The organism is Streptomyces sp. NPDC001663 (assembly GCF_042893105.1).
Taxonomy (GTDB): domain Bacteria; phylum Actinomycetota; class Actinomycetes; order Streptomycetales; family Streptomycetaceae; genus Streptomyces.
Genome location: NZ_JBIAUR010000001.1, coordinates 70,556 through 300,100, shown reverse-complemented (window position 1 = coordinate 300,100; position 229,545 = coordinate 70,556). Strand labels below are relative to the sequence as shown.

Sequence of the window (229,545 nt, the reverse complement as noted above, 5' to 3'; positions counted from 1 at the left end):
CCCGGAGAAGGCGACCATGCCTCTCCCGCTCGGCGGCGCCAAGGGCTCTGGCATGTCCCTGGCCTTCGAGCTGCTGACCAGCGTGCTGGTCGGCGCACCGATCTTCGCGTCGTTCCACTCGGACGACCCGTCGGGCCGCAAACACCGCCAGAACGCCCTGCTCATCGCCGTTGACCCGACAGCCTTCGGCGGCACCGACGCCTTCACCACGAACGTCGACACCACACTGAGCACCCTCAAGGCCCTGCCGGTCGCGGACGGCGCCGACGGTGTGTACTACCCGGGCGAGCGCAGCGCGGAGGTGGCCGCGGAACGGGGCGAGAAGGGCATCCCGGTGTCACCGAAGGTCTGGCGAGACCTGACGGAGCAGGCCGAGAAGCTCGGCGTGACTCTGCCGCGGACCGCCGGCTAACCGGCCTCACACGACAGGCGGTCCCGGGCTCTCAGGCGCTCGGGACCGCCTGCTGCACCTGACGAGCAATCGCTTCAGTGCGTCGCCCGGACCCCGTCCAGCGCGATCGCCAGCACCCGGTCCCGCTGGGCGTCGTCGACGAAGACCGTGCCGGTGATGCCCGCGACCAGGCGCAGCAGATCACCGAAGTCCATGTCCTTGCGGGCGGCCCCGACTTTCTGTGCCCGCTCGAAGAGCGGACCGCCGGCGGCGTACATCGACTCGCGGCAGGCGTCGAAGATCTCGGACTCGTCGTCGAGCGCCTCGCGGACGGCCCGCTTGGTCACCATGTAGCCGGTGAAGCGGGTCAGCCAGGAGGTCAGTGCCTCCCACGGCTCCAGGCCGGCGACCTCCTCGGCGACCCGGACCAGCTCGTTGACCTCGTCCGCGTACACGGTCTCGAACAGCTCGCGGCGGGACGGGAAGTTCCGGTACAGGGTGCCGATGCCCACGCCCGCACGGCGCGCGATGTCCTCCAGGGACGCGTCGGCGCCGTGCTCGGCGAAGGCCTCGCGCGCCGCGCCCAGCAGGGCGTCGTAGTTGCGCGCCGCGTCCTTCCGGTGCGGTCGGCGGGACGCCACGATCTCGCGGACGGGGAACGGCTGAGCCGTCACTGCTGCCTCCCGGGGCGGTAAAAGTTGAACCGGAGGTTAGCCTCCGCTACAGTGGAGGTATGCCTCCACTTTAGCAGTGCGAGGCGCCCCGTACCTTTCCGCGACCGCTCACCGCGGCCGTCGGCGTGCCCGTGCCGCTCGAGCGGCGCACCGGGCCCGCACGACCGTGGCCCGAGAACCTCGGCCGCACCCCGTTCGTTCGGAGAGGCCTTTTCATGCCCCGCAAGTCCACCCGTCTCACCTTCGCGGTCCTCGCGACCGGTGCCGGTGTGTTCGCCATGCTGCAGTCGCTGATCGCGCCGGCCCTGCCGACGGTCCAGCACGCGCTGCACACCTCCCAGTCCACCGCGACCTGGGTGATGACGGCCTACCTGCTGTCCGCCTCCGTCTTCACCCCGATCCTCGGCCGCGTCGGCGACCTGATCGGCAAGAAGCGCACCCTCGTCGCCGTCCTGTTCGTCGTGCTGCTCGGCTGTCTGCTGGCCGCGCTCGCCCCGACCATCGGCGTACTGATCGTCGCCCGGGTGGTCCAGGGCGTCGGCGGCGCGCTCTTCCCGCTCTCCTTCGGCATCATCCGCGACGAGTTCGCCCCGTCCGAGGTCAGCGGCAGCATCAGCAACCTGTCCGCCGTGATCGCCGCGGGCGGCGGCGTCGGCATCGTCGCGGCCGGACCGATCGTGTCCGCGCTCGACTACCGCTGGCTGTTCTGGATCCCCGTCGGCGTCGTCGCGATCAATGTGCTGATCGCCCTGCGTTACGTTCCCGAGTCGCCCAACAGGGCCGAGGGCAAGGTCAGTTGGCTGGGCGCCGGCCTGCTATCGGCCTGGCTGGTGACCCTGCTGCTGCCGCTGAGTCAGGCGAGCGTGTGGGGCTGGGGCTCGGCCCGGACCGTAGGTCTGTTCGCCGCGGCCGCGCTACTGTTCACCGTCTGGCTGCTGGCCGAGGCCCGCTCCCGCACCCCGCTGATCGACCTGCACGTGATGCGGCTGCCCGCCGTGTGGACCACCAACACCGCCGCCCTGCTGTTCGGCGCGGGCATGTACTCGCTGTGGTCCTTCCTGCCGGCCTTCGTCCAGACACCCGCCTCCGCGGGGTACGGCTTCGGCGCGAGCGTCACGGCCTCCGGCCTGCTGATGCTGCCGATGCTGGTGGCGATGTTCTGCTCCGGCATCCTCAGCGGCCGCCTGGAACCGGTGGTCGGCGCGAAGGCACTGCTGACAGCGGGTGCCGCGCTGGGCGCCCTCGCCCTGGGCCTCCTCGCCCTCTGGCACTCCGCGCAGTGGCAAGTCGCCCTGGTCTCGGGCGTGTTCGGCCTCGGCATCGGACTGGCCTTCGCCTCGATGGCCAACCTGATCGTCGGCAGCGTCCCGGCCTCCCAGACCGGCGCGGCGACCGGCATGAACGCCAACATCCGCACCATCGGCGGCTCCATCGGCGCCGCCGTGACCAGCGTTCTGGTCACCGGCCACCTCCAGCCCTCCGGCCTGCCGTACGCCTCCGGCTACACCCACGGCTTCGCGCTGCTGGCGGTGCTGTGCCTGGCGGCGGCGCTGGCGGCGCTGCTGGTCCCGGTGACCCGGACACGCCTCACCGGCCCGGCCCGCGCCGCCGACGGCCCGGCGGTCACGGAGCCGGAGGCGATGGCGTCCGGCACTCGCGGCTGAGCCCGGCCGGAACACCGGTGCACGTAAGGTAAGGTTGACCTGCGTGATCCCGCGGTTCGCCGCGGGAAGTGCACCGGGACGTGGCGCAGCTTGGTAGCGCACTTGACTGGGGGTCAAGGGGTCGCAGGTTCAAATCCTGTCGTCCCGACGGTGCGAAGGGTCTTCGCGGGCGAGAGCCTGCGGGGGCCCTTCTTCGTGTGGGTGTTCCGGCGGTGGCCGCGGCTTCAGCCGCGCAGCAAGGTGAGCACGGCGAGGACCCGGCGGTTGACGTCCGGTGACGGTGCCAGACCCAGTTTGCGGAAGAGGTGGGCGCAGTTCGCCTCCACCGTGCGCTCGCTGATGCGCAGTTCGCCGGCGATCCGGGCGTTCGACATCCCCTCGGCCATCAACGCGAGGATGTCGTTCTCGCGGGAAGTCAGCCGGGACAGCGGTGAGTCCGGGCGGCGGCGCCGCATGAGGCGGGAGACGATGGCCGGGTCGATGACGCACTCGCCGTCCGTGACGCGCCGGAGCGCGTCGACGAGCACGGCGATGTCGGACACCCGCTCCTTGAGCAGGTATCCGACCGCTTCCGTCTGGTCGGTGAGCAGGCGCTGGGCGTACCGGACTTCGAGGTACTGGCTGAGCACCACGACGGCTGTGCCGGGGTGGCGTTCGCGGATGTGGCGGGCGGCGACCAGCCCTTCGTCGGTGTGTGTGGGCGGCATGCGGATGTCGACGATTGCCGCGTCGGGCCGTTCCAGCGCGACCAGGCGCAGGAGGTCGTCCGGCCCGGCGGCCTCGCCCACGACCTGCACGCCGGCGTCGGACAGAAGCCGAGCCAGGCCGGACCGGATCAGCATGACGTCGTCGGCCACTACGACCTGCATGGGATCACCGCCGTCAGTGTGGTCACCACGACGCCGTCCCGCGATGTGCCGGCCACGGTGAACTCTCCTCCCGTCGCCCCCACCCGGTCCGCGGCGTCGGTGAGCGCAAGGTCGTCCGCGCCGGGTCGGCGGGCTGTGCCGCTCGCGGTGATCGCGACCCGCACGGTGAGTGTGCCGTCGGCGCCCACTGCCGACACCGCGACATGGTCGGCCCGGGGGCGGCGGGCAGCGCTTTCGAGGGCGGCGGCGACGACGGCGTAGGCGGCCGGCGCAGCGTCCGTGTCGCCCTCGATACGGGTCCTGCTGTCGACCGTCACGGGGATCTCGCAGGCCGCAGCGAGGTCTTCGAGCCCGGCGTCGAGCCCCTCGTCGGCGAGGACACCGGGGAAGGAGCCATGGGCGACCCGGCGCAGTTGGGCGAGAGCGTCGCGCACGGCGACCTCCGCGTCCGCCAGGGCGAGCGCCTGCGCGGGCGCCATGGCGGACGCGGCGACCTTGAGGTGGAGCGCGGCGCTGACCAGCCGCTGCTGGACACCGTCGTGCAGATCGCGTTCCAGGCGCCGCCGCTCGGCGTCGCTCGCGGCCACCACGCGCCGCTGCGAGGCCCGGATCTCGGCCAGGCGTGCCCGCAGGACCGCGGACAGCCGGGCGTTGCCCAACGCCAGTCTGGTCGTGGGGGCGAGCCCGGCCAGCGCATCATCTGCGTCCGCGTGCCGGGCGAGCAGCAGCCGCAGGACCGGTCGTCCGGTGTCGTCGGCCAGGACGACGGGTCTGTCCGGCGCCTCGGCGGCCACCTCACGGCCCGAGACATCGATCCACCGCAGCTGGTCCTCCGGCGTGCCGGGCATGGCGAAGTGGACGCCGCGCACCCCGGCGCCCACCCCGGTCACGGCGGCTTCCGGGCCGGACAGGCGGTGTGCGAGGCGGCCGAGATCCACCCGCGCCGCCGTCGTCCGCACCGCCGCGGCGCACAGTACGGACGCGAGGAGCGCGACGGCCACCGGCTGCGCCAACTGCCGGGCCGGCGAGGCGGGTTCACCCCAGCGAGTCCCCTGCCACGCGGTGGCCGCGGACGTGCCGAGCGCCACGAGGCCCGCCGCCACCGCCGTGCGTGGCACCCCCGGCACACCGGATCCCGCGACCGTCGCGAGGGCGGCGACCGCCGCGCAACTGGTCAGCACACCGGTCAGGAGCACCGCCGTGCGCGGTGCCAACGTCCCGTCGAGAAAAGGCCGTACGTCCTGGCAGACGCGGGCGCACCCGGGATCGGCGAACGGGTTGTAGCCCAGCAGATGCACCAGCGCGGCAGCACCGGCGAACACGAACACCGCGCACAGGCCCCGGCGCACGGCCCTGGTCGCCGGACGCGGCGACAGCCGCACCACGGCCCGGGCCAGCCCGGCAACGACGAAGGGCGACGTGGCGAGCAAGGCGCTGCGGGCCGACGCCGGAAGCCAGTCCCAGCCCGCCCAGAACGGCAGGAGCGCGGCCGCGACGGCCAGCGCCAGACCGGACGACGCCGCGGGCTGCCGGCCGCGGGTCGCCCACACGCCGGTCACGGCCAGGGCTGCGGCCGCGAACAGGGTCGGCAGGGCCCACACCGGGGGCGCGTACACGCCGAAGGGCCCCAACTCGCCGCCGTTGCCGACGGCGTAGGAGGCTCCGGCGGTGACCACGGCGACGGCCGTCGCCACAAGAGCGGACACGGTCGCCCGCCTGGTCCCGCGCACGCCGTCCGCCGTATCGGCAAGGCCGAGCGGATACGGCACAGTGGCGCCCGGTGAGGTGGCCATGTCTCGCATTCCAGCACAACGGGGACACCTTGGGTGCAGTGTTACCCCCATCGATGCCACGAGGTGGCACGGTCGGCACACCCACGCGGCGTCCCTACGGTCGGAGCACTGGAACAGGAGGCTGCCATGGACGCACACAACAGGCGCTTCGCCGTCCCACCGCTGGCCCTGGCACTGGCCGTGTCGCTGCTCGCGGCCTGCCAGACGGCATCGGGCTCCGACAAGACCGGCGGCGACACCACGGTGCTGAAGCTCGCCACCATCGACGCAGAGATCAAGACCAGCCTTCACGGCTCCGGTCCGCAGACGTTCGTCGACGAACTGGCAAAGGTCTCCGGCGGACGGCTGAAAGCCGAGGTCACCACCGACTACGGTCAGCGGGCGGCACAGGCCGAGTCCCACCTCGTACAGGCGATCGCCGCGGGGAAAGTGGACGGCGGCTGGCCCGCGACCCGGGCCTTCGCGAAAGCCGGCGTCAAAGGCCTCGAAACCGTCGAGGCACCCATGACCATCACCAGTTACGCGGGCGAGAGGGCCCTCGTCTCCGGGCCTCTCGCCGGGAAATACCTTGCGCGGCTCAAGGGTTCGGGTGTGGTCGGGCTCGGTCTGGCGGCGGGACCGCTGCGCCGGCCGTTCGCCGCGAAGGCGCCCCTGCTGTCGCCGGCCGACTTCAACGGCATCCGGTTCCGCGTCTACAACTCGCCCGTGCAGGAGGAGGCGATGCGTGCCCTCGGCGCGACCCCGGTCGATCTCGGCTATGACTTCGGCGACCAGATCACGGCCGGGACCCTGCGGGGCTCGGAGTTCGACATCGTCCAGTACAGGAACAACGGCCTGACCACGGAGGCCGGCAACATCACCGAGAACGTCGTCCTGTGGCCGAAGGTCTTCGTCCTGTCCCTGAGCAAGAAGCGGTACGACAGCCTCAGCGGGCAGCAGCGCACCTGGGTGCGGCAGGCAGCCGCGGCCGCGGTCAAAGCCTCGACCGCGAGCTCGCACGACGAGACACCTGCGGCACAGTACCTGTGCCGAAAGGGTGCCCGGTTCGCCCGCGCCGACGGGCGGCAACTCGCCGCACTGCACACCGCGTTCCGTCCGGTACTGGACCGGCTCGCCACCGACCCCGCGGACGCGCGGCTGCTGCACGAACTCCAGACACTGGCCCAAAAGCATCCCGGTCCCGAACCGCTGGACCTGCCTGCCAAGTGCCGTGTGGGCGACGCCTCGGGCAAGACGGCCGACACGTCGCCGACCGCCGTTGCCTCGATTCCCGACGGCGTCTACCGCGCCGAGATCACCAAGGCCGACGTCGACGCCGCGGGCGGGGACGTCGCCGGCACGCATCCGGCGGGCATCTGGACCCTCACGGTCCGCTCCGGAACGTACGAGGTCAGGTGCCGCCCCGTGGCGGAGCCGGGCGACGACTGCGGAGCGGGCGACCCCAAGCAGCCCCTCGTCGAGGCCGGAGACCTGCGCGGGAGCGGCGACGTGGTGACCTTCGTGCCGAATGCCGAACGGCTGTCGAAGCTCACCGGATGCGAACTGCCCGTCTCCTTCCGCCCGGACCACTGCGGGCTCGACACCCCCTACCGGCTGAAGTGGTCGCTCGACGACGAGCAGCTCGTCTTCGACTTCATCGGTGACATCGGCACCACCCAGTCCTGGGTCATCAAGCCGTACCGGGAGATCGGCTGAGTTCCGGCACCGCGGCCGTCACCGTCGTACCGGCTCCGGGCGGACTGTCCACCCGGAGCCGGCCGCCGCAGGTCGCGACCCGGTCGCCGAGTCCCTGCAGCCCCGAACCCGCCGGGTCGGCGCCACCGCAGCCGTCGTCGCGGACCTCCGCCACGATCTCCGGTCCGCGACGCCGCACGCTGATGGCGATCCGCCCGGCGTCCGCGTGCTTCACGGCGTTGGCCAGCGCCTCCGAACACACGTAGAAAAGTGCCGCTTCGGCCTCCCGGTCGCCGACCGCGTCGGCCGTGGCATCCACGGTGACCGGCACCGGACTCGAGCGGGCGATGTCCTGCAGCGCCTGTCGCAGCCGCCCGCCGCCCAGGGCCAGCGGGGGGACACCGGCGACCAGGTCGGCGAGGTCGGAGGCGGCGGCGCGCAGTTCCCCGGCGGCGATGTCCCGGGCGGCCTGCACGTCCGGATCGTGCAACTGCGGGCGCAGCGCCTCGACCCGGGCCAGCGCGGTGCGCAGCGGGAGGCCGGCCGTCTCCCGCAACTCGGCGGCGATCCGCTCCCGTTGCCGGTCGGCGGCGGCCAGCAGCCGCACCCGCGCGGCGGTCAACTCCCGTAGCCGCTGCCGTTGTTCCTCCTGCAGCCCGATGTGCGTCACGGCCAGTCGTACGGCAGCGGTGAACGCGGCGGCGACGCGCGGCTCGTCGAGGGCCGCACTGCGGTGTACGACGAAGGCGACCGGGTGGTCCGCGTCGCCGCCGTCCGCGCCGGCCGGAACGGTCAGCACGCGGCGGCCGTCGGCCGGGAGCGGGTCCGGCGCGTCCTGACCGCGACCCACCAGCAGATCCGGGTCGCCGAGCACCTCACCGAGGGCGGCGGAGAGCCCTTCGACTCCCGACAGACGGACGTCGGCCAGCAGCCGGTCGGCCAGTCCCGCCCGCGCGCGGGCGGCGGACCGGGCAGCGAACGGGAAGGCGGTCGCCACCAGCAGCAGCACGAGTTCGTAGCCGAACAGGGCGGCCTCGGGATCGAACTGCGCGCTCCATTGCCGGGAGACGACGAATGCCGCGGCGAGCGACGCGGCCACGACGGCCGCCGCCGCCATCGGATACCCACGCGCCGTCCGGTCGGCGCGTCGGTCGGCCCAGGCGGTCAGCGCGACGGCCGTGAACAGGACGACGGCACCGGGCTGTCCGGCGAATCCGAGTGCGACCGGCACGGCCAGGACCACCGGCAGCACCTGGACCGCTCCCCGCACGCGGCCGGCCGGGAACGCGGTCAGCGCAAGGGCGAGTACGGCCTGGTGCCAGGTCCGCGCGGCCGGCAGGACCGAGCCCGCAAGCCAGGTCACGCCGACGGCCGAGAACAGGCCACGCTCGGTGCGCGGCCCACCGGCGACCGCCCCGGCCGCGACGAACGCCAGACCCACCGCCACATCCAGCGCGGTGAGCCACGCAGCAGCCCCCGGCGCCCCGCTGTCCGACCGCACGGCGAGCACCGCGAGGGCGGTCAGGCCCACAGCGGCGCCCGCCCCGGCTGCCGGCCTTGTCAGTCTCCCGGCCACCACCGGATCGTCTCACCGTCACCCGCCCACCGCACGGTCCGAGTCGACGACGGGCGACCTGCGACGGGCTGCCGTACCTGCCCGGCGGCCGGATCGGCACCGGCCGCCGGGTGGTGGGGACTACCGGGCCGCGGTCACCGGCCCGGCACGGTTCCGGCGGCGGTGCAGGGCGAGCGCCGTGCCGGTCGCGCCTGCCGTCAGTGCGGCGGCCGCGATGGCGATCGGTAGGGCCGGTGAGGTGGAACCGGCCGCGGCGACGTTCTGCGCCTTGAGGTCCTGGACATACGGCGGGTAGGCCTTCTCGGCGGAGGCGGTCGTGGCCGTCAGGGTGTAGTGCGGGATGCGCTTCACCGACTTGACCGAGCCGTCCGAGTTCAGCAGCACCTGCTTGTTGTTGGGGTGCGCGAAGTCGAACATGCCGGTCAGGCTGCCCGCCCGCTGGTCGAAGGAGGCGTCGCCGATGCGGCCGGTGTGCCAGTTGTTCTCGATGAACCGGGTGATCGACGCCTGCTCGGTGGCGGTGTGGTCGATCGAATTGACCTTGCTGTAGGGGGAGATGACCAGCAGCGGCTGACGGGTGCCGGGACCGCAGCGGTCCGCGTAGCCACCCGCGGCGGCCGGGCCGGCCTGACAGGCGGGGCTGTCGAGGGCCTTGCCGTTGGAGCCGACCGTGGAGTCCTTGGAGCCGTTGAGCACCTTCGAGGTGACGTGGTCGTACCAGCCGTCGGAGTCGTCGTAGGCGACCACGACCGCGGTGGACTTCCACTGCGGTGACTGCTGCAGCGCGTTGATCTCCTTGATCAGGAAGTGCTGCTCGTCGGTCGGGTCGGAGTAGCCGGCGTGGCCGTCCTGGTACTCGGCGGCCTTGAGGAAGCTCACGGCGGGCAGATTGCCGGCCTTGAGGGCGGCGTCGAAGTCGGTCAGGTCGTAGTTGTGGTTGGCCCGGCCGGCGTGCCCGATCTCGGCGACGTTCTTCGGGGCCAGGTGGTGCGGGTTCGACGTCGACTTGTAGTACTCGAACGGCGAGTGGTGCGGGCTGTAGTCGACGGCCGAGGCGCCGCCGACGTTCGTGTGCGCGGTGTCGCACTTCGCGTAGTCGCCCTGCTTGCCGTCCCACGCGGTGGACGGCCGGAAGCCGCCCTGGAACCAACCCCAGCTCACGCCCTTGGAGTTGAGCAGGTCACCGATGTTCCTGCCCTGCATCACCGCGAGCGCGTTGGTCGAGGTGTGGTCCTTGTCCGAGCAGTCGTCGAAGGCCGGGTCGGGGTCGTTGACGAGCGTGCCGACACCCTTCGCGTCCGGAGACAGGACGGTGTACGAGTCCGGAGTCGTCGTCTGCTTCGGGTTCTCGGTGCCGGAGGCCGGGTCGACGGAGATGACGCCGTGGGTCTGGCCGGAGATCAGGTTGAGGGCGCCGGGCGTGGAGGGGCCGTAGACCGAGCTGAACGAGCGGTCGCCCAGCGCGTAGTGCTGGGCGTAGTTCCACAGGCCGGTGACGGTGTTGCCGTCGTAGTAGTCCATCACCAGGCCGGGCTCACCGAAGAGCCCGGTGCACTTGCTGACTTCGGTGTTCTCGACGTACTTGTCGGCCTTGCCGCCGTCGGCCGCGTACTGCTCGGGGCCGTAGGAGTGGTTCTGGTCGCAGGTCATCGCCTGCGAACTCGCCAGCCGCTTGGGCAGGTAGAGGTTCGGGTTCTTCGTCAGCAGCCCGGCGTTGAGGAGGTTGTCGGCCTTCGGGGTGTGCGCCGCGGCCTTGAACTTGGTGCCGTCGGTGTTGGCGGCCTTCGGATAGGTGGCGAAGTAGTGGTCGAACGAGATGTTCTCGTCGTAGATCACCACCACGTGCTTGATCGGAGTCGCGGTGTGCGTGCCGTGGCCGCCGTGCCCGGCCGCCGCTGAGGCGGGGGCGGCGCCGCCCGCGGTCGCGAGGGCGGCGGCGCCGAGCAGGGCGCTCACACGGCTCAACCGGCGCCGCGCGCCTGGGGTTCTTCCTGTGCCGATCATGCTGTCTCGCCTTCCGGGAGCACTGAGTTCCACCTACGGCCGGATCCTGGGCAATGCTCGCGGCGGGGCGGGTGAGGGGCAATGACAGGCGAGCGAATGTTCGGTCAGGAAAGTCTCATGATCTTTTTGTGTGTTCTTGACCGGTATGGGCGAGGCGGGATCAGGCCAGCAGGGCGCGTCCCAGCCAGTCGGAGGTGTCCCGCACTCCGGGCAGGGCGAAGAAGTAGCCGCCGCCGAAGGGGCTGACGTAATCCACCAGCGGTTCGCCGGCCAGCCGCTTCTGCACGGCCTCGAACTGCCGGGCCAGGTCCTGCTGGTAGCAGCAGAACAGCAGGCCCATGTCGAGGTTGCCGTTGCCGTCCATGCCCCGGTCGTAGTTGTAGCCGCGGCGCAGGATGCGCTGGTCGTCGGTGGCGGTGGTGCGCGGGTTGGCCAGCCGGATGTGGCTGTCCAGCGGGATCACATCGCCCTTGGGGTCCTGGGCGTACTGCGGGGTGTCGGTCTCGTGCCGTCCGTCCAGCGGGGCGCCGGTGTCGCGGGCGCGGCCGAACATCCGCTCCTGCTCGGTGATGGACACCCGGTCCCAGAACTCCACCAGCATCCGGATGAGCCGGACGACCTGGTAGCTGCCGCCGGTCGTCCAGGCGGGCTCGACGCCGCCCGCGCCCACCCACACCAGGCGGTCCATCGAACGGGCGTCGCGCACTTCGGGGTTGGCGATGCCGTCCTTGAAGCCCATGTGGTTGCGCGGGGTGCCGGACGGGCGGGGCGGGCTGACGAAGCCGTCCATCCGCCAGCGCACCTGCATACCGCCGCGCGTGTGCCGGGCGATGTCCCGCAGGGCGTGCAGCACCGTGTCCTGGCTGCCGGCGCACAGTTGCACGCTCAGATCGCCGTGGCACCAGGCGGCGTCCAGGTCGTCGTCGGGGAACGTCGGCATGGCGGTCAGCCGACGGGGTCTGCGGCCGGCGAGGCCGTAGCGGTCGTCGAAGAGCGAGGCACCGACGGCGACCGTCACGGTCAGCGCGTCCGCCGGAAGGGTCGGGCCGAGGGTGCCGGAGTCGGCGGGCGGTGCGGTGATGCCCAACTCGTCCGGGCTGCCGCCGGCGGTGAGGAAACGTGCCCGATCGGTCAGCGTGCGCAGCAGCTCGGCGAGTTCGCCGCGGTTCTCGGCGGCGGCGTCGAAGGACACGAACACCGTGGCGCGCTGAGCCGGGGTCAGAATCCCGGCCTGGTGCCGCCCGTGAAAGGGCACACTCGCGCTCTCGCGGGACGTTGCGGCGGTGGCTGCGGCGTGGTCCGCGGCGACGAGCCCGGCACCGGTGAGGGCCGCGGCACTGGCGAGGAAGCCGCGGCGGTCGATGTTGTTCTCGGGGTTCACGTGGCGGTCCTTTGTGCGTGGGCGGATTCGCCGTGGGCGGCGGTCACCAGCCCGGTGCCGGTGAAGGCCGTGGCGCTGGCGACGGAGCCGCGGCGGCCGGTGTTGTCGGCGGGGTTCATGTGGCGGTCCTGGGTCGCGGCGGGCTCGCTGCGATCGGCGCCCACCAGGGCGGCAACTGACATCAGCCCGGAGTCTGCCCTCGGCGCGGCGCCCGCCATCAGCCCGGTGTCCGTCACCGGCACGGACCTCGTCACCATCCCAACGCCCGTCACCAGCCCGGTGCCTGCCGCCGGCTCGGCACCCGTCACGAGCCCGGCGCCCGCCACCGGCCCGGCGCCCGCCATCAGCTCAGCGCCGGCCATCGGCCTCGCACCGGCCGCCATCCCGGTGATGGCCCCGGACGCCGCGCCCGTCAGGAACCCTCCGCTCCCGACCCCGTCCTCCGTCTTCACGCAGTCCTCCGTACATCGGTGAGTGTCGCCACATCCGCGAGCCGCTCGACCAGTTCGCCCACGTCGGCGTCGACCTTCTCCCGTTGGGTGCGGGTCAGGCGGGCGAGCGCTGTCCAGTGGCCGTCGTGGCCGAAGTGGTCGAGGGTGTGCTGTGTGCGGTTCAGCCATGAGTCGAGGGCGGGCAGGCCCGTGTCGCGGGTCTTCAGCAAGGGGCGCAGGTAGCCGAGCAGTACGCGGGTGCCGTCGAGGTTGGCGCGGGCGGTGGCCAGGTTGGTGCCGCTGCCGTAGTCGGTGCGGCCGGTCAGCTCGAACTGCACGGTGTTCTCCAGGATCTCGTGCGCGCGCAGGCCGACGTCAGCCGGGTCCATCCGCTGGTCGGGCCAGCTGTTGCGCAGGGCGTGCACGGCCTTGGCGAGCTTGTCGGCCGGGCCGCGCAGGCTGTCCGCCGACTCGCCGTGCCACAGGCCGTACTCGATCCGGTGGAAGCCGGTGAACTCCGTGTCGCGCACGCCGCCGGACAGTCCGGCCGTCGTCCCGTTGATCTCCGCGTCGGCGTCGCCGAAGGTGCCGTACGCGGCGCCCATCCGCTCGTACACCAGGTGCGCCGGCAGCCACGCGGCGCGGGCGGCCGCGAGGTCGCCGCGGTCGACAGCGGCGCGCAACACGTCCGTCTTCTGGGCCAGTTCGACCGTGCGGGCCTGGATCCATTTCTGGTAGGCGAGCGTGGGCGGAATGAGGTCCTGCTGGGTCACCGGGACGGCGGCCGGACCGCTCTTCGCGCTGCCGCCCGTGATCCGGACGGTCGGCCCGGTGACGGCGTCCGCGTCGTTGGGCAGGCACTTGAAGGCGTACGTGCCGTTGCCGAGGGTCACCCGCAGCGGGCGGACGGTCCCCGGGGCGAGCCCCTCGACCTCGCCGTAGACCGCGCCCGTCTTCGGATCGGTCAGATACACCTCGGTCGCCGTGCTGGAGGTGTTGCGCAGGTCGAAAACCTGGCGGCCGGACGCGGGGTGACTCCAGCCGCGGCCGCAGCCGGCGGGGGTGACCTCGACGGTGGTGTGCCGCAGGCCGTCGGCCGTGCCCGCCCGATGGGTGTCTCCGCCGGAGTCGCCGGTGGCCAGTACGCCCGCCGTCACCGCGGCCGCCGCCACCAGGGCGCCTCCGGCGAGCAGCGCGGTGCGCCGCCGGCGGGAACCGGGCGGGGGCGGAGGCGGGATGCGACCGGATGCGGCTTCGGCGCCGACTGCTGTCTCCGGCACGCCGGGCCTCCTGGAAGTCGTACGAACGCGGCGGCGCAGTTGATCCTAAGCGGGCCGCCGGGCCGCAGACTCTCAAGAACGGACCAGGGGTTGGGCAACCGGCCGTCATGGGATGGCAAGAATTCGGCTCGTTCACCGATTCTTCGCCCAACAGTTCTACCCGCATAGAGCCGCGTGGTGCTGTCATGCACACGCCTGCCCGGATCCCCGGGCCAACCGCGGGAGTTCCCCCCATGCGTGCCACGCGCCGCCTCACCGCCACCACCACGTCCCTCACCCTGGCCGTCGCCGGTCTCATCATCGGCACCGGCTCGACCGCCCACGCTGCGAGCTGCTCCCAGGAGTACCTGCCGCTGCCGGACCCGAGCTGCACGCCCGGCGCCTACAACCCGGACGTCACACAGGACACGATCGACTCGACGATATGCGTGTCCGGCTGGACCGCCACCGTGCGTCCTCCCACGTCGTACACCAACGCCCTGAAGGTCAAGCAGATCGCCGAGTACGGCTACTCGGACACCAGCACGGCCGACTACGAGGAGGACCACCAGGTCCCGCTGGAACTCGGCGGCGCCCCCAGGGACGAGAAGAACCTGTGGCCCGAGCCGCGGTACGGCGACGAGACCGCCTCCAGCAAGGACTCCGTGGAGAACAAGCTCAAGAAGGCCGTCTGCAACGGCACGGTGACCCTCGACGACGCGCGCAGCGCCATCGCCACCGACTGGACCACGGCCCTGTCCGACCTCGGTCTCAGCTGACCCCTGGGCCGACAGCCTGCAGCGGGCTCTTGAACACTGGGCGCGCTGACTCGGCCCTCGGTGACCGTGCCTCTACGGGCGGCATGGTCACCGAGGACGAGTCAGCGCGCCCGCAGCACGTCCAACGCCGCCAGCGCCACGTGCAGTTCGGTGCGTTGTTCGCCCGACTCGAGGTCGCAGTCGAGGAGACGCTCGATGGTGCGCAGGCGTTGGTAGACGGTCTCGCGGGACAGGTTGCCGCGGCGGGCGGCGGTGGTCTTGTTGCCCGCCGCGTCGAGGTAGTGGCGCAGGGTCGTGAGCAGGTCCGTGCCGTGGCGGGCGTCGTGGTCGACGAGGCGGCCGAGTTGCCGTTCCGCGTAGTCCTGGACCCGGACGTCCTCGCGCAGCGCGTACAGCAGCCGGCGCAGGCCGATGTCGGACAGCTCGTGGTAGGAGCGGCCGTCGGGGAGGGGCGCGCCGGGCAGGGCCGACTCGGCGACGCGGCCGGCCTCGCGGAAGGACCGTGCGGCGTCGGAGAGTTCGGCGACCTCGGAGCCGACGCCGACGACCGCCCCGGGGTCCAGGCCGAGTGCGATGCGGGCGATCCGCTCGACCGTCGGCCGCCAGGGCTGGTAGTGGCGAAGTGCCAGGAGGACGCCGACCCGTCCGGAGGCAAGTGCACCGACCAGCGCCGGCATCCCGGAGGTCAGCAGCTCCTCGGACAGCACGGACTCCGGCTCGGCGGTGTTGTCCTGCGTCCGCAGATCCACCAGTACGGCGACGAATCCGCCCTCGGCCGGCAGGCCCAGCGCGGCGACGCGGGCGCGGGCGTCCTCGGGGGAGTGGTGGCGCTGTTCGGCGAGCTCGCGCAGGGCGTCGCGGTGGGCGGCGCGTTCCCAGGGCGTGGTGTGGATGAGGCGGGCGATGGTCAGGGCCATCGCCGTGCGCTCCAGCACGGTGACGTCCTCGGGCCCGAAGGCCGCCCGCGCGGGGGAGGGCGGCGGGAGCATGGTCGCGCGCCCCCAGCGTTCGCCCTGGTACTCCACGGGTGCGGTGAGCCAGCCCTCGGGGCCGCACACCTCCGTCCGGTCGCGGGACGGCACGGCCCGGGAACGCTGCTCCCAGCCGGTGAGGGCCTCTTCGACCGTGCTGCCGGACGGTTCGCAGATCAGCGCCTGGTGCACCAGGTTCTCCAGCACGACGGTACGGCCGCTCATCCCGGCCGCGGCACGCACCACCTCCTCGGGTCCCGCCCCGCGCAGCGTCAGCGCGGTGAACGCCTCGTGGATGCGCTGGGTGCGGCGCATCGCCTCCGCCTGGTTGCCGAGCAGCAGCGTGTGAACGACCTGGGTGACCTCGAGGAAGTTGACGTCCTCAGCGAGGGTGACGAGCGGCAGGTCGCGGGTGCGGCAGGCCTGGACGAGGGCGTCGGGCGGGCGGTGGTAGCGCCGTACGAGTTCGATGACCAGGGCCGCGGCGCCGACGTCGGCGAGCTCGTCCACGTACCTGCGCACGCCCGCGGGCTGGTCGGGCAGCGGCATGCCGGTGGTGAGGACGAGCTCGCCGCCCTTGAGGAAGGACGCGGGGTCCGTCAGCTCCGTGATGTGGACCCAGCGGACCGGCCGGTCGAGCCGGGTCACCCCGGCGACGACCTGCGGCTGCCCCGCGGCCAGGACGGGCAGCGCCAGGACGTCGGCGACGGTGAGCGGCCGGCTCGCCGTGTCGGCGTTCTCGCGCATGGGGCCTCCCTGGCTGCCCGGACACTGTGACAAGCGGTGCTGACCTGCGCAAGGGGCATCGGACACGCGTCCCGGCGCCCCGAATCGTCGTACTGCTGCCCGTCGTGGTTGACACAACGTCCGAACACCGTGCTCCGGCCGGACAGTTCAGGCGTTGTCGTCGCCCGCGGCGCTCGGGACGCTCGAAGGAACGGAGCAGTCGACACCGCACGGGTCAGGAGACCGACATGACCGCACTGTCGCCGCACCTTCGCCAGGCCACCCCCGTCGTGGCGGCCCGGGGCGAGGGCTACCACCTCTACGGCGAAGACGGCCGCCGCTACCTGGACTTCACCGCCGGGATCGGTGTCACCAGCACCGGACACTGTCACCCCACTGTCGTGGCGGCCGCCCAGGAGCAGGTGGGCACCCTCGTCCACGGCCAGTACACGACGGTGCTGCACGAGCCGCTGCGGCGGCTGGTCGACAAGCTCGGCGAGGTGCTGCCGGCCGGCCTGGACAGCCTGTTCTTCACCAACTCCGGCAGCGAGGCGGTAGAGGCCGCCCTGCGGCTGGCCCGCCAGGCCACCGGCCGCCCCAACGTCCTTGTCTGCCACGGCGGTTTCCACGGCCGCACGGTCGCCGCCGCCTCCATGACCACCTCCGGCATCCGCTTCCGCTCCGGCTTCTCCCCGCTGATGAGCGGAGTGGTCGTCACCCCGTTCCCGACGGCCTTCCGCTACGGCTGGGACGAGGAGACCGCTACCCGCTTCGCCCTCCAGGAGCTCGACTACACGCTCCAGACGATCTCGTCGCCCGCCGACACCGCCGCGGTCATCGTCGAGCCGGTGCTCGGCGAGGGCGGCTACGTGCCCGCGACCCGCGACTTCCTGGAGGGCCTGCGTGAGCGGGCCGACCGTCACGGTTTCCTGCTGATCCTCGACGAGGTGCAGACGGGCGTGGGCCGCACCGGCCGCTTCTGGGGCCACGACCACTTCGGCGTCACCCCCGACATCCTGATCACCGCCAAGGGCCTGGCCAGCGGCTTCCCGCTCTCCGGGATCGCCGCCTCCGAGGAGCTGATGAGCAAGGCGTGGCCGGGCTCGCAGGGCGGCACGTACGGCGCCAACGCCGTTGCCTGCGCGGCAGCTTGCGCCACGCTCGACGTCGTACGCGACGAGAAGCTGGTCGAGAACGCCGAGGCGATGGGCGCCCGGCTGCGCGCCGGCCTGGAGGCGGTGGCCGGACGCACACCGGCCATCGGGGACGTACGGGGCCTCGGGCTGATGCTCGCGAGCGAGTTCGTCACCGAGGACGGCAGCCCCGACCCCGAGACCGCCGCCCGCGTGCAGAAGGCCGCCGTCGACGAGGGCCTGCTCCTGCTGCTGTGCGGGGCCTGGAACCAGGTCGTGCGGATGATTCCGGCGCTGGTCATCGACGAGGCGGGGGTCGACGCGGGGCTCGAGGCGTGGGCGGCGGCGGTGGAGGCGGGCACCTCCGGGGCATCCGCCCGGTGACCGGCAGCCGCGCCGCCCACCTCACCGAACCCCTCGCCCCCGCCGCCGACCGACCAGGAGAGACCCCATGACCGACGTACCCAAGCAACTGTTCATCGGCGGCGCCTGGTTGGACGCCGCGGACGGCGCCACCATGCCCGTCGACGACCCGGCGACCGGCGAGATCCTCTGCCAGGTGGCCGATGCGGGCCCGAAGGACGCCCGGCTCGCGGAGGACGCTGCCGTACAGGCGCAAGAGGCATGGGCTCGTACGGCGCCCCGGGCGCGCAGCGAGATCCTGCGCCGTGCCCACGAGATCATCCTCTCCCGTGTCGACGAGCTCGCCCACCTCATGACCTCCGAGATGGGCAAGCCGGTGGCCGAGGCGCGCGGCGAAGTGGCGTACGCGGCCGAGTTCTTCCGCTGGTTCTCGGAGGAGGCGGTCCGTATCGAGGGCGGCTACGGCACCCTCCCCGACGGCCGCAACCGCATGCTGCTCACCCGCCGGCCGGTGGGCCCCTGCCTCCTGATCACCCCGTGGAACTTCCCCCTCGCCATGGGCACCCGCAAGATCGGCCCGGCGATCGCGGCGGGCTGCACGATGGTCCTGAAGCCGGCCCCGCAAACCCCCCTGTCCAGCCTGGCGTTGGCCGGCATCCTCAAGGAGGCGGGCCTGCCGGACGGCGTCCTGAACGTCATCACCACGTCCCGTGCGGGCGAGGTCTGCGAACCCCTGCTGCGCGGCGGCCGCATCCGCAAGCTGTCCTTCACGGGCTCCACCCAGGTCGGCCGGCTGCTGCTCGCCCAGTGCGCCGACACCGTCGTACGGACATCCATGGAGCTCGGTGGCAACGCACCCTTCGTCGTCTTCGAGGACGCCGACCTGGACGTGGCCGTGGACGGCGCGATGACCGCCAAGATGCGCAACATGGGGGAGGCCTGCACCGCCGCCAACCGCTTCTTCGTCCACCGGGAGGTGGCGGAGGAGTTCGCCCAGCGCCTCGCCCGACGCATGGGGGCGCTGGTCGTGGGCCCGGGTACGCGGGACGGCGTGGACGTGGGCCCGCTGATCGACGCGGCGGGCCGGGCCAAGGTCGAGGACCTGGTCGCCGACGCGGTGACCCGAGGTGCCCGCGTACTGGTGGGCGGCACCACTCCGGAAGGCCCGGGCTGCTTCTACCCCCCGACTGTCCTCACGGACGTGTCCCCCGACAGCCGCCTGATGGACACGGAGATCTTCGGTCCCGTGGCCGCGATCCTCACCTTCGACGACGAGGACGAGGTCCTGAGCCGGGCCAACGACACCCCCTGGGGGCTGGTCGGCTACATCTTCACGGAGGGTCTGGACCGGGCGCTGCGGGTGAGCGAGAGGTTGGAGGTGGGCATGGTCGGCCTGAACACCGGATTGGTGTCCAACCCGGCGGCGCCCTTCGGCGGCGTGAAGCAGTCGGGGCTCGGCCGGGAAGGCGGGCGGATCGGGATCGACGAATTCCTGGAGTACCAGTACCTGGCGATACCGGTGAGGTGACGCCCGGAAGATCACTACCCTGAACGGGTGCTCTCCTACGACGAGTTGACTCGACCGGAACGTGAGTTGTGGGACGCGTTCCCCGAAGGGCGCCGTGTGGACCTGCGCACGGGGTCACCCGAGGACGACCGCGTTGCCGACGGTGGGCGGTGGGGGCCCGAACGCACGGTTCGGGCCGCCGTGATCGCGGCGCTGCTGCTCGACGCCAACGCGGTGCAGCCCGGAGTGGTCGCGTCGCTGACGCTGGCCGGCGCCCGGATCTCCGGACCCCTCAACCTGGCCGGTGCGCAGATCAGTCACCCCCTCTGGCTCGAGGACTGCTGGTTCGAGGAGGGCGTGAACCTCTTCGGGGCCGAGACCCGCACGGTCGCGATCACGGGCAGCCATGTGCCCGGCCTCGAAGCGGGGTCGACCCGCATCGAGGGACGCCTCGACCTGCTCCGGTCGACCGTCGAGACCGGTACGGTCTCCGCCTTCCACCGGGAGATCAGCGCCCTGTCCCTCACGCACGCCCATGTGACCGGCGGCGTGATCCTCAACGGGGCCACGCTGAGTGCACCCGAGGGATGGGCTCTGTCGGCCGGTGGTCTGGTCACGGACGGCGGTGTCTTCTGCGGGGGCGGATTCGTCGCGCACGGTGAAGTCCGGCTGCTGGGTGCACAGTTGCTGGGCGGGCTGTTCATGCGGGGCGCGCAGCTGGAACGCCCCGGCCCGCGCGGCGTGGCCCTCGCCCTGGACAACGCCGTGACCTCCACACTCGAATTCTCAAGGGGATTCACCGCGAACGGCACCGTACGCCTGCGCGGTACCCGCGTCTCGGACCATCTGTCCTTCGAGGATGCCGTCCTGAACGGGCCGCCCGACGGTGACGGCCCGGCCCTGGTCTGCATGCTCATGCAGGCCGTCGACTTCGACCTCACCCTCGCCCGCCCGCCGTCCGGCACGGTGGATCTGCGGGGCGCGCAGGTGTCGTACCTGCATGACAACGAGCACAGTTGGCCGGACGTGGTGGAGCTGGACGGCTTCGTCTACGGGTCCATCAGGGTGGCGGTGGCGGGCGAGCGACGGGAGGCGGTGGGGCGGCCGGACTCAGTGGCCCACCGCATGCGGTGGATACGACGCAGCCCCGGCTACAGTCCCCAGCCCTATGAGCAGTTGGCCAGTTGGTACCGCACGGCCGGCCACGACGACGACGCCCGCCGGGTGCTGCTGGCCAAACAGCGTCACCGGCGGCGCACGCTGCAGCCGACCGCCCGCGTATGGGGGCGGTTGCTCGACGCGACCGTCGGCTACGGCTACCGGCCGTGGTTGGCCGGCGTGTGGCTTCTCCTGCTGACCCTGCTGGGCACCCTGGCGTTCGGCGCCGGCCGTCCCACAGCTGTGAAGGCGGGCGAAGGACCCCGGTTCCAGCCCCTCGTGTACACACTCGACCTGCTGATCCCGATCGGTGGTCTGGGCCAGCGCGCGGCCTGGTACTGGTCGCACGGCCCCCTCGAGTGGCTGTCCTACCTCCTGATCGCCTTCGGCTGGGTGCTGACGACGGCCGTCATCGCGGGCGTGTCCCGCACCCTGCAGAAGAGCTAGGACCTGTCCCTTCCGGGATACGGTCGAGCATGCGATCTCGAGCAAGTGGCATGTGGTGGGGGACTGCGGTCGAAGCGCCGGACCCGGGTGTCCTGGCCCGTTTCTACGCGGGACTGCTGGAGTGGCCGATCGTGCACGAGGAGCCCGGGACGGTCGTCGTCGCCCCGCCCGAGGGATCCGTCTACGTCGTCTTTCAGCAGGCGGACGGATACCGGCCGCCCACCTGGCCGCCGGCGGACGGTGAGCAGCGGACGATGATGCACTTCGACTTCCAGGTGGACGACCTGGACGAGGCGGTTGCGGAGGCCGTTGCCATGGGAGCGTCGCCGGCGCCGGATCAACCGCAGGAAAACGTGCGCGTGCTGTTCGACCCTGCCGGTCACCCCTTCTGCCTGTGCCGCGACGACGGATAGGGACGGTGGTCCAAGCTCACGCACCCGTCCGTCGTGCCGCTATCTCCGCCGCCGTGTCCACGACCAGGCGGCCCAACTCCGGCAGCCGCTCGGGCTCGTAGCGTGAATCCGGCATGGACACGGCCACCGCGGCCAGGGGCACGCCGTCCTCGTCCAGAATCGCCGCAGCCACTGCGCACACATCGGGCCGGTACTGATTGCGGTTGACGGCATAGCCATCAGCCCGCACCCGCTCCAACTCCGCCCGCAGGGCGCCCCCGTCGGCCGGCGTGGCCTCGCTGTACCTCTCCAGCCCGCGCGAGATGAGGTCGTCCACGTCCGCCGAAGGCAAGTGCGCCAGAATCGCCCGCCCGGTCGCCGTGGCATGCAACGGCGAGGTGTCCCCGATCGTGTGGAACGTCCGCACCGCGTGATCGGAGTCCACCCGGTCCACGACCACCATGCACTGCAAGGCATCCGGCACCGACAGGTGAATCGTCTCGTTCACGGCGTCCCGCAGCCGGATCATCGGCTCCCGTGCGGCCGCGAACAGGCTTGATCCCTGGAGCGCCGCCGGCCGTACGGCGAGCACCCGCGCCCCGATCTCCCAGCGCGTGGTGTCCTTGCGGTTCGCCCGCAGCCACCCCGCCTCGTTCAACGTGACCAACGTGCGCTGCACGGTCGACTTGGGCAGTCCGAAGAGCTTGGTCAGTTCGCCCACGGTCACGGGCTGGTGCTGTGCCACCGCCTCGAGGATGCGCAGTGACCTGGTGACGCTCTTCATTTCCATCTGATTTCCCCCGTTAACTCTGCGGGTCCCTCGCAGACGGCCCCTTGACGCCCTCCGAAGGCCGCTGCCAAGCTCGTGCCAGATTCTAGCACAGCGTTCCACAATGTGGCACGGTCCTCGCGAAGGGGCCGACACCCAGTGCTCCCTCCCGGCGTACGAAAGGAACCCCCGTGTCAGCCAGCAAGCGCGTTGCCGTCGTCGGCGTAGGAACGATGGGCAGTCAGGCCGCCTGGCGGCTGGCGGCCCGTGGTGCCGAGGTCGTCGGCTACGACCGGTTCGCCCCGGGCCACGACCGCAGCGCCGGCGGCGGTGAGACCCGGATCTTCCGCAGCGCGCACTTCGAGGACTCCCGCTACGTCCCGCTGCTCAAGCACGCCGACGCCCTGTGGCAGGAGCTCCAGCGGGAGACCGGACGCGAGCTGCGCCGCCTGACGGGGTGCATGCTGATGGGGCCCGCCGAGCACCAGCAGATGGCCACCGTCCTGCAGTCCGTCGCCGAGCACGGCCTCGACCACGAGGTCCTCGACGCCGAGGCGCTCGCCAAGCGCTTCCCGCAGTTCCGGATCGAGGACGGCGACGCGGCGATCCTCGACCGCCACGCGGGCTTCATCCGGCCCGAGTTGACGATCCACAGCGCCGCCCGCCGCGCCGAGCAGCTCGGTGCCCGCATCCACCGCTACACCCCGGTCCGCGAGGTCGTGCCCGTCGGCGACGGTGTGGAGGTCCGCACCGACACGGGCGGCGAGCGGTTCGACGCGGCCGTGGTCACCGTCGGCCCCTGGGTGAACGACCTGCTGCCGGACCTGCCGTGGGAGGTGGACATCCGGCGGCTCATCAACGCCTGGTACGTGCCCACCACCGACGCCTGGTCCGGCGAGGAGCGCCCGGCGTTCATCCGTACCGCGCCCACCCACTGCTACGGCCTGCCCTCCCCGGACGGCGTCTCCGTCAAGCTCGGCCTGTCCCGCGCCCTGCACCGCCCGGCCGGTGACCCGAACCGGCTCGAACGGACCGTGGAACCGGGGGAGTTGGACGTCTTCAGCGAACTGCTCGGCCGCTATCTGCCCGACCTGCACCCCGACCCGATCCGGCTCTCCGTCTACATGGAGGGCTACACCGAGAGCAGCCGCCCGCTCGTCGGCCCGCTGCCCGGTGCCGACAACGTGGTGCTGCTGGCCGGGTTCTCCGGGCACGGCTTCAAACTCTCGCCCGCCATGGGCGACATCGCGGCCGACCTGGCGCTGGAGGGGGCCTCGCCGCGGCCCGTCGACTTCATCTCCACCCTCGACCGGGCGGAGGCGTGACGGCGATGACCCACGGCCCGCTGTCCCTCGGCGCCCTGCACGCCGCGCCCGGCACCAAGACCCGCGGCACCGTCCCGGCCGACCTGGGCACCCTCACCGTCGACATCCCGCTGACCCTGGTCAACGGCGCCCACCCCGGCCCCCGCGTCCTGATCACGGCAGGCGTGCACGGCGGCGAGTTCACCGGCATCGACGCGGCCACCCGGCTCGCCGCGCTCCTCGAACCTGCCGAGCTGCACGGCCAGTTGATCGTCTGCCCTGTCGCCAACCCGCCGGCCGTCTACCAGGGACGCCTCGGTGTCTCCCCGCTCGACGGCGTGAACATCAACCGCGTCTTCCCGGGCGACCCCGACGGCGGCCCCACCGAACGGCTGGCCGCCTGGCTGTTCGCCCACCTCCTCGACGGCGCCGACGCCTTCGTCGACCTGCACGCCGGCGGCATCGACGAGGTCCTGCGGAACTTCGTCAGCTACCGCCTCACCGGTGACGCCCAACTCGACGCGAAGAGCGCGGAGTTGGCACTCTCGCTCGGCGTCGAGGACGTAATCGTCGGGCTGACCACCGACGGCGGCAACAGCCATGCGGCCGCCGCCCGTGCGGGTGTCCCCTCCGTCCTCGTGGAGACGGGACAGCTCGGCGAACGCGACGCCGACACCGCACGACACCTCGTCGACCGCCTGTACCGGCTGCTGCGCGGGCTCGGCATGCTGACCCCCGAAGGCGGGGCGAGCGCGCCCGTCCGTGAATGGGTCTGGGTCGCCGGCGTCACCTCCGAGGTCACCGGCCTGTGGTACCCGGAGTTCACCGCCGGGGACGACGTGACGCAGGGCCAGGTCATCGGCCGCGTCATCGACCCGGCGGACGGTGGCGAGCACAAGGTCCACGCCCCGGCAGGCGGACGCGTCTTCTACGGGATGCACGGACTCACGGTCGCTCCCGACACCGAACTGGCCGCCATCGCCGCAATCCGCTGACCCGGCCGGCCCTGTAGTCCACCCCCCCCCGCACGACTCACCCGCACGCATCCCCCACACCTCCCCATTCCAGGTTTCGCACCATCAGGAGGCCCCCGGTGACGAATCAATTTGCGGCTCCGCAGCGCGGTGTCCGGACAGACCGCAGAGTGTTCCTGCGCGGAGTCGGCGCCGTTGCCGCAGGTATCGCCGCCACCGCGCTCACGGGATGCGGCACCGGCACCAGCCGGTCCGTCGACGGCGGCAGCGGCAAGAGCTCCAAGACGCTCGTCGTCCGCAACAGCGGCGGCACCTACGGCGACGCCAACCAGAAGGCGGTCTACGAACCGTTCACCAAGGAGACCGGCATCAAGGTCGAGGTGGTGAACATCGAGTACGCGCAGATGCTCGCCCAGATCAAGCAGGGCCGCCCCCAGTTCGACGTCATCGACGACTCGATGGCCGACTTCGTGCTGTTCAAGAAGGAGGGCGCCACCGAGACGCTGGACTTCGACCGGCTGAAGAACTTCAAGACCGCGGGCATCGCCAAGTCCCTGGTCACCGGCAACGCGGTGGGCAAGAACTACTGGGCCAGCGTCATGGCGTACCGCACCGATGCCTTCGGCGGGAAGAAGCCCTCCTCCTGGGCCGACTTCTGGGACACCAAGGCCTTCCCCGGCAGCCGCGCCCTGCAGGCCGTCGACGCCGACCTGCCCGAGCTGGAGTTCGCGCTCCTCGCCGACGGCGTGGACCCGGACAAGCTGTACCCGCTGGACGTGGACCGGGCCTTCAGGTCCCTCGACGCGATCAAGGGCGACGTCAAGAAGTTCTGGGACACCGGCGCCCTGCCCGGCGTCCTGCTGGGCCGCAAGGAGGTCGTCGCCTCCAGCGTCTGGCACGGCCGCCTCGACGCCCTGATCAAGGGCGGTGCCCCGCTGGCCTACCAGTGGAACGGCGCTCGCCGGCAGAGCAACGGCCTCGGTATCCCCAAGGGCGCGGCGAACCTCGACGCCGCCTACCAGCTCATCGACTTCTCGCTGCGCCCCGAAGTCCAGGCGCACTACGCCGAGTTGTACCCGATGGCGCCGACCGTGCCCGCCGCCTACAAGAAGCTCTCCTCGAAGACGGCCGCCAACCTGGCCAGTTCGCCCGCGCATCTGGAGTCCGGCTTCGACCTGGACGTCGAGTGGTGGATCAAGAACCAGGACGCCGTCTCCAAGCGCTGGCAGGAGTGGACGCATGCCTGAACTCGACCTACGGCCAGAGCAGTTGGAGGCTGCACCACCCGGCACCGGAAAACCCGTCTCCGTCAAGGGACTTCGCAAGACCTACGGCGGCGTGACCGCCGTCGACGAGGTCTCCATGGAGATCGCGGCGGGCGAGTTCGTCACCTTCCTGGGGTCCTCCGGCTCCGGCAAGACCACCACCCTGATGATGATCGCCGGGTTCTGCGACCCCGACTCCGGCAGCATCGTCGTGGGCGGCCGTGACGTGACCCGCCTGGCCCCCCAGAAGCGCGGCCTCGGATTCGTCTTCCAGCAGTATCTGCTCTTCCCGCACATGTCGGTCTGGGAGAACGTCGCCTTCCCGCTGCAACTGCGCGGTGTGCCCAAGGCCGAGCTGCGCCGCCGGGTCGGCGACACCCTGGACATGGCAGGCCTCGCGGGCATGGCCCGCCGCCGCCCGCGCGAACTGTCCGGCGGCCAGCAGCAGCGCGTCGCGCTGTGCCGGGCGCTGGTCTACCGGCCACCGGTGATCCTCATGGACGAGCCGCTGGGCGCCCTCGACAAGAAACTGCGCGACCAGCTGCAGACCGAGATCAAGCGCCTGCAGCAGGAACTCGGGCTCACCGTCATCTATGTGACACACGATCAGGAAGAAGCCCTCGTCCTCTCCGACCGCATCGCCGTAATGCGGGACGGCCGGATCGACCAGTTCGACACCCCGCGGGAACTCTTCGAGCGCCCCCGCACCCCGTTCGTCGCCGACTTCCTCGGCGCCGCCAACTTCCTCGCGGGTCACGTGGCGGAGCGGACGGACGACCACACCCTCGTACGCCTGGACACGGGCGGCCTGCTCAAGGCCCGCCCGCAGGCGGACCTTGACGCCGGACGGGTACGGGCCGCCATCCAGCCCGGCCGGATCGGACTGTGTCCCGCCGACGACGGATTCTGTACGGCGACCGTGGAGACGGTCACCTACGTCGGCACCCTCGTCCGCGTCACCGTCCGCCCGGCCGGCGGCGGCGATCCCGTACGGCTCGAACTCCCCGCCGGACGCGCCCCGGCCCTCGGCGAGCACGTCGGCCTGGACGCCGAGCCCGCGGACGTCAGTGTCTTCGCCGACCCGGGACACGGGCGGTGAGCATGGCCGTTCTCACCACGAAACCGGCGCCCGCCGTCGCACCCCCACCGGTGAGCCGACTGCGCCGCGCCCTCTCCGAACGCCGCACCCGCTTCGGCCTGTTGAACGCCACCCCGGTCGTCCTCTATCTGCTGATCCTCTTCGTCTACCCGATCTTCAGCACCCTCCTGCTCAGCCTCAAGGGCGAGAAGGGCGGCTGGACACTGCACTGGTACGCCGACGCGTTCCAGGGCGCCAACTGGGAGATCCTGCTCACCACCCTGCGGATCTCCGCCGAGACCTCCCTGCTCAGCCTGGTCGTCGGCTTCGTACTGGCCTCCGCCGTGACCCGGCTGAAGCCCCTGTGGGCGGGGCTGGTGATGCTGGTCGTGATCGTCCCGCACTTCATCAGCGCGCTCGTGCGCACCTACGGCTGGATCATCCTGCTCGGTGAACACGGCGTCGTGAACAACGTCCTGACGGACCTTCACTTCCCGGGCGCACCCTTCCAGTTGCTCTACAACGAGGTCGGCGTCGTCATCGGCACCACCTCCGTGATGCTGCCGTACACCGTGCTGCTGCTCTACGCCGTCATGCGCGGAGTCGACCGGCGGCTGCTCGCCGCGGCGGCCGGCATGGGCGCGGGACGGGTGACCATCTTCCGCCGGGTCTATCTGCCGCTGGTGGCTCCCGGTCTGGTCAACGCCGGGGTGCTGTGCTTCATCCTCTGCCTCGGCTACTACCTCACCCCGGCCCTCATGGGCGGCCCGAAGCAGACCATGGTGGCCTCGCTCATCGACGAGCAGGTCATGAAGCAGAACCAGTGGAACGGCGCCTCCGCCCTCGGCATCATCCTGCTCCTGCTCACCTTCGCGGGCCTGATGCTCCTCAGGCTGCTGAAGACGGCGGGCGAGGCGTACCGGAAGCGGGGTGCCACCTCGTGATCGGTCTCCGCTCGACGCTCGCCGGACGCATCTCGCTGGCCGTCTTCTCCACGCTCGTCCTGCTGTTCCTGGCCCTGCCGATCGTCCTCATCGTCGTCACCTCCTTCGGCAACGACGCCTTCGGCTCGTTCCCGCCCGAGTCATGGACCCTCGGCTGGTACAAGCAGTTGTTCGCCGACGGAAGCAAATGGCCGGCCGCTCTGTCGCTGAGCGCCCTGGTCGCCGCCATGACGACCGTCTTCTCGCTCATCCTCGGCATGACCGCGGCCACGGCCCTGGTCCGCAGCGAACTCCCGTTGCGCTCGGCCGTCTACGGCCTGGTCCTCGCCCCGCTCGTCATCCCCCAAGTCGTCATCGCCCTCGGCCTGTTCCTCCTCTTCGAACCGGCCGCGATGCTGGGCAGCCCGATCGCCATCGCCCTCGGCCACACCGTGCTGGCCTCGCCCATCGCCGTGATGATCCTCATGGCCACCCTCAAGGGCATCGACGAACGCCTCGAGGACGCGGCCGCCAGCATGGGCGCGGGCAGGCTGACCGTCGCCCGGCGCATCACCTTCCCGCTGGCCATGCCCGGACTGGTCGCCGCCGCTGTCTTCTCGTTCATCACCAGCTTCGACGAGTTCTTCATCTCCCAGTTCCTGTCCTCCGTCGACACCGTGACCCTGCCGGTCCAGGTGTTCAACGTCCTTCAGTACGACGTCGATCCGTCCGTGACGGCCGTCAGCGCGCTGCTCATCGCGGTGGCCGTCGTGGCCCTCGCCCTGGTCGGCGTCGTGCGCCGGCTCGGCGGCGCCGGCCGGCAGGACGGCCTGCTGCCGACGGAGACCGCCGTGGGCCTGCCCGTCGGAAGCGAGACCCCATGACCACGAGCACCCGCACCCCGTCCGGCGAACTCTCCGCCTCCGCGGCCCGGCACCTGCTGCTGAACATGACCCCCAACGGCTCGCTCGGCGCCGAGGGCCAGAACCTCTTCGTCGTACGGCGCGGGGAGGGCCCGTACGTCGAGGACGCGGACGGCAGACGCCACATCGACGGCCTCTCCGGCCTGTACTGCTGCCAGCTCGGCTACTCCTACGCCGCCGAGTTCGCCGAGGCCGCCGACCGCCAGCTGCGCGAACTGTGCTTCAGCCCGCTGTGGTCCTCCTCCGCGCACCCGAGCGCCATCGAACTCGCCGAGCGGCTCTCCCGGATCGCGCCCGTCGACATCGAGCACACCTTCTTCTCCGGCGGCGGCGCCGAAGCCGTCGAGACCGCCTGGAAGATCGCCCGCCGCTACCACGCGCTGCGCGGCGAGCCGGGCCGCACCAAGGCGATCGCCCGACGCGGCGCCTACCACGGCCTCACGGTCGGCGCCCTCTCGCTCACCGACGACCCCGGCCTGAAGGAGCCGTACGGCCCGCCCGCGATCGAGACCCGATTCGTGTCGAACACCAACCGCTTCGGTCTGCCGGGCGAGTTGGCGGACGACACGGCCTTCACCGTCCATCTGCTGGGCGAGTTGGAGGCGGCGATCCTCGCCGAGGGCCCGGAGACGATCGCCATGCTGATCGCCGAGCCGGTGCAGAACCGCGGCGGCTGCATCACCCCGCCCGAGGGCTACTGGGAAGGGCTGCGGGCACTCGCCGACCGCCACGGCTTCCTGCTCGTCGCCGACGAGGTCATCACCGCCTTCGGCCGGCTGGGGGAGTGGTTCGGCGGCGACCGCTACGGCGCCCGCCCCGACATCGTCACCGTCGCCAAGGGCATCACCGCCGGCTACGCCCCCATGGGCGCCACGCTGGTCGGCAGCGCGGTCACCGAGGTCCTCAACCGGCCCGGCGCCGTCCTCAACCACGGCTACACCTTCGCCGGCCACCCGCTCAGCGCGGCCATCGCCCTGCGCAGCCTCGACATCATGGAACGCGACCGCATCCTCGACAACGTCCGCGCCCTCCAGGACCACCTCGCCACCCGCATGGCATCGCTGACGTCCCTTCCGATCGTCGGGGACGTCCGCGGCGCCGGCTTCTTCTACGCCTGCGAACTCGTCGGCGACCTCGACGGCGGCGCCTTCAGCGACACCGCCCGCGCCGCCCTCGTCGCGGACCTGATCCCGCGCCGCCTGCGCGAGGCCGGGCTGCTCGCCCGCGTCTACAACCGCGCCGCCCCGCTGGTCCAGATCGCGCCCCCGCTGATCAGCGACCGCGAACTCCTCGACCGTATCGCCGACATCATCGCGGACACCCTCGACGAGGCCTCCGCCCGCCTGTGACCCCCGCATCCGAAAGGCAGCAACTGATGTACTCCATCGGCCCGTTGACCGTCGCCCCCGGCGAGCGCGCCCAGGGCCTCATCCCCGTCGGCACCAGCACCTACGGCGTCCAGCTCGGCATACCGCTGATCGTCGTCAACGGCAGTCGGCCCGGCCCGGTGCTGTGCGTGGACGCGGGCGTGCACGGCGACGAGTACGACGGACAGGAGGCCGTCCGCCGCGTCCTCGCCGAGACCGACCCCACCACACTGCGCGGCACCCTCGTCGGCATCCCCTGCATGAACACCCCGGCCTTCGAGGCGGCCGCCCGCAGCAGCGGCCTCGACCATCTCAACCTCAACCGCATCTTCCCCGGCGACCCGGAGGGCTCCTACTCGCTGCGCCTGGCCGCCACCTTCGTCGAGCAGGTCGTCCCCGCCATCGACGTCCTCGTCGACCTGCACACCGGCGGCACCTTCGGCGAGATCGCCCCGCTGGTCATCGTCCAGGGCGGCTACGAGGACCTGGCCACGGACATCGGCCTGGCCGCCGGACACCAGCTGGTCTGGAAGGGCGGCAAGTGGGGAGGAACCGTCCGTCACCCCACGCTCGCCGCGGGCAAGCCCGCGATCACCATCGAAGCGGGCGGCGGCACCTACCGCGAGTCGACCGTCGAGCTGCACATCAACTCCGTCCGCAACATCATGCGGCAGCTCGGCATGACCGACGGCGCACCCGAACTGCGCGACTCCTACACGGCGGTCACCGGAACCTTCGCCCGCTCCACGGCCGGCGGCTTCTTCGTCGGGCACGCCGAGCCGGGGGAGAACTGCAAGCAGGGCGACCTGATCGGCCACGTCGTCGACCACTACGGCAACACCCTCGAGGAGGTCCGCGCCCCGCAGGACGGCATCGTGCTCTGGGTGCGCCGGATCCGCACCGTCCACCCCGGCGACGAGGTCGTCATCTTCGGCGCGGTGGAGGGGGAGATACGGCCGTGAGTGACGACACCCGGCTGCTGTTCATCGACGGCAAGCAGGTCCCCGCCGCCGACGGCCGCACCTTCACCGTCCTCGACCCGTCGAACGGAGCGGTGCTCACCCAGGTGGCCCTCGCCGGTGCGGCCGACGTGGACCAGGCGATCGCGGCCGCCCGATCGGCCTTCACCGCACCCGAGTGGGCCCGGATGCGCGCCGCCGACCGCGGTCGGCTGCTGAACCGCATCGCCCAGGCCATCCGCGCCGAGGGTGAGCACCTGGCCCATCTGGAGTGCCGCGACGTGGGCAAGCCGCTCAGCCAGGCGAGGGCGGACGTCGAAGCGGCAGCCCGCTACTACGAGTTCTACGCGGGCGTCGCCGACAAGCTCGGCGGCTCCACGATCCCCCTCGGCCCCAGCCTGATCGACTACACCGTCCGCGAGCCCATCGGCGTCTCCGGCCAGATCATCCCCTTCAACTACCCGCTCCAGAACACCGCGAGAGGCTCCGCGCCTGCGCTGGCCGCAGGCTGCACCGTCGTACTGAAGCCGTCTCCGGAAGCTCCCCTCACCCCGCTGGAGATCGGCCGTATCGCCCTCGAATGCGGTCTGCCGGCCGGGGTGTTGAACGTCCTGCCCGGCGACGGCGAGACGGGCGCCGCCCTCGCCGGGCACCCCGGCATCGACCAGGTCACCTTCACGGGCTCCGTGCCGACCGGCATCAAGGTCGCACAGGCCGCCGCGGCCAACGTGGTGCCCTCCGTCGTGGAGTTGGGCGGCAAGTCACCGGTCGTGGTCTTCGCCGACGCGGACTTCGACCTGGCCCTCGGCGCGGTCGCGGGCTCCGCCTTCGGCAACGCAGGACAGACCTGCTCGGCCGGCACCCGGATCCTGCTCCAGCGCGGCGCCGGGGAGTTCCTCGACAAGCTGGTCGCGCACGCCGCCTCGCTGCGGCTGGGCCCCGGCCCGGACGATCCGGACGTCGGCCCGCTGGTCGCCGCCCGCCAACGCGAGCGTGTACAGGGCTACTTGGACCTGGCCCGCGAGGAGGGCGCAGTCGTCCGCACCGGCGGCGGCGCCCCCGCCGACCCCGCACTCGCCGACGGCTACTACATCGAGCCGACCGTGCTGACCGGCCTGACGAACCAGGCCCGTTGCGCCCGCGAGGAGATCTTCGGCCCGGTCGTCACGGTCATCGACTTCGACGACGCGGAGGAAGCTCTGCGGATCGCCAACGACACCCCGTACGGCCTCGCTTCGTACGTCTGGACCCGGGACATCGACAAGGCGCTCCGCATGGCCGAGGGCATCCGCGCCGGCCAGGTCTACGTCAACGCCACCGGCGTCGGCACCGGCATCGAGCTCCCCTTCGGCGGCTACAAACACAGCGGCTGGGGCCGGGAGAAGGGCCTTGAGGCGCTGGCGAGTTACACGCAGACCAAGAACGTCTGCATCGGCTTCGGAAACGGTTCATGAGGTATCGCAGGCTGGGCGAACGCGGACCGACCGTCTCGGTGGTCGGCCTCGGCGGCAACAACTTCGGCTCCCGTCTCGACGAGAGGGTGACGAAGGCCGTTGTGCGCGCGGCTCTTGACGTCGGAATCACCTTGTACGACACGGCCGACATGTACGGAGGGTCCGGCGACCGGGGCGGCTCGCGCGGCGACGGCGAACGGTTGCTCGGTGCCGCCCTCAAGGGCCACCGGGACGATGTCGTCCTCGCGACCAAGTTCGGTATGGAGATGGGCGAGGAGAGATACGGCCCGCGCGGTTCCCGCCGTTACATCCGCTACGCCGTCGAGGCCTCCCTCCGCCGCCTCGGCACCGACCGGATCGACCTGTACCAGTACCACGAGCCGGACGGCGTCACCCCGCTCGACGAGACGGTCGCCGCTCTTCACGAACTCGTCGCCGAGGGCAAGATCCGCCACCTCGGCTGCTCCAACCTCCCCGCCGACCAAGTGACCGACGCCTTCGTCTCCACCCAGGCCCGCCACCACCTCCTCGACCGCAGCGCCGAGACCGACCTGATCCCCGCCTGTCTGCGCAACGGCGTCGGCCTCCTGCCGTACTACCCGCTGGCCAACGGCCTGCTCAGCGGCAAGTACCGGCGCGGCGAGCCACCTCCGCCGGGCAGCCGCCTCTCCTGGCGGCAGGGCTGGCTCACAGAGGCGGCCCTCGACCGAGTGGAGGCCCTCACCGCGTACGGCGCCGAACGTGAACTCACGCTCCTCCAGGTGGCCGTCGGTGCACTCGCCGCCCTCCCCGCCGTGGGCTCCGTCATCTGCGGCGCCATGACCCCCGAACAGGTCATCGCCAACGCGGCCGCGGTCGGCTGGATCCCCGACGCGACCGACCTTGCGGCACTCGACGCCGTTGTCGCCCCCGGCCAGAAAATCGTCTGAATCCCCCTGAATCGAGGCTGAACCTCATGCGAGAGATCGTCACCTTCGACGCCTACGGCACCCTCGTCGACTTCCAGCTCGGCCCGACCACCCTGAAGGTCCTCGCCGACCGGCTCGACCTGGACGGCCTGGACGTCGACGAGTTCCTCGACGACTTCCGCGTCATCCGCTTCCAGGCCGTGCTCGAGCCGTACCGGCCGTACCACGAAGTCCTGCACTCCAGCCTGAAGACGGCGATGCGCCTGCACGGCCTGGAGTACCGCGAGTCCGACGGCGACGCCCTCGTCGAGGCCGTCCCGACCTTCGGGCCCTTCCCCGAAGTCCCGGACGCCCTGCGGGCGTTGAAGTCCCGCTACGAGATCGCCATCATCTCCAACACCGACGACGAGCTCATCGCGCGGAACATCGCCAACATCGGCGTCGAGTTCGACCACGTCATCACGGCCCAGCAGGCGGGGGCGTACAAGCCGGACCGGCAGACCTTCGAGCACGCGTACAAGACCATCGGCGTCGACCCGTCCCAGGTGATCCACACCGCCCAGGGCTGGGAGTACGACATCATCCCCACCCGCGACCTCGGCCTCAGGCGTCGGGTGTGGATCAACCGCTACGGCCGCCGCGGCAGCACTGCGTACCAGCCCTACGACGAACTGCCCGACCTCTCCGGCCTGCCCGCCCTCCTCGGCTGCTGATCAGGAGCCCGCGCCATGAAGCAGATCCCCTACTGGCTGGACACCGCCCCGCCCCTGCCCGACCGTTCGGGCCGGGAACTGCCTGAGTCGGCCGACGTGGTCGTGATCGGCGGTGGGCTGACCGGCCTGTCCACCGCCTACCACGCCGCCCGCAAGGGCGCTCGCGTCGTCCTCGTCGAGAAGGACAAGGTCGGCTCCGGCGCCTCGGGCCGCAATGGCAGCATGTGCACCCAGGGCATCACCATCGGCGTCGGCGAGGCCCGCAGGCGCTACGGGCAGCAGCGCGCCCGGGAGTTGTACGGTGCCTTCCGCGAAGCGGTCGACGTCGTCGAGGAGTTGACGCAGAAGGAGCAGATCGACTGCGACTTCAACCGTGCCGGGCGCCTCGGAGTGGCGTACAAGCCACAGCACTTCGAGTCCATGCGGGCCACCCAGCGCGACCTGGCCGAGAACTTCGACCACGAGACCAAGCTCTTGAGCCGCAGCGAGCTGCGCGGCGAACTCGGCTCCGACTACTACCACGGCGCTCTGCTCGACCCGCTCAGCGCGAGCATCCATGTGGGCAAGTACGTCCACGGTCTCGCCGCGGCCGCCGAGCGCGCCGGCGCGGAGATTCACGAGCGCAATGCGGCCACCGGCCTCACCCGGCTGTCCGGCGGCGGCTTCCAGGTCGAGACCCTGCACGGCACCATCCGCGCGGCGCAGGTCATGGCCGCCACCGACGCCTACACCGACAAGGCGCTGCCCTGGTTCCGCAAGCGGCTGATCAACGTCGGCAGCTTCATCGTCGTCACCGAACCGCTGGGGGAGGAGCGGGCGCGGCAGCTGATTCCCAACGCCCGCCTGGTGGTGGACTCCAAGAACATCGGCCACTACATCCGCCTCACCCCCGACCACCGCCTCGCCTTCGGCGGCCGGGCCCGCTTCGCCCCCTCCACCCCGGCCTCCGACCTGAAGAGCGGAGCCGTACTGAAGGACGAAATGGCGGAGATCTTCCCGCAGTTGGCCGACGTACGGATCGACTACGTGTGGGGCGGCAGCGTGGGCTTCTCCTGGGACCGTATCCCGCACGCGGGCGAGGCGAACGGCCTGTACTACTCCATGGGTTACTGCGGACACGGCGTCCAGATGGCCACCTACATGGGCCGGGCGGTCGCCGAGATGATGGACGGCCACCCGGAGGCCAACCCCCTGCGCGGCCTCGGCTTCCCCAAGGTCCCGGTCCCCTTCTACAACGGCACCGCCTGGTTCCTGCCGTTCGGCGGCGCCTACTACAGGGCCAAGGACCGGCTGCGCTGAGGCATCCGGCACCGGCGGTCAGGGCAGGGCGATGCCGTCCAGCTTGCCGTTCTTGGCGTCGTCGACGAGTGAGGAGAACTGGTCGGCGCTCATCTGCACGCGCTGGCCGAAGTCGTCGGTCAGGACGATCCGGCGCTCGGCCGGGGCGCCCGGGTCGACGAACAGCTGAGGACAACCGCAGTCGCATTCTCCGCAGAACGTGGCCACCGGCTCCAGTCCGCTGATGTCGGTCATGACAATGCACCTCCGTGGGCGTGGGCTGCCGCATACCGGTGTCGGAAACCGGCGCGGTCGCGGGGGACTGTCAGAGAATTACCCGGCGTGTACGCGGTGGACGCGCGCCCTCGGGATGTGTGGGGGCGCGACCGGCGGGCGGTGCGCGCCCCTGCTCCCTCGGCCGCTTCCGTTGCTTCGATTGCACCGGCAGGGCCGGGAACCCAGCGGTGATCACCTCCGACGTATGAGGGGGAGACGCGCGTCCGACTCATAGGGCGGGGCGGCCTGCCTGGTATGTGACGCGCGCCACATACCCCCTCCGGAACTCGGCCCCCGCCCGGTCCGACTCCTGATGCGGTACGGCTCGATCCGACCGACGCCGTGCGACGCGATCTGGAGACCCGGTGATTGAGTCCCGACCTTCTTCCTCCGCCGCGGGCGCGGCCCTGCGGAAGCTGGTACCCCCGCCCGCGCTCTGCGGCTTCCTTCTGCTGCTGGCCCTGATGTTCGCGGTGTCGTACGCCGTCGGGGCGGTCGCAGGACCCGTCGCCCCCGGCATGCACGGCACCGGAACGGCCCCCGGCGATGGCGGCGGTGGAGGCATGAACGACATGGAGGACATGGGAGCCGGGCACGGGGGAGGCAACCGATGAGTACCGAGTCGGTGACCGCCCTGGTGACGACCGATCTCACCGTCGGCGGTATGACCTGCGCGGCCTGCGTGAAGCGCGTCGAGAAGAAGCTCGGCAAGCTGGAGGGGGTCACGGCGACCGTCAATCTGGCCACCGGACGGGCCCGCGTGAGCCATCCTCCGCACATCGGCGCCGACGAACTCGTAGCGACGGTGGAGAAGGCCGGTTACACGGCCGCCCTCCCCGAGCCGCCGAGGAAGGAGCGGCGCGAGGAGGCGGACGGCGACTGCGAGGACGCCCGGCAGGAGCGCGACCGGCTGCTGGGCACCGCGCTGCTCGCGGTGCCCGTCCTCGTCCTGTCGATGATCCCGGCCTGGCAGTTCCGCAACTGGCAGTGGCTGTGCTTCGTGCTGGCCGCGCCGGTCGCCGTGTGGGGCGCGTGGCCGTTCCATGTGCGGGCGCTGCGCGGGCTGCGGCATTCGGCGGCGACCATGGACACGCTGGTGTCGCTGGGCGTGGTGGCGTCCTTCTCCTGGTCGGCGTATGCGCTGTTCCTCGGGGGTGCCGGTGATCCGGGCATGCGGATGCCCTTCAGCCTTGTGCCCTCGGCCTCGGACGGCATCGCGCACATCTATCTCGAAGCGGCCGTCGGAGTCCCGCTGTTCGTGCTCGCGGGCCGGTTCCTGGAGGCGCGGGCCCGGCGCGGGACGGGAGCCGCGCTGCGGTCGCTCGCCCAACTCGCCGCCAAGGAGGTCGCGGTGCGCGAGGACGGCGGCGAACGGCTGCTTCCCATCGAGGAGTTGAAGGCCGGGCAGATCTTCGTCGTGCGTCCCGGGGAACGGGTCGCCACCGACGGGCAGGTGGTGGAGGGCAGTTCGGCCGTGGACCTTTCCCTGGTGACCGGGGAGAGCGAGCCGGTCGAGGTCGGGCCGGGATCCGCGGTGGTCGGTGGCGCCGTCAACGCCGGCGGGCTGCTGCTCGTACGGGCCACCGCGATCGGAGCGGACACCCAACTGGCCCGGATCACCAGGCTGGTGACCGAGGCACAGGCGGGGAAGGCGAAGGCACAGCGGCTGGCCGACTCGGTGGCGGGCGTCTTCGTGCCGTGCGTGCTGGCGCTGGCCGTCACGACCCTCGGCTTCTGGCTCGGCGCCGGGGCCGAGCCGCAGGCCGCGATCACCGCGTGCGTGGCCGTCCTGGTCGTGGCCTGCCCGTGCGCGCTGGGGCTGGCGACCCCGACCGCGCTGATGGCCGCGACCGGCCGCGGGGCCCAACTCGGCGTCCTCGTCAGCGGCCCGCAGGCCCTGGAGGGGCTGCAGCACCTGGACACCGTCGTACTCGACAAGACCGGCACGCTCACCTCCGGGCACATGAGCGTCGCCAGGGTCACGGCCGTGCCCGGCGGGCTCGGTCGCGACGCCGTATTGCGGCTCGCGGGAGCCGTCGAGCAGGGCTCGGAGCACCCGCTGGGCCGGGCGATCACCGCCCACGCGCGGCGGGTGGTCCCCGAGCGGCCGTTGCCGGAGGTCGCCGGGTTCACCGCGCTGCCCGGGCAGGGAGTGCGGGGCCGTGTCGAGGGGCGGCTGGTCGAAGTCCTCGCGCCGGACGGCGAGTTGCCGACCGGGCTGGCGGATGCGCTGCCGGTCGCGGAGGCCGCCGCGCACACCGCCGTGCTGGTGCGCGTCGACGGGGCGGCCGAGGCGCTGATCGAGGTGGGGGACGTCGTACGGTCCGGCAGTTACCGGGCGGTGGACCGGTTGCGGCGCCTCGGCGTGCGGCCCGTGCTCGCCACCGGGGACCGCGAGGCGCCCGCCCGGGCCGTCGCCCGGGACCTGGGCATCGACGAGGTGCACGCCCGCTGCACCCCCGAGGACAAGGCGACCCTCGTCAAGGAACTCCAGGAGCAGGGCTGCCGGGTCGCGGTCATCGGCGACGGCGTGAACGACGCCGCCGCGCTGGCCGGCGCCGACCTCGGCATCGCCATGGGCAGCGGCACCGACGTCGCCATCGGGGCCGCCGACGTGACCCTCGTACGCGGTGACATCGAAGCCTTGGCGGATGCCGTACGACTGGCCCGGCGCACGCTCGGCACGATCCGCACCAACCTCGTGTGGGCCTTCGGCTACAACGCCGTGACCCTGCCGCTCGCCATGGTCGGCCTGCTCAACCCGATGCTCGCCGCCGCGGCGATGTCGGTGAGCTCGCTCCTGGTGGTCGCCAACAGCCTGCGGCTGCGCGCCTGGCAGCACTCGCCCGCCGCCGCCCGGAGGGGTGCCCGATGACCCGGCAGTCCCTCTGGCGCCCGACCCGGCGCCGCCTCACCGACACCCTCCTCGCCGCCCTCGCGCCCGTGACCGTGTGCAGCATCGCCCTGGGCGGTCTGACGACCTGGACCGGCGCCGGGAAGGCGGGCAGCCCGGCCCGGATCGCCGTCTCCAACGGCCGGGTCCTCCTGCCGTACGGCAACAACACGGACACCGCCGCGTTCTTCGACCTCACCAATCTCGGCGGCTCGGACGACCGGCTGGTCAGGGTGACGTCCTCCGCCACGGGCGGGGAGATCGCCCTCAGCCGCCACCGCATGGCGGACGGCGGGACCGCCTACAAGGCCGAGGTGGCCTCCACCGCCCTCCCCGCGGGCCGCGAACTGGCCATGTCACCGAAGGGCCTGGACGTGACCCTGCGGGCCGAGTCGCGGTGGAGCGCGGGCGACCTCGTACCGTTCACGCTGCACTTCGAGCGCAGCGGTGCGGTCAAGACCATCGCGGTGGTGGTCCGCCCGAGCGACGGCCCCTCCTGATCCAGACGTCGGATCGGGTCGCCCACGAGTTCCGGCACATCGCCGTGGTCTGGATCACAACCTGTGAATTGAGTGCGGAGCGGGACCGATATCCGTACTCCTGCATGACGACCGGGTGCCGGATGCGAGGATGAGTCGCCATGACAGCAGGGTGGTGTTCTCGCACGATACGGGCCGCGGTGTTCGCGGCCGTCTGCGTGCTGCTCGCCGCCCTGGGCCACGTCATGATGTCCGGCAGCGACGTACCCGCATGGGCCCTGGCCGCGGGCGCGGCCGCGACGGGCATCGCGGGCTGGTGCCTCGCGGGCCGCGAACGCGGCCTCCCGCTGATCGTGACCGTCGTGGTCGCCGCTCAGACGGGCCTGCACTCGGCGTTCTCGCTCGCCCAGTCGTCGGCCAACGGCGCCGACGCCGTGGACATGGGCCCGATGAACATGGGCTCCGCGGACATGGACTCCATGAACTCAATGGGCTCGATGTCCATGGGGCACATGGACATGAGCCACATGGCTCACATGGGGGCCATGGAGGGTATGGGCCAGTCCGCCGGCGGCTCGTCGTTCGGCATGCTCGCCGCCCACCTGCTGGCCGCGCTGCTGTGCGGGCTGTGGCTGGCGTACGGCGAGCGGGCCGCGTTCCGCATCCTGCGGGCCGTGGCCGGGTGGCTGGCGGCGCCGCTGAGGCTGCTGCTCGCCCTGCCGGTCCCGCCGCACCGCCCGCGCCTGCACGTGCGCCGGCGCCGCTCGGAACGGGCGCCGCGCCTGCTCCTCCTCGTCCACGCGATCACCTCTCGGGGGCCACCTCTGGGGACGGCTGTCGTCTGAGACAGCTGGTTTCCCGAGGCTGCCCGTAGGCGCCTCGGGACTCGGCCGTACGCCCGCGCAAGCGCCGTAGGGCCGTCACCCCACTCACCGGACCTCCGCACGCCCGCGTGCCGCGGTCCGGATCACGGATGACCCGAGAAGGACACCAGGTGATCACCTCCGCCCTGCTTGAAAAATCAGACGCGTCGGCGGCGCTCGACGAGTCGATCACCGCTTGGGCGCTGGCCGCCCGCAGCGGTGACGCGGACGCCGTCGAGCACTTCGTGCGCGCTCTGCACCGCGACGTCCTGCGGTACGTCGCCCACCTCTGCGCCGACCCCCAGGCGGTCGACGACCTGGCGCAGGACACGTTCCTGCGCGCGCTCGGCAGCCTGCACCGGTTCGAGGGCCGCTCCTCGGCCCGCGCATGGCTGCTGTCCATCGCCCGCCGGGCGGTGATCGACAGCTATCGGTACGCCGCCGCCCGGCCCCGTCTGTGCGACGTGGCGGACTGGCAGCTGGCGATCGAACTGGCCCAGCCGCAGCACCTGCCCGGCTTCGACGACGGAGTCGCCCTGCTGGACCTGCTGGCCTCGCTGCCGGACGAGCGCCGGGAGGCGTTCATCCTCACGCAACTGGTCGGCCTGCCCTACGCGGAGGCGGCCGAGGTGAGCGACTGCCCGGTCGGCACGGTCCGTTCCCGGGTGGCCCGCGCCCGGGCGACCCTGATGGATCTCCTGGACGAGGACGGCACCTCCCCGGCAGTGCGGGACGACGCGCCGGCCGTACTGGTGGCCTGAGCGCGGCACGAGGGCGCCGGTGCCGGCCGCAACAAGCCGGCCCGGCGCCCTCGCCGTGCCCAGGGACCGCTGCACGCATCGCCAACTCGGTGGGAACTCGCCGGGTGTTCGCCCCGACTACTGGACCGGGCGACGGAGGTTCGCCCGCGTACCGAGTGGAACCTGGAGACTTGCGATGCGTTCTCGTGTGTGGGGCGGTACGGCGGCCGTCGTGCTCGCCGGCCTGCTGGCGGCGGGCTGCGGCGGCGGGGAGAAAAAGACGGCCGACGAGAGCGCGGGGAAGGCCGTCTCGGGGGACTTCCCACTCACGGTCACCGATTGCGCGGGAGTCAGGACCACCCTCTCCACCGCCCCCAGGAAGATCGTCACCAGTAACGCCTCCAGCCTGGAACTGTTGCTCCGCCTCGGCGCCGGCGACAAGGTGATCGGCACCGGCTTCCCGCCCGGCAAGGGCACACTGCCCGGCACGCTCGACGCGAAGGCGCAGAAGGTGAAGGTGCTCGGCCGGAGCGTGATCCCGAAGGAGAAGCTGCTCGGCTCCGGCGCCGACCTGTACATCGACACCTTTGCCTCGATGGGGAGTATGGGCGGCGGTGGCATGGGGGACGCGCCGACCGCGGAGGAGTTCAAGGCGGCCGGGATCGACCACATCTACCTGAAGTCCACCGCGTGCGCGGCGCAGAGCAAGAGCCCGGTCACCGACCTGTCCGCCGTGGAGGCCGACATCACCTCCCTCGGCGCGGTCACCGGCACGAGTGCGAAGGCCGGGCAACTCGTCGCCGCCATGAAGGAGAAGACGGACGCCGTGCAGAAGGCGGTCGGCGGCACCGCGGAGAGCTCGCGGCCGACGTACTTCTTCTTCGACTACGACGCCGGGACGAAGCAGCCCACCGTCGTCTGCAACCGCCAGGTCGCCAACGCCGTGATCACTCTGGCCGGCGCCCGCAACGCCTTCGCCGACTGCGACGGCGACTACAAGCAGGTCGGCTGGGAGGACGTCATCGCCAAGAACCCGGACTGGATCCAGCTCGGCGTCCGCAACCGCGGCAGCCGGGCGGCGAACCAGAAGGCCTTCGACGAGGCCGAGAGGTGGCTGAGGTCCAATGCGGCGACCAAGGGCCTGAAGGCGGTCGAGGCAGGCCACTTCCTGCGCATCGGTTCGGAGCGGACCACCATCGCCGGCGTCGAGAACGCCGACACCGTCGAGACGATCGCGAAGAACCTCTACCCGGGCAAGGTCGGCTGACCGTGCCCTCCACCCTGTCCGCGGCCCGCCGCAGAACGCCGGACACCGACGAAGACGCAGACGCAGCCGCGCACGCACGCGCCCTGCCCGCGGTGCCGCTGGCGGCGGCCCTGGCCGTGGCGCTGCTCGCGGCGCTGACGGCCGCCGTCTCCTGGGGCTCGACCTCCATCCCGCCCGGCGAGGTGTGGGCCGTGGTGGCACGCAGGCTCGCCGGCGAGGCACCGCGGCCGGGCACGGACGACCTCATCGTGTGGCAACTGCGCGTCCCCCGCGCCCTGTTGGCGGCACTCGTCGGTGCCGGACTCGGTCTCGTCGGTACGGCCGTGCAGGCGCTGGTGCGCAACCCGCTCGCCGACCCCTATCTGCTGGGCATCTCCAACGGCGCCTCGCTCGGCGCGGTCGCCGCGATCGTGCTCGGCCTCGGCGCGGGCGGGGCGCTGGGACTGGGACTGTCGGGGGCGGCCTTCGCCGGGGCGCTGGCCACCTTCGCACTGGTGTGGGCGGTGGCCCGGCGCGGCGGCGGATTCGCACCGCTGCGGCTGGTGCTGGCCGGGGTCGCCATCGGCCAGTTCCTGTCCGGGTTCACCAGCTACCTCGTGCTGCAGGCCGGCGACGAGCAGCAGACGCACAGCGTGCTGTTCTGGCTCATGGGCAGCCTGAGCGGGGCGAGTTGGCCGATGCTCGCGGTCCCCGCGGCGGCGGTCCCGCTCTCCCTGCTGTGGCTGCAGGCGCGCGCCCGCGGGCTCAACGCCCTGCTCATGGGCGACGAGACGGCCGCCGGACTCGGCATCGACGTCACCCGGCTGCGCCGCGAACTGTTCACGGTGACCAGCGTGCTGACCGGCGTCCTCGTCGCCGTCTCCGGTGCGATCGCCTTCGTCGCGCTGATGGTGCCGCACGTCTGCCGCCTGGTCGTCGGCGCTGACCACCGCCGACTGCTGCCCGTCTCGGCGCTCTTCGGCGCCGTACTGCTGGTGGTGGTCGACATCGTCTGCCGTACCGCGATGGACACGCAGGAGCTGCCGGTCGGCGTGGTCACCTCGCTCGTCGGCGCCCCGGCCCTGCTGTATCTGCTGGACCGGCGCCTGGGGAGCGGCAGTTGAGGATCGACATCGAGGACCTGCACGTCGCGTACGCCGGCCGTACGGTCGTGGCCGGCGCCCAACTGGTCGCGGCCGAGGGGGAGATCACCGGGCTGGTCGGGCCGAACGGCAGCGGCAAGTCCACGCTCCTGCGCACCGTCTACCGGCATCTCAGGCCCGTCGCGGGACGGGTGCTGCTCGCCGGCACCGACCTCCGGGAGATGGCGCCGGTCCGGTCGGCCAGGCACGTGGCGGCGCTGCCGCAGGAGCGGGGCGGCGACTTCGAGCTGACCGTGCGCGAGGTCGTCGCCATGGGCCGCACTCCGTACAAGCGGGCCTTCGCGGGGGAGGACGCCACCGACCGGGAGATCGTCGCCCGGGCCCTCGCCGACGTCGGCATGGACGGCCAGGCCGGGCGCCGGTTCACGGCCCTGTCCGGCGGCGAACGCCAACGCGTCCTGCTGGCGCGGGCGTTCGCCCAGAACCCGGACGTCCTGGTCCTGGACGAACCCACCAACCACCTCGACATCCGCCACCAGGTCGAACTCCTCGCCCTGCTGCGCACCCGCCGCCGTACGACCCTCGTGTCCCTGCACGACCTCAACGCGGCGGCCTCCGTCTGCGACCGGCTGCACGTGTTGCACGAGGGCGCCGTGGTCGCTTCGGGCCCACCGCGCGAAGTGCTCACGCCCGCCCTGATGGCCGAGGTGTTCGGCGTACGGGCGGCCGTGACCGACCACCCCCTCACCGGGGACCCTCTGATCGCCTTCGACCACCGGGCAACAGACCTTCACCGCCCACCACTGACCCAGGAGTCACCCGCATGTGCGGCATCACCGGCTGGGCGTCCTTCCACCACGACGCCCGCACCCGGGCCCCGGTCATCGAGGCGATGACCGCCACCCTCACGCCACGCGGCCCCGACGCCGGCGGCATCTGGCTCGGCGAGCGCGCCGCGATCGGCCATCGCCGGCTGGCCGTCCTCGACCTGGCCGGCGGCGTGCAGCCGATGACCGACCGGACCGACGAGCCCACCGTCGTGCTCAGTTACAGCGGCGAGGTCTACAACCACCACGAACTGCGCGCTCAACTGAGGCAGTTGGGGCACGAGTTCCGCACCCGCAGCGACACCGAGGTGCTCCTGTGCGCGTATGCCGAGTGGGACGACGACCTCGCCGACCACCTGGACGGCATGTTCGCCTTCGCCGTCTGGGACGAGCGCGCCCAGCGGCTGCTGCTCGTGCGCGACCGGCTCGGCGTCAAACCGCTGTTCTGGGCGGCCGTCGACGGCGGACTGGCCTTCGCCTCCGAGCCCAAGGCGCTGTTCGCCCACCCGGAGATACGGCCCCGCGTCGACGCGGACGGGCTGCGGGAGGCGTACAGCCTGCTGTTCAACACCGGGCCGACGGTGTGGTCCGGGGTGCGGGAGGTCGAGCCCGGCGGACTGCTCGTCCTGGACCGGGCCGGCCTCCACGAGCGCCGATACTGGCAGCTCGAAGCGCGACCTTTCGAGGACGACCGGGACACGACCGTCGAGCGCGTCCGCGATCTCGTCGGCACCGCCGCCCGCAGCCAGTTGGAGGCCGACGTCCCGCTGTGCAGCCTGCTGTCCGGCGGCATCGACTCCACCGTCCTGACCGCCCTGCTCGCCGACGAACTCCGGCTGCGCGAGGGCCCGGACGCCCGTATCCGCTCCTACGCCGTCGACTACAGCGACCAGGCGTCGCGCTTCAAGGGAGACGTCCTGCGTACGGGCCACGACACCCCGTACGCCATCGAGGCGGGTGCCTTCATCGGCACCGACCACAGCACCGTCGTCCTCGACCCGTGCGCCCTGCTCGACCCCGAGCACCGCAAGGCGGTCGTCGTCGCCCGGGACTCGCCGATCGGGGTCGGCGACATGGACACCTCGCTGTACCTGCTGTTCGGGGAGATACGACGGCACTCGACCGTCGCCCTGTCCGGGGAGGCGGCGGACGAGGTCTTCGGCGGCTACCCCTGGTTCCACAACCCGGGGGCGCTGGCCGCGGACACCTTCCCCTGGCTGCTGGTGACCGGAGACGAGGCCGCGATGCCCCTCAACCCCGAACTCGACCTGCGCATCGGCGAGTTCCGCGACGACACCTACGCAAGCGCCCTGGCCGCCGTACGGCACCTCGACGGCGAGACACCCGCCGAGCACCGCCGGCGCGAGATGCAGCACCTGTCCCTGACCCGCTGGCTGCGCCAACTCCTGCACCGCAAGGACCGGTTGAGCATGGCCCAGGGCCTGGAGGTGCGCGTCCCCTACTGCGACCACCGTCTCGTCGAGTACGCCTTCGCCGCGCCCTGGGCGCTGAAGAGCTTCGACGACCGCGAGAAGAGTCTGCTGCGCGCAGCAGGCAGGGGCCTGGCGCCGGAGTCGGTCCTGCACCGCCCCAAGAACCACTACCCGGTCACCCACCACCCCGACTACAACCGCGGCCTGCAGAACCTGGCCCGCGAAGCACTGGCCGCCGACCAGGTCCGCGCCCTCGCCGATGAGACCCGCATCAAGCCCTGCCTCGACACCCCGCCCGACCGGCTGCAGTGGGGCCACCGGCTGCGGCTGGAACGCGTCGTCGACCTCGCCCTGTGGCTCGACCACTACAAGCCCGAACTCGCCCTGTAAGGAGCCACCTTGACCATCCAGGAACCCCCGGTCGACGCCGTCCCGCTGATGGGCTGCCCCTACAAGGCCAACCCCTACCCCCTGTACGAGCAGTTGCGCGAGGCGGGCCCCGTCCATCGCGTCCTCTTCCCCAGCGGCGTCCGGGCCTGGGTCGTCACCGGCTACGACGCCGCGCACGCCGCCCTGAACGACGACCGCCTCGGCAAGAACCACGACCGCGGCAACGACCACTGGCGCGCCCGCGCCTCGATCATGCCCGAGCCCCAGCACTCCCAGCTGCAGGTCCACCTCCTCCACCAGGACCCGCCGAAACACACCCGCATGCGGCGCTTCGTCACCGATGCCTTCACCCCCCGCCGCATCGAGGAACTGCGGCCCCGCTTCCAGGAGTTGGCGGACTCGCTCGTCGACGCCCTGCCCGAGTCCGGCCCCACCGACCTCGTCAGCGGCTTCGCCGCCCCCTTCCCCTTCCAGGTCCTCGCCGAAGTCATCGGCCTCCCGCAGGAGTTGGCCGCCCGCTTCGACCGCGACTGGGGCAAGGTCGTCCAGCCGGTCGGCCCCACCGACCCGGGACGGCCGCGGTACGAGGCCCGGCTGCACGGCCTGCAGACCTACATAGCCGAGGTCGTCGCCCACAAGCGCGACCACTGGGACGACGACCTGCTCAGCCGCCTCGTCGTGGCCCGCGACCGCCGCGAACTCTCCCAGGAGGAGCTGGACTCGATGATCTTCCAGCTCCTGGTCGCGGGCCAGGAGCCGGTCACCAACCAGATCACCACTGCCCTGATCGCCCTCTTCCGCCACCCCGAGCAGCTCACCCGCCTGCGCGAGAACCCCGGCCTGCTGCCCCGCGCGGTCGAGGAACTCCTGCGCTACGACAGCGCCTTCGAGCTGACCACCTGGCGCTTCTTCGACCGGGACAGCGACCTGCACGGTACCGAGGTCCCGGCCGGCGACTCGGTGATCGTCTCCCTGTGCGCGGCCAACCGGGACCCGCGCCGCTTCCCCGAGCCCGACACCCTCGACCTCGACCGCAGCCCCAACCCGCACCTGGCCTTCGGCCACGGCATCCACTTCTGCCCCGGTGCCGCCCTGGCCCGCGCCGAACTCCAGATCGCCCTGGGCACCCTGCTCACCCGCCTGCCCGGCCTCCGCCTCGCCGTCGCGGACGGGGACATCGAGTGGATCCCGGCCGTCCTCGGCCGCGGCACCAACCACCTGCCGGTCGGCTACGTCCGACGCGACTGACACCGCCTCCCGCAGGCCGACTTCACGCAGCGGACGGCGCCCAGCCCCGCCGAGGCGCCATGCCCGCACGCCTCCCGGAGGAGCGACATGCCACCGACGAACACCCTGCCCATGCGCAGCACCACGACCACCGCCACCGCGATCCTGAACCTGCTTCTGCGGCACCACCGCACGACCGACCAGGCCCGGGCCTCCGCCGAGGCCTTCCCTCATCAGCTGCGCCGGATCACGAATTTCGTGCGCGGGGGCGCCCCCATCGTCTTCACCCTGCCCGGCTTCCCGTGCAAGTCCCCGAACCCCGCAAAGGTCCTGGGCCGCCTCCCCGACATGGGCGAACGCCTCTCCCTCACCTTCCTGGACGACCTCTGCACCGAGGTCGGGCGGATCCACCCGCCGGGCGCGCGCATGGTCATCTGCTCCGACGGCCACGTCTTCGGCGACCTCATCGGCGTCCCGGACCAGCACATAGACGCCTACGCCGACGAACTCCGCGTGCTGATACGTGAGTCGGGCCTGGACAGACTGTCCGTCTTCGACCTGCGCGACGTCCTCGGCGACCTCCCGCACGACACCAAGCGTGCCTACGTCCACGACCACCACGCCCCAGCTCCGGACACCCTGCGCGCCGAGATCCGCACCGACGAACACGCCCTCGCCCTCTACCGGGGGATCACCCGCTTCCTCTTCGAGGACAGCACCGACCGCACCGGCACCCGCTCCGCCCTCCAGCGCGCATGCCGGAAGCGTGCCTACGGCGTCATCCAGCGCAGCCGCGCCTGGGGCGACCTGATCGCCGAGCACCACCCCGACGCCGTACGCCTGTCCATTCACCCCCAGCCCGTCGGCGCCCCCAAGTTCGGCATCCGGCTCCTCGACGCACCCGACGCCTGGACCACGCCCTGGCACTCGGCGGCACTGCGCCGGCCCGACGGCACCTGGGCACTGATGCCCCGCTCCGGGGCCGAGCGGCTCGGCCGACTGATCCAACGGGACGGCAGACCGAGCCACTTCGAAGGAGAGTGACCGGAGATCCACGACGGGGAGCGACAGGGTCACCCGCCCGTCGACCGCAAGTACGCGCCGAGCCGCGCGATCGCGGACGGGTTGCGGGGGCTCTCGACCAGGTCGACGTAGTCCAGGACGAAGATCCGCCGGTGCTTGACCGCGGAGACGTTGCGCAGGGGAGCGTAGGAGAGGAGGAACTTCTTCTTCTGCTCGGCGCTGACGTCGCCGTAGTCGCAGATGACGATGGTGTCCGGGTTCCGCTCGACGACGCTCTCCCAGCCGACGGTGGTCCAGGAGTCGGCGACGTCGTGCATGACGTTGACCCCGCCGGCCGCGGAGATGATCTGGTCGGGGGCGGCGTAGCGGCCGGAGGTGAAGGGCTGGTCCTGCCCGCTGTCGTAGAGGAAGACCTTGGGACGCTGCTTCGGGGCCTTGGCGCGGACGGCGGCGATCTGCTTCTTGAAGCCGGCGATCAGTGTGGCCGCGCGCTGCTCGACGCCGAAGAGCTTTCCGAGGTTGGTGAGGTCGGCGTACAGGGCGTCCAGGGGCGGCATGATGCCGCGCGAGGTCTTCGTACGGCCGTTGTGGCAGGACTCGGTGAGGATGTACGTGGGGATGCCGAGCTTCTTCAGGGCATCGGGGGTGAAGCCGCTGTCCTCGCGGAAGCCGTAGTTCCAGCCTGCGAAGACGAGGTCGGCGCGGGCGTCGAGGACGTTCTCCTTGGTGAGCTGGTCCTTGGAGAGCCACTTGACCTTGTCGTAGCCGTCCTTCCAGGGCACGCGGCTGAGGTCGCCCTTGTCGTCGGGCATGGCGAACCCGGCCATGCGGTCCTCCAGACCGAGCGCGAACATCAGCTCGGTGATGCCGACGTCGTTGGTGACGACACGCTTGGGGATTTTGTCGTACGTCACCTTGCGGCCGCAGTTGGTGAGAGTGACGGCGGACGTCTTCGCCTCCGTCGGCGTCTCCACGGTGGCGCCGCAACCGGTGGCGGTCGCGGCCAGGCAGAGGGCGGCGGCGAGCAACTTGCGCATGGGGGGCGTTCCTTACGGTGCGGTGGTCGGAAGCAGGTCGAACAGGAGCTGGACGGCGCCGGTCTCCGGATGCCGTACGGGATGGGCGCGCACCCCGAACACCTCGGCGAGCAGGGCGGGTTGGAGAACGTCGAGCGGTGGGCCCGAGGCGACGATCCGGCCGGCCGCGATCACATACAGGACGTCGCAGTGCGCGGCGGCCAGGTTGAGGTCGTGCAGCGCGGCAAGGACGGTGAGGCCACTGCCGCGCACCAGGGCGAGCACGTCCAACTGGTGGGCGATGTCGAGGTGGTTGGTGGGTTCGTCGAGGACCAGCACCCGGGGCTGCTGGGCGAGCGCGCGGGCGATCAGGACGCGCTGCTTCTCGCCGCCGGACAGGGCGAGGAAGCCCCGGTCGGCGAGGTGGGCGACGCCGGTGCGGTCCATGGCCGCGGCGCAGATCTCCTTGTCCGACGCGGCCGTTCGGTCCCGGTGCGGCAGCCGCCCCATGGCGACCACCTCGGCGACGGTGAAGTCGAACTCGGCCGACGACTCCTGCGGCAGCGCGGCCAGCACTCGCGCGGCGGCCCGGGGCGGCATGGCGTGCACGTCGTCCCCGTCGAGCCGGACCGCGCCCGCGGCCGGACTCAGTGCCCGGTACACGCAGCGCAGCAGCGTCGACTTGCCGCTGCCGTTGGGGCCGACGAGGCCGACGAAGGCCCCGCTCTCAGCGGTGAGTGGATGTCGTCGACGATCCGGGCGCCCGCCGCCCCGATCGTCACTCCGTCGATGTCGAGCCTCATGTCAGCGGCCTCCGAACGCGTAGCCGCCGCGCCGCATCAGCAGCAGGAAGGCGGGCACCCCGACCACCGCGGTGATCACCCCGACCGGCAACTCGGCGGGCGCCAGCAGCAGCCGGGACAGCACGTCCGCCCACACGAGCAGCACGGCCCCGGCGAGCGGCGCCACGGCCAGCACCCGCCGGTGCTCGGCGCCGACCAGCATCCGCACGACGTGCGGCACCATCAGCCCGACGAACCCGATCGCCCCGCTGACCGCGACCACGGTCCCGGTCACGGCAGCGGTGACGAGGAACAACTCCCGCCGCAGCCGGGCGGGTCGGACACCGAGCGCGGCCGACGTCTCGTCGCCCATCGCGAGGGCGTTCAGCGCCTCGGCCCGCCACCGCAGCAGGCCCCATCCGGCCGCCACCGTCACCGCCGCGAGCGGCACCTGCGCCCAGGTCGCCCCGCCCAGACTCCCCAGCAGCCACATCATCGCCGAGCGGGCCGCCTCGCCCCGGGCCGCACCGAACACCATGACCGTGGTGACGGCCTCGAAGCCGTACGCCAGCGCCGTCCCCGTCAGGATCAGCCGCAGCGGAGTGAGGCCGTGCGGCGAGCGGGCCACGGCGTACACGAGCACCATCGCCGCGAGAGCCGACATGAACGCGGACACCGACAAGGCCCACACGCCCAGCCCCGCGAAAGCCCCGAGCAGGATCACGGCGTTGGCGCCGACCGCCGCACCCGAGGAGATGCCCAGCACGAACGGATCGGCGAGCGCGTTGCGGACCATCGCCTGCACCGCCACACCGACGGCCGCGAGCCCCGCACCCACGACGGCACCGAGCACCACCCTCGGCAGCCGGATCTCCCAGACGATGGTGTACGCGGCTGCGTCACCTGCGTGCACCGTCCCGCCGGTGAGCCCGGCCCACAGGAAACGGAACACCTGCGCCCAGCCGATCCCGGCGGCCCCGAGACCGACACCGCACACGAGGGACACGAGCAGGAGCAGCCCGAGCCCAAGTACCAAGGGTGGTAGGGGTATTCGGCCGGGGGAGGGGCTTCGGCGCACGGTCGGGGCGGTCCTTCGCGTGGGGCCGCCTGAGGAACCTCACGCAAGGAGACAGCCCGTACGACACGAGGGCCGCGCGGTCCCCTCTCGCAGTCCACGGCGAGCAGTCAACGGGTCGCACCACCCACGGGCGATCGGGCTCGCGCGACGGACCACGAGGTCGCCGCGCATACCGTTGCGGGTCAGCGCCGGACTCTCACCGGACTTCCCCCACGGGAGGCTCCCGGAGCGTAACAAACGCCGTGACCGCGACTTTCACCGCACCTCGTCGGCCGGCGCCGCCAGGTCCTCGTCCGTCAGCAGCCGACCGCCAAGGCAGCGACTACGCCCCGATCATGTTGAAACCCCCCTCGGCGTTGAGATAGACGCCGGTCATATGGGCCGCATCGTCAGTGGCGAGGAACAGCGCCGTCCCCGCAACCTCAGCCGGCCCCGGAATCCGCCCCATCGGCGTCTTCGCGATCATGTCCTCCCGCCGCCCCGACCTCCAGTCCGCCCGGTTCAGCAACGTCTCCGTCTCGATGAAGCCAGGCGCAAACGTGTTGACCCGCACGTGCGGCGCAAACGCCTGCGCATACGACTTGGTGATCCCGAGGATCCCGTACTTCGCCGCGGCGTACTGCGGAGCCCGCGCACTCCCGCGCACGATCACCGTGGAGCCGATGTTGACGATGGCCCCGTGCCCCTGGTCCAGCATCCGGGAGCCGAACTCGTGGACGCACAGCATGGTTCCCTTGACGTCCACGGCGAGCACGTGGTCGATGGACTCCTCGGTGAGGTCCCGCCAGGACATCTGGTCGCCCGCCACGTCGCCGACGTTGTTGACCAGCACGTCCAGAACACCGAACCGGCCGAACACCTCCTCGGCCATGCGGATCACATCGGCATGGACGGCGATGTCGCCCTGCACGGTGAACGCCTCGCCACCGACGTCCTTGATGCGCGCGACGGTCTTCTCGGCCCCGGCGGCGGAGCTGCGGTAGTGGACGGCGACCCGCGCACCCTCCTGCGCGGCCCGCACCGCGATCTCGGCGCCGAATCCGGTACCCGCCCCGGTGACGAGGACGGTCTTGCCGCTGAAGCGTTCGGGGACGGGGGTCATACGGGCTCCGTTCGTGAAGTCGCCGGATATACAGAGCAGTTCATACGAGGGTGCGCCCGCCGTCGACGTACAGCACCTGCCCGGTGACGAACCGGGACTCGGCGGAGGCGAGGAACAACAGCGGCCCGATCAGGTCCTCGGTCCGGCCGAGGCGCCCGGCGGGCACCAGCGCCTACTCCGGCGGCAACCGGCTGCCCGTACGGAGGTCGCCGCCCGCAAGGCCTTCGCCGAGGGGTGGATGCCCGGACCGCGTCTGAAGGCCGCCTCGAGTGGACGGCACACGAACCCGACGCACGCCGGGCCGGACTCACCGACGCCGAACTCGCCGAACTGCACCAGGAGAAACCCGACTTCGACGACCGCCGCCGCCGGGTCATCGCCTACACCGACGCGATGACCCGCGACATCGACGTCCCCGACGAACTCTTCGACGCCCTCCGCGTCGACTTCACCGAGACCGAACTCGTCGAACTGACGACGACCGTGGCGGTGTACAACATGGTGTCCCGTTTCCCGGTCGCCCTCGACGTCGGCGAGCACTCCGGGTTCGTCGGCGGCAACGGCCACCTCAACGGAAAGGCCGGCCGGGGGAGTTGGCGTCCCCGGCCGGCCTCTGCCGTCGTGCGAGTGGCGGGTTACCGGCGGGCCGCGCGGCGGCGCCGTGTCACCAGGACCGCGCCCGCGCCGATGCCCACGGCCGCGGTCGCCGCGCCCGCGATCGGCAGGACGGAGCCGGAGCCGGTGCTGGCGAGGTCGCCGCTGTCGGAGGCGGACTGGGCGGAGGTGCCGCCCGTCGACGAGTTGCCCCCGGTGGAGGTGCCGCCCGTGGAGCCCGAGCCGCCGGTGGAGGATGTCGAGCCGTCACCGCCCGAAGTGCCGGAACCGCCCGTCGAGCCGCCGCTGCCGGCGACGTCGAGCGTGATGGCGGCCGTGTCGTTGGCCTTGTCGGTGTCGAACGGCCGGGCGGCACCGGCGAGGCTCACCGAGCCCTTGGCGCCCGACACCGCCTTGTCGATCCTCAGCTTGAAGGTGTACGACTGCTCGTCGCCCTCGTCCGCCCAGGACTGGTAGGTGCCGCACTCATAGCTTCCGGTGGCGAGCTTGTGGCAGTAGTCGAGCCCCTTGGTCACCGTCGTACCGGCGGGGATCCCGATCCTTACCTTGGTCACCGGGATGTCCCCGTCCCGCAGTACCCAGGCCGGTCCGGCATTGGTGAACCTCACCGTCACGGGGACCGTGTCGCCGACCTTGCCCTTCAGGTCGGCTCCCGTCACCTGGAAGTCGGCCGTGTTCTTCGCGGTGACCTTGACGTCGACCGCGTCCCAGTCGGGGTGCTGGCTGTAGCCGGGGTCGGCCGGGGTGGCGTCGGGCTGCTTGACCAGTTTGACCACGGGGCCGGTTCCGCGGACGGGCTCGGAAGCGCCGTCCGTGGGGGCGGGGTCGGTGGTGTCGACCACCACCCGAAGCCTGTCGTACAGCGCGCGGTCGAGTGCCTTCAGCGTCAGGGCCTTCTCGGGTGCGTAGACGGCGCCGGGTTCGACGGTCTGGTCGAACTCGCAGACCGCGTACGACTTGCTGGGCGCCTCGTCGAAGGAACCGACCTCGTAGCGAAGGCAGTTGGAGGGCAGATCGGTGTGGCTCAGTCCGCGGGTGACGGAGTACGACAGGTAGACCTTGTCGACCGAGCCGTTGCCGCTGTTGGTGAAGGCGGCCGGCACGTCGAAGGTGCTGCCGGGCTTCACCCCGTCGATCGGCGCGATGTTGCTCAGAGTCAGCACGGCTCCGGTGTCGTCATCGGCGACGGCCGGCGCGGCGCCCAGCGCCAGCAAGGCGGCGGCACCGAGGGCGCCGGCGGTCTGTCGGAGCGGACGAAGGCCGGTAGAGCTCTGGGGCATGGGGGTCCTCTGAGGTGAAGCATCGGCGTCGGTCGGACGAACTGCGGGGGAACGCGAGTTCCTCAACAACAGACAGCCTCCGACCGCGAATGGTTGCACCGGGGAATCATGTGGCGGCTGGGGTCCGGGATGCCGGTGTCCGGACGGTTGGAGTGAGCCGGTGTCCGGCCCACTGTCCGCGATGCGGGACGGCCCTCTTGACGCCGCCTCCGCCTCGATCGACACTCCAGAGGGGAATCCTAGTGAATAGGTAGGGAAACATGAGGCGCCTGGAACCGGTCACCGTCCGAGTGAGCCGTTCGCCTCTCCTTCTCACCTCCCGCCGTCACATCGACCTGCAGCGCGTCTGCAGTGCGATCAGGCTCCAGGGCTGAGCCGCGCCCATCCCGCGCCGACGGCGTCCCCCTGGGGGAGTCGTCCCCACCTGCGCGCACAGGTGAGCCCTGCTCCCTCGCCCGACGTCGCTTCCGCCGCGCGTACGTCCGCGCCCGCTCCCGGGGAGAGTCATGACCGTCACACCGCTGGCCGCCCACGCGTCCGACCGGCCCGCGCCCGCCTTCCGCGGTCGCATCGGCAGGGACGCGCGCAGTGGCCACTACGCCGTACCCGGCCGCTACCGACTCCATCTGTCCACCGCGTGTCCCGACGGCCTGCGCATCGCCGTCACCCACAGCCTGCTGGGCCTGGACGCCGCCTGTCCGGCGACCTTCCTGCCCGCCGTCCCCGACTGTCCGGAGGGCGGCCACTCGGCCCTGCGGCCGCTGTACGAGGCGAGCGCCCACCGGTACTCCGGTCCGGCCGTCGCGCCGGTGCTCAGCGACGACTGGTCCGGACGCATCGTCAGCACGCACGCCCCGGACATCATGCGCGACCTCGCCCGCCGCTTCGGCGGCGACCGCCCCTCGCCGTACCCGTGCGGCGCGGAGTCGGAGATCGAGGCCGTGGAGCGGATGTGCGCGCAGGGCATCGAACAGGCCGCGCAGAGCGCCGGATCGGCCGGCGGCGAGCAGTCGGAGCGCGCGGCGGCGCTTGAGACACTGCTCGAGACGCTGGGCGCGCTGGAGCGGTGGCTGGTCGGCCGCACATACATGATCCGCGACGAAGTCACCGCCGCGGACGTTGAGTTGTGGGTCGCACTGGTCCAACTCGACACCGTCCACCGCAACCACCTGGACGCCGGCGCGGTGCAGCGCATCGCCGACCATCCGGTGCTGTGGGCCTACGCCCGCCGACTGGCCGCCCACCCGGCCTTCGGCAGGCATCTCGACCTGGACGGCATCGCCCGGCGCCACCACGACCGTTGTCAGGGCCTGGAGGCCGCCGGCGCCGCTGTCCAGATCCTGGACTGGGCGGCCCATGTCTCCGACGGAAACGGGACCGGACCGCAGGTCAACAGGCCCTGAGTCGTTCCACACAGTGGACCGGCGTTGACATCCGTTCGGCCAGTTGTCTTAATTACGGCTCAGAACGGTCATGAGCGTCAGCGACAAGCCCTGGCTAGCTGACCGGCAACCCTCGCTCCGCGGTGGGGTGCCCCAGGTGACGACCGGACCGGATGACGTTTCGGTAAGCGCGAGGCCCACGGGCCAGAACAGTGACGGTGACACCATGTACGCAGCTCCCAGGACGGCCGCACGCCGCCCTCAGGGCTGCGTACAGCCGTACGCGAACCTGCTGAACCTGTTCGCCGCCAACCGTGCCGTCGATCTGCTCCGCGTGAACAGCGCACTGTGTACCGCACCGGGCTGTGCCCGTTGCCGGGGCTGACACCTCTCCTCAGCCTCCGCACCCCGACGAACACCCGCCCGCACGGCGTGTCGTCGTCCGCCCAGCCCCCGGTCCCGTGCATTCCAGTGCGCTGCGTCCTGTCGTGGCGTGCGGTCTTCGCGGTCCGGGGTGACCGACTCAGCCGGAGCCCACCATGAGTGAACCCCCAGGCGTCACCGTCACCGCCCCCGAGGCGCCGCCCGCCGACGCCCCGTCAAAACCCCTCGCCGCACAGCGAGTTCTGCCGCTGCGCAGGCCGGGGCGCTGGATCGCCACCGCCGTCGTGCTGGTCCTCGTGGCCCAGTTCGTGCACGGCCTGACGACCAACCCCTTCTACCAGTGGGACCGCTTCGGGTACTGGTTCCTGCGGCCGAACATCGTCGACGGCCTGCTGATCACCCTCGAAGTGACGGCCTACAGCGCCGTGTTGGGCCTCCTCGGCGGCATCGTCCTCGCCCTGGCCCGGCTGTCGAAGAGCCCGGTGCTGCGTGCCGTCAGCTGGACGTACATCTGGGCGCTGCGCTCCATCCCGCTGATCGTGGTGCTGCTCTTCCTCTACAACTTCAGTGCCCTGTACAAGACGTTGAGCGTCGGCGTCCCCTTCGGGCCGGCCTTCTTCTCCTTCGACGAGTCGAAGCTCGCCACCGACATGGTCATCGCCGTCATCGGCCTCAGCCTCAACGAGGCTGCCTACGCCGCCGAAGTCGTCCGCGGCGGCATCCTCTCCGTCGACCAGGGGCAGCACGAGGCCGCATCGGCGCTCGGCCTGCCGAGGAGCTACCAGTTCACGAAGATCGTCTTCCCGCAGGCGCTGAGGTCGATCACCCCGAACTACGTCAACCAGCTGATCGGCCTGATCAAGAGCACCTCACTGGTGTTCTACGTCTCGCTGCTCGACCTCTTCGGCACCGCGCAGTCCATGGGCGCCACCTACCCCGGCGACATCGTGCCGCTGCTGCTGGTCGCCACCGTCTGGTACCTGATCCTGACGAGCGTCGTCTCCGTCATCCAGTTCTACGTCGAGCGGTACTTCGCCCGGGGCGCCACCCGCACCCTCCCGCCGACGCCGTTGCAGAAGCTCCGCACCGGTCTCACCGACCTGCGAGCCCGCATCCGCCGGGAGGCCGCCGTATGACCGCGAAGACCCTCGAGCCCCTGGCGGATGTCGAGGCGGCCACCGTCGAGGTGCACGACGTGCATAAGTGGTACGGCGCCCACCGGGTGCTGAACGGCGTCGACCTGACGGTGCGGCCGGGCGAGGTGACCGTGATCCTCGGCCCGTCCGGCTCCGGCAAGTCCACCCTGCTGCGGGTCATCAACCACCTGGAGAAGCCGGAGATCGGCCACGTCAGCATCAACGGCGAGCTGATCGGTGTGAAGCGGCACGGCGAGCGGCTGAAGGAGCTGAGCGAGCGGGCCATCCTGACCCAGCGCGGCCGGATCGGTTTCGTCTTCCAGAACTTCAACCTCTTCCCGCACCTGACGGTCCTGGACAACGTGGCCGCCGCCCCGGTCGCCACCGGGAGGCTCGGCAAGCCCGAAGCCCAGGAACTCGCCCGCGGGCTGCTCGGCCGGGTCGGGCTCGCCGACAAGACCGGCGCCTACCCGCGGCAGCTCTCCGGCGGCCAGCAGCAGCGCGTGGCCATCGCCCGCGCCCTCGCCCTGCGCCCCGGTGTCATCCTCTTCGACGAGCCGACCTCCGCCCTCGACCCCGAACTCGTCGGTGAAGTCCTCGCCGTCATCAAGGACTTGGCGACCAGCGGCACCACCCTCGTCATCGTCACCCACGAGATCGGCTTCGCCCGCGAGATCGCCGACCGGGTCGTCTTCATCGACGGCGGAAGGATTGTCGAGCAGGGCCCGCCCTCCGAGGTCCTCGACAAGCCACAGCACGAGCGGACCAGGGACTTCCTGAGCAAGGTCCTCTGACCCGCCGCACCCCCGTCGCGACCCCACGGCGCGCCCACGACCTCCCCCCACGCCACCGCCCGCATCACCCTCTCCCAGCGACAAGGAACGGCCATGTCTACCCACTTCACCCGACGCAGCCTGATACGCGGCATCACCGCGGCGACCGCCGTCGCCACCCTCGCCACCGGGCTCGCCGCCTGCGGTGGTGACAGCGACGCCGCCACCAGCACCGACGCCGCCGCCTCCGGGAGCGTGACCGTCGGACAGCTCTCGAACGGTGCCGCCAAGGAGACCACCCTCAAGGTCGCCGAAGTGAAGTCGATCAGTGCCGAACTGCCCAAGTCCGTGAAGAGCAGCGGCAAGCTGGTGATCGGCATCGGCGCCCTGCCCTCCGGTTTCGCACCGCTGGCCTACGTCGGCAGCGACCAGAAGTCCCTGACCGGCGCCGAGCCCGACTTCGGCCGCCTGGTCGCCGCCGTTCTCGGCCTGAAGCCCGAGCTGAAGAACTTCACCTGGGAGAACCTCTTCGTCGGCATCGACAGCGGCAAGGTGAACGTGGCCTTCTCGAACGTCACCGACACCGAGGAGCGCAAGAAGAAGTACGAGTTCGCCTCCTACCGCAAGGACAACCTCGGCTTCGAGGTGCTCAAGTCCAGCAAGTGGAACTTCGACGGCAATTACGAGAGCCTCGCCGGCAAGACCGTCTCCGTGGGCGCCGGCACCAACCAGGAGAAGATCCTCCTGGAGTGGAAGAAGAAGCTCGAGAGCGAGGGCAAGAAGCTCACCGTCAAGTACTACCCGGACCGCAACGGCACCTACCTGGCACTCAACAGCGGCAAGATCGACGCCTTCTTCGGCCCCAACCCCGGTATCGCGTACCACATCACCCAGTCCGCGAACACGCCCAACCCGACGCGCAACGCGGGCACTTACTCGGGCGCCGGCGCCTCGCTGCAGGGCCTTATCGCGGCCACCGCCAAGAAGGACAGCGGTCTGGCCAAGCCGGTCGCCGACGCGATCAACTACCTGATCAAGAACGGCCAGTACGCGAAGTGGCTGAAGGCCTGGAACCTCGCCAACGAGTCCGTGGCCAAGTCCGAGGTCAACCCGCCCGGGCTGCCGCTCGACAACTCCTGACAGCCCTCTGCCGGGGACCCCGCCGCCGCCTCACGGCGGGGTCCCCACCTCGTGCCACCAGCACCGGAGCCGCCTCCCGATGTCCACCGTCAGCATCGAAGCCACCTCCTCCCACATCCTGGACAACCCCGCCTGGGCCGCCCTCACCGGCCCGCACGCCCACTTCGCCGAACGTGTCGGCCGCGCCGTCCGTTACCCGGCCGACGTGGCGCCCTTCTACGCGGTCTCCGACCTCGACGACCCGCGCGCGTGGGACGACCTGGCCACCCTCGTCGGCCCCGGCGGCACCGCATCCGTGCGCGGCGTGACCCGGGCCCCGGCCGGCTGGGAGGTCCTCCGCACCGGCCAGGGCGTCCAGCTCGTCGACACCGGTCTGCACGCGGAGCCCGACCCCGAGGCCGTACGGCTCGGCCCCGACGACGTACCCGAGATCCTCGATCTCGTCGCCCGCACCGAACCGGGCCCCTACCTGCCCCGCACCGTCGAGATGGGCACCTACCTCGGCCTCCGCCACCACGGCCGCCTGATCGCCCTGGCCGGCGAACGCCTCCACCCGCCCGGCTGGACCGAGATCAGCGCGGTGTGCACCGACCCGGATCACCGGGGCCGGGGCCTGGCCACCCGGCTGGTCCGAGCGGTCGCGGCCGGCATCAAGGAGCGCGGCGAACGCCCTTTCCTGCACGCCAGGGCCACCAACGCGAACGCGATCCGGCTGTACGAGTCGATCGGCTTCACCCTGCGCCGCCGTACGGTCTTCTCGCTCGTACGGCCAACCGGAGCCGCCGTCCTGGAAGAAACGGCATAGCCGTGCCGTTGTCCTTGTCGAAGGCGATGTATCGAGCGGAGGTCGGACACATGACACGTGTACTCCGTGCCGTCCGCCTCCACACCCGGCCCCACATCGACCTCCAGCGCGTGGCCGGCGCCCTCTGTTGCTCCTGACCCCGTTTCCTCAGCCGCCGTCAGCCCCACTTCCGCGGGCCGGTGATCTCGTACGGACCTCCAGGAAGGCACCCACGTGTCCTCAACTCCCGCTTCCCATCTGCACCTTGCCGTCGCCCTCGACGGCACCGGCTGGCACCCCGCCTCCTGGCGCGAGCAGGTCGCCCGCCCCCGGGACCTGTTCACCGCCGGATACTGGGCCGACCAGGTCGCCGAGGCCGAGCGTGGGCTGCTCGACTTCGTCACTCTCGAGGACGGGCTCGGCCTGCAGTCCTCGCACTACGGCGAGTTGGACGGCCGTACCGACCAGGTCCGCGGCCGCCTGGACGCCGTACTGATCGCATCCCGCATCGCACCCCTGACCCGGCACATAGGTCTCGTGCCGACCGTGATCACCACCCACACGGAGCCGTTCCACATCTCCAAGGCGATCGCCACCCTCGACTACGTGAGCACCGGCCGCGCGGGCCTGCGGGTGCAGATCTCCGCCCGCCCGCACGAGGCAGACCACTTCGGCCGCCGCACCTTCCCGCCGATCAGCATCGAGGAACTCCAGAGCCCCGCCGGGCAGGAACGGCTCACCGAGCACTTCGACGAGGTCGCCGACTACGTCGAGGTCCTGCGTCGGCTCTGGGACAGCTGGGAGGACGACGCCGAGATCCGGGACGTCGCCACCGGCCGCTTCATCGACCGCGACAAGCTGCACTACATCGACTTCGAGGGCCGGCACTTCAGCGTCAAGGGCCCCTCCATCACCCCGCGCCCGCCGCAGGGCCAGCCCCTCGTCACCTCCCTCGCCCACCAGACCGTCCCGTACCGGCTGGTGGCCCGCCAGGCCGACGTCGGCTACGTCACCCCGCACGACACGGAGCAGGCGCGCGCGATCGTCACCGAGATCCGCGCCGAGCAGGAGACGGCCGGGCGAGCGGGTGAACTCCTGCACGTCTTCGGTGACCTGGTGGTCTTCCTGGACGACGAGCAGAGCGCCGCAGAGGACCGGCGTGCACGCCTCGACGCCCTCGCGGGAGAGCCGTACACCAGCGATGCACGCATCTTCGCCGGTACGCCCGCCCAACTCGCCGATCTGCTGCAGGAGTTCGGGGAGGCCGGACTGAGCGGCTTCCGGCTGCGGCCCGCCGTCGCCGGGCACGACCTGCCCGCCATCACCCAGGGCCTGGTCCCCGAACTCCAGCGCCGGGGCGCCTTCCGCACCGCCTACGAGGCCGACACCCTGCGCGGCCTGCTGGGCCTGACCCGCCCCGCCAACCGCTACGCCGCCGCCACCGCCTGAGCCGGAAGGACCGCACCGACATGAGCAAGCCACTGAAGCAGATCCATCTGGCCGCGCACTTCCCGGGCGTCAACAACACCACCGTGTGGAGCGACCCGAAGGCCGGCAGCCACATCGAGTTCAGCTCCTTCGTCCACTTCGCGCAGACCGCCGAACGCGCCAAGTTCGACTTCCTGTTCCTCGCCGAGGGCCTCAGGCTGCGCGAACAGGGCGGGAAGATCTACGACTTGGACGTCGTCGGGCGCCCCGACACCTTCACGATCCTCGCTGCGCTCGCCGCCGTGACCGAGCACCTCGGCCTGACCGGCACCATCAACTCCACCTTCAACGAGCCCTACGAGGTGGCCCGCCAGTTCGCCAGCCTCGACCACCTCTCCGGCGGCCGCTCCGCCTGGAACGTCGTCACCTCCTGGGACGCCTTCACCGGCGAGAACTTCCGCCGCGGCGGCTTCCTCCCGCAGGACGAGCGCTACTCCCGCGCCAAGGAGTTCCTGGCCACGACGAACGAGCTCTTCGACTCCTGGCACGGCGACGAGATCGTGGCCGACCAGGCGACCGGCACCTTCCTGCGGGACGCCAAGGCCGGCTCCTTCGTGCACACCGGCCAACACTTCGACATCCACGGCCAGTTCAACGTCCCGCGCTCCCCGCAGGGCCGCCCGGTCATCTTCCAGGCCGGCGACTCCGACGAGGGCCGCGAGTTCGCCGCATCGAGCGCCGACGCCATCTTCAGCCGGTACGCCACCCTGGACGGCGGCCGGGCCTTCTACACCGACGTCAAGAACCGCCTCGCCAAGTACGGCCGCCGGCACGACCAGTTGCTGATCCTGCCCGCCGCGAGCTTCATCCTGGGCGACACCGACGCGGAGGCCGAGGAACTGGCCAAGGAGGTGCGCCGCCAGCAGGTCAGCGGGGCCACCGCCATCAAGCACCTGGAGTTCGTCTGGAACCGGGACCTGTCCGGCTACGACCCCGAAGGTCCGCTGCCCGACGTCGACCCGGACGTCAGCGACAACCACATCGCCAAGGGCCGCGCCCAGGTGCGCATGTACCGCGACCCGCTGGCCACCGCCCGCGAGTGGCGCGAACTCGCCGCCGCCAACAACTGGTCCATCCGCGACCTGGTCATCGAGACCGGCAACCGCCAGAACTTCATCGGCTCCCCGGAGACGGTCGCCAGGACCATCAACGAGTACGTCCAGGCCGACGCCAGCGACGGCTTCATCCTCGTCCCGCACATCACCCCCAGCGGCCTCGACGTCTTCGCCGACAAGGTCGTCCCGCTGCTGCAGGAACAGGGCGTGTTCCGCACGGAGTACGAGGGCCCGACCCTCCGTGACCACCTGGGCCTCGCCCACCCGGACCACGTGGGCGACGACCAGCGGGCGGCGTCGTGAAGTTCCTCGCGATCACCCTGATCGTGCACCGCCCGGACCCGATCACCGGTGTCCAGAAGCCGACGCACGACCGGTTCCGCGAGGTCCTCGACAACGCCCTGCTCGCCGAGGAGTTGGGCTTCGACGGCTTCGGCGTGGGAGAGCGGCACGAGCGGCCGTTCATCTCCTCGTCCCCGACCGTCGTACTGAGCCACGTGGCCGCGCTGACCAAGCGGATCCGGCTGTTCACCGCCGTGACGACGCTCAGCCTCCTCGACCCGGTCCGGGCGTACGAGGACTACGCGACCCTCGACCATCTGTCCAACGGGCGCCTCGACCTGATCATCGGCAAGGGCAACGGCGCCGCCCAGCGGGACCTGTTCAACGTCACGCCCGAGGACCAGTGGGACCGCAACGCCGAGAGCTACGAGGTCTTCCGGCAGATCTGGCGCCAGGACAAGGTCACCGCGGCGACCCGCTTCCGTCCCGGGCTGACGGACGCGGAGGTGTGGCCGCGCCCGTACCAGCAGCCGATCCGGGTCTGGCACGGCAGCGCGACCAGCAAGGAGTCGGTCGACCTCGCCGCCCGCTACGGCGACCCGCTCTTCTCGGCGAACGTCACCAACCCCATTGAGCCGTATGCCGAGTTGATCCGCCACTACCGTGAGCGCTGGGAGTTCTACGGCCACGACTCGGCGGAGATCGCGGTCGGCGCGGGCACGGCAGGCATCCACGTCGCACCCACCTCACAGCAGGCGCTGGCCGCGTACCGGCCGATCTTCGAGTCCAATCTGGCGTTCTTCAAGAAAGCCGGTCTTCCGGTCGTCTTCGAAACGCTGGAGGACTTCGTCGAGCGCAGCTCGGCCCTGATCGGCAGCCCGCAGCAGGTCATCGACAAGGTGCACCGCTACCACGAGCAGTTCGGCCACACGGTGGTGCATCTGCACGCCGACGCGAGCGGCCTCACCGACACCCAGCACCGCGACTCGCTGGAGCTGTTCCAGGCGGCGGTGGCTCCGGAGCTGCGCAAGGCCATCCCCGACCCGCCCTTCGCCTGGGCCCCGGTGCTTCCGTCGGCCACAGAGGAGCCCGTCCATGTCTGACATCCCCCTCGGCGTCCTCGACCTGGTCCCGATCTCCTCCGGATCGACGGCCGCGGACGCCCTGCGCAACTCCATCGACCTGGCGCAGCAGACCGAACGCCTCGGATACGCCCGCTACTGGTTCGCCGAACACCACCTCAACCCGGGCGTCGCGGGCACCTCCCCGGCGGTCGTCCTGGCCCTGACGGCGTCCGCCACCTCCACCATCCGCCTCGGCTCGGGAGCCGTACAACTCGGCCACCGTACCGCCCTGTCCACGGTGGAGGAGTTCGGCCTGATCGACGCGCTGCACCCCGGCCGCTTCGACCTCGGCCTGGGCCGCTCGGGCGGCCGCCCGCCGGGGGAGAAGGCGACCGGGCCGACGACCACTCCGGTCGTCGACGGCCGCGCCCCGAACGGCCTCCTCATCCCGCCCCGTTTCCCCTTCGAACGCCTCCTGGGCTCACCCCGCATCGCACTGCAACGCAAGCTGCTCCTCCTCCCGAACGCCGAATCGCAGGACTACGCCGAGCAGATCGACGACATCCTCGCCCTGCTGGCCGGCACCTACCGCTCCCCGGAGGGCGCAGAAGCACACGTAGTCCCCGGCGAGGGGGCCGACGTCGAGGTGTGGATCCTCGGCAGCAGCGGCGGCCAGAGCGCCGAGGTCGCGGGTGCGCGGGGCCTGCGCTTCGCCGCCAACTACCACGTCAGCCCGGCGACCGTCCTGGAGGCGGTGGACGGCTACCGGTCCTTCTTCCAGCCGTCCGACGTCCTCGACAAGCCGTACGTCAGCGTGTCCGCGGACGTCGTCGTGGCCGAGGACGACGAGACGGCCCGCGAACTCGCCACCGGCTACGGCCCGTGGGTGCGCAGCATCCGCACGGCCGAGGGCGCGATCGAGTTCCCGACGCCGGCTCAGGCACGGGCCCACCCCTGGACCGACGAGGACCGGGCCCTCGTACAGGACCGCCTCGACACCCAGTTCGTCGGCTCCCCCGGCCGGGTCGCCGACCAGCTGGAACAGCTCCAAGAGGCAACCGGCGCCGACGAGTTGCTCATCACGACGATCACCCACGACCACGCGGACCGGGTGCGGTCGTACGAACTGCTGGCGGAGGAGTGGCGGCGGAGGTGACGTTCAGCAGCCGGTGCCGGCCGGGGTGAACTCCACGCGGGTGTGCTGGTCGGCCTGCAGGACCTGGTCGTAGGTCACGCGGTCGACCCGGTACCAGACGTCGTCCTGCGACTTGTGGCCGTTCACGTCGTCCAGGCTCACGCACCACCGCTCGCGCCGGACGACCCGCTTGTACCTCTCCGTGCCCTGACGGACCTTCTTGCAGGTCTCGTGGTGCTCGGTGGTGTACCAGACGCGGGTCGTCTTCCGGGTGCCCGAGCCCGAACGCGACGTGTGCCGGACCCGCTCAGTGGTGGACGTGCACTTCCTGACCAGGTGTGCCCGGGTGGCATCGGCGGTCTTCCGGGTCACGTGGCGGACGGTGTCCCGGAGACCGTGGACGACTTCCGGGCTCGGCTGGGCCTGCTGGGCCGGCTGAGATTGCTGGGCCACGCTCCCGTTCGCGGAGAGGTCGTCCCCTCCGTCACTGCACGCGCCGAGCGCGGCCACGAGCGCAGCCGTCATCCCGGCAACCAGCAGCCGCCGCGTCTTGATCATGTCTCCCCCTGGTCTGCCCGATGCGGCGGTCAGCGTAGCTGATCTCCGGCCGAAACCGGTCGGCCGGTCGGTCTCGGTAAGGGCTCCGTATGAGACCGGTATGACGACGACCCATCGCCGGGCGGACGGCCGTCCGGGCGGTGGTGTGCGGCGTAGAGTGCCTGGCCGGGTTCGGTCAGGTGTGCCCGGATGCCGTGGAGGGAGTGCGCGATGGCGAGTCCGCCGGAACTCACCGTGGGGCGGCTGCTGTCCTCATGGCAACCGGACGTGCCCGCGCTGCTGCTCGTCCTGCTGCTGGGTGCCCTGTACGGCTGGGGTGTGCTGCGGCTGGGGCGCCGGGGCGAACGCTGGCCCCTGGCCCGCGTTGCCGCCTTCGCGGTGCTCGGCCTCGGCACCCTCGTCGTGGCCACCATGTCGGCCCTCGCCGTGTATGACCACGTACTGTTCTGGCCGGCCGCGGTGCAGAACATCCTGCTCGATCTGGTCGCCCCGCTCGGCCTGGCGTTGGGCGACCCGCTGCGACTGGCCGTCCGTGCCCTTCCCGAAGGTGCCGCCGGGCGCGTGCAGCGGGCGATGACCGGGCGTGTGGTGCGGCTGCTCACCTTCCCGCTGGTCAGCACGGCCCTGGTGCTGGCGACCGAGCTGACGGTGTACTTCACCCCGTACTTCGCAACAGCCCTGCGCGACGGCTGGCTGCACCAGCTGATGTATCTCCATCTGCTGCTCGCCGGCTGCCTGTTCGTGGTGCCGGTGCTCACCCGCGAGGAGGCGCTGCCGGGCTGGTGCACCCATCCCGTCCGGGCGGCGCTGGTCTTCCTCGACGGGATCGTCGACGCCGTACCCGGCATCGTGGTCATGACCCATGGCACGCTGATCGCCGGCGCCTGGTATCTGCACCACGCCCCGGCCTGGTCGCCGGACGTGCAGCACGACCAGCAGCTCGGCGGCGGCGCGATGATCGGCATCGCCGAGCTGGTGGCCCTGCCCTTCCTGCTCGCGATCCTGTTCCAGTGGGCCCGCACCGAACGCGCCACGACCGCCGCGCTGGACCGCCGCCTGGCGACGGAACTGGTCCCGGCGACCCCGACTGAGGGCCAGGCGCAGTCGCCCGACCTCGTACGCCCGTGGTGGGAGACCGAGAACAGCGAGGTCGCCCAGCGCATCCGGCAGCAGCGGTAGCCGGTGCAGTGACCCGCGCCCGACCGGGCGGGCTCATTCCTTCCAGTCGAGCTGATGCTCGGGAGTCCCCACCGTCCGCCCGTACGCCACCGCCTCGGCCCGCCCCGCCTCGTCGCCGCGCCGATAGCGGAACACCTTCCCGGCGAAGACGACCACTCGCTCGTCCCCGGCGGTGAAATCGGCGTACCAGCCGTCGGCCGGCTCGAGTACATCGGCGAGCGCGTCCGCAAGCCCGGCGACGTCCGCGCCGTCGGCCTCCCACTCGACGAGCGTCCACAGCCGCGGCTGCGCGTCCGTCGCGCTCCCCGAGACGTCGATCCGGCCGACCTTGCGCAGACGCAGCCCCTGCGGCTGGAACACCGCGCCGGGCCGCAGGCTCTCACCGATGACGTATCCACTGATCACGTGCGGTCTCCCTGAGGTTGTTCGCCGTATGCGGGAGCGACCCTACGAACCCATGGCTGACATCCTGTGTCAGTCATACGGTGGGGAAGTGATCGCCCGATGAGAGCGGACCGTCTGCTGTCGCTGCTGCTGTGCCTGCAGTCCCGTGGACAGATGACGGCCCCGTCAACTCGCCGAAGAGCTGGAGGTGTCGGTCCGCACGGTGTACCGGGATCTGGAGGCACTGGGTGCGGCGGGGGTGCCGGTGGTGGCGAGCGGCGGGCCGGGTGGCGGTTGCCGGTTGATGGAAGGCTGGCGCAGTCCGCTGCTCGGCATCAGCGCGGAAGAGGCGACGGCGCTGCTGGCGGTCTCCGCGGGCGGCCCCCTGGAGCGGATCGCGCTGGGCGACGCGCTCGCTCAGGCCCGGCTCAAGGTGCTCGCGGCACTGCCGGCTTCCGGCCGGGACCGTACGCACGCCGCGGCGGCCCGCTTCCACATCGACACCCAGGCGTGGTTCAAGCCGCCCGAACTGGTCCCGCATCTGGCCGAGTTGGTCGACGCGGTGCGCCAGGACAGACGCCTGCGCATCACGCACCGGCGCCGGGACGGCCGTACGACCACGAAGACGGTGGACCCGCTGGGGCTCGTGGCGAAGGCGGGCGTGTGGTACCTGGTGGCACGGGCCGGCGGCGAAACCCGCGCGCACCGGGCCTCGCGCATCACGGAGGCGAAGCTCCTCGCCGCCGGATTCACCCGCCCCGCCGACTTCGACCTGGCGGCGTTCTGGGCCGAGTGGACAAGGGAGTTCGAGGCGAGCCTGGACCAACTCCCGGTCACCGTACGCCTCTCGGCGACCGGACTGGCCGCCCTCCCCGAGGTCCTCGACGACACGACATCGGCAGCCCACGCGACCCCGGACCCGGAGCCCGGCTGGCACCGCCTGACCCTCCACTTCGACTCCCCGCACGCGGCCTGCCGCCGTCTACTGGGCTTCGGCCCGGACGTCGAGGTGCTCGAACCTCCGGATGTACGGGCGGAGTTTGCGGAGACGGCCCGCCGTACGGCTGCTCGCTACTCGTGAACGGACATCACGGCCTCCAACAGCCCGCCCAGCGACTCCGCGGGGTCCGCTCCCGCCGTGTCGACGACGACGTGCTCCCGTTCCCACGGCTCGTACTCCCGCTCCACGATCTGCTGCCAGTCCGGCAACGGCAGGTCCGGGATGTCGACCGAGCGTGAGGTCACCCGGCGCCGGTGCTCGGCGGGGTCCGAACAGACCACCTCCACCTCGACGACCGGAGCGCCGGCCCGCAACGCCGCGTCACGCCAGGCGTCCCGCGTGACCGTCAGCGGATTCACCGACTCCGCGATCACGGTCAGGCCCTGCCGCAGATGCTCTTCGGCCAGCGCGTATCCGACGACGTAGCCCGCCGGCCCGACGGGATGGCGCGCCAGGCCGGAGCGGACGAGGGCCTGTTCGACGGTGTCCACGCGCAGGTGGACCGCGCCGATCCGCGCCGCGAGGAGGCGCGCGAGGGTGGTCTTTCCAGTGGCGGGCAGGCCGCCCATCACGACGAGCATGATCGCATCCTGCCCCGGCCGGACCGGAACACGGCCCTGGCACTCACTTTGCTCGGCCGCACGGATGTCTCGCTCTACGACGGTTCGCTGGAGGAATGGTCCAACGATCCGGCGCGATCTCTCGAGTTGGGCGGCTGAAGGCGCCGTACGCGGACAGTGGTCCGTGATCGCAGCAGACACAGCACCAGCGAGACCGCCAGGAGTCCCGCGCACACCAGTGCCGCCAGGGCGAAGGCGGTCCGGGAGGTGTCCAACCGGCCGGACGCGCCCCGCAGGTAGATGCCGGAGACGGCGCTCAGGCACACGGCCGCGGAGACACGCTGCGCCATCTGCAGGATGCCGCCGGCCACTCCGGCGGCCTCGGCGGGCGCGTTCTGGAGGACCAGGGCCTGGTTCGGGGAGACGGTCAGGCCGGACGCGGCGCCCGAGCACACTTGGAGTCCGGCGAGCACGAAGGGCAGCGCGGTCACCGGCACGGACACGGCGGCCAGCGCCTCCGCGAGCACCGCGACGATGCCGAGCGCCGCGCCCAGCGTGACCGTGTGGGCACCCAGCCGGCGCACCACACGCCAGGCCACGGCCGAGGACACGCCCATCGCGACCGCCCCCGGCAGGGTCACCGCCGCGGCGACAAGCCCCGGCAGACCCAGGCCGCCCTGCAGGAACAGCGCCAGCACCACGCCCGCGGCCAGCGAGGAACCGAACTGGCCCATCGCCACCGCCGTTCCCAGCGCGTACGACGGCGAGCGTGCCAGTGACGGATGCACCAGAGGCACCATGCCCGCCCTGGCCCGTCGCCGCTGCCCCGCCACCAGGGCACCGGCGGACCCGAGTACGGCGGCCACCCACAGCGCGGCCTCGACGCCGCTGCCCGGCGTGACGATGAACGGCAGCATGAGCGAGAGCGTCAGCGCGGCCACGCACAGCAGTCCGCCCAGATCGAGCCCGGTGTGCGCCGCGACGCGCCGGGCCGGCGGCAGCCAACGGGCCGCCAGGAAAAGGGTGATGACGCCGACGGGCACGCTCATCAGCAGACACCCGCGCCAGCCCAGCCCGGCGGGCAGCACCCCGAGCAGCGCCCCGCCGAGCCCCGGGCCCAGCGCCGACGCGACCCCGCCGGTGACCGCGTACAGACCGAGCGCACGGGCCCGGTCCAGCCCCCGGAAGACGTCCTGAAGGGTGCCGATCACCTGGGAGTTGACCAGCCCGGCGCCGGCGCCCTGCACCAGCCTGGCGGTGACGACGGTGCCCGCCCGACCGGCCGTGGCGGCGATCACCGAGCACAGCACGAACGCCGAGAGCCCCAGCAGGAACAGGCCTTTGCGGCCGCGTACGTCACCGAGGCTGCCGCCGGGCACCAACACCAGGCCGAAGGCCAGCGAGTAGCCCGCGACGATCCACTGCACCTGGACGGCACCCGCGTCCAGCGACTGCCGCAGCGCCGGTACGGCGATGTTGAGAACCGACTGGTCCAGCAGGGTGGTCACCCCGGCAGCGAGGCAGACCAACAGCACGCGCCGGGCCGCGCGATCCTCTCCGGGCAGCATGCCGTCATGCTCACACCGGCAGAAGGCTCATGTCCCGCTGCAGGTCAGCCTGTTCGCGAGACGGAAACACGCCGTTCGCAACCTGCCGGCCCCCGCACCGGTCGTCGGCAGCGTCATCCGCCCCCGGTGTACGGAGCCAGGGCCGCGAAACCCCCGGCGAGCAGAACGAGCACGATCAGCCGGGCCCGTACGCGTTTGACGTGCCTTCGCATCGACATCCCTCCAACCTGCCGTCGGACGACATGGGTTGGGGGACGGTTTCCCTCCCCCGAAGGTAACCGTCCCCCAACCGCTTCCCCCGGCGCCGGACTGTAGGTCCAGCCGACCGCGTGGACGGTCCGTGCTGTCACCAGCACATGACCGCTGTCTCCCCCGGACCCCACGCGGAGTACAGACGTACGCGGACGAAGTAGCGGCGGCCCTTGACGAGCCGGGCCTTGATGGCCGTGTTGTGCGGTGTTCCCCCGTCGTCGTGGCCGGCGAGGTAGCGGGCTTCCCCGTCCCGCTCCTCGAAGACCACGACGACGGTGTCGCTGTCGCCGAAGGTGCCCACGGTGTACTCGCGGGTCTCCGGCGGCTCGACGGTGAAGTCGGCCTGCTCGCCCGGGCCGAGCCCGAGCGGCGCGGACCGGAAGGGCACCAGGGCCGGCGGGCGCGGCGCGTCGGCCGGCGGGTACCAGCGCAGCACGTACTCCTTGTCGGCCGCCGAGAGCGTGCCCGGCGGGTTCAGGCCCGCGCGGAACCGCTCCGGCTCCAGGATCAGCCCGCCCGAGAACGGGTACTCCATGATCGACTGCGGGTCCCAGACGGAGCCGTTGACCTCGTCCGGGTCGAGCTTGCGCAGGATGTTGAAGAACGTCTTGTCGCGGCTCCAGAAGTTCGGGGCGCCCGCCAGGTCGGCGTACACGGCCTCGTCGTCCCAGTGGATGCCGGCGAACGGGCTCTGGTGCTCGTGCAGCATGCCGAGCGCGTGCCCGATCTCGTGCAGGGCCGTCCCGCGCTCCCCGGGCGCGGTCAGGTCCCAGCCGAAGTTCATGGTGCGTTCGTTCTGCCCGACCTGCAGGCAGTCCTTGCCCACGGTCGACCAGGAGCCGTCGCCGAGCTGGAACCCGATGCGCAGCTCGGCCTCCGAGCGGTCGCCGACCTCGACGAAGGTCACGCCGATGCCGAGGTCCTGCCACTCCCGGAAACTCTCGCGCACCACGTCCTGCTGCTCCTTGGCGCCGACCCACGACACCCGGCGGGACTGCCCCGTTCCCGGTACGGGGATGACCGACCCGTCGGAGTCGCCGTCGAAGAAGTAGTAGTGCAGGACCGTGCCGTTGACCCACATCGGCCGTCCGCCGACGAGCGCACTGAGCCGCTCGACGGCCAGCCCCGCCGGGAAAGCAGGGGCCGACTGCTGCGCGAGGGAGCAGTAGCGTCCGGTCATGCGCACAGACTGCCGTGAGCACGGTCACAGGCGCCTGAGTCGGGGTCTACTCAAGTCCCCCTGTATCAGGAATGAGTACTCGCACTCATACTCTCGTGACGACCTTCGAACGCGAAGCGAAGACCCTTGAACTGCCCTGGCAGTTCACGGGACGTGAGGACGAGCTCGAGCTGATCCGCCGCTCCCTCACCGCGGGCCACCACGGCATCGTCGTGACCGGCCCGGCGGGCTGCGGCAAGACCCGGCTGGTCACCGAGGCCATGCGGGGCGGCGACCGTATGCGGGTCGCCGGGACGCCCGAGACCCGGCACATCCCCTTCGCCGCGTTCGCCCATCTGCTGCCCGAGACGGTCTCCCTGCACCGGGCGGTCCAACTCCTTTCCGGCGTACGGCTGTTGCTGGTCGACGACGCGCATCTGCTGGACGACGCCTCGGCCGCCCTGGTGCACCAGCTCGCCGTGCACGGCCGGACCCGGCTGATCGTCGTCGCCGCGGACGGCGTGCCGTATCCGAGCGCGATCTCCCGGCTGTGGACCGGGGAGCTGCTGCCGCGCCTCGCCCTGGAGCCGCTGCCCCGCGAGGACACCGAGCAGCTGCTCGCGGCGGGCGTGGGCGTCGGCCTGGAGCCGCTCACCCTCAACCGCCTGCACCACCTGTCCCAGGGAGACCTGAGGCTGCTGCGCGACCTGGTGGACGCGGTGCGCGAGCACGGACTGCTCACCCGCCTCCGCCCGGACACGGACGAATGGGCCTGGCGTGGCCCGGTCCCGGTGACGACGACCGTCCGCGAACGCACGGTCCACGCCCTGGAACGCCCGCGCTCCGACGAGCGCAGGACCCTGGAACGCCTGGCCTTCGGCGAACCCCTGCCGCAGCACATGGACGACTTCGACCTGCGGATCCTCGAACACCTCGAGACCGACGGCCTGATCCGCATCGACGACCACGGCACCGTCCGCCTCGCCCACCCCGTGCACGGCCCGGTGCTGCGCGCCGCGGCCGGCCGGCTGCGGGCACGGCGGCTGGCCCGCACCCCGGCCCACTGCGCCACGGCCCTGGCCGCCGAGTCGGCAGCGCTGACCCGACGGATCGAACAGGCCGACGTACGGGCGCTGCCGACGCCCGTGGGGGAGTGGCTCGCGCACGAGGGCGCACCGGTACCCGCCGGGTACGCGGCCGTGCGTGCCCGGTTCTCGCGGCTTCGGGGGGAGCTGCGGGAGGCGGCGGCCTGGGCGAGGGAGGGGCTGCGGGACGCACCGGGGGACGCGTCCTGCCGCACCGAACTCGCCCTGGCCGCCGCGCAGTCGGGGGATGCGCAGACCGCTCTGGAGGCGGTGCAGGGGCGGCCGTGCCCCGGCGGGTCCGCCGCTTGGCTGGCCGTCTCCCGAGGGGACGTGGAGGGCGCGGCGCTCGAAGCATTCGCCGAGCAGGAGGCGTACGCCCGCTACGACGCCGTACGCCTGGGCGCTCCCGAGAAGATCGCCGGCCGGCTCCCCGCCGACGGCGTGTTCGCCCTGCACGCGGACGCGCTGGCCCGCGGGGACGGTCCGGCGCTGGACCGGGCGGCCGCGGCGCTGGAGGAGCGCGGTTTCCTGCTGTTCGCCGCCGAGGCGCACGCCCAGGCCGTACGGGCACATCGCGACCCGCGAGCCGCGCGCACATCACGCACGCGTGCCGTCGCACTGGCCCGCCGCTGCCAGGGCGCCCGCACCCCGGCCCTGTCCGGCCTGGTCCTGGGTGAACTCACCGCCCGCCAGCGGCAGATCGTCACCCTCGCGGCCGCGGGCCTGAGCAACCGCCAGATCGCGGAACAGCTCACCTTGTCGATCCGCACCGTCGGCAACCACCTCTACAGCGCCTACGCCCGCCTCGGCGCGAGCGACCGGGCGGCGCTGCCGTGGCTCGTGGAACTCCCGGCCGCCCAACCGGCCTGAGCCACACCCATGAACCGGCGGTCTGACCCCCAGTATTCGGGGGAGGGGTCAGGCCGCCGCCTCATGTCCTCCGGGCGACGGGCGCACTTGTGCCGGCCGGGCGCGGCGCGCATCGTGGCCTTGCCCCGTCGAACACAGGAGCGGCCGTATGGCACAGAACCCGGAGTTGCACATCTGGTTCCAGCCGGTCAACGGAGAGGCTTTGGCGGTCAGAAGCCGCGATTTCCAGACGCTGGAGTCGGCGGTCGGCGCCCTGAACGAAGCACTCGAACAGGGCCGTACGCTGCGCTTCGAGCTGACTGGCCCGGACGACGCCGAGAACGGCTTCGCGCTGATCGACTTCGCCAAGGTCGTGGCGGTCAAGGTGTGGCCGGGGCTGGTCAAAGGCGCCGACGACGGCCAGTACTTGTGACGATGCCGGCGCACCGCGGCGGGTGAGCCCGCGGTGATCCGACGGCGTTCACGCCGCCCCGAACGCCGTGAACGCCCACCCCGTCGCCTGGTGCATCGCATCGCCCGGCAGCGCGGCGCGGGCGTCGCGCAGCGCCTCCGCCAGGGACAGGCCGGCGCTGAGGCCCTTGTGCAGGGCGAGCATCAGGGGGACCACGGCGTGGTCGTTGACGGGCGCGCTGCTGGCCACCACGCCCGCCGTGCCGAGCGGGAGTAGCGCCGTGACCAGGCCGAGGAGCTCGTCCGCACCGACCGAGGCGAGGCGGGCGGTGTCGCAGCTGGAGAGGATGATCCGGTACGGGCTGCGGTCCAGGCGCTCGAAGTCGTGCACGATGAGCGGGCCGTCGGCCATCCGCAGCGAGGAGAACAGGGGGCTGTCCGCGCGGAAGGTGCCGTGTGCGGCGATGTGGGCCAGCGCGGCGCCGTCGAGTTCCTCCAGCACGCGCGGCACGTGCGCGTCGTCGTGCTCCAGCAGGGTCGGTCTGCCGTACCGGTCGGCGAGTTCGGGCACCTCCGCACCGCCGGTCGCAAGGCCCGGACCGCGCACCAGGACGTGCCGGCCGCCGGGCGGCGGCTCGGTCTCGCGGGCGCGCAGCCAGCTGCTCGCCGACGGCGACACGCTGAGCACCCGCTCCCGCAGCGAGGGCAGCAGCGCCCACGGCACGCGGTGCAGCCGCCCCGGGGGTACGACCACGACGGGCCCGGAGCCCAGGTGCGCGGCGGCCGGTCCGAGCAGCAGCTCCTCCAGGCGGCGGCCCATGGCCTCCACCACCGGAAGTCGTGCCTCCGCCCCGGGGTGGGCCAGCCGCCGCAGCCCGGCCTGCACATGCTCGGCCTCGGTCTCGGCGTCGGCGAGCAGCCCCGCCTCGAACCGCCGCACTCGCCCGTCCCCGCACAGCAGTACCTGCACCCGCCCGTCGAGCACGGCGAGCTCCACCAGCCGTACCCCGCCCAGCCGTTCGAGCAGCCGGCCGACGTCGAACCGGTCCCCGTCGCCGGGGGCGTCGCCGCGCATGTGCAGGGTCCTGGAGCGGATCTCCCGCTCCAGCCGCCGCTGTTCACGCTCCAGCGCCGGGATGGGGCGGAGTTCCATGCGGGCGGCCGCCGCGCGGGCCGCGATCTCCCGGAACGCGGTCAGGTTGCTGAGTAGCGCCGGATCTGCCGGCGGCCGGGTGGGCGGCGTGGACAGCACGGTGGCCCGCCAGCGCTCGCTCCACATCAACAGCCGCCGTGGGCCGCCCGATTCGGCGCTCGCCTGCTGGGCCAGCGCGGCCAGCTCGGCGCCCTGCTCGGTGGCGCGGGCGCGCAGCTCCGAGGCGCCGAGCGTCATGCGGTGGTCGTCGAGCACGTCGAGCCCGCGCCGGCAGGCCTCCAGCACGCCCCGGCTCGACCCGGCGGCCCGGGCCCGCAGCGCCTGCGCCGCCCAGCCCGTCATCCGCGCCAGCGGCGGCCCGCTGTGCCGGCTGCGGGCGGCCACGGCCAGATGCCGCTCGGCGTCCGCCGTCCAGCCCAGGCCCAGCGCGATCCGGCCGGCCAGCAGCGAAGCCGCAGGTGCGGCCGGCGCGCCGAAGGACGCCAGCCGTTCGGCCACCGCGGCCGCGTCGGCGACCAGCCGCCCCGAACCGCGCCCCGCCGCGAGCCGCGCCTCGATCAGCACCAGCCGGGCGTGCGTCTCCCACCAGGGGCGCCGCTGCCCGGCGAACAGCCGCACGGCCAGGGCGGCGCGCGCGATCGCCGTGTTGGGATCGCCCGCCACCCTGGCCGCGCGCGCCGCGGCCAGCAGCAGCTCCGCCTTGCGTGTGGACTGCCCGCCGATGCCGTCGAGCACCCCGATCGCGGTGTCCGCCTCGGCCAGCGCCTCCGGGGCGAGCCCGGCGGCCATCAGCACCTCGCAGCGCCGGATGTAGAGCATGAAGGACGGCGTGCCGAGCTTGGCGTAGCGCTCCTCGGCCTCGTCGAGGAGGCGCAGCGCGACCGGGACGTCGCCCATCCGGTAGGCGGCAAGCCCCCGGCTCTCCACGACGTCCGCCTTGTCGTGGTCCTGGCCGGTGGTGTCCCACAGCGCCTCGGCCGCGGCGAAGTCGGCGTCGGCCCGGTCCACCGCACCGAGCGCCAGATGCACCGTCGCCCGCAAGGTCAGCGCCCGCGCCGTCCAGATGACGTCGTCCGCCTGCCGCAGCACGGGAATCGCCTTGCGTACGTCGTCCAGCGCCTCCCGGTGCCGGCCCAGCACCCAGGAGGCGTAGGCCCGCCGGAACAGCACACGCGCGCGGGTGTGCCCGCTGCTCACCGCGACACCCCGCTCCAGCGCCTCCAGGCCCTGCCGGGTGCGCCCCGCGTGCACCAGCGCCACGCCGAGCGCGGCCAGCACGTCCGCCTCCCGGTCGGGTGCCTGGGCGCGCGCCGCCAGATCCCGGGCGCGGCGCAGATGGTGCAGCGCGATCCGCATGTCGCCCCAGTCCCGCTGCCAGATGCCGATCACCTGGTGCGCGACGGAGGCGCGCCACGGCGACGGACCGGATTCCAGCACGCCCTGAGCCCGCGCCCGGGCCTCGCCCGGGTCGGCGAACACCATCGGCAGCAGTTCGAGAACCGAGTCGCTTCCCGCTGTCACTCAAAGGATGGTAGTGGGCCTGGTTGCGCCCCACACCGGTTTGGCGCTGTATCAATCGACGGCTCCGCGACTCTGATTGACGACTGTCGCCTCAGTGGGAGGACACGCCATGGCACCTCAGCGATTCCACGAGCAGTTCGACCAGATCCAGCGTTCGATGCCCGGCGTCTCCCTCGCGATGGGACCCGACGACGCGGCGGAGTTCATCTACGAGAAGGGCGTGGTCCTCGCCCGGGACGGTGAGGAGGCGCGGCTCGTCGAGGACACCGTGCGCACCCACTTCACCGCGGCGACCGGACTGACCGCCGACCGGGTACAGCGGGTCAGCCCGGAGACCAACCGCTCGGGCATCACCCGCATCCAGGTCGGCGACCCCGGCCACGGCGACCGGCGCGGCGACCGGGCCGTGGCCCACGCCCTGCGCGCCATGCGCGAGCACGAGGGGCGCCAGGGCCGTCGGCTGGTCAGCCGCAACCACGTGGTGTCGATCGCCGTCAACTCCTGTCCCGGCGACGAGCCGGTGCCCGCGCCGCTGACCGGGGGCACCAACCCGGCACCGGCCGAGTCCGGCTACGTCGCCGACACCGCCGTCGGCGTCCTCGTCATCGACAACGGCCTCACGCACGACTACGGGATGGTCCCGCTGCTCGCCCATGTCCAGGGCGACCTCCACGGCACCGAGACCGACGGGGACGGCAAGCTCCTCCAGTACGTCGGCCACGGCACGTTCATCGCCGGCCTGCTCGCGGCCGTCGCACCCAACACGAAGGTCACGGTGCGCAACACCCTCAACGACGCCGGTGCCGTCCTGGAGTCCGAGTTCGGGCAGCGGCTCTTCGACGCCGTCGACGAGCACGGCTGGCCGGACGTCATCAGCCTGTCCGCCGGCACCTCCAACGGCCGCACCGACGGCCTCCTCGGCGTCGAGAGCTTCATGCAGGAGCTGCGCAACCAGCGCACCCTGCTGGTCGCGGCGGCCGGCAACAACTCCAGCGCCACCCCGTTCTGGCCCGCCGCCTACGCCTCCCTGCCCGACTACCAGGACGTCGTCCTGTCGGTCGGCGCGCTGCGCACCGACGGCCAGCACGGCGCCTGCTTCAGCAACCACGGCGCCTGGGTGAACGCGTACGCCCCCGGCGAGCGCCTCACCAGCGCCCTCACCGGCTTCGACGCCCCGGTGCCTTACGTCTACCAGCACTCGACGTACGACGCCTGCCGCTTCGGCTTCACCTACGTGTGCACCTGCCAGTACCCGCGCCACACCGGCGTGTTGAGCGAGGCCGGCACTCCCACCGCCACCAAGGCGGACCAGGTGATGTTCGAGGGGTACGCGCACTGGAGCGGCACCTCGTTCGCCACTCCGCTGGCCGCGGGCATGGTCGCCGCCTACATGACGGCCAACAAGGAGTCCGCCGCGCGTACGGCGCGCAAGCAGCTCCTCGCCGCAAACAACGAGTACGCGGAAGTGCGCGGGGCGCACGTGCCGGCGCTGCTCCCGCCGACTTGGCGCCCCGGCCCGGCGACTCCGGCATGAGGTCTGGAACGGCCCCCTCCACGGCGTACGATGACCTGTCGTACACGAGGGGTGGGGCCGTGGACCGAGCAGATGTCGGCGCGTTGGTCCAGTCCGCCGTCGACGGCGACGCGGCGGCCTGGAAGGCGCTCGTGGAGGGGCTGAGCCCACTGGTGTGGTCCGTCGTGCGCTCGCACCGGCTCTCCGACGCCGACGCGCACGAGGTGTACCAGACCGTGTGGTTCCGCTTCGCCCAGCACCTGGGGCGCATCCGCGAACCGGAGAAGGCCGGCGCCTGGCTGGCGAGCACCGCACGGCACGAGTGCCTGAAGGTGCTCAAGAGCTTAAGGCGGCTGACCCCGACGGACGATCCACAGGTGCTCGACCGGGTCAGCGACGACCGTACGCCCGAGCAGTCCTTCCTCGACCTGGAGGAGGCGGCCGCCGAGACCGAGCGGATCCGGCACCTGTGGCAGGAGTTCGAGGAACTCGGCGACCGGTGCAGGCAGTTGCTGCGGGTCCTGATGGCCTCGCCGCCGCCCAACTACCGGGAGGTGTCCGCGGCGCTGGGGATCGCCGTGGGCAGCATCGGACCGCTGCGCCAGCGCTGTCTGCGGCGTCTGCGGGCACGACTCGAAGCACGAGGGGCGGTGTGAGGGACATGGGGGACATGAGCAACGTGAATGGTGAAGAGCCCTTCGACGGCGACGAATTGGACCTCGACCTGCTGGAGGCGGAGCTCCGCCAGGCCGCCGCCATCCTCGATCCGGTGCCGGCCGAGTTGCGGCAGATCGCCGTCGAGGCCTTCGCGCTGCACGATCTCGACGCCCGTATCGCCGAGTTGACCTTCGACTCGGTGATCGACGCCATCCCGGTCCGGGGAGCGGTGGACGTGCCGCGCATGCTGACGTTCCACGCCGGCGAGGTGACCGTCGACGTGGAACTGACCGCACAGGGGCTGATGGGACAGGTGCTGCCGCCGCAGACGGCCCGCATCGAGGTGCTCAGAGGCCCGCAGGCGGGCTCGCCGCTGTCGACCGACGACATGGGGCGCTTCACCTCCGCCGAACCCCCCGTCGGCCCGTTCGCGCTGCGATTGCGGACCGGCGAGGGTGTGGTCGTCACGGACTGGCTGACGGCCTGACGCGGAACCGGAACCCTGCCCTCACCACGTGACGGGCAGGGTCTGCGGCCCTCGGATCATGGTCTTGCGGCGCCAGACGACCTGATCCGCGGGGACCGCGAGGCGCAGGTCCGGCAGCCGGTCCAGCAGTGTGTCGACGAGCAGTTCGGTCTGCATACGGGCGAGCAGGGCACCGGTGCAGTAGTGCGTGCCGTTGCCGAAGGCCAGGTGCGGCTTGGGGTCGCGGTCGGCGTCGATGCGGTCCGGGTCGGGGAAGACCTCCGGGTCGCGGTTGGCGGCGAGGTAGGAGACGTACACCGGGTCGCCCGCGCTGATGCGGTGGCCGTGCAGGTCGACGTCCTCCAGGGCGATGCGGGCCAGGCCCACCGAGGCGCGGTGCGGGATGTAGCGCAGCAGCTCGTCCAGGACGGGCCCGCGCGCTTCCGGCTCGAGCATCCGCGCCCTCAACTCCGGCCGCGTGAGCACCAGATACAGCATCTGGCCGCAGTTGTGGGTGACGGCCTCGCCGCCGATCTGCAGCGGCCCGGCGAGGCCCACGGCCTCTTCCTCGCTGATCTCGCCGCGGCGCACGGCGACGCCGAGCAGCGAGTACACGTCCTCCGTCGTGCTGTGCGCCCGCGCGCGGATGGTGTCGGTGATCCACCCGTACAGGCCCTTCTTGGCGCGGTCGGCGGCCTCGGAGCCGCCGGAGGTGGAGATGATCTGCCGCGTCCAGGCGTGCACCCGCTCCCGGTCCTCGGCCGGCACCCCCATCACCTCGCTGACCACGGTGATCGGGAAGGGCTCCAGCACCCGCTCGACCAGATCGGCGGGCGGCCCGTCCCGCAGGACGCCCTCCACCAGCTCGTCGAGGATCTCCTGCGCGCGGGGCCGCAGCCGCTTCATCGCGCTCACGGTGAAGGCACCGGCGACCGGCTTGCGCAGCCGGTTGTGGTCGGGCTGGTCGGCCCAGGCGAGCGAGCCCGGCCGGGGCGCGAAGTTGGGGGCGAGCCGGGTCACCTGACGGCGGGTGACCTCCGTACGGCTGAAGCGGGGATCGTTGGTGATCAGCTTCACGTCCTCGTACCGGGTCGCCAGCCACGCCCAGCCCTCGCCGTGCGGCAGGGAGATGCGGGTCAGCGGGCCCTCGCGCATGAACTCCGCGAGCACGGGGTCGAACTCGGTCCCGGCCAGGTCGAGCGCGGGCCAGTGCCGTACCGGAGGCGGGGCCTGCGAGGTCAGCGTGGTGATCTCCTCGGTCATGCCCCCACCCTCGCCCCCGCCCGGTCGCCTGTCGCGCGGGAGTGCTCCAGGCGGAGGTCAGCCCGGCACGGCGTCGACGAGGGCGGCGAGCGCCGAGGCCAGCCGGGTCAGTCCGGGTCCCGCGGGCCCGCCGGGTTCGGTCATGTACGTGTCCCGTCGGATCTCCACCATCAGGGCGCCGACCCGCGCGTCCTTCCCGTAGAACTCCAGCGGTACGTACGTCCCGCTGAACGGGCTGTCCAGCCCCGTTTCATCACCCGACGCGAACGCCCGCTCGGCCGCTGCCAGCAGCTCGGGTGGCGTGTGGAAGGGATCGGTGCCCAGGCAGATGGGCGGGCGCGGGCCCTCGCCGTGCAGCTCGTAGGGCAGCGCGGCGCTCGGGTAGGAGTGCACATCGATGACGACGGCCCGCCCGGTGGCCGCCAGACGGTCGGCCACCGCGTCCGCCATCGCCTGCGCGTACGGCCGGAAGTACCGGTCGATCAACGGCGCGGGGTCGGTGTCCGCCGGCCGCAGCAGCTCCCGGTGCGTGGTCCGCGTGTACACCGCCCCCATCCCGACGGACAGCATCTCCTCCCGCTCGTCCGGAAACCGCTCCGGATCGACCACCAGCCGCGACGCCCGGTTCACGAATCGCCAGGGAGCCACACGCGCCAGCCCGGCAGCAGCCTCGGCGAGCCGGTCCGTGTGCGCATCGGTGATGTGGTCCAACTCCCGCTCCAGAGTGGCGTCGTCCAGCACGATGCCCGAGCGCACCGCGGGCGGAATGTGCCGCGCGGAGTGCGGTACGTGCAGGATCACGGGGGAGCGGTCGGCGCCGGGGAGGAGCTCGAAGGACGGTGCGTCGGTGTGCGGCATGGCTGCTCCCGGGAGGTCGTCGGTGCCGTACCGAATGATCTCAATCTCCGTCCGGCGCGTCCTCGCCTCAGGACCGCCGCCCGCCGAACTCCCAGGCGTGGACCTCGATCTCGGCGTACCGGTCCGCGGTGAGGACGGCACGTGCGGTCTCCGGGTCCGGGGCGCGGAGCAGCACGGCCGTGCCCAGCCAGGTGTCACCGTCGTCGGACAGCAGCGGCCCGTACGCGATCAGCTCGTCCCGTTCGGACGGCAGGTCGAGGTCGGCGGCGGGCCCGGAGCCGAGACCGAGCACCAGGTACCGGTTGCCACCGGTGGCGCCCCCGCCGAACTCCCACATGGTGCGCTCCAGCAGATTGCGCCAGCGCCGCAGCAGCACGTCCCGGTACGCACCGGCCTGGTAGTTGGGCTCGTCGAAGGCGAACGCGCGGGCGGCAGCGGCATCCGGCAGGTCGACGATGTGCACACTGCCGGTGAGCGTCTCACCGTCGTCGGCGAAGGTCGGCCCGCGGGCGATCAGCTCCTTCGCGTACTGGTCCATGTACGACCAGTGCGCTTCGAGCAGTTCGTGGCGCAAGGGGAGGGAGCCGGTCCGGTCACGGTGATAACAGAGGAACTCCATGGGCACAGAGTCTGCCGGGTGCCCGCTACCGACCGCCCCTGGATATCCGGATCACCGCGCGCCCGCCATCCAGGTCCACCGTCGTACGGCTCGGCGGCGCCCCGTCCTCCTCGTCGTCCCGCATGACCAGCGCCGACTGCCGCTCCTTGCGGGCGGAGACCATGCGCAGGGCGTACGGTTTGGCATGCCCATCAGCAATCAGCGGATCACCGAGCACGCTTTTCTGGAAGTGCTCTACGAGGACGACTACTTCCCCGATCACGTGCTGGACCGCGGCAAGGCGATCCTCCTGGCGCTGTGCGAGCGCATCGAGGCCGAACGGCCCGCCGACCTTGCCGCACTGTACGTCCTGACACAGGCCGCCACGCTGATCGCCACCCGCGAGTGGTGAGCCTTCAGCCCAGCAACTCCCCGAGAAGACCGGCGACTTGTTCGGTCTCGATTGAAGGCCGGAGCGGAGCGTCAGCTCACGGCACGACAACCCGTCGTGGTGACACGCACGTAGTCGACGTGGCGTCGGGTCACAAGCACCGTCATGCGACGAGAGAACCACAGGGGATCAGGGCGGACCAGCGTCCCGTCCGGCCTGACATGCAGACTTCAGGAATGACATGGGGTGACATGGATGCGTTACGGCGGGTTACCGACGCGCCGTTGTCAGAGCCCTCGCCTAGTCTCGAGCCATGACCGTCCACGAGCTCTCGCGCACCGACGCCCGCCGCATCGCCGTGCGCGCCCAACTCCTGGATGCCGTACGGCCGGACGGGCTGCCGGCGGTGGTGCGCGGGCTGACCCTGCTGCAGATCGACCCGATCGCCGCCATCGCGCCGAATGCCGACCTCGTGGCGTGGAGTCGGCTCGGATCGCCGTATGCACCAGCGCAGTTGGGCGCCGCCCTGGAGAAGCGCTCGCTGCTGGAGCTGCAGGCGATGATCCGGCCCGCCGAGGATCTCGCGCTGTACCGCGCGGAGATGGCCGAGTGGCCGGAGCGGGGGACGCCGTCGTCGTGGCGGGAGTACCACCGGACGTGGGTGGCCGCCAACGACGCGTGCCGCCGGGACATCCTCGACCGGCTCGGCGCGGAGGGACCGCTGCCCTCCCGTGCCCTGCCGGACACCTGCGCCAAGCCGTGGAAGTCGAGCGGCTGGACCAACAACCGCAATGTCACCAAGCTTCTGGAGCTCATGGTGCAGCGCGGCGAGGTCGCCGTCGCGGGCCGCACCGGCGGCGACCGCCTGTGGGACCTGGCGGACCGCGTCTACCCCGACGCACCCGCGATCCCGGTCGAGGAAGCGCTGCGCATCCGCGACGAGCGCCGGCTGCGCGCCCTCGGTATCGCCCGCGCCCGCGGACCGGAGTGCCAGGTCGAGCCGGCGGACGTGGGCGAGGCGGGCGAGGAGGCCGTCGTGGCGGGCGTGCGGGGCAAGTGGCGCGTGGACCCTGCCCAGTTGGGGCTGCCCTTCGAGGGGCGGGCCGCCCTGCTGTCCCCGTTCGACCGCCTCGTGCACGACCGCAAGCGCACGGTCGAGCTGTTCGAGTACGAGTACCAGCTGGAGATGTACAAGCCGGCAGCAAAGCGCCGCTGGGGCTACTTCGCCCTGCCGATCCTGTACGGCGACCGGCTCGTCGGAAAGCTCGACGCCGCTGCCGACCGCAAGGCAGGCGCGCTGCGTGTGCACGCGCTCCACGAGGACGTGCCGTTCACCAAGGCCATGAGCGCGGAGATCGACCGGGAGATCGAGGACCTGGCCCGCTGGCTCGAGCTGGAGCTCGTCAGGCCGCGCCGCTGACGCCGGAGGCCACGAAACGCCGGTGCAGCGGCGAGAACCCGGCCTTGGGCTCCCCGGTGATGCCGGCTTCCTTGACGGCGGGCGTCAGCCGCTCCGCGAAGAACCGCTCGAAGTCCGCCTGGGCATTCCATACGTCGGTGACGTGCAGTGCGCCCCCTTCGAACCAGGCCACGTGCAGGACGGCGCCCGCCGGTTGCTGCTCCTCCCAACGCACCGTGTCCCGTACGGCGTCGTACTGCTCGGGCGTGACCCCACTCCAGCGCAGGGACAACACAACAGCCATGGCAGTGCTCCTTTGTTCGGTTTCCCCTGCTCAGTAGACCGACCCGGACCGTCGGCCACCTCCCGTGGTACGCCGTTCGTGACATGGCTCTGCCCCGGCCGGGCACGGTGCCGGCCGGGGCAGGAAACCGGGGAGAGCGGGGCTCGGGCCCCTCGCGTCAGCTGAGCGACGCCAGCGCCTCGTTCCAGGTGGCGGACGGGCGCATGACCGCGGCGGCCTTCGCCGGGTCCGGCTGGTAGTAGCCGCCGATGTCGGCCGGCTGGCCCTGGACGGCGATCAGCTCGTCGACGATCTTCTGCTCGTTGGCGGAGAGCGTCTCGGCGAGCGGGGCGAAGGCCTTGGCCAGGTCCGCGTCGTCGGTCTGCGCCGCCAGCTCCTGCGCCCAGTACAGGGACAGGAAGAAGTGGCTGCCGCGGTTGTCGATGCCACCGACGCGACGGGTCGGGGACTTGTCCTCGTTGAGGAAGGTCGCCGTGGCGCGGTCGAGGGTGTCGGCGAGGACCTTGGCGCGGGCGTTGCCGGTGGCCGTGGCGTACTGCTCGAAGGAGGGCACGAGCGCGAAGAACTCGCCGAGCGAGTCCCAGCGCAGGTAGTTCTCCTTGACCAGCTGCTGGACGTGCTTCGGCGCGGAGCCGCCGGCGCCCGTCTCGAACAGGCCGCCGCCCGCCATCAGCGGGACGACCGACAGCATCTTGGCGCTGGTGCCCAGCTCCAGGATCGGGAACAGGTCGGTGAGGTAGTCACGCAGGACGTTGCCCGTGACCGAGATCGTGTTCTCGCCGCGGCGGATGCGCTCCACCGACAGCTTGGTCGCGTCGACCGGGGCGAGGACGCGGATGTCCAGGCCCTCGGTGTCGTGCTCCGGCAGGTAGGCGTTGACCTTGGCGATCAGGTTGGCGTCGTGCGCGCGGGTCTCGTCCAGCCAGAACACGGCCGGGTCGCCGGTGGCGCGGGCGCGGGTGACGGCCAGCTTCACCCAGTCCTTGATCGGGGCGTCCTTGGTCTGGCAGGCGCGGAAGATGTCGCCGGCCGAGACGGACTGCTCGAGCACCACGTTGCCGGCCTGGTCGACGAGGCGGACCGTGCCGGTGGTGGCGATCTCGAAGGTCTTGTCGTGGGAGCCGTACTCCTCGGCCTTCTGCGCCATCAGGCCGACGTTCGGGACGGAGCCCATGGTCGACGGGTCGTAGGCGCCGTTGGCACGGCAGTCGTCGATCACGGCCTGGTAGACGCCGGAGTAGGAGGAGTCCGGCAGCACCGCGAGGGTGTCGGCCTCCTGGCCGTCCGGGCCCCACATGTGGCCGGAGGTGCGGATCATGGCCGGCATCGAGGCGTCGACGATGACGTCGGACGGGACGTGCAGGTTGGTGATGCCCTTGTCGGAGTCGACCATCGCCAGCGCCGGGCCCTCGGCGAGCTCGGCGTCGAAGGAGGCCTTGATCTCGGCGCCCTCGGGCAGGGCCTCCAGGCCCTTGTAGATGCCGCCCAGACCGTCGTTCGGGGTCAGACCGGCCGCGGCGAGCGTCTCGCCGTACTTCGCGAAGGTCTTCGGGAAGAAGGCGCGCACCACGTGGCCGAAGACGATCGGGTCGGAGACCTTCATCATCGTGGCCTTGAGGTGCACGGAGAACAGCACGCCCTCCGCCTTGGCCCTGGCGACCTGCGCGGTCAGGAACTCGCGCAGCGCGGCGACGCGCATCACGGAGGCGTCGACGACCTCGCCGGCGAGGACCGGTACGGACTCGCGCAGCACGGTGGTGGTGCCGTCGTCGCCGACCAGCTCGATCTTCAGCGAGCCCGCCTCGGAGATCACGGCGGACTTCTCGGTGGAGCGGAAGTCGTTCTCGCCCATGGTCGCGACGTTGGTCTTGGAGTCCGACGACCAGGCGCCCATGCGGTGCGGGTGGGTCTTGGCGTAGTTCTTCACCGAGGCGGGGGCACGGCGGTCGGAGTTGCCCTCACGCAGGACCGGGTTCACGGCGGAGCCCTTGACCTTGTCGTAGCGGGCCTGGATCTCCCGCTCCTCGTCGGTCTTGGGGTCGTCCGGGTAGTTCGGCAGCGCGTAGCCCTGGCCCTGCAGCTCGGCGACCGCGGCCTTCAGCTGCGGGATCGACGCCGAGACGTTCGGCAGCTTGACGATGTTGGCCTCGGGCGTCTTGGCCAGCTCGCCCAGCTCGTGGAGGGCGTCCGGGATCCGCTGGTCCTCGGAGAGGTACTCCGGGAACAGGGCGATGATGCGCCCGGCCAGCGAGATGTCACGGGTCTCCACGGAGACACCCGCCTGCGAGGCGTACGCCTGGACCACCGGCAGGAAGGAATACGTCGCCAGGGCCGGGGCCTCGTCAGTGTGCGTATAGAAGATGGTCGAGTCAGTCACCGGGTGCTCCGCTCCACGTCTGCAACATTGCTCGACATCAAGATATCTCGTGATCGAGGCGGGCTCGACAGGGGTCCGGCCACGCGTCCCACACTCCGGAACGCCAATCACCTCACTGGTGTGCAACCAAACGTCCGTTCCCATGGTCCTGGATGTAGATCGTGCATCTGATCGTCGACGGCCGGAGCTGACCACCCGGCCGCCCGAGCGAAAGCTGACCATGAGATATCGCACCAGAGTGACGGCCCCTGCGGCCGTCCTGTTCGGTACGGCCGCGGCACTGACCGTGGGGGGTACGGCCCAGGCAGCTCCGAAGGACACAGCCTCTCCGGGCGCCGAGACCCTCGGCGACCCCGTCTACCCGAGCCTCGGCAACGACGGCTACCGCGTCTCCGCCTACCACCTCGACCTCGCCTACGACGCCACGACCAAGCTCGTCGAGGCCACCGCGACCCTGCGGATCCGCACCACCCAGCCGCTCACCCGGCTGTCCCTGGACGCCCTCGGCCTGGACATACGCTCCGTTCGCGTCGGCGGCCGCGCCGCCACCTTCGAGCAGGCGGACGAGAAGCTTCGGATCACGCCCACCCGGCCTTTGCCCGCGAAGGCCCGCGTGACCATATGCGTCGAGTACGGCGCCGACCCGAGCCGCACCCTGGCGCACACCGCCTGGGTCGTCACCCCGGACGGCTTCGCGATCTGCCCGCAGCCGAACTCCGCGCACACCGTCTTCCCCTGCAACGACCACCCGTCGGACAAGGCGGACTTCACCTTCCGCGTCACCGTCCCGAACGGCCTGCGGGGCGTCGCGAACGGTCTCCTCGTCCGTACGGAGAGCCTCGACGGCGGCCGGACCGCGTACACGTACGTCTCCCGCGAGCCGATGGCCACCGAGCTGGCGCAGATCACGGTCGGCGACTACGTCGTCAAGGACCGGCAGGGCCCGAACGGACTTCCGCTGCGCGACGTCGTACCCACCGCCCGGGCCGCCGCCCTGGAACCCGCCCTCGCGCTGACACCCGGGCTGGTCGAGTGGATCGAGCAGCGGCTCGGCGCGTTCCCCTTCGAGACGTACGGCTTGCTGCCCTGCAACTCCGACGCCTCGAACGCCTTCGACTTCACCGGCCTGGAGACCCAGACCCTCACCCTGTACAAGCCGAACTTCCTGCTCCAGGAGGAGAAGAAGATCGGCTCGCACATGATGCACGAGCTGGTCCACTCCTGGTTCGGCAACCTCGTCAGCCCCGCCACCTGGGCCGACCTGTGGCTCAACGAGGGCCACGCCGACTTCTACGGGCTGCTGTACCGCTACGAGCGCGGCTGGACCGACTCGCTCGGCTACAGCACCTTCGAGGACCGCATGAAGTACACGTACGGCCTCGGTGACCAGTGGCGGCACGACTCGGGCCCGGTCGCCGCGCCCAACGCGGTCAACCTCTTCGACAACCAGCGCTACACGGGTGGCGTCCTGGTCCTGTACGCGCTGCGCCAACTGGTCGGCGACGACACCTTCCACGCCATCGAGCGCGGTTTCCTGGACCGGTTCCGCAACTCCTCGGCGACGACGGAGGACTACATCGCCGTCGCCTCGGAGGTCTCCGGCCAGGACCAGTCCGGCTTCCTGCGGGACTGGCTCTACGGCACCAAGACGCCGCGCATGCCCGGCCACCCGGACTGGACGGTCAAGCCGGTGAACTCGGCGCTCGCCTCACCGCACAGCCGCAGGGGCGGGCACTGGCACGAGAACTCGGCGACTCTCTGAGCCGTCAGTCGAGGTGGGCGACGTTCGCGTCGCCCACCTCCTCGGGGGTCCGCTGCTGCGGGATCGCCACCGACCCCTGCTGCAGAGCCACGGTCCGCGCGGGCGCCGGGATGCGGATCCCCTCCTCGCGGTAGCGCCTGTGCAGCGCCTTGATGAACTCGTGCTTGATGCGGAACTGGTCGCTGAACTCGCCCACGCCGAGGATGACCGTGAAGCCGATCCGGGAGTCGCCGAAGGTGTGGAAGCGGATGGCCGGCTCGTGCTCCGGGACCGCGCCGGCGACCCCGGTCATCACCTCGGCGATGACGTCCATGGTCACCCGCTCGACGTGCTCCAGATCGCTGTCGTAGGCGACGCCGACCTGGACGAGGATCGTCAACTGCTGCTCGGGGCGCATGAAGTTGGTCATGTTCGCCTTCGCCAGCTCCCCGTTGGGGATGACGATCAGGTTGTTGGAGAGCGCCCGGACCGTCGTCTGACGCCAGTTGATGTCCTCGACGTAGCCCTCCTCGCCGCTGCTCAGCCGGATGTAGTCGCCGGGCTGGACGGTCTTCGAGGCGAGGATGTGGATGCCGGCGAAGAGGTTGGCGAGGGTGTCCTGCAGGGCGAGCGCGACGGCCAGACCGCCGACGCCGAGGGCGGTGAGCATCGGGGCTATCGAGATGCCCAGCGTCTGCAGCACCACCAGGAATCCGATCGCCAGCACCAGGACCCGGGTGATGTTCACGAAGATCGTGGCCGACCCGGCGACTCCGGACCGCGACTGGGTGACCGCGCGCACCAGGCCGGCGATCACCCGGGCCGCCGTCCCCGTGACGACGAAGATGAGCACCACCGTCAGCGCCTGGTTGACGTGGTTCTGGACCGTTCTGGTCAGCGGCAGCGCCGCGCCCGCGGAGGCGGCGCCGCCCAGGAACGCCGCCCACGGCACCACTGTGCGCAGCGCGTCGACGATGGCGTCGTCGCCGCTCCAGCGGGTGCGTCCGGCGTGCTTGCCGAGCCAGCGCATCAGGATGCGCAGCAGGAACGCGGCCAACAGGCCGGCTGCCAGCGCGATTCCGGCGATGACCAGGTCGTCCACGGTGAGCGCTCGGTTCACCGGCTACCTCCAAGTTCGGGATGTGCAGCGGCTCATCCTGCCTTATCCCGTACAGCAGTTCGTACCAGGTGGCCGTCCGGATGGCACGGTTTCAGACGATCCCTTCGGCCAGTTCCGCCTGGTCCCGGTCCGAGCCGTACGCGGCGATCGTGGGCGTCCCGTACGAACGGCGGGCGAGGCACCACCACACACTGGCGAGTACGAGTACGACGGCCAGGGCGATGGCGGCGTAGTCCATCGAGTCGACCGCCACCGGCGAGGACGGCGGCAGACAGAACAGCACCGCGCCACACGCCACCCACACCACCGCGATCCAGCCGACCGGCCGGCTCCAACGACCCAGGTTCCACGGGTGACCGCGCCGTACGCCGCCGCCGAGTACAGGGACGGCAGCGCGAGCAGACAGGCGATCCACGACACCCAGATGGAGCGCACGATGCCCCGCGCGGCCGACACCGAGGCGTTGGAGGTTTCTTCCGAGAGGTGGGCGGAGGAGTCGTAGTCGGAGCGAGCCAGGCCCGCACCACGTCGGTGCGGCCGCCGGCACCTGAGTGCGCTGCGTCCACTGCCGCCACGCCGTCGTCTCCGTAAGCAGACCGGGCATCGATATCCAGCGCCCGGTGCGCAACTCCTGGAGAGCCGCGCGCAGGTCGGAGTCGTGACCGGCGGGATCGGCGGGACGTCGGTTCGGCGGTCACTGGAGAGGCAACGTTCCGCCTCTCCACCGGTTTGGGCATGGTCGCGAACACCTATGAGGCAGTGGGCAGTTGGAGGTTGCTTGACGTGATGTGCGGCGCGGCGGCAGGCTGGCGCGCAGTGATCGCCGAGGGGGAGAGGGAGCGATGACAGGTCCGGTGCTCGCGGTCGACCAGGGAACGTCCGGCACCAAGGCACTGGTCGTCTGCCCCGAACGCGGAGTCATCGGCACCGGGTTCGCCGAGGTGCACCCCCGCCATCTGCCCGGCGGCCTGGTCGAGATCGACCCGGAGGAGCTGTACCGCTCGGTACGGGACGCGGGCAGCCGCGCACTCGCCGAGGCCCGCGAACCCGTCATCGCGCTCGGCCTGGCCAACCAGGGCGAGACCGTCCTCGCCTGGGACCCCGACACCGGCCGCCCGCTGACCGACGCCCTCGTCTGGCAGGACCGCCGCGCCGAATCCATATGTACCGAACTCGCCCCGCACGCCGAGGAGTTGCAGACGCTCACCGGCCTGCCTCTCGACCCGTACTTCGCCGCACCGAAGATGGCCTGGATCCGGCGGCACCTCACCCGCCAGGGACTCGTCACCACCAGCGACGCCTGGCTGATCCACCGCCTCACCGGCGCCTACGCCACCGACGCCGCCACCGCCGGCCGCACCCAACTCCTCGACCTCGACGGCGCGCAATGGTCGCCACGCGCCCTCGCCCTCTACGGACTGTCGGACGAGCGGCTGCCGGAAGTCGTCGACAACGCCCAACCGGTCGCTACGACAAGGGAGTTCGGGCCGGAGATCCCGCTGACCGGTCTCGCCGTCGACCAACAGGCCGCCCTGCTCGCCCAGCGCATCACCGAACCCGGCGGCGCCAAGTGCACCTACGGCACCGGCGCGTTCCTCCTCGCCCACACCGGCGACACCCCGCGCCACGGCGCCTCCGGCCTGGTCAGCTGTGTGGCCTGGCGCCTTGCCGGACACACCAGTTACTGCCTGGACGGCCAGGTCTACACGGCCGCCTCCGCCGTCCGGTGGCTCACCGACCTCGGCGTCATCAAGGGCGCCGCCGACCTCGACACCCTTGGCGGCACCGTCCCGGACAGCGGCGGAGTCACCTTCGTACCGGCCCTCGCCGGGCTCGCCGCCCCGTGGTGGCGCGGCGACCTGCGCGGCTCGCTCACCGGCCTCGGCCTCGACACGGGCCCCGGGCACCTGGTGCGCGCCCTGTGCGAGGGGATCGCGGACCAGGTCGCCGAACTCGCCGACGCGGCCGCGGCCGACCTCGGAGCACCCCTGTCCGCACTCCGCGTCGACGGCGGCCTGACCCGCTCCACCCTGCTCATGCAGACCCAGGCCGACCTGCTGCAACGCCCCGTCGAGGTCTCCGCCCTGCCCGACGCGACCGCACTCGGCGTCGCCACCCTGGCCCGGCTGGGCGCCCAGCCCGGGCTGACCATCGCCGAAGCGCTGCCGGACTGGAAACCGTCCGCCGTCTACGAGCCGCGCATCACCGCGGACGAGGCCGCCGAACGCCGCGCGGGCTTCCGCGCAGAGGTCAACGCGCTGCTGGAGCGGTCCGCGGAAAGGAAGCCCGCTGAGCCGAAGGCAGGGCCCGCATGACGGTCACCGCGACCGGCCCCCTCCCGCAGACCGCATACGACGTGGCGATCGTCGGCGCCGGAGTCGTCGGCAGCGCGATCGCCCGCGCCCTCGCCCACCACCCACACATGCGCATCGCCCTCGTCGAGGCACAGAACGATGTGGGCCAGGGCACCTCGAAGGCCAACACCGCGATCCTGCACACCGGCTTCGACGCGGTCCCGGGCTCCCTGGAGGCACGGCTCGTCCGCGAGGGCGCCCGCCAACTCGCCGCGTACGCAGCCGAGTCGGGCATCCCCGTCGAACCCGTCGGCGCACTGCTCGTCGCCTGGGACGAAGACCAACTCGCCGCGCTGCCCCGCCTGGCAGAGAAGGCCAAGCGCAACGACCATCACGAAACGCGCCTGATCGACCCGCCCGAACTCCACGCCCGCGAACCGCACTTGGGCCCCGGCGCCCTGGGCGCCCTGCACGTACCCGGCGAGAGCATCATCTGCCCCTGGACGACGACCCTGGCGTACGCCACCCAGGCAGTCCGCAACGGAGTCGACCTCCACCTCAACTCACCAGTGCAGCAAGCCGGTTACGCGGACTCCGTCCACCGCCTCCGCACCCCCCGAGGCACCCTCCACGCCCGCCACCTCGTCAACGCCGCCGGCCTCCACGCCGACACCCTCGACCGACAGCTCGGCCACGACGACTTCACCGTCACCCCGCGCCGAGGCCAGCTCATCGTCTACGACAAGTTCGCCCGCGCCCTGGTCCGGCACATCCTGCTGCCGGTGCCCACGGCACTCGGCAAGGGTGTCCTGGTCGCCCCCACCGTCCATGGCAACGTCCTCCTCGGCCCCACCGCCGAGGGCCTGCACGACAAGCGCGCCACCGGCTCGACCGCCGACGCCCTGAACCTCCTGCGCGAGAAGGGCCGCCGTATCCTGCCCGAACTCGTCGAGGAGGAGATCACCGCCGTCTACGCCGGCCTGCGCGCCGCCACGGAACACGACGACTACCGCATCACCGCGCACCCCGACCAGTCCTACGTCACCGTCGGCGGCATCCGCTCCACCGGCCTGACCGCCTCGCTCGCCATCGCGGCCTACGTAGTGGCCCAACTCGCCGACATCGGGCTGGAGTTGGGTCCGAAGCGCGATCTGGAACCGGTCCGCATGCCGAACCTGGGCGAGGCCTTCCCGCGCCCCCATCAACAACCCCGACTCATCGCCGCCGACCCGGAGTACGGCACCCTCGTCTGCCACTGCGAGCGCGTCTCCCGCGGCGAGATCCGCGACGCCCTCGCCAGTACGATCCCGCCGCGCACCCTCGACGGACTGCGCCGCCGCACCCGGGCCCGGGCGGGCCGCTGCCAGGGGTTCTACTGCGGGGCGGCGGTGCGGGCGCTGTTCGAGGGGGCCGACACGTGAGAAATGTCGACGAGGGGGCCGAGGCGTGAGGAAGGTGGACGTCCTGGTCGTGGGCGCCGGGCCCGCGGGCCTCGCGGCCGCCGCCCGCCTGGCCGCCTCCGGTGCGGGCAGCATCGAGGTGCTGGACCGCGAACAGCAGTCCGGCGGCGTCCCCCGGCACTGCGCCCACGGCGGCTTCGGCACCTGGCTGCACCCGCTCACCGGCCCCGCCTACGCCCGACTGCTCGCCGACGCGGCCGTACGCACCGGAGCCGTCGTACGCACCGGCGTGACCGCCCTCGACTGGGCGGACCCCCTGGCCCTGACCACCGTCGGCCCGCAGGGCCCGGAGACCATCGCCGCCCGCGCGATCGTCCTGGCCACCGGAGCCCGCGAACGCCCGCGCGCCGCACGCCTGGTGCCCGGCACCCGCCCCGCCGGCGTCTACACCACGGGCGAACTCCAGCAGGCCGTACACCTCCACGGGCAGCGAATCGGCAGCCGGGCGGTGATCGTCGGCGCGGAGGACGTCTCGTACGCGGCCGCCGAGACCGTGCGCGCCGCCGGAGCCGACGTCGTCGCCATGGTCACCGACCAGCCCCGCACCCAGACGACCCCGGCCCGCGCGCAGCACACCCGCCTCCGCCACGGCATCCCCCTGCTCACCCACACCACCGTCACCGAACTCCTCGGCCACGGACGTCTGTCGGGCGTCCGCGTCCACCATCGCGACGGCCGTACGGCCACGCTGCTGTGCGACACGGTCGTCTTCACCGGCGACTTCGTCCCCGACCACGAACTCGCCCGGCGTGGCGGCCTGTTGCTGGACCCCGGCACACGCGGCCCCGCCGTGGACGGCGCCCTGCGCACGTCACGCCCCGGCGTCTTCGCCGTCGGCAGCGTGCTGCACGCCGTGGAGAGCGCGGCCACGGCGGCGAGCGAGGGCGCGCGAGTGGCGGGTGCGGTCCGGGACTGGCTCACGCGAGCCGAGTGGCCGACCGGCATCCCCCTGACCGTGACCCCGCCCCTGCACTGGATCGCCCCGAACCGGGTCACCCCGGACGACCGTCACCCGTACGTCCTGCGCACGACCGCCTTCCTGACCCGCCCGGTCCTGCACGTTGTCCAGGACGGCCGCCTCGTGCACCGCGAGCGCGTGGCAAGCGGGGTACCGAACCGCACCCTGAGGCTCTCGGCGGGCTGGACGTGCCGGATCGACCCGAAGGGCGGGCCGGTGCGGGTGAGCGTCGGCTGACCCGTCCGTCGAAGAGGACGGCCGGACTCGATCCCCGGTGAAGTCGCTCGCCGGGAGCTCGGGGGCCTCGCGTGGAACAGTGGAAGAGACATCAAAGGGTGCGCGGGGGCCGCGCCTGCGCAGGTGGCGGTGGCGAAGGAGGGCGCGATGGGTCACTCCGTGCTGGTGGGCATCGACGGATCCGGGCGCAGCCTGGCGGCAGCCGACTGGGCGGCGCGGGAAGCGGCGCTGCGGGGCGTACCGCTGCGTCTCGTGAACGCCTCTCCGCCGCTGCCGGGCGATGCCGTTCCGGCTCCGGCCGTTCAGACGCTGCACGACGTGGGTGAGCGCATGCTCCAACGGGCGATCGCCGACCTCGGCGCCCGCCACCCGGAGCTGCGGGTGCGGGGCGAGCAGACGGCCGACGCCCCGGCCGTGGCACTCCTCGGCGCCGCGCGCGGAGCCGAGCTCCTCGTGATCGGTGCGCGAGGCTCCGGCGGCTTCGACGGCCTCGCGGTCGGCTCGGTGGCCCTTCGGGTGGCGGCAGCAGCCGCTTGCCCTGTCGTGCTGGTGCCCGAACGGCCGCTCGGAGCCTTCGGCGGGGGGACGAGGGCGGCAGGCGCTGCCCAGGTGGTGGTGGGTTTCGACGCGCACCGTCCGGTCGGTGAGGTGGCGGAATTCGCGTTCGCGGCCGCCGAGGCGCGCAAGGCGCCGTTGCGGGCGGTGCAGGCCTGGGCCTTTCCGGCCGAGGCCGTGTCGCCTCGGACGCTGTTCGTGACCGAGGAGGACCGTGCCACCTGGGAAGACCAGGAGGTCCTGCACGTGGCCGACGCCCTGCGCACGTGGCAGGACAAGTACCCGGAAGTGACGACCCGCGCCGATGTCGTCCTGCTCCATCCCGCGCAGGCGCTCCTGAACGCCTCCCGGGTTGCCGACCTGCTGGTCGTGGGCCGCCGCACCGACCCCCGGGCGGCCGAGGGCCGGCTGGGTCCGGTGACCCATGCCGTACTGCACCACACCAGCTGCCCGGTGGCGGTCGTACCGCACGCCGGCTGACAGCGGAGCGGATCAGCCGAAGAACACCTCGAACTCGTCGTACAGCGCCGGATCCACCAGCTTCGTCTTTGCCCTCGTGTCGGCGAGGGGCACACGGACGATCCGGGTACCGCGCAGGGCCACCATCGTGCCGTAGTCGCCGTCGTTGACCGCGTCGACGGCGTGCAGCCCGAACCGCGTGGCCAGCCAGCGGTCGAAGGCGCTCGGGGTGCCGCCGCGCTGGATGTGGCCGAGAACGGTGGTGCGGGCATCCGTACCCGTGCGTTCCTCGATCTCCTGAGCAAGCCAGTCGCCGATGCCGGAGAGCCGTACATGGCCGTACTCGTCCAGTGACTGGTCCTTGAGGATCATCTGTCCCTTCTTGGGGACGGCCCCCTCGGCGACGACGACGATCGGCGCATAGTTGATCTTGAATCGGCTCTTCACCCATGTACAGACCTGATCGATGTCGAACGGCCGCTCCGGGATGAGGATCACGTTGGCGCCGCCCGCGATGCCGGCGTGCAGCGCGATCCACCCCGAGTGCCGGCCCATCACCTCCACCACCAGGGTGCGCATGTGCGACTCGGCGGTGGTGTGCAGGCGGTCGATGGCCTCGGTCGCGATGCCGACGGCCGTGTCGAAGCCGAAGGTGTAGTCGGTGCCGTTCACATCGTTGTCGATGGTCTTCGGCACACCGACCAGGTTGATCCCCTGACGGCTCAGCTCGGTGGCCGCACCGAGCGTGTCCTCGCCGCCGATCACGATGAGCGCGTCCACCTGGTGCGCGGCAAGGGTGTCCCGGATGCGCTGCACCCCGTCCTCGTGCTTGAACGGGTTGGTGCGGGAGGAACCGAGGATGGTTCCGCCACGCGGAAGGATCCCCCGCACGTTCGCGATGTCCAGCGGCACGACATTGCCCTGGAGCGCGCCGAGCCAGCCGTCACGCAGACCGGCGAATTCAAAGCCGTACTCCTGGACGCCCTTGCGGACGACGCTGCGGATCACGGCGTTGAGACCGGGACAGTCGCCGCCGCCGGTCAGCACTCCGACCTTCATGGCTCTTCCTCCCTTCTCCGCACGGAGTGACTGCGCGTCGTCCGGGCGGTGGGTCAGCCCTTGATCCATCTCCGCGGACGTGAACCCGAAGAGCCAGGTGACTCTCCCTCCATCATGAGCGTCGGCGGCCCCGTCGGCGACCCACCCCGGGGCCTGCCGACGGGGACGTCCGGCCCCGTGACCGGGCCGCGCCGGCGTCCGATCATGGAGGAGGTGATGCGTGCCGTGTCGAGCGGCAGCCGGCAGCGGGACGAGGAGGAAGCGATGCCTCACACTGCGGAATGGAAGATCCGTCTCCGCCTCTTCGAGGAGGAGGGGACCACGAAGGCACGGGTGGTGCTCGACACCGGAACCGCCTCGCTCACGGGGCACGGGATCGCGCACTGCAGTCCCGGGGACACGGACGTGCCGGAGATCGGCGACGAGCTGGCGGCGGGCAGGGCGCTGCACGACCTCGGCCGACAGCTGGTGGAGGCCGCCGAGCGGGACATCGAGGGCATGGGCGCCTCCGCGACGAGGCCGGAACCTCCGACAGTGGCCGGCTGGCTCATGTGACCCGTGATCCAACAACCGGCCGGAGGCGCAGCCGTCACAGGTCCGTGAACGACCCGCCCCGGCCGGCACCGGCCGCGAACCGTGCGGCTCCCTCCAGGCTCTCGGCCAACACCTGCGTCCCGTGCCGGAGTTCGCCCTGCATCGCCGTCTCTTCGTCCAAGCCGTCCTGCTCCAGCACCGACGCCCGGTCGCCCCGCAGACAGGCCTGTGGGAAACGGGCGATCTCGCCTGCCAGGGCCTCGGCCGCGAAACGTGCCGTGCCGGTGGGGACGACGCGGTTGGCCAGCCCCATCGCGTACGCCTCCCGCGCGTCCACCGGCCGGCCCGTGAGGATCATGTCCATGGCGCGGCTCTGCCCGATCAACCGGGGCAGCCGCACCGTGCCGCCGTCGATCAGCGGCACACCCCAGCGGCGGCAGAACACCCCGAACACCGAGTCCTCCTCGGCGACCCGCAGATCGCACCAGAGCGCCAACTCCAGGCCGCCGGCCACGGCGTGGCCCGCGACCGCGGCGATCACCGGCTTGGACAGCCGCATCCGCGTCGGACCCATCGGACCGTCCCCGTCCTCCGCGACCCGGTTGCTGCGCTCGCCGCCGAGCGCCTTGAGGTCGGCGCCCGCGCAGAACGTGCCGCCCTCGCCCCACAGCACCGCGACCCGCGCCTCCTCGTCCGCCTCGAACTCCCGGAAGGCATCCGCGAGTTCGGTGGCCGTCGGCCCGTCGACCGCGTTGCGGACCTCGGGACGGGAGAGGACGACGGTCGTGACGTGTCCCTGGCGCTCGGTCCGGACCGGCATACTGGGGCCCCTTTCCCTGTGCGAGTCTGAGATTCCGTACAGAGGGAGTCTTCCTGATGGCAGTCGAGGACGCAGGCCTCCCGGTCGCCCTGGTGACCGGCGCCAACCGCGGCATCGGATACGAGGTGGTCCGGCAGCTCGCCGACCGCCGTCACCGGGTCGTCCTCGGCGCCCGCGACCTCGCCAATGGCCAAGCCGCCGCCGCACGCATCGACCCGGGCGGAGACCGAGTGACCGCCGTGGAGCTCGACGTCTCCGACGAGGCGAGCGTGACCGCCATGGCGGAGTGGGTCACCCGGACCCTGGGGCGCGTGGACGTGGTCGTGAACAACGCCGCGATCCTGTACGACACCTGGGCCCAGGCCCGGTCGGCGGACCTCGGTGAGGTCCAGCGGGCCCTGGACACCAACCTGTTCGGCGCCTGGCGGGTGACGCAGTCGCTGCTTCCGCTGTTGCAGCGCAGCCCGCACCCGAGGGTCGTCATGGTCAGCAGCGAGGGCGGCTCACTGCACTCGATGAGCGGCGGCACCCCCGCCTACAGCGTCTCCAAGGCCGCGCTCAACGCCCTCACCCGCCTGCTGGCCGGCGAGCTGAGCGGGCAGCGCATCCTCGTCAACGCGATCTGCCCCGGCTGGGTCGCCACCGACATGGGCGGCCCCGGCGGGCGGCCGGTCGACCAGGGCGCGGCCGGGATCGTCTGGGCGGCGACGCTGCCCGACGACGGGCCGACCGGGGGCTTCTACCGGGACGGCGAACCCGTGCCCTGGTGAGCCGCAGGGCCTCAGGAACCCACGGCTCAGATCACCTTCAGCCGCACCAGCGCACCCAGCGTCACCGCACCCGGCACCAGCGGCAGCCACACCGTGATGATCCGGTAGGCGAGCACCACCGCCGTCGCCACGGCCGCCGGACCGCCCGCCGCCACCAGCGCCACGACCAGCGCCGCCTCCACCGAGCCGAGCCCGCCCGGCGTCGGCACCAGCGCGACCGCGATCGTCGCCGCCAGATACGCCACGGCCATGTGCACCGGCGACACCGGCAGCCCCAGCGCCTGCCCGACCAGGACCAGCCCGGCCGCCTGCAGCAGGGGGAAGGCGAACGAACCGCCCCACAGGGCGAGCGCACGGCACGGACGGGTGTGCACCGAGCGCAGTTCGCCCAGCGCGGTGCGCAGGAACGACACCACGGCCGTACGCAGGCGTCGTACGAACGCAAGGACGCACGCCGCCACGACGAGTACTGCGACCACGGCGAGCAGCAGCGGACCCATCGCCTGCTCGGGCAGCAGCTCGCCGAAGCTCAGCGCGTCCGGGAAGGCGAGCAGAAGTGCGGTCAGCAGGCCCAGGCGGGCGACGGACTCCGCCAGCAGATACAGCGCGAGCGCGGCCGAGGAGCGGGCGAGCGGGACGCCGCACACCGTCATGAAGCGGAGGTTGACGGCGCTGGCGCCGAGGCCGGTCGGCAGCAGATGGTTGGCCGCGCCCGCCGCGAACTGGGTGGCGAGCAGCCGCCGCCTGGGCAGCCGCTCGACGACCGCGCCCTGGCGGGTGAAGGCGGCCGCCACCCAGGTCAGACAGGTGGCGCCGATCGCGGCAAGCAGCCATGGCCACTCGGCGCTGCGCAGATGACCGAAGCCCTCGGCGAGGACCGAGCGGTGCTGCACGGCGACGACGGTGACGAGCAGGAGCGGAACCAGACACAGGATCTGGCGGAGCTGGCGGGCCGGGACGCGTCGGGGAAAGCGTCCCTCGGGGAGCGGCCCTTCGGGGAGTTGTACCGCAGTCACATCGCTAGAGGGTTTCCGCGCCGCGCCAACTGCGGGTTGCGGGATTGCGGCGAGCGGCTTACGGACGGGAAGCGGGTGGGGAGGCAGGGCCATGAGGTCCTTCGGGGGAGGGGACGGAGCGGCGGGAGTATTGACCTCAATAACGCTCGAGGTTCTACGTTCTCTCCCATGAGCATGGAAACCACAGCGTGGACACAGCTGCACAGTGTCATGACAGCCCAGCAGGAACGGCGCCCTGTGGCGCGTGCCACGCTGCGCCGCATCGGCGCGTTCGCCCGTCCGCACCGCGCCCGCATTGCCCAATTCGTGTTGCTCGGCGTGTTGACCGCGCTGCTCGCCGTGGCGACCCCCCTGCTGGCCGGGCATGTCGTGGACGCGATCGTGTCGGACGGCGACGAGGGAACGGTCGTACGCCTGTCCCTGCTCATCGCGCTGATCGCGGTCGCGGAGGCGACGCTCGGCATCCTCGGCAGGAGGCTCTCGGCGTCGCTCGGGGAGGGACTCATCCTCGATCTGCGCACGGCTGTGTTCGATCATGTGCAGCGGATGCCGGTCGCGTTCTTCACACGCACACGTACGGGAGCACTGGTCTCCCGACTCAACAACGACGTCATCGGCGCCCAGCGTGCCTTCAGCAACACCTTGTCCGGAGTGGTCAGCAATCTGGTCACGCTGGTGCTCACGCTCGTCGTCATGCTCACCCTGTCCTGGCAGATCACCCTGCTCGCCCTGGTCCTGCTTCCGGTGTTCGTCGTCCCGGCCCGGCGCATGGGCACCCGCATGGCCCGTATGCAGCGCGAGGCGGCGACCCTGAACGCGGCGATGGGCACCCGCATGACCGAGCGCTTCTCTGCGCCGGGCGCCACGCTGGTCAAGCTCTTCGGGCGTCCTGAGGAGGAGTCCGAGGAGTTCGCGGCCCGCGCCCGCCGGGTCGCGGACATCGGGGTCCGGTCGGCCACGGCCCAGTCGGTGTTCATCACCGCGCTGACCCTGGTCTCCTCCCTGGCCCTCGCCCTGGTCTACGGCCTCGGCGGCTGGTTCGCTCTGCGCGGCACCCTCGAGCCGGGCGCCGTCGTGTCCCTGGCCCTGCTCCTGACCCGCATGTACGCGCCGCTCACGGCTCTCGCAGGTGCGCGTGTCGAGGTGATGAGCGCCCTGGTCAGCTTCGAGCGGGTCTTCGAGGTCCTCGACCTCAAGCCCCTGATCGAGGAGAAACCGGACGCCCGCCAGGTCCCCGACGGCCCGGTGACGGTGGAGTTCGACAACGTCCGCTTCGCCTACCCGTCCGCCGACAAGGTCTCCCTCGCCTCCCTGGAGGAGGTCGCCTCCCTCGACACCCGCGGCGGCGCCGAGGTCCTGCACGGCATCACGTTCCGCGCCGAACCCGGCCAGACCATCGCACTCGTCGGCTCCTCCGGCGCGGGCAAGTCGACCATCGCCGGGCTCCTGCCGCGTCTCTACGACGTCGACGAGGGCGCCGTCCGCGTCGGTGGCGTCGACGTCCGCGACCTGACCGCCGGGTCTTTGCGCGCGACCCTCGGCATGGTCACCCAGGACGGCCACCTCTTCCACGACTCGGTCCGCGCCAACCTCCTCCTGGCCCGACCCGAGGCGACCGAGACCCAACTGTGGGACGCCCTGCGCCGCTCCCGCCTCGATGATCTCGTACGGTCCCTGCCCGACGGCCTGGACACGGTGGTCGGCGAGCGCGGCTACCGCCTCTCCGGCGGCGAACGCCAGCGCATGACCATCGCGCGGCTGCTGCTGGCCCGCCAGCGCGTCGTCATCCTGGACGAGGCCACCGCCCACCTCGACAACACCTCCGAGGCCGCCGTCCAGGAGGCGCTGACCGAGGCGCTGGAGGGCCGGACCGCGGTAGTGATCGCCCACCGGCTGTCCACGGTGCGGGCGGCGGACCAGATCCTGGTGATCGAGGGCGGCCTGATCGTGGAGCGGGGCAGGCACGAGGAACTGCTGGCGGCCGACGGCCGGTACGCGGAGCTGTACCGGACGCAGTTCGAGGAGCGGGCGGCGGAGGTGCCGGAGATCGCCGCCGCCGGGGAGGCCGTGGCGTAGGAAAGACGTGGACCCCGAGTGGCGGGGCTGCCGCCACTCGGGGTCCACGCTCCGCTAGGAGACCAGCGCGTCCTGCTTCCGGCCCCGTCGCTCGCGGACCAGCGCGAAGACCACCACGGCCACGGCCACCAGCGTGGACAGGACCACCTGGTCGCGCCCGCCGCCGTCGGCCGTGTCGGTCAGCATGTAGCCCAGGACGAAGGTGATCAGGGCGATGGTCGCCCAGGTCAGGTACGGGTAGAGCCACATCCTGACGACGAGCTTCTCCGGCGTCTCCCGCTCGATGATCTTGCGCATCCGCAGCTGGGAGAAGCAGATCACCAGCCATACGAACAGGGCGATCGCACCGGAGGAGTTGAGCAGGAACTGGAACACGGTGTCCGGCCACAGGTAGTTGAAGGCGACCGCGACGAAGCCGAAGACCACCGAGGCCAGGATGGCCGCCCGCGGCACACCGCTACCCGTGGTGCGCCCGAAGGAGGCCGGGGCGTCACTGCGCCGGGCGAGCGAGAACGCCATGCGTGAGGCGGTGTACAGACCGGAGTTGAGACAGGACAGCACCGACGTCAGCACGATGGCGTTCATGATCTGCGCGGCGTGCGGGATGCCGATGGAGCTCAGCGCGGCGACGTACGAGCCGTCCTTGAGGATCGCCGGGTCGTCCCAGCGCAGCAGCGACACCACGATCAGGATCGAGCCCAGGTAGAACACCGCGATCCGCCAGATCACGCTGTTGGTGGCCTTGGTGACCGCGGCCTGCGGGTTCTCGGACTCGCCGGCCGCGAGCGTGACGATCTCGCTGCCCATGAAGGAGAAGACGACCATCAGGACACCGGTGAGGATCGCCCCCGGCCCGTTCGGCAGGAAGCCGCCGTGCGCCGTCAGGTTGGAGAAGCCGGACGCCGGGTGGTCGGAGCCGGGCAGCAGACCGAAGATCGCGAGACCGCCCACCACGATGAACGCGGCGATGGCGACGACCTTGATGCCCGCGAACCAGAACTCGAACTCGCCGTAGGAGCTGACCGAGACCAGGTTGGAGGCGGTCAGGACGACCATCACGATCAGGGCCCAGCCCCACTGCGGGACCGCCGGTATCCACCCGGCCAGGATCTTGGCCCCGGCGGTCGCCTCGACCGCGAGCACCACGACCCAGAAGAACCAGTACAGCCAGCCGATGGTGAACCCGGCCCAGCGCCCCAGCGCACGGTCCGCGTACGCGGAGAACGAGCCCGACGTGGGGTTGGCCGCGGCCATCTCGCCCAGCATCCGCATGACGAGGACGACGAGGACGCCGACGAGGGCGTAGGAGACGAGGATTCCGGGGCCCGCGGCGGCGATGCCGGAGCCGGAGCCGACGAACAGACCGGCGCCGATGACGCCGCCGATCGCGATCATCGACAAGTGGCGGTTCTTCAGGCCGGCCTGCAGGCCGGAGTCTGCTGAAGGGCCATCGGTGCTGGTCACCGGGGCCGGAGCGGAAACAGGGGGACGTGTGGTCATCTCGACATCTCTCGTGGAGGAGGTGCGGACGAAAGGGGACGGGCGCCGTGCCGGGGAAATTAGTTCAGTACGATCCAAAAGAACAGTCTTGTTTAATTGTTCACGTTGCTCTATTTTCCGTGCATGCACAGGACACCGTGCCCCCGCCCGCCGTAACCCCCGCTCAACAGGCCGTTAAGGTGACGTCGTGGTGAATGCAGCGGGCAAGTTCGGGCCCTACGGTCAGCCGGCTCCGGCGTCGGTCGCCGGTGTGCACGACGCCCGTGTGCTGCCCGGCAGGGGCCAGACGGGAGCGGAGCTCGTCCGCTCGCGGATCGCCCTGCAGGTACGCCTGACCTCCGTCTCCCCGGGCGACCGGCTGCCGGACGCCGGCGTCCTGGCCGAGGAGCTGGGCATCGGCGAGATCACCGTGCGCCGCGCACTGGAGGCCATGTGCCAGGACGGCCTGCTCGACCGGCGGCGCGGCCGGACGGGCGGCACCTTCGTCGCTCAGGGCTGGGACACGGTCGTCCCGGTGCTGCACGACGCCGACGAGGCGGCCACGCTGAGCGCCTTCCACCTGCTCCTGGAGTGCGGCCTCGTGGCCCACGGCGCGGGCGAGGTCCCGGCCGGCCGGCTCGACGGGCTGAAGGTGCTGGTCGAGGAGATGGACCTGACCGACGACCCCGGACGACTGCTCATGCTGGAGACCCGCTTCCACCTCGACCTCGCGGAGGCACTCGGCGGCGCCGGCGTCCGCGAACTCACCGCCGACCTCCTCGGCCGGCTGTGCCTGGTGCAGCCCGCCCCGGACCCCGCGGTCGTACGGGCGCAGAACCGCTGCCACACCGACCTGCTCGCCGAACTCGCCCGCGGCGCGCTCGACCCGGCCGTACAGGCGGTCAAGGCACACCACCACGCCCGTCCCAGCTGACATCCCCCACGCATCGCTTGCACCGCCCCGGAGCTGAAGGAGCTGTCGCCATGCCCCACCCCAAAGCCGTCGGCCCGCCGCCGGCGCCGGGTGCCGTCGGCGGCACGCCCCAGCGGCTGCGCGGCGGTGTCCTGGGCATGGCGGACATCGCGGCCGCCACCATGGCGAACGTCGGCCCGGCCATGAGCTTCTTCTTCGGCTTCGCCTTCCTGTCCACCACCGCGGGCGTCGCGTCCCCGCTGACCATCCTCGCCGCGGGCATCGCGGTCGCGCTGCTGGGCAACACGCTCGCCCAGTTCTCCCGGGCGCACCCCTCGGCGGGCAGCTTCATCACCTTCGTCGGCAAGACGTTCGGCCCGGTCAGCGCGGTGACCACCGCCCTGCTGGCCGGGCTCGGCTACATCATCGCGATGGCCTCCGTGATCGCGATCTCCGGTGGCTTCGTGCAGATCACCCTGTACCACTACACCGGCGTCGACCTGCCGTGGATCATCTGGACACTGCTGCTGACCGGCCTGTCGGTGGTGCTGATGCTGCGCGGGGTGGTCGTCTCCACCAAGTGGGCCGGCTACTTCTTCGGCGTCGAGATGCTCGTACTCGTCGTGGTCTCGGTCGCCGCACTCGTCGAACACCGCGGCAACCTGTCCGCCGCCCCCTTCCTGCCCGACCACATCCACCACGGACTGAGGGGCCTGGCCGCCGGCTTCCCGCTCGCGGTCTACCTCTTCATCGGCTGGGAGAACTCGGCCGCCCTCGCCGAGGAGACGGAGAACCCCCGGCGCAACGTGGGCCGCGCCGTCCTCTCCTCCATCGCGATCATGACGGTGAGCTACATCCTCTTCTCCTACGCCACGGTCACCGGCTTCGACTACGACGTGGCCCGGCTCGGCGAGGCCCGCATCCCGTTCATCGACGTCGCGCACGACACTCTCGGGGCACTGGCCTTCCTCGCCTACATCGGCGGACTGACCTCCACCCTCGGCGTGCTGATCGCCGGCATCAACTCCCAGGCCCGCCTGGTGTTCAACGCCGGGCGCGAGGGACTGCTGCCGTCCTTCTTCGGCTACGTCCACCCCAGGCGCCGTACGCCGAACAACGCGATCGTCACCTTCGCCGCCATCTCCCTGCTGATCATCGGCGGTTGGGGCCTGGGTCATCTCCTTGGCTCAGACGGCCGCTCGATGAACCCGGTGGTCTTCTTCACCGAGTCCTCCAGCCTGGGCTCCATCCTGATCCTGCTGGTCTACCTCGCGTCCAACATCGCCCTGCCGCTGTACTACCGCCGCTACCGTCCCCAGGAGTTCCGCACGATCCGCCACCTGGTGCTGCCCGCCCTCGGCGCGCTGGCGATCCTGGTGCCGCTGTACTACCTGGCCAAGCCCGGCCAGCCCGCGCCGTACAACTGGTTCCCGGTCGCGGCCCTCGCCGCGCTCCTGTTCTCCGTCGGCTACGCGACGCTGCTGGTCCGCCGGGACCCGAGCCTGGCGGAACGGGTCGGGTCGGTCGTGGCCGACGCGGAGTGATGAGGACCTGTATGCAATCCCGAGTCATCGGCTGGTGTGCAGGGTGGCCGGGGCGTCGGCCTCCTGGAGTGCGGTGAGGATCTGGTTCTGGCCGGTGAGGAGCTCGGTCAGGATCCGGCGGGCGGCACGCAGGAGTTCGGCGACGTCTCCCCCGGCGAGCGCGTAGCGGACGGTGGAGCCCTCCCGTATCGACACGATGATGCCGGAGCGCCTCAGGACGGCCAGCTGTTGCGACAGGCTGGACGGCTCGATCTCGATGTCGGCCAGTAGGTCCCGTACGGACACCGGCCCGTGCTGGAGGAGTTCCAGCACCCTGATGCGCACGGGGTGGCCGAGCATGCGGAAGAACTCCGCCTTGACCTGGTAGAGGGGGGCCTGCATGGATGCTCGCTCCTCGTCGGGTGGGTGGGACTGCGGCCGCCGCGGTGCGACGGCGTCCGAGGACACCGCCGCACCGCAGACCGCCTTCGGATGCCGATCCTTCACGCCTCGGACCCGGCAGGAACGCACATTGGGACCATGCTGATGTGGTGACTTGAAGAAGTCTTCACATGATGGGCAGACGAAGCCACCGGCGTCCTCGGGCGGGCTAGATCTCGATCGCCTCCTCCACGCGCTTGAGTTGGTGGCGGGCCATCGCCAGGTTCGATCGGGCCTTGTCGAGGACGAGGTAGAGGAACAGTCCGTTGCCCGTACGACCGGTCACCAGGCGGATGACGTGGTACTGGCGGTCCAGTGTGATCAGGATGTCCTCGATCTTGCCCTTGAGGCCCAGCTGCTCCATGGTGCGGACCTTGGCGCGGATGACATCCGTGTTGCCGGCCGCGGCGACGGTCAGGTCCAGGTCCTTGCTCCCGCCGAGCGTGCCCAGCGCCATTCCGCTGGTGTAGTCGACGACGGCAGCTCCCAGGGCTCCCTCGATCCCGGCCATCATCTCCTTCAGCGACACTTCCACACTCGCCACAGCGCCTCCCTTTGCATGCCGTTGACTGCGCGGGCCGGTGCTGGCGACCCGTCTCGGTGCCCGGACCGTATGCGCGCCGCCGTCACGTCGGGAGGAACTGTCCGGGACTGCCCTGTGACGACCGAACAACGGCGCGACCGGACCGTTCGACGGACCGGAAGTGCCTTGACCGACCGAGAAGTTGACGCCGGAGCCCCTGCCACCGGCAACCGTTCGCGCCGGGGCGGCCGACTCCTGTCCGATCCCTGTACGGGCGCCCGGTGTTCGGGATACCGTCACGTCGCAACATTCGTCTGAAACGATTCAATCCCATCTGCTCAGGGAGGCGCTGTGACGTCGAACGGCACATCGGAGAAGGACATCCCCAGACGCACCGTGATGGCCAGGGCCGGCACCGTCGGGCTGACGGCGGCTCTCGCCTCCGCCGGGCTACCGGCGGCGACGGCGCTTCCCGCCGAGGAAGGAACGGCCCCTGTCGCCGACGGCGCGGCCCGCCGCGCCAACCGCTGGCACCGCTACGTGCAGGCGCCGTCCTCGCGCACCGTTCAGCCCGTTCGGACCCTCGCGACCAGCGGCGATGTCGAGAACGCCGAGGCGCTGCTCAGGCCCGGCGGGGCCGCAACGGTCCTGCGGCGTCCCCGCCCCGCGGCGGCACCCCGCTGGCCCGAGGGCACCACCGCCGAGGCCTCCTCGGCCCATGCCGGCAACAACGGCAACGACGGGCGCCCGCGCACCTATGACGCCGCCAACGCCATCGACGGCGATCCGGACACGTTCTGGAACGACGACACGCTGGGGGAGTTCCCCGACACCCTCACCATCTCCCTGCCACAGCCGACGCGGCTTCCGGGTGTCACGGTCGTCTCCAACAGCGACGGCGTACCGGCCGCGTTCACCGTCGAGGTGCGGCGGGACGGCGCATGGCAGACCGCGGCCACGGTCGTGGACAACGATGTCATCCAGCGGGCCGTCCTCTTCGCCGAGCCGGTCACGGCCGACCGCGTGCGCATCACCGTGACGAGCGTGCAGGACACACCGCGCGGCGCCTTCACCCGTATCAACGAAGTCTGGCCCGCGCCCGTCGACCCGATCGCCGTGCCGACCGTCACTGTGGACTTCGGCAAGGTCGTGGTCGGATACCCGAGGATCCGGTTCACCTCGGCCTCCGACAACTCCCCGGGCGTGCGGGTGGCGTTCTCCGAGACCCGGCAGTTCCTCACGGACCGCTCGGACTTCACCCGCTCCGACCAGGCGGGTGGCACCGGACAGGGCACGGACCAGTTCGCCGTGCCGGCAAGCGGCGCCGACTGGACGGACCGCAAGGGCTTCCAGGCCGGTGACAAGCTCTTCGCGGACGGGCTGCACGGCTTCCGCTACCTCAGGATCGCCCTCGACGCCCTCCCCGCGGACGCACCGGCGGCGCAGCCGTGGGGAGAGGTAGAAATCGACTCGGTGTCCCTGCAGTTCAGCGCCTACCTGGGCACGCCGAGCACCTATCGCGGCTGGTTCCTGTGCTCCGACAAGGAGTTGAACCGCTACTGGTACGGGGCGTCGTACACCAATGAACTGGTCACGGACACCTTCCGGCAGGACGACGTCGATCCGCGCGGCGCCTGGAGCGCCACCCTGGAAGGCAAGCTGGTCCTGCACGACGGCGCCAAGCGTGACCGCGACCCCTACGTCGGCGACCTCGCGGTCTCCGCGCGCACCCTGTACCTGACGCACGACGACACCGCCGAGGCGGTCCGCAACGTACTGGCCGACCTCGCCGCGCACCAGCGCGCCGACGGCTGGATCCCGCCCGCCTCCATCGCGGACTACACCCTGCCCCTCTTCGACTATCCGCTGTACTGGGTCACCTGCAGCTGGGACTACGTCCTCTACACCGGCGACAGCTCCTACGCCGCCCGTCACCACCCGAACCTGGTCAAGGTCCTGGACGGCTGGTACCCCACCGTCACGGACGACTCGGGCCTGCTGCGCAAGGGGCTCAACGGCACAGGCGGATACGGCGACTACGCCTTCCTGGGCCGCACCGGCCAGGTCACCTACTACAACGCCCTGTACGTGCAGGCCCTGCGGGCCGGGGCCCGGCTGGCCCGCCTGCTGGGCCGCGGAAGCGACGCCGAGCGCTGGAACGCCAGAGCGGACAAGGTCGCGCAGGCCGTCAACGCGCTGCTGTGGGACCCGGCGGCGGGTGCCTACCTGGACTCCACGACCGGCCCGGTGCGCCATGCGCAGGACGGCAACGCGCTGGCCGTCGTCACCGGCATCGCGGGCGCGGACCGCGCCGCATCGGCGCTGACCCATCTCGACACGACGACGACGCGGCCGTACGGCAACGCCTTCATGGACAACGACACCCTCTTCGACCAGGCCTCCCAGCGCGTCTACGCCTTCACCTCCTACCCCGAGATCGAGGCCCGCTTCCTCGCGGGCCGGGCCGCATCCGCGCTCGACCAGATCCGGCGCACCTACGGCTGGATGGACAAGAACGACCCCGGCATCACCCACTGGGAAGGCATCGGCCCCGACGGCTCCCTGTACGAGGGCGCCTACACGAGCATGGCCCACGGCTGGTCCACAGGTGTCCTGCCGGCACTGACCCACCACCTGCTCGGAGCCCGCCCCACGTCTCCCGGCTACGCCACCTGGGAGATACGGCCCCAACCCGGCGACGTCGACTGGGCGAAGGGCCAACTGCCCACGCCACAGGGCCCGTTGCGCGTCGAGTGGGAGAACACCGCCCACGCCTTCCGCCTCACCGCCCACGTACCGGCACACACGCGGGGATCGATCTCGTTCCCCGGCGACGCGCACCGGCAGAGCGTGCGCGCCGACCGGCAGACGCTCTGGGACGGACGCCGTGCGTCGACGCGTGGCGTGCAGGTGACCGACGGGACGGTCACTGTGTCCGGCCTGGGGCCGGGCAGGCACAGTTTCGTGTGCGAGCGACACGGCTAGGGCTTGTCCCGCAGGTTGAGGTGGACAGTTGAGGGAGCGGGGTGCTCGCCGCCTATCCTCGTGTCGTGCAGTTGCCTCGGGATCCGTCGAACGTCACCCATGTCTTGGCGGCAGCGTTTCCGTCCCGTCTTGCCAGTGACGTGCGGAGCGTCCTGGCGGTCATGCCGGACGCCAGGCACGCGCCGACGGAGCCCTTCGAGGTTGAGGTGGAGGGCGAGACCCTCGCCATCCCCTCGCGCATCCACAACGAGGAGCCGGGCGCCGACCTGGAGCGGTCCCTGACCGGAACCCAGCAGGTGATCTTGCATTGCCTGTACTCCCGGCACGGTGACGGCCGGGTCCGCCAGCGCCACCTCGAACAGATCGTGGCGTCGGGGGAACCATGGGTGGCCCCGTTCGTGGTGCAGTTGGCCGGCGAGTACGTGCTGGAGATCCTTGACGTGATCGGGCGGGGGCTTGCCGGCCTCGCTGTCCCGGGCTCGGCCCAGCGCCGGCTCTATGGGGAGTTCATCGCGCGGAATCCGGCCTTCTTCGCACGCACGGAGCGACGCGTGGTGAGCTACTGGTCGTGCTACTACCGCTGGAAGTACGCAGTGTTCGGGACATATCCGGGGTGCGCACTGATGGAGGCGTTCCGGGCCGCCGCGTCGGAACACGTGGGCGAGCAGTGGCCGCGTCACACACCACCTTCGCCGGCGGGCGTGGATGTCAGACATGCCTGAGGGTTTCGTCGTCTCTGTCCGGCGAGGGCGAGGTTGTGCGCCCACGAGCTTCCGGAACCGACGCGGACCCAACCCCGTGAACAGGGCTGTCCAGGAAGGCTCCACGGCTGAGATCACACCCGGCGACAGCGTCACGCGTGCGGTCGGCCGGTGGGTGCCTCCCGTTCCAGCAGTGCGGTGCGCAGCTCGAGCGGGGTCACGCCGTGCCACCGGCGCACCGCGCGCCGGAGTGCGCTCACGTCGGCGAAGCCCGCTTGGCGGGTGATGTCACGGAGCGTCAGCTCCGGTCGTCGTAGGAGTTGTTCGACCTGCTCGCGGCGTACGCCGTCGACGATCGCCTCGTACGTGGTGCCGCAATCGGCCAGGCGACGGCGCAGGGTGCGTTCGCTGGACGCGTGCCGGCGGGCCTGCTCGGTGAACGAGGGGACGGCCGGAAGGCTCTGCGCGATGGAGATCTCCAGCACCTCGAGCAGATCCTGCTGGTCGCGCCGTGACGCCATTTCCTTGTCCAGCACGTGGAGCACCGAGGCGTACGTGATGGGGTCCCGTCCCGGCATGGCCGTGCGGGCCCACCGGGCGGGGATCACCATGCGGTTGCCGACGACGTCGAACCGCAGTGGGCAGCGGAAGAGCTCGTCGAACGGGCCCGCGTCGCGCGGGGCGGAGAAGGCGAACTCGACCGCCTGCGGGGCGAATGCGGTGCCGATGCTCAGCCGGGTGAGGGTGACGACGCTCGAGTACGCTTCCTCGATCAGGAAGACGGCGACCGTCGGATCCAGCGCGGGGTCCGGCAGATCGGCGCGCAACACGTAACCGACGTCCTCCCAGCCGGCGGACCACACCGTCATCGCCCCGGACAGGTTCTGATAGCGCACGCCCGTCTCGATTGCGTCCTGAAGCGTGTCGGCGGCCATCATGGCCAAGCCGAGCAGCCCCCACGCGGTCAGGTGCTGCGCCGCGCCCACGCGCAGCCCCAGGTGCTCGTCCCCGGTCCGCTCCACCGCCTGACGGATGACGTCGCTGCCCTGCCGGTAGGAGACCCGCAGCGCGGCGGAGCCCATCACCGTCGGGTCAAGGCCGACCCGGGTCAGCAGCGGCTGCAGGTCGACGCCGTACTCGCCGGCGACCCGGGCGAGGTAGCGGAGGATGTTCGGCGCGATGGTGGCCGAGGTGCTGCGGCTCGTGCCCGGAGAAGTGACCGGAGCGGGAGCATCGGGCATCGCGTCCCCTCTCACCAGGGCGTCTCTCGCCTCACTGTAAGCAGCCGGGCCCCGCCTGTCGCGGGTGTGGCCGCCGGAGCCCCCTTTTCGGCCTCCGGCGCGCTGCACACGGTCTTTTCGCCATCCCTACCTTTTGCGGAACCCGCCCGTTGTGCGCTCTCGCGCCGGCGCAACGAACGAAGGCTCACCATGACCGCACCTGTTCAGACCCCGGCCCGGCGACGATACCTGCGCCGCAGCCCCCATGCGGCGGCCCGACGGGCCGTGGCGACGGTGTTCGCCGCCCAGGGAGCGGCGGTGGCCGCCGTGGCCACCACGGTACCCGCCGTCAAGGAGCGCCTCTCGCTCTCCCCGCTGACGATGACCGTGCTCGTCGTGACCGTCGCGCTGAGTGCGGGCGTCGGCAGCTTCGCCGGACTGGCCGTGATCCGGCGGGTGGGGCTGGTCGCCGCGATGCGGACCGCCGTCGTGGCGACCGCCGCGTCCCTGCTGCTGATCGGCTGGGCTCCCGGCCAGGCCGTGGTCGCAGTGTCCTACGGGCTGTTCGGCATGGCGCTGGGCTGCATCGACGTATCGGCGAACACCCGGGCCGCGGCCGTCGAACGCCACTACGGCCGGAGCATCTTCGCCTCCTTCTACGCCGCCTGGAGCGCGGCCGGCATCGCGGCCGCACTGCTGACCGCGGGCACCGCGCACCTCGGTTGGCCCGCCGAGTACACGCTGACCGCACAGGCCGGGCTTGTCCTGGCCCTCGCCCTGACCGTCCGCACACACGAGCTGCCCACCGACTCACCCCTCGCCGTGTCCGACCATGAGGAGTCCCACGGGGAGTCCGTCGTGCTGGGCCGCGGACTGTGGGTCAAACTCGCCCCGTTCGGCCTTGTCCTCCTGGTCGCCTACGTCATCGACTCCACGGTCTCGTCGTGGTCGACGCTGTACCTCCACCAGACCCTGGACACCGCCCTGTCCATCGCACCCCTGGCCTATGCGGCCTACCAGGTGGGCACCGTCACCGGGCGGGCCTGCGCCGACCACCTCGTACGCACCATCGGCCCGGTGGCCGTGATCCGTGCCGCCACCCTGCTCACCGCCGCCGCCCTGGCCGGACTGGCGGCCGCCCCCGCCTGGCCGTACGCGGTCCTGGCCGCAGCGTGCACCGGGCTCGGAGTCTCCGCACTCGTCCCCCTGTGCCTCGCCTCCGCCGGACGCCTGCGACCGGGGGCGACCGAAGCGGTCCTCGCCCGTATGAACGTCTTCAACTATGCGGGCGTGCTCGCGGGCGGCGCAGCCAGCGGAATCCTCGGGTCCACCGGCCACTTCCGCCTCGCCTACGCGATACCCGCCGCACTCGTCCTCGCGCTCCTGACGACCGCACGGTCTTTCGCATGGCCGCCCAAGCCCCCTCTCTGACCGCACGGACCATTTCGCGCTGAACGGCAGATGAATAAGTTTCCCTCAACCCCTCAAACCTTCAGCCCTTCAGGAACGGGCCTGCGAACCGATAGAAAAGGGATCCGCCTCATGGGAAAAATCCAGTACGACACCTGCGTGATCGGAGCGGGACCTGCCGGGCTCGCGGTCGCCAGAGCCCTGACGGAGCGGAACCTGCCGTACACGCATCTTGAGCGGCACACCGGGCCGGGCGGCATCTGGGACATCGACAACCCCGGCAGCCCGATGTACGAGTCGGCCCATTTCATTTCCAGCAAAACCCTCTCGGGTTTCGGCGGATTTCCGATGCCCGAGGAATTCGCCGACTATCCGCCGCACCCGCAGATCCTCTCCTACCTGACGTCTTTCGCCGACGCATACGGACTGACGGAGCGCATCCAGTTCGGCGTCGAGGTGGAAAGTGTGGAAAAGAACTCGGACGGCACCTGGACGGTCACCCGGACCGACGGACGCCAGACCGTGCACGGCCAGGTCGTGGTGTGTACGGGGTCCCAGTGGCACCCCAACGTCCCTGAACTGCCCGGCCACTTCACCGGCGAGGTCCGCCACACGGTCGGCTACCGCAGCGCGCAGGAACTGCGCGGCAAGCGGGTCCTGGTCGTGGGCGCCGGGAACTCCGGCTGCGACATCGCCTGCGACGCGGCCCGCAGCGCGGACCACGCGGTGATCAGCATGCGCCGCGGCTACTGGTTCATCCCCAAGCACCTCTTCGGCCGGCCGGTGGACACCATTGCGGCCGGCGGGCCGCACCTGCCGATGTGGCTGGCGCAGCGGGTCTTCGGCACCCTCCTGCGGATCATCAACGGCGACCCGACGCGTCTGGGCCTGCAGAAGCCGGACCACAAACTCTTCGAGACCCACCCCGCGATCAACTCGATGCTGATCCACCATCTCCAGCACGGCGACATCACCGCCAAGCCGGGGATCGCCCGCACCGAGGGCCGCACGGTCCACTTCACGGACGGCACCCGCGACGACTTCGACCTGATCCTGCTGGCCACCGGCTACGTCCACCAAGTGCCGGTCGCGCAGAAGTACTTCGGCGACGAGCAGCACCCCGACCTGTACCTGTCGTCGTTCTCCCGCGAGCACCAGGGCCTCTTCGGAGTCGGCTTCATCGAGACCAACTCCGGCGCGTACCAGCTCTTCGACACCCAGGCCCAGCTGATCGCCGGGCACATCGACGACGTGGCGCAGGGGCTGCCGAACGCGAAGCGCTTCGCGGGCATGATCCGTACCGACCGCCCAGACCTGACCGGCGGCCTCAAGCTCGTCGACTCGCCCCGGCACACCGGCTACGTCGACAGCGGGGCCTACGTGAAGCACCTCGCCAAGGTCGCTGCCGAGATGGGCTGGCGCACCGAGGGCCTGCCGCCGCGCGTGCGGTCCCTGCGCGGCGTGGAGGCAGTCTCGTGAGCGGCTTCGACTTCCGTGACAAGGTCATGCTGGTGACCGGCGGCGCCGGCGGGATCGGCAGCGCGATGTGCCGCCGCTTCGCCATCGGGGGCGCCCGCTGCGTGGTCGTGGACATCGACGAGGCCCGCGCCAAGCGCGTCGTCGCCGAGCTTCCCGGCGCCGGCCACACCGCTCTCGGCTGCGACCTCGTCGACCGCGCCCAGGTGGAGCGCCTCTTCGACCAGGTAGCCGATGCGTACGGCCGTCTCGACGTCCTCGTCAACAACGTGGGCATGACCAGCGCCGAACGCTTCGACGTGCGCAGCGTCGAGAGCATCGAGCAGGAGATCACCCTCAACCTGACCTCGCCACTGGTCGCCACCCGGATCGCGATCCCGCTGCTGCAGGCCTCCCGGGACGCCCGCGTGGTCACCACCGTCTCCCTCGGTGGGATCTTCCCGCTGGGGGAGACCCCGATCTACACGGCCTCGAAGTTCGGGCTGCGCGGGGCGATGCTCGCCGTCGGGCTCGATCTGAGGAGCAAGGGCATCCTGGCCGGATCGGTGCTGCCGTCGGCGACGGACACCCGGATGCTGCGCCAGGAGGCCGTGGACGGCGGGAACTCCATGCAGTTCCAGGATCCGCCGCAACAGCCCGCCGACGTCGTCACGGCCGTGGTGAGCCTGCTCGACAAGCCCCGTCTCGAGGCCTACCCCCGGACCGGCGAGTCCCGCCTCGTCCGGTTCGCGATGCTGGCGCCGAACCTGCTGCCGAAGGTGTTCCCGCTGTTCCAGCGGAGAGGGGAGCGCGGCATGGCCCGCTATCTGGACGACCTGCGTCGCCGGGGACTGGCCCGGCAGACCGACGGACGCTGGGAACTGGTGGAGGAGAAATGACCGCAGTCGAGAGCCCCGCCACGCTGAAGGTCGTGAACCCGGCCACCGGGGAGCTGATCACCACCGTGCCGGCCACGAGCGCCGAAGACGTCGCCAAGGCCGCAGCGCGGGCGGAGCAGGTCTTCGCATCCGGTGTCTGGTCGCGACTGCCGGTCCGGGAGCGCAGCGCGGTGCTGCTGCGACTGGCCGACCTTATGGAACGCGACACCAGGATCCTGGCCCGGCTGGACAGCGAGGACGCGGGAAAGCCGATCACCGAGTGCCTCACCGGCGACGTACCCGGTGCCGTCGAGTCGATCCGCTGGTTCGCCGAAGCCGCCGACAAGGTGTTCGGCAGGATCGCTCCCGGCGGTCCGGACGGCCTCGGCCTCATGACCCGGGAACCGGTCGGCGTGGTCGCGGCGATCCTGCCCTGGAACTACCCGCTGGCCATGACCGCGTGGAAGGTCGGTCCCGCCCTCGCCGCGGGCAACTGCCTGCTGGTCAAACCCGCGGAGGCGACCCCGCGCTCGGCCCTGCACCTGGCCGGACTCGCCGCCGAGGCGGGCCTTCCCGAGGGGGTCCTCACGGTCCTGACCGGCCACGGCTCCGTCACCGGCGCCGCCCTGGCCCGCAGCCCCGTCGTGGGCGCCCTCTCGTTCACCGGCTCCACCGGAACCGGGCGCCGCATCCTCAAGGACGCGGCCGACACCAACTTCAAACGCGTCTCGCTGGAGATGGGCGGCAAGAGCCCCCAGGTGCTGATGGCCGACGCGCTCGCCTACGGCGACGAGCTCATCGACCACATGACCGAGGCCGCCTTCCTGACGATGGGCCAGAACTGCACGGCCGGTTCCCGCGTCCTGGTCCACCACAGCATCGCCGAGGAGGTGCTGGAGCGGTTCACGGCCGCCGCGAAACGCCTGGTCATCGGCGATCCCGCGGACCCTCGCACGCAGCTGGGGCCACTGATCGACCGGGCGGCCTTCGACCGGGTCGCGGCGGCGGTCGAAGCCGCCCGGGACGGTGGAGCCCGCGTTCACACCGGAGGACTGCCGCACGGCCTGCCGCAGCGCGGCGCCTACTACCCGCCCACCGTGATCACCCACGCGCCCGAAGGCAGCGACGTCCTCACCAAGGAACTGTTCGGCCCCGTCGTCACCGTCCAGACCTTCGCCTCCGAAGACGAGGCGACGTACCTGGCGAACGCCACCGAGTACGGGCTTGCCGCCTCGGTGTGGACCCGCGACCTCGACACCGCCCTCCGGTTGGCGCGCGGCGTCCAGGCCGGCGTGGTCTCCGTCAACGCCTACAGCGAGGGCGACATCACCACCCCCTTCGGCGGCTGGAAACTGTCCGGGTTCGGCGGTGTGGAGAAGTCGACCAACGCCTTCGACCAGTGGACCCGGGAGAAGACCGTCTGGATCCGCACCCGCTGATCCCCTCGGCGAGTCGGCAACAAGTCAATGTGAGTCCCGAGACACCTGCAGACGGCTGACCGGGCCTGCGAATCGCTGTAGTCTCCGAACACCGCCCTTGACCTGCAATAAGCGGGCAGGGAGCAGACAATTCGGGAGTTCTCCGTGCTTCGAACCATGTTCAAATCGAAGATCCATCGCGCCACCGTCACCCAGGCCGACCTGCACTACGTGGGATCGGTGACCATCGACGCCGAACTGCTCGACGCCGCCGACCTGTTGCCCGGTGAGCTGGTGCACATCGTCGACATCACCAACGGCGCCCGCCTGGAGACGTACGTCATCGAGGGCGAGCGCGGCTCCGGCGTGATCGGGATCAACGGGGCCGCCGCCCATCTCGTAAAGCCCGGCGACCTGGTGATCATCATCAGTTACGCTCAGGTGACCGACGCCGAGGCACGGGCACTCGAACCCCGCGTCGTGCACGTGGACCGCGACAACCGCATCGTGGCCCTGGGCGCCGACCCGTCCGAGCCGGTACCGGGTTCGGACCAGGAGCGCAGCCCGCAGGCCGTACCGGCCTGATCACCGACCTCTCCGACCTTCGGACCAGGAGCGTGCCCATGAGCGAGATCGAGATCCGCGACGACCGGGCGGCGGGCCGCCTGGAAGCGATCGGCGACGGTACGGACGGCGAAGTCGTCGGCCACATCGAGTACTTCGTCCTCGAATCGCCCGGGCGCGCCCTGGTCCCGGTCCACACCATCGTGGAACCGGCCCACGAGGGAAAGGGCATCGCGGGCTCGCTGGCCCGCGAGTTGTACGCCATCGCCGAGCGCGAGGGCGTCGTCGTCGCCCCGTTGTGCCCGTACGTCACCAAGTGGGCCGAACGCCACCCCGACGAGGCCCCGGCCGCCGACCCGGAACTGCTGCGGGCGGCGAAGGCGTGGCTGGTGGCGCACCCGGGCCGTTTCTGAGCCGCCGCAGACGGTTCCGAGCAGGCACTGACGCACCGCACCTTCGAGAAAGGCCCGTCCCCGCATGCTCGCCCTCCTGCACACCTCGCCCGCGCACGTCCCGGTCTTCGACGCCCTGCGCGACGAGGACCATCCGGGCCTGGAACTGCGGCACTTCGTCGACGAGGACCTGCTCGCCCGGGCCCGCCGCGAGAGCCCCGAGGCGGTGGCGGACGAGGTGCGGGCCGCGCTGGACAAGGCCGTCGGGGAGGGAGCGCGGGCCGTCCTGTGCACCTGCTCGACGATCGGCGCCGTCGCGGAGGCGGCGGCCGCCGGGACCGGGGTGCCGGTGCTGCGCAGCGACCGTCCGATGGCGGCCGCCGCGGTGGCAGCCGGATCGCGGATCGTCGTGCTCGCCAGCGTGGAGAGCACGTTCGTGCCGACGGTCTCCCTGATCGAGGAGGAGGCCGTTCGTGCCGGACGCCCCGTCCAGGTGCGCACCCGTCTCGTCGAGGGGGCCTGGGACGCCTTCGCGGCGGGCGACACCGAGGGCTGCGCCCGGCTCGTGGCGGAAGCGGCCGACGCGGTCACCGACGCCGACGCGATCGTCCTCGCCCAGGGCTCCATGGCCCCGGCCCAGCACCTGACGACCACCGCGGTCCCGGTGCTGTCCAGCCCCCGCCCGGGCCTCGCGGCGGGCGCGGAGGCGGTGCGCGCCGGGTAGGCCCACCTGGGCGGCCCGCCGTCATACGGGCGGGTGAGTGCGAAGGCGGCCGTCGGGTACGCGGGGGAGTAGTCCAGAGCCGACGTCGACCGACTGGCCGGAGGACACCATGACCGACCCGTACCCCGCCCCCGTCCCGCCCGGACCCACGCCCGGCCCGGGCCCCCAGCCGCCGGACCCCTATCCGTCCCCGGTCCCCAACCCCCAGCCAGGCCCGGAACCCACACCACCCGCACCTCCGGGTCCGGAACCCACCCCACCCCCGCCACCGGACCCGGCCCCGGGCCCCCGTCCGACACCGGAACCGTCGCCTTCGCCGATTCCGCCGGGGCCGGAACCCGTACCGAATCCGGAGCCGGGGCCCCCGCTGAGCTGAGCTGTTCACAGAACCGGGCATCCGGCTAGCCCGGCTTCACCGCCTCCGACACCTCCGCCAGCAGCGTCTCGACCTCCGCACCCCAACGGGAGCCGACCACCAGCTCCCGGGCCGGGTCGACCCACAGCAGATGGCCGCCGCCGTTGCCGCGGGCGCAGCGGCCGGTGGCCGGGGCGGCGGGCCAGACCGTGCGGTCGTCGTTGAGCCACCAGGACAGACCGTAGTTCGGTTTGACCCGGCACGGCGTCCACAGCTCCTCGATCCAGCGCTCGGACACCACCTGCCGGCCCGCCCACCGGCCGCCGCGCAGACAGAGCTGCCCGACACGGGCCAGGTCGAGGGCGCTGATCCACAGGCCGCCACCCCAGTGCGCACCACCGGACACCACGGGCAGACGGGTGCCGTCGACGTCGGCGTACGAGGTGCGGTAGCCGTGCCAGGACCAGGAGTCCGAGGCGCCGATCGCGGTCATGACACGCTCCCGCAGGACCTCGGGAAGCGGTCGGCGCAGCAGCACCGTCAGGGCCAGGGCCGTGAGGTTGACGCGTACGTCGTTGTAGGCCCAGCCCGCACCGGGCGGGCCGCCCGCCGACTCCGTGCCCTCGCGGGTACTCTGCGCGTCGACCGAGGTCGGCTTCCCCCACAGCTCGCCCTCCCACTGGCTCGTCTGGTCCAGCAGATGGCGCCAGCTGATCGCCCGGCCGTGGACGTCCGCGAACTGGGGCAGGTCGAGCGAGGCGGACACCGGTTCGTCGAGCCGCAGCAGCCCGTCGTCGTGCGCGATCCCGGCGACCAGCGCCAGCACGCTCTTCGTCGCGCTGTACGCCATCTCCACCCGCGTCGGGTCTCCCCAGGAGGCGATCACGGTGCCGCGCCGCGCGACGACGCCGCTCGCGCCGTGCCCGTCCAGCAGCGGCCCCACCACCTCACGGTGCGAGACGTCGGCGACCTGCGTGGCGAGATAGGACGCCATGTCCTCGACGCCGGGCACCGGCCTTCCGCCTGCTCGCGCACGGCCCGGGCCACGGCGTCCGCGTCCACGCCCTCCCAGGGGTCCTCCGGCCCGATCGCGTCTCCCAGCACGTCCGGCACGCCGCCCACCCGAGTCTCCTCATCTCCGCCAATGACAAAGGCGGCGGACGACCGCCCGGGCCGCCCGCCGCCTCGTGCACCTACCCGCTACGCGGAGACCTCCGACCGGTCCCCACCCCACAGCGTGTGGAACGACCCGTCCCGGTCCGTGCGCCGGTACGTGTGCGCGCCGAAGAAGTCCCGCTGCCCCTGCGTCAGTGCCGCCGGCAGCCGCTCCGCGCGCAGGGCGTCGTAGTAGGCGAGGGCCGCGGCGAAGCCGGGGGTCGGCACGCCCTGGCGGGTGGCGGCGATGATGACCTCGCGCCAGTCGTCCTGGGCCTCGGCGATCTCGCGGGCGAACGTGTCGTCCGAGAGGAGGCTGGGCAGGTCGGCCCGGGTGTCGTACGCGGACCGGATGCGGTCCAGGAACGCGGCGCGGATGATGCAGCCGCCACGCCAGATCGCGGAGACGGCGCCCAGGTCGATGTCCCAGTCGTACTCCTCGCGGGCGGCCGCGATCTCGTGGAAGCCCTGGGTGTAGGAGACGATCTTCGAGGCGTACAGGGCCTGCTCGACGCGGTCGGCGAAGGCGCCCGCCTCGGACTCGGACAGCGGGGTCGCCTTCGGGCCCGCGAGGCCGCGGGACGCCTCGCGCAGGTCCGCGTGGCCGGACAGGGAGCGGGCGAAGACCGCCTCCGCGATGCCGGAGACCGGGACGCCCAGGTCGAGGGCGATCTGGACGGTCCAGCGGCCGGTGCCCTTCTGCTCCGCCTGGTCCACCACCACGTCCACGAACGGCTTGCCCGTCGCCGCGTCCACGTGCGACAGCACCTCGGCCGTGATCTCGATCAGGTACGAGTCCAGGCGGCCGGTGTTCCAGGTGCGGAAGATCTCCGCGATCTGCGCGGGGGAGTAGCCGGCCACGTCGCGCAGCAGCTGGTAGGCCTCGCCGATCAGCTGCATGTCGGCGTACTCGATGCCGTTGTGGACCATCTTCACGAAGTGCCCGGCGCCGTCCGGACCGACGTGCGTCACGCAGGGCGCGCCGTCCTTCGCCTTCGCCGAGATCTTCTCCAGCATCGGACCGAGCGAGTCGTACGACTCCTTCGGGCCGCCCGGCATGATGCTCGGCCCGTTCAGCGCGCCCTCCTCGCCGCCGGAGACGCCCATGCCGACGAAGTGGATGCCCTGCTCGCGCAGCGCCTTCTCGCGCCGGCGGGTGTCCGCGAAGTGCGCGTTGCCGCCGTCGATGATCATGTCGCCGGGCTCAAGGAGCGGCGCGAACTCGTCGATCACCGCGTCCGTCGGACCGCCCGCCTTGACCATGATGACCAGGCGCCGCGGCCGCTCCAGTGCCGCCACGAACTCCTTGGCCGTCTCCGCCGCGACGAAGTCGCCCTCGTGCCCGAACTCCTCCACCAGGGCGTGCGTGCGCGCCGCCGTCCGGTTGTGCAACGCGACCGTGTAGCCGTTGCGCGCGAAGTTGCGGGCGAGATTGCGGCCCATGACCGCGAGTCCCGTGACGCCGATCTGGGCTGAGTTGCTCATTCGGTTGGCTCCTAAAGGATCCGGTATCGGTGGTGCCGGTCGTGCACGTCAGTATCGCCCCACCGACCATCCTGACTTGCCGGTACGCCGAGCGCATGTCCGGGGTGCCCGACGTTCCGTACGCAGATACGCACGTCGGACCCCACCTGCCTCAGCCGTTCCACAACTGCCGTGTATTCCTGATTGCTTGAGGGACAGGGCGGCCGATTGCCGTCTTGTCATGGCCTGTTCGCGGCGCTTACTTTTGGCCCTCCTGACGCATGTCGAGGGGGATCTTCATGGCCGTACGCGGCCGGCACCGCCGGTATCAGCCGAACAGGATCAACCGCGCCTCACTCATCACCGCGGGCGGCGCCGGCATGGCGATCCCGCTGATCGGCACCGGCTCCGCCCACGCGGCCGACGTGGCCACCTGGAACAAGGTCGCCGCCTGCGAGTCCACCAACAACTGGAGCATCAACACCGGCAACGGCTTCTACGGCGGACTGCAGTTCACCCAGTCCACCTGGGAGGCCTACGGCGGCAAGCAGTACGCGCAACGCGCCGATCTGGCCACCAAGGACCAGCAGATAGCCGTAGCCGAGAAGGTCCTGGACGGGCAGGGACCGCGCGCGTGGCCGGTCTGCTCGGTCAAGGCCGGGCTGACGCGCGGCGGCGGCACCCCCGACCTCCACACCGACGGCACCACCACCAAGAAGACCTCGGTGAAGGACGTACAGCCGCAGACCACGCCCCAGTCGAGGGCGGGCACGGCCGAGATGTACACCGTGGTGCGCGGCGACAGCCTCTCGCAGATCGCCGACACCGAGCACGTACAGGGCGGATGGCAGCGGCTGTACTCCGCGAACCGGAAGACCATCGGGTCGGATCCGGACCTGATCCTGCCGGGGCAGCGGCTGAACCTGCGGGGCAAGGCCCCCACGACGACCCACACCGGCTCCAAGTCCTCGACGGAGAAGGCCTCTTCGACCACCGAAGAGAAGGCCACGACCAGCAGCCACTCCCTCGTCGCCCCGGTGAGCGGCCCCATCGGCACCCCGTACCACGTGGCCGGCTCCTCCTGGTCGAAGGGCTACCACACCGGCGTCGACTTCCCCGTGCCCACCGGAACTTCCGTCAAGGCGGTCGCGGCGGGCCGCGTGGTCAGCGCCGGCTGGGGCGGGTCCTACGGCTACCAGGTGGTGATCCGGCACTCCGACGGCCGGTACACCCAGTACGCCCACCTGTCGGCGATCTCCGTGAAGGCCGGGCAGGGCGTGGGCGGCGGCCAGCGCATCGGCCGCTCGGGGTCCACGGGCAACGCTACGGGCCCTCATCTGCACTTCGAGGTGCGGACGGGGCCCGGTTTCGGTACGGATGTCGACCCTGTCGCGTATCTCAGGGCCGGGGGCGTCAGGATTTGACCCGCACCCGGTGCCGGTCCACGACTGGCACCGGGACGTACGAGCCGCCGTAGAAGGGGCCGTAGAAGCGGTAGCCGGCGGGGTCGGTGAGCAGTGCGTCCCCCTCGTCCCCCTCGTCGTTCTCGGTGTAGGACACCTCCAGGACCGCGGGGCCGACCTGGGCCGGTACGAGGACCTCCTCGCGAGGCACGGACACCGGCTGCTCGGGCAGCGCGGCGAGCAGGTCCTCGACGGGCGTGGGCTCGGTGCGGGTCTGCTCGGGCAGTGCCGGTACGGTCTCCTCGGCGGTGGTGCGGGCGATGCGCTCCGTCGTCAGCAGGATCAGGCCGCCGGCCGCCACGACGCCGCAGCTCAGGGCGAGCGCGGTGCCCGTGGTGCCGTAGCGGAAGGTCTCGCCGAACATCGTGATGCCGACGGCGGCCGCCACCACCGGGTTCACGACGGTCAGCGTGGCCAGCGGTGCGGCGAGTCCGGCGCCGCGGTAGGAGGCCTGCGACAGCAGCATGCCGGCCGTGGCGAAGACGCCGATCACCGCGAGGGAGGGCAGATCGGCCGAGGAGACGCCGCCGGTCCAGTCGACCGCGACGGTCTTGGTGAACACCGAGGACATGCCGAAGGCTATGCCGGACGCGGTCGCGAGCAGCATGCTGCGCACCGCCGGGTGCCGGTGGGCGGCCCGGCCGGCGATCATCAGCGTGACGACCGCGCTGCCGGAGACCACGGCCACGGCGATCCGCTGGGTGGTGTCCAGCGACTGCGCGTCGGAGGTGCCGACCAGGGCCAGCAGACCGGCGAGGCCCACGGTCGCCATGATCGCGCCCCGCCAGGCGGTCGCGCCGGCCTTGCGGCCCACGAACAGCGCGGCCATCGGCAGCGCGAACACGATGGTCAGTGCGCCCAGCGGCTGCACCAGGCTCAGCGGGCCGTAGGCGAGGGCCACCACGTGCAGCAGGCCGCCGAGGCCGTTCAGCGCCACCGCGGCCCACCAGGTCGGCCGGCGCAGCGGCGCGTACTCCTGAACGGGGGAGGACTCCGCCACGTACTCCTGCACGATGGCCCCGCCCGCGTAGGCGACGGCGGAGACCAGCGACAGCAGCACGGACAACGCGAGGGCACTCATGAACTGCTCCTCTGCGTCTGGCGGGGGCGGTGAGCCCGGCGCGGCGAACGGTCGGCCTTCATAGGCAACACGATGCCTTGTCGATCTGTTCCCGTCGTCGTCCCTGAGCAGGCAATGGGTCCTACTGCCGATGGAGTACGAATCGGGCGGCGTCCTCCCCAAGGTGGGCGACACGGGGTGGACACCCCTCAATGGGCACCCTTAGGGGCCTTGGTACTACTGGTCTTCGTGGACCTCGACCCCGAACTCGCCGCCCTCGGAGCGCTCGGCGGCTTCTTCGTACTGCGCACCGGCTCGCGCGAGAGCGGAGCGCCTCCGACGCTCGCCCTCGCCTACCAGAACGGGTCTTCGGTTGTTTACGGAAATCCTATTACTTTCCGGGTGGAAAAGGTCGCGCATTCCCTGCGCGCACCCGAGCCCCGGATTGCCGCCTCGATCGCCCAGCAGGGACTTGCGGCGCGGCTGTGGTCGGTGATGCTCGGCTGCGCTGCGGTGTACGGCCGCGTGCCCGACCTGGATGCCGGGCTGCTGCGCTGGGACCCGGACGCCGGCGCCCCCGACGATCTGTGGCTGTCGGAGGTGCGCCCGCTGTCCGCCGACGCCGCAACCGTCGCGGACGTCGTCCTGCACGGCCACCTCGAACCCCTGGCAGCGGCCCTCCGCGCGCACTACCGGATCGCCCCCGGGCTGCTGTGGGGCAACGCGGCCTCCGCGCTGGTGGGAGCCGCCCGCCAGCTGGGCGCCCCGGCCCGCGCGCTCACCGCCGAACTCCTCGCCCACCCCCTCCTCGCCGGCACCGGCACCCTCACCGGCACCGCCTTCCGGCGGCGCAGCTGCTGCCTCTACTACCGGGTGCCCGGCGGGGGTGTGTGCGGTGACTGTTGCTTCACACGACCGCCGCGCTCTTCCCCGCGCGCCGCATCTGGGTGACCATGAGGGAACCGGTCGACAGGACATGGGGGTTGCGGGTGCGAGTGGGACTGCTGACCCGGGAGTACCCCCCGGATGTGTACGGCGGCGCGGGCGTCCACGTGGAGTTCCTCGCCCGGGAGTTGAACTCCCTGGTCGATCTCGAGGTGCACTGCTGGGGCGAGGGCCGCGGAGTGGGCGTCGTGCGCTATCGCTCCTGGGCCGCCCTCGACACCGCCAACGACGCGCTGCGCACCTTCTCCGTGGACCTCGCCATGGCCGCCGGCATCGAGGGCCGCGAGCTGGTCCACTCCCACACCTGGTACGCCAACCTCGCCGGCCACTTCGGCAAGCTGCTGTACGGCATACCGCACGTGATGACCGCGCACTCGCTGGAGCCGCTGCGCCCCTGGAAGGCCGAACAACTCGGCGGCGGCTACGCCCTGTCCAGCTGGGCCGAGCGCACCGCGGTCGAGAGCGCCGACGCCGTGATCGCCGTGTCCGGAGCCATGCGCGAGGACATCCTGAACTGCTACCCGACGCTGGACGCGGCCAAGGTGCACGTCGTGCACAACGGCATCGACACCACGCTGTACCGGCCCGACCACGGCACCGACGTCCTGCAGCGCATCGGTCTCGACACCGGCCGCCCGTACATCCTGTTCGTCGGCCGCATCACGCGCCAGAAGGGCGTGCCCCACCTGCTGCGCGCGGTGCGGGACATCGACCCGGGCGTGCAGGTCGTGCTGTGCGCCGGGGCACCCGACACGCCGGAGATCGACCGGGAGTTCCGTGATCTCTACCAGGAGCTCAGCCGGGTCCGCGAGCATGTGCACTGGATCCCGCAGATGCTGCCGCGGCCCGAGGTGATCCAGCTCCTCACACACGCGGCCGCCTTCGTCTGCCCCTCGGTGTACGAACCCCTCGGCATCGTCAACCTCGAGGCGATGGCCTGCGGCACACCCGTCGTGGCCTCCCGGGTCGGCGGCATCCCCGAGGTCGTGGACGACGGCAAGACCGGCCTGCTGGTCGACGTGGACGACGACTTCGAGGCGGGCCTCGCGCGGGCGCTGGACCAGGTCGTCGGCGACTCGGAGGCAGCGCGGCGGATGGGCGAGGCGGGGCGGGAGCGAGCGGTGGGGGAGTTCGGCTGGGATGCCGTCGCCCGCCGTACGGTCCGGCTTTACGAGGAGATCCTCAAACAGGAGTAGACAGGAAGAGAACGGTCGGGAGTTCCTCGAACAGGCTTACACCGCTCTGCTCAGGGGCAGGCATGGATCAACCACGGTGAGGGGAGCGGCCATGCGTCGTGGCGGACCTTCGGTGCTCGGGATCGTACTGGCGGGCGGAGAAGGCAAGCGCCTGATGCCCCTGACAACGGACCGCGCGAAACCAGCGGTCACCTTCGGCGGCACATACCGCCTTGTCGACTTCGTCCTGTCCAACCTCGTCAACGGCGACATCCTGCGCATCTGCGTGCTCACGCAGTACAAGTCGCACTCGCTGGACCGGCACATCACCCAGACCTGGCGGATGTCGAGCCTGCTCGGCAACTACGTCACCCCGGTCCCGGCCCAGCAGCGGCTCGGCCCGCGCTGGTACCTGGGCAGCGCCGACGCCCTGCTGCAGTCCCTGAACCTCGTGCACGACGAGGGGCCCGAGTACGTGGTCGTGTTCGGCGCCGACCACGTCTACCGCATGGACCCCCGGCAGATGCTGACCCAGCACATCGAGAGCGGGGCGGGCGTGACGGTGGCCGGCATCCGGGTGCCGCGCGCGGAGTCCTCGCAGTTCGGCGTGATCACCCCCGGTTCGGACGGCCTGACCGTGGAGCGCTTCCTGGAGAAGCCCGCCGATCCCCCGGGCCTCGTGGACGACCCGGAGACGGTCTTCGCCTCGATGGGCAACTACATCTTCACCACCAAGGCCCTGATCGAGGCACTGCAGCGGGACGCCGAGGACGAGAACTCCGTGCACGACATGGGCGGCTCGATCCTGCCCCAGCTCACCGACCGCGGCGAGGCCCAGCTGTACGACTTCAGCGCCAACCACGTGCCCGGCGAGACCAACCGCGACCGCGGCTACTGGCGCGACGTCGGCACGCTGGACGCGTACTACGACGCCCACATGGACCTGATCGCCGAGCGCCCCGCCTTCAACCTCTACAACCGCCAGTGGCCCGTCTACACCCACGCCAACCAGCTCTCCCCGGCCCGCTTCAACGCGGGCGGCATGGCCAGTGAGTCGATCATCAGCGCCGGCTGCCTGATCCGCGGCCAGGTCACGCGGTCGATTCTGTCGCCGGGCGTCAGGATCGACCCGGGTGCGGTGGTCCAGGGCTCGATCCTGCACGACAACGTCCACATCGGCCGCGGCGCGGTGGTGCGCGGCGCGGTCCTGGACAAGAACGTCGAGGTGCCGCCGGGCGCGACGATCGGCGTCAACCCGGAACGGGACGCGGAGCTGTACACGGTCTCCAAGGGCGGGGTGATCGCACTCGGCAAGGGGCAGATCGTGTCGTAGACACGGGAAGGTTCAGCCGGGCGGCTGCATCGACTCGAAGTTCTTCATGATCACTTCGCTGGTCCGGCGCAGCTCGTCCTTGGGGCTGATCTGCAGATACTCGCTGCCCGGCTCGGTATGGACGGGCACATGGCCGGGCGGGGCGTAGAACGCGTCCCCGCTCTGGTACACCTCGTCGTGATCCGCGTATTGGAACGTGAGCTCGCCCTTGAAGACATAGCCCCAGTGCGGGCACTGGCACCGGTCGTCAGGCAGTCCCTTGAACAACGGCCGGTGATCGACGTCCTCGCGGAACGTCAGGAAGTCGACCGTGTAGTCGTCGAACTCCTCGGAGCGGTCCACGACCGGACCGTAGTCGCCGCCCTGGGTGGCCGTTTCCCTGGAAACCTTCGGCATCTTCGTCGCCTTCTCTCCGCCGAGGTGGGCTCTCCTGCCCATCCTCCGCGCCCGCCCGGCGAACGGCATCCGGTGGTGCTTGTCATGTCCCTGGACGCAAAGCGGAATCCGTGTTGTCATGCCAACTGCTGTCCATGACAACGTTGTTATGGGAGGTTCCGTGCAATTCAGACGCCTCAGAGACCGACTCGCGTTACTGCTCGCCGCGGCCCTCGGAGCGGCCGGCCTCGCCGCTACTCCCACCGCCACCGCCGCCGACGACCCCGTTGAGGTCCACGGCCTGAAGGGCGAGTACTACACCCAGTCCGCCCCCGGCGCCTTCGACTTCCACGAGCTCAAGGCCACCGGCTTCGACCCGAACCTCGACTTCGACAACCTGGAGCCGCGGCTGGCCTTCACCACCGGCCGGTCGGACGACGTCAGCGTCCGCTGGACCGGGAAGATCGTCCCGGAGAGGACCGGCCCGCACACTTTCTCGATCATCGGAGACAACGGTTTCCGCCTGTGGATCGACGGCAAACTCACCATCGACCACTGGGTCGACGACTGGGACCGCGAACAGACCGCCCAGCCCGTCGAGTTGACCGCCGGCAAGGCCTACGACATCAAGGTCGAGTACTTCGAGCACTACGGCGGCTCCAACCTCCACCTCCGCTGGACTCAGCCCGGCGGCACCAAGGAGGCCGTGCCGCAGTCGGCGTTCCGGCTCCCGGACGGCTGGGCCTACGACGGTGCCATTGCCGCCACGGTCGCCGACACCGGCCGCACCCTCAAGCTCGACTTCGCCCAGCGCCTCGGCGCACCCCCGGCCGGCTTCACCGACCACCTCCAGGCGGTGATCGGCGGCGCCAAGTGGCCTTTGGGGAATGCCCAGTTGGACCCCGCCGACCCGCGTGCTCTCCTCGTCGCTCTCAAGGAGCCCGTCGTCGGCAACAAGACCGGCACCGCCCGCGGCACCGCCGACGTCCGCTACGACGGAGGCGGCGGCCTCACCGGCGCCGACGGCAACGTTGTCAAAACCTTCTGGAGCAGCGGCCCCAACCACTCGACGTACGAGCTGCGCACGAAATGGGCCGACCAGGTGGGCCCGGACAACGCCCTCCCGGAGTACCCGCGGCCCCAGCTCACCCGCACCGACTGGCGCAACCTCAACGGCCGCTGGCAGTTCGCCGCCGCCCGGGCGGGGGAGCAGCCGCCGGTCGGCAAGACCCTCGCCGAGCGCATCCTCGTCCCGTACCCCGTGGAGTCCCAGCTCTCCGGCCTCGAACGGCACGAGGACCGCATGTGGTACCGCCGTACCTTCACCGTCCCCGCCGACTGGAAGATCGGCTCGGGCAAGCGGCTGCGGCTGAACTTCGGCGCCGTCGACTGGCGGGCCGAGGTGTACGTCAACGGCACCAAGGTGGCCCAACACCAGGGCGGCTACGACAAGTTCAGCGCCGACGTCACCGACGCGCTGAAGCCCGGCCGCACCCAGGAGCTGATCGTCGGCGTGTACGACCCCACCGACGCGGCCGACGGCGAGAACCCGCCGATCGGCAAGCAGCGCCTGGACCCGAGCGGCATCTGGTACACGCCGACCTCGGGCATCTGGCAGACGGTGTGGATGGAACCGGTCGCGACCGACCATGTCGACGCGCTGAAGCTCACCCCGGACGTCGCCAAGAGCCAACTCACCGTCGAGGCAAAGGGAGTTCGCGACGGCGTACCGATCACTGCCACGGCGTACGACGGACACCGCAAGGTCGCCACGGCCCGCGGCCGCACCGGCGGCCCGCTGACCCTGACCATCGATGACCCGCACCTGTGGTCACCCGACGACCCCTTCCTCTACGACCTGAAGGTCACCGTCGGCGCCGACCGCGTCGGCAGCTACTTCGGCATGCGCTCCATCGGCGTCGAGAAGGTCAACGGCGTCCCGCGCACCGTCCTCAACGGCAAGCCGATCTTCATGATGGCCACCCTCGACCAGGGCTTCTGGCCCGACGGCCTGTACACGGCCCCGACCGACGAGGCCCTCGCGTACGACCTGAAGGTCCACAAGGAGCTCGGTTTCAACGCCGTGCGCAAGCACATCAAGGTCGAGCCCGACCGCTGGTTCTACTGGGCCGACCGGCTGGGCCTCATGGTGTGGCAGGACATGCCCGCGATGACCGCCGGGGTCGACCCGAGCACCGCCGCCCGCGCCGAGTACGAGCGCGAGATGAAGCAGATGATCGACGAGCACATCAGCAGCCCGTCGGTCGTCATGTGGGTGACCTTCAACGAGGGTTGGGGCCAGTACGACATGGCCCGCATCGCCGACCAGGCGGGGGCCTGGGACCCGACCCGCCTCGTCAACTCCATGTCCGGGCTCAACCTCGGGGCCGACGGCGGCACCGGCGACATCATGGACGAGCACGGCTACCCCAGCCCCGCCCTGCCACCCCACCCCGACGGTCGACGAGCCCTGGTCACCGGCGAGTACGGCGGCCTCGGCCTCGCGGTCCCGGGCCACGCCTGGTCCGTGCAGCAGTCGTACGTGGACGTCGACCCGGCGACCTACACCGACGACTACCTGACCAAGCTCGCCGAGGTGCGCGCCCTGGCCTGCAAGGGCAGCAACGGCGCGGTCTACACCCAGATCTCGGACGTCGAGGGCGAACTCAACGGCCTGCTGACGTACGACCGCAGGGTGCTCAAGCCGGACGTCCAGCGTGTGCACGCCGCTCAGCAGGCCCTGATCCGTGACGCTTCCCAGGCGACTCCCGCAGGCTGCCAGACCCCCTGAACCCCGGAGGACTCCCGACATGAGATGGACCCGGCGCCTGCGCCTGTGCACGGCGGGGGTGGTGGCGGCGTCCGCGCTGCTGGCCGCTCCCGCCGCCCGGGCCGCCGAGCCGACCGACCGTCAACTCACCGATCTGGTCAACCCGTTCATCGGCACCGAGAACGAGGGCAACACCTATCCCGGCGCCGCCGTGCCCTTCGGCATGGTGCAGCTCTCGCCGGACACCGGCCACAACACCGGCTACGACTACTCCCAGAACCACATCCGAGGGTTCTCCCTCGTCCATCTGTCCGGCGTCGGCTGCGGCCTCGGCGGCGATCTGCCCGTGCTGCCGACCACCGGTGACGTCACACAGACGGACTACGCCAAGTACGCCGCCGAGTTCAGTCACGACGACGAGGCCGCGAGCCCGGGCTACTATCGGGTCGGCCTGAAGACCGGCATCGAGGCCGAGCTGACGGCGACCGCGCGCACCGGCGTGCAGCGCTACACCTTCCCGGCCACCGACAAGGCCAACGTCCTCCTCAACGCGGCCCAGTCGCTGCACACCACGGTCTCCACCAAGGTCGAGATCCTCGACAGCCGCACCGTGCGCACCGCCATCACCGGCCGCGGCTTCTGCCAGGACACCAAGCCGTACACCGTCTACACGATCACCCGCTTCGACCGTCCGTTCACCGCATACGGCACCTGGGACGGCTCGACCGTGACCGCGGGTTCGAAGAGCGGGGCCGGCGGCGCGTACGTCCGCTTCGACACCACCAAGGACCGCACGGTCGAGGCGACCACGGCCCTGTCCTACGTCGACGCGCACGGCGCGGCGGTCAACCTCCGTGCGGAGGGCGGCCGTTCCTTCGACGCCGTACAGAACCAGGCGCAGCAGGCGTGGGAGGACCGGCTCGACGACGTCCGTGCACAGGGCGGCAGCGACAGTCTGCGGCGGACCTTCTACTCGTCCCTGTACCGGTCCTTCCTCGCGCCGAACATCGGCAGCGACGCGGACGGCCGCTACACCGGCTGGGACCAGAGGATCCACCGGACCGACGGCTTCACCTACTACCAGAACTGGTCCCTGTGGGACACCTACCGCACCCAGTCCCAGCTCCTGTCGCTGCTCGCGCCGCGCGAGGCGCGGGACATGGCAATCTCGGTGATCAAGATCTCCGAGGAGAGCGGCTGGCTGCCCAAGTGGGGCTACGGCACGGTCGAGACCAACATCATGACCGGCGACCCGGTCACGCCGTTCCTGACCAACGCCTACCAGCAGGGGCTGCTCAAGGGGGCCGGAGGATACGCCGAGCGGGCGTACCGGGCGCTGAAGCAGAACGCCGACGGGGTGCCGCCCGCCGACTCGCCCGCGGTGGGCCGGGAGGCCAACAAGGAGTACGTCGCGGAAGGCTTCGCGCCGTACGTCAAGGGCCGCCCGCATGTGAAGCCGGGCGACTCGGACTACGACCACGGGGCCTCGGCGACCCTGGAGTACGCCCTGTCGGACGCGATGCTCGCCCAGATGGCGCGCGACCTCGGCCACGACGCCGACGCCGCGCGCTATGCCGCCCGCGCCCAGAGCTACCGCACGGTCTTCGACCCCTCGACGGGCTTCTTCCGCGCCCGCGACGCCTCCGGCGCCTTCACCGGACCGGCCGACCCGGCGCAGAGCGAGGGCTTCCACGAGGGCACGTCCTGGCAGTACCAGTGGCTGGTGCCGCAGGACCTGCCCGGCATGGTCGGCCTGATCGGCGGCGAGCAGGCCGCGAACAGCCGGCTGGACTCGTTCTTCGCCTACGACCAGCTGCTGGCCGACCCGGCGAAGACGGCCCGCGAGGTGTGGGTTAACGGGCCGTACGAGTACTACAACGCCGACAAGTACAACCCGCAGAACGAGCCCGACCTCATCGCCCCGTACACCTATCTGTCGACCGGGCAGCCGTGGAAGACGACCGACGTCGTGCACGCGGCGCTGACCCTCTTCACGGACGCGCCGACCGGCATGACCGGCAACGACGACCTCGGCACCATGTCCGCCTGGAACGTGCTGTCGTCGATCGGGATCTTCCCGGTACAGCCCGGCTACGACACCTGGGGCCTGTCCACGCCGGTCTTCGACCGGGTCGACCTGACGCTGGACCGCCGCTACTACCCGCGCGGCGCCCTGACGATCACCGCGCCCGGCACGTCCGCCACCGACCGGTACATCCAGTCGGCCCGCACGGACGGGACGGCGTACGAGCGGACGTATCTGACGACCGGCGCGCTGCGCTCCCTGCGCGCGCTCGCCTTCACGGTCGGCCCGCGCCCGTCTGAGTGGGGTACATCACCCGAGGCGGCGCCGCCCGCACTGAAGTGACCACTTACGTCCCATGAGTCCCGCCCCTCTCCGGAGGGGCGGGACTTAATCTGCTGTTAACTGTGCGTAGCTTGATCGTACTTGACCGTAATCGCGTGAGGGAGGTTGACTGCATGTTCACCCTTCGACGACGCGAGGCAAGCCATTGACTTCTGACCTGCTCGCTCCTCTCGACCTGGCGTTCTGGAACATCGAGTCCGCCGAACACCCCATGCACCTGGGTGCGATCGGAGTCTTCTCGGCCCACTCGCCCACCGCCGGCGCCCACGCCGCCGACCTGCTGGCCGCCCGCGCCGCGGCCGTGCCCGGACTGCGGATGCGCATCCGGGACGTGTGGCAGCCGTCGCCCCTGCGCCCGCTGTCCTTCGGCAGCGCCGCCCGCGAGGTGGACCCGGACTTCGACCCGCTCCACCACGTGCGGCTGCACGCCCCCACCGCGGACTTCCACGCGGAGGCGGGCCGGCTCATGGAGCGCCCGCTGGAGCGCGGCCGGCCGCCGTGGGAGGCCCATGTGCTGCCGGGGGAGGACGGCGTCTCCTTCGCCGTGCTGTTCAAGTTCCACCACGCCCTGGCCGACGGGCTGCGCGCGCTGACCCTCGCCGCCGCCATCCTGGACCCGATGGACCTGCCGGAGCGCAAGCCCCGCCCCGAGGAGCCCAAGCGCGGCCTGCTGCCCGATGTGCGCAAGCTGCCGGCCCTGGTCCGGGGCGCCGTGTCCGACGTGGGCCGGGCCCTCGACATCGGCGCCTCCCTGGCCGTGTCCAGCCTGGGCGTGCGCTCCTCCTCGGCGTTCACCGCCGAGGCCACCGGCACCCGCCGCACCGCCGGCGTCGTCATCGACCTGGACGACGTGCACCGCATCCGCAAGTCCGAGGGCGGCACCGTCAACGACGTCCTGATCGCGGTGGTCGCGGGCGCCCTGCGCCGCTGGCTGGACGAGCGCGGCGACGGCAGCGAGGGCGTCCGGCCGCGCGCCCTGATCCCCGTCTCCAAGCGCCGCCCGCGCACCGCCACCCCACAGGGCAACCGGCTCTCCGGCTACCTGATACGGCTTCCCGTCGACGACCCCGACCCGCTCGGCCGGCTCGACACGGTCCGCAGCGCCATGGACCGCAACAAGGACGCCGGCCCCAACCGTGGCGCGGGCGCCGTCGCCCTGCTCGCCGACCATGTGCCCGCGCTCGGCCACCGGCTCGGCGGACCGCTGGTCAGCCAGGCCGCCCGGCTCTGGTTCGACATCCTGGTCACCAGCGTGCCGCTGCCCAGCCTCGGCCTGAAGCTCGGCGGCAACCCGGTCACGGAGGTCTACCCGCTCGCCCCGCTGGCCCGCGGCCAGGCGCTGGCGGTGGCCGTCTCGACGTACCGCGGACACGTCCACTACGGCCTCGTCGCGGACGCCGAGGCCGTGCCGGACCTGGACCGGCTGGCCGCCGCCCTGACCGCGGAGGTCGCGGCCCTCACCGCAGCCTGCGGCGGCTGACCTCCCGGATTTTGGAGGACAGGCCCGGCGCTCCGTACAATTCCCCGTTCGAAAGCGGACGCGGTCGGAGCGCCGCGCGGGTGATCAGGGAAGCGGCAGCGCGATGACGGTGACAGAGGAAGGCTCGGCGACCACGGACGAGGTCGTGTACGGGCCCGGCATCGACCCGGAGCGGCTGGCCGTCTGCCTCGGCGTGCTCGAGGAGCTCGACAAGCTGGAGGTCGACCACCCCGACGCGATCGCCGTGCGCCGGGCCACCGCCGGCATCTACCGCACCGTAAAGCAGCGCCGCCGCCAGGAGCGCCGGGCCGCCAAGACCGCCCACGACAAGGCGGTCACGGAGGCCACGGCGACCGGCTCCGCCCAGCGCATCGACGACGAGACCGAGGGCATCCTCCCGTCGTCGATCACCGAGGAGGGCAGGATCGCGGGGATACTCCAGCGCCCCCGCTCCTGCTACACCTGCAAGACCCGGTACGTGGAAGTCGACTACTTCTACCACCAGCTCTGTCCGGACTGCGCCGCCCTGAACCGGGACAAGCGTGACGTCCGCGCCGACCTCACCGGCAAGCGCGCCCTGCTCACCGGCGGACGCGCCAAGATCGGCATGTACATCGCGCTGCGGCTACTGCGCGACGGCGCGCACACGACGATCACCACGCGCTTCCCCAAGGACGCCATCCGCCGCTTCAAGGCGATGGACGACTCCGCGGACTGGATCCATCGCCTGGAGGTCGTCGGCATCGACCTGCGCGACCCGGCCCAGGCCGTGGCCCTCGCCGACCAGGTCGCCGAGGCGGGCCCGCTGGACATCCTGATCAACAACGCGACGCAGACCGTACGCCGGCTGCCCTCCGCCTACGCCGCCCTCGTCGACGGCGAGAGCGCCCCGCTGCCCGCCGGTGAGCTGCCCGCCCACCACGTCATCGGCGCCTTCGGCTCCGGCGCCGTCGACGGTCTGGCCGCGCTGCCCGTCGGGATCTCCGGCCTCGACGCCCAGCAGGTCGCCGACCTCGCCCTGGTCGCCGGCAACGCCAGCGTCGCCCGGCACCTCGACGGCACCGCCATCGACGCGGGCGGCCTGGTCCCCGACGTCGTCGACTCCAACACCTGGGTGCAGACCATCGAGCAGATCTCCCCGGTGGAGCTCCTCGAGACCCAGCTGTGCAACTACACGGCGCCGTTCATCCTGATCAGCAAGCTCCGCCCGGCCATGGCCGACGCCGCCAGGAAGGCGGCCAGCGGGCGTGCGTACGTCGTGAACGTCTCCGCGATGGAGGGCGTCTTCGGCCGCGGCTACAAGGGTGCGGGCCACCCCAACACCAACGCCGCCAAGGCCGCCATGAACATGGTCACGCGGACCAGCGCCCAGGAGATGCTCCAGACCGACGGCATCCTCATGACCTCCGTCGACACCGGCTGGATCACCGACGAGCGCCCCCACTACGACAAGCTGCGCCTGGCCGAGGAGGGTTTCCACGCCCCGCTCGACCTGGTCGACGGGGCCGCACGGGTCTACGATCCAATTGTGCGCGGCGAGCAGGGCGAGGACCTGTACGGCGTCTTCCTGAAGGACTACGCGCCCGGCAAGTGGTGATCCACCTGCGTGACGTGTCGCCCGACGACCGTCGGGAACCCGGCCTCCGACGAGTACCGCGCCAGGAGGGGTCATGGGCACTCCACACAGCATTGATCCGCGCGCATTCGGCGATCCACGCAACCATTACCCGACGGACGAGCAGTTCTACGCGAGCGACCGCCCGGACGACGCCTCGCTGCCGGAGGACCGGCCCCGCGGCGGCTCCAGCCACGATCCGTACAAACACCCCTGGACCTGGGGCACCATCGCGCTGGTCGTGTTCGCCGTCCTGATCGTCCTCATGGGGATAGCGCTGTTCCCCTGAGGGCACCGCAACCGCCGTCACTAGCGAGGTGGTGCGTATGAGCGAAGACGGTCGTCGACGGCGTACCCCGGCCCGGGGTACGCCGTCCTGACCCGCGTCCCGCCGTCGACCAGCAGGTCCGCGCCGGTGATCCACTCCGCCGCGTCCGAGGCCAGCCACACCACGGCCCGCGCGACGTCCTGAGGCTCCCCGATCCGGCCGAGCGGCAGCCCGGCCGCCAGCTCCTGCTCGCCCGGCTCCCACACGAACCGGGCCATCTCGGTGCGCACGAGACCGGGGGACACGGAGTTGACCCGCACCTTCGGCGCCAGCTCCCCGGCGAGCTGCCGCGTCAGGTGCAGCAGGGCCGCCTTGCTCGTGCCGTACGCCCCGACCTTGGGCCCCACGTGCTCCGCGCCCTCGGTGCAGATGTTGACGACCGACCCGCCGTGCTCCCGCATCCAGGCCCGCCACGCCAACTGCACGAGCCGCAGCGGTGCCTCGACGTTCACCGCGAACGCCTGCCCCCACGCCCGCGGTTCGACCTCCATGAGCGGTCCGTACGGCTGGTTCGTCGCCGCGTTGTTCACCACGACGTCGATCCGGCCGAACTCGCGCAGGGCGACCTCGACGACCTCCCGCAGATGCCCCGGCTCTGCGACGCTGCCGCTCACACCGACACCGCCCAGCTCGGCAGCCGTACGCCGCACCTCGTCGGCGTCCCGTGCGGTCACGCACACCCGCGCCCCGGCCGCGGTCAGCTGCGCGGCGACCGCGCGACCGATGCCGCGGGTGCCGCCGGTCACGACGGCGACCCTGCCCTGCAGCGCGTTCTGTGCATACGACGACGTCATCGCCGTACCGTCTCATGACGGATCGTCAGTCGACAGCCCCGAGACGGGAGTTGCGGGCGGCGACGAGTTCCAGGACCGTGCGCCAGTCCTCCAGGACCCCGGCGTCGAACCCGGCGGTACGGCTCTCCTCGTCCGCCATCCGCAGGCGCACCAGGTCGTCGTCGCCGGCGGGGCCGTGGTGGCGTACGAGACGGTAGACGCGCTCGCCGAGCAGAGGGCGTACCGCTTCGGCGGCGTGCTCGGCCCGGCGGGTCTCGTCGCCGGGGCACAGCAGCTGCCCTATGCCGTGCACCAGCCCCGCCACCTGGAGCTCCTTGTCGGCGGGGCGGCGCCGGCGCAGCAGCGCGGCGGTCCGCAGCGCATGTTGATGTCGGCAGGCGTACAGCAGATCCATCAGCTCTTCGACACTGCGCAGCTCCATGCGTCAGTCCTCCCGCCGGACAAGCCGTTGCCGTCCGCCAGCAGATCATGGCCGCCTTGCGATTCGGCGAACGGGACTTGAACTGCGTGGCCAATTCGGTGCGCTGCGTGAGGGCGTGCCTCAGCGCACCGGTGATGCGTCCGCCGCCTCGGGAAGCCGCATTCCGGTCACGGCCGAGAAGCAGTGCAGGGCGTCCGGGCGGATCGCCACCCGCAGCGACGCCCCCTTGCCGTGCGTGGGCCGTCCCGGAAGCCGTACGACGAGGTCGGTGAAGCCCTCGCCGGACCGGGCCGTCGTGTGGAGGTATACGACAGCGCCGGTGTCCTCGACCGTCTCGACCTCGAGGTCGAGCCCTGGAGTCTCCCGGTCCTCGGCCGAGAGGAACTCGAACTGCTCGGGCCGGACGCCGAGTACGACCTCGTCGGCGCCCTCGGCCCCGGCCGCGCGCAGCGTGCCGCGGGGCAGCGGCACGGTCAGGGCGCCGAGCCGGGCACCCTCCGCGGACAGCGGAAGCCTCAGCAGGTTCATCGGCGGAGAGCCGATGAAACCGCCGACGAACGTGTTGGCCGGATGCGCGAACACATCCCTCGGCCTGCCCACCTGCTGCAGCACCCCGTCGTTGAGCACGGCGAGCCGGTCGCCCATGGCCATTGCCTCGACCTGGTCGTGGGTGACGTACACCGTGGTGATGCCGAGATGGCTCTGCAGCCGGACGATCTGCGCACGGGTCTCCGCCCGCAACGGGGCGTCGAGATTGGAGAGCGGCTCGTCCATCAGATAGACCCGCGGATCCCTGACGAGCGCCCGCCCCGTCGCGACCCGCTGCCGCTCGCCGCCCGCGAGCGAGTCGGGCCTGCGGCCGAGGTACTGCTCGATGTCCAGGACGGCGGCGGCGTACTCGACCCGTTGCCGGGCGCGGCGCCTGGGCATGCGGGCGATCTTCAGGGCGAAGCCGATGTTGTCGGCAGCCGACAAATGCGGGTAGAGGGCGTAGTCCTGGAACACCATCGCGACGTCGCGGTCCCGCGGCGGAAGATGGGTGACGTCCCGGACACCGATGAGGATGGAACCGGAGTCGACCTCGTCGAGTCCGGCCAGCATGCGCAGACAGGTCGACTTTCCACAGCCGGAAGGACCCAGCAGAACCATGAACTCGCCGTCCTCGATCTCGAGGTCCAGCGCGTCGACGACCGGCCTGGCCATCGACGGGAAGCGGCGGGTGACCTTGTCGAAGGTGACGGACGCCATGACCTCCCCCCTCCCGGGCACGCCCCTCCGAACCGGGGGACATGTCCCTGCAACCCAGGATGGAACGGGTGTTGCCATTACGGCAGACCTCTACGCCGAACGGGTGACAGGGAGGAGGGGGAAAACCGGGCGAATCAAGACAGTAACCTCAAGTTTTCAGCCCCATAGAGCGGCTGCCCGCTCATTTGGTTAATCTGGAGCGGACGGACAGTACCACCGGGTCCCACCCACACCCACGTCCGTCCCGGGACAAGCCGGTTCACAGCGGCCTGCTCTCACACGAGTTACCGGCGCCACCGCGTCCGAACAGCTTTCGACTCACACCTGAGCGGGCGTCAGGCGCCGGACCGCAGACTGACCGGCACGCCCCGAGGGTGACCCGACACATAAGGAGTGCGCGGTGACACCGGAGAAGACGAATCGCGAACAGCGCCCCAAGGAACGCACGGAGCGCCCCGGCCGACGGTCGGACGAACTCGGCAGCCTGGACGTCTGGGCCCACGCGGCCCCCATCCGTCTGGCCGGCTACGAGGACGACCTCGCCGAGCCCCACATCCTGCCCAGCGTCGACTGACAGTCCCGCGGGACGGACCTCTCGCGATCGCCGACACCGCATCGTCGCCGCCGGCGAGACCTACGCACGGGACCGGGCCCGCCTCCGAGGAGGCGGGCCCGGTCCCTGTGGTTGCCCGTAGGGGCCGGAACTCTGCCCCCTGGTACATGGCGACTCGTCGTACGGCTCGGGTATACCGGCAGGGCATGCACCCCGGCGCCGGAAGGAACCGCCTTGTACGACCACGCGAGCAGCCGAGCTGCCGACCGGCCGGACGCCGCGAAGGCCCGCAGGTCCGGGGCGCGGGCGGTCGCGCCGCCCGAGGCCCTGCTCGCCCTCCAGCGCGTGGTCGGGAACGCGGCCGTGGTCCAGATGGTGCGCCAGGGGGGTCCCGCCCGGGCGCAGGACCGGCACCGGCACGGACCCGGCTGCGGTCACGCCGAGGAGCAGCCGCCGGTGCAGCGCTCCGCGGTGCACGACGTCCTGCGCAGCAGCGGGCGGCCGCTCGACGCGCAGAGCCGCAGCGACATGGAGGCACGGTTCGGGGCCGACTTCTCCGATGTACGCGTCCACACCGACGCCGCGGCCAAGGCCTCCGCCGCCGAGGTCGGCGCCAGGGCCTACACCTCGGGCAGCCACATCGTCGCCGGTGCCTCCGGCATCGACCGGCACACCCTCGCCCACGAGTTGACCCACGTCCTGCAGCAGCGCAAGGGGCCCGTGGCCGGCACCGACCGGGGCGACGGGCTGCGCGTCAGCGACCCGTCGGACAGGTTCGAGCGCGAGGCGGAGGCCACGGCGCGGCGCGTGCTGAGCGGCGGTCCGGCGTCGGCGGGCTCCGCGGCCGCCGGTGCACACTCCGCGGAGACGGCGGCGGGCCCCGGGCAGTCGAGCCACATCCAGCGCGTCGAGCACCCGGGCAAGATCGACGCCGAGGTCCAGAGGATCTTCGCCCAGCTCGAGGGCGGCATCGACGACTACCTGGCGCACTACGACAAGTGGTCATCGGGCAACTACAAGTGGATCGCGATGAACGCCGACCTCGCCGACACGATCGAGGCCATCGACGCCTATCTGGGCGAGCCCGCCGGGCGCGGCAAGGCCGAGCTCGGCACCGCCCTCGAGGACGGCATCCGCGCAGACCTCCAGGACACGTCGTCACAGACGATGACGGACACCGCGTCGGCGGCGGGCAGGGCGAAGCGCAAGCTCGTCCTCGGCCGCGCCCACGACACCGGGGACTGGGCCGACTACCAGAAGGGCAAGGCCGAGGGCGGTGACAGGCTCCCGCTGGGCGATCGGCTGGGGCGGCGGCTGAACACCGGCAAGTGGTCCGTGCCCGTCAACTACGCGTTCATGGACGGCGGCATCCAGGAACGCGCGGTCTTCAAGATCCTCACCAGCCTGGGACCGCGGATCGAAGGCATGCTGCTCGGCGGACAACTCACCACGGCCAATTTCTGGGACGAGGTCGAGAAGCTGGGTTCCAGCGCGCTCTGGGACAACAACAAGACGGCCGACGAGGGAGGTCCGCAGGCGATGCTGGGCCACGAGCTCGTCCAACTCCTCGGCGCCGGCTACAAGTTCTACGGCCGGGACAGCAAGTACGCCAAGGGCGCCAGGCTGGTCGCGGTCCACCCGGACAAGCCGGCGGTCGACCCGCAGGACAAGACCAGGCCGCTCACCATCCCGTAGGACCCGTCGGGTTGCCCTCCCGGGGCAACCCGACCGGCCCTCGGGTCCGCCGTTCAGTCCTTGCGCCCCGTCACCGCCACCGTCACGCCCAGGCCGATCATGGTCAGGCCTCCCACCCCGCCGACCAGGGAGAGGCGGCGCGGGGAGCGGGCGAACCAGTCGCGGGCGGTGGAGGCGGCCAGGCCCCAGATGCTGTCGCAGGTGACGGCGATGGCGTTGAAGATCAGGCCGAGCAGCAGCATCTGCAGCGTGACGTGGCCCGCGCCGGGGTCGACGAACTGGGGGAGTACGGCCGCGAAGAACACGATGGTCTTGGGGTTGGTCACACCGACGGCGAAGCCTTCCCAGAACGTGCGCAGGCCGCCGCGCGGTACACCGGCGTCATCCGTGAACGCGGCCCGCAGCGAACCGCGGTGCCGCCACGCCTTGATGCCGAGATACACCAGGTAGGCGGCGCCGGCCAGCTTCAGCGCGGTGAAGACCAGCACCGAGCGCTCCACGACGGAGCCGATCCCGACCGCCACGGCCAGGACGAGCACATAGGCGCCGAGCGTGTTCCCCACGACGGTGGTCAGCGCGGCACGGCGCCCCTGCGCGAGCGCCCGCCCGATGACGAACAGCACGCTGGGGCCGGGGATCACGATCAGCAGGAACGACAGCGCCGCGAAGGCGAGCAGACGGTCGGCGGACATCATGCGATCCATGCAAGCACGGGGAGGGGCCGGTCTTCAGCCCTATTTCCCCGGAGGGCATCACCGGTTGATCCGCACCCGGAGGAGCTAGGCCTCCGCCTCGCCCGTGGACGCCGGTCGCGCGATGCGACGGGCCAGGGGCAGGGCCGCCGCGCCGAGGGCGAAGCCGTAGACCGAGACCAGGCCGTGGCCGTTGTCCTGGGCCAGCCACATCGCCAGGCCGGCCGCGGGCACGCACAGCGCCAGCAGGCGCTGCCTGGTGTCGTTGGTGGTCAGCAGGAGGGCCGATGCGAGGGTGGCCGCGAGGAAGTACGTCGCGCCGGAGCTGCCGGCGAAGTTGCGCGGGTCGGTGCTGCGGGAGGTCTCGCCGAACAGGGCGTCGATGTGCTCGGGCAGCAGGATGCCGGCGGCGAACAGCACCAGCATCAGCGGGCCGCGCCAGAACCACTGCGCGAGCGCGGCCATGGCCGCGAGCGTGACGATGTTCCACACGGCGCCGAAGAAGCCGCCGTTCTGCATGAAGACCGACGTCACCACCCGCCACCAGCCGCTTCTGCGCGGGTCGCTGTCGAGGGCGTCCATCGCCCCCGACCAGCTGTGCTGGAGCACCACCCCGCCGACCGCCACCGCCGTGACGCCGACGGCCGCCCACGGGATCGGGCGCCGGCGGAGGGTGTCCTCACCGACAAGCGTCAGACCGCACTTGAACATCAGCACCATCAGCGCCGCGGTCGTCAGGTTGAACACGATGGCGCCCACGCGGATCAGTTCCCCCGTCGAGAGATCGTGGTTGCAGGTCGCTGAGCACCATAGCCGCTAGTCGAGCGGCGCCGTCCGCTGCCACGGGTGCAGCCTCTCCAGTTGCTCCGCCACCTCCAGCAGGATCGCCTCCGAGCCGGGTCGGCCCACCAGTTGGACGGCGGCGGGGGCGCCGGAGGGGAGGGTGCCGAAGGGGACGGACATCGCCGGCCAGCCGGTCAGGTTCCACGGCGGGGTCAGCGGCGAGTAGTTGGTGTTGACGAGGACGTTGGCCAGCCAGCCGCGCTCGTGCCAGGCCACCGACTTGGGGGAGCGGCGGGCCAGCGCCGGGGTCAGCAGGACGTCGTACTCCTCGAAGAAGGGCTCCATACGGCGGCGCAGTCGCTCCCGGCTGTCGCCGGTGCGGACGCTGTTGACGAAGCGGCGGCCGACGGCCGCGTGCACCCGGGAGCGCCGGGTCAGCAGGCGCGGGTCCAGGCTCTGGGCGTCCACCGCCGTGCCCGCCGTCCAGTGCGCGAGGGACGTCGTGCTCAGCGAGAGGGGATACGGCGGGTCGGCGCGCCGTACCTGGTGACCGGCCTTGATCAGGACGCCGGCCGCGTCACGGGCCGCGGTCGTGTACGGCCCGCTGATCGTGACGCCGACGAGGGGGCTGCGCAGCGACACCGCGATCTTCCGCATGGCGGGTGTCTCCGGCCGTACCGCCTCGGTGTCTGTGTCTGTGTCCTGGTCCGCGAGGACCGACAGCATCAGGCGCGCGTCCTCGACCGTCGTGGCGAGCGGGCCGTTCTCCGACATGCCGAACCAGTCGCCCTCGCCGATGCCCGCGGGGACGACCCCATGGCCGGGCTTGATGGTGACCAGCCCGCAGTTGGCGGCGGGGATGCGCAGCGAGCCCATGCCGTCGTTGCCGAGGGCGATCGGCACCAGTCCGGCGGCGACCGCGGCCGCGCTGCCGCCCGAGGAACCGCCTGCCGTGCGGGTCAGGTCCCACGGGTTGCGGGCGGTGCCGAGCACGCCCTCGGTGGTGCCGAAGATGCACAGCTCGGGCACGTTCGTCAGCCCCACGACCACTGCGCCCGCCGCCCGCAGCCGGGCCACCGTCACGTGGTCCTCGTCGGCGGGCGTGTCCGGCGTCGCGGCGGAGCCCACCCGGGTCGACTCGCCGCGCACGGCGAGGTTGTCCTTGACGGCCACCGGCACACCGGCGAGCGGAAGTTCGGCCAAGTCCCCGCGGGAGGCCACCTCGTCGGCCTCGGCGAGCGCCGCCTCCGCCCGTACGACCCGGAACGCTCCGACACGTCCGTCCAGCCGCTCGATCCGCTCCAGGTGCTCGGCCACCACTTCACGGGGGGTGGCCCGCTTCTCGCGTACGGCGGCGGCGATCTCGGCGGCGGTCCGGCCGACCCAGCTGGTCACGGGCGCTCCTCGGGGTGCGGTACGTGGCACTACTCATGAGTACGTAGAGCACTCTGCCCCGCCGCGGGCCCCGCGTCGAGGGCACCCCCTCTTGGACATTCGAGCAGCTCTTATTGGACTTTTCGCGGGACGTGCGGAGGGCGCCGTTCCTTGACCCGCAGGTCATCCGATCAATGCCTCAACTCCAGCCCATTCACACCCCATTGACAGGTCCCTGAGCCCGCCCAATGATCAGACCTCCGATGAATTGGGAGCCGCTCATGAGTGTGAGTCCCTATCCAAGACGTCAGGTCCTTTCTGCCGCGGCCGGAGCCGCCGCCGCGGCCGCCCTGCCCCTCACCGCCACGACCCAGGCGCACGCCGCCGAACCGGTCGACGACCGGCCCGGATCATCTCCGTGGGTGCCCGTCCCGGACCCGGTCCCCGTCCCGCTCGACGGCCTCTACGACAACGACGGCATCGACACCGCCTCCGCCCGCGGCGGCGACTTCGACGGCTCCGGCTACACGTTCCCGGGCGAGGAACTCCCCGCCGGCCGCGTCGAGGTCGACGGCATCCCCTTCCTCTTCCCGGCCGCCCCCCAGGGCGCCAGGAACAACCTCGTCGCCCTCGGCCAACGCGTCGAACTGCCCAGGGGCGCCTACCTGTCGGCCGTCTTCCTCACCGCCGGCAGCTACGGCAACGCCTCAGGCAAGGCCACCGTCCACTACGCCGACGGCTCGACCAGCACCGCCGGACTGAGCGGCGCCGACTGGTACTCGGCGGGCGGCTCGCTCTCGGCGCCGTACCGCTACAAGCCGGACGGCACCAAGGACCAGCACGGCGTCGGGATCGGCACCTCGGAGGTGTGGACCGACCCGCGGCGCGAGGCGGTCGCCATCACCCTGCCGGTCACCAACCCGGCCGAGGCCGGCAAGGCTTCCCTGCACGTCTTCGCGCTGTCCCTCCAGCCCGTCGCCCAGGGACGGGCGTTGGCGCTGCGCGACGCGCACTCCACGATCTCGCTGCTGGACCGCACGGGCGCCCAGAGCGTCGAGGCCACCGTCGTCAACGCGGGCACCGTCGCGATCCTGGCCGCCGACGAGGTGTCCGTACGCGTCGAAGTCCCCGGCGCACGCACCGTCGACCCCGCCCGTGTACGCCGCCTCGACCCCGGCGAGCAGGCACGCGTCCGCGTCGGCATCCGCAATCGCGCGGGCACCGCACCCGGCACCGCACGGGACGGCTCGGTGACGCTCACCGGACGAGGCACCCAAGTCGCCGCCAGCCACGGCAAGTTGACGCTCGGCACCGCCGACTACCAGCCCACCGAGGCCGCCCTCGCCGGCCACCAGGCGCCGTACTGGTTCAACGGTGCCAAGTTCGGCATCTTCATCCACTGGGGCGTCTACGCGGTGCCCGCCTGGGCGCCGGTCGGCAAGCAGTACGCCGAGTGGTACTGGGACCAGATGCAGGACCCGAACAACCCGACGTACGCCCACCACCGGGACACCTACGGCGAGGACTTCGCCTACGACGACTTCATCCCGCGCTTCACCGCGGAGAAGTTCGACCCGCGCGCCTGGGTCGAGCTGTTCCGGGACGCCGGCGCCCAGTACCACGTGCTGACCTCCAAGCATCATGAGGGCTTCGCCCTGTGGGACACCAAGGTCTCCGACCGCAACGCCGTGAAGCTGGGCCCCAAGCGGGACTTGCTCAAGGAGCTGTTCGAGGCGTCCCGGCGCTACACCCCCGAACTCCACCGCGGCCTGTACTTCTCGATGCCGGAGTGGTTCAACCCCGACAACCCCTGGATGGGCCACGCCCCACGCAACCCGTACACCCTCGAACCGGTCCCGTACACCGGATACACCTCCGGCAAGGACTATGTGAGGGACTACCAGGCCCCGCAGATGCTGGAGCTGATCCACGGCTACGACCCGGAGATCATCTGGTGCGACATCGGCGGCGTGAACGACAGCCTCCACGTCCTCGCCGAGTACTTCAACCACGCCAAGAACCGGGCCCGTCCGATCGACGTGACGGTCAACAACCGTTCGGGCATCGCCTTCCACGACTTCACGACACCCGAGTACACGACGTACGAGAACACGGTCGTCGCCAAGTGGGAGTCCAGCCGCGGCCTCGATCCCTTCAGCTACGGCTACAACAGCGCGACCCCGGACGACGCCTACATGACCGCCGAGGAGGTCGTGCACAGCCTCGTCGACATCGTCTCCAAGAACGGCAACTTCCTGCTCGACATCGGCCCGCGCGCCGACGGCACCATCCCGCAGATCATGCAGACCCGGCTGCGGGAGACCGGTGCCTGGCTCGAGGTCAACGGTGAGGCGATCTACAACACGACGTACTGGTCGCGCATGGCCCAGCTCGGCGACGATCTGCGGTTCACGGTCCGGCCCGACAAGGCCTTCTACATCCACTCCCTGACCCGGCCGGGCGCGAAGCTCACCGTCGAGGCTCCGGTGCCGATCCGGACCGGCGACAAGGTGACGATGCTCGGCCACGACCGGCCCCTGACCTGGACGGTCAACAAGGGAGCACTGGTGATCGACGTACCCGAGACAGCCCGTAGAGCGGGACAGCACGTGTGGGTGTTCAAGGTGGAGTGGCATGGGTGAGTTCAGAAAGAGAGCGCTGCGGCTGCTCGGCGTGGCGGCGGCGCTGACCCTGCTCGTGGCGCCGACGTCGGCGGTCGCGCAGGAGACGCAGAAGGCACCGGTCACGGTGCCGGCACTGACCAACTGGTCGGCAGAGCAAGGCAGTTATGAGTACGGCCGCGGTGCCAGGCTGGTCGCCGACAGTCCGGCCGAGCGCCGGGTCGCCGACACCCTCGCCGACGACCTGCGCGAGGCGGGCCACGGCACCGTCCCCGTTGTCCGCAGCGGCGCCCGCACCGGCGACATCGTGATCGACGTCCAGGCGTCCCGGACCTCGCTGGGCGCCGAGGGTTACGAACTCCACGCCGGCAAGCGGCTGTCGGTGACCGGCGCCACCGAGACCGGTGCCTTCTACGGCACCCGTACCGTCCTCCAACTCCTCGCGCAGGGCGACCGGATCCCCGCCGGACGGACGGTCGACGTGCCGCGCTACAAGGAACGCGGCGTCGGCGTGTGCGCCTGCTACATCCACATCTCGCTGCCCTGGCTGGAGAACCTGGTCCGTGAGATGGCGTACAACAAGCTCAACCAGCTGCTCGTCGAGCTGAAGGTGAAGAGCGACGCCCACCCCGAGGCCAACACCTGGGGCTACTACACCAAGGACGAGATACGGCAGCTCGTCGCGCTCGGCGACAAGTACCACGTCGAGATCATCCCCGAGATCAACTCCCCGGGCCACATGGACCCGTGGATCGAGAACCGCCCCGACCTGCAGCTGACCGACTCCGACGGCAACAAGCAGCCCGCCCGGCTCGACGTCACCCAGCAGGCCGCCTTCGACTACTACACCAGCCTGATGGACGAGTACGCGCAGGTCTTCACCGCGAAGTCCTGGCACATGGGCGCCGACGAGTACATGCTCGGCTCCGACTACTCCAAGTACCCGCAGATGCTCAAGTACGCCCAGGAGAAGTACGGTTCGGGCGCCACTCCGCAGGACGCCTACATCGACTTCATCAACCGGGTGCAGGCCTACGCGGCGGGCAAGGGCAAGAAGCTGCGCATCTGGAACGACGGCCTGACCGGTGCCAACACCGTGCCGGTGACGGCGGGCACGACCGTCGAGCACTGGCTGAACGTGACGGTGAAACCCAGCCAACTCGTCGCGCAGGGCTACCCGTTGATGAACGCCGCCTACTCGCTCTACCTCGTCCGCGGCGGCTTCCACTCCGACACCGGGTCCCTGTACGACCAGAGCTGGGACCCGCGCAGCTTCGAGGGCGAGAAGCTGACGTCCAGCAAGGGCATCACCGGGGCGAAGATCAGCCTCTGGCCGGACAACGGGCGTGGCGAGACCGAGAACGAGGTCGCCGTCGAACTCTGGCCCGCGCTGCGGCACATCGCGCAGGCCACCTGGGGCGACCCCCATCCCGACGCCACCTACGCCGAGTTCACGGCGCGCGGCACGGCCGTGGGGCACGCACCCGGGTGGCGGGACCTCACCCGGCTGCCGGTGGCGGAGGGGGCGTACACCTTCCAGGCGGGCGACCGTTCGTTCCAGGCCGGGGTGCAGCGCACGGCGGACGGTTACGCGACCGTACGGTCCGCGAACGGCTGCCTCGAGGTCCGCGGCGGCAAGCTCACGCTCAACGTGCCGCTCCAGCCGGGCGTCGAGGCGACCTGGGAGACCTGCGACGCCCAGAACACCCTGCAGCGCTGGGAGTTGCAGCCCGCCGGCGGCGGCTACCGGCTCGTCAACACCATCACGCAGATGGCGGTGAGCCCGGCCGACGACGGCCGGCTCCTGCAGTACCCGCCCGACCAGCACACGCCCGCCGTGTGGCACCTGACCGCTTCCTGATGTGAGGAGTTGACCTCGCATGGCCCTCTCGAGACGCCTCTTCGTCACCTCGGCCGCAGTGGTCGCCGCCACCGGCCTGCCCGCGCTGCCCGCGTCGGCCGCCCCGCCGCCCGCCGAGTCCCGCTACCGCATCCCCGTCAACCCCGACGACACACCCGACGAGCTGGTCCGCAAGGCCTCCCAAGTCCGGCCCACCGCACGGCAGATCGCCTGGCAGCAGCTCGGGCAGACGGCCTTCCTGCACTTCGGCGTCAACACCTTTACCGGCCTCGAATGGGGCACCGGCGACGAGGACCCGAACGTCTTCCAGCCCACCGGCCTGAACACCGACCAGTGGGCCCAGGCACTGCTCGACGGTGGCTTCAAGCTCGCCATCCTGACCGTCAAGCACCACGACGGCTTCGTCCTCTACCCCTCCCGCTACACCGACCACACGGTCGCGTCGAGCAGTTGGCGGAGCGGCCACGGGGACGTGCTGCGCTCCTTCGCGGACTCCATGCGCCGGTACGGCCTCAAGGTCGGCGTCTACATCTCGCCCGCCGACGAGAACCAGTACCTGCACGGCGTGTACGCCAACGGCAGCGCCCGCTCCACGCGGACCATCCCGACACTCGTCGACGGCGACGACCGCTCTCCGGAGCGCTTCTACACGCTGGACGGCACCGACTACGGCGCCCACATGCTCAACACCCTCTACGAGGTGCTCACCGAGTACGGCCCGGTCGACGAGGTCTGGTTCGACGGCGCCCAGGGCCGCATCCCGCCGGGCAAGGTCGAGGACTACGACTGGGACAGCTGGTACATGCTGGTCAGATCGCTGGCCCCGGACGCGGCGATCGCCGTGACCGGCCCGGACCTGCGCTGGGTCGGCAACGAGGCCGGGACCGCGCGGGAGAACGAGTGGAGCGTCATCCCGGTCAAGGAGAACCAGTACGGCCGTACGGACTGGGCGTTGTCGTACGACACCCCCGACGAGGGCAGCCGCACCGCGCTCGTCGCCGCGCAGCCGAACACCGACTACCTGCAGTGGTGGCCCGCCGAGTGCGACGTGTCGATCCACGACGGCTGGTTCTACCACCCCGACCAACTCCCCAAGAGCGTCGACGACTTGATCGACATCTACTTCGGCTCGGTGGGCCGCAACTCGGTCCTGCTGCTCAATGTCCCGCCGGACACCGACGGTCTGCTCGCGGACCGGGACGTGGCACGGCTGCGCGAGTTCCGGGAACGCGTCGAACGGGAGCTGCCCGCGGACCTCACCCGGGGCGCGCGCGTCACCGACTCCTCCGGAGTGCGCACCGTCGACCTCGGTGCGGCACGCGAGGTGGACCGGATCCGGCTCGCGGAGGACATCCGGCAGGGGCAACAGGTCGAGAGTTTCGTGGTCGAGGCCGTCGTCGACGGCACCTGGACACAGGTCGCGACGGCGGGCACGATCGGCGCGAGCCGCATCCTGCTGCTGGACGCGCCGGTACGGGCCCGGCGCTGGCGGCTGCGGGTCACGGCGGCCCGGGCTGCCGTACATCTCGCGGAGTTCGGGCTGTATCGCTCACAAGTCTGAGGGGGAGCCGAGCGGGGCGGTCACCAGGGCGTCGGCGACCTGGTGACCGCTCTTCGGGAGTCATGCCGCGGCGGGCGCCTCGGTGCGCGGCCGACGGGCGAGGAATACGGCGGCGGCGATGATCCAGAGCCCGGAGGCGAGGAACGCGAAGAAGCCGGCGAACGGAATGAACATCAGCACCCCGAGGACGATTCCGGCCCAGCCGAGCCAGCGCGGCAAAGGATTTCCGCTACGTGCCGTGTTCAGGCCGGCGGCGAGCAGCATGATGGCTATTCCGCCGACAAAGGGAACGAAGAAATCATTGCTGATGGCATTCATGGCCTGAAAGGCCTCGCCGCCGACCCGCCGTTTGTCGCTGGCGTCGATCAGGGCGAGCGCGATACTCGCCGCGGCCCAGAAGCCGGCGGCCGACAAGATCCCGCCGGCAAAGGAGACTTGGGGCAGCCAGCCGTGCGGGTCGGATTCCGAGAGGTGGTGCCGGAGGCTTCCGGCGAAGAAGACCAGCAGTGCTCCTGCCAGGATCAGCAAATACAGGGCCGTTGCCTGGCTTGCGTCGTGCTGGTGGTAGTAGAGTTTGATCTTCGGACCGGAATCCCCGATGTCCGGTGACGAGCCACCCACCCCGAAAGCGATCACAATCAGAACCACGGCAACAATGCCGGTAAATGGTCCGAGACGCATCGGAATCCTCCGATCCGGAAATTCGGCTACCTCTGTTTAGGTTTCCACGCAACTTGGGGCCCTGCAACCCGCCCGGAATGCGGTCATGAGTGCCGCCGACGGTGTCGCCGTATTTGCCACACCACGAGGGCCACGACCACGAGTCCGGCCGCCACCAGCGCGACGGTCCGGCCGACCACGCTCTCGGCGCGCTCGTAGGCGGCTCCCGCGGCGTAGCCCACGAGGGCGTTGCCGACGCCCCAGATGACACCGCCGAGCGCGTTGTAGAGGAGGAAGCGGCGGTAGGGCATCTCCGAGGCGCCCGCCAGCGCCGGGACGAGGGAGCGGACGAAGGCGACGAAGCGGCCGAGGAAGACCGCCGCCGGGCCGCGCCGGCGGATCAGCTCGCGTGCCCTGGTCACGCGCTCGGCGCGGCGGCGCAGCGGGGGGCGCTCGAGGAGCGGCGGTCCGAGGCGCCGGCCGATCTCGTAACCGACGCTGTCCCCGGCGATCGCCGCGAGGACGACGGCGAGCGTCAGCCAGGCCAGGTCGACGGTGCCCTGCCGGGCCAGGACGCCGCCGACGATCACCGCGGTCTCGCCCGGCAGCAGGAACCCGAAGAACAGCGCGTCCTCGGCGAAGACCAGAGCCACGACCACGACGTAGACCACGGGCCCGGACAGATCGGCGAGCCAGTGGGTGAGAGCGCTCATCCGCCGGCTCCCTTCCCAGCCGGCTACGAGTACCCCGCTCAGACGGTTACCCCGCTCAGACGGTCTCCTCCGCGGGCGTCCGGCGCAGCAGGAAGTTCACCGCGGTCATGGTCAGGACCGGCTCGCCGTGCTGGTTGAGGACCTCGATCCCGGTGTGCACGACCCCGCGGTCCGGCTTGGAGCGCGAGACGCGGGCCTCACGCACGGTGGTGCGCAGGGACAGGCTGTCACCGGGCCGGACAGGCTTGACCCAGCGCAGCTCGTCGATGCCGGGGGACGCCAGGCCGCCCACCTTGCTGATGTAGTGGTCGGCGTACAGCCGCATCATCACGGCGCAGGTGTGCCAGCCACTGGCGATCAGGCCCTGGTGGGGGCCGCGCAGCGCCGCCTGCGGGTCGGTGTGGATGGCCTGCGGGTCGAACTCGCCGGCGAACCGGAGGATGTCCTCCTCGGTCATGGTGATGCTGCCGTAGACGTAGACCGCGCCCGGCACGTAGTCCTCGAAGTACCGGTCGTCGATGGGCACCGCGAAGTCGGTGTCGCTCAGCGTGGTGGTGGTCGGTGCTGTCATCCGCGGCACGATAGCCGCCGGAGCGGCGTGTGCGGCGAAGCGATTCTGCGGCTCAGGTCTCCTTGAGGACCTGTTCCAGGAAGGTCACCGAGTCCGCCGCCGGGGTGGCCACCAGGCTCAGGCGGTCCATGACCGCGAGGTAGTGGTCGACCTCCTCGGGCTTGTCCAGGTACAGGGCGCTGGAGAGCTGCTCGAGATAGACGATGTCGGGCAGATCGGGCACGGGGAAGCGCAGCACGGTGACCGGACCGCCGGCCGCCGCGTGGCCGCCGACGTGGAAGGGCAGCACCTGCAGCGTGACGTTCGGCAGCGCCGCCGCCTCGATGAGGTGCCGCAGCTGCGCGCGCATCACGTCGACGCCGCCGAGCGGACGGCGCAGCGCCGCCTCGTCGACGACGACCCACAGCTTCGGTGGGTCGGGCTTGGCGAGCAACTCCTGCCGGGTCATGCGGAGTTCGACGCGGCGCCCGATCGCGTCCGGGGAGGTGATCGGGTGGCCGAGCCGGATGACGGCCTCGGCGTACGCGGGGGTCTGCAACAGGCCCGGGATGAACTGGACTTCGTAGGTGCGGATGAGGGAGGCGGCCTCCTCGAGACCCAGGTGCTGCTCGAACCAGCTCGGGAAGGCGTCGCCGTACGCACGCCACCAGCCGGGTTCGTTGGCCCGCCGCACCGAGTCCAGGAACTCCTGGCGAATGTCCGGGTCCTGGACGCCGTACAGCGTGAGCAGGTCGGCGATGTCGCGCTCCTTGAAGCCGACGCGGCCCAGTTCCATGCGGCAGAGCTTGGCGTCGGAGGCGCGTATCGTCGAAGCGGCCGCGTCCCGGCTGATGTTGAGGGATTCGCGCAGGCGGCGCAGCCGCGTGCCCAGCACGATGCGCTGGACGGTCGGGCCGCCGCGCCTGAGGCTCAGGACGTCGGAACCGGAGGGGACGGGTTCTGGTCGAGCTGTCGCAGTCATGTTCATCCCCTCGGCCGCCGCACCGGCTCCGCCCGTCCCGGCCTCTGCAATGTCATTGGGACTCAACCAAGGAGAGTAGCACCCAGGCGTCGTACGGCTGCGTTGCGTGAAGTGGCCGGAAGGCGACGGCCCTTGACCGCGCCTTCCGGCCGTCCGCGGTGTGTGACCTCAGCGGCCGGGGAGTAGGCCGTCGAAGTCGCCGTCCTTCACACCGCGGACGAAGGCGGAGATCTCGGCACCGGTGTAGACGAGCGCCGGACCTTCGGGGTGACGGGAGTTGCGCACGGCGACACTGCCGTCCGGAAGTGCGGCGAGCTCGACGCAGTTGCCTTCGGGGTTGCTGTGATGGCTCTTGCGCCAGACCGCTCCTCTCAGCTGGCTGGCCGGTGTGCCGTTGCTCACGTGCTGCATCTGAACCCTCTTCGAGACGGAGTCGCGGGCGGCCGTGCAATTGCATCCTCAATTGCATCCACGCGTGGTGAGCGGGACGATAGCGGTCGGGCATGCCGCTCGCAAGATCGTCTGCAATTGCAGCGGTAATTGCCGATGCACTTGCGCCCGGACTGCCGGACGGAGCACGATACTTCGCACAGGTGTAGCGCTCGGTAGTTCTCTCCGCAGGGGTCCCAGGGGTCGCGATGTCCGCAGAGCAAGTCGCACAACCGGCCAACCCCCTGCGGATCGAGGCGACTTGGGAGTGGCTGTGCCAGGCGGTGGAGCGCCTGGGCAGACCCGAGCCCGGCTACGGCGTCCCGCTCACTCCCGTCGCGCGGGACGGCCACGGCCCGGCCCAGTGCTCCGTCCTCGTGGTACCGCCGATCCCTCAATCCGCCCATCTGGCCCGCGACTTCGCGAGAACGACACTGCTCGAACTGGCCGCGGCCGAGCGGATCGACGACGTGGCGGTCACCGTCTCGGAACTGCTGAGCAACGCCCTGCGCTACGGCCGGGCAGCGGACGGCGAAGGGGAGTTGCAGCCGTCGCTCTGGCTGGCGTTCTGGGAGCAGCTGTCCTGCGCGGTGTGCGCGGTCACGGACGAGAGCGACCGGGTCCCCGTGGCCGTAGAGGCGGACGAGCTTGCGGAGTCGGGGCGGGGACTGCAGATCGTGTCGGTGCTGAGTGACATGTGGGGCTGGAACCCCCGCGCCGGTGGCGGAAAGGTGGTCTGGGCCCTGTTCCGGCTGTGACGCGGGGGCTTCGGATCCTGCTCAGCCCTTGCGGCCGATGCCGCAGATCGCGTCCACCTCGGAGGGGGAGCGGCCCACGTCGACCGGCTCGGGGTGCCACTTCGAAGTGGGGACGATGCCGGGCTCGACGACCTCCAGACCCTCGAAGAAGGCCGCGATCCGGTCGGGTCCGCGCAGGTGGTAGGAGCTGGCTGAGTTGGCGTTGTAGACGGAAATCGCCTGGTTGAGCGCCTCGTTGGTGTCGGTGCCGTCGCTCAGGGCGAGGTAACTGCCCGGCGGCAGCGCGTCGAGGAAACGGCCCACGACGGCTTCGGGCTCGTCGGAGTCGGGGATCTGGCCCAGGATGCCGAGCATGGTCAGCGCGATCGGCTTGCTGAAGTCCAGTGTCCTGGTGGCCTCTTCGAGGATCCGTTCGGGATCGCGCACATCGGCGTCGAGGTAGGCGCAGGCCCCCTCGGGGGTGCTCGTGAGCAGCGCCTGGGCGTGCACCAGCACCAGGGGGTCGTTGTCGACGTACACGATGCGGCTGTCGGGGGCGATCCGCTGCGCGACCTCGTGGGTGTTGTCGACGGTGGGCAGTCCGGTGCCGACGTCGAGGAACTGACGGATGCCCGCCTCGGCGGCGAGATAACGCACGGCCCGTACCAGGAAACGGCGTTGCAGCCGGGCGAGCAGGGCGATGTCCGGGAACATCTGCAGGATCATCTCGCCTGCCTGGCGGTCGGCGGCGTAGTTGTCCTTGCCGCCGAGCAGGAAGTTCCACACACGAGCCGAATGCGGCCGGTCCAGCTGGAGCCGGTCGGCCAGCGGGTCTTCGGAGGTCATGGGCAAAGCTTCACATGAAGTGGGGGGTGGTGTCCGGCCGTTCGTGCTTACGGCACAGAGCGGCTGTGCGTCGCCGCGTCACCAAGGCGTTGCCGATGCGGCCGCCGCCTCCTCGCGTGGTTCCGTGCGCAGTCGTGCCGCGTCCTGGCCCGGGGGCAGGCCGAAGTGGCGGCGGTATTCGCGGCTGAACTGGGAGGCGCTGTCGTAGCCGACCGCGAAGCCGACGGTCGCCACGTCCTCGGTGCTGCTCATCAGCCGCAGCCGGGCCTCCTGGAGGCGGATCTGCTTCTGGTACTGGATCGGCGTCATCGCGGTCAGCGCGCGGAAGTGACGGTGGAAGGGCGACAGGCTCATCCCCGACATCCGGGCGAGGTCCTCGACCCGCAGGGTTTGCGTGTAGTGCTCGCGGATCCAGCGCAGAGCCCGGCCGATATGGGTCAGTCGGCTGTCGGCCAGCCCGATCTGCCGCACCAGCGCGCCCTGTTCGCCGTTGATCAGCCGCCACATGATCTCCCGCTCGATCATCGGGGCGAGCACCGGCACGTCGGCGGGGCGGTCGAGGAGCCGGATCATGCGGACGAAGGCGTCGAGGAGGTCGGCGGGTGCGTCGCTCACCGTCAGACCGGGCGACGGGGTCCTGGTGCCGCGGTCCGAGCCCGTCTCCAGGAGGAGCGAGGCGATCACCGCCGGGTCGAGGGCGAGCCCCGCGCCGAGCATCGGGCACTGCGAACTGGCCTGTGAGACATGGCCGCTGACCGGCAGGCCCAGCGGGATCACCAGATGCTGGCCGGCACTGTAGTCGTAGACGCGGTCGCCGAGGACGAGCCTCTTCGCGCCCTGCGCAACGACCGCCAGCACGGGGTCGGAGATCCCGGCGCGCGGCGGGGTCGGCCGGTCCTGGGCGGACAGCATCAGCCCGTCGACCGCGGCGGTGGACCGTCCCGCGTGCCGGGCGATCAGGGTGCGCAACTCATCCAGGGACACCCTTCCGATTGAAGACCGCGGACCGATTGAGCGCAACGCGGATCCGGACGAATTCGACAGGATCGTGCAAGAGACCGGTGGGATCGCACTAACAAGTGCGCTGCTCAGAGTGGTTTGCTCGAAGAGTCCCCTTCCCGACAAGTCCACGACGGAGCACTTTCATGACACTCGATTCCTACGTAGGCCTCGGCCGCTCCGGCCTCAAGGTCAGCCCCTACTGTCTCGGCGCGATGAACTTCGGTGAGGACGGCGGGTTCGGCTGCAGCGTCGAGGAGTCCGAGAAGATCCTGCAGACCTACCTCGACCGCGGCGGCAACTTCCTCGACACCGCGAACTTCTACACCAACGGCCACTCGGAGGCGATCCTCGGCGACTTCCTCGCCGCCCGCCCCGGCCTGCGCGACCGCCTGGTGCTGGCCACCAAGTTCTACGGCAACCTCCACCTCGGTGACCCCAACGGCGGCGGCGCGAGCCGCAAGGCGATCATCGGCCAGCTGGAGGAGTCGCTACGACGGCTGCGCACCGACTACGTCGACCTGTACTGGCTGCACAACCACGACCGGTCCACCCCGATCGAGGAGACCCTGCGCACCCTGGACGACCTCGTCACCGCGGGCAAGATCCGCTACGTCGGATTCTCCGACACCCCGGCCTGGTTCACCGCCAAGGCCCACACCACCGCCCTGCTGCGCGGCTGGACCCCGGTCACCGCGCTGCAGATGGAGTACTCCCTGCTGGAGCGCACCATCGAGGGCGAGCTGATCCCGCTCGCGCAGGACGCCGGTATGGGCGTGCTGCCGTGGAGCCCGCTGAAGAGCGGCTACCTGTCGGGCAAGTACCGCCGGGGCCAGGCCGGTCCCGGCGATGCCAGGCGCGCGGCGGTCCTCGGCCTGCCCAGCGACGAACAGTTCACGGTGATCGAGGCGCTCGCCGCCGTCGCCGAGGAGGTCGGCGCGAGCCCGGCGGCCGTAGCGCTGGCATGGGTGCAGAACCGTCCCGGCGTCAGCTCCACCCTCATCGGCCCGCGCACCCTGGAGCACCTGGAGGCCAACCTCGCCGGCCTCGACGTACGCCTCACCCCGGAGCAGACCGCGATCCTGGACGAGGTGTCGGCCCCGACGCTGAACTTCCCCTACGACCTCAACCGCAGGGTGGGGGCGATGCTCAAGTACGCGGGCGCCACCGTGGACGGCGAGCCGAGTGCGGTGTACCCGTCCCTGGTGCAGAGCACCGCACGCTACTGACTCAGGCGTCCCGGGCGACTCCGGTGCTGTCCCGGACGATCACCTGAGGCACCGGAACCCGCACCGTCCGCGCCGGCCCCCCGTCCACCAGCGCCGTCAACTCCCTGGCCGCCGTGCGCCCGAACTCCACACTGTCCCGCGACAGCGCCGACAGCCACGGCTTGACCATGCGGCACAGGGCCGAGTCCTCCCAGGCCACCACCGACACGTCCGCCGGTACGGAGAAGCCGAGTTCGGCCGCGGTGGCCACCCCGGCGACGGCCATCACGTCGTTGTCGTAGATCAACGCTGTGGGGGGAGCGGGGCGTTGCAGGACCTGGCGGGTGACGGCCGCGCCCTCCGCGTCCGAGTAGTCGGTGGTGACCGACTCGACCTCGGTCAGGCCGCGGCGTTCGGCCTCGGTGCGCAGGGTGCGGATACGGCGCTCGGTGTGGGCCAGGCCCGGAAGGCCCGCGATGTGCACGATCCGGCGGTGGCCGAGCCCGTACAGCTCGTCCACGACCGAGGCCATCGCGCCCGCGTCGTCCGCCCACACCGTCGACAGGCCGGGGTGGCGTTCGTCGGGGGCGCCGCCGATCACCACGGCGGGCAGGCCGAGTTCGTCGAGGAGGTCGGGGCGCGGGTCGTCGGTGCGCGGGTCGACGACCAGCACGCCGTCCACGCGGTGCTCGGCCCACCAGCGCCGGTAGACCGCGCACTCGTCCGCGACGTCCTCCACCACCTGGAAGAGCAGGCCGAGATGACGCTCCGCCAGCACCTCCTGTATGCCGGAGACGAGTTGGAGGAAGAAGGAGTCGACACCGAGGGTGTCGGCGGGGCGTGCGAGCACGAAGCCGACGGTGGCGGCGCCCTCCCCAGACAGCTGGCGGGCCGCCGTGCTGGGCCGCCAGCCCAGCTGCTCGGCGACCCGGCGCACCCGGTCGCGGGTGAGTTCGGAGACTCCGGGACGGCCGTTGAGCGCGAAGGAGACCGCGCTCTCGGAGACACCCGCGCGTTGCGCGATGTCCTTCATCGTCGGCCGACGGGCCGGGGAACGCTTGGCCGGCACGTTGCTCCCCATTTCTGACAGGTTGCAGCTAATGCGCTTGAGTGCGAGAACCCTAAAGCGCATTAGCGAAGTCTGGCAAGTTTTCATCTGTACTCGTTTGACCTGCACTAATGAAGAGGGAATTTCTTTAGTTGCAGCCAATCCATTGACTTCACCGGAAGGCCGCGGGCATGGTCCCAGGCGTCACCGCCACCGACACTCCCAGGGGAGCCGTGTCACCGTGCCCACATCCCGCAGAACCTTCGCCGCTGCCGCCGTCGCCGCCCTCGTCCTGCCGCTGAGCGCCTGCGGCTCCGGGAGCGACGACGGGGGAACGGCCGACGCCTCCGGCAAGGTCGAGGGCGACATCACCTTCCAGACCTGGAACCTGCGCGCCAACTTCAAGGACTACTTCGAGGGCGTGATCGCCGAGTTCGAGAAGAAGTACCCGGACACCCATGTGAAGTGGGTCGACCAGCCCGCCGAGGGCTACGCCGACAAGATCAGCGCCGACGCGGCCGGCGGCACCCTGCCCGACGTCGTCAACGTCTCCCCGGACCTCGTCGCCCCGCTCGCCAAGGCCGGCCTCGCCCTCGACCTCGACAAGGCGGCGGCCAAGTACAAGAAGGAGTACCTGGAAGGGGCCTGGGCCAGCCACCGGATACCGGGCATGACCGGGACGTACGCCTTCCCCTGGTACCTCAACACCGGGCCGCTCTTCTACAACAAGTCCCTGTTCCGGAAGGCCGGACTCGACCCCGACCAGCCCCCGAAGACGTACGACGAACTCTTCGCCGACGCACTGGAGTTGGCGAAGAAGAGTGACGGCAAGGTCGCCACCCTCGCCAACGTGCCCACCGTCGAGGACTTCGGCCGCTACGGCGTCGGGCTCATGAACAAGCAGGGCACCGCCTTCACCTTCAACGACGCCAAGGGCGTACAACTGCTCACCAAATACAAGGAGTTGTACGACGCCAAGGCGCTCGACCCGCAGGCGCTGACCGCCACGCCCGAGTCGTCCGGCAAGAAGTTCCTCACCGAGGCCGTTGCCATGAATCCCGGCAGCGCCCTCGACCTCGGCAACTTCAAGAAGAACGCCCCGAACCTGTACAAGAACATCGGCATCACCGACCAGATCACCAGCACCGGCCACGTCAACATGTACGTGATGGGCGTGATGGTCAACTCCAAGACCAAGCACACGCCCGCCGCCGTCGCCTTCGCCCACTTCGTCACCGACGCCGAGCACCAGATGTCCTTCGCCAAGAAGGTCGCCATCTTCCCGAGCACCGCCGGCTCGCTCGACGACCCGTACTTCACCAAGGAGGACGGGACCGACGAGACGCGGGTGCGCATCGCCGCCGCCAAGTCGCTGAAGAACGCGGTCAATTACACGCCCGCCCTGTTCAGCGAGCAGATGAAGACGGCGCTGCGGAACGAGGTGGCCAAGGCCTTGCAGGGCAAGGAGAGTCCCAAGGCGGCTCTCGACAACGCTGTCAAGGCCTGCAACACGCTCCTCCAGCAGCAGGGCTAGCGCGCGATGGCCACTTCTGCCGTGTCCCGGGTGCGGAGCGCGAGGCGCGTGCGGCGTCAACTGCCCACCAGCCCCTGGCTGTTCGCCGCGCCCGGGCTGCTGATCACCGGCGCGTTCATCCTGTACCCGTTCGTCTCCACCCTGGTCAACGCCTTCACCGACCGCCGCACCCTGATCCCGGGCCGGTTCGTGGGCCTCGCCAACTTCCGCGAGCTGCTGCACGACGACATGTTCTGGATCGGCCTGCGCAACAGCACGCTCTACGTCCTCGGGGTCGTCCCGGCGCTGGTGATCCTGCCGCTCCTGCTCGCGCTGCTGGTGCAGAAGAACATCCCCGGCATCACCTTCTTCCGCTCCGCCTTCTACACCCCGGTCGTCGCCTCGATCGTCGTCGTCGGCCTGATCTGGGTGTGGCTGCTCGACGAACGCGGGCTGGTCAACTCGCTGTTGGAGACCATCGGGGTCGGCCGGGTCGGCTTCCTCAGCGACCAGTGGCTGCTTCTGCTGAGCGCCATGGCCGTCACGGTCTGGAAGGGCCTCGGCTACTACATGATCATTTATCTGGCGGCGCTGGCGAACGTCCCGCGCGAACTCCACGAGGCCGCCGCCGTCGACGGCGCGGGCGCGGTCCGCCGCTTCCTCAGCGTCACCGTGCCCGCCGTCCGCTCCACCATGGTCCTGGTCGGCGCTCTCTCCTCGGTCGCCGCCTTCAAGGTGTTCTCCGAGGTGTACCTGATGGCGGGCCCCAGCGGCGGCCCGGCGGGCGAGGACACCACTCTCGTCATGCTGGTCCAGCGCACCGGCACCGGCCTGACCGGCCGCGTCGGCTACGCCTCCGCCATCTCGGTCGTCGTCTTCGTCGTGACCGTCGTGCTGATGCTGCTCGTGCTGCGGGCCGATCGGAGGGACGAGGCATGAGCGTGATGGAGAAGGTACGGCCCACCGCTTCGAGGCCTGCCGTTGCCCGTGAACCCCGCGTCACCGACGAGCACGGCCGCCGCGTCCGGGTGTGGGAACTCGCCCTGCGCTACGTGCTGTTGCTCGCCGTACTCGCCCTGACCGTCGGCCCGTTCCTGTGGCAGCTGTCCACCTCGCTCAAGGGGCCGACCGAGGACATCTACAGCTCCCCGCCGTCTTTCCTGCCAGGCCACCCCACCCTGCACAACTACGAGCGCGTCTCCGACACCATCCCCGTCTGGGACTACGCGTTCAACTCGCTGAAGGTCGCCACCGCCAACGTCGTGACCAACTGCGTCGGTTCGGCCCTCGCCGGCTACGCGCTGGCCCGGCTGCGCTACCGCGGCCGCCGGGTCGCCACCCTCGTCTTCATCCTGGCGATGCTCGTGCCCGTGGAGGGCATCATCATCGCCCAGTTCACGACGATGCGGGAGCTCGGGCTCAACAACACCCTGGTCGGTGTGGTCCTGCCGGGCTGCATTGGCGCCATGAACGTGCTGCTGATGCGCAACGCCTTCCTCAACCTGCCGTACGAGATCGAGGAGGCGGCCTACGTCGACGGCGCCAACGTCTGGCAGCGGTTCCTGCGCATCGCGCTGCCCGCGGTGAAGGGGACCCTCGCGGTTGTCGCGATCTTCGCCTTCATGGGTGCCTGGGACGACTTCCTGTGGCCGCTGATCGTGCTGAGCGACCCGTCCAGGTTCACACTGACCATCGGCCTCAACTATCTGCACGGCACCTTCGCCAACGACGAACGGCTCGTCGCCGCGGGCACGGTCATCGCCGTCGCACCGCTGATCGTCCTCTTCGCCTGTCTGCAGCGGTACTTCTTCCGCGGGGTGGGCGAGGGGGCCGTAAAGGGCTGACCTCCCCTGAGCTCAAGGACTTCCGCATGCCTTATGCCGTGCGCTTCGGCGTCAACTACACCCCCAGCGAAGGGTGGTTCCACCACTGGCTCGACTTCGACCTGGACTCCGTACGGGCCGACCTCGACTCCATCGCCGTGCTGGGCCTGGACCACATCCGGGTCTTCCCGCTGTGGCCGTACTTCCAGCCCAACCGGAGCCTCATCCGACCGCGGGCGGTCGAGCAGCTCGTCGCGCTGGTGGACGCGGCCGCCGAGCGCGGACTCGACGTCAACGTGGACGGTCTGCAAGGGCACTTGAGCAGCTTCGACTTCCTGCCGGCGTGGACGCGGACCTGGCACCGGCGGAACCTGTTCACCGACCCGGACGTCCTCGACGGCCAGGCCGCCTACCTGCGCGCCCTCGCTGCCGCCCTCGCCGACCGTGCCAACTTCATCGGCATGACGCTCGGCAACGAGGTCAACCAGTTCTCGGCGGGCCCGCATCCCGACCCCGACCGGGCCACGTCCGACCAGATCGACGCCTGGCTCGCGCGCATGCTCGCCGCCTGCGAGGAGGGCGCCCCCGGCAGGCTGCATCTGCACGCCGAGTACGACGCGACCTGGTACCAGGACGACATGCCGTTCACCCCGGCCCAGGCTGCCCGCCACGGCGCCGTCACCGCCGTGCACTCCTGGGTCTTCAACGGCACCGCCCAGCGGCACGGCCGTACGTCAGTCCCGACCGCACACCACGCCGCCTACCTCGTCGAACTCAGCAAGGCCTGGGCCGACGCCCCGCACCGCCCCGTCTGGCTCCAGGAGGTCGGCGCACCCGCACCCCTGATCCCGCCCGAGCATGCCGCCGCCTTCACCGAGGCCACCGTCGCGAACGCCCTCGACTGCCCCGACCTGTGGGGCATCACCTGGTGGTGCTCCCACGACGTGTCCCGGGAGCTCGCGGACTTTCCCGAACTCGAGTACGGGCTGGGCCTGTTGACGAACGACCGGCGCCCGAAGGACACGGCGCGGGTGCTGGCGGACGCTGCCGCTCACCGACACACCTACGCGCCCGAACCCCGGACCACCGCGCTCGTCGTCCCCGCCGATCCCGCCGCGCGCTCGCTTTGCGCCCCCGGCGGCCCCGTCTTCGACGCCTACTTCCGGCTGACCGCCGACGGCGCCCGCCCCACGACCGTCCTCGACACACGCGCGGACGACAAGGACCACCTCGCCGCCCGCGGCATCACCGAAGTCGTCACTCCCGAACAGGTACTCCCCACCCCACAAGGAGGCACCAGCTCGTGAACCCCACCAGACGCACCGTCCTGCTCGCCGGTGCAGGAGCCGCGGCCGCCCTGCTCCCGCCGCTGCCCGCCGGCGCGGCACCGAAGGCCGAGGCCGCCGCGACCCCGCCGTACGCCTCGTACTGGTACCCGGACTCGCTGCCCTCGGGCTCGCCGGGCAGCGGCATCACCTGGCGCAGCCTCAAGTCCTGGACGGCCGCCGGTGACGCGGACCTCGCCTTCAACGCCGCGTCCGTGCCGCTCGCGCCGCGCTTCACCCCGACACCGGCGAACAGCACCGCGCGCTCCGGGCAGGCCCGTATCCAGTCGCTGGTCTCCTTCGGGCCGACGGCCGGCAACCCGTCGCAGGGTTCGGCCACCGCCGACTACTACGCGCTCACGCACTGGGCGTACGTCGACGAGCTGGTCTTCTGGGGCGGGTCGTCGGGTGAAGGGCTGATCCTCGCCCCGAACGCGCCGATCGTGGACGCGGCCCACCGGCATGGCGTGCCGGTCCTCGGCAACATCTTCCTGCCGCCGACCGCCTACGGCGGGCAGTTGCAGTGGACGCGGGACCTGGTGCAGAAGGACTCCTCCGGGCACTATCCCCTCGCGGCCCAACTCGTCGCGGTCGCGGCAGCGTACGGCTTCGACGGGTGGTTCGTCAACGCCGAGACCAGTGGCGGGAATGCGGCGCTGGGTGCGGACATGCTCGGCTTCGTCAAGGAGTTGAAGTCGCTGGCTGCCGCGCGTGGGCAGCGGGTGACCTGGTACGACGCGATGACCGTCAACGGCACGGTGAGCTGGCAGGGCGCGCTCAACAGCCAGAACCAGGCGTTCTTCCAGGCCGCCGACGACATGTTCGTCGACTTCCGGTGGAGCGCGAGCACGCTGGCCTCGTCCGGGACGAAGGCCGACCAACTGGGGCGCAGCCGCTACGAGTTGTGGGCGGGCGTCGATGTCGAGTCCAACGGCTCGAACACGTCGGTGAGTTGGGACGCGATCGTGCCGAGCAGCAAGGCGCATGTCACGTCGATCGGGTTCTATCGGCCCGAGTGGACCCGTAACCATCTGCCCGCGTCCCGGACACCTGGGGACTTCCACGCCGCCGACGACCGGTTCTGGACCGGCCGGTCGCTGGATCCCTCGCGGCCGGACGCCTCCGATCCCTGGCGGGCGCCCGCGGTGTCGGTCGCGGATCGGTCGACGGTGTCCGGGGTGCCGTTCGCGAGCGTGTTCAACACCGGGCACGGGCTGCGGTGGTACGAGGACGGGGCGGTCACCTCGGATGTGCCGTGGAACCATCTCGGGCTCCAGGACCGGCTGCCGTCGCGGCGGTGGGTGGTGCGGACGGACGGGGAGCGGCCTGCTGTTGCGTTCGACTTCGCGGATGCGTGGCGTGGCGGCAGCAGTGTGCTGGTGGACGGTGAACTGGACGAGCCCACGACGGTGGAGTTGTACGCGACACGGCTGCCGATCACCGTTGACACGGTTGTCGAGCTGACGCACCGGACCGACGCGGGAGCTGTGAACGTGGAACTCGCCGTGGCCACCGCCGAGCCGAGCGCGCCGGGTGCGACACCTCCGTACACATATCTGCCTGTGAACTCGGTCAACAAGAGGCGGCGGGGAGTTCGGGCGCACGATGGTGTGGTTGTGAACTCGGTCAACGGCTGGCAGACCGTGACCGTCCCGCTCACAGGTCTCTCCGGGACCGTCCATGCGATCGGTGTGCGGCTCACGGCGACCGACGGGCCCGTGAAGTGGCGCCTCGGCGGGCTCGCGGTCCGGGAAACGGTCGGGACACCCGCCGCCCCCTCCGGCCTGCGCATCACCGCCGCCTCCGGAGGCGATCTGCGCCTCGCCTGGAACCCCGCCCCCGGCGACGTACGCCACTACACCCTGCACCGCCTCCTGCCCGACGGCACCCGGCGCTTCCTCGGAGCGACCGGTCAGCGGGCGTACTTCCTCGCGGGCCTGCAGCCCCAACAGGGCGAGTCGCAGGCGCGGTTCGAGGTGCGTGCCGTGGCGGAGCTGTACACCTCGTCGGACCCCGTCACCGTGACCCACACCTGGTAACCACCACCGGACGACCTACGGAGCACTCCGCATGCATGACGACCGCAGCCTGGTCGAAGCCCGTCTCAAGCGCGTCCTCGACGAGCGCATCCGCCCCGCCGTGTACCCGGAGTCCGTACCGCTGGACGTCGCGGTGTGGCATGCGCCCGGCGAGCCGGTGCCGGTCGCCGAGGGGCTGGCGGCCGAGCCCGAGCCGATCGCGGTGGGCGCCCGGTGGGGTGCTCCGTGGGGGACAAGCTGGTTCCGCGTCACCGGGACGGTCCCCGAGACGTGGGCCGGCAAGACCGTCGAGGCGATCCTCGACCTCGGCTTCGACGAGAACATGCCCGGCTTCCAGTGCGAGGGCCTCGTCTACCGGCCCGACGGCACCCCGGTGAAGGGCCTCAACCCGCGCAACCAGTGGGTGCGGATCGGCGCCCCCGCCGAGGGCGGGGAGGAGGTGCGGCTGCACATCGAGGCCGCCTCCAACCCCGTCATCCTCGACTACCACCCCTTCCTGCCGACCCAGCTGGGCGACAAGGAGACCGCCGGGAGCGAACCCCAGTACACCCTCACCCGCATGGACCTGGCCGTCTTCGACGAGACGGTGTGGCAGCTGGTGATCGACCTGGAGGTGCTCGGGGAGCTGATGGCCGAGCTGCCGGTGGAGTCGGCCCGGCGCTGGGAGATCCTGCGGGCGGTGGAGGGGGCGCTGGACGCGGTGGATCTGCAGGACGTCAACGGCACGGCGGGCGGGGCCCGTTCACGCCTGGCCGGTGTCCTGTCCGCGCCTGCCACCCCTTCCGCCCACCGCATCAGCGCCGTCGGTCACGCCCACATCGACTCCGCCTGGCTGTGGCCGCTGCGTGAGACGGTGCGCAAGGTCGCCCGTACGACGTCCAACATGACCGCGCTCCTCGACGACGAGCCCGACTTCGTGTTCGCCATGTCGCAGGCGCAGCAGTGGGCGTGGGTGAAGGAGCACCGGCCCGAGGTGTGGGCGCGGGTGAAGAAGGCGGTGGCGGACGGGCGGTTCGTACCCGCCGGCGGTATGTGGGTGGAGTCGGACACCAACATGCCCGGCTCTGAGGCGATGGCCCGTCAGTTCGTGCACGGCAAACGGTTCTTCCTTGAGGAGTTCGGCATCGAGAACGACGAGGCATGGCTGCCCGACACCTTCGGATTCGCCGCCGGACTGCCGCAGATCATCAGGGCGGCGGGCTCCAAGTGGCTGCTCACGCAGAAGATCTCGTGGTCGCAGACCAACAAGTTCCCGCACCACACCTTCCGCTGGGAGGGCATCGACGGCACCCGGATCTTCACGCACTTCCCGCCGGTCGACACCTACAACTGCTCCATGAAGGGCAGCGAAATCGCCCACGCGGCAAGCAACTTCAAGGACAAGGGGGTTGCCCGCCACTCGCTCGCGCCGACCGGCTGGGGCGACGGAGGCGGCGGCACCACTCGGGAGATGGTCGCGAAGGCCGCCAGGCTGCGGGATCTGGAGGGTTCGGCGCGGGTCGTCTGGGAGACTCCGCAGGAGTTCTTCGAGAAGGCCGAGGCCGAATACCCCGAACCGCCCGTCTGGGTCGGCGAGCTCTACCTCGAACTCCACCGCGCCACCCTCACCAGCCAGGCCAGGACCAAGCAGGGCAACCGGCGCAGCGAACACCTCCTGCGCGAGGCCGAACTCTGGGCCGCCACGGCCGCCGTACGGACCGGATTCCCCTATCCGTACGAGGAGTTGGACCGCATCTGGAAGACGGTGCTGCTGCACCAGTTCCACGACATCCTGCCGGGATCGTCGATCGCGTGGGTGCACCGGGAGGCCAGGGCGACGTACGAACGCCTGGCCGCCGAGCTCGACGCCATCATCGACGCGGCCCAACGCGCCCTCGCGGGCGAGGGATCGACGCCTCTGGTCTTCAACTCGGCGCCCCACGGCCGTCATGGGGTCCCGGCCGGTGCGGCAGGAGCGGCGGCCACCGAGGGCAACACGACGCTCACCCCGCGCCCCGACGGCGGACACGTCCTCGACAACGGCCTGCTGCGGATCGAGCTGGACGCCCGGGGTCTCGTCGTATCGGCCTACGACATCGCGGCCGACCGCGAGACGATCGCACCGGGCCGCGCCGCCAATCTCCTCCAACTCCACCCGGATTTCCCGAACATGTGGGACGCCTGGGACGTCGACGAGTTCTACCGCAACACGGTCACCGATCTCACCGATGCCGACGAGGTCGTGCCCGGCGAGGACGGCTCATCGGTGCGGATCGTCCGGTCCTTCGGCCGGTCGCGCGTGACGCAGGTGCTGTCCCTGGCGCCGGGGGAGCGGCGGCTGGTCCTCGACACGGAGGTGGACTGGCACGAGACGGAGAAGTTCCTCAAGCTCGCCTTCCCGCTCGACGTGCACGCCGAACGGTACGCGTCGGAGACCCAGTTCGGGCACTTCCACCGGCCCACCCACACCAACACCTCCTGGGAGGCGGCCAAGTTCGAGGCCTGCAACCACCGCTTCGTCCACTTCGAGGAACCCGGCTGGGGTGTCGCCGTCGTCAACGACTCGACGTACGGCCACGACGTGACCCGCACGGTCCGCACCGACGGCGATCGCGGTACGACCACCACGGTCCGGATGTCGCTGCTGCGCGCCCCGCGCTTCCCCGACCCGGAGACCGACCAGGGCGTGCACTGCTTCCGGCATGCGCTGGTGCCCGGGGCGGGGATCGGGGACGCGGTGCGGGAGGGGTGGCGGATCAACCTGCCGGAACGGCGAGTTGAGGGTGCCCGCGAGGTCGCGCCGCTGGTGACTGTCGATCAGGAGGCGGTCGTGGTGACGGCGGTGAAGCTGGCGGACGACGGGAGCGGGGACGTGGTGGTGCGGTTCCATGAGGCGCACGGGGGACGTGCCCGGGCCACGCTCACTGCGGGCTTCGAGGTGGCGGGTGTGAGCGTGACGGATCTGCTGGAACGCCCGCTCGCGGAGTGCCCCACGCCTGAGGTACGGGACGGCCGAGTCATCGCACGGTTGCGGCCGTTCGAGCTGATGACGCTGCGTCTGAAGCGTGCCGTTGCCGCACTCGAGTGACCGGTGCGCCAGGAGCGGGCGGAGTCCCTGACGGGGTGTCGGAACCCCGTCGCTGTGCGCCTGCGGTCCTGCCACACTGGGTGCGGCAGGACCAAGCCCCGCTCACGGCTGCGGGGGACCTGCGCGGGGGAGAACGTCATGTCCAAGGAACTGAGCATTGTCGTCTCGGGACAGGCGCGAGAAGCCGTCCCTGACCACTGGCAGCTGCAGGCGCTCCGCGAGGACCTCCTGGCTCTCGATGTCGACCGGGTCGGCCCGCTGCCGTCCGGGCCCGCACCTGCGAACAGCCGCTCCGGCCTGGCCGAGGCGGTGGGCGCGCTCGTCGTCGTACTGCAGCCCAGCCTGCCGCTGCTCGAGACCACCCTCGGTCTGGTCCGCGACTGGATCGGCCGGGTCGGCGCCCGCAGTGTCGTGCTGGAGATCGACGGGCAGCGCCTGGAGGTCACCGGCGTGGCCGGTGCCGACCAGAGGCGCCTGGCCGAAGCGTGGCTTGCCGCGGTGACCGCAGACCGGCGATGAGCGCAGAGGGGCGTCACGCCCTCCTGGTGGCCACCGGCTCCTACGACGACGCCGGGCTGCGCGGCCTGTGGGCCCCGTCGCGGGATGCGACCGAACTGGCCCGGGTTCTGGGCGATCCGGAGATCGGCGACTTCGAGGTGGAGGTCCTCGGCGACCCGGGCGCGCACGAACTGCGCCGGAAGGTCGAGGACTTCTTCGCCGACCGGTCGGTGGCGGACACGCTGCTGCTGCACTTCGCCTGCCACGGGCTGAAGGACGAGAGCGGAAAGCTGTTCCTCGCCGCCGCGGACACCTTGCGGACCCGTCTGGAGTCCACCGCGATCCCCGCCGAGTACGTCAGCCGGCTGATGATGCGCAGCCGTGCCCTGCGCGCCGCCGTCCTGCTGGACTGCTGTTACGCCGGTGCCTTCGAGCGCGGCATGTTCACCCGGGCCGACGCCGAGGTGCACGTCGAGGACAGTTTCGCCTCACTGGAACGCGCCGGCTCGGACCGCGGCCGGGCGGTTCTCACTGCGTCCAGCGCGGTGGAGTACGCCTTCGAGGGCAGCCGGATCGTGGCGAACGAGGCGGCCGGATCGGCCATGGAGGCCGGCCCCGACGCAGGCGAGCCGGGGCCGTCACTGTTCACCGGCGCCCTGGTGACCGGGCTGCGCACCGGGGAGGCCGATCTCGGCGGTGACGGTGAGATCGGGCTGGCGGAGCTCGCGGAGTACATCGGCCACCGGATCCGCGAGGTGACCCCGCACCAGACCCCGCAGCTGTGGATGTTCGGCGCACAGGGCGACCTCACGATCGCCCGGGCACCCGCCCGCCGTGGCCGCGGCGCGCCCGGCCTGCCCCCGGATCTCGCCGCGAAGGCCGGCTCCACCGAGCGGGAACAGCGCCACTGGGCCGTCGAGGACCTCAGGATGTTCCTCAACGGCACGGACCCGGCCGTCGCCCTGGACGCACTCGCCGCGCTGGAGCAGCTGACCCACGACGACAGCCGCCGTGTCTCCGACGCCGCGCGGAACGCCGTCGCGACCGCGGCCCCGGACGTCCCCGAGACCCACTGGGACCTGGGGGTCACGTTCCCGGGACAGCCCGGCCCCGACGTCAACGTGCCCGTGCACGGTCCGCCCGTGGTGCACGCCACCCTCGAAGCCGTCGGGGGCCCGTGGCTGCGGTCCCGCCGCACGGCGGACGGCGTCGCCCTGTCGGTGCTCGCCGACGCCCCGGGTGTGTACGAGGGCGAGGTCATGGTGCGTACGGCGACCGGCCGGCGGGTGCTGACGGTCCGGGCGGACGTCACCGAGCCCGTCGCGCAGCGGGCGCACGCGGACGATCGGGCCCGCGGGCGCCTTTGGTGGAGACCGTCCTGGATCCACGCGGTGACCGCGGTCCTGATGACAGCGACACTGGCCCTCCCCGCCTTCAACTCCACCGGGGGCACGCTGCGGGCGTGGCGCGGTGCGGGGCTGCTCGTCGGCGTTCCGGCGCTGGCGGCGGCGGTGCTCTGCACGGTTGTGTTGCGCGGCGGGTCGCCCGGGACCGGCCGTGGCACGGCGCGCTGGGGAACCGTCGGCGCCGCGGTGTGCGTGGCCACGACCGTCGGGCTCGGGGTGAGCGTCCTGGCCGGTGACAACTGGGAGTTCCGGGCGGGCTACTACGTCTTCGCCACCGCGTCCGCGCTGTACGTGTGGTCGGCGGTGCTCCTTCGGCGGGCGGCCGGGTTGAAGCCGGTGGTACGGCTGCCGTTCCCCGCGCTGCAGTTCCCGCGCACGCCCTGGGGCCGCGCCGTCGCCACCGTCACGGCCGGCCTGCTCGTGGTCGGGACGGGTGTCACCGCTGCACTGCTCGGCCAGGACGACCACGCCATGTCTCGCTACCAGAAGCCACGCGGCAACATCTTCGCGGGCAGCACCGCGGTGACCCGGTCCTGGCGCACCCAGGCCGCGAAGAACTACCTGCGCACGTACCCCGACGGTCCCCTCTACGCGGCCGTCACCGGCTACGCCTCGCAGGCCCAGGGCATTAGCCTGCTGGAAGAGGCCGAGGACAAGGTCCTGACCGCCGCACGGTCGAGCGAGGAGCGTGGCGGAGACGTCGTGACCACCATCCGCCCCGCCGTGCAGAAGGCCGCGTACAGCGAACTCAGCAAGCACGGCAAGGGTGCCGTGGTGGCGCTGGACCCGTCCTCGGGCGCGATCCTGGCCCTGGTGTCCACGCCGTCGTACGACCCCTCGACCTTCTCGGGCACGTCCGAGAAGGACGCGGCGGCCTGGGCCGAGCTGAAGTCGAGTTCCGCCCGTCCGCTGCTCAACCGGGCGTTGCAGCAGACCTATCCGCCGGGTTCCACCTTCAAGGTCGTCACCGCGGCCGCCGCCCTGGAGCACCGGCTGTACACCTCCGCGGACCAGAAGACGGATTCCCCGACGCCGTGGCTGCTGCCGGGATCCAAGACCCCGCTGCGGAACGAGGTCGACACCTCGTGCGAGAACGCGACCCTGCGCGTCGCCCTCCGCTACTCCTGCAACACCGTCTTCGGCAAGATCGGTTCGGACCTCGGCAGCGACGTCATGGCCGCCGAGGCCAAGAAGTTCGGCTTCGGCTCGCCTCAGATCACGCCGGTGCGGTCCAAGACGTCCACCTTCCCGCAGCGCACGGACGAGGCGCAGAACGCGCTCAGTTCGATCGGCCAGTTCGACACCGCCGCGACCCCCTTGCAGATGGCGATGGTCGCCGCGGCCGTCGCCAACGACGGCCGGCTGATGAAGCCGCACCTCGTCGCCAGGACGTCGAAATCCGGCACCGTGGACGTGGAGCAGCCCGAGGAGCTGAGCCGGCCGCTGTCGCCCGGCAACGCCCGGATCCTGCAGTCGATGATGGAGACGGTCGTCCAGGACGGTACGGGCCAGAAGGCGCGGATCGACGGTTACAGGGTGGGCGGCAAGACCGGTACAGCCCAGTCCCGCGTCGAGGGCGCTAACAAGTACTTCGCCTGGTTCATCTCCTACGCCCGGCTGGGCGACGGCACCTCGCCGGTCGCCGTGGCCGTGGTGGTCGAGGACCCGAACGCCAACCGGGACGACATCTCGGGCGGCGGACTGGCAGCGCCGATCGCAAGGAGCGTGATGGAGGCGGTCCTCGGGAAGTAGCCGAGCCGGGTCCAGGAGTGCGTCGATCGTGTCGCCGCCGAGCCGGAAGGCGACGGAGAGATCAACCGCCCAGCTGCGTCCGCAGCCACTGCTCCACCTCGCCCACGTGCGCGGCCGCGGCCGCCCGGGCCGCCTCCGGATCGTGTGCCACCAGCGCCCGGTGGATCGCCGCGTGCTCCCGCCGGGTCCGCTCGAAGGCGCCCTCCTCCTGGTAGCCGCGCCAGACGCGGGCGCGGAAGGTGCGGGAGGACAGGCCCTCCAGGATGGCGGCCATGGTGTCGTTGCCGGCCGCGGCGGCGATCTCGCGGTGGAAGGCGAGGTCGTGGGCGAGGATCACCTCGGGGTCGTCGGTGGCGTTCATCGCCGTCAAGTGCTTCTCGACCTCGGCCAGTTGGTCCGGCGTGATGCGGGCCGCCGCCAGCGCGGTCGCCGTCGACTCCAGGATGCGCCGCACCTCCAGCAGCTCCACCAGGCGCGGGCCGCGGGAGAGGTCGGCGACCACGCCGAAGGTCTCCAGGAGGTCGCCGGCCTCCAGCTGGGTGACGTAGATGCCGGAGCCGTGCCGGGCCTCCAGCACGCCGAGCACGGTGAGCGCGCGGATCGCCTCGCGCATCGAGCTGCGGGAGATGCCCAGCTGGGCGGCGAGGTCGCGCTCGGTGGGCAGGCGCTGACCGGGCTCGAGTCGGCCCTCTCCGATCAGCGCCTTGATCTGCTCGATGGCGCGTTGCGTCACGGTGCCCTTCTGCGGGGCGGGTCCGGGCTGTGCCCCTTGGGTCAGGGTCTCGTCCACGCCATTCCTCCGCTCACCGGGTGCGCCGCAGTCTAACCGGCAAGGTGGTCGGACCACTATGGCCGGAATCCGGGAAAATCTGCCGCTGGAGGCTGTTCTTCCGGCCGAGTGGTCTGATAAGTATGCGGGCATCTGCTCGAACACGCTCAACGAGGAGCCGCCAGATGCCCGGCAGGACAGTGGGGAAGCGGAACAGGTTTCGCATGATCGGCGCGGTGGCCGTGGCCGCCGGCGCCTCGCTCGCGCTCGCCGCGTGCGGCAGCACCAAGGACACCGGCGGCTCCGGCAGTGCGGGAGGCGGCGGCACCGGCAAGGTCGGGGTGATCCTGCCCCTGCTGACCTCGCCGTTCTGGCAGTCGTACAACGACTACGTGCCGAAGATGGCCAAGTCCGAAGGTGTCGACGCGCTGAAGACGGTCAACTCCAACAGTGACCCCTCGCAGCAGATAACCGACATCAACAACCAGCTCAACCAGGGCGTGAAGGGTCTGGTCGTTGCCCCGCTGGACAGCGCCGCCATCGAGGCCGGCCTGGACCAGGCCGAGCGCAAGGACGTGCCGGTCGTCGCCGTGGACGTGGCGCCGGACAAGGGCAAGGTCGCCATGGTCGTACGCGCCGACAACGTCGCCTACGGCGAGAAGGCCTGCGAGTACCTCGGCGCGCACATCACCAGCGGCAAGGTCGTGCAGATCATGGGCGACCTGGCCTCGGTCAACGGCCGCGACCGCTCCGAGGCCTTCCGCTCCTGCGTGAAGAAGAAGTACCCGAAGCTCAAGGTCCTGGAGATCCCCGCCAAGTGGGAGTCCGACACGGCCGCTTCGAAGCTCGACACGCTCCTGAACGCCAACCCCGACATCAAGGGCATCTACATGCAGGCCGGCGGCGTCTACCTCGCGCCGACCCTGCAGACCCTGAAGTCGAAGAGCATGCTCAAGACGGCGGGCCAGAAGGGCCACATCGTCATCGTCTCCAACGACGGCATCCCGCAGGAGTTCGACGCGATCCGCAAGGGCCAGATCGACGCGACCGTCTCCCAGCCCGCCGACGCCTACGCCAAGTACGGCATGTACTACATCAAGGCGGCGATGGAGGGGAAGACGTTCAAGCCCGGTCCGACCGACCACGACTCGACCATCGTCAAGCTGCCCAGCGGCATCCTCGAGGACCAGCTGCCCGCGCCGCTGGTGACCAAGGACAACGTCGACGACCCCAAGCTCTGGGGCAACACGGTCAAATGAGCGTCCAGGACAGCCCGTTGGTGCCCCTCGTCGAGGCGCGGGGCATCGTCAAGCGCTACGGCCCCACCACCGCCCTCGCCGACGGCCGGCTCGCCGTGGTGTCCGGCGAGTCGCACGCCCTCGTCGGCCGCAACGGCGCCGGCAAGTCGACCCTGGTCCGGATCCTCACCGGCCTGGAGGCGCCCGACGAGGGCACGGTCCGCTTCGACGGCGAACCCGCGCCCCCGCTCGCCGACCGCGACGCCTGGCGCCGCAAGGTGGCCTGCGTCTACCAACACCCCACGGTCGTACCCGAGTTGACGGTCGCCGAGAACCTCTTCATCAACCGCCAGCCGCTGCACCGCGGGTTCATCAGCTGGCGCCGGCTGAAGACCGAGGCGGCCGCGCTCCTCGACACCTGGGACGTGCACGTCGACCCCGAGGCGCGCACCGCCGACCTCAAGGTCGAGGACCGCCAAATGGTGGAGATCGCACGGGCGTTGAGCTTCGGCGCCCGCTTCATCATCCTCGACGAGCCGACCGCCCAGCTCGACAACCGCGAGATCGAGCGGCTCTTCGACCGCATGCGCGGCCTGCAGGACTCCGGTGTCACCTTCCTGTTCATCTCGCACCATCTGCAGGAGGTCTACGAGGTCTGCCAGACCGTCACGGTGCTGCGCGACGCCCGCTGGATCACCACGGCCCCGGTCGCCGACCTGCCGAGGGCCGCGCTGATCGAGGCGATGGCGGGGGAGTCCATCGAGGCGATCGCCGAACAGGCCGTACAGGAACAGATCGTGGACGAGGCCGCGCCCGTGCTCCTCGAAGCCCGTGGGCTCACCTCGGACACGTACGAGGACGTCGACCTGACCGTCCGCCGCGGCGAGGTCGTCGGGCTCGCCGGCTCCAGCGCCAGTGGCAAGATCGAGCTGGCGGAGGCCTTCGCGGGCCTGCGCTCACCCACGAGCGGGACTGCTCGACTCGACGGTGAGCGGCTGCGGTTCGGGTCGGTGCAGGCCGCCCTGAAGGCCGGTATCGGCTGCGTGCCGCGCGATCGGCACGAGCAGGGCCTGGTGCGCGGGATGACCATCGGCGACAACGCCACCATGAGCGTCCTGGACCGGCTCGGCCGCTTCGGCTTCATCGGCACCGACCGCAAACGCGGCTTCGCCACCGAGCTGATCGACCGCCTCGACATCCACACCGAGGGCCCCGAGCAGCCGGTCTCCGACCTGTCCGGCGGCAACGCGCAGAAGGTCGTCATGGCCCGCGCCCTCGCCTCCGACCCGCGGCTGCTCGTTCTCATCAACCCCACCGCGGGCGTCGACGTGAAGTCCAAGGAGTCACTCCTCGCCCGCGTGGACAGCGCCCGCGAGGACGGCACCGCGGTCCTGGTCGTCTCCGACGAACTCGACGACCTGCGGCGCTGCGACCGCGTCCTCGTCCTCTTTCACGGCCGCGTGGTCGCCGAGCACCCGGCGGGCTGGCGCGACCACGAGCTGATCGCCTCCATCGAAGGAGTGGACCACCATGGCTGACACCAAGGCGGCCGAGCCCCTCGCGCCGCTCCGGGCCCCCGCCGCACGGTCGGCCCGGACGGTGCTGCTGCGCCGGGCCCGCGAACTGGCCCTCGTACCGGCCCTGTTGCTGCTCATGGTGCTCGGAGCGGTGGTCAACGACTCGTTCCTCACCGAGCGCAACCTGATCTCCATCCTGGGCGCCTCCGCCGCGCTCGCGATGGTCGTGCTGGCCGAGTCGCTGGTGTTGATCACCGGCAAGTTCGACCTGTCCCTGGAGTCGGTCGTCGGCATCGCGCCCGCCGTCGGAGCGCTGCTCGTACTGCCTGCCGCGCAGTCGGGGTGGGGCACCGAACTCCCGGCCGGACTGGCCCTGTTCGCGATCCTGCTCGTGGGCGGCGCCGTGGGTGCCTTCAACGGCATCCTGGTCGTCAAGTTCAAGCTGAACGCCTTCATCGTGACGCTCGCGATGCTGATCGTCCTGCGCGGACTCCTGGTCGGCGCGACCAAGGGCAAGACCCTGTTCGGCATGCCCGACAGCTTCTACGACCTGGCCACCTCCACCTTCCTGACCGTCCCGATGTCCGTGTGGCTGGCGGCAGTCGCCTTCGCCGTCGCCGGGCTGGTGCTGAAGTACCACCGCATCGGCCGCTCCCTGTACGCCATCGGCGGCAACACGGACGCGGCCCGTGCGGCAGGCATCCGGGTCGATCGCGTGATGCTCGGCGTGTACGTCGTCGCCGGCGTCCTCGCCGCGGTCGGCGGGATCATGCAGACCGGATACGTGGGAGCGATCAGCGCCAACCAGGGCCAGAACATGATCTTCACCGTGTTCGCGGCGGCGGTCATCGGCGGCATCAGCCTCGACGGCGGCAAGGGCACCATGTTCGGCGCCCTCACCGGCGTACTCCTCCTCGGGGTCGTGCAGAACCTGCTGACGCTCGCCCAGGTGCCGTCCTTCTGGATCCAGGCCATCTACGGCGGAATCATCCTGGTCGCGCTCATGATCGCCCGCGTCACGACGGGCCGCGCCCAGGACTGATCTCCTCCCGACCTGTCACCGACCGAAAGGCCCTCCGTGTCCCCGACGCCCGGCACCCCCGTCCGTATCTCCGCGGTCGACACCTACGACATCCGGTTCCCGACCTCGCGCGAGCTCGACGGCTCCGACGCGATGAATCCGGACCCCGACTACTCGGCCGCGTACGTCGTGCTGCGTACCGATGCCGAGGACGGTCCGGAGGGGCACGGCTTCACCTTCACCATCGGGCGGGGCAACGAGGTCCAGGTCGCCGCGATCCACGCGCTGCGCCACCATGTGGTCGGCCGGTCCGTGGACGAGGTGTGCGCCGACCCGGGATCGGTCTACCGGGACCTGATCGGGGACAGCCAACTCCGTTGGCTGGGGCCCGAGAAGGGCGTGATGCACATGGCGATCGGCGCGGTCATCAACGCCGTGTGGGACCTGGCCGCCAAGCGCGCCGACAAGCCCCTGTGGCGGCTGCTCGCCGAGGCCGACCCGGAGTGGCTGGTCGGCCAGATCGACTTCCGGTACCTCACCGACGCGCTCACCCCGGAGGAGGCGCTGGAGATCCTGCGCCGGGGGCGGCCGGGCGCCGAGGAGCGCACGGCCCGGCTGCTGGAGCGCGGATACCCCGGCTACACGACGTCCGCCGGCTGGCTCGGCTACAGCGACGAGAAGCTCACCCGGCTCGCCGCGCAGGCGGTGGCCGACGGCTTCCGGCAGATCAAGCTGAAGGTCGGCGCGGACCTGGAGGACGACGTACGCCGCTGCCGGGTAGCCCGCTCGGTCGTCGGCCCGGACATCCGTATGGCGATCGACGCCAACCAGCGCTGGGACGTCGACGAAGCCATCCGCTGGACCAAGGCCCTCGCCGAGTTCGACCCGTACTGGATCGAGGAACCGACCAGCCCCGACGACGTCCTCGGTCATGCGGCGATCCGCGAGGCCATCACGCCCGTCAAGGTCGCCACCGGCGAACACGTCCAGAACCGCATCGTCTTCAAGCAGCTGTTGCAGGCCGGCGCCCTCGACGTCGTCCAGATCGACGCGGCCCGCGTCGGCGGCGTCAACGAGAACCTGGCGATCCTGCTGCTCGCCGCCAAGTTCGGGGTGCCGGTGTGCCCGCACGCGGGCGGCGTCGGCCTGTGCGAGCTCGTCCAGCACCTTTCGATGTTCGACTACGTCGCGGTCACCGGCACCACCGAGGACCGTGTCATCGAGTACGTCGACCATCTGCACGACCACTTCCTGGACCCGGTGGTGATCCGCGAGGGTCACTACACGGCACCCACCGCGCCCGGTTTCTCGGCGGCCATGCGTCCCGAGTCGATCGCGCGGTACACCTTCCCCGACGGCGCCTTCTGGGTCGCCGACCTCGACGAGAAGAAGGGACAGGCGGCATGACCGACTTCGAGGGGCTCAAGGCCCTGGTCACGGGCGGGGCCTCCGGCATCGGACGGGCCACGGCCGAACTCCTGGCCGCACGCGGCGCCCAGGTCGCCGTCCTCGACCTCGATCCCTCCTCGGTGGAGAAGCCGCTGCTCGGCTTCCGGGCCGACGTCACCGACGACACGTCCGTACGGGAGGCGGTGGCCGCCGCCGTCGCCGAGCTGGGCGGCCTCGACGTGCTGATCAACAACGCGGGCATCGGCGCCCAGGGGACGGTGGAGGACAACGACGACGTCGAGTGGCACCGGGTCCTCGACGTCAACGTGGTCGGCATGGTGCGGGTGTCCCGGGCGGCCTTGCCTCATTTGCGGGAGTCGCAGCACGCGGCGATCGTCAACACCTGCTCGATCGCGGCCACGGCCGGGCTTCCGCAGCGTGCGCTGTACAGCGCGACCAAGGGCGCCGTGTACTCGTTGACCCTCGCCATGGCCGCCGACCACGTCCGCGAGGGCGTCCGCGTCAACTGCGTCAACCCGGGCACGGTGGACACCCCGTGGGTCGGCCGCCTGCTGTCGAAGGCCCCCGACCCGGTCGCGGAGAAGGCTGCCCTGGAGGCCCGCCAGCCCACCGGCCGCCTTGTCTCGGCGACCGAAGTCGCGGGCGCCGTGGCCTACTTGGCGAGCCCCCTGTCCGGTGCCACCACCGGCACCTCCCTCGCCGTCGACGGCGGCATGCAGGGCCTGCGCCTGCGGCCGGTGGGCCAGTGAAGCGGCTGGGCGGCAGCGACGTCGAGGTCAGTCCGCTGGCCTTCGGCGGGGCGGCGATCGGCAACCTCTTCACCGAGGTGAGCGAGGAGCAGGCGTACGAGGCCGTGTCCGCCGCCTGGCAACAGGGCATCCGCTACTTCGACACCGCCCCGCACTACGGCCTCGGCCTGTCCGAACGCCGCCTCGGCACCGCACTGCGCGAGCACCCCCGTACGGCCTACACGATCTCCACCAAGGTGGGCCGCCGGCTGGAGCCCTGGGACGGCGGCGGCGACGACCTGGCCAACGGCTTCGCGGTAGCGGCCACCAAGCGCCGGGTGTGGGACTTCAGCGCGGACGGCGTACGACGCACCCTCGAGGCCGGCCTGGAACGGCTCGGCCTCGACCACGTCGACGTCGTCTACCTCCACGACCCCGACGACCACGCCGAACAGGCCTTCCGGGAGGGCTACCCGGCCCTGGAGAAGCTGCGCTCCGAGGGCCTGGTCGGCGCGATCGGCGCCGGGATGAACCAGGCGGAGATGCTCACCCGCTTCGTCCGCGACACGGACGTCGACGTGGTGTTGTGCGCGGGCCGCTACACGCTGCTCGACCAGCGGGCGCTGGCCGAGCTGCTGCCCGCGGCGGAGGAGCGGGGCACGTCGGTGGTGATCGGCGGGGCGTTCAACTCGGGCCTGCTGGCGGACCCGAGACCCGGGGTGACGTACAACTATGCAGCCGCACCGCAGGAGTTGCTGTCCCGTGCTCTGCGCCTGAAAGCGATCGCCGACCGTCACGGCACCACGCTGCGTGCCGCCGCTCTGGCCTTCTGCGCCGCGCATCCGGCGGTCGCGAGCGTGCTCGTGGGTGCTCGCTCGGCTGCGGAGGTCCGGGACTGCGCCGAGCAGTTCGCGGCCGAGGTGCCCGCCGCCTTCTGGCAGGAGCTGCGTGAGGAGGGCCTCCTGCCGGCCGACGCCCCCGTCCCCGCCGAGGAGGCGCGATGAGAGTCGCCCTGCACACCAGGGTCCGCGCGGACCGCATCCCCGAGTACGAGGCCGCCCACCGCGAGGTGCCGAAGGAACTGACGGACGCGATCCGCGCGGCCGGCGCGACCTCGTGGACGATCTGGCGCAGCGGCACCGACCTCTTCCACGTCCTGGACTGCGAGGACTACCCCCGCCTCCTCGCCGAACTGGAGAAACTCCCGGTCAACATCGCCTGGCAGGCCCGCATGGCGGAACTGCTGGAGGTCGTCCACGACTACTCCGACGAGGGCGCGGACGCGGGTCTGCCGGTGGTCTGGGAGCTGCCATGACGGTCGATGCACATCATCACGTGTGGGACCTGTCGGTGAGGGACCAGGACTGGATCCCCGAAGCAAGCCCGCTCCGCCGGGACTTCACCCTCGCCGACCTCGAACCGGAGGCGAGCGCGGCGGGAGTCGACCGCACCGTACTCGTCCAGACGATCACGGTGCCGGAGGAAACCCCGGAGTTCCTGGAACTGGCCGCCGCCCACGACCTGATCGCGGGCGTGGTCGGCTGGACGGACCTCACCCGCCCGGACATCACCGATGAACTCGCCCGCCTGCGCGCCCTCCCCGGCGGCCGGTACCTGAAGGGCATCCGCCACCAGGTCCAGGGCGAGCCGGACCCCGAGTGGCTGCTCCGCCCGGACGTACACCGGGGCCTGTCCGCGGTGGCGGAAGCGGGCCTGGTCTACGACTTGGTCGTCCTCCCGCACCAGCTGCCGTCCTGCACCAAGGCGGCGGCTGCCCTGCCCCAACTGACCTTCGTCCTCGACCACTTGGGCAAGCCCCCCGTCGCCTCCGGCGCCCTGGAACCCTGGGCGTCCGAACTCCGCGTCCTCGCCGCCTTGCCCAACACGGTCGCCAAACTCTCCGGCTTGGTGACCGAGGCGGACGTGAGTTCCTGGACGGTCGCCGACCTCCGCCCGTACACCGACACGGCCCTGGCGACCTTCGGCCCGGATCGCGTGATGTTCGGCTCGGACTGGCCGGTGTGCACGTTGGGGGCGACGTACGGTGAAGTCCTGGCCGCCGCACAGGAGTTGACCGGAGACCTCGACGCGGCCGAACGGGCGGACCTCTTCCACGGCACGGCCACCCGGGTTTACGGCCTTTGAACGCCCCCGCCCTGGCCGCATGGGCCCGAAATATACGTCTCGTCCCACCATTCCATGCGCTTTACGACATCCGGCTGTGAAGTTAGCTTCCACCCCAACACCGGGGAATCGGGGGCGAGATGGCAGACGGACAGCCCATCATCCAGGGCTCGGGGGCGAACAAGAACAACACCGAGGACAGCGCGACACAGCTGGTCAACCATGCGCAGCGGAACGCGGACGGCACCGGCCTCTACCTCTTCGGTGCTCCGTCCGACCGGGAATCCCCGGGCGGAGACGGTCTCTACAGCGTCTCCTTCAGGGGCAGCGCCGTGCGCGGGTACAGCTACAACGGCGACGGGGTGTACGGGGCGTCCCGCACGAACGGAGCCGGCGTGCACGGCGTGTCCTCCACGGGGACCGCGGTGTACGGCCAGGACACGGGCAACGGGACCGGTGTCCAGGGGAACTCCCCGGGCGGCGTCGGGGTCCGCGGGTCCGGCTCCGGAGCCGGCGTGATCGGTGAAGCGTCCGACGCCGGCGGCTTCGGTGTCGAGGGCATCAACCGGCAAGGCCTGAACGGTGGTTACGGCGTCCTCGGCTACGCCCGCACCGGAGTCTGGGGCGACGGCTCGATCGGTGTCATCGGCCGTGGCCTCACCCAGTACGGCATCGGCGTCGAGGGCGACGCGCTCGGCGAGGGCGGCATCGGAGTGTTCGGCGCCACCTCGGCGAACGCGGGTGGCATAGGCGTGTATGCCACCGCGCCCAACCCCGGATCGACCGCGCTGCAGGTCCGCGGTTCCGCCGTCTTCAGCTCGGGGGGCCGTGTCACGGTTCCGGCGGGCAGCGACCGCATCACCGTGACGGGGCCGACCCTCGGACCGGCGAGCATGGTCCTCGCCACCGTCCAGCAGGACACGCCGGGCATCGCCGTACGCGCCGCCGTCCCCGATCCGGCCGCCGGATCCTTCACCGTTTTCCTCACACAGACATCCGCTACAGAAACGGCAGTGGCATGGTTCGTGATCAACTAGACGGCGTTCCGGAGCCCATCGGTCCCGGCGAGACCCGTTCCGGACCGGAGCCCGTGTCCGCACCCGCCGAGGAGCTTCTGCCCGCGGACGTCCCGACGGCACTGGTACCGCTGTCGGACTCGCTTCATCCCAGGAAGGCGGTGAGGGCCGAAGGGCCCGGCGCATCGGGCGGGTAGCACGTGGTGCCGGGAGTCAGCTCCGCTGAGCCACCCCCGCCAACCGCGTGGGCGGCAAGTACTCCCGCACATACGTCCGCTCCCAGCACGCCCCCGTCTCCCGCAGCTCCCGCCAGCTCGTGTACCGGTAGCGGAACAGCCGGGCCCGGACGTAGCGCGGCGGTGCGTCCGGCGGGAACGGGGAGCGGCGCAGGAGTCGTAGGGTGTCGTGGTCGTTCTCCAGGAGCCGTTCCACCAGGGCGCCGAACCACGCACCGGCGTAGGACGGCGAGAGCGCGGCGAACCACATCAGCCAGTCCAGGCGCAGATGGTAGGGCGCGAACTGGCGTGGCCAGCGTCGTGGATCGCCCGGCTTGCCCTTGAACTCGTACTCCCGCCAGTCGGAGTCCTCGTGCGGTACGGCGTCGTCCGTGCCCTCGATCACCACCTCGTACCGGAGGCGGCTGACGGTGCCGAACGCGCCGTAGGTGTTGACCAGATGGAGGGGGTCGAAGGAACGGTTCATGATCTGGCGGCGGGAGATCATGTTCGCGACCGGGCGGTGACTGAGGCCGACCAGCAGCGCGGCGACCGCGAGGACCACCACCTCGTACCAGAGCGGAGTGGCCGGTAGGGACGGCGCGTCGGACGGGAGGCCGAGTGCCGACGTGGCCAGCACGATGGTGATCCAGTTCAGCCAGGAGAAGTTGCCCGACAGGACCAGCCACAGCTGGGTGGCGATCATCAGGGACGCGGCGGCCGTGGCGACCGGCTGAGGGGTGAACAGGAGGACGGGGACGACGAGTTGGGTGACGTGGTTCGCGGCCACCTCCACCCGGTGCGCGGGCTTCGGCAGATGGTGGAAGAACCAGCTCAGCGGGCCCGGCATGGGCTGGGTCTCGTGGTGGTAGTCCAGGCACGTCAGCTTCCGCCAGCACGCGTCGCCGCGCATCTTGATCAGACCCGCGCCGAACTCCACCCGGAACAGGATCCAGCGCAGCAGGAAGAGGACCACGATCGGCGGCGCCACCTCGTCGTTGCCGAGGAAGACGGCCAGGAAGCCCACCTCCAGCAGCAGGGACTCCCAGCCGAAGGCGTACCAGGTCTGGCCGACGTTGGTGACCGACAGGTACAGCGCCCAGGGGAGCAACCACAGCAACATGCCTGCCCAGAGCGGGAGTCGGGAGTCCAGCCCGGCGAGCAGCGCCGCCGAGACCGCGCATCCCGTCCAGCAGCAGGCCGCGAAGAAGCGGTCCGAGTAGTGGAGTTGGAACAGGCTCGGCGCCTGCTTGAAGCGCACCCGCGCGACGAAGCGGGGGATGGGCAGCATGCCGCGCTCGCCGAGCAGCGCACGGAACTGCAGTGCCGCCGTCAGGAACGCCACGAGGTACAGGCCGGCCAGAGCCCGCTGGAAGACCAGCCGGCTCATCCAGTACTCGGGTGCGGTGAACCAGTCCACGGTGACATGCGCTCCTCACTTCATTGTCGCGCCGAAGCGCTGCGTCACGCTCCGTGTATGCCCACTCCGCTTGCGTAACCCGAGTGAGTGAAGCAGACAATAGTGACGAACTTGCCTGATGCGAGGCGGGAGGACGAGGTGCGAACAGTCACCGGAACCTTCGCCACCGTCTGCGCGCTCACGGCGGCGCTCCTCATCGCCGCCTGCGGCGGCAGCGGCGACAAGGACACGAAGGCGAGCGGCGAGGTCTTTCTGCAGCCCGTCGCGGCGCAGGGCCCGGACCCCTTCACCGTCTCCACGGACACCACCATGACGGCCACCCCGTCGCCCGTCACTCCTGCACGGCCGACGCCGAACGGATCCGCGCGGTCGGTCTCGGGTGCCACGCCCGGTCTCTACGGCGGCACCGAGCGCGTCGGCAGCTGTGATGTCGACGGGCAGATCCGCCATCTGACCTCCGACCAGGCCAAGGCCCGTGCCTTCGCGCAGGTCGAGGGCGTCTCGCCGGCGTCGATCCCGGACTATCTGCGCGGCCTCGCCCCCGTCGTGCTGCGTGCCGACACCCGGGTCACCAACCACGGCTACCGCGACGGCCGGGCGACCGGCTTCCAGTCCGTGCTCCAGGCCGGCACCGCCGTGCTCGTCGACAACCGGGGCGTGCCCCGCGTCCGCTGCGCCTGCGGCAACCCGCTGAAGCCGGCCACCGCGACGCAGGGCAACCAGGCGTCCAACGGCCGCCCCTGGTCCGGATACCGGCCCGCGCAGGTGGTCGTGGTGACGCCGGCACCCCAGGTGATCGTCAACATCACGATCGTCGACATCGTCCACAACACCTGGATCGAGCGGCATGTCGGCCACGACGTCCATCACGACCACAAGGTGCCACCACCGGCCCGCGTGACGCCGACGCCTTCACACACCCCCACGCCTTCGCGGACACCGCCACCTTCGCGGCCCCCGTCGCCGAGCCCGGACGCCGGCAAGTCCACCGCCTCGCCCCACACCAGCACCTCGCCCGGCGAGAGCAGTGCCTCCCCGAGCGACACGAGCTCGTCCCCGTCCGGCTCGGCCACCGACTGCGCGACCGAGACCGTGACCGTCACACCGGGCGCCACCGACGACGTGACGACCGAGGCGCCGTCAGCCTCGCCCACCGACTGCCCGACGGCGACGGTCACCTCCACACCACCGACCACCGCACCGCATTCCTCCGGGCCGATCCCCGACGACTCCGGCCGCAGCATCTTCGACAGCCCCACGAACGTCTTTGACAGCTGACCGCCCACCGAGACCGGGGAGCACGGGAATTACCCCTGCCTCCCCGCTCGAAGAATCGGGCAAACCCTGGCAAGGTGGCCCCATGGCTGATCGGGGAGCGAGCACCCTGTCAGTCCCGGACGACTGGCCCGCCCACCCGGATCCGATCCTGGCGCTCAACCAGATGGGCAGCTTCGACTGGGACCTGGACACCGGCCTGTTCCACATGGACGCCCAGGCCCACGAGGTCTTCGACCTGCGCCCCGACGAGTACGACGACCACCCCGAGACCCTCGCCGTCCGGGTCCCGCCGGCCGAGGCGTACCGGCTCGACGGCCTGGTCGCCCATGCCCTGAAGGACGGCAGCGAGAACTACGGTGCCTACTTCCGCATCCGCTGCCGCGACGGCGCCATGCGCTGGACCCACACCCAGGGCTACATCCGACGGGACGAGACGGGCCGCCCGCGTCGCATCATCGGCATCGTCCGGGACGCCACCCAGGAGCTCAGCGAGAGCCAGGAGCGCCGGGAGGCGGCCGCGCAGGACGCGGCCCGGCGCGAGCAGACCAACGTCGTCCAGCTCACCACCGCCGCGCTCGCGCACGCCCGCACCGTCCAGGACGTCATCGACGTCCTCAAGGACACCCACGGCCTGACCCATCTCGGCGCCACCAGTCTGGTCATGGGCCTGGTCGAGGCGGGCCGCATCCGGCTGATCGCCGAGGGACCCGCCGGCAGCTTCGTTCCGGGCACCCTCGTCACCCGTATCGACGAGCCCTATCCGATGAGCGAGGTCGTACGGACCCTCACGCCCCGCTTCATCGAGTCCCCGGACGAGTTCGCCGAGGGCTTTCCCCTCCTGTGGCCGCACCTCACCGACCTGAACATCACCTCGGCCGCCTATCTGCCGCTCATCGTCCAGGCCCGCCCGATCGGCGCCATGGGCCTGCTCTACAACGACCGGAACGGCTTCTCGCCCGAGGACCGCAACGTCCTGGTCGCCCTCGGCAGCAGCATTGCGCAGAGCATGCAGCGGGCCATGTTCTACGAGCAGGAGAAGGACCTCGCCACCGGCCTCCAGCAGGCCATGCTGCCGCGCACCATCCCCAGCGTCCGCGGCGCCGACGTCGCCGTCCGCTACCGCGCTGGTTCTGCCGTGGGCTCCCTCGGCCGAGACATCGGCGGTGACTGGTACGACCTGATCCCGTTGCCCGGCGGCCGGGTCGGCGCCGTCATCGGCGACGTCCAGGGCCACGACACGCACGCCGCCGCCGTCATGGGCCAGCTGCGCATCGTCCTGCGCGCCTACGCCGCCGAGGGCCACACCCCGGCCACCGTCATGGCCCGTGCCTCCGTCTTCCTCCACGAACTCGACACCGACCGCTTCGCGACCTGCCTCTACGCCGAGGCCGACCTGTCCACCGGGGTCGTCCAGATGGTCCGGGCCGGGCACATCGACCCGGTGATCCGCGGCACCGACGGCAGTTGCCGCCGCATCACCGTCGAGGGCGGACTGCCGCTCGGCCTGTCCGCCGAGTTCGGGCGGCTCGAGTACCCGGTCGGTACCATCGAGCTGGATCCAGGGCACACGCTTGTCCTCTGCACCGACGGCCTCGTCGAACAGCCCGGCGCCGACCTCGACGACGGCATGCGGACCCTCACCGCCCTGATCACCGGCGGCCCGGACGACGTACGCGACCTCGCGGACTGCCTGATCGACGTGGCCGAGGAACGCGGCGGCGAGGACGACGTGGCCCTGCTCCTGCTGCGCCGCCGCGGCCTGGACACCCCGCAGACCGGCGGCCGGCTCCAGCAGCACGTGGCACCCGGCGACCCCGAGGCCCTCACCCAGGCCCGGCACATGATCCGCGCCGCGGTCCGTGCCTGGGGCGCCAAGGAACGCGCCGACGAGGTCGAACTCGTCGCCGACGAAATGATCACCAACGCCCTGATGCACACCGAGGGCTCCGCGATCGTCACCCTTCGCGTCCTGGCCGGCAGCGACCGCCGACTGCGCGTCGAGGTCGAGGACTCCTCCAGCGCCCTGCCCCGCCGCCGCGAGGCGGGCGAGCAGGGCGTCTCCGGCCGCGGCCTGCTCCTGGTCGACCTGCTCACGGACGTGTGGGGAGTGGAGGCGCGGGGCGGCGGCAAGTGCGTGTGGTGCGAGTTCGTGGTCCGGGAAGGGGACTGACCCCCGGGCGCCACGGCACCACGGGTCCGACCCGCCTGGCACTGTCGGTCCCGGATGGCACTCTGGACGTATGCCGGAACTCCCCGAGGTCGAAGCGCTCAAGGACTTCCTGACCGAGCACCTGGTCGGTCACGAGATCGTGCGCGTGCTGCCGGTGGCGATCAGCGTCCTGAAGACGTACGACCCTCCCCTTTCCGCCGTCGAGGGCCGCGAGGTCGTCGCCGTGCACCGGCACGGCAAGTTCCTGGACCTCGAGACGGACGGCGGCCCGCGCTTCGTGACCCACCTGGCCCGCGCGGGCTGGCTCCACTGGAAGGACCGGCTCCCGGACGGCCCGCCCCGTCCCGGCAAGGGCCCCCTGGCGCTGCGCGTCGCCCTGGAGACGGGCGAGGGCTTCGACCTCACCGAGGCGGGCACCCAGAAACGCCTCGCCGTCTACGTCGTCCACGACCCGCAGGAGATCCCGGGCGTCGCCCGCCTCGGCCCCGACCCGCTCGCGGACGACTTCGACGAGAGCCGCTTCGCCGAACTCCTCAGACCCGAGCGCCGCCGGCTCAAGGGTGCCCTGCGCGACCAGAGCCTGATCGCCGGCGTGGGCAACGCCTACAGCGACGAGATCCTCCACGCGGCGAAGATGTCCCCCTTCAAACTGGCCGCGACCCTCACTCCCGAAGAGACGACCCGCCTCTACGAGGCCCTGCGCACCACCCTCACCGAAGCGGTTGAGCGCTCCCGCGGTGTCGCGGCCGGCCGCCTGAAGGCGGAGAAGAAGAGCGGCCTACGCGTCCACGGCCGCACCGGCGAACCCTGCCCGATCTGCGGCGACACCATCCGCGAGGTCTCCTTCAGCGACTCCTCCCTCCAGTACTGCCCGACCTGCCAGACGGGCGGAAAGCCGCTGGCGGACCGCCGGATGTCGCGCCTTCTCAAGTAGCACGGCCGCTCTCAATCTAACCATCAATTATCGCTTGACTGGTTAGCCGTTGGATGGTTGACTCCTGCTGTAACCACTCAATGCTCGAACAGAGGTTAGATGCCGACCGGGGGTCGGCCGACACCGAACGGAGCAGTCATGACGACCGTCCACCACCGTTACGCGACCGTCCGAGGGCAGCAGCTCTTCTACCGGGAGGCGGGTCCCGCCGGGGCGCCCACCGTCGTCCTGCTGCACGGCTTTCCCACCAGCTCGTTCATGTTCCGGAACCTGATCCCGCTGCTGGCCGACCGTTACCACGTGATCGCTCCGGACCATCTGGGCTTCGGCCTGTCCGACGCGCCGGCCGCGGACGAGTTCGACTACACCTTCGACGCCCTGGCGGACCTGACCCAGGGCCTGCTGACCCAACTCGGGGTGACCCGGTTCGCCCTGTACGTGCAGGACTACGGCGCGCCCGTCGGCTGGCGCCTGGCCCTGGCGAACCCGGCCGCGGTCACGGCGATCGTCACCCAGAACGGCAACGGCTACGAGGCCGGGCTCGCGCCGGAGTTCTGGAAGCCGGTGCGCGAGTACTGGCAGGAGAAGACCCCGCAGACCGAGGCGGCCGTGCGCGAGGCGCTGACCCTGGAGGGCATCCGCTGGCAGTACCTGCACGGCGTGCCGGACGAGAGCCTGGTCAGCCCCGACGCCTGGCACCACGACTTCGCGCTGGTGTCCCGGCCCGGCAACGACCTGGTGCAGCTGCGGCTGTTCGCCGACTACGCCAACAACCTGCCGCTGTACCCGAAGCTGCACGCCTACCTCCGCGAGAGCGGGGTGCCGCTGCTGGCCGTCTGGGGCCGCAACGACGAGATCTTCCTCCCCGACGGCGCGCTCGCCTTCGCCGACGACGCACCCGGCGCCGAGATCTGCCTGCTCGACGGCGGCCACTTCCTGCTCGAAAGCCACCTCGACGCCGCCGCCGGCTCCATCCGCGGCTTCCTCGAAAGGGCACTGCCGTGACCGGACGCCTGCAGAACGACGGCGAGCCGCTCACCTGACCCTCCACCCACGCAGACCGGAAAGGAACGAGACGATGGGCCTCTCCTGGCAGCAAGGACCGCTCGCCCCCGGAGCGGTCGGCCGGTTCCTGGTCCCCGATCCGCTGCCCGAGCGGATGCTGTTCGCCGAACCACTGCGCCGGCGCATGCGCGTCCAGTTCGGCGACACGTGGATCGCCGACAGCGGGACGTCGTACTGCTGCACGAGCCCGGCCGCTACCCCGTGGCCTACTTTCCGCTCGCCGACATCGCCCCCGACGCCCTGCAAGCCGCCGAGCACACCACCCGCCACCGCGACCTGGGGCCAACCTCCTGGTACACCGTCGGCGCCGGACCGCAGGCCAAACAGCGCGCGGCCTGGCAGCACACGGAACTGCCGGACCACGCACAGGAGTTGAAGGGCAGGGTCGCCTTCGCCTGGCGGGCGATGGACGCCTTCTACGAGGAGGACGAACGCATCGTCGGCCACGCCGCCGACGGCTACCACCGCATCGACATCCGCCGCACCGGCCGCCACCTCGTCGTCCGCAGCGGAGAACGCGTCCTTGCCGACACCACCCGGCCGCTCGTCCTGTACGAGTCCGGGTTCGCGCCCCGCTGGTACGTCCCGCGCGCCGACGTCGACCAGTCCGCGCTGACCCCGGCCGAGGGCCGGACGTTCTGCCCGTAAAAGGGCCTGGCCAGTTACTACGACATCGCAGGCGCCCGTCGCGCGGCCTGGTCGTACGAGGACGCGTGGACCGAGGTAGGGCGCATCTCCGGGACGGTGTCGTTCGAGCCCGACGAGATCGAGGTGCATCTCGACGGCGTCAGGCAGAGGCTGGAACCGGGCCAGACCGTCGTCCCGCACGGCGTCGACCGCAACCTCGACCTGGACGAGACGACCGCCGCCCGGCAGCCGTGACCGGCACCGCCGGACCGGCCGTCATCACCGGAAGGAGCCCACGATGCCGTCCCTGCTGTCGGTGAACATCGGCCTGCCGAAGGACGTCGCGTGGCAGGGCCGCACCGTCCACACCGGCGTCTGGAAGTACCCGGTGCACGGCCCCGCGATGGTCCGTCGCCTCAACATCGACGGCGACGGACAGGGCGACACCCAGGGCCACGGCGGGGAGATGCGGGCCGTGCTGGTCTACCAGATCGACTCCTACCGGCACTGGCAGGAGCACTTCGGCCGCGACGACCTCTCCCACGGCCAGTTCGGCGAGAACCTCACCGTCGACGGCCTGCCCGACGACGAGGTCTGCATCGGCGACCGGTACCGCATCGGCGAGGCCGAGTTCGAGGTCACCCAGCCACGGGTCACCTGCTACCGCGTCGGGATGCGATTCGGCGAACCGGAGCTGCCCGCGCTGCTGGTCAGCCACCACCGTCCCGGCTTCTACATGCGGGTCCTGCGCGAGGGGCACATCGAGGCCGGCGACGAGATCGTCCGCACCCGGACCGGACCCGGCGCGCTGACCGTCGCCGACACCGACGCACTGCTCTACCTCCCCGGCCGCGACCCCGCGATGCTGCGCCGCGCCCTGGACATCCCTGCCCTGAGCCCGGGTTGGCAGGGCTCGTTCCGCGAACTGCTGGACGACGCCGAGGGCACGGCCGGCGCCGACGGCCCGGCCTGGAACGGCTTCCGGGCCCTGCGCGTGACCGACGTGGTGCGCGAGAGCGCGACGGTCAGCTCGATCCGCCTGGCCGCCCCCGACGGAACCCGGCTCCCTCCCGCCCGCGCGGGCCAGTACCTCACCCTGCGCATCCCCGACGGCGCCCGACCCGCCGCCCTACGCAGCTACTCGCTGTCGTCGGCGCCCGATGCCGGCACCTACCGGATCAGCGTCAAGCACGAGCCGCACGGCATGGCGAGCGGCTACCTGACCGCCCGGCTGCGGCCGGACACCGTCCTCCAAGTCGCCGCGCCACGCGGCGAGTTCACACTCACCGAAGGCAACGGCCCGCTGCTCCTGGTCTCCGCCGGCATCGGCCTCACCCCCGTGCTGTCGATGCTGCACGAACTCGCCGCGCGGGGCTGCGACCGCGAGATCTGGTGGATCCACGGCGCCCGCAGCCCGCACGAGCATCCGCTGGCCGCCGAAGCACACGCCCTGCTCGCCGAACTGCCCCACGCCCACGAGCACGTGTTCTTCAGCGCGGCCACCGAAGGGGAACACGCCCACGTCGGGCGCCTCACCGAGGACAAGCTGATCGCGCTGTCCGTCCCGGCCGACGCGACCGCCTACGTCTGTGGGCCCGCCTCCTTCATGGCGGACATGCAGCACGCCCTCACCACGGCCGGAATCGATCCGGCCCGCATTCACACCGAGCTCTTCGGAGCCCTGCCCGCCATCAACCCCGGCCTCACCGCGCGGGCCGCCCGACCGCCCCACCCGCCCTCGGGCCCGCCCGGCACCGGCCCGTTGGTGACGTTCGCCCGCAGCGGCCTGTCGGTGCCGTTCCCCGACAACGGGCGCAGCGTCCTCGAGCTCGCCGACGCCTGCGACGTCCCCGCCCGCTGGAGTTGCCGCACGGGCGTGTGCCACACCTGCACCACACCTCTGCTGTCCGGCGAAGTCGCCTACGCGCCGGACCCGTTGGAGCCCCCGCCCGAAGGCGAGGTCCTCATCTGCTGCGCCCGGCCCGGCGGCGACATCGTCCTGGACATGTAGCGCCGGAGGACGTCAGCACAGTCCACTCAGCCGTCGGTGCCCTTCCCCTTGCCGTGCTTTCCCTTGCCCTTGTGTTCTTTGCCGTCTCCGTGGTCCTCCTTCGCCGGAGGTTCCGCGCTGGTCGGGGCGGCGGACGGCTTAGTCGCGGTCGAGGTCGCGACGGCAGGCGCGGAACTGGCCGTCGTCGGCGTCGGCGAAACCGGCGTAGAAGGCTGCTGATCACCGGAGTTGAGCGACGCTCCCAGTGCCGCGGCCGCCGCGAACAGCGCCACGACACCGGCGCCCACCGCGGCCTTCGCAGCCAGTCGACCCCGGCCGCGCGGACGGGAGTGCGAGGCGCGGGCGCGAGCCGGAGGACCGGACGGCACGGGCATGAAGTCGGAGGCGTCGCCCGCTTCGGCCGGAGGCGGGTCCTGCTCCAGCTCACCCAGCCGGCCGGCCGCCTCCTCCGCAGTCGGCCGCAGTGCCGGGTCCTTGGTCAGCAGACGCAGCACGTAGTCGGAGAGCGGCACGGGGATCTCGGGGCGCAGCAGGAGGGGTGCCACGGGCTCGGCGTCGACGTGCTGCTGCACCACCGCGAGCGAGGTCGTGCCGCGGAACGGCGGGCGGCCGGTGAGCAGTTCGTACAGCACGCAGCCCAGTGAGTACACGTCGACGGCGGGTCGGGCGGGCCGGCCCAGGGCCCGTTCGGGGGCCAGGTAGTCGGCGGTGCCGAGGATCTTGCCGGTCGCGGTGAGCGTGCTGCTGGAGGCGTCGGCGAAGCGGGCGATGCCGAAGTCGGTGATCTTGGCCGTGCCGTCGGTGGTGAGCATCACGTTGGCGGGCTTGATGTCCCGGTGGATCACACCTTGCCGGTGCGCCGCGGCGAGGCCGGCCGCCATCTGCGCCGCGAGGGCGGCCGCCTCGTACGGGGGCAGGGCGCCGCGCAGGGAGCGTTCCTGGGCCAGGGTCCAGCCGTCGACGAGTTCCATGACGAGGTAGAGCCGGTCGTGATGGGCGCCGAAGTCGTACACCCCCACCACGTTGGGGTGGTTGAGGCGGCCCGCGGTCTGCGCCTCCATGCGGAAGCGCTCGGTTTCTTGGGCCTCTTCCGCCCGCAGCACCTTGACCGCTACGGGCCGCCCGAGGAGCTGGTCGGTGGCCCGCCACACCTCGCCCATCGCACCGCGCCCCAGCGGCTCGTCCAGCTGATAGCGGTCCGCCAACAACACCTGTGCACCCACTCCGCATCACGACAAAACCCATCGCTCTGGCTACAGCGCAACGGCGGCCCGTACTGTCACACCCGTGAACGACACCGAGATCGACGAGGCCCTGGTCCGCTCGCTTCTGCACGAGCAGCACCCGGACCTCGCGGGTCTGGGGCTGCGTCGGGTGGCGGCCGGCTGGGACAACCAACTGTGGCGCCTGGGGCAGGAGTTGGCCGTACGCCTGCCGCGCACCGAGCGCGCCCCGACCCTGCTCCGCAAGGAGCACCGGTGGCTGCCCGTCCTGGCTCCCCGCCTCCCGCTCCCGGTGCCGACGCCCGTACGCGTAGGCGAACCCTCGCCCCGCTTCCCCGGCCCCTGGAACATCGCCCGATGGGTCCGCGGCGAGCCGGCCGACCGCACCCCGATCAGCGACGGCAGGCGTGCGGCCGACACTCTCGCGGGATTCCTGAGGGCACTGCATCGCCCGGCACCGCCCGAGGCACCGGTCAGCGGCGATCGCGGCGTTCCCCTCAGGACACTCGCCGACGGGTTCGCCGGGACCCTGCAATCCGTCGCCGCCAGTGTCGCCGTCGCCGACATCCAACACATATGGGACGAAGCGGTCGCGGCGCCGGACTGGCAGGGACCGCCCCTCTGGCTGCACGGTGATCTCCACCCCGCGAACGTCGTCGTCGAGGACGGGACCCTCTCCGGTGTGATCGACTTCGGGGACATCTGCGCGGGCGATCCGGCGACGGATCTAGCGGCCGCCTGGGTGCTTCTGCCGGCCGGTGCGGCGTCCGGGTTCTTCGAGGCCTACGGGTGCGCGGACGAGGCGACGCTCAAGCGGGCACGGGGCTGGGCCGTTCTGCGGGGTCTGTCCCTCGTCGGCATCGGGCAGGCCTGGGAGCGCGGACTTCCGGGAGGGCAGCGGACCTGGGGGCCCGCGGGCCGGGCGGCGCTCGAGCGGGTTCTGACGGACCGGTGAATCCGTGGGCGCCGCGTCCTAGTGCGCCTTGAGCGTCACCAGGTGTTCCCCGTTTGACGTGCGGATCTCATAGCGGGCGATCTCGGCGGTGTGCATCGCCGTGCTGCCCTGCATGGTGATCGAGTGGGCGTCGTGCGCGGGCACGGTCCAGCTGGTCACGGTCTGCTCGGAGCCGTCACGGCCGACGGCGACGAGATGACAGTGCCGGGGGCCGGAGCCGTCCTTCACCTCGAGCCTGACCTGGCTGCCCATGTCCTCGTCCTCGGTGGTGACCTGGGCCCACACGCCCGACGTCGCGTCGGTCGTCGCGATCCGCAGGGCCACGGACTCCGTGCCACCGCCGTCCGACATCATCGCGAGCCCGGGCCCGGCCAACCCGATCGCCACGGACGCGGCCACGGCGTACAGGAAGCGCCGCCGCCCGGCCCGGTGGCGCGCGGCCACCGCACCGAGCAACCGGTCCAGCAGCTGCGGGCCGGGCCGGGTCATGGGGTGCACGAACCGGGGCGTCGACCGGCGGTACAGCATCATCTGCCGGGTGATCGGCCCGAACTCGGTCACGGAGGCCGCGCAGCGCGCGCACTCCATGAGGTGGTCCTCGAAGCGGAAGGCGTCCGCCTCGTCCAGCACGCCGAGCGCGTACGCGGCGACGTCGCGGTGCCTCTCCTGGGACCTCATGCCGAATCCTCGTGCCGTTGGGTGCGGGTGGGGTTACTCCTTGCTCCCACCGGTACGCACCAGACCGCCGATTCACTCAAGGCACACACAGAATCGCAACCAAGGGATTCGGAGCGGCCCGGCCCGCGGATTGGTCCGGTTCGAAACCAGTCTCAAAAAAGGTGGATGGCGAGATGGCCGAGCGGCAGGCCCAGCTGCCACGCCTTCGTCCACACCTTCGGACCCTCGTCCTCGCCGAACACCGCGGCACCGCCCGGCACCGCGTTCAGGTCCGGCGCGAGCAGCTCGGTCTCCTCCAGCCAGCGCCAGGCCGCGTCCGCCAGCTCCACGTCGGGCGCGGGTCCGCCGGACTCGGCCGCCTCGGCGGCGAGCATCGCCATCCGCTCGCGCACCCAGTCCTGCCACGGCTGGTCGTAGGCCGTCAGCGACAGCCAGGTCTCCAGCTGGGAGACCACCCGGATGCCGGAGAGTTCGCCGTCGGTGTCCGAGAGGAAGATGGTCAGCGCCAGCGCATCGCGCCCGGCGCGGAACTCGAAGGACGTCGGCGGCATCAGATCGCCCGTCCGGAGCAACTCGTCGGCGATGTACTCGGCGTACAACCAGGCCATGGGGACGACCAGTTCACCGCCGCCGGTGCCGTCCGTGCTCTCTTGACCTCTGTGCAACATCCCTTCCTGCCTTCCTCCGGTGCGTGCGCGTCGCCCGACTCCGGGCCCCATCAGAGGGCCCCGAGCCCCCAGTCCGGAACACGGATGAGGACAGCCGATTACTCAACCGGGGTCCTGAGCAAGGCGCTTTACGGAGGTTTGACTGATCCGTTGGTTTCACCGCAGGTCGGCCGCATATCCGGGAAGCACCCGGCGCAGGGCGCGCAGCGCGTAGTACGCGCGGGACTTCACCGTACCGGGCGGGATCCCGAGTGCCTCCGCGGCTTCCGCAACACTCGCCCCCTGGAAGTACACGAGCACCAGGACTTCACGGTGCTCCGGAGTGAGTGTCTTCACAGCCTCGCGGACGTCGAGGGCCGCGGCCGCCCGCTCGGCGTGGTCGCCGATCACCCGCGCGTTCTCCAGGATCGCGTCCCCGACCTCGGCCGGCCGGGCCTGCCGGGCCCGCCGCGCGTCGATGGCGAGCCGCCGCCCGACGGTCATGAGCCACGGCCGTACGGAGTCGAAGTCGTCGGCGCGCAGCGCCTCGGGATGCTGCCAGGCGCGTACGAGGGTCTCCTGCACGAGGTCCTCGGCGCGCTGCCGGTCGCCGTCACAGAGCCGGAGGAGGAGTGCGAAGAGGGGCCGGCCGTGCTCGCGCTGCAGCGCGGCGAGCTCGTGCTCGGCGGTCGTCCCGTGCGGGAGGGTGGTTCCGGCCGTCATGGCCGTATGGCATCGCAGGGTGCCGATTTGGGACAGGGCCCGTACCGGGATCTGCGGCGGACGGTCGATCGCGTCGACGAACGGTACGACGAACGGTCCCCGACGCGCCGTGCAGCGGTCGGGAGGCCCCGCCCGTGCGCGCCGGACGGGCTAATCGGTGCCCCGGGGTTGTTTGGGGGCACGCTCAGCTTCGTACCTATTTATGGGTAAATGTGATCACATTGGGGTGAGCTGATGATTGCACGCAGACGCCAGGTTGCCCTGGCGCTCACGGTCCTGCTGGCCGCGGGCGCCGCCTGCCAGGCCCAGCACCGCGAGGCGGCCGGCCGCCCGGCCCCGGCCGCGACCCGCGCCTTCACGCTGGTCGCCTCCGGCGACGTCCTTCCGCACAGCTCGATCATCGACCGTGCCCGCTTCGACGCGGGCGGCGCCGGCTACGACTTCCGGCCGATGTTCTCCGGGATCAAACCCGTCGTCTCCCGCGCCGATCTGGCGCTGTGTCACATGGAGACCGTCTTCGGTGCGAACGGCGACTACTCCGGCTACCCCACCTTCAAGTCCCCGCCCGAGGTCGCCCAGGCCCTCGCCGCCACCGGCTACGACGGCTGCTCCACCGCCTCCAACCACAGCCTCGACGACGGCTCCTACGGCATCCTGCGCACCCTCGACGCCCTCGACCGTGCGGGCGTGCGGCACGCCGGCACGGCACGCACCGAGGCGGAGGCGCGCACCGTGACCGTCCTGCACGCGGGTGGGGCGAGGGTCGCCCACCTCGCCTACAGCTACGACACCAACGGCTTCGCGCTGCCCCAGGGCGAGCCGTGGGCCGTCAACCTCATCAACCAGAACAGAATCGTCGCGGACGCCCGGGCCGCCCGGAAGGCGGGCGCCGACGTGGTCGTCGTCTCCCTGCACTGGGGCACCGAATGGCAGGACGACCCCGACCAGCAGCAGCTCGCCCTGGCCCAGCAGCTCACCGCCTCCCGCACGGGCGGCCGCCCCGACATCGACCTCATCCTCGGCACCCACGCCCATATCCCGCAGGCGTACGAGAAGGTCAACGGCACCTGGGTGGTCTACGGCATGGGCGACCAGATCGCCGGCGAGATGTACAACCACCAGGGCGTGCAGGACCCGCGCGGCAACGAGTCCAGCATCGCCCGCTTCACCTTCGCCCCGCCCGCCCGGCCGGGCAGCCGCTGGAAAGTGACCAGGGCCGAGTTCGTTCCCCAGCAGTTCGACGTCGACGCCGGCCGCGCGGTCGACCTGAACCAGGCGCTCAAGCAGGGCGCCGAGGTACGGGGAGTGCGCGACCGCATCCGGGACGTCGTCCTCAGCCGAGGCGCGGCGAAGGACGGGCTGGTGATGGGCGAGTAGGCCGGCGGGGGAGCGGGTCAGTCCACGTCCACGTGGTCGAAGGTGCGCAGCATCTCCTTCAGCACACGTACGCACGCCCGGAGCTCGGCCTCGGTCAGATCGCCGCCGACCTGCCGGTTCAGGGCGTGCTCGCGCGCGAGGATCGCGGTGATGACGGCCACGCCCTCGTCCGTGATCCGGATCAGCGAGGACCGCTGGTGCGCTGGGTTGGGCGTGACCTCCGCCCAGCCCCGGTCCACCGCGTCGTTGACCATGCGCTGCACGAACTGCCGGGTCAGTGCCATGATCCGGCCCATCTGAGGCACCGTCATGGGCCCGTACCTGTGCAGCAGCACCAGGACGGAGCGCACACCGACGGACACCCCCTCGACCTCTTCGCCCTGCTCGAGCTTGCGCAGGCCGCGCCGGTAGAGCGCGCCGATCAGGTCGAAGACCTCACTGACGCGGTGGCCGAGATCGTCGGGTGGCAGCGGTGCGTCGATGTCGTTCACCCGCCCATCATGCACCGGATCATCATGACAACCAGGTTGTCAAAGTCGCTCGAAGATGACACCTTGGTTGTCATGACAGTTGCTTCGGAACTGAGCCGCTTCACGTCCACCGACGGCGAACTCGCCTACCTCGACACCGGAACGGGCGACCTCGTGGTCCTGCTCCACTCCGGCTACGTCGACCACCGCCTCTGGAACGAGCAGATACCGGCCCTGGCCGCCGAGTACCGCGTCATCGCCCCCGACGTACGCGGCCACGGCTCCTCCGCCAACGCGAGCAAGCCGTTCCGCTGGGCCGACGACCTCGCCCAACTGCTGCGCCACCTCGACGCGGGGCCCGCCGTCCTCGTCGGCCTGTCGATGGGCGGCGTCATCGTCACCGACACCGTGCTGGAGCACCCGGAGCTCGTCCGCGCCGTGGTGACGTGCGGCGCCGCGACCGGCGACTTCCAGTACACGGACCCGTACCACAAGGAGATCCAGGCCGAGTACGCGCGCACGCTGGCCGCCGGCGACATCCAGGGCTGGCTCGACGTCTTCCTGCGCGTCGTGCCCGGCGAGCACCGCACCGCCGAGGACGTCGACCCGGCCATCGGGCTCCGGCTGCGCGAGATGGCCGCCAACACCATGGCCAAGCACACACTCGGCGAGAAGGACTGGCATGTGCGCGTGACCGACTCCTGGCCCCGTCTGCCGCAGATCGACGTCCCGGTGCTCACGATCAACGGCACCCTCGAACCCGCCGAGATGCTCGACGCGGCCCAACGCCTCACCCGCACCGTCCCCAACGGCCGCTCGGAGACCGTCGTAGACACCGGCCACTACCCGAACCTGGAGAAGCCGGAGGTCTTCAACGAGATCCTGCTGGACTTCCTCCGCAGCCTGTAGGACTTCCAGGGACTTCTAGGGACTTCTAGGACGGGCTCGGGGAGGCGGACGCCGGGGGATAACTCGGGTGCAGCGAAGGCGAAAGCGGAGCCAGCGACTCGCACAGCGAGGCCGGGAACTCAGGCTCCCTGCGCTGCACGTCCCGGCAGCCCCCGGCCGCGCCTTCCGCGATCGGTACCCAGCCCTTCTTCTCCGCGCGGAAGAACCAGCGGTCGCCCAGCCGGGACGAGCAGCCCGTTCCCGACGAGTCGCCGCAGGCCGGCCCCGTGCGCCAGGAGAAGTCCATCACCAGCCACTTGCCGTCGCACTTCTCCGAGTCCCGGTACGTGTGCGCAGGTGCGTCGACCGCGATCAGCGCCTGTTCGTAGGAGGCGGTGGTGCAGCCGGTGGCCGGCGGCGTGCAGCCCAACTCCCCGCACAGCCGCAGCGCGGGCAGCTTGGCGCCGTCGGCGGTGAACAGGGTGTCGTGGTCGACGACCAGCTCCCGGCTGCCCAGGGGGACGGGTAGTCGGACCCGCGCCGTGGCCACCTTCTCCTTGGTACACCCCGAACGCCGGTCCCCGGACGGCGAGTAGAAGGTGATCTGCACCCGCACGAGGTCCTGCACAGGGTCGGTGAGCACCGCCTTGAGGTCCCGCACACACGGGCGCTCGCCACTGGGCACCTGCGCCTCCAGCAGCACCGTGCGGCCGCCGTCGGCGAGCAGGGCCCCGGTGACCGCCGAGGGCTCCGCAATGGTCCACGGGATCGGTCCGGTCGGCGACGCGGACGCCTGCCGACCGGCCACCTCGGTCCCGCACGCACTCAGGAACAGTACGGCGACGGCACAGATCACGGCAGCAACGACCGCTCCGTGCCTTCCACTTGATCGCAAGAGTGCTCAATCCCCCCGTACGGCACCGGCGTTCCCCCACGCCACCGCAGCACTCTAGCGGCGGGCCGGGCACCGACCGCTTGCAGGAGTACCCGAAGCGGATCGGGGCCGCGCTCGCGCCGCCGGCGATGCGGAGGAGACGAGGACTGCGGGTCCCGCCGAACCGTTGGCCACGGTGCCGGCGAGGGTGCTGCGCCATCTGGGGGACGCCCCCGGACCCCCGGTGCCCGCGCCGATGATGCCGCCTACGCCGATCGCCGTGAGCTGCCACAGCCCCAACGACCGGTCCAGCCGCGTGCCTTCGCCGACTTCCGTCTCTTCGACGTGCTCGACGGGTTTGCGGCGGAGAATGCCATCGACCGCCCGGAGCCCGGCCATGCGCGTCATCTCTTCGCGTCCGGCAAACGGCTGGCGGCCGATCGCCACGGCCAGGACGCCCTCGAGGGAAGACACCGCGCAGATACGTGGCGGGACCATGTGCACTGAACGGCTGTTCAGGAGAGAGGGCCGCGGCGTAGTTTGGCGCGCAACCACTCGCATCGCTCGCGGAGTACCTCGAATGAGCAGCGACAAACAGACCCTGACGCCCCTTCAGACCTTCCGGCCACCGTCCGCCGTCCACGGCACGGACGCCGACCGGGCTCTCGGCCGGGCACTGGTGGCGGCCTGGCAGGCGGACGGCATCTTCCAGATCAGCGCCACCCCGGCCCAACAGGCCGCCACCGAACGGGCGTTGGCCGCCTCCCACGCCTTCTGCGCCCGCCCGCTCGAGGAGAAGGCCGCGCATGTCTCCGACCTCACCTACAGCGGCTACGTCGCCTCCGGCGAGGAGGAGACCGCGGGGGAGCGGGACGGCTCCGAGATCTTCACCGTCTGCCCCGACATCCCCGCCGACGACCCCCGCGTCATCGAACACTGGCCCTGCCACGGCCCCGCGCCCTGGCCGTCCCCGGACTACGCCCGGGCGATGAAGGACTACATGACCACTGTCGGCGAGTTGGGCCACCGCCTGCTTCAACTGACCGCCCTGGGCCTCGGGTTGGACGACCCCGACACCTTCACCCGGCTCACCGCCGACGGCTGGCACCACATGCGGGTCCTGCGCTTCCCGCCCGCCGACGCCACCTCCGAACGGGGCATCGGCGCCCACACCGACTACGGCCTGCTCGTCATCGCGGCCCAGGACGATGTCGGCGGCCTCTACATCCGCCCGCCGGTCCCCGGAGAGGAACGCGGCCGCAACTGGCTCCCCGAGGAGTCCATGGCCGGCCGCTACGAACACGAGGAACCCTGGACCTACGTCACCCCGGTCCCCGCCGTCTTCACGGTCTTCCCCGGCGACATCATGCAGTTCATGACCGGCGGCACCCTGCTGTCGACCCCGCACAAGGTCCGCCTGGCCACCCGCGAGCGCTACACCCTCGCCTACTTCCACGAGCCGTCCTTCAACGCCGTGGCCCGCCCCCTGTCCGACCCGGGCTCCGGCGAGTACATCCACTACGGCACCCACTTCACCTCGATGTTCCGAAGGTGCTACCCGCTCCGCGTGACCACGGCCCGGATGGACAGGGAGGGAGGCCTGAAGGTCCTCACCCGCCTGCGCGAGGAGGCACTGCACACGACCTGAAGGCCCGAAGCAGCCCCGACCACGCCGGCAACAAGCAGCAGGACGGCATGCGCTGTTGCTGCAGCACCCAGTGAAGTCACCACACCCCCGATATCCGCTTGCGCCACATCGCCCCCCGAGTCACCGTCTCCTGAACACCCCACGAAAGCGGAGACGATGACCGATCGGACCCACCCCGTCGACCACGAACTCATCCAGGCCGCGGCCCACATCGCCCGCACGCGCTGCCGGGGCGACAACCACACCATGGCGGCCGCCGCCCGCGCCCGTGACGGACAGATCGTCACCGCGGTGAACGCCTACCACTTCACCGGCGGCCCGTGCGCCGAACTGGTCCTCATCGGTGCGGCGGCCGCACAGGGCGTCTACGACCTGGACACGATCGTCGCCGTGGGCGACCGCGACCGGGGGGTGGTTCCCCCGTGCGGCCGGTGCCGTCAGGTACTCCTCGACTACTTCCCCGCCATCGAGGTCATCGTCGGCGAAGGCGACCGCGTCCGCACCGTTCCCATCACCGAGCTGCTGCCCGAAAGCTACGTCTGGGCCGACCACCAGCTCGACGCCGAGTCCGCATGAAGGACCTCGGCAATCAGGTCGCGTACTGGAACGGCGTCGGCGCGACCAAGACGTTCACGCACCCGGTGGACCACGGCTGGCTGGCGGAGGTGGCTCGGGACGCCCGAATTCTCGACTACGGCTGCGGATACGGCCGGGTGACGGCCGAGCTGAAGGACCGCGGCTTCAGCGAGGTCTCCGGGGCGGATCCGTCCCCCGGCCTGATCGAGCGCGGTCGCCGAGCGAGACCGGACCTGCGCCTCGACGTACTGCAGTCCCCGCCGACCCTGCCCCACGCATCGGCCAGTCTGGACGTCGTCCTGCTGTTCGCGGTGCTCACCTGTGTTCCCGACGACGCGGCCCAGCGGGCCCTCGTCACCGAGCTGATCCGCGTCCTGGCGCCCGGCGGGCTGCTGTACGTCAGCGACATGCTCCTGCAGGACGACGAACGGAACCGGGACCGCTACATCGCCCACACCCGCCGATTCGGCACCCCGTACGGTGTGTTCGCCACCGAAGACGGCGCCGTGTGCCGACACCACAACATCGCAGAGTTGCGTGCTCTCGTGGCGGACCTCGACCTCGTGGCCGAGCGTCGGATCGACGTCGTCACGATGAACGGTCACCGGTCGCAGGGGGTGCAGTTGCTGGCCCGTAAACGCTGAGGGTTACGGCACTACCGTCACCGGCCAACGCCCCGCCTTCACCAGCCGCACCGCCACCGACCCCACGATCCGGTGCCCCGCCTGCTCTGAGGCGCCCACCACCACCGCGTCGGCCTTCAGTTCGTCCGCCGCCTTCACCAGACCGCCGTACGGGTCGCCGCGGAACGTGTGGAACTCCCAGCGGACGTCGAATATCCCCTTCATCCGCTCGGTCGCCTCGCGGATCTGGGCGACCAGGTCCTCGGCGATCTCGTCGGTCGTCTCGGCGACCGGCGCGCCCATCGCCGCGCCCGCCGCCATCACCGGCTGGACGTAGACGATGGCGAGCAGGGCGTGCTGGCGCCGGGCCAGGCCACCGGCATATGCCGCGGCGCGGAGCGAGGAGTCGGAGCCGTCCACCCCGGCCACGATCACCTTCGGCCCGTCCGTACCCCGCTCGAACTGGTGCGAGTGCTGTTCCGTCACGGCTGTGAGGCTATCGGAAGCCGCAGGTCCCGCCGCCGTGCGGGACCGCTCGAAGGGGACGTGAGGCGGTCGTTCGACGGGCGAGGCGGCCGGGGGCTTCCTACAGTCGGAACATGAGTGCCACCGCGCAGGCCTCCCCGCCCAAGCAGACCGCGGGCCCGATACGCCCGCCCGGAAGCGGCCCGCTGAGCAAGGTGCCCGAGGTCTTCGGCGCCTTCTTCGGCGCCCTCGGACTGCTCTGCGTCCTGCTGGCGCTCATCCCGCCGCTGCGCGCCCTGCTGCGCCCGGTCGTCCGCTTCCTCGACCTGCTGATCGTCCCCATCAGCGCCAACCTCGCCTACGCCGTCTTCCTCTTCCTGCTGGCCGCCGCGACCGCCGCCCGCAAGAAGATCGCCTGGTGGCTGGTCGTCGTCTACCTGGGCCTGCTCGTCCTCGACGACATCCTCGGCGTGGCCCTCGGCCTGTACGCCGAGTCCGTCCCCTCCCTCGTCGTCTGCAGCCTCGCGCTGGCCCTGCTGATCGTCGCCCGCAGGGAGTTCTACGCCGCCTCCCGCCGCGCCGCCGTCCGACGGGCCCTCGCCGTGCTGCTGGCCGGGATCGTCCTCGGCATCCTCGTCGGCTGGGGACTGGTCGAACTGTTCCCCGGCACCCTGCCCCGCGGCCAGCGGCTGGCGTGGGCCGCCAACCGGGTCTGCGGCGGCCTGGTCTCGGCCCGCTCCTTCGACGGCCGCCCGCCCCGCGTCCTGTTCTTCCTGCTCGGCCTCTTCGGCGCACTCGCCCTGCTGAACGCTGCCGCCACCCTGTTCCGCTCCCAGCGCATGGAATCCGCCCTGCACGGCGACGAGGAACCTCGCATCCGCGCCCTCCTGAAGGCCTACGGCGAGGAGGACTCCCTCGGCTACTTCGCCACCCGGCGTGACAAGGCCGTCGTCTTCTCGCCCAGCGGAAAGGCCGCCGTCACCTACCGCGTCGAGGCCGGCGTCTGCCTGGCCAGCGGCGACCCGGTGGGCGACCGGGAGGCCTGGCCGCACGCCATCGCCGCCTGGCTGGACGTGGCCCGCGTGCACGCCTGGGCGCCCGCGGCGATGGGCGCCTCGGAGGACGGCGCCAGGGCCTTCGCCCGCGCCGGACTCGGCGCGCTGCAGCTCGGCGACGAGGCGATCCTGCCCGTGCCCGAGTTCGACCTCGACGGCCGCGACATGCGCGTCACCCGGCAGGCCGTGCACCGCGTCCGCCGCACCGGCGCCACCAGCCGAATCCGCCGCCACTACACCCTCACCGACGAGGAGATGGAGGAGATCGTCGACAAGGCCGACGCCTGGCGGGACACCGAGACCGAACGCGGCTTCTCCATGGCCCTCGACCGCCTCGGCGACCCGGCCGACGGCGACTGCCTCCTCGTGGAGGCCCTCGGCGAGGACGGCCGCCTGCTCGCCCTGCTCTCCTTCGTGCCCTGGGGCCGCGACGGCGTCTCCCTCGACCTGATGCGCCGTGACCGCACCGCCCCCAACGGCGTCATGGAGTTCATGGTCGCCGAACTGTGCGCCGCCGCCCCGAAGCTGGGCGTACGCCGGATCTCGCTCAACTTCGCCGTCTTCCGCTCGGCCTTCGAGGAGGGCGCCCGCATCGGCGCCGGACCGGTGCTCCGCCTGTGGCGGCGCCTGCTGCTGTTCTTCTCCCGCTGGTGGCAACTGGAGGCCCTGTACCGCTCCAACGCCAAGTACCACCCCGAGTGGTACCCGCGCTTCATCTGTTACGGCGACACCGGCTCCCTCGCCCGCATCGGCCTGGCCTCCGGAATCGCCGAAGGTTTCGTTTCGGTACCGACCTTGCGCAAACTCTGGGGAAAGGGGCACCCGAAGGGGGCGTCCAGGCCCGCGACCACCGAGGGCCTGCCGTCGCTGTCGGCGCTCGGCCTCGACGGAGGGGGCGAGGCCGGGCCCGGCGATCCGCACGCCGGCCTGCCCGAACAGGTCCGCATCCGGCACGGCACCCTCGACCGGCTGCGCGCCGAGGGCTCCGACCCGTACCCCGTCGGCATCCCACGGCGCACCCACGCCCTCGCCGACGTCCGCGAGGGCGAGCAGGTCACGGTCGCCGGCCGGGTCATGCTGGTCCGCGACTTCGGCGGCATCGTCTTCGTCGTGCTGCGCGACTGGTCGGGCGACCGTCAACTCGCCCTCACCCGCGAGGAGTCCGGCCCCGCCCTCGACCGCTTCACCGCCGACACCGACATCGGCGACCACATCACCGCCACGGGTCGCGCCGGCGTGAGCGACAAGGGTGAGCCCACCGTCTTCGTCACCTCCTGGCAGCTGATCGGCAAGTGCCTGCGCCCACTGCCCGACAAACGCCGGGGCCTGGCCGACCCGGAGGCCAAGGTCCGCATGCGCTACCTCGACCTGGTCTCCAGCCCCGACGCCCGCCAGGTGATCCGCGCCCGCTCCAGCGCCGTACAGGCCCTGCGCCAGGGCCTGTTGGAGCGCGGCTACCTCGAGGTCGAGACGCCGATGCTGCAACAGATCCACGGCGGCGCCAACGCCCGCCCCTTCACCACCCACATCAACGCCTACGACCTCGACCTGTACCTGCGCATCGCCCCCGAGCTGTACCTGAAACGGCTGTGCGTCGGCGGCCTGGAGAAGGTCTTCGAGATGGGCCGCACCTTCCGCAACGAGGGCGTCTCCTACAAGCACAACCCCGAGTTCACGATGCTCGAGGCCTACCAGGCCTTCGCCGACTACGACGTGATGCTCGACCTCACCCGCGAACTGATCCAGGGCGCGGCCACCGCCGCCTTCGGCACGCCCATCGCACGCAAGGACGGCAGGGAGTACGACATCTCGGGCGCCTGGCCGGTCAAGACGGTCTACGGCGCGATCTCCGAGGCGCTGGGGGAGGAGATCGACGCGGACACGGAACTGCCGGCGCTGCACGCGCTGTGCGACCGCGCCGGCGTGCCGTACACGGTGGACGACGGCCGGGGAGACGTCGTACTCGAAATGTACGAACGCCTGGTGGAGGAGAAGACCCAACTCCCCACCTTCTACAAGGACTTCCCGACCGACGTCTCCCCGCTCACCCGCCAGCACCGCACCGACCCGCGGCTGGCGGAGCGCTGGGACCTGGTGGCCTTCGGCACCGAACTGGGCACCACCTACTCCGAGTTGACCGACCCCGTCGAGCAACGCCGCCGCCTGACCGCCCAGTCGCTGCTTGCCGCCGGGGGAGACCCCGAGGCGATGGAACTGGACGAGGACTTCCTCGACGCCCTCGAATACGCGATGCCGCCCACCGGAGGCCTCGGGATCGGCGTCGACCGGCTGGTCATGTTCCTCACCGGCCTGACGATCCGGGAGACCCTCCCGTTCCCGCTGGTGCGCCGCCGCTGACGGTCAGGCGGGCCGGCGCAGCAGCCGCAGGTCGTCGCCCCACGAGTCGAGGACCTCGCCGTGGCCGGCGGCCCGCGCGGTCTGCTCGATGCCGCCGAACAGGGAGCGCTGGGTGTGCGGGTCGCCGTCGGCCAGGATCCGCCGGAGCACCGGCAGCAGCAGCTCGACAGCCCACCGCTCGTCACCGAGCGGCTGCCGTTCGAGCTCCCACCGAAGGTATTTGTTGTACGGCCGCACCCGCCGGTGCAGGGCGAAGAGCACCTCCAACGCGTACGGGACGCTCTCGGCGGCGTCCAGGTGGCCGACGGCGTCGCGGCCGTCGCGGTAGCTCTTCAGGGAGCGGTAGGTCTGGTTGACGTAGGCGTCGAGGAAGCCGTCGACTGCGGTGCGCGCCTCGTCTTCGTCCAGCGTGCGCTTCTGGTCGAGGATCTCGGCGATCTCACCGCCCAGCCGGTCGAGCAGCACGCGGGCGTGGACGTACGAGTACCGGCTGAAGGCGTCCGGGCTGCCGGGCAGTCCGCGGTGCCGGAACTCCTCGAGCGTGAGGACCACCAGGTCCAGATGGGCGGACCGGAACCGGTCCAGCTCGCTGAGCGGCGAGGCGTCGCGGTCCCGCAGGACGACGTGCAGGTCGTGGTCGGAGTGCACGGTGGGCATGCCGTCGTGCACCTGAGAGCCACTGAGGACCAGACCGACGACACCGGGGTCGCCGCCGGCTCGCTCGACGAAGGCCTTGAGGGTGGCGTCGGCGGTGGCGCCGGGAACGGGAGGGAGTGCGCGCATGATGATGAACTCTCCGTGCGGAAGCGGGGCGTGTGCGGGAGCGGCGGCGTGTGTGCCGCCGGCCGCGAGGACGGACCGGTTCGCGTCTGCGGTGTCCGGGACACCGCACGGGAGATCACCTCACGGCTCCGACGCTACTCGTGAACGGCCGTGCGCCGAAAGCGAATTGCGGGCCGGCCTGGGTTCCGTCGGTCTGGGATGCGTCGGTCTGGGAGTCCGCCGCGCCGTCGCCCGGCCCTCGGTCCAGAGCCGGAAGTCGTCGCGCCGAGCTGATCCGCAAGGCAGGCCTCGGCCATGCCGACCGTCCCTTTCACTGCCCGCCGCCGATGCGCCACCGCAGAGCCCGCTTCTTGGGCCGGGCAGGTGTTTTCCTGCCGCCGGTCCGGTGTTGCTGGGGTGCGGGCGGCTTCGGGCGGGCGACTGATGAGTCATGAAGAAGGATCAGTTGCTCACGCGGCGCCGGGCGTTGATCGGCGGCGTCGCCGCTCTGGGCGCGGCCGGTGGCGCTGGTGTGCTCGCGCTGGGCAGGGGCGATGAGCCGGTCCCGCCCGTCGTCCCCGCCGCCGGCCCCCAGGCGAGCCCCACGCGCACGCCCTCCGCCTACCGCCTCCAGCCCTTCGGCGGCTACGATCCGCCACGTGCCGTACCCGAGCCGACCCGGGTGCGGCACGAGCCGTTCCTGCGTGTGTCCGGGCGTGGCCGGACCATGGTGCTGACCTTCGACGACGGGCCGGATCCCCGCTACACCCCGGCGATCCTGGACACCCTGGCCGAGTACGAGGTCCGGGCCATGTTCTTCGTGTGCGGGGAGATGGCCGTGGACAACCAGGACCTGCTGGCCCGGATGGCCGACGAGGGCCACGTCGTGGGCAACCACACCTGGTCGCACCCCCTGCTGACCCGTCTCACCCGCGCCCGCATCCGCTCCGAGATGAAACGCACCAGCGACGTCATCGAGGAGGCTTACGGCGAGCGTCCCCAGTGGTTCCGCGCGCCCTACGGCGCCTGGAACCGCGCGGCCTTCCAGCTCGGCGCGGAGATGGGCATGGAGCCCCTGGCCTGGACGGTCGACACCGAGGACTGGACCACCCCCGGCACCCGCACCATCGTCCGCCGCGTCGCACACGGCGCCGCCCCCGGTGTCGTAGTGCTGTCCCACGACGCCGGCGGCAACCGCTCCCAGAGCGTGCGGGCGCTGCGCCGCTATCTGCCGTATCTGCTGGATTCCGGCTACCACATCACCGTGCCGAGACGGCACTACGCATAGGCAGAGGGGCCGGACACAGGGGAGTGCACCGACAAGGGCGCCGGCAAAAAACAAAGGCAAGGAGTTCAGCCACTCCTTGCCACTCTCAACATATAGCGCACAGGGGGGCTTGCGGCAAGGCCCCCCTGATGCCGCAGAATCTCCGGCCGAGGGTCAGAAGCTGCTGAAATGGGGGATTCGCGAAGTGCGTGTGCTGTTGATGACGTATGGGTCGCGCGGGGACGTCGAGCCGGTGACGGGACTCGCGGTCGCGTTGCGGAAGCTCGGCGCAGAGGCGCTGGTGTGCGCGCCGCCGGACGAGGAGTTCGCGAAGCTGCTGGCCGGTGCCGGCGTGGAGCACGTGCCGTTCGGGCCGTCGGTGCGGGAGCTCGTGACGGGGGCGACGCCGCCCTCACCGGCGCGCGCGTTCCAGCTCGCGCCCGAGCTGGTCGCCGCACATTTCGACACGGTCGCCCCGGCGGCCGAGGGATGTGACGCACTGGTGGCAACCGGTCTGATGCCGGCCGGGGCGCGGTCGGTGACCGAGAAACTGGGTATCCGCTATGTGTTCGCCTGCTTCCACACGGTCGGTCTGCCGTCCTCGCACCGCCCGCCGGCGCAGCGGCCGGGCCGGCCGAACCCACCTGGTGTGACCGACAACAAGGCGCTGTGGGACCTCGACGCCGAGCGCGTGAACGCACTGTACGGTGAGGCCCTCAACACCCACCGGGCGGCGATCGGCCTGCCACCCGTGGACAACGTCCGCGACCATGTCTTCACCGACCGGCCGTGGCTGGCGGCCGACCCGGTCCTGGGGCGGTGGCAGGAGATGACGGATCTCGACCTGGTGCAGACGGGGGCGTGGACGCTGCCGGACGAACGCCCGCTCCCGGACGAGCTGTTGGCGTTCCTGGAGGCCGGGGAACCGCCGGTGTACGTGGGCTTCGGCAGCATGCCGATGCGCGGCTCGACGGACCTCGCCGAGGTCGCCGTCCAGGCGGTTCGCGCGCAGGGCCGCCGCGTGCTCGTCGGGCGCGGCTGGGCGGACCTGGCCCCGGCCGACGACCGGGACGACTGCTTCGCCGTCGGCGAGGTCAACCACCAGGCGCTGTTCCGCCGGGTGGCCGCCGTCGTGCACCACGGCGGCGCGGGTACGACGACGACAGCCGCGCAGGCCGGCGCGCCCCAGGTGGTCGTACCCCAGATCGTGGACCAGCCGCACTGGGCGTCCCGGGTGGCCGACCTGGGCATCGGCGCGGCCCACGACGGCCCGGCCCCGACCGTCGAGTCCCTGTCGGCCGCGCTCGCGGTGGCCCTGGACCCCGGGACGCGCACCCGGGCGAGCGCTGTCGCCGCCTCCATGCGCACCGACGGGGCGGCGGTGGCCGCGCAGCTGCTCCTCGACGAGATCAGCCGGGAACCACGGCCCGTGTCCGCGTGAACCACGCTGGACCGCCGAGCCGGAGCCGGAACGCCGCCGGCCCACCCGCCTTGCCGCGCGCAACGGTCGTAAGCGACCTCAGATCGGAGCCAATCGCAGTGAATTCCCTGACCACCAGCGCGTTCGACCTTCCCGACCGCCTCTTCGCCAAGGCCGACCCGGCGCTGATCGCCGACGACGAGCGGTACTTCGCCGCCCTCGCCGAGTGCCTCGAGCAGTCGATCGCCGAGGTGTCCGACAGCCTCGACGCCGCCCGCCGGGCGCCCGGCGGGCTGGGCCGGCAGGCGATGGACCGGGACGTGGAAATCCACCGGCTGACCGCCCGGCTGCGCACGCTGCGCCGCTTCGGCCTGGACCTGTGCCTCGGCCGCATGGTCGGCACGGACGGCCCGGAACCGGTGTACGTCGGACGGCTCGGTCTCACCGACAGCACGGGCCGCCGGCTGCTGGTCGACTGGCGGTCCCCGGCGGCCGAACCGTTCTTCGGCGCCACCCACGGCAATCCGATGGGACTGGCGAGCCGCCGCAGGTACCGCTGGACCGGCGGCCGGATCAGCGACTACTGGGACGAGGTCTTCACCGCAGACGGCCTCGAACGGCGTGCCGCGCTCGACGACCAGTCCGCGTTCATCGCCAGCCTGGGCACCGACCGGTCGCCCCGGATGCGCGACGTGCTCGGCACCATCCAGGCCGACCAGGACGCCATCATCCGCGCCGGGTCCCGCGGCGCCCTCGTCGTCGACGGCGGCCCGGGCACCGGCAAGACCGTCGTCGCCCTGCACCGCTCCGCCTACCTGCTCCACTCCGACCCGCGCCTGGGTCACCGCCGCGGCGGCGTGCTGTTCGTCGGCCCGCACCGGCCCTACCTGGCCTACGTCTCCGACGTCCTGCCCAGCCTCGGGGAGGAGGGCGTGCAGACCTGCATCCTGCGCGACCTCGTCACCGAGGGGGCCGCAGCGGCCGTAGAAAGCGATCCGGAGGTGGCTCGGCTGAAGTCGTCCGCGGATCTGGTGCGGGCGATCGAGAAGGCCGTCCGGTTCTACGAGGAGCCGCCCGCCGAGGGGATGACGGTCACGACGCACTGGTCCGACATCCGGCTGAGCGCCGCCGACTGGGCCGTGGCCTTCGAGGCGGCGGAACCAGGCACTCCGCACAACGAGGCACGTGCCCAGGTCTGGGAGGAACTGCTGACGATCCTGGAGGACAAGCACGACGGCGAAGAGGTCTCGCCCGCCCTGCTCCGTAGGTCGCTGTCGCAGAACAGGGAACTCCTGACCGCGTTCAGCCGCGCTTGGCCGCTGCTCGAAGCGGCCGACCTCGTCTCGGACCTGTGGTCGGTGCCCGCCTATCTGCGGATGTGCGCTCCCTGGCTCAGCCGCGACGAGGTTCAGCGGCTGCAGCGCGCGGACGCCCAGGCCTGGACGGTGTCCGACCTTCCGCTGTTGGACGCGGCACGCCAGCGGCTGGGCGACCCGGAGACGGCGCGGCGCAAGCGCCGGAACGAGGCCCTCCTCGCCGCCCAGCGCGAGAGCATGGCGCGGGTCGTCGACAACCTGATCGAGGCCGTGGCCGGCTCCGGCGCCGACGGTGACGACGGCGAGGGCCTGGTGAGGATGTTGCGCGGCGAGGACGCCGAGGTCAGCCTGGTCGACGAGTCCGAACTGCTCACCACGGACCCGGACCTGCTCGCCGGACCGTTCGCGCACATCGTCGTGGACGAGGCCCAGGAACTGACCGACGCGGAATGGCAGATGCTGCTCGCGCGCTGCCCGTCCCGGAGCTTCACCATCGTGGGGGACCGCGCCCAGGCCAGGCACGGGTTCACCGAGTCGTGGCAGGAACGGCTGGAGAGGGTCGGCCTCGACCGGATCGGCCTGGCCTCACTGAGCATCAACTACCGCACGCCGGAAGAGATCATGGCGGAGGCCGAGCCGGTCATCCGGGCCGCACTCCCGGACGCCAACGTGCCGACCTCGATCCGCAGCGGTGGCGTCCCCGTCGTCCACGGGTCCGTCTCGGATCGGGACTCGATCCTGGACACCTGGCTCGCCGCCCACGCCGACGGGATCGCCTGCGTCATCGGCGATCCCGCCTTCCGTACGACGTCCCGGGTCCGGTCCCTGACCCCGGAGCTGTCGAAGGGGCTCGAGTTCGACCTGGTCGTCCTCGTCGACCCGGAGAAGTTCGGCGAGGGCATCGAGGGAGCGGTCGACCACTATGTCGCGATGACCCGGGCGACCCAGCAACTCGTCGTCCTCACCAGCTCCTGATATCGCTCCCGCCTGGTCGGGGAACGCTCAGCGGACCTCGACCAGGCGGGCGAACACGACGACATTCCCGTCGTAACCGTGCTGCTTGGAGAAACCGCCGCCGCACGTGATGATGCGCAATTCCGGGGTGCCCTTGGAGGCGTAGACGCGGTCGCCGGGGAAGTTCTTCTTCTGGAAGACCTCGATGCCGTAGACCTCGAAAACGGCCGTCTTTCCGTCCTTGCGGGCGACCTCGACGCGATTGCCCTTCTTCAGGGCCCCGAGGGCGTAGAACACCGCGGGTCCCTGTTTGTTGTCGACGTGGCCGACCACGACCGCGGTGCCCTTCTCGCCGGGGGAGACGGCGCCGGTGAACCAGCCGGCCAGGTTCGGGTCCTCCGGCGGCGGCGCCCCGACCCAGCCGTCCGAGTCCAGGCCCACCGGCAGGACCGGTGCGTCGACCCGGATCGAGGGGATCCTGACCCGGTCGGGCAGGGCGTACGGCAGCGGTTGGACGTTGGCGAAGGTGCCGCCGGAGACCCGGCCGTCCGCCGCCGCCACGGAGGCGGGCTGGGGCGGGCCCACGTCGAACTCCCCCGAGCCGTTCCGAATGAGCGCGAGGCCCGTGAGCAGAACAAGCGCTATTACGCCCCAAGGAGCACGCTTCTTGCGCCGCTCCTCCTCTTCGGCCAGTTCGGCGAAATCGGACGCAGACATTCGTTTCCCCTCTCGACGCGGCCGTCGCCCCGTCATACGCGCATACGAGAACGCTAAATGCCGCGGGTGAAACCGGCGACGGGGCGGATGCGAACGGGTGGCCCGTGCGGCTTTGGTGCGCCATCCGAGTTGCCGCGGGCAGGAAATTTCTGACGGTCCGTGACCTGCGGCGATATCCGATTGTGAGGTTGTTGCCCGGCGTGTCCTCTCACCAGGACGGACCATCGCCGAAATGCGGGCGCGTGCAGGGCAACTGAGGGTCTTTCTGGGAGGCGCTTTCTCGCCGACAGACCGGGGAAGGGCCCCGGGGCGTCTTCCGCGGAGGATTACATGAGAACTCATCGCGCCCTGGCGGTCTCTGCCGCCGTGGTCGCCGCCCTCAGCCTCGCCGCACCGGCGGCCGTCGCGCGGGACGGCATGAACGTCAACCCCAGCAACATCGTCGCCCTGCCCAGCGTCATCGCCCGCGGCGGGCAGCTGACCATCACCGTCGACGGCTGCCCGATGGGCGGCACCGCCACCTCGGACGCGTTCGCGCCCACACCGCTGACCCCGGTCACGGGCACCCAAACGGCGAAGGGCACCGCGACGGTCAACCGGAACGCCAGGAACGGTTCGCACAGCATCACCGTCAACTGCAGCGGCAAGAGCCTGACGAACCCCGCCGCCTTCACCGTCATCGGCGGCGTCCAGGGCGGTCTCGGCGGCAGCAGCTCCAGCGGGGCGACGCCTACCGACATGGCCATCGGCGGCGGACTCGTGGCCGCGGCCCTCATCGGCGGCGGAGTGTTCTGGATGCGGCGGAGGTCGGAGAAGCGGATCTGACCCTTCCCCTTCTTCTGGCTTCCGACCCTTTCCGAGAGCATGTCGCACGTCCCCTTCGGGCGGCAGATCGCACGTCGAAGGCCTTCGCCCCGGATCCTCCGAGGAGGATCCGGGGCGAAGGCCGCACTCCGTCTGTTCAGGCGCCGTCCTCGTCGCTGCGGCGGCGCGAGAAGTGGTACGCCGTCCCGACCGAGCCCGCGATGAGCGCCGCGCCCATCCCGATCTCCTTCAGGTCGAACCCGGCGATGCTGCCGCCCTCACCGGCGTGCACACCGCGGTTCGGGTTGAACGGCAGCGGTGTGGGGCGGTGGTGGTCCGGGCGGCCGCCGCCGGCGATGGTCAGATCCGTCGAGCCGCTCACCCCGTCACAGGTGAACGTCACCCTGTAGACCGCGCCCGGCTTGGCGTCCCAGTCGACCGTTCGCATCGCCGCCGAGTGTCCCGGCCGGATGGTGGCCGGGTCGAACACCGGCGAGGTGACCGTCACCGGCCCCCGGCAGTTGTGGTCCCGGTTGACCTGCAGTGTGACCTGGCCGCCCGCAGCGACGGTCGAGGGCACGACGCTGAAACCGAACGGCGTGATGTTGTGGCCGTCGCCGTACGCGACGGCGGCCGGTGCGGAGAAGGCGAGGGCGCTGATGCCCAGCAGTGCGGCCGAAGCAAGGCGTATCGCGCGCATGGCGGTTCCTTCCGTCCCGAGGAGCAGCTGCGGACCTGTTCCGCTTGGGGCAGGGATGCACCTCGATGACCGAAACGCTAGGAACGTGCATGCGGCTGCGCGATTGCAGTAGTGCGAATGGGGCAATCGCGTGGGCCACCCAGGGGACGTCGACGGCGTGGCGCGCGTCCCCTCGATGGCCCGTCGGAGTGAGGACCTGTCAGGCCTGGATGTGCGGGAACAGGTTCAGGAAGGGCGAGGCCGAGGCCGTGATGCCCCGGGTGTAGGGCGCGTCGAAGTCCCAGATCAGGAAGAGCAGGAAGGCGATCAGGGCGGAGAACAGCCCGGCCAGGACCAGTTCGCGCATGGTGCGCCGGATCTGCAGCGCGAAGACCATGCCGATGGTGACGATGGCGCCGGACAGCAGCCCGAACCACACCACGCCGGGCATGGTCGCCCCCATGGAGTCGGCCCGGGCGCTGCGGGCCTCGGCCGCCGCGGCGACCTGGTCGAGGAGCGGCTGGTAGGCCTGGGCCTCGAAGTCCGTCCTGGGCTGGTAGTCGGTGACGTCCTGGCGGATCCGGTCGAAGAGCTCATCGCCGCGCGCCGTGAGGTGGCCGTCGTTGGTCATGGTCTTCCACTCGGTGTGTACGACGTGTCCGACATAGGCGTTGACATCGTCCCGAATACGGTCACGGGCGTCGGTCGGATAGACCCGTACCCGCTCGGAGATCTCGTGCAGCGCGACGGCCTCCGCCTGTACGTGGTCCTGGGCGGCGCTGCGGCCCTCCCACACCCCGGCGATGGCCAGACCCAGGACGATCGCGTACACCACGCCGATCCACATCGTCATGTACTCGATGACGTCCGGGGTCTCGCTGGTGTCCTCGTCGTGCGGCGCGGCGCGGTGCCGTACGACGGTGATGATGACGACCACGGCGCAGGCGGCCAGCATCGCGAGGGTGAGAACAAGCCATTCCGGCAAGAGGTGCCTCCAGGAATCAGCGCGGGCGCAGCGCGGCGACGGCGATCACGGCGGGTGCCGTGATGAGCAGGACATACGTGACGGGCGACGGGCCGCCGCCCGTCGGCCGTTGGGTTACCGGCGCCCGGTATGCCGGATAGCTCACGGGGCTCGCGGACGGACCGGGGGCGGGCTTGGCCGACGGCTTCAGGGCGGGCGTCGCGGTCGGGGCGGGCGTCGGAGTCGGCGTGGGAGTCGGGCTCGGGCGGGGTGCCGGGGGCCGCGGTGCGGGCGGGGGCGGCGGCTGGGGTTTCGGCGTGGGTGTGGGCGTGGGCTTCGGTGTTGGGGTCGGTGTCGGCGTCGGGGACGGCGCGGGCTTCGGCGCGGGTGGCGTGGGGGTCGGTGTCGGCGTGGGTGTCTGGCACACCGGCGGGATCGGCAGGCCGGGGGGTCCGGCGACCGCCACCGCCTCGGCGCCGTCGGGGCCGGCCGAGGCGTAGGCGCAGGCGTCGGCCGTCGCCGGGCCGGCCGGTGCCCCCACCAGGAGCCAGGTCAGCGTCACCAGCGCCAACACCCTTGCGGCGAAGGCGGTTTGGGTCGGTTCGGGTCCATGCACGACGAAGATCATGAGGCCTGGTGCGCCGCGGTGTGCCGGGGCACCACCAGGATTGGCCCGAACGGGGGAAGGGGGGCGTACGGCGGTTTGATCCGCGTGCGCCCGCCCGGTGGTAGATGTGCACGCGTGTGCGAAATGGCGCGCCGGTGGCACAGGTTCCGGAAAGAAATTTGTGAGGCGGTTGAACACAACCGCAGGTCTCATGCGTACCCATGCTCGTGCGGCGACGCAGCAGGGCGCTGCAAGACCTTTGCGATTATGGGGAGTTGAAGATGAAGACCTCCTGGCGGAGCGCCTCACTCGTGGCGGGCGCCGCGGCTTTGCTGGCCCTGACGACGGCGTGCGGCCAGGAAAGCAGCACCTCGGGGGTGGGCAGCCAGAACGTGGGCGCCACTGCCGCGGCGGGCGATTACGGCAGCGTGGGCGCCGGTGGGACGGCAACTGCCAGCCCCAGCAATGGGTATGGCGCCGACGGGCAGAACTCCGGGGCCCAGTCCTCGGCCGCGGGCAAGCTCGCCGTCACCCAGAACGCCGAGCTCGGCAAGGTGCTGACCGACGGCAACGGCATGACCCTGTACCGCTTCGACGAGGACACCGCCGAGCCGCCGAAGTCGAACTGTGACGGCGACTGCGCCAAGGCCTGGCCTCCAGTCGCCGCGGACGACGCCACGGCCGGCGCCGGTATCGACAAGGCGCTGCTCGGCGAGGTCACCCGGGCCGACGGCACCAAGCAGCTGACCATCGGCGGTTGGCCGGCGTACCGCTATGCCAAGGACACCAAGGCCGGGGACATCGCCGGTCAGGGCGTGGGCAGCAAGTGGTACGCGCTGGCCCCCGACGGCAAGAAGGCCACCCTCGCAAGCCTGCCCGGCCTGTCGGTGCGCAACGACCCCAAGCTCGGCAAGATCGTCGTGGACAAGAACGGCATGACGGTCTACCGCTTCCTGAAGGACGTGGCCTGGCCCGACCCGATCTCCAACTGCACCGGTTCCTGCCTGGAGAAGTGGCCGGCGGTCGCCCCGGTGCAGGCCAACGACACCAAGGGCGTCGAGAAGAAGGGCCTGATGGGCTTCACCCGGCCCGACGGCGTCAAGCAGATGACCGTCGACTGCTGGCCGGCGTACACCTTCTCCGGTGACAAGGCACCCGGAGACACCAACGGTCAGGGCGTGGGCGGTACCTGGTACGCCATGTCGCCCGACGGAAAGCCGGTCGGCGCGCCGAAGAAGTGAGCGTCACCTCCCCAGGGTTGATCCCACCGGACAGCGCGCTCGGCCCAGGTCCGCCCCCTCCGCACCGCACGGAGGGGGCGGACCCCTTTTGGCGTTCTGCCGTTCTGTCGCTGGGGGTCCGGGGGTTGCCCCCCGGAAAGGCGCAGTACCGGGCGAATGCGGCACATGCCGCAGGCAGTGACCGGGAACGGACGGTCAATTTCCGTTTCAGCTCGCCCCGTTGGCAGGCGATCAGTAGCCTCAGCTCGAACACCGGATCGCCTACGCCTTGGAGAGATAGATGGAGCGTCCCGCCTGGGCCCCCCGGAGCATCGACATCTCGGTGCCCAGCGTCTCGCGGATCTACGACTACTACCTGGGCGGTTCGCACAACTTCGAGGTCGACCGGGACGCGGCCCGCAAGGCCATGGAGTTCATGCCGGGACTGCCGAAGATCATGCAGGCGAACCGGGCGTTCATGCGGCGCGCGGTGCGGTACGCCGCCGGCGAGGGCATCACCCAGTTCCTGGACATCGGTTCCGGCATCCCGACCTTCGGCAACGTCCACGAGGTGGCCCAGGCGGCGAGCCCCGGCGCGCACGTCGTCTACGTCGACCACGACCCGGTCGCGGTCGCGCACAGCCAGGCGGTCCTGGAGGGCAACGAGGACACGGCGGTCGTCGCCGCCGACCTCCGCAAGCCCCAGGAGATCCTCGCCGGCGCCGAAGTGGAGCGACTGATCGACCTGAACCGGCCAGTGGGGCTGCTTCTCGTTGCCATACTGCACTTCGTGGAAGACGAGGACGACCCGTACGAGGCGGTGGCCCAGCTGCGCGACGCGCTCGCGCCCGGCAGCCTGCTGATCCTCACCCATGCCTCGTACGAGGGAATCCCGCTCCCGCCGGAGCGGGCCGCCGGCACGGTGGACGTGTACAAGGACATTCGCAACCCGCTGATCATGCGCTCGCGCGAGGACATCGCGCGGTTCTTCAAGGGGTACGACATGGTGGAACCGGGACTGGTGCCGATGCCTCACTGGCGGCCGGAGACGGCTCCGGAGGACGAGGATCCGTACGCCTTCTCGGGGTTCGCCGGCGTGGGGCGTACGGCGTGATCGCGGAGCCGGACGAGCCGGAGGACAGACTGCGCAGGTTCGCGACGATCTGGAGCCGGGCCGTGTTCCCGGTGACCTCCACGTCGCTGACCCGGCCGGAGTTCGAGGAGGAACTCCTGCCGCTGGCCCGGCGGTTGAGCGACGCGCTGCATGCCAGGACGCTCGACGCGGACGAGGGCCGGGCCGTCGGCGCCGCCCTCATCGGCGCGCACTGCACCGACCCCGAGGCGCTCAGCCGCACCCTGGACTGTGTCGACGCCTACCTGGTGCTCTACTGCGGCGAGGGCGACGACCGGGAGGAGCTGCGGGCGCGTTCCGCGCGGCTGCAGCACGCCATGGCCGCCGGGTTCGCGCAGGCGCTGCGCGAGCGGACGCTGGCCGAGCAGGAGGCGATCTCCGCGGCGGCCCTGAAGGCGCAGGGCGTGGTGGCCCAGGCGCTGCACGCCACCGAGGCCCGCTTCCGCGCGGTCTTCGAGGGCGCGGCCATAGGGATCGGCATGGCCGACCTCGAGGGCAACATCCTCCAGGTCAACGGCGCGCTGCTGCGCATGTTCGGCCTCACGGACCAGAACATGCGCGCCCGCAACGTCAGGGAGTGGACCCACCCCGAGGACGCGCCGCAGACCTGGACGCTCTACGACGAACTCGTCCGCGGCGAGCGCGAGCACTACCACGTCGAGAAAGCGTTCTACCGGCCTGACGGAACGGTCCTGTGGACCAACCTGACCGTCTCCCTGCTGCGCGACGCGGACGGCAACCCGCAGTACCAGCTCGCCCTCATGGAGGACACCACCGAGCGCCGCCTGCTCAACCTCCGCCTGCGCTACGAGGCCACCCACGACGCGCTCACCGGACTGCCCAACCGCACCTTCTTCTTCGAGCGCCTGGAGAAGGCACTGGGCGCCGGCGCCGGCCAGCGGTTCGGCCTGTGCTACCTCGACCTGGACGGCTTCAAGACCGTCAACGACAGCCTCGGCCACGCGGCCGGCGACCGCATGCTCGTCGAGGTCGCCGACCGGCTGCAGGCGTGCGCGACCGCGCCCGGCGAGATGGTCGCCCGGCTCGGCGGCGACGAGTTCGTGGCGCTGACCACCGGCCCCGACACCGAGCGCGAGGTCGACGAGCTCGCCGGCCGGATCATGAACGCGCTGGTCACCCCGGTCAGCATCGACGGCCGGGAACTCACCGTGCGCGGCAGCATCGGCATCGTCGAGGGACCGGCGGGGGAGCGCAGCCCGGCGGAGGTGCTGCGCAGCGCCGACATCACCATGTACCGGGCCAAGTCGGCGGGCGGCAACCGCTTCGAGCTCGCCGACGAGGAGGCCGACGCCCGCGCCATCACCCGGCACGGGCTGACCACCGCGCTGCCGACGGCCCTGGACCGGGGCGAGTTCTTCATCGAGTACCAGCCGCTGGTCCACCTCGGCGACGGCAGCGTGCGCGGCGCCGAGGCCCTGGTGCGCTGGCTGCACCCGCAGCACGGCGTCCTCGGCCCGGATCGCTTCATCCCGCTCGCCGAACACACGGGCCTGATCGTCCCGTTGGGCCGCTGGGTCCTGGAGCAGTCCGTCCGCCAGGCCCGCGAATGGCGCGAACGGTACGACGAGGCGGGCCCGCTCCGCATCAACGTCAACCTCTCGCCCTGCCAGCTCACCCACCCCGGCCTGGTCCAGGACACCGTCGACATCCTGGAGCGCGCGGGCGTCGCACCGGACGCGCTATGCCTGGAGGTCACCGAGTCGGCGCTGATCGGCGCCGACGACGACCTGCTCAAACCCCTGCGCCGCCTGGCCGAGATGGGCGTCGACATCGCCCTCGACGACTTCGGCACCGGCTACTCCAACCTCGCGAACCTGCGCCGCCTGCCGGTGAGCATCCTCAAACTGGACCGCTCCTTCACCCAGAGCATGCAGCAGTTCCCCGCCGACCCCGTCGACCTCAAGATCGTCGAAGGGATCGTTTCCCTCGCCCACAGCCTGAACCTCGCGGTCACCGTCGAGGGCGTCGAAACCGGCGCCCAGGCCGAGCAGTTGCGGATACTGGGCTGCGACACGGCCCAGGGCTGGTACTACGCCCGCCCGGGCCCACCGGACCGGCTGCACGAGCTGGCGCTGGTGGACGCGACGGGCTGACGTACGGCACGGGCAGCAAAGCGGGACGGACGCCGGAGCGGCCGTCCAGCCCGTACACCGTGACGGTGTACGAGCTGGGCGCCTGCCGTCGTGGGGAGCGGGTGAAGTTCTCAGTTGATGCCGGATGTTGGTGTGGCGTCCACCTTGGTCAGCTGGGTGCCGACGGAGTAAACGGCAGGCTTGCCGTCGGCGGAGATGACGCCGAGCTCCGTCTGTGCGTAGTGGCGGACGACCTTGTACATCTGCGCGTCCGGGTTGTGCTTGACGAACGGCTTGTCCGAGTCGCCGAGGCTGATGTAGGACTGCAGGTCCTTGGCGAGGAAGGTCTCAACGACGGCGCTGTCGGACAACATGAGGGCGCCACCGCCGGCGGTCTTCGCGGCGAAGACGTCCCCGGCACGGGGGGCGGTCTGTTTGAAGTCGACCCAGGCGTGGCCGCCCAGGTTGCTTTCCCGCTCGGTGTACCAGGACCTGCCGATGCGTCGGGCCGGAGTGTCGGCGAGCGGGGTGCTGCGGCCGCCCGTCACCCACAGATCGGTGACCAGGTCCGGCAGCTGCGCGGGCGCCGTCTTGCCGATCTTGGTGTCGGGGTCGGCGACCTTCATCAGCCCGGCTTTGTCGAGGGCGATGTGCGGCACCTTGGCCACCTCGGACCCTTCGAAGTCGCGGGCGACGACCATCCGCCAGCCGTCACCGGAGTGCTTGAAGACGAGGAACCTGATGTCCTTAGACCACAGCTTGCCCGGCTTGCCATGGGTGAGGTGCGCACCTTGGGTGCGCACCAGGAACCAGTCGGCCTTCGAGGAAGCGGGCGGGATGTAGAAGGTGCGGTTGACGTACACGAACGGAGCGAGATTGTCCGCGACGTCGCTCTTGTCGAGGGCTGGGATCTGCGTGAAGTACGCCCGGTCCATCGCAAGGACGGCGCCGCCTTCCGCCTTCGCCATGAGTGAGGCGGAACGCTTGGCGTTGGCCTGGTTGTTGAGCTTCTGATAGGCGTCCACCGCCTTGTTCGCCGCGGCCTTCGTGAGCAACGGCTTCTCGTGCGACGCGACGCCCGCGCCATCGGAAGCTGTGCCGGCGGTGGAACATCCGGTCAAGGAAGTTGCGACTGAGAATACGGCCGCGGCGAACACACCGATGCGCGTGGCACGGGCTGTGTGAGCAGAGCGAGCCGAGTGAGCCATGGCAAGGAATCCCCGTTTCTCGAGTGCTTTCGGCGACCGCCCTGCGCAGCGCGCACGAGACGATCACCGGGCCACGGTATCGACACACGCCCGGGCGGCAACTCCCGCCCCATCCTTGACGGGTACCTCGCCTGACGATGCATCGATTCCGGCCGGTCCGTGAACAGTCGCAGTGACCGTTCCGCGAAACGCCTTCGCAAAGCACGCTCCCCGTGAGTGGTCGCACTTACGTGCTCCCCAGATGGGCATGCCTGACCGAGATCCTGGGGGTCGCCGTCCCCGCGACGGCCAGCGCCGCCAGATAGCCGTCCGGCACCGGCATATCGCGTACCGACCAGGCGCCCCGGATCTGTCCGGACGGATCGCGGACGACGCCGGCGTCGGTGAGCACCGTCAGGCCCAGGCCCTGGGTGAGGCGTGCGCCGGCGGCCTTCACCACGGCCTCCTTGCGGGTCCACAGCCGCAGGAAACGTTCGGCGCGTTCCGTGGGCCCGGCGGCCGCGGCCACGAAACGGGCGTCGGGCGCGGGGAAGAAGCGCTCGGCGAACGGCTCGACCGGCAGGCCCGGCCGCAGCCGGTCCACATCGACCCCGACCTCGGCGTGCCGGGTCACCGCCACCAGACCGAGCTCACCGGAATGGGAAAGGTTGAACCGCAGATCGGAGCCGTCCGCGAGCCGTGGCTTGCCATGACGTCCCCGCTGTAGGCGCAGTTCCTCGGGAGGAACGTCGAGGTAGCCGGCCAGGATCATCCGCAATGCTCCATGGGCGATGATGAAACGCCTGCGGTCGCTCTCGAAACGACAGCGGCCGCCGCGCTCGACCTCACGCCCCGACAGAATCCGGGACAGCGTCGCCACCGTGGCCGGCGGCCCGTCCAGCGGCACCGTCCAGACGTCCACCCTGGGCTCGTCCGTATCAGAGCCGTCTGTCCAGGTCCCTGTCATGTGGGCGCAGCCGGGCCCACGCGACTGACGGACCTGACGGCGACGTTGATGAGCAGCGGCCTACCGCCGCGGTCGGGCTCGTCGGCGGTCCGCGAGTCGCCCGCCGTCAGCACGAGGCCGGCGTCAGTCACGGCGGAGGCTTCCCTGGACCAGGCCGGTGAACAGGTTGAGCTTCTGGATGTTGCCGGTTCCCTCCATGAACTCCACACCACGGGCGTCCCGGGCGAGCTTGTCCAGCAGGGGATGGTCCAGCCGGGCGCCGGGGCCGAAGTAGCCGAGCGCTTCGAGTGTCGCCTCCTCGGCGAGGCGCGACGCGCGTGCCTTCGCCGCCGACGCCAGGTAGCCGGCCGCCGGGTCGTTGTCGTCCACGGCGATCGCCGACCGCCAGATCAGCTGGCGGAGCTCCGTCAAGCGGAGGGCGAGGTGGTCGAGTTGGTGACGTTCGGCCGTGTTGAGGGCGCGCCGGTTGTCCAGGACGTACTCGTACGCGGCCCGCGCGATGCCCAGGCCGAACGCGGCGACGCCGGGGCGCAGGCGGTTCAGCCCCTGCACCGCGCTCCACATGCCCCGCTGGGTGGCCCGCAGATGCCTGCCGAGCACCTGGCCGGCAGGCACGCGCGCGTCGTCGAGGGTGACGGCGGTGATGCGCAGGCCGCGCAGCCCGATGGTCTCCAGGGGCTCGGCGGTGAACCCGGCGGCCGAGGTCTCGAGGAGGACCGCGGTCACGCCGAGCGGCCCCGGACGGGTGCGGGCGAAGACGATGCCCAGGTCGGCGCGGGCCGCGTTGCCGATGTAGCGCTTGGCCCCCCGGAGCACGAACTGGTCGTCGCCGTCCGGGGTGAGCGTGGTGTTCATCGCCCCCGCGTCCGAGCCGCGGTCCGGCTCGGTCAGCGCGAAGAAGGTCCACGTGGGCTTCTCCATGATCCGGCTGTAGAACCACTTCTTCTGCTGCTCGTCGCCCATGGCATCGACCAGCACGCCCGACATCACCGGCCCCGGCGCCGCCAGCAGCATGCCGGCGTCACCGGCCGCCGCTTCTTCGGCGAAGACGACCCGCTCCAGGGTCCCGGTGCCGTAGAAGCGATGCCCGTCGATGACCACCGGGTCGGGATTGAACTCGGGCGGCACCGTCATCTTTGTCAGGTACGACACGATCGCCACGTCCAGATGGCGGTGGATCGCGTCCGGGTCCTGGTCGAGTTCCAGGGCGAGGGGCTTGAGCTCCTGCGCCCACGCGCGGGCCTGGCGCTGGATCGCCAGTGTCCTGTCGTCCAGCTCGATCATGCCGCTCCCTCGTGCTCTGTGGCGCGGGCCGGGCCGAAGTAGACGTCGGCGATCAGCTCGGACACCCGGGCGACCTGGCCCGGCCCGTCCGCCAGGAAGCTCACCGCGCCGAGCAGCCGCAGCAACATCCGGTCGGTCTCGGTGATCTGGGCGTTCAGGCCGGCCAGGACGCCGTCGTCTAGGTCGCCCGGGACGGCGCCCTCCAGCATCGTCGCGATCTCCAACTGCTCGATCACCGCCTCCGCGACGCCGCCCTTGACCATCTGCTGGTGGAGCAGCTTCGCGTCGCCGACGCTACGGCCGCCGAGATGGGCGAGTACGGCGTCGAGCAGCCGCTCCGAGAGGCCGAAGCGCAGGCAGGTCACGCCCAGCGCCCATGCCGACCGAGGGGGCGCGGACCCGCTGCGTGGTTCGGCTCGGCTTCGGAACGCGATGACGGTGCCGTCCTCCACCGCCAGGGTCATCAGGACTTCCCCGGTGCCGGCATCGGCGACGCCGGCGGGCGCCACCACGTGTCCGCCCGGGCCGCGGGGCGGCGGGCCGTCGCAGACGGTCTCGCACAGCAGCGACAGCGCCGCAACGAGGCCGTCGTGGCGGGCGGTTCGCCGGTACCGGATCCATTCGTCGGTGGCGGCCGTGCGGCCGGTCATGTCCCCTCCTCGAGATCCAATGTGCTGATGCACAGGTAACGCAGCGTGCTGTCGTATTCGGCGACGACCAGGCGGCGGGGCCCGTCTCCCGCGAACTCGGGGAGCACGTCGGCCAGCGCCGACCAGGGGCCGGTGCACGGACGGCCCGGCGGCGCGGGACGCACGTCAATTCCTGGCCCGAACCGTTCGGCGTCGAGGCCCTGGCCGGTGATGAGCGTGATGGGCCGGCCGGCACCGTCGCCGTCCGGCTCGTTCAGCACCGCGTCGAGCGTCGTGCGGACCTCGTCCGGCGCGACGTCGGCGAGTTGCCGTGTCACCGGTTCGCCCGCGCGGCCCTCGGGGCCGAAGAGCAGCGCCACCGCGCAGTCCTGGCGCGGCACGTCACGCGCCCCGGCGGTGTCGTACAGGAAGGTCCGCTGATCGAGCAGGACGACCAGGGCGTGCCGGAAGGCGTCGGCGGCGGCGTACTCCGAGACCAGACGCAGGGCCGTGAACCCGGCGGCGGTTCCCTGGTCCGAGAGGTTGAAGGCCAGTGGGTCGCCGGGCAGCACATCGGCGAGATGACAGGACGTGGAGCGGCGCGGATCGGCGTCCGGGACCGTGTGGGCCACGAGCACCAGATCCAGGGGCTCCTCCAGCGGGGGCAGGTCGGCGAGCAGTTCCTGGGTCATCTCGATGAAGGTGTTGCGCTCGCCCCGCTCCAGAAGCTCCGGGCGGAACTCCACCGGGTACGGGCGCACCAGGTCGGCCTGCATCCGGCCCAGGCTCGGCTCCAGCGGATCGGGCAGGAAGGGCCTGCCACCGGAGAAGGTCCTCCTGACCAGTCGCGACAGGCGCAGCGGCACCCGCCGGGCAGGCGCCGGTGCGCCGAACGAGCCGGGAGACGTGGTGAGATACATCGGCGGTCAGGCTCCGGCCTGCTGGTCGGCCTGCTCCCGGACGAGCGCGGCCAGCGTCCCCACGGTCTCGAAGTGGTGCTGCTCGAGGTCGTCGGTGTCGAACTCCATCCCGAGCTCCTCCTCGATCGTCATCAGCAGCCCGAGCACGGTCGTGGAGTCCAGGCCGAGTTCGTCGAACAACCGGCTGTGCTCACCGATGGTGGCGGCGTCTATCTGCATCGCCTTGGCGAGCGAGTCGGCGATCGTGGCGACGGCCCTGTCGTACAGGTCGGCGGTGTCGGCGTCCGGTGTGGTGTGCTCCATCGTTCACCTCTCGTGTCTCGTGTTCCTGGGGGGAGTTCAGTGGGAAACATCTGCCGTGTCGTGCGCGGTCGGGTCGTAGAGTCGCTGCCGCTGCAGGAGGTCGTCGGGACTGTCCCGTTCCCGGACCAGGTGGCATCGCCCCTCGTGCACCAGGACCTCGGCCGGGTAGCCATGGCTGAGGAACAGCCCCGGCGAGGCGGTCGGGCCGTAGGCCCCGGAACGGTGCACGCCGATCAGGTCGCCGGGCCGCACCGGCGGCAGCGGGACCTTCCTGCCGATCGTGTCGTTGGGGGTGCACAGCGGCCCGGTGACGTTCCACTCTTCGGTCGGTGGCTCGTCGAGCCGGTTGAGCACCGCCATCGGGAAGTTGCGCTTGACGAACGAGCCGATGCCCACGGCCGCCATGTGGTGGTGGGTGCCGCCGTCGGCGACCGCGAAACGTTCCCCCATCGAGGTCTTGGTGTAGCGGACGCCCATCACGTAGGTGCCGGCCTCGGCGGTGAGGTAGCGGCCCAGCTCCATGATCAACCTGGTGCCGGGGTGCCGGGCCGTGAAGTCCTCGATGACGGGGTTGAGCCCGTCGGTCAGCACCTTGGCGTCCAGGTCCCTCTCGCCGTCGAAATAGGCGACGCCCAGACCGCCGCCCACGTCGACCATCCGCAGATCGAGGTTCAACGCGGCCGACAGCCGCTCGGCCAGATCGAGGATGCGGGTGGTGTTCTCGATGACGACGTTCTCACTGAGGATCCGGGTGCCCATGTACACCTGCACCCCCATCAGGTCGACGTCGGGGAACCGCTTCACCAGGTCGGTCCGGGCGAACAACTCCTCCTCGTCGATGCCGAACTGGCGCGGCTTGCCGCCCATCGCCAGCCCGGAGCGCTTGACCGCGAAGCGCGGGTTGACGCGCAGCGCGACCGGCGCCCGCACGCCCCGCTCCCGGGCCAGCTCGTCCACCAGGGCCACCTCGGGAAGGGACTCGCAGACGACGGCGTAGATCCCCGTGTCCAGACAGGCGGCCAGCTCCTGCCGGCTCTTGCCCGGGCCGAGGAAGATCACCTGTTCCGGTGGCACGCCGGCCCGGCGTGCGGTCGTCAGTTCCACCAGTGACGAGACCTCGGCCCGCGCACCGAACGAGTGCAGCAGCGCGCAGATCGAGATGTTCGGGTTGGCCTTGAGCGAGTAGAAGATCTCCATGGCCGGGTGCAGGCGGTCGCGCAGCCCGTCGAATTGGTCCCGCAGCGCGGCCCCGTCGTAGACGAACAACGGGGTGCCGTATCGCCTGGCCAGCTCGGACACCGGAACGCCCTGCACCTGGAACTCGCGTGTCATCCTCGTCCCTCTCTCCTGGTGCTCTCCGCGACGGTGGCCAGCCTGCGGCCGATCTCGACGTCCAGTGCCGTCAGCCGATCCGCGGAGTCGGCGACGACGACGCCGTAGAGACGCCCGTCGAAATGCGCCCCCGGAGCCTGTTCTCCCGGCGGCGCCGCCGCGTTGACGGTGGCGTAGTTGTTGATCAGCAGTCCGGTGCCCCGAGCGGGGTCGAACAGCAGGTCCGCCAGGGCTCGGTGGAGCGTCCCGAACGGCAGCGGCGCGCCGAGCCGCATGGGGTATCTGCGAACCAGCGCCGTGCTCCCGGAGCCGATGAAGGCCTCCTGGATCGATGCCTGGTACGTGGACATGTTGTGGCGCGCGTTGATCTCGACGAGCGGGTAGAGGCCACCGTCGGGATCGACCATCGCGTCGACGCCGACGACCCCGAAGTAGCCGTCGCCGGCCAGCCGCCCGCCCAACAGCCGGGAGACCTCGGTCAGTTCGGCCGTCTGCCGGTCGGTGAGCCGGGCCGGGATCCGGTGGCCGAGGTGCACTCCGCCCTCGGTCAGGGCCTCCTTGACGAAGTCGACGTGCACGTGGCCGTCCCGGCCGACGGTGAACTGGTAGTTGAGGTCGGCGCGTTTGGCCACCCACTCCTCGACCACCAGGCCGACCCGGTCGGCCTCGGCCTTCCGCGCCCGGCTGTGGATCATGCGGTGCAGCCGGTCCAGGCGGCGTTCGTCCTCGACCACCTCGATGCCCTTGCCCGAGACGCCGAAGGCGTCCTTGAGGACGACCCGGCGGTCGTCGGCGAGCAGAGAGCGGGCGGCCTCGACCGCTGTGTCGAGCTCGGCCAGGCTCGAGCAGGTCCAGCCGCGGGACTGCCGGATGCCCAGCTCGGTGGCGAGCCGCCGGCTGTAGATCTTGCTGTTGACGGCCTTACAGACCGCCGCCGGCGGGGCGGCCAGCGGGATCCCGGCCCGTTCGGCCAGCCGCTCCTCCAACTCGCTGACCCCGTGCGCGCAGACGACGCCGCCGCGAGCACCGAGCCTGCCCAGCTCGCGCAGCACCGTCCCGTCCTCCAGCGCGTCCTGGGTGACGGTGCTGCCCGGGTCCTGGCGCTCCACGACGAGCATCCGCGGCAGGTCGAAACCGAGTTTCTCGAGGTGGCTCAGGTAGTCGGCGTCGGGTTCGCCCTTCAGTACGACGTGGTCGCCCTTGCCCGCGAGCAGCAGCGCGAACTCGTCCATCCGGTTGACGATGACGTTGCCCGAGCCGAACGTCAGCCTCGGCAGCCCCATCTCGCCGCGGGCCCACTGTTCCTCGACCTCGAAGTTGCCGAGGAACACCAGCTCCGCGTCACAGGTCCCGGTCAGGGCCGCTTTCAGGCGGCCGGTGAAATTCCCGGTCATCTCGCCCACCCCCTTTCAGTGCTCGAAGACCATCGCCGAGAAGGTCGATCCGAGACCGACCGTGGCGAGCAGATAGTGGTCCCCCGGGCGCAGCCGGCCGAGATCGAGGGCCGTCCGGTAGTTGAGGAAGGGATCCGCGGAGAAGCAGTGTCCGGTGACCGGCACGTTGTCCAGGAAGAAGCGCTCCAGCGGCAGCCCGAGGTGTTTGGCGAGCCGCGTCCACGACAGCCGGCTGACGTTGTGCGGGAAGATCATGGCGAGGTCGCCCAGTCCCAGCCCCGCCTGCCCGACCGCCGCCAGCATGACCTCGGCCAGCGCCTCGATGTAGATCCGCTGGTATTCGACGGACAGCTCATGGGTGAGCGACAGGCAGTCGTAGAAACGGCCGTGGGTACGGGCGGCGTAGCTCAGCATGCGGTCCCGGTCGTCGTGGGTCCCGACGAGCACCGCGGCCGCGCCCTCGCCGTTGATGGCCGTGCCCGGCACCATCTGCGCGGCCCGGGTGAAGGTCTTCTCGCCGGTGAGGACCAGCGCCAGCGCGTCCCGATCACCATCGCTCGCCAGCAGCTTGCCGGCCAGGTCCACCGCCAACAGCCCCGACGCGCAGGCGTGGTGGGTCACCGCGAACGCCGTGGCGTGCCCGAGCCCGAGCGTGTCCCGCACCTCGTGCACGGGGTTGACGGGATGGGGGACGACGATCGGCATGGTCCGCGCCTGGACCACGTACCGCACCCGCTCCTCCCTGCCGCGCAGTGCGTCGAGCTTGCCCGCGGCGGCCAGCAGCAGATCGGTGAGCGTGCCGCCGGGCTCGCGGCGGACCTCCGCCAGGCCGTGGTAGCGCCGGTACACCTTCATCTCCGAGGCGGTAAGGCCCAGTTCGTCGCTCAGCTCCTCGATGGGTATCCGCTGCGACGGCAGGTAGGCCGCCACCTCCTCCAGCGACGTCATCGGCTCTCCCCCGACGGGGACGCCTGGGCGAGCATCTCCTCCACATGCTGAGCCAGGGCGTCGATCGTCGGGTGGTCCCAGGCGACGGTCGGCTCCAGGACCAGCCCGAGGTGGTCCTCGATGTCGCCGCAGAGGGTCAGCGCGTAGACCGAGTCGAGACCGTACGTCGTCAGCGTGGCGGTGGTGTCGATGTCGGCGGCGTCGAGTTGCACGTAGTGGGCGACCCGCGCGCGCAGCCAACTCCGCAGATCGGTGTCCGACAGAGCCGACGGGGCCGATTCGGGGCTGTTCATCCCAATCTCCTTGTCATCAATGCGGCGGCGCTATCCGGGCAGGCGCCGGTTCGACAGGCCGAACCCGCGGCGGTCGCGGTACCGGGAAAGAACCTCCGCCGACAGCCGTTCGGTGATGTGCCGGGGCCGCTGCCCGGGGTCGCGGCCCACCCGTTCGGCGATCCGGCCCAGCGCCGCGACGGCCCAGCGAGGATCGCTGAGGAACATGTCGTGCCGCTCCCGGTTGTGGAGCCAGATGTTCACGCAGGCGATCGCCGCGAGCACCGCGGCGTACCGCGCCGCCAGCCGCAGGGCCTCGGGCCGGGCGGCGACCGTGAGGTCGCCGGGGGTCAGTGCGGCGCATTCGCGTCGGACGTCGGCCTGTTCGGCCGCGATGACGAGAACCAAGCGGCGCAGCTCGCCGTCCAGTTCGGGGGAGTCGAGGGCCGCCGAGAGCGAGGCGCTGAGGCTGTCGCGCCCGCCCGAGCTGATCGACAGCCGCTCGAAGGGCAGCGGCGGCAGGTCCGCGCCGAGGTGGAACACCCCGGCGGGCGGCTGGGTGTCGTCCAGCCACCCCTTGCGGGCCAGCCGTGGGAGCTGCGGCAGCACCGTGCTGAGGCAGGCCACGCGCGCGGTGTGGCCGAAGCCCGCCGGTGCCAGGTCGCGCAGGTGCTTCTGGAAGATCCCGTAGGCGCCGTCGCGGATGTAGAACTGAGCGCCCAGCAGCCGCGACAGCGCGTCCATGGCGTCCATGAGGAGGCTGGCCACGAAGTACTTGGCGGCCGAGGCATACAGGCTGGTCTCGCCGGGCAGCAGATGCACCGAGCGCGCGGTCACGGTGGCCAGGCAGTCGCAGATCAGCAGGTCGGTGAAGGCGTCGGCGAGGATCGAGCCGATGTGCGGCATCCCGGCCAGCGACCGCCCGTACAGGACGCGCTCGTCCGCGAAGCGGGCGGCGACCTCGAGGCCGGTCTCCAGGATGCCCGCGGTCATCGCCGGCAGCGCGGTGCGGGTGACCTGGAAGGAGCGCAGCGCCGTCTCCATGCCGAGTCCGGGCGCCCCCAGCACCGCGTCCGCCGGGATCGGGCAGTCCCGGAACTCCAGCCCGCCGAGCTGGACTCCGCGCATCCCCGCGCTGTGGAAGCGCGGCAGGTGGACCGGAGCGTCTGTGGGCAAGTCCGCCTTCTCCACGAACAGTTGTGAGTGGCTCCGGCTGCCCGCGGCGGCCGACGTGCGCGCGAAGAGCACCATGGCCTCGGCGCGCTCGGCATTGGCGATCACTTCCTTGCGCCCGTTGAGCCGTAGCCGCCCGTCGGCGCCCGGCAGCGCCGAGAACTCGGCCCGTGCGAAGTCGTTGCCGTGCGCCAGCTCGTGGTAGCCGGAGACGGCTCGGCCACCCGCCAGCAGCACCTCGGCCATCCTCCGGCGCTGCCGCTCGTCGCCCGCGGCCCAGATGTTGACCGCGGGGATGAGGCTGCTCGCTCCGTATCCGAGGCCCAGGCAGGGGTCGTGCCGGAAGACCACCCGCATCACCTCGATGAGGTGGTCGAGCCGGGTCAGCCGCCCGCCGAGCTCGGGTGGGACGAATTCGACGTTCAACCGGTAGCCGTCCAGGAGCCGTTCGCCCGCGGCGAGCATCTCGCCCGCCTCGTCGGCCGCCAGCACCGCGGCATGGCCGGTCGGATTGTCCGGATCCCAGGGGTCGCCGAACCGGCGTTCAAGGTCGTCGATGGAGGCGGCCGCAGGGTCGTCGTCCGGCCGTGGGGGGGGCGGGGGGGGGGGGGGGGGGCCCCCCCGGGGGGGGGCCCCCGGGCCCCCCCCCGCGCGCGTCGCGGGGGGCGCCCCCCCCGGCCC

The 229,545-nt window shown here is 71.2% G+C and carries 199 protein-coding genes, 1 tRNA gene, 10 pseudogenes and 2 riboswitches (1 of these 212 running past the window's edge); of the genes and pseudogenes, 127 read left to right on the top strand and 83 right to left on the bottom strand.

Annotation, left to right across the window (positions count from 1 at the left end; genetic code table 11):
* Positions 1-412 carry the end of an Ldh family oxidoreductase gene (locus ACFY1L_RS01415; protein WP_388816372.1) on the top strand. The gene continues 650 nt to the left of window position 1, outside the view, so the window shows 412 of its 1,062 coding nt (coding positions 651-1,062); its start codon lies off the left edge, out of view; the stop codon is at positions 410-412.
* 74 nt (positions 413-486) lie between these two features.
* Here the strand turns inward: ACFY1L_RS01415 and ACFY1L_RS01410 are convergent, their stop codons facing one another.
* Positions 487-1,065, bottom strand: a complete 579-nt coding sequence (locus ACFY1L_RS01410) for a TetR/AcrR family transcriptional regulator (protein ID WP_388816369.1) — start codon at positions 1,063-1,065, stop codon at positions 487-489.
* Positions 1,066-1,280: 215 nt separating this feature from the next.
* On the opposite strand from ACFY1L_RS01410, the gene ACFY1L_RS01405 reads away from it, so the two are divergent.
* Both ACFY1L_RS01405 and ACFY1L_RS01400 read left to right on the top strand, forming a co-directional pair.
* Complete coding sequence (locus ACFY1L_RS01405) at positions 1,281-2,729, top strand: MFS transporter (RefSeq protein WP_388816366.1); 1,449 nt, start codon at positions 1,281-1,283, stop codon at positions 2,727-2,729.
* Between the two features lie 74 nt (positions 2,730-2,803).
* Positions 2,804-2,877 (top strand) — tRNA-Pro (locus ACFY1L_RS01400).
* Positions 2,878-2,953: 76 nt separating this feature from the next.
* On the opposite strand, the gene ACFY1L_RS01395 is transcribed toward ACFY1L_RS01400, so the two are convergent.
* A complete protein-coding gene (locus ACFY1L_RS01395) occupies positions 2,954-3,598 on the bottom strand; it encodes a response regulator (RefSeq protein WP_388816363.1) in 645 nt (214 codons plus the stop codon).
* Positions 3,586-5,391, bottom strand: a complete 1,806-nt coding sequence (locus ACFY1L_RS01390; RefSeq protein ID WP_388816361.1) for a sensor histidine kinase — start codon at positions 5,389-5,391, stop codon at positions 3,586-3,588. The genes ACFY1L_RS01395 and ACFY1L_RS01390 overlap by 13 nt, the downstream gene beginning before the upstream one ends.
* A 126-nt stretch (positions 5,392-5,517) precedes the next feature.
* Here ACFY1L_RS01390 and ACFY1L_RS01385 point away from each other — a divergent pair, with 126 nt between their 5' ends.
* Positions 5,518-7,086 (top strand): TRAP transporter substrate-binding protein, encoded by a 1,569-nt coding sequence (locus ACFY1L_RS01385; RefSeq protein WP_388816358.1) that lies wholly within the window; start codon positions 5,518-5,520, stop codon positions 7,084-7,086.
* On the opposite strand, the gene ACFY1L_RS01380 is transcribed toward ACFY1L_RS01385, so the two are convergent.
* The 5 genes from ACFY1L_RS01380 to ACFY1L_RS01360 form a co-directional block, all read right to left on the bottom strand.
* Positions 7,061-8,641: a sensor histidine kinase gene (locus ACFY1L_RS01380; protein WP_388816355.1), complete on the bottom strand. Its 1,581-nt coding sequence runs from the start codon at positions 8,639-8,641 to the stop codon at positions 7,061-7,063. The two genes, ACFY1L_RS01385 and ACFY1L_RS01380, sit on opposite strands and share 26 nt — an antisense overlap.
* Before the next feature lie 120 nt (positions 8,642-8,761).
* Positions 8,762-10,645 (bottom strand): phospholipase C, encoded by a 1,884-nt coding sequence (locus tag ACFY1L_RS01375; protein ID WP_388816353.1) that lies wholly within the window; start codon positions 10,643-10,645, stop codon positions 8,762-8,764.
* A gap of 160 nt (positions 10,646-10,805) precedes the next feature.
* The gene (gene efeB, locus ACFY1L_RS01370; RefSeq protein ID WP_388816351.1) at positions 10,806-12,026 is read right to left on the bottom strand and encodes an iron uptake transporter deferrochelatase/peroxidase subunit; all 1,221 of its coding nucleotides are present in this window, start codon (positions 12,024-12,026) and stop codon (positions 10,806-10,808) included.
* Positions 12,023-12,478 carry a hypothetical protein gene (locus ACFY1L_RS01365; RefSeq protein WP_388816348.1) on the bottom strand — a complete coding sequence of 152 codons (456 nt, stop codon included), beginning with the start codon at positions 12,476-12,478 and terminating at the stop codon, positions 12,023-12,025. The genes efeB and ACFY1L_RS01365 overlap by 4 nt, the downstream gene beginning before the upstream one ends.
* On the bottom strand, positions 12,475-13,737 hold the full coding sequence (locus tag ACFY1L_RS01360) for an EfeM/EfeO family lipoprotein (RefSeq protein WP_388816345.1): 1,263 nt from the start codon (positions 13,735-13,737) through the stop codon (positions 12,475-12,477). Before ACFY1L_RS01360 ends, ACFY1L_RS01365 begins: the two co-directional genes overlap by 4 nt.
* 233 nt (positions 13,738-13,970) lie before the next feature.
* Here ACFY1L_RS01360 and ACFY1L_RS01355 point away from each other — a divergent pair, with 233 nt between their 5' ends.
* The gene (locus ACFY1L_RS01355; RefSeq protein WP_388816342.1) at positions 13,971-14,495 is read left to right on the top strand and encodes a hypothetical protein; all 525 of its coding nucleotides are present in this window, start codon (positions 13,971-13,973) and stop codon (positions 14,493-14,495) included.
* 101 nt (positions 14,496-14,596) lie between these two features.
* Here the strand turns inward: ACFY1L_RS01355 and ACFY1L_RS01350 are convergent, their stop codons facing one another.
* On the bottom strand, positions 14,597-16,213 hold the full coding sequence (locus ACFY1L_RS01350; protein ID WP_388816340.1) for a PucR family transcriptional regulator: 1,617 nt from the start codon (positions 16,211-16,213) through the stop codon (positions 14,597-14,599).
* 227 nt (positions 16,214-16,440) lie between these two features.
* Between ACFY1L_RS01350 and ACFY1L_RS01345 the strand changes: the two genes are divergently transcribed.
* The 4 genes from ACFY1L_RS01345 to ACFY1L_RS01330 all read left to right on the top strand — a co-directional run bounded on the left by ACFY1L_RS01345 (position 16,441) and on the right by ACFY1L_RS01330 (position 21,213).
* Positions 16,441-17,709, top strand: a complete 1,269-nt coding sequence (locus ACFY1L_RS01345) for an aspartate aminotransferase family protein (protein ID WP_388816337.1) — start codon at positions 16,441-16,443, stop codon at positions 17,707-17,709.
* A 67-nt stretch (positions 17,710-17,776) separates the two neighbouring features.
* Positions 17,777-19,216, top strand: coding sequence for an NAD-dependent succinate-semialdehyde dehydrogenase (locus ACFY1L_RS01340; protein ID WP_388816334.1), 1,440 nt, complete (start codon positions 17,777-17,779; stop codon positions 19,214-19,216).
* 27 nt (positions 19,217-19,243) lie between these two features.
* Entirely contained in the window at positions 19,244-20,800 is a 1,557-nt protein-coding gene (locus ACFY1L_RS01335) for an oxidoreductase (protein WP_388816332.1), read from the top strand.
* A 29-nt stretch (positions 20,801-20,829) separates the two neighbouring features.
* Positions 20,830-21,213 (top strand): VOC family protein, encoded by a 384-nt coding sequence (locus tag ACFY1L_RS01330; protein WP_388816329.1) that lies wholly within the window; start codon positions 20,830-20,832, stop codon positions 21,211-21,213.
* A 16-nt stretch (positions 21,214-21,229) separates the two neighbouring features.
* On the opposite strand, the gene ACFY1L_RS01325 is transcribed toward ACFY1L_RS01330, so the two are convergent.
* The gene (locus tag ACFY1L_RS01325) at positions 21,230-21,976 is read right to left on the bottom strand and encodes an IclR family transcriptional regulator (RefSeq protein WP_388818857.1); all 747 of its coding nucleotides are present in this window, start codon (positions 21,974-21,976) and stop codon (positions 21,230-21,232) included.
* 176 nt (positions 21,977-22,152) lie between these two features.
* On the opposite strand from ACFY1L_RS01325, the gene solA reads away from it, so the two are divergent.
* The 12 genes from solA to ACFY1L_RS01265 all read left to right on the top strand — a co-directional run bounded on the left by solA (position 22,153) and on the right by ACFY1L_RS01265 (position 35,128).
* Positions 22,153-23,286 (top strand): N-methyl-L-tryptophan oxidase, encoded by a 1,134-nt coding sequence (gene solA / locus ACFY1L_RS01320; RefSeq protein WP_388816326.1) that lies wholly within the window; start codon positions 22,153-22,155, stop codon positions 23,284-23,286.
* Between the two features lie 5 nt (positions 23,287-23,291).
* Positions 23,292-24,260, top strand: a complete 969-nt coding sequence (locus ACFY1L_RS01315; RefSeq protein ID WP_388818854.1) for a succinylglutamate desuccinylase/aspartoacylase family protein — start codon at positions 23,292-23,294, stop codon at positions 24,258-24,260.
* A 98-nt stretch (positions 24,261-24,358) separates the two neighbouring features.
* On the top strand, positions 24,359-25,486 hold the full coding sequence (locus ACFY1L_RS01310) for an extracellular solute-binding protein (protein WP_388816323.1): 1,128 nt from the start codon (positions 24,359-24,361) through the stop codon (positions 25,484-25,486).
* A complete protein-coding gene (locus tag ACFY1L_RS01305; protein WP_388816321.1) occupies positions 25,479-26,603 on the top strand; it encodes an ABC transporter ATP-binding protein in 1,125 nt (374 codons plus the stop codon). The genes ACFY1L_RS01310 and ACFY1L_RS01305 overlap by 8 nt, the downstream gene beginning before the upstream one ends.
* Before the next feature lie 2 nt (positions 26,604-26,605).
* Positions 26,606-27,526 (top strand): ABC transporter permease, encoded by a 921-nt coding sequence (locus tag ACFY1L_RS01300; RefSeq protein ID WP_388818851.1) that lies wholly within the window; start codon positions 26,606-26,608, stop codon positions 27,524-27,526.
* On the top strand, positions 27,523-28,389 hold the full coding sequence (locus ACFY1L_RS01295) for an ABC transporter permease (protein ID WP_388816318.1): 867 nt from the start codon (positions 27,523-27,525) through the stop codon (positions 28,387-28,389). The genes ACFY1L_RS01300 and ACFY1L_RS01295 overlap by 4 nt, the downstream gene beginning before the upstream one ends.
* Positions 28,386-29,777 carry an aminotransferase class III-fold pyridoxal phosphate-dependent enzyme gene (locus ACFY1L_RS01290; protein WP_388816315.1) on the top strand — a complete coding sequence of 464 codons (1,392 nt, stop codon included), beginning with the start codon at positions 28,386-28,388 and terminating at the stop codon, positions 29,775-29,777. The genes ACFY1L_RS01295 and ACFY1L_RS01290 overlap by 4 nt, the downstream gene beginning before the upstream one ends.
* A 26-nt stretch (positions 29,778-29,803) precedes the next feature.
* Positions 29,804-30,757: a succinylglutamate desuccinylase/aspartoacylase family protein gene (locus tag ACFY1L_RS01285; protein ID WP_388816312.1), complete on the top strand. Its 954-nt coding sequence runs from the start codon at positions 29,804-29,806 to the stop codon at positions 30,755-30,757.
* Positions 30,754-32,208, top strand: coding sequence for an aldehyde dehydrogenase family protein (locus tag ACFY1L_RS01280; RefSeq protein ID WP_388816309.1), 1,455 nt, complete (start codon positions 30,754-30,756; stop codon positions 32,206-32,208). The genes ACFY1L_RS01285 and ACFY1L_RS01280 overlap by 4 nt, the downstream gene beginning before the upstream one ends.
* Positions 32,205-33,137: an aldo/keto reductase gene (locus ACFY1L_RS01275; RefSeq protein ID WP_388816306.1), complete on the top strand. Its 933-nt coding sequence runs from the start codon at positions 32,205-32,207 to the stop codon at positions 33,135-33,137. The genes ACFY1L_RS01280 and ACFY1L_RS01275 overlap by 4 nt, the downstream gene beginning before the upstream one ends.
* Positions 33,138-33,163: 26 nt before the next feature.
* Positions 33,164-33,829 carry a haloacid dehalogenase type II gene (locus ACFY1L_RS01270; RefSeq protein WP_388816303.1) on the top strand — a complete coding sequence of 222 codons (666 nt, stop codon included), beginning with the start codon at positions 33,164-33,166 and terminating at the stop codon, positions 33,827-33,829.
* Positions 33,830-33,844: 15 nt separating this feature from the next.
* A complete protein-coding gene (locus tag ACFY1L_RS01265; RefSeq protein ID WP_388816300.1) occupies positions 33,845-35,128 on the top strand; it encodes an NAD(P)/FAD-dependent oxidoreductase in 1,284 nt (427 codons plus the stop codon).
* Between the two features lie 18 nt (positions 35,129-35,146).
* On the opposite strand, the gene ACFY1L_RS01260 is transcribed toward ACFY1L_RS01265, so the two are convergent.
* Entirely contained in the window at positions 35,147-35,362 is a 216-nt protein-coding gene (locus ACFY1L_RS01260) for a hypothetical protein (RefSeq protein ID WP_388816297.1), read from the bottom strand.
* A gap of 386 nt (positions 35,363-35,748) precedes the next feature.
* Here ACFY1L_RS01260 and ACFY1L_RS01255 point away from each other — a divergent pair, with 386 nt between their 5' ends.
* The 11 genes from ACFY1L_RS01255 to ACFY1L_RS01205 all read left to right on the top strand — a co-directional run bounded on the left by ACFY1L_RS01255 (position 35,749) and on the right by ACFY1L_RS01205 (position 47,628).
* Positions 35,749-35,997, top strand: a complete 249-nt coding sequence (locus ACFY1L_RS01255) for a hypothetical protein (protein WP_388816295.1) — start codon at positions 35,749-35,751, stop codon at positions 35,995-35,997.
* Positions 35,994-38,258 carry a heavy metal translocating P-type ATPase gene (locus tag ACFY1L_RS01250; RefSeq protein WP_388816292.1) on the top strand — a complete coding sequence of 755 codons (2,265 nt, stop codon included), beginning with the start codon at positions 35,994-35,996 and terminating at the stop codon, positions 38,256-38,258. The genes ACFY1L_RS01255 and ACFY1L_RS01250 overlap by 4 nt, the downstream gene beginning before the upstream one ends.
* On the top strand, positions 38,255-38,776 hold the full coding sequence (locus ACFY1L_RS01245) for a copper chaperone PCu(A)C (protein ID WP_388816289.1): 522 nt from the start codon (positions 38,255-38,257) through the stop codon (positions 38,774-38,776). Before ACFY1L_RS01250 ends, ACFY1L_RS01245 begins: the two co-directional genes overlap by 4 nt.
* Before the next feature lie 140 nt (positions 38,777-38,916).
* Positions 38,917-39,600, top strand: coding sequence for a hypothetical protein (locus ACFY1L_RS01240; protein WP_388816286.1), 684 nt, complete (start codon positions 38,917-38,919; stop codon positions 39,598-39,600).
* 128 nt (positions 39,601-39,728) lie between these two features.
* On the top strand, positions 39,729-40,379 hold the full coding sequence (locus ACFY1L_RS01235) for a sigma-70 family RNA polymerase sigma factor (RefSeq protein WP_388816283.1): 651 nt from the start codon (positions 39,729-39,731) through the stop codon (positions 40,377-40,379).
* Positions 40,380-40,554: 175 nt separating this feature from the next.
* Positions 40,555-41,625 (top strand): ABC transporter substrate-binding protein, encoded by a 1,071-nt coding sequence (locus ACFY1L_RS01230; RefSeq protein ID WP_388816280.1) that lies wholly within the window; start codon positions 40,555-40,557, stop codon positions 41,623-41,625.
* A gap of 2 nt (positions 41,626-41,627) precedes the next feature.
* On the top strand, positions 41,628-42,728 hold the full coding sequence (locus ACFY1L_RS01225) for a FecCD family ABC transporter permease (RefSeq protein ID WP_388816277.1): 1,101 nt from the start codon (positions 41,628-41,630) through the stop codon (positions 42,726-42,728).
* Positions 42,725-43,603: an ABC transporter ATP-binding protein gene (locus ACFY1L_RS01220; protein ID WP_388816275.1), complete on the top strand. Its 879-nt coding sequence runs from the start codon at positions 42,725-42,727 to the stop codon at positions 43,601-43,603. The genes ACFY1L_RS01225 and ACFY1L_RS01220 overlap by 4 nt, the downstream gene beginning before the upstream one ends.
* A complete protein-coding gene (gene asnB, locus ACFY1L_RS01215) occupies positions 43,531-45,357 on the top strand; it encodes an asparagine synthase (glutamine-hydrolyzing) (RefSeq protein WP_388816272.1) in 1,827 nt (608 codons plus the stop codon). The genes ACFY1L_RS01220 and asnB overlap by 73 nt, the downstream gene beginning before the upstream one ends.
* Before the next feature lie 48 nt (positions 45,358-45,405).
* Positions 45,406-46,605: a cytochrome P450 gene (locus tag ACFY1L_RS01210; RefSeq protein ID WP_388818848.1), complete on the top strand. Its 1,200-nt coding sequence runs from the start codon at positions 45,406-45,408 to the stop codon at positions 46,603-46,605.
* Positions 46,606-46,692: 87 nt separating this feature from the next.
* Positions 46,693-47,628: an L-tyrosine/L-tryptophan isonitrile synthase family protein gene (locus ACFY1L_RS01205; RefSeq protein ID WP_388816269.1), complete on the top strand. Its 936-nt coding sequence runs from the start codon at positions 46,693-46,695 to the stop codon at positions 47,626-47,628.
* Positions 47,629-47,657: 29 nt separating this feature from the next.
* Here ACFY1L_RS01205 and ACFY1L_RS01200 read toward each other — a convergent pair whose 3' ends face one another.
* The 6 genes and pseudogenes from ACFY1L_RS01200 to ACFY1L_RS01175 all read right to left on the bottom strand — a co-directional run bounded on the left by ACFY1L_RS01200 (position 47,658) and on the right by ACFY1L_RS01175 (position 53,480).
* Positions 47,658-48,644, bottom strand: a complete 987-nt coding sequence (locus ACFY1L_RS01200) for an ABC transporter substrate-binding protein (protein WP_388816266.1) — start codon at positions 48,642-48,644, stop codon at positions 47,658-47,660.
* A 12-nt stretch (positions 48,645-48,656) separates the two neighbouring features.
* A pseudogene (locus tag ACFY1L_RS01195) lies at positions 48,657-49,426 on the bottom strand (ABC transporter ATP-binding protein).
* A gap of 1 nt (position 49,427) precedes the next feature.
* Positions 49,428-50,441: a FecCD family ABC transporter permease gene (locus ACFY1L_RS01190; RefSeq protein WP_388816263.1), complete on the bottom strand. Its 1,014-nt coding sequence runs from the start codon at positions 50,439-50,441 to the stop codon at positions 49,428-49,430.
* 170 nt (positions 50,442-50,611) lie between these two features.
* Positions 50,612-50,694: riboswitch (cobalamin riboswitch) on the bottom strand.
* Between the two features lie 111 nt (positions 50,695-50,805).
* On the bottom strand, positions 50,806-51,585 hold the full coding sequence (locus ACFY1L_RS01185) for an SDR family NAD(P)-dependent oxidoreductase (protein ID WP_388816259.1): 780 nt from the start codon (positions 51,583-51,585) through the stop codon (positions 50,806-50,808).
* Positions 51,586-51,625: 40 nt separating this feature from the next.
* Positions 51,626-51,748: pseudogene (locus tag ACFY1L_RS01180) on the bottom strand (SDR family oxidoreductase); the annotation flags it as partial.
* Between the two features lie 472 nt (positions 51,749-52,220).
* Complete coding sequence (locus ACFY1L_RS01175) at positions 52,221-53,480, bottom strand: hypothetical protein (protein WP_388816255.1); 1,260 nt, start codon at positions 53,478-53,480, stop codon at positions 52,221-52,223.
* Between the two features lie 260 nt (positions 53,481-53,740).
* On the opposite strand from ACFY1L_RS01175, the gene ACFY1L_RS01170 reads away from it, so the two are divergent.
* The 11 genes from ACFY1L_RS01170 to ACFY1L_RS01120 all read left to right on the top strand — a co-directional run bounded on the left by ACFY1L_RS01170 (position 53,741) and on the right by ACFY1L_RS01120 (position 64,124).
* Entirely contained in the window at positions 53,741-53,854 is a 114-nt protein-coding gene (locus tag ACFY1L_RS01170; protein ID WP_388816252.1) for a putative leader peptide, read from the top strand.
* Positions 53,855-53,986: 132 nt separating this feature from the next.
* Positions 53,987-54,883: a glutathione S-transferase C-terminal domain-containing protein gene (locus ACFY1L_RS01165; RefSeq protein ID WP_388816249.1), complete on the top strand. Its 897-nt coding sequence runs from the start codon at positions 53,987-53,989 to the stop codon at positions 54,881-54,883.
* Between the two features lie 66 nt (positions 54,884-54,949).
* Positions 54,950-55,059, top strand: a riboswitch (SAM riboswitch).
* A gap of 342 nt (positions 55,060-55,401) precedes the next feature.
* Entirely contained in the window at positions 55,402-56,382 is a 981-nt protein-coding gene (locus ACFY1L_RS01160; protein ID WP_388816247.1) for an amino acid ABC transporter permease, read from the top strand.
* Positions 56,379-57,176 (top strand): amino acid ABC transporter ATP-binding protein, encoded by a 798-nt coding sequence (locus tag ACFY1L_RS01155; RefSeq protein WP_388816244.1) that lies wholly within the window; start codon positions 56,379-56,381, stop codon positions 57,174-57,176. Before ACFY1L_RS01160 ends, ACFY1L_RS01155 begins: the two co-directional genes overlap by 4 nt.
* A gap of 93 nt (positions 57,177-57,269) precedes the next feature.
* Entirely contained in the window at positions 57,270-58,295 is a 1,026-nt protein-coding gene (locus tag ACFY1L_RS01150) for an ABC transporter substrate-binding protein (RefSeq protein WP_388816242.1), read from the top strand.
* A gap of 79 nt (positions 58,296-58,374) precedes the next feature.
* The gene (locus ACFY1L_RS01145) at positions 58,375-59,100 is read left to right on the top strand and encodes a GNAT family N-acetyltransferase (protein ID WP_388816239.1); all 726 of its coding nucleotides are present in this window, start codon (positions 58,375-58,377) and stop codon (positions 59,098-59,100) included.
* Between the two features lie 26 nt (positions 59,101-59,126).
* A complete protein-coding gene (locus tag ACFY1L_RS01140) occupies positions 59,127-59,237 on the top strand; it encodes a putative leader peptide (protein WP_388818846.1) in 111 nt (36 codons plus the stop codon).
* Between the two features lie 76 nt (positions 59,238-59,313).
* Positions 59,314-60,528: an LLM class flavin-dependent oxidoreductase gene (locus ACFY1L_RS01135; protein ID WP_388816236.1), complete on the top strand. Its 1,215-nt coding sequence runs from the start codon at positions 59,314-59,316 to the stop codon at positions 60,526-60,528.
* Between the two features lie 20 nt (positions 60,529-60,548).
* Positions 60,549-61,925 (top strand): NtaA/DmoA family FMN-dependent monooxygenase, encoded by a 1,377-nt coding sequence (locus ACFY1L_RS01130; RefSeq protein WP_388816234.1) that lies wholly within the window; start codon positions 60,549-60,551, stop codon positions 61,923-61,925.
* The gene (locus ACFY1L_RS01125; protein ID WP_388816231.1) at positions 61,922-63,007 is read left to right on the top strand and encodes an LLM class flavin-dependent oxidoreductase; all 1,086 of its coding nucleotides are present in this window, start codon (positions 61,922-61,924) and stop codon (positions 63,005-63,007) included. Before ACFY1L_RS01130 ends, ACFY1L_RS01125 begins: the two co-directional genes overlap by 4 nt.
* Positions 63,000-64,124, top strand: a complete 1,125-nt coding sequence (locus ACFY1L_RS01120; RefSeq protein ID WP_388816228.1) for an LLM class flavin-dependent oxidoreductase — start codon at positions 63,000-63,002, stop codon at positions 64,122-64,124. The genes ACFY1L_RS01125 and ACFY1L_RS01120 overlap by 8 nt, the downstream gene beginning before the upstream one ends.
* Positions 64,125-64,127: 3 nt before the next feature.
* On the opposite strand, the gene ACFY1L_RS01115 is transcribed toward ACFY1L_RS01120, so the two are convergent.
* Positions 64,128-64,661, bottom strand: a complete 534-nt coding sequence (locus tag ACFY1L_RS01115; protein WP_388816225.1) for a hypothetical protein — start codon at positions 64,659-64,661, stop codon at positions 64,128-64,130.
* A gap of 210 nt (positions 64,662-64,871) precedes the next feature.
* Here ACFY1L_RS01115 and ACFY1L_RS01110 point away from each other — a divergent pair, with 210 nt between their 5' ends.
* Positions 64,872-65,840, top strand: coding sequence for a cytochrome c oxidase assembly protein (locus tag ACFY1L_RS01110; protein ID WP_388816222.1), 969 nt, complete (start codon positions 64,872-64,874; stop codon positions 65,838-65,840).
* Positions 65,841-65,873: 33 nt separating this feature from the next.
* Here the strand turns inward: ACFY1L_RS01110 and ACFY1L_RS01105 are convergent, their stop codons facing one another.
* Positions 65,874-66,245, bottom strand: coding sequence for a hypothetical protein (locus tag ACFY1L_RS01105; RefSeq protein WP_388816219.1), 372 nt, complete (start codon positions 66,243-66,245; stop codon positions 65,874-65,876).
* Positions 66,246-66,423: 178 nt separating this feature from the next.
* Here ACFY1L_RS01105 and ACFY1L_RS01100 point away from each other — a divergent pair.
* Together ACFY1L_RS01100 and ACFY1L_RS01095 are read left to right on the top strand one after the other, a co-directional pair.
* A pseudogene (locus ACFY1L_RS01100) lies at positions 66,424-66,501 on the top strand (HTH domain-containing protein); the annotation flags it as partial.
* Between the two features lie 27 nt (positions 66,502-66,528).
* Positions 66,529-67,305: a helix-turn-helix transcriptional regulator gene (locus ACFY1L_RS01095; protein WP_388818843.1), complete on the top strand. Its 777-nt coding sequence runs from the start codon at positions 66,529-66,531 to the stop codon at positions 67,303-67,305.
* On the opposite strand, the gene ACFY1L_RS01090 is transcribed toward ACFY1L_RS01095, so the two are convergent.
* The 3 genes from ACFY1L_RS01090 to ACFY1L_RS01080 all read right to left on the bottom strand — a co-directional run bounded on the left by ACFY1L_RS01090 (position 67,296) and on the right by ACFY1L_RS01080 (position 70,784).
* Positions 67,296-67,805 (bottom strand): AAA family ATPase, encoded by a 510-nt coding sequence (locus ACFY1L_RS01090; RefSeq protein ID WP_388816216.1) that lies wholly within the window; start codon positions 67,803-67,805, stop codon positions 67,296-67,298. The genes ACFY1L_RS01095 and ACFY1L_RS01090 overlap by 10 nt on opposite strands.
* 74 nt (positions 67,806-67,879) lie before the next feature.
* A complete protein-coding gene (locus tag ACFY1L_RS01085; protein ID WP_388816213.1) occupies positions 67,880-69,352 on the bottom strand; it encodes an MFS transporter in 1,473 nt (490 codons plus the stop codon).
* A 346-nt stretch (positions 69,353-69,698) separates the two neighbouring features.
* A complete protein-coding gene (locus ACFY1L_RS01080) occupies positions 69,699-70,784 on the bottom strand; it encodes a M12 family metallopeptidase (protein ID WP_388816210.1) in 1,086 nt (361 codons plus the stop codon).
* Between the two features lie 71 nt (positions 70,785-70,855).
* Between ACFY1L_RS01080 and ACFY1L_RS01075 the strand changes: the two genes are divergently transcribed.
* Positions 70,856-72,718, top strand: a complete 1,863-nt coding sequence (locus tag ACFY1L_RS01075; RefSeq protein ID WP_388816207.1) for a LuxR C-terminal-related transcriptional regulator — start codon at positions 70,856-70,858, stop codon at positions 72,716-72,718.
* 148 nt (positions 72,719-72,866) lie between these two features.
* Positions 72,867-73,130 carry a hypothetical protein gene (locus ACFY1L_RS01070; protein ID WP_361258489.1) on the top strand — a complete coding sequence of 88 codons (264 nt, stop codon included), beginning with the start codon at positions 72,867-72,869 and terminating at the stop codon, positions 73,128-73,130.
* 48 nt (positions 73,131-73,178) lie between these two features.
* Here the strand turns inward: ACFY1L_RS01070 and ACFY1L_RS01065 are convergent, their stop codons facing one another.
* Positions 73,179-75,743, bottom strand: a complete 2,565-nt coding sequence (locus ACFY1L_RS01065) for a CHAT domain-containing protein (RefSeq protein ID WP_388818840.1) — start codon at positions 75,741-75,743, stop codon at positions 73,179-73,181.
* Between the two features lie 148 nt (positions 75,744-75,891).
* On the opposite strand from ACFY1L_RS01065, the gene ACFY1L_RS01060 reads away from it, so the two are divergent.
* Genes ACFY1L_RS01060 through ACFY1L_RS01050 form a run of 3 tightly spaced genes read left to right on the top strand, consistent with a single transcriptional unit; the run spans position 75,892 to position 78,439 of the window.
* Complete coding sequence (locus ACFY1L_RS01060) at positions 75,892-77,316, top strand: S8/S53 family peptidase (protein WP_388816204.1); 1,425 nt, start codon at positions 75,892-75,894, stop codon at positions 77,314-77,316.
* Between the two features lie 59 nt (positions 77,317-77,375).
* On the top strand, positions 77,376-77,951 hold the full coding sequence (locus ACFY1L_RS01055) for an RNA polymerase sigma factor (protein ID WP_388816201.1): 576 nt from the start codon (positions 77,376-77,378) through the stop codon (positions 77,949-77,951).
* Positions 77,952-77,965: 14 nt separating this feature from the next.
* Entirely contained in the window at positions 77,966-78,439 is a 474-nt protein-coding gene (locus tag ACFY1L_RS01050; RefSeq protein WP_388816199.1) for a hypothetical protein, read from the top strand.
* Positions 78,440-78,460: 21 nt separating this feature from the next.
* Here ACFY1L_RS01050 and ACFY1L_RS01045 read toward each other — a convergent pair whose 3' ends face one another.
* The 4 genes and pseudogenes from ACFY1L_RS01045 to ACFY1L_RS01030 all read right to left on the bottom strand — a co-directional run.
* Positions 78,461-79,681, bottom strand: a complete 1,221-nt coding sequence (locus ACFY1L_RS01045; protein ID WP_388816196.1) for a cytochrome P450 — start codon at positions 79,679-79,681, stop codon at positions 78,461-78,463.
* Between the two features lie 57 nt (positions 79,682-79,738).
* Positions 79,739-80,539 carry an N-formylglutamate amidohydrolase gene (locus tag ACFY1L_RS01040; RefSeq protein WP_388816193.1) on the bottom strand — a complete coding sequence of 267 codons (801 nt, stop codon included), beginning with the start codon at positions 80,537-80,539 and terminating at the stop codon, positions 79,739-79,741.
* Positions 80,540-80,606: 67 nt separating this feature from the next.
* A complete protein-coding gene (locus ACFY1L_RS01035; protein ID WP_388816190.1) occupies positions 80,607-81,158 on the bottom strand; it encodes a YciI family protein in 552 nt (183 codons plus the stop codon).
* A 25-nt stretch (positions 81,159-81,183) separates the two neighbouring features.
* Positions 81,184-81,315 (bottom strand): annotated as a pseudogene (locus tag ACFY1L_RS01030) (DUF6191 domain-containing protein); the annotation flags it as partial.
* Between the two features lie 27 nt (positions 81,316-81,342).
* On the opposite strand from ACFY1L_RS01030, the pseudogene ACFY1L_RS01025 reads away from it, so the two are divergent.
* Positions 81,343-81,525: pseudogene (locus ACFY1L_RS01025) on the top strand (DUF5713 family protein); the annotation flags it as partial.
* A gap of 316 nt (positions 81,526-81,841) precedes the next feature.
* Entirely contained in the window at positions 81,842-82,948 is a 1,107-nt protein-coding gene (locus ACFY1L_RS01020; RefSeq protein ID WP_388816187.1) for a DNA glycosylase AlkZ-like family protein, read from the top strand.
* On the opposite strand, the gene ACFY1L_RS01015 is transcribed toward ACFY1L_RS01020, so the two are convergent.
* Together ACFY1L_RS01015 and ACFY1L_RS01010 are read right to left on the bottom strand one after the other, a co-directional pair.
* Positions 82,932-83,231, bottom strand: coding sequence for a hypothetical protein (locus tag ACFY1L_RS01015; protein WP_388816184.1), 300 nt, complete (start codon positions 83,229-83,231; stop codon positions 82,932-82,934). The genes ACFY1L_RS01020 and ACFY1L_RS01015 overlap by 17 nt on opposite strands.
* A gap of 157 nt (positions 83,232-83,388) precedes the next feature.
* On the bottom strand, positions 83,389-85,608 hold the full coding sequence (locus ACFY1L_RS01010; protein ID WP_388816182.1) for an NADP-dependent isocitrate dehydrogenase: 2,220 nt from the start codon (positions 85,606-85,608) through the stop codon (positions 83,389-83,391).
* A 220-nt stretch (positions 85,609-85,828) separates the two neighbouring features.
* On the opposite strand from ACFY1L_RS01010, the gene ACFY1L_RS01005 reads away from it, so the two are divergent.
* Positions 85,829-87,370 (top strand): M1 family metallopeptidase, encoded by a 1,542-nt coding sequence (locus ACFY1L_RS01005; protein WP_388816179.1) that lies wholly within the window; start codon positions 85,829-85,831, stop codon positions 87,368-87,370.
* A 4-nt stretch (positions 87,371-87,374) separates the two neighbouring features.
* On the opposite strand, the gene ACFY1L_RS01000 is transcribed toward ACFY1L_RS01005, so the two are convergent.
* Complete coding sequence (locus tag ACFY1L_RS01000; RefSeq protein ID WP_388816176.1) at positions 87,375-88,469, bottom strand: mechanosensitive ion channel family protein; 1,095 nt, start codon at positions 88,467-88,469, stop codon at positions 87,375-87,377.
* Positions 88,470-88,560: 91 nt separating this feature from the next.
* Positions 88,561-88,976, bottom strand: a pseudogene (locus tag ACFY1L_RS00995) (hypothetical protein); the annotation flags it as partial.
* Between the two features lie 335 nt (positions 88,977-89,311).
* Between ACFY1L_RS00995 and ACFY1L_RS00990 the strand changes: the two are divergent.
* The 4 genes from ACFY1L_RS00990 to ACFY1L_RS00975 all read left to right on the top strand — a co-directional run bounded on the left by ACFY1L_RS00990 (position 89,312) and on the right by ACFY1L_RS00975 (position 94,453).
* Positions 89,312-90,784 carry an FGGY family carbohydrate kinase gene (locus tag ACFY1L_RS00990; RefSeq protein WP_388816173.1) on the top strand — a complete coding sequence of 491 codons (1,473 nt, stop codon included), beginning with the start codon at positions 89,312-89,314 and terminating at the stop codon, positions 90,782-90,784.
* Positions 90,781-92,184, top strand: coding sequence for an FAD-dependent oxidoreductase (locus tag ACFY1L_RS00985; RefSeq protein ID WP_388816170.1), 1,404 nt, complete (start codon positions 90,781-90,783; stop codon positions 92,182-92,184). The genes ACFY1L_RS00990 and ACFY1L_RS00985 overlap by 4 nt, the downstream gene beginning before the upstream one ends.
* Positions 92,185-92,209: 25 nt before the next feature.
* On the top strand, positions 92,210-93,418 hold the full coding sequence (locus ACFY1L_RS00980) for an NAD(P)/FAD-dependent oxidoreductase (RefSeq protein ID WP_388816167.1): 1,209 nt from the start codon (positions 92,210-92,212) through the stop codon (positions 93,416-93,418).
* 147 nt (positions 93,419-93,565) lie between these two features.
* Positions 93,566-94,453: a universal stress protein gene (locus ACFY1L_RS00975; protein ID WP_388816164.1), complete on the top strand. Its 888-nt coding sequence runs from the start codon at positions 93,566-93,568 to the stop codon at positions 94,451-94,453.
* 12 nt (positions 94,454-94,465) lie between these two features.
* On the opposite strand, the gene ACFY1L_RS00970 is transcribed toward ACFY1L_RS00975, so the two are convergent.
* Positions 94,466-95,491, bottom strand: coding sequence for a 6-phosphofructokinase (locus tag ACFY1L_RS00970; RefSeq protein ID WP_388816162.1), 1,026 nt, complete (start codon positions 95,489-95,491; stop codon positions 94,466-94,468).
* A 264-nt stretch (positions 95,492-95,755) separates the two neighbouring features.
* On the opposite strand from ACFY1L_RS00970, the gene ACFY1L_RS00965 reads away from it, so the two are divergent.
* A complete protein-coding gene (locus ACFY1L_RS00965; protein ID WP_388816159.1) occupies positions 95,756-96,046 on the top strand; it encodes a DUF1876 domain-containing protein in 291 nt (96 codons plus the stop codon).
* A gap of 34 nt (positions 96,047-96,080) precedes the next feature.
* Here ACFY1L_RS00965 and ACFY1L_RS00960 read toward each other — a convergent pair whose 3' ends face one another.
* The gene (locus ACFY1L_RS00960; RefSeq protein WP_388816156.1) at positions 96,081-96,845 is read right to left on the bottom strand and encodes a crotonase/enoyl-CoA hydratase family protein; all 765 of its coding nucleotides are present in this window, start codon (positions 96,843-96,845) and stop codon (positions 96,081-96,083) included.
* Positions 96,846-96,901: 56 nt separating this feature from the next.
* Here ACFY1L_RS00960 and ACFY1L_RS00955 point away from each other — a divergent pair, with 56 nt between their 5' ends.
* The gene (locus tag ACFY1L_RS00955) at positions 96,902-97,615 is read left to right on the top strand and encodes an SDR family oxidoreductase (RefSeq protein WP_388816153.1); all 714 of its coding nucleotides are present in this window, start codon (positions 96,902-96,904) and stop codon (positions 97,613-97,615) included.
* A 26-nt stretch (positions 97,616-97,641) separates the two neighbouring features.
* Here ACFY1L_RS00955 and ACFY1L_RS00950 read toward each other — a convergent pair whose 3' ends face one another.
* Positions 97,642-98,631: a YbhN family protein gene (locus ACFY1L_RS00950; RefSeq protein ID WP_388816150.1), complete on the bottom strand. Its 990-nt coding sequence runs from the start codon at positions 98,629-98,631 to the stop codon at positions 97,642-97,644.
* A gap of 174 nt (positions 98,632-98,805) precedes the next feature.
* Here ACFY1L_RS00950 and ACFY1L_RS00945 point away from each other — a divergent pair, with 174 nt between their 5' ends.
* On the top strand, positions 98,806-100,707 hold the full coding sequence (locus ACFY1L_RS00945; RefSeq protein ID WP_388818837.1) for an ABC transporter ATP-binding protein: 1,902 nt from the start codon (positions 98,806-98,808) through the stop codon (positions 100,705-100,707).
* Positions 100,708-100,761: 54 nt separating this feature from the next.
* On the opposite strand, the gene ACFY1L_RS00940 is transcribed toward ACFY1L_RS00945, so the two are convergent.
* Complete coding sequence (locus ACFY1L_RS00940; protein ID WP_388816147.1) at positions 100,762-102,207, bottom strand: amino acid permease; 1,446 nt, start codon at positions 102,205-102,207, stop codon at positions 100,762-100,764.
* 187 nt (positions 102,208-102,394) lie between these two features.
* Here ACFY1L_RS00940 and ACFY1L_RS00935 point away from each other — a divergent pair, with 187 nt between their 5' ends.
* Positions 102,395-103,120, top strand: a complete 726-nt coding sequence (locus ACFY1L_RS00935; RefSeq protein ID WP_388816143.1) for a FadR/GntR family transcriptional regulator — start codon at positions 102,395-102,397, stop codon at positions 103,118-103,120.
* A 50-nt stretch (positions 103,121-103,170) separates the two neighbouring features.
* Complete coding sequence (locus ACFY1L_RS00930) at positions 103,171-104,643, top strand: APC family permease (RefSeq protein ID WP_388816140.1); 1,473 nt, start codon at positions 103,171-103,173, stop codon at positions 104,641-104,643.
* Positions 104,644-104,667: 24 nt separating this feature from the next.
* On the opposite strand, the gene ACFY1L_RS00925 is transcribed toward ACFY1L_RS00930, so the two are convergent.
* Both ACFY1L_RS00925 and ACFY1L_RS00920 read right to left on the bottom strand, forming a co-directional pair.
* Positions 104,668-105,024 carry an ArsR/SmtB family transcription factor gene (locus ACFY1L_RS00925; protein ID WP_388816137.1) on the bottom strand — a complete coding sequence of 119 codons (357 nt, stop codon included), beginning with the start codon at positions 105,022-105,024 and terminating at the stop codon, positions 104,668-104,670.
* Between the two features lie 208 nt (positions 105,025-105,232).
* On the bottom strand, positions 105,233-105,607 hold the full coding sequence (locus tag ACFY1L_RS00920; RefSeq protein WP_351465140.1) for a hypothetical protein: 375 nt from the start codon (positions 105,605-105,607) through the stop codon (positions 105,233-105,235).
* A 330-nt stretch (positions 105,608-105,937) separates the two neighbouring features.
* On the opposite strand from ACFY1L_RS00920, the gene ACFY1L_RS00915 reads away from it, so the two are divergent.
* Together ACFY1L_RS00915 and ACFY1L_RS00910 are read left to right on the top strand one after the other, a co-directional pair.
* Complete coding sequence (locus ACFY1L_RS00915) at positions 105,938-108,571, top strand: alpha-L-rhamnosidase C-terminal domain-containing protein (protein WP_388816133.1); 2,634 nt, start codon at positions 105,938-105,940, stop codon at positions 108,569-108,571.
* A gap of 65 nt (positions 108,572-108,636) precedes the next feature.
* The gene (locus ACFY1L_RS00910) at positions 108,637-109,293 is read left to right on the top strand and encodes a hypothetical protein (RefSeq protein ID WP_388818835.1); all 657 of its coding nucleotides are present in this window, start codon (positions 108,637-108,639) and stop codon (positions 109,291-109,293) included.
* A 131-nt stretch (positions 109,294-109,424) separates the two neighbouring features.
* On the opposite strand, the gene ACFY1L_RS00905 is transcribed toward ACFY1L_RS00910, so the two are convergent.
* The gene (locus ACFY1L_RS00905) at positions 109,425-110,513 is read right to left on the bottom strand and encodes an AraC family transcriptional regulator (RefSeq protein WP_388816130.1); all 1,089 of its coding nucleotides are present in this window, start codon (positions 110,511-110,513) and stop codon (positions 109,425-109,427) included.
* 189 nt (positions 110,514-110,702) lie between these two features.
* On the opposite strand from ACFY1L_RS00905, the gene ACFY1L_RS00900 reads away from it, so the two are divergent.
* The 7 genes from ACFY1L_RS00900 to ACFY1L_RS00870 all read left to right on the top strand — a co-directional run bounded on the left by ACFY1L_RS00900 (position 110,703) and on the right by ACFY1L_RS00870 (position 117,333).
* On the top strand, positions 110,703-111,923 hold the full coding sequence (locus ACFY1L_RS00900) for an MFS transporter (protein ID WP_388816127.1): 1,221 nt from the start codon (positions 110,703-110,705) through the stop codon (positions 111,921-111,923).
* 111 nt (positions 111,924-112,034) lie between these two features.
* Entirely contained in the window at positions 112,035-113,381 is a 1,347-nt protein-coding gene (locus tag ACFY1L_RS00895; RefSeq protein WP_388816124.1) for a flavin-containing monooxygenase, read from the top strand.
* The gene (locus ACFY1L_RS00890; RefSeq protein WP_388816121.1) at positions 113,378-114,256 is read left to right on the top strand and encodes an SDR family NAD(P)-dependent oxidoreductase; all 879 of its coding nucleotides are present in this window, start codon (positions 113,378-113,380) and stop codon (positions 114,254-114,256) included. Before ACFY1L_RS00895 ends, ACFY1L_RS00890 begins: the two co-directional genes overlap by 4 nt.
* On the top strand, positions 114,253-115,674 hold the full coding sequence (locus ACFY1L_RS00885) for an aldehyde dehydrogenase family protein (RefSeq protein WP_388816118.1): 1,422 nt from the start codon (positions 114,253-114,255) through the stop codon (positions 115,672-115,674). Before ACFY1L_RS00890 ends, ACFY1L_RS00885 begins: the two co-directional genes overlap by 4 nt.
* 144 nt (positions 115,675-115,818) lie before the next feature.
* Complete coding sequence (gene panD / locus ACFY1L_RS00880) at positions 115,819-116,238, top strand: aspartate 1-decarboxylase (RefSeq protein ID WP_388816115.1); 420 nt, start codon at positions 115,819-115,821, stop codon at positions 116,236-116,238.
* Between the two features lie 38 nt (positions 116,239-116,276).
* Positions 116,277-116,630 carry a GNAT family N-acetyltransferase gene (locus ACFY1L_RS00875; RefSeq protein WP_388816112.1) on the top strand — a complete coding sequence of 118 codons (354 nt, stop codon included), beginning with the start codon at positions 116,277-116,279 and terminating at the stop codon, positions 116,628-116,630.
* 64 nt (positions 116,631-116,694) lie between these two features.
* Complete coding sequence (locus ACFY1L_RS00870; protein ID WP_388816110.1) at positions 116,695-117,333, top strand: aspartate/glutamate racemase family protein; 639 nt, start codon at positions 116,695-116,697, stop codon at positions 117,331-117,333.
* Between the two features lie 401 nt (positions 117,334-117,734).
* On the opposite strand, the gene ACFY1L_RS00865 is transcribed toward ACFY1L_RS00870, so the two are convergent.
* Together ACFY1L_RS00865 and gndA are read right to left on the bottom strand one after the other, a co-directional pair.
* Complete coding sequence (locus ACFY1L_RS00865) at positions 117,735-118,700, bottom strand: serine hydrolase domain-containing protein (RefSeq protein WP_388816107.1); 966 nt, start codon at positions 118,698-118,700, stop codon at positions 117,735-117,737.
* Between the two features lie 188 nt (positions 118,701-118,888).
* Positions 118,889-120,328 (bottom strand): NADP-dependent phosphogluconate dehydrogenase, encoded by a 1,440-nt coding sequence (gndA, locus tag ACFY1L_RS00860; protein ID WP_388816104.1) that lies wholly within the window; start codon positions 120,326-120,328, stop codon positions 118,889-118,891.
* 278 nt (positions 120,329-120,606) lie between these two features.
* On the opposite strand from gndA, the gene ACFY1L_RS00855 reads away from it, so the two are divergent.
* The gene (locus ACFY1L_RS00855) at positions 120,607-121,731 is read left to right on the top strand and encodes a transglycosylase family protein (protein WP_388816101.1); all 1,125 of its coding nucleotides are present in this window, start codon (positions 120,607-120,609) and stop codon (positions 121,729-121,731) included.
* Here the strand turns inward: ACFY1L_RS00855 and ACFY1L_RS00850 are convergent.
* A complete protein-coding gene (locus ACFY1L_RS00850) occupies positions 121,721-122,851 on the bottom strand; it encodes a DMT family transporter (protein WP_388816098.1) in 1,131 nt (376 codons plus the stop codon). The genes ACFY1L_RS00855 and ACFY1L_RS00850 overlap by 11 nt on opposite strands.
* Before the next feature lie 210 nt (positions 122,852-123,061).
* Between ACFY1L_RS00850 and ACFY1L_RS00845 the strand changes: the two genes are divergently transcribed.
* The 3 genes from ACFY1L_RS00845 (at position 123,062) to glgC (ending at position 126,283) form a co-directional block, all read left to right on the top strand.
* The gene (locus ACFY1L_RS00845) at positions 123,062-123,781 is read left to right on the top strand and encodes an IucA/IucC family C-terminal-domain containing protein (protein ID WP_388816095.1); all 720 of its coding nucleotides are present in this window, start codon (positions 123,062-123,064) and stop codon (positions 123,779-123,781) included.
* 38 nt (positions 123,782-123,819) lie between these two features.
* Entirely contained in the window at positions 123,820-124,971 is a 1,152-nt protein-coding gene (gene glgA / locus ACFY1L_RS00840; RefSeq protein ID WP_388816091.1) for a glycogen synthase, read from the top strand.
* Positions 124,972-125,062: 91 nt separating this feature from the next.
* Complete coding sequence (gene glgC, locus ACFY1L_RS00835; protein WP_388816088.1) at positions 125,063-126,283, top strand: glucose-1-phosphate adenylyltransferase; 1,221 nt, start codon at positions 125,063-125,065, stop codon at positions 126,281-126,283.
* 12 nt (positions 126,284-126,295) lie between these two features.
* On the opposite strand, the gene ACFY1L_RS00830 is transcribed toward glgC, so the two are convergent.
* Positions 126,296-126,679, bottom strand: coding sequence for a hypothetical protein (locus tag ACFY1L_RS00830; protein WP_388816085.1), 384 nt, complete (start codon positions 126,677-126,679; stop codon positions 126,296-126,298).
* Between the two features lie 160 nt (positions 126,680-126,839).
* On the opposite strand from ACFY1L_RS00830, the gene ACFY1L_RS00825 reads away from it, so the two are divergent.
* The 5 genes from ACFY1L_RS00825 (at position 126,840) to ACFY1L_RS00805 (ending at position 135,180) form a co-directional block, all read left to right on the top strand.
* Positions 126,840-129,449, top strand: a complete 2,610-nt coding sequence (locus tag ACFY1L_RS00825) for a PA14 domain-containing protein (protein WP_388816081.1) — start codon at positions 126,840-126,842, stop codon at positions 129,447-129,449.
* Positions 129,450-129,468: 19 nt separating this feature from the next.
* Positions 129,469-131,796: a GH92 family glycosyl hydrolase gene (locus tag ACFY1L_RS00820; RefSeq protein ID WP_388816078.1), complete on the top strand. Its 2,328-nt coding sequence runs from the start codon at positions 129,469-129,471 to the stop codon at positions 131,794-131,796.
* 145 nt (positions 131,797-131,941) lie between these two features.
* Positions 131,942-133,276, top strand: a complete 1,335-nt coding sequence (locus ACFY1L_RS00815) for a wax ester/triacylglycerol synthase family O-acyltransferase (protein WP_388816075.1) — start codon at positions 131,942-131,944, stop codon at positions 133,274-133,276.
* 103 nt (positions 133,277-133,379) lie between these two features.
* Positions 133,380-134,873 (top strand): SDR family NAD(P)-dependent oxidoreductase, encoded by a 1,494-nt coding sequence (locus tag ACFY1L_RS00810; protein ID WP_388816072.1) that lies wholly within the window; start codon positions 133,380-133,382, stop codon positions 134,871-134,873.
* A 73-nt stretch (positions 134,874-134,946) separates the two neighbouring features.
* On the top strand, positions 134,947-135,180 hold the full coding sequence (locus ACFY1L_RS00805; protein WP_388816069.1) for a hypothetical protein: 234 nt from the start codon (positions 134,947-134,949) through the stop codon (positions 135,178-135,180).
* 20 nt (positions 135,181-135,200) lie between these two features.
* Here ACFY1L_RS00805 and ACFY1L_RS00800 read toward each other — a convergent pair whose 3' ends face one another.
* The 3 genes from ACFY1L_RS00800 to ACFY1L_RS00790 all read right to left on the bottom strand — a co-directional run bounded on the left by ACFY1L_RS00800 (position 135,201) and on the right by ACFY1L_RS00790 (position 137,682).
* Positions 135,201-136,013, bottom strand: a complete 813-nt coding sequence (locus tag ACFY1L_RS00800; RefSeq protein WP_388816067.1) for an SDR family oxidoreductase — start codon at positions 136,011-136,013, stop codon at positions 135,201-135,203.
* Positions 136,014-136,038: 25 nt separating this feature from the next.
* Positions 136,039-136,434: a hypothetical protein gene (locus ACFY1L_RS00795; protein WP_361258342.1), complete on the bottom strand. Its 396-nt coding sequence runs from the start codon at positions 136,432-136,434 to the stop codon at positions 136,039-136,041.
* Between the two features lie 120 nt (positions 136,435-136,554).
* A complete protein-coding gene (locus ACFY1L_RS00790) occupies positions 136,555-137,682 on the bottom strand; it encodes an ABC transporter ATP-binding protein (protein ID WP_388816064.1) in 1,128 nt (375 codons plus the stop codon).
* 400 nt (positions 137,683-138,082) lie between these two features.
* On the opposite strand from ACFY1L_RS00790, the gene ACFY1L_RS00785 reads away from it, so the two are divergent.
* On the top strand, positions 138,083-138,256 hold the full coding sequence (locus tag ACFY1L_RS00785) for a hypothetical protein (protein WP_388816061.1): 174 nt from the start codon (positions 138,083-138,085) through the stop codon (positions 138,254-138,256).
* 213 nt (positions 138,257-138,469) lie between these two features.
* On the top strand, positions 138,470-139,930 hold the full coding sequence (locus ACFY1L_RS00780; RefSeq protein WP_388816058.1) for a DUF4157 domain-containing protein: 1,461 nt from the start codon (positions 138,470-138,472) through the stop codon (positions 139,928-139,930).
* A 53-nt stretch (positions 139,931-139,983) separates the two neighbouring features.
* Here the strand turns inward: ACFY1L_RS00780 and ACFY1L_RS00775 are convergent, their stop codons facing one another.
* From ACFY1L_RS00775 to ACFY1L_RS00765, 3 genes are all read right to left on the bottom strand, one after another.
* On the bottom strand, positions 139,984-140,625 hold the full coding sequence (locus tag ACFY1L_RS00775; RefSeq protein WP_388818832.1) for a LysE family translocator: 642 nt from the start codon (positions 140,623-140,625) through the stop codon (positions 139,984-139,986).
* An 84-nt stretch (positions 140,626-140,709) separates the two neighbouring features.
* A complete protein-coding gene (locus tag ACFY1L_RS00770; RefSeq protein WP_388816055.1) occupies positions 140,710-141,381 on the bottom strand; it encodes a hypothetical protein in 672 nt (223 codons plus the stop codon).
* Positions 141,382-141,438: 57 nt separating this feature from the next.
* Positions 141,439-142,800: an amidase gene (locus tag ACFY1L_RS00765; protein WP_388816052.1), complete on the bottom strand. Its 1,362-nt coding sequence runs from the start codon at positions 142,798-142,800 to the stop codon at positions 141,439-141,441.
* Positions 142,801-143,060: 260 nt separating this feature from the next.
* Between ACFY1L_RS00765 and ACFY1L_RS00760 the strand changes: the two genes are divergently transcribed.
* From ACFY1L_RS00760 to ACFY1L_RS00750, 3 genes are read left to right on the top strand one after another with little or no spacing between them, the layout of a single operon-like run.
* Complete coding sequence (locus ACFY1L_RS00760) at positions 143,061-145,421, top strand: alpha-L-fucosidase (protein ID WP_388816049.1); 2,361 nt, start codon at positions 143,061-143,063, stop codon at positions 145,419-145,421.
* Positions 145,414-147,261, top strand: a complete 1,848-nt coding sequence (locus ACFY1L_RS00755) for a family 20 glycosylhydrolase (RefSeq protein ID WP_388816046.1) — start codon at positions 145,414-145,416, stop codon at positions 147,259-147,261. The genes ACFY1L_RS00760 and ACFY1L_RS00755 overlap by 8 nt, the downstream gene beginning before the upstream one ends.
* A gap of 19 nt (positions 147,262-147,280) precedes the next feature.
* On the top strand, positions 147,281-148,822 hold the full coding sequence (locus ACFY1L_RS00750; protein WP_388816043.1) for an alpha-L-fucosidase: 1,542 nt from the start codon (positions 147,281-147,283) through the stop codon (positions 148,820-148,822).
* Positions 148,823-148,882: 60 nt separating this feature from the next.
* Here the strand turns inward: ACFY1L_RS00750 and ACFY1L_RS00745 are convergent, their stop codons facing one another.
* From ACFY1L_RS00745 to ACFY1L_RS00725, 5 genes are all read right to left on the bottom strand, one after another.
* Positions 148,883-149,503: a hypothetical protein gene (locus ACFY1L_RS00745; protein WP_388816041.1), complete on the bottom strand. Its 621-nt coding sequence runs from the start codon at positions 149,501-149,503 to the stop codon at positions 148,883-148,885.
* Positions 149,504-149,586: 83 nt separating this feature from the next.
* Complete coding sequence (locus ACFY1L_RS00740) at positions 149,587-150,195, bottom strand: DedA family protein (protein ID WP_388816038.1); 609 nt, start codon at positions 150,193-150,195, stop codon at positions 149,587-149,589.
* Between the two features lie 55 nt (positions 150,196-150,250).
* A complete protein-coding gene (locus ACFY1L_RS00735) occupies positions 150,251-150,766 on the bottom strand; it encodes a MaoC family dehydratase (protein ID WP_388816035.1) in 516 nt (171 codons plus the stop codon).
* 52 nt (positions 150,767-150,818) lie between these two features.
* Positions 150,819-151,727, bottom strand: coding sequence for a helix-turn-helix domain-containing protein (locus ACFY1L_RS00730; protein WP_388816032.1), 909 nt, complete (start codon positions 151,725-151,727; stop codon positions 150,819-150,821).
* Between the two features lie 168 nt (positions 151,728-151,895).
* Entirely contained in the window at positions 151,896-152,138 is a 243-nt protein-coding gene (locus ACFY1L_RS00725) for a DUF397 domain-containing protein (protein WP_388816029.1), read from the bottom strand.
* 227 nt (positions 152,139-152,365) lie between these two features.
* On the opposite strand from ACFY1L_RS00725, the gene ACFY1L_RS00720 reads away from it, so the two are divergent.
* The gene (locus tag ACFY1L_RS00720) at positions 152,366-152,914 is read left to right on the top strand and encodes an ATP-binding protein (protein WP_388816026.1); all 549 of its coding nucleotides are present in this window, start codon (positions 152,366-152,368) and stop codon (positions 152,912-152,914) included.
* A gap of 21 nt (positions 152,915-152,935) precedes the next feature.
* Here the strand turns inward: ACFY1L_RS00720 and ACFY1L_RS00715 are convergent, their stop codons facing one another.
* Positions 152,936-153,739: an SAM-dependent methyltransferase gene (locus tag ACFY1L_RS00715; RefSeq protein WP_388816023.1), complete on the bottom strand. Its 804-nt coding sequence runs from the start codon at positions 153,737-153,739 to the stop codon at positions 152,936-152,938.
* Between the two features lie 78 nt (positions 153,740-153,817).
* Positions 153,818-154,723, bottom strand: coding sequence for an AraC family transcriptional regulator N-terminal domain-containing protein (locus ACFY1L_RS00710; protein ID WP_388816020.1), 906 nt, complete (start codon positions 154,721-154,723; stop codon positions 153,818-153,820).
* Between the two features lie 161 nt (positions 154,724-154,884).
* Between ACFY1L_RS00710 and ACFY1L_RS00705 the strand changes: the two genes are divergently transcribed.
* The gene (locus tag ACFY1L_RS00705; RefSeq protein ID WP_388816017.1) at positions 154,885-155,967 is read left to right on the top strand and encodes an aldo/keto reductase; all 1,083 of its coding nucleotides are present in this window, start codon (positions 154,885-154,887) and stop codon (positions 155,965-155,967) included.
* A gap of 1 nt (position 155,968) precedes the next feature.
* Here ACFY1L_RS00705 and ACFY1L_RS00700 read toward each other — a convergent pair whose 3' ends face one another.
* Positions 155,969-157,015 carry a LacI family DNA-binding transcriptional regulator gene (locus ACFY1L_RS00700; protein ID WP_388818829.1) on the bottom strand — a complete coding sequence of 349 codons (1,047 nt, stop codon included), beginning with the start codon at positions 157,013-157,015 and terminating at the stop codon, positions 155,969-155,971.
* 220 nt (positions 157,016-157,235) lie between these two features.
* On the opposite strand from ACFY1L_RS00700, the gene ACFY1L_RS00695 reads away from it, so the two are divergent.
* From ACFY1L_RS00695 to ACFY1L_RS00655, 9 genes and pseudogenes are all read left to right on the top strand, one after another.
* Complete coding sequence (locus tag ACFY1L_RS00695) at positions 157,236-158,528, top strand: ABC transporter substrate-binding protein (RefSeq protein ID WP_388816014.1); 1,293 nt, start codon at positions 157,236-157,238, stop codon at positions 158,526-158,528.
* A gap of 6 nt (positions 158,529-158,534) precedes the next feature.
* Entirely contained in the window at positions 158,535-159,446 is a 912-nt protein-coding gene (locus ACFY1L_RS00690) for a carbohydrate ABC transporter permease (protein WP_388816012.1), read from the top strand.
* Entirely contained in the window at positions 159,443-160,351 is a 909-nt protein-coding gene (locus tag ACFY1L_RS00685) for a carbohydrate ABC transporter permease (protein WP_388816009.1), read from the top strand. The genes ACFY1L_RS00690 and ACFY1L_RS00685 overlap by 4 nt, the downstream gene beginning before the upstream one ends.
* 26 nt (positions 160,352-160,377) lie before the next feature.
* Positions 160,378-161,637 carry a glycosyl hydrolase gene (locus ACFY1L_RS00680; protein WP_388816006.1) on the top strand — a complete coding sequence of 420 codons (1,260 nt, stop codon included), beginning with the start codon at positions 160,378-160,380 and terminating at the stop codon, positions 161,635-161,637.
* The gene (locus tag ACFY1L_RS00675) at positions 161,634-163,694 is read left to right on the top strand and encodes an endo-beta-N-acetylglucosaminidase (protein ID WP_388816003.1); all 2,061 of its coding nucleotides are present in this window, start codon (positions 161,634-161,636) and stop codon (positions 163,692-163,694) included. Before ACFY1L_RS00680 ends, ACFY1L_RS00675 begins: the two co-directional genes overlap by 4 nt.
* Before the next feature lie 31 nt (positions 163,695-163,725).
* Positions 163,726-166,761, top strand: coding sequence for an alpha-mannosidase (locus ACFY1L_RS00670; RefSeq protein ID WP_388816001.1), 3,036 nt, complete (start codon positions 163,726-163,728; stop codon positions 166,759-166,761).
* A 138-nt stretch (positions 166,762-166,899) separates the two neighbouring features.
* Complete coding sequence (locus ACFY1L_RS00665) at positions 166,900-167,280, top strand: hypothetical protein (RefSeq protein WP_388815998.1); 381 nt, start codon at positions 166,900-166,902, stop codon at positions 167,278-167,280.
* Positions 167,277-167,930, top strand: a pseudogene (locus ACFY1L_RS00660) (caspase domain-containing protein); the annotation flags it as partial. The gene ACFY1L_RS00665 and the pseudogene ACFY1L_RS00660, both read left to right, overlap by 4 nt.
* 1,203 nt (positions 167,931-169,133) lie before the next feature.
* A pseudogene (locus ACFY1L_RS00655) lies at positions 169,134-170,417 on the top strand (peptidoglycan D,D-transpeptidase FtsI family protein); the annotation flags it as partial.
* 61 nt (positions 170,418-170,478) lie between these two features.
* On the opposite strand, the gene ACFY1L_RS00650 reads toward ACFY1L_RS00655, so the two are convergent.
* Entirely contained in the window at positions 170,479-171,207 is a 729-nt protein-coding gene (locus ACFY1L_RS00650) for a FadR/GntR family transcriptional regulator (RefSeq protein WP_388815995.1), read from the bottom strand.
* Between the two features lie 164 nt (positions 171,208-171,371).
* On the opposite strand from ACFY1L_RS00650, the gene ACFY1L_RS00645 reads away from it, so the two are divergent.
* The 9 genes from ACFY1L_RS00645 to ACFY1L_RS00605 all read left to right on the top strand — a co-directional run bounded on the left by ACFY1L_RS00645 (position 171,372) and on the right by ACFY1L_RS00605 (position 180,261).
* A complete protein-coding gene (locus ACFY1L_RS00645; RefSeq protein WP_388815992.1) occupies positions 171,372-172,445 on the top strand; it encodes a sugar ABC transporter substrate-binding protein in 1,074 nt (357 codons plus the stop codon).
* Positions 172,442-173,962, top strand: coding sequence for a sugar ABC transporter ATP-binding protein (locus ACFY1L_RS00640; protein ID WP_388815990.1), 1,521 nt, complete (start codon positions 172,442-172,444; stop codon positions 173,960-173,962). Before ACFY1L_RS00645 ends, ACFY1L_RS00640 begins: the two co-directional genes overlap by 4 nt.
* Positions 173,955-174,983, top strand: coding sequence for an ABC transporter permease (locus ACFY1L_RS00635; RefSeq protein WP_388815987.1), 1,029 nt, complete (start codon positions 173,955-173,957; stop codon positions 174,981-174,983). Before ACFY1L_RS00640 ends, ACFY1L_RS00635 begins: the two co-directional genes overlap by 8 nt.
* A 36-nt stretch (positions 174,984-175,019) precedes the next feature.
* On the top strand, positions 175,020-176,369 hold the full coding sequence (locus tag ACFY1L_RS00630) for an L-fuconate dehydratase (RefSeq protein WP_388815985.1): 1,350 nt from the start codon (positions 175,020-175,022) through the stop codon (positions 176,367-176,369).
* Positions 176,366-177,121, top strand: coding sequence for an SDR family NAD(P)-dependent oxidoreductase (locus tag ACFY1L_RS00625; protein ID WP_388815982.1), 756 nt, complete (start codon positions 176,366-176,368; stop codon positions 177,119-177,121). The genes ACFY1L_RS00630 and ACFY1L_RS00625 overlap by 4 nt, the downstream gene beginning before the upstream one ends.
* Positions 177,118-178,104 (top strand): aldo/keto reductase, encoded by a 987-nt coding sequence (locus tag ACFY1L_RS00620; RefSeq protein ID WP_388815979.1) that lies wholly within the window; start codon positions 177,118-177,120, stop codon positions 178,102-178,104. The genes ACFY1L_RS00625 and ACFY1L_RS00620 overlap by 4 nt, the downstream gene beginning before the upstream one ends.
* On the top strand, positions 178,101-178,415 hold the full coding sequence (locus ACFY1L_RS00615; RefSeq protein ID WP_388815977.1) for an L-rhamnose mutarotase: 315 nt from the start codon (positions 178,101-178,103) through the stop codon (positions 178,413-178,415). The genes ACFY1L_RS00620 and ACFY1L_RS00615 overlap by 4 nt, the downstream gene beginning before the upstream one ends.
* Positions 178,412-179,245, top strand: a complete 834-nt coding sequence (locus ACFY1L_RS00610; RefSeq protein WP_388815975.1) for an amidohydrolase family protein — start codon at positions 178,412-178,414, stop codon at positions 179,243-179,245. The genes ACFY1L_RS00615 and ACFY1L_RS00610 overlap by 4 nt, the downstream gene beginning before the upstream one ends.
* 119 nt (positions 179,246-179,364) lie before the next feature.
* A complete protein-coding gene (locus ACFY1L_RS00605; protein ID WP_388815972.1) occupies positions 179,365-180,261 on the top strand; it encodes a hypothetical protein in 897 nt (298 codons plus the stop codon).
* A gap of 192 nt (positions 180,262-180,453) precedes the next feature.
* On the opposite strand, the gene ACFY1L_RS00600 is transcribed toward ACFY1L_RS00605, so the two are convergent.
* Positions 180,454-181,875, bottom strand: coding sequence for a lipase maturation factor family protein (locus tag ACFY1L_RS00600; RefSeq protein WP_388815969.1), 1,422 nt, complete (start codon positions 181,873-181,875; stop codon positions 180,454-180,456).
* A gap of 138 nt (positions 181,876-182,013) precedes the next feature.
* On the opposite strand from ACFY1L_RS00600, the gene ACFY1L_RS00595 reads away from it, so the two are divergent.
* From ACFY1L_RS00595 to ACFY1L_RS00565, 7 genes and pseudogenes are all read left to right on the top strand, one after another.
* Positions 182,014-183,153, top strand: coding sequence for a DUF6777 domain-containing protein (locus ACFY1L_RS00595; RefSeq protein ID WP_388815967.1), 1,140 nt, complete (start codon positions 182,014-182,016; stop codon positions 183,151-183,153).
* A gap of 82 nt (positions 183,154-183,235) precedes the next feature.
* Positions 183,236-185,323 (top strand): SpoIIE family protein phosphatase, encoded by a 2,088-nt coding sequence (locus ACFY1L_RS00590; protein WP_388815964.1) that lies wholly within the window; start codon positions 183,236-183,238, stop codon positions 185,321-185,323.
* A 70-nt stretch (positions 185,324-185,393) separates the two neighbouring features.
* The gene (locus ACFY1L_RS00585) at positions 185,394-186,257 is read left to right on the top strand and encodes an Fpg/Nei family DNA glycosylase (RefSeq protein ID WP_388815961.1); all 864 of its coding nucleotides are present in this window, start codon (positions 185,394-185,396) and stop codon (positions 186,255-186,257) included.
* A 138-nt stretch (positions 186,258-186,395) separates the two neighbouring features.
* Positions 186,396-187,262 (top strand): alpha/beta fold hydrolase, encoded by an 867-nt coding sequence (locus ACFY1L_RS00580; protein WP_388815958.1) that lies wholly within the window; start codon positions 186,396-186,398, stop codon positions 187,260-187,262.
* Positions 187,263-187,469: 207 nt separating this feature from the next.
* Positions 187,470-188,021, top strand: a pseudogene (locus ACFY1L_RS00575) (DUF427 domain-containing protein); the annotation flags it as partial.
* 45 nt (positions 188,022-188,066) lie between these two features.
* Positions 188,067-188,204, top strand: coding sequence for a hypothetical protein (locus ACFY1L_RS00570; RefSeq protein WP_388819012.1), 138 nt, complete (start codon positions 188,067-188,069; stop codon positions 188,202-188,204).
* 43 nt (positions 188,205-188,247) lie between these two features.
* Positions 188,248-189,960 (top strand): MOSC domain-containing protein, encoded by a 1,713-nt coding sequence (locus ACFY1L_RS00565; RefSeq protein WP_388815955.1) that lies wholly within the window; start codon positions 188,248-188,250, stop codon positions 189,958-189,960.
* Between the two features lie 26 nt (positions 189,961-189,986).
* On the opposite strand, the gene ACFY1L_RS00560 is transcribed toward ACFY1L_RS00565, so the two are convergent.
* Positions 189,987-191,171, bottom strand: a complete 1,185-nt coding sequence (locus ACFY1L_RS00560) for a serine/threonine-protein kinase (protein ID WP_388815952.1) — start codon at positions 191,169-191,171, stop codon at positions 189,987-189,989.
* A gap of 76 nt (positions 191,172-191,247) precedes the next feature.
* Between ACFY1L_RS00560 and ACFY1L_RS00555 the strand changes: the two genes are divergently transcribed.
* Positions 191,248-192,138: an aminoglycoside phosphotransferase family protein gene (locus ACFY1L_RS00555; protein WP_388815949.1), complete on the top strand. Its 891-nt coding sequence runs from the start codon at positions 191,248-191,250 to the stop codon at positions 192,136-192,138.
* Positions 192,139-192,156: 18 nt separating this feature from the next.
* Here ACFY1L_RS00555 and ACFY1L_RS00550 read toward each other — a convergent pair whose 3' ends face one another.
* The 3 genes from ACFY1L_RS00550 to ACFY1L_RS00540 form a co-directional block, all read right to left on the bottom strand.
* Entirely contained in the window at positions 192,157-192,816 is a 660-nt protein-coding gene (locus ACFY1L_RS00550; RefSeq protein ID WP_388815946.1) for a zf-HC2 domain-containing protein, read from the bottom strand.
* 152 nt (positions 192,817-192,968) lie between these two features.
* Entirely contained in the window at positions 192,969-193,484 is a 516-nt protein-coding gene (locus ACFY1L_RS00545; RefSeq protein WP_388815943.1) for a hypothetical protein, read from the bottom strand.
* A 156-nt stretch (positions 193,485-193,640) separates the two neighbouring features.
* Entirely contained in the window at positions 193,641-194,186 is a 546-nt protein-coding gene (locus tag ACFY1L_RS00540) for a sigma-70 family RNA polymerase sigma factor (protein ID WP_388815940.1), read from the bottom strand.
* 234 nt (positions 194,187-194,420) lie between these two features.
* Between ACFY1L_RS00540 and ACFY1L_RS00535 the strand changes: the two genes are divergently transcribed.
* Positions 194,421-195,563, top strand: a complete 1,143-nt coding sequence (locus tag ACFY1L_RS00535) for a CapA family protein (RefSeq protein ID WP_388815937.1) — start codon at positions 194,421-194,423, stop codon at positions 195,561-195,563.
* 17 nt (positions 195,564-195,580) lie between these two features.
* Here the strand turns inward: ACFY1L_RS00535 and ACFY1L_RS00530 are convergent, their stop codons facing one another.
* The gene (locus ACFY1L_RS00530; RefSeq protein WP_388815934.1) at positions 195,581-196,054 is read right to left on the bottom strand and encodes a MarR family winged helix-turn-helix transcriptional regulator; all 474 of its coding nucleotides are present in this window, start codon (positions 196,052-196,054) and stop codon (positions 195,581-195,583) included.
* 72 nt (positions 196,055-196,126) lie between these two features.
* Between ACFY1L_RS00530 and ACFY1L_RS00525 the strand changes: the two genes are divergently transcribed.
* Entirely contained in the window at positions 196,127-196,942 is an 816-nt protein-coding gene (locus tag ACFY1L_RS00525; RefSeq protein WP_388815930.1) for an alpha/beta fold hydrolase, read from the top strand.
* Between the two features lie 25 nt (positions 196,943-196,967).
* On the opposite strand, the gene ACFY1L_RS00520 is transcribed toward ACFY1L_RS00525, so the two are convergent.
* Both ACFY1L_RS00520 and ACFY1L_RS00515 read right to left on the bottom strand, forming a co-directional pair.
* Positions 196,968-197,777 carry a hypothetical protein gene (locus ACFY1L_RS00520; RefSeq protein ID WP_388815927.1) on the bottom strand — a complete coding sequence of 270 codons (810 nt, stop codon included), beginning with the start codon at positions 197,775-197,777 and terminating at the stop codon, positions 196,968-196,970.
* Positions 197,778-197,922: 145 nt separating this feature from the next.
* Positions 197,923-198,194, bottom strand: a pseudogene (locus tag ACFY1L_RS00515) (hypothetical protein); the annotation flags it as partial.
* A 181-nt stretch (positions 198,195-198,375) separates the two neighbouring features.
* On the opposite strand from ACFY1L_RS00515, the gene ACFY1L_RS00510 reads away from it, so the two are divergent.
* The 3 genes from ACFY1L_RS00510 to ACFY1L_RS00500 all read left to right on the top strand — a co-directional run bounded on the left by ACFY1L_RS00510 (position 198,376) and on the right by ACFY1L_RS00500 (position 200,663).
* Positions 198,376-199,443 (top strand): isopenicillin N synthase family dioxygenase, encoded by a 1,068-nt coding sequence (locus ACFY1L_RS00510; RefSeq protein ID WP_388815924.1) that lies wholly within the window; start codon positions 198,376-198,378, stop codon positions 199,441-199,443.
* Positions 199,444-199,599: 156 nt separating this feature from the next.
* Positions 199,600-200,019, top strand: coding sequence for a cytidine deaminase family protein (locus ACFY1L_RS00505; protein WP_388815921.1), 420 nt, complete (start codon positions 199,600-199,602; stop codon positions 200,017-200,019).
* Positions 200,016-200,663: a class I SAM-dependent methyltransferase gene (locus ACFY1L_RS00500; RefSeq protein ID WP_388815918.1), complete on the top strand. Its 648-nt coding sequence runs from the start codon at positions 200,016-200,018 to the stop codon at positions 200,661-200,663. The genes ACFY1L_RS00505 and ACFY1L_RS00500 overlap by 4 nt, the downstream gene beginning before the upstream one ends.
* Positions 200,664-200,666: 3 nt before the next feature.
* Here ACFY1L_RS00500 and ACFY1L_RS00495 read toward each other — a convergent pair whose 3' ends face one another.
* Positions 200,667-201,128 carry a universal stress protein gene (locus ACFY1L_RS00495; RefSeq protein ID WP_388815915.1) on the bottom strand — a complete coding sequence of 154 codons (462 nt, stop codon included), beginning with the start codon at positions 201,126-201,128 and terminating at the stop codon, positions 200,667-200,669.
* A 113-nt stretch (positions 201,129-201,241) separates the two neighbouring features.
* On the opposite strand from ACFY1L_RS00495, the gene lysX reads away from it, so the two are divergent.
* Positions 201,242-204,520, top strand: a complete 3,279-nt coding sequence (gene lysX / locus ACFY1L_RS00490) for a bifunctional lysylphosphatidylglycerol synthetase/lysine--tRNA ligase LysX (protein ID WP_388815912.1) — start codon at positions 201,242-201,244, stop codon at positions 204,518-204,520.
* Between the two features lie 3 nt (positions 204,521-204,523).
* On the opposite strand, the gene ACFY1L_RS00485 is transcribed toward lysX, so the two are convergent.
* Entirely contained in the window at positions 204,524-205,303 is a 780-nt protein-coding gene (locus tag ACFY1L_RS00485) for a hypothetical protein (protein ID WP_388815909.1), read from the bottom strand.
* Positions 205,304-205,733: 430 nt separating this feature from the next.
* On the opposite strand from ACFY1L_RS00485, the gene ACFY1L_RS00480 reads away from it, so the two are divergent.
* The 3 genes from ACFY1L_RS00480 (at position 205,734) to helR (ending at position 210,260) form a co-directional block, all read left to right on the top strand.
* Positions 205,734-206,570: a polysaccharide deacetylase family protein gene (locus ACFY1L_RS00480; protein ID WP_388815907.1), complete on the top strand. Its 837-nt coding sequence runs from the start codon at positions 205,734-205,736 to the stop codon at positions 206,568-206,570.
* A 184-nt stretch (positions 206,571-206,754) separates the two neighbouring features.
* Entirely contained in the window at positions 206,755-207,990 is a 1,236-nt protein-coding gene (locus ACFY1L_RS00475) for a glycosyltransferase (RefSeq protein ID WP_388815904.1), read from the top strand.
* 98 nt (positions 207,991-208,088) lie between these two features.
* Entirely contained in the window at positions 208,089-210,260 is a 2,172-nt protein-coding gene (helR, locus tag ACFY1L_RS00470) for an RNA polymerase recycling motor ATPase HelR (protein WP_388815901.1), read from the top strand.
* Positions 210,261-210,287: 27 nt separating this feature from the next.
* Here helR and ACFY1L_RS00465 read toward each other — a convergent pair whose 3' ends face one another.
* Positions 210,288-210,956, bottom strand: coding sequence for a class F sortase (locus ACFY1L_RS00465; protein WP_388815899.1), 669 nt, complete (start codon positions 210,954-210,956; stop codon positions 210,288-210,290).
* 330 nt (positions 210,957-211,286) lie between these two features.
* Between ACFY1L_RS00465 and ACFY1L_RS00460 the strand changes: the two genes are divergently transcribed.
* Positions 211,287-211,781, top strand: a complete 495-nt coding sequence (locus ACFY1L_RS00460; RefSeq protein WP_388815896.1) for a hypothetical protein — start codon at positions 211,287-211,289, stop codon at positions 211,779-211,781.
* Positions 211,782-211,917: 136 nt separating this feature from the next.
* Here the strand turns inward: ACFY1L_RS00460 and ACFY1L_RS00455 are convergent, their stop codons facing one another.
* From ACFY1L_RS00455 to ACFY1L_RS00445, 3 genes are all read right to left on the bottom strand, one after another.
* Positions 211,918-212,460 carry a hypothetical protein gene (locus ACFY1L_RS00455; protein ID WP_388815893.1) on the bottom strand — a complete coding sequence of 181 codons (543 nt, stop codon included), beginning with the start codon at positions 212,458-212,460 and terminating at the stop codon, positions 211,918-211,920.
* Positions 212,461-212,659: 199 nt separating this feature from the next.
* On the bottom strand, positions 212,660-213,424 hold the full coding sequence (locus ACFY1L_RS00450) for a DUF4239 domain-containing protein (RefSeq protein ID WP_388815891.1): 765 nt from the start codon (positions 213,422-213,424) through the stop codon (positions 212,660-212,662).
* Between the two features lie 16 nt (positions 213,425-213,440).
* Positions 213,441-214,019 carry a hypothetical protein gene (locus ACFY1L_RS00445; protein WP_388815888.1) on the bottom strand — a complete coding sequence of 193 codons (579 nt, stop codon included), beginning with the start codon at positions 214,017-214,019 and terminating at the stop codon, positions 213,441-213,443.
* Between the two features lie 272 nt (positions 214,020-214,291).
* On the opposite strand from ACFY1L_RS00445, the gene ACFY1L_RS00440 reads away from it, so the two are divergent.
* From ACFY1L_RS00440 to ACFY1L_RS00430, 3 genes are all read left to right on the top strand, one after another.
* A complete protein-coding gene (locus ACFY1L_RS00440; RefSeq protein ID WP_388815885.1) occupies positions 214,292-215,251 on the top strand; it encodes an SCO0930 family lipoprotein in 960 nt (319 codons plus the stop codon).
* A gap of 280 nt (positions 215,252-215,531) precedes the next feature.
* Complete coding sequence (locus tag ACFY1L_RS00435; protein WP_388815882.1) at positions 215,532-216,344, top strand: SAM-dependent methyltransferase; 813 nt, start codon at positions 215,532-215,534, stop codon at positions 216,342-216,344.
* A complete protein-coding gene (locus tag ACFY1L_RS00430) occupies positions 216,341-218,476 on the top strand; it encodes a putative bifunctional diguanylate cyclase/phosphodiesterase (protein ID WP_388815879.1) in 2,136 nt (711 codons plus the stop codon). The genes ACFY1L_RS00435 and ACFY1L_RS00430 overlap by 4 nt, the downstream gene beginning before the upstream one ends.
* 110 nt (positions 218,477-218,586) lie before the next feature.
* Here the strand turns inward: ACFY1L_RS00430 and ACFY1L_RS00425 are convergent, their stop codons facing one another.
* The 12 genes from ACFY1L_RS00425 to ACFY1L_RS00370 all read right to left on the bottom strand — a co-directional run bounded on the left by ACFY1L_RS00425 (position 218,587) and on the right by ACFY1L_RS00370 (position 229,356).
* A complete protein-coding gene (locus tag ACFY1L_RS00425) occupies positions 218,587-219,510 on the bottom strand; it encodes a hypothetical protein (protein WP_388815876.1) in 924 nt (307 codons plus the stop codon).
* A 379-nt stretch (positions 219,511-219,889) separates the two neighbouring features.
* Positions 219,890-220,564 (bottom strand): 4'-phosphopantetheinyl transferase family protein, encoded by a 675-nt coding sequence (locus ACFY1L_RS00420; RefSeq protein ID WP_388815873.1) that lies wholly within the window; start codon positions 220,562-220,564, stop codon positions 219,890-219,892.
* Positions 220,565-220,605: 41 nt separating this feature from the next.
* Positions 220,606-220,740: a hypothetical protein gene (locus ACFY1L_RS00415; protein ID WP_388815870.1), complete on the bottom strand. Its 135-nt coding sequence runs from the start codon at positions 220,738-220,740 to the stop codon at positions 220,606-220,608.
* Positions 220,733-221,893, bottom strand: a complete 1,161-nt coding sequence (locus ACFY1L_RS00410) for an acyl-CoA dehydrogenase family protein (RefSeq protein WP_388815867.1) — start codon at positions 221,891-221,893, stop codon at positions 220,733-220,735. Before ACFY1L_RS00410 ends, ACFY1L_RS00415 begins: the two co-directional genes overlap by 8 nt.
* Positions 221,890-222,543, bottom strand: coding sequence for a hypothetical protein (locus ACFY1L_RS00405; protein ID WP_388815864.1), 654 nt, complete (start codon positions 222,541-222,543; stop codon positions 221,890-221,892). The genes ACFY1L_RS00410 and ACFY1L_RS00405 overlap by 4 nt, the downstream gene beginning before the upstream one ends.
* Entirely contained in the window at positions 222,540-223,442 is a 903-nt protein-coding gene (locus ACFY1L_RS00400) for a hypothetical protein (RefSeq protein WP_388815861.1), read from the bottom strand. The genes ACFY1L_RS00405 and ACFY1L_RS00400 overlap by 4 nt, the downstream gene beginning before the upstream one ends.
* 6 nt (positions 223,443-223,448) lie before the next feature.
* Positions 223,449-223,745 carry an acyl carrier protein gene (locus ACFY1L_RS00395; RefSeq protein ID WP_388815858.1) on the bottom strand — a complete coding sequence of 99 codons (297 nt, stop codon included), beginning with the start codon at positions 223,743-223,745 and terminating at the stop codon, positions 223,449-223,451.
* Between the two features lie 36 nt (positions 223,746-223,781).
* Complete coding sequence (locus ACFY1L_RS00390) at positions 223,782-225,077, bottom strand: type III PLP-dependent enzyme (RefSeq protein WP_388815855.1); 1,296 nt, start codon at positions 225,075-225,077, stop codon at positions 223,782-223,784.
* Entirely contained in the window at positions 225,074-226,471 is a 1,398-nt protein-coding gene (locus ACFY1L_RS00385; protein WP_388815852.1) for a hypothetical protein, read from the bottom strand. The genes ACFY1L_RS00390 and ACFY1L_RS00385 overlap by 4 nt, the downstream gene beginning before the upstream one ends.
* 15 nt (positions 226,472-226,486) lie before the next feature.
* On the bottom strand, positions 226,487-227,419 hold the full coding sequence (locus ACFY1L_RS00380) for a 3-oxoacyl-[acyl-carrier-protein] synthase III C-terminal domain-containing protein (RefSeq protein ID WP_388815849.1): 933 nt from the start codon (positions 227,417-227,419) through the stop codon (positions 226,487-226,489).
* Positions 227,416-227,712 (bottom strand): acyl carrier protein, encoded by a 297-nt coding sequence (locus tag ACFY1L_RS00375; protein ID WP_388815846.1) that lies wholly within the window; start codon positions 227,710-227,712, stop codon positions 227,416-227,418. The genes ACFY1L_RS00380 and ACFY1L_RS00375 overlap by 4 nt, the downstream gene beginning before the upstream one ends.
* Positions 227,713-227,742: 30 nt before the next feature.
* Positions 227,743-229,356, bottom strand: a complete 1,614-nt coding sequence (locus ACFY1L_RS00370) for an acyl-CoA dehydrogenase (RefSeq protein WP_388815843.1) — start codon at positions 229,354-229,356, stop codon at positions 227,743-227,745.
* Positions 229,357-229,545: the final 189 nt, after the last annotated feature.

Coding starts and splice junctions, on each gene's coding strand:
- ACFY1L_RS01405 (WP_388816366.1), top strand. CDS start 1,281: ATGCCCCGCAAGTCCACCCGTCTCACCTTCGCGGTCCTCGCGACCGGT.
- ACFY1L_RS01395 (WP_388816363.1), bottom strand. CDS start 3,598: ATGCAGGTCGTAGTGGCCGACGACGTCATGCTGATCCGGTCCGGCCTG.
- ACFY1L_RS01390 (WP_388816361.1), bottom strand. CDS start 5,391: ATGGCCACCTCACCGGGCGCCACTGTGCCGTATCCGCTCGGCCTTGCC.
- ACFY1L_RS01385 (WP_388816358.1), top strand. CDS start 5,518: ATGGACGCACACAACAGGCGCTTCGCCGTCCCACCGCTGGCCCTGGCA.
- ACFY1L_RS01375 (WP_388816353.1), bottom strand. CDS start 10,645: ATGATCGGCACAGGAAGAACCCCAGGCGCGCGGCGCCGGTTGAGCCGT.
- ACFY1L_RS01355 (WP_388816342.1), top strand. CDS start 13,971: ATGCGTGCCACGCGCCGCCTCACCGCCACCACCACGTCCCTCACCCTG.
- ACFY1L_RS01350 (WP_388816340.1), bottom strand. CDS start 16,213: ATGCGCGAGAACGCCGACACGGCGAGCCGGCCGCTCACCGTCGCCGAC.
- ACFY1L_RS01345 (WP_388816337.1), top strand. CDS start 16,441: ATGACCGCACTGTCGCCGCACCTTCGCCAGGCCACCCCCGTCGTGGCG.
- ACFY1L_RS01340 (WP_388816334.1), top strand. CDS start 17,777: ATGACCGACGTACCCAAGCAACTGTTCATCGGCGGCGCCTGGTTGGAC.
- ACFY1L_RS01330 (WP_388816329.1), top strand. CDS start 20,830: ATGCGATCTCGAGCAAGTGGCATGTGGTGGGGGACTGCGGTCGAAGCG.
- ACFY1L_RS01325 (WP_388818857.1), bottom strand. CDS start 21,976: ATGAAGAGCGTCACCAGGTCACTGCGCATCCTCGAGGCGGTGGCACAG.
- ACFY1L_RS01315 (WP_388818854.1), top strand. CDS start 23,292: ATGACCCACGGCCCGCTGTCCCTCGGCGCCCTGCACGCCGCGCCCGGC.
- ACFY1L_RS01305 (WP_388816321.1), top strand. CDS start 25,479: ATGCCTGAACTCGACCTACGGCCAGAGCAGTTGGAGGCTGCACCACCC.
- ACFY1L_RS01300 (WP_388818851.1), top strand. CDS start 26,606: ATGGCCGTTCTCACCACGAAACCGGCGCCCGCCGTCGCACCCCCACCG.
- ACFY1L_RS01290 (WP_388816315.1), top strand. CDS start 28,386: ATGACCACGAGCACCCGCACCCCGTCCGGCGAACTCTCCGCCTCCGCG.
- ACFY1L_RS01285 (WP_388816312.1), top strand. CDS start 29,804: ATGTACTCCATCGGCCCGTTGACCGTCGCCCCCGGCGAGCGCGCCCAG.
- ACFY1L_RS01275 (WP_388816306.1), top strand. CDS start 32,205: ATGAGGTATCGCAGGCTGGGCGAACGCGGACCGACCGTCTCGGTGGTC.
- ACFY1L_RS01270 (WP_388816303.1), top strand. CDS start 33,164: ATGCGAGAGATCGTCACCTTCGACGCCTACGGCACCCTCGTCGACTTC.
- ACFY1L_RS01265 (WP_388816300.1), top strand. CDS start 33,845: ATGAAGCAGATCCCCTACTGGCTGGACACCGCCCCGCCCCTGCCCGAC.
- ACFY1L_RS01260 (WP_388816297.1), bottom strand. CDS start 35,362: ATGACCGACATCAGCGGACTGGAGCCGGTGGCCACGTTCTGCGGAGAA.
- ACFY1L_RS01250 (WP_388816292.1), top strand. CDS start 35,994: ATGAGTACCGAGTCGGTGACCGCCCTGGTGACGACCGATCTCACCGTC.
- ACFY1L_RS01245 (WP_388816289.1), top strand. CDS start 38,255: ATGACCCGGCAGTCCCTCTGGCGCCCGACCCGGCGCCGCCTCACCGAC.
- ACFY1L_RS01240 (WP_388816286.1), top strand. CDS start 38,917: ATGACAGCAGGGTGGTGTTCTCGCACGATACGGGCCGCGGTGTTCGCG.
- ACFY1L_RS01235 (WP_388816283.1), top strand. CDS start 39,729: ATGACCCGAGAAGGACACCAGGTGATCACCTCCGCCCTGCTTGAAAAA.
- ACFY1L_RS01230 (WP_388816280.1), top strand. CDS start 40,555: ATGCGTTCTCGTGTGTGGGGCGGTACGGCGGCCGTCGTGCTCGCCGGC.
- asnB (WP_388816272.1), top strand. CDS start 43,531: ATGTGCGGCATCACCGGCTGGGCGTCCTTCCACCACGACGCCCGCACC.
- ACFY1L_RS01210 (WP_388818848.1), top strand. CDS start 45,406: ATGGGCTGCCCCTACAAGGCCAACCCCTACCCCCTGTACGAGCAGTTG.
- ACFY1L_RS01205 (WP_388816269.1), top strand. CDS start 46,693: ATGCCACCGACGAACACCCTGCCCATGCGCAGCACCACGACCACCGCC.
- ACFY1L_RS01200 (WP_388816266.1), bottom strand. CDS start 48,644: ATGCGCAAGTTGCTCGCCGCCGCCCTCTGCCTGGCCGCGACCGCCACC.
- ACFY1L_RS01185 (WP_388816259.1), bottom strand. CDS start 51,585: ATGACCCCCGTCCCCGAACGCTTCAGCGGCAAGACCGTCCTCGTCACC.
- ACFY1L_RS01175 (WP_388816255.1), bottom strand. CDS start 53,480: ATGCCCCAGAGCTCTACCGGCCTTCGTCCGCTCCGACAGACCGCCGGC.
- ACFY1L_RS01170 (WP_388816252.1), top strand. CDS start 53,741: ATGAGGCGCCTGGAACCGGTCACCGTCCGAGTGAGCCGTTCGCCTCTC.
- ACFY1L_RS01165 (WP_388816249.1), top strand. CDS start 53,987: ATGACCGTCACACCGCTGGCCGCCCACGCGTCCGACCGGCCCGCGCCC.
- ACFY1L_RS01160 (WP_388816247.1), top strand. CDS start 55,402: ATGAGTGAACCCCCAGGCGTCACCGTCACCGCCCCCGAGGCGCCGCCC.
- ACFY1L_RS01155 (WP_388816244.1), top strand. CDS start 56,379: ATGACCGCGAAGACCCTCGAGCCCCTGGCGGATGTCGAGGCGGCCACC.
- ACFY1L_RS01150 (WP_388816242.1), top strand. CDS start 57,270: ATGTCTACCCACTTCACCCGACGCAGCCTGATACGCGGCATCACCGCG.
- ACFY1L_RS01145 (WP_388816239.1), top strand. CDS start 58,375: ATGTCCACCGTCAGCATCGAAGCCACCTCCTCCCACATCCTGGACAAC.
- ACFY1L_RS01140 (WP_388818846.1), top strand. CDS start 59,127: ATGTATCGAGCGGAGGTCGGACACATGACACGTGTACTCCGTGCCGTC.
- ACFY1L_RS01130 (WP_388816234.1), top strand. CDS start 60,549: ATGAGCAAGCCACTGAAGCAGATCCATCTGGCCGCGCACTTCCCGGGC.
- ACFY1L_RS01120 (WP_388816228.1), top strand. CDS start 63,000: ATGTCTGACATCCCCCTCGGCGTCCTCGACCTGGTCCCGATCTCCTCC.
- ACFY1L_RS01115 (WP_388816225.1), bottom strand. CDS start 64,661: ATGATCAAGACGCGGCGGCTGCTGGTTGCCGGGATGACGGCTGCGCTC.
- ACFY1L_RS01110 (WP_388816222.1), top strand. CDS start 64,872: ATGGCGAGTCCGCCGGAACTCACCGTGGGGCGGCTGCTGTCCTCATGG.
- ACFY1L_RS01095 (WP_388818843.1), top strand. CDS start 66,529: ATGGAAGGCTGGCGCAGTCCGCTGCTCGGCATCAGCGCGGAAGAGGCG.
- ACFY1L_RS01090 (WP_388816216.1), bottom strand. CDS start 67,805: ATGCTCGTCGTGATGGGCGGCCTGCCCGCCACTGGAAAGACCACCCTC.
- ACFY1L_RS01085 (WP_388816213.1), bottom strand. CDS start 69,352: ATGCTGCCCGGAGAGGATCGCGCGGCCCGGCGCGTGCTGTTGGTCTGC.
- ACFY1L_RS01080 (WP_388816210.1), bottom strand. CDS start 70,784: ATGACCGGACGCTACTGCTCCCTCGCGCAGCAGTCGGCCCCTGCTTTC.
- ACFY1L_RS01075 (WP_388816207.1), top strand. CDS start 70,856: ATGAGTACTCGCACTCATACTCTCGTGACGACCTTCGAACGCGAAGCG.
- ACFY1L_RS01070 (WP_361258489.1), top strand. CDS start 72,867: ATGGCACAGAACCCGGAGTTGCACATCTGGTTCCAGCCGGTCAACGGA.
- ACFY1L_RS01065 (WP_388818840.1), bottom strand. CDS start 75,743: ATGGTGTTCGCCGACCCGGGCGAGGCCCGGGCGCGGGCTCAGGGCGTG.
- ACFY1L_RS01060 (WP_388816204.1), top strand. CDS start 75,892: ATGGCACCTCAGCGATTCCACGAGCAGTTCGACCAGATCCAGCGTTCG.
- ACFY1L_RS01050 (WP_388816199.1), top strand. CDS start 77,966: ATGAGCAACGTGAATGGTGAAGAGCCCTTCGACGGCGACGAATTGGAC.
- ACFY1L_RS01045 (WP_388816196.1), bottom strand. CDS start 79,681: ATGACCGAGGAGATCACCACGCTGACCTCGCAGGCCCCGCCTCCGGTA.
- ACFY1L_RS01040 (WP_388816193.1), bottom strand. CDS start 80,539: ATGCCGCACACCGACGCACCGTCCTTCGAGCTCCTCCCCGGCGCCGAC.
- ACFY1L_RS01035 (WP_388816190.1), bottom strand. CDS start 81,158: ATGGAGTTCCTCTGTTATCACCGTGACCGGACCGGCTCCCTCCCCTTG.
- ACFY1L_RS01020 (WP_388816187.1), top strand. CDS start 81,842: ATGACCGTCCACGAGCTCTCGCGCACCGACGCCCGCCGCATCGCCGTG.
- ACFY1L_RS01015 (WP_388816184.1), bottom strand. CDS start 83,231: ATGGCTGTTGTGTTGTCCCTGCGCTGGAGTGGGGTCACGCCCGAGCAG.
- ACFY1L_RS01005 (WP_388816179.1), top strand. CDS start 85,829: ATGAGATATCGCACCAGAGTGACGGCCCCTGCGGCCGTCCTGTTCGGT.
- ACFY1L_RS00990 (WP_388816173.1), top strand. CDS start 89,312: ATGACAGGTCCGGTGCTCGCGGTCGACCAGGGAACGTCCGGCACCAAG.
- ACFY1L_RS00985 (WP_388816170.1), top strand. CDS start 90,781: ATGACGGTCACCGCGACCGGCCCCCTCCCGCAGACCGCATACGACGTG.
- ACFY1L_RS00975 (WP_388816164.1), top strand. CDS start 93,566: ATGGGTCACTCCGTGCTGGTGGGCATCGACGGATCCGGGCGCAGCCTG.
- ACFY1L_RS00970 (WP_388816162.1), bottom strand. CDS start 95,491: ATGAAGGTCGGAGTGCTGACCGGCGGCGGCGACTGTCCCGGTCTCAAC.
- ACFY1L_RS00965 (WP_388816159.1), top strand. CDS start 95,756: ATGCCTCACACTGCGGAATGGAAGATCCGTCTCCGCCTCTTCGAGGAG.
- ACFY1L_RS00960 (WP_388816156.1), bottom strand. CDS start 96,845: ATGCCGGTCCGGACCGAGCGCCAGGGACACGTCACGACCGTCGTCCTC.
- ACFY1L_RS00955 (WP_388816153.1), top strand. CDS start 96,902: ATGGCAGTCGAGGACGCAGGCCTCCCGGTCGCCCTGGTGACCGGCGCC.
- ACFY1L_RS00945 (WP_388818837.1), top strand. CDS start 98,806: ATGGAAACCACAGCGTGGACACAGCTGCACAGTGTCATGACAGCCCAG.
- ACFY1L_RS00940 (WP_388816147.1), bottom strand. CDS start 102,207: ATGACCACACGTCCCCCTGTTTCCGCTCCGGCCCCGGTGACCAGCACC.
- ACFY1L_RS00930 (WP_388816140.1), top strand. CDS start 103,171: ATGCCCCACCCCAAAGCCGTCGGCCCGCCGCCGGCGCCGGGTGCCGTC.
- ACFY1L_RS00925 (WP_388816137.1), bottom strand. CDS start 105,024: ATGCAGGCCCCCCTCTACCAGGTCAAGGCGGAGTTCTTCCGCATGCTC.
- ACFY1L_RS00905 (WP_388816130.1), bottom strand. CDS start 110,513: ATGCCCGATGCTCCCGCTCCGGTCACTTCTCCGGGCACGAGCCGCAGC.
- ACFY1L_RS00900 (WP_388816127.1), top strand. CDS start 110,703: ATGACCGCACCTGTTCAGACCCCGGCCCGGCGACGATACCTGCGCCGC.
- ACFY1L_RS00895 (WP_388816124.1), top strand. CDS start 112,035: ATGGGAAAAATCCAGTACGACACCTGCGTGATCGGAGCGGGACCTGCC.
- ACFY1L_RS00885 (WP_388816118.1), top strand. CDS start 114,253: ATGACCGCAGTCGAGAGCCCCGCCACGCTGAAGGTCGTGAACCCGGCC.
- ACFY1L_RS00875 (WP_388816112.1), top strand. CDS start 116,277: ATGAGCGAGATCGAGATCCGCGACGACCGGGCGGCGGGCCGCCTGGAA.
- ACFY1L_RS00870 (WP_388816110.1), top strand. CDS start 116,695: ATGCTCGCCCTCCTGCACACCTCGCCCGCGCACGTCCCGGTCTTCGAC.
- gndA (WP_388816104.1), bottom strand. CDS start 120,328: ATGAGCAACTCAGCCCAGATCGGCGTCACGGGACTCGCGGTCATGGGC.
- ACFY1L_RS00855 (WP_388816101.1), top strand. CDS start 120,607: ATGGCCGTACGCGGCCGGCACCGCCGGTATCAGCCGAACAGGATCAAC.
- ACFY1L_RS00850 (WP_388816098.1), bottom strand. CDS start 122,851: ATGAGTGCCCTCGCGTTGTCCGTGCTGCTGTCGCTGGTCTCCGCCGTC.
- glgC (WP_388816088.1), top strand. CDS start 125,063: ATGCGTCGTGGCGGACCTTCGGTGCTCGGGATCGTACTGGCGGGCGGA.
- ACFY1L_RS00830 (WP_388816085.1), bottom strand. CDS start 126,679: ATGCCGAAGGTTTCCAGGGAAACGGCCACCCAGGGCGGCGACTACGGT.
- ACFY1L_RS00820 (WP_388816078.1), top strand. CDS start 129,469: ATGAGATGGACCCGGCGCCTGCGCCTGTGCACGGCGGGGGTGGTGGCG.
- ACFY1L_RS00810 (WP_388816072.1), top strand. CDS start 133,380: ATGACGGTGACAGAGGAAGGCTCGGCGACCACGGACGAGGTCGTGTAC.
- ACFY1L_RS00805 (WP_388816069.1), top strand. CDS start 134,947: ATGGGCACTCCACACAGCATTGATCCGCGCGCATTCGGCGATCCACGC.
- ACFY1L_RS00800 (WP_388816067.1), bottom strand. CDS start 136,013: ATGACGTCGTCGTATGCACAGAACGCGCTGCAGGGCAGGGTCGCCGTC.
- ACFY1L_RS00795 (WP_361258342.1), bottom strand. CDS start 136,434: ATGGAGCTGCGCAGTGTCGAAGAGCTGATGGATCTGCTGTACGCCTGC.
- ACFY1L_RS00790 (WP_388816064.1), bottom strand. CDS start 137,682: ATGGCGTCCGTCACCTTCGACAAGGTCACCCGCCGCTTCCCGTCGATG.
- ACFY1L_RS00775 (WP_388818832.1), bottom strand. CDS start 140,625: ATGATGTCCGCCGACCGTCTGCTCGCCTTCGCGGCGCTGTCGTTCCTG.
- ACFY1L_RS00760 (WP_388816049.1), top strand. CDS start 143,061: ATGAGTGTGAGTCCCTATCCAAGACGTCAGGTCCTTTCTGCCGCGGCC.
- ACFY1L_RS00755 (WP_388816046.1), top strand. CDS start 145,414: ATGGGTGAGTTCAGAAAGAGAGCGCTGCGGCTGCTCGGCGTGGCGGCG.
- ACFY1L_RS00750 (WP_388816043.1), top strand. CDS start 147,281: ATGGCCCTCTCGAGACGCCTCTTCGTCACCTCGGCCGCAGTGGTCGCC.
- ACFY1L_RS00745 (WP_388816041.1), bottom strand. CDS start 149,503: ATGCGTCTCGGACCATTTACCGGCATTGTTGCCGTGGTTCTGATTGTG.
- ACFY1L_RS00740 (WP_388816038.1), bottom strand. CDS start 150,195: ATGAGCGCTCTCACCCACTGGCTCGCCGATCTGTCCGGGCCCGTGGTC.
- ACFY1L_RS00735 (WP_388816035.1), bottom strand. CDS start 150,766: ATGACAGCACCGACCACCACCACGCTGAGCGACACCGACTTCGCGGTG.
- ACFY1L_RS00730 (WP_388816032.1), bottom strand. CDS start 151,727: ATGACTGCGACAGCTCGACCAGAACCCGTCCCCTCCGGTTCCGACGTC.
- ACFY1L_RS00725 (WP_388816029.1), bottom strand. CDS start 152,138: ATGCAGCACGTGAGCAACGGCACACCGGCCAGCCAGCTGAGAGGAGCG.
- ACFY1L_RS00720 (WP_388816026.1), top strand. CDS start 152,366: ATGTCCGCAGAGCAAGTCGCACAACCGGCCAACCCCCTGCGGATCGAG.
- ACFY1L_RS00715 (WP_388816023.1), bottom strand. CDS start 153,739: ATGACCTCCGAAGACCCGCTGGCCGACCGGCTCCAGCTGGACCGGCCG.
- ACFY1L_RS00705 (WP_388816017.1), top strand. CDS start 154,885: ATGACACTCGATTCCTACGTAGGCCTCGGCCGCTCCGGCCTCAAGGTC.
- ACFY1L_RS00690 (WP_388816012.1), top strand. CDS start 158,535: ATGGCCACTTCTGCCGTGTCCCGGGTGCGGAGCGCGAGGCGCGTGCGG.
- ACFY1L_RS00685 (WP_388816009.1), top strand. CDS start 159,443: ATGAGCGTGATGGAGAAGGTACGGCCCACCGCTTCGAGGCCTGCCGTT.
- ACFY1L_RS00680 (WP_388816006.1), top strand. CDS start 160,378: ATGCCTTATGCCGTGCGCTTCGGCGTCAACTACACCCCCAGCGAAGGG.
- ACFY1L_RS00670 (WP_388816001.1), top strand. CDS start 163,726: ATGCATGACGACCGCAGCCTGGTCGAAGCCCGTCTCAAGCGCGTCCTC.
- ACFY1L_RS00665 (WP_388815998.1), top strand. CDS start 166,900: ATGTCCAAGGAACTGAGCATTGTCGTCTCGGGACAGGCGCGAGAAGCC.
- ACFY1L_RS00645 (WP_388815992.1), top strand. CDS start 171,372: ATGCCCGGCAGGACAGTGGGGAAGCGGAACAGGTTTCGCATGATCGGC.
- ACFY1L_RS00640 (WP_388815990.1), top strand. CDS start 172,442: ATGAGCGTCCAGGACAGCCCGTTGGTGCCCCTCGTCGAGGCGCGGGGC.
- ACFY1L_RS00635 (WP_388815987.1), top strand. CDS start 173,955: ATGGCTGACACCAAGGCGGCCGAGCCCCTCGCGCCGCTCCGGGCCCCC.
- ACFY1L_RS00625 (WP_388815982.1), top strand. CDS start 176,366: ATGACCGACTTCGAGGGGCTCAAGGCCCTGGTCACGGGCGGGGCCTCC.
- ACFY1L_RS00615 (WP_388815977.1), top strand. CDS start 178,101: ATGAGAGTCGCCCTGCACACCAGGGTCCGCGCGGACCGCATCCCCGAG.
- ACFY1L_RS00610 (WP_388815975.1), top strand. CDS start 178,412: ATGACGGTCGATGCACATCATCACGTGTGGGACCTGTCGGTGAGGGAC.
- ACFY1L_RS00605 (WP_388815972.1), top strand. CDS start 179,365: ATGGCAGACGGACAGCCCATCATCCAGGGCTCGGGGGCGAACAAGAAC.
- ACFY1L_RS00590 (WP_388815964.1), top strand. CDS start 183,236: ATGGCTGATCGGGGAGCGAGCACCCTGTCAGTCCCGGACGACTGGCCC.
- ACFY1L_RS00585 (WP_388815961.1), top strand. CDS start 185,394: ATGCCGGAACTCCCCGAGGTCGAAGCGCTCAAGGACTTCCTGACCGAG.
- ACFY1L_RS00580 (WP_388815958.1), top strand. CDS start 186,396: ATGACGACCGTCCACCACCGTTACGCGACCGTCCGAGGGCAGCAGCTC.
- ACFY1L_RS00565 (WP_388815955.1), top strand. CDS start 188,248: ATGCCGTCCCTGCTGTCGGTGAACATCGGCCTGCCGAAGGACGTCGCG.
- ACFY1L_RS00550 (WP_388815946.1), bottom strand. CDS start 192,816: ATGAGGTCCCAGGAGAGGCACCGCGACGTCGCCGCGTACGCGCTCGGC.
- ACFY1L_RS00545 (WP_388815943.1), bottom strand. CDS start 193,484: ATGTTGCACAGAGGTCAAGAGAGCACGGACGGCACCGGCGGCGGTGAA.
- ACFY1L_RS00540 (WP_388815940.1), bottom strand. CDS start 194,186: ATGACGGCCGGAACCACCCTCCCGCACGGGACGACCGCCGAGCACGAG.
- ACFY1L_RS00535 (WP_388815937.1), top strand. CDS start 194,421: ATGATTGCACGCAGACGCCAGGTTGCCCTGGCGCTCACGGTCCTGCTG.
- ACFY1L_RS00525 (WP_388815930.1), top strand. CDS start 196,127: ATGACAGTTGCTTCGGAACTGAGCCGCTTCACGTCCACCGACGGCGAA.
- ACFY1L_RS00510 (WP_388815924.1), top strand. CDS start 198,376: ATGAGCAGCGACAAACAGACCCTGACGCCCCTTCAGACCTTCCGGCCA.
- ACFY1L_RS00505 (WP_388815921.1), top strand. CDS start 199,600: ATGACCGATCGGACCCACCCCGTCGACCACGAACTCATCCAGGCCGCG.
- ACFY1L_RS00500 (WP_388815918.1), top strand. CDS start 200,016: ATGAAGGACCTCGGCAATCAGGTCGCGTACTGGAACGGCGTCGGCGCG.
- lysX (WP_388815912.1), top strand. CDS start 201,242: ATGAGTGCCACCGCGCAGGCCTCCCCGCCCAAGCAGACCGCGGGCCCG.
- ACFY1L_RS00485 (WP_388815909.1), bottom strand. CDS start 205,303: ATGCGCGCACTCCCTCCCGTTCCCGGCGCCACCGCCGACGCCACCCTC.
- ACFY1L_RS00480 (WP_388815907.1), top strand. CDS start 205,734: ATGAAGAAGGATCAGTTGCTCACGCGGCGCCGGGCGTTGATCGGCGGC.
- ACFY1L_RS00465 (WP_388815899.1), bottom strand. CDS start 210,956: ATGTCTGCGTCCGATTTCGCCGAACTGGCCGAAGAGGAGGAGCGGCGC.
- ACFY1L_RS00460 (WP_388815896.1), top strand. CDS start 211,287: ATGAGAACTCATCGCGCCCTGGCGGTCTCTGCCGCCGTGGTCGCCGCC.
- ACFY1L_RS00455 (WP_388815893.1), bottom strand. CDS start 212,460: ATGCGCGCGATACGCCTTGCTTCGGCCGCACTGCTGGGCATCAGCGCC.
- ACFY1L_RS00440 (WP_388815885.1), top strand. CDS start 214,292: ATGAAGACCTCCTGGCGGAGCGCCTCACTCGTGGCGGGCGCCGCGGCT.
- ACFY1L_RS00435 (WP_388815882.1), top strand. CDS start 215,532: ATGGAGCGTCCCGCCTGGGCCCCCCGGAGCATCGACATCTCGGTGCCC.
- ACFY1L_RS00410 (WP_388815867.1), bottom strand. CDS start 221,893: ATGATCGAGCTGGACGACAGGACACTGGCGATCCAGCGCCAGGCCCGC.
- ACFY1L_RS00405 (WP_388815864.1), bottom strand. CDS start 222,543: ATGACCGGCCGCACGGCCGCCACCGACGAATGGATCCGGTACCGGCGA.
- ACFY1L_RS00400 (WP_388815861.1), bottom strand. CDS start 223,442: ATGTATCTCACCACGTCTCCCGGCTCGTTCGGCGCACCGGCGCCTGCC.
- ACFY1L_RS00395 (WP_388815858.1), bottom strand. CDS start 223,745: ATGGAGCACACCACACCGGACGCCGACACCGCCGACCTGTACGACAGG.
- ACFY1L_RS00390 (WP_388815855.1), bottom strand. CDS start 225,077: ATGACACGCGAGTTCCAGGTGCAGGGCGTTCCGGTGTCCGAGCTGGCC.
- ACFY1L_RS00385 (WP_388815852.1), bottom strand. CDS start 226,471: ATGACCGGGAATTTCACCGGCCGCCTGAAAGCGGCCCTGACCGGGACC.
- ACFY1L_RS00380 (WP_388815849.1), bottom strand. CDS start 227,419: ATGACGTCGCTGGAGGAGGTGGCGGCCTACCTGCCGTCGCAGCGGATA.
- ACFY1L_RS00375 (WP_388815846.1), bottom strand. CDS start 227,712: ATGAACAGCCCCGAATCGGCCCCGTCGGCTCTGTCGGACACCGATCTG.